The sequence below is a fragment of the Burkholderia sp. 10_S31 genome, from assembly GCF_056930375.1.
Genome location: NZ_JBXOWK010000001.1, coordinates 3,021,203 through 3,251,888 on the forward strand (window position 1 = coordinate 3,021,203; position 230,686 = coordinate 3,251,888).

At 66.0% G+C, this 230,686-nt stretch carries 194 protein-coding genes and 4 pseudogenes (2 of these 198 cut by a window edge); 100 read left to right on the forward strand and 98 right to left on the reverse strand.

Features of this window, described 5'->3' with window-relative positions:
* Positions 1 to 684, reverse strand: the 5' portion of a protein-coding gene (locus AC1Z3W_RS13585; RefSeq protein WP_057927501.1) for an SDR family oxidoreductase. 81 nt of this gene lie to the left of the window's left edge; 684 of the gene's 765 nt are visible here — the first part of the coding sequence; the start codon lies at positions 682 to 684; its stop codon lies beyond the left edge, outside the window.
* Between the two features lie 677 nt (positions 685 to 1,361).
* Here AC1Z3W_RS13585 and AC1Z3W_RS13590 point away from each other — a divergent pair.
* From AC1Z3W_RS13590 to AC1Z3W_RS13600, 3 genes are all read left to right on the forward strand, one after another.
* Positions 1,362 to 1,652 (forward strand): DUF3331 domain-containing protein, encoded by a 291-nt coding sequence (locus AC1Z3W_RS13590; protein WP_006749506.1) that lies wholly within the window; start codon positions 1,362 to 1,364, stop codon positions 1,650 to 1,652.
* A 167-nt stretch (positions 1,653 to 1,819) separates the two neighbouring features.
* Complete coding sequence (locus AC1Z3W_RS13595) at positions 1,820 to 2,806, forward strand: oxidoreductase (RefSeq protein ID WP_483507755.1); 987 nt, start codon at positions 1,820 to 1,822, stop codon at positions 2,804 to 2,806.
* A 213-nt stretch (positions 2,807 to 3,019) separates the two neighbouring features.
* Positions 3,020 to 3,322, forward strand: a complete 303-nt coding sequence (locus tag AC1Z3W_RS13600; RefSeq protein WP_057927502.1) for a DUF4148 domain-containing protein — start codon at positions 3,020 to 3,022, stop codon at positions 3,320 to 3,322.
* 182 nt (positions 3,323 to 3,504) lie between these two features.
* On the opposite strand, the gene AC1Z3W_RS13605 is transcribed toward AC1Z3W_RS13600, so the two are convergent.
* The 7 genes from AC1Z3W_RS13605 to AC1Z3W_RS13635 form a co-directional block, all read right to left on the reverse strand.
* On the reverse strand, positions 3,505 to 4,698 hold the full coding sequence (locus tag AC1Z3W_RS13605) for a TauD/TfdA family dioxygenase (protein ID WP_483507756.1): 1,194 nt from the start codon (positions 4,696 to 4,698) through the stop codon (positions 3,505 to 3,507).
* A 22-nt stretch (positions 4,699 to 4,720) separates the two neighbouring features.
* Entirely contained in the window at positions 4,721 to 5,677 is a 957-nt protein-coding gene (locus AC1Z3W_RS13610) for an alpha/beta hydrolase (RefSeq protein ID WP_483507757.1), read from the reverse strand.
* 25 nt (positions 5,678 to 5,702) lie between these two features.
* Positions 5,703 to 6,191: a thioesterase family protein gene (locus AC1Z3W_RS13615; RefSeq protein WP_057927505.1), complete on the reverse strand. Its 489-nt coding sequence runs from the start codon at positions 6,189 to 6,191 to the stop codon at positions 5,703 to 5,705.
* 6 nt (positions 6,192 to 6,197) lie between these two features.
* Positions 6,198 to 7,163: an L-carnitine dehydrogenase gene (locus AC1Z3W_RS13620; RefSeq protein WP_057927506.1), complete on the reverse strand. Its 966-nt coding sequence runs from the start codon at positions 7,161 to 7,163 to the stop codon at positions 6,198 to 6,200.
* A gap of 89 nt (positions 7,164 to 7,252) precedes the next feature.
* Positions 7,253 to 8,182, reverse strand: a complete 930-nt coding sequence (cdhC, locus tag AC1Z3W_RS13625) for a 3-dehydrocarnitine:acetyl-CoA trimethylamine transferase CdhC (protein ID WP_057927507.1) — start codon at positions 8,180 to 8,182, stop codon at positions 7,253 to 7,255.
* 99 nt (positions 8,183 to 8,281) lie between these two features.
* Positions 8,282 to 9,235, reverse strand: coding sequence for a choline ABC transporter substrate-binding protein (locus AC1Z3W_RS13630; RefSeq protein WP_057927508.1), 954 nt, complete (start codon positions 9,233 to 9,235; stop codon positions 8,282 to 8,284).
* 314 nt (positions 9,236 to 9,549) lie between these two features.
* Positions 9,550 to 10,521: a LysR substrate-binding domain-containing protein gene (locus AC1Z3W_RS13635; RefSeq protein ID WP_057927509.1), complete on the reverse strand. Its 972-nt coding sequence runs from the start codon at positions 10,519 to 10,521 to the stop codon at positions 9,550 to 9,552.
* Between the two features lie 134 nt (positions 10,522 to 10,655).
* On the opposite strand from AC1Z3W_RS13635, the gene AC1Z3W_RS13640 reads away from it, so the two are divergent.
* The 4 genes from AC1Z3W_RS13640 (at position 10,656) to AC1Z3W_RS13655 (ending at position 16,583) form a co-directional block, all read left to right on the forward strand.
* On the forward strand, positions 10,656 to 12,956 hold the full coding sequence (locus AC1Z3W_RS13640) for an NADP-dependent malic enzyme (protein ID WP_124833891.1): 2,301 nt from the start codon (positions 10,656 to 10,658) through the stop codon (positions 12,954 to 12,956).
* A gap of 460 nt (positions 12,957 to 13,416) precedes the next feature.
* Positions 13,417 to 14,421 (forward strand): LysR substrate-binding domain-containing protein, encoded by a 1,005-nt coding sequence (locus AC1Z3W_RS13645; protein ID WP_057927510.1) that lies wholly within the window; start codon positions 13,417 to 13,419, stop codon positions 14,419 to 14,421.
* A 159-nt stretch (positions 14,422 to 14,580) separates the two neighbouring features.
* On the forward strand, positions 14,581 to 15,648 hold the full coding sequence (locus AC1Z3W_RS13650) for a proline racemase family protein (RefSeq protein ID WP_483507758.1): 1,068 nt from the start codon (positions 14,581 to 14,583) through the stop codon (positions 15,646 to 15,648).
* Between the two features lie 2 nt (positions 15,649 to 15,650).
* Positions 15,651 to 16,583, forward strand: coding sequence for an ornithine cyclodeaminase family protein (locus tag AC1Z3W_RS13655; protein WP_483507759.1), 933 nt, complete (start codon positions 15,651 to 15,653; stop codon positions 16,581 to 16,583).
* Positions 16,584 to 16,718: 135 nt separating this feature from the next.
* On the opposite strand, the gene AC1Z3W_RS13660 is transcribed toward AC1Z3W_RS13655, so the two are convergent.
* Positions 16,719 to 17,846 (reverse strand): aminotransferase class V-fold PLP-dependent enzyme, encoded by a 1,128-nt coding sequence (locus tag AC1Z3W_RS13660; RefSeq protein ID WP_483507760.1) that lies wholly within the window; start codon positions 17,844 to 17,846, stop codon positions 16,719 to 16,721.
* Between the two features lie 164 nt (positions 17,847 to 18,010).
* On the reverse strand, positions 18,011 to 18,928 hold the full coding sequence (locus tag AC1Z3W_RS13665; protein WP_483507761.1) for a LysR family transcriptional regulator: 918 nt from the start codon (positions 18,926 to 18,928) through the stop codon (positions 18,011 to 18,013).
* A gap of 141 nt (positions 18,929 to 19,069) precedes the next feature.
* On the opposite strand from AC1Z3W_RS13665, the gene AC1Z3W_RS13670 reads away from it, so the two are divergent.
* A complete protein-coding gene (locus tag AC1Z3W_RS13670) occupies positions 19,070 to 19,834 on the forward strand; it encodes an SDR family NAD(P)-dependent oxidoreductase (protein ID WP_057927514.1) in 765 nt (254 codons plus the stop codon).
* Positions 19,835 to 19,940: 106 nt separating this feature from the next.
* Here the strand turns inward: AC1Z3W_RS13670 and AC1Z3W_RS13675 are convergent, their stop codons facing one another.
* From AC1Z3W_RS13675 to AC1Z3W_RS13700, 6 genes are all read right to left on the reverse strand, one after another.
* On the reverse strand, positions 19,941 to 20,402 hold the full coding sequence (locus tag AC1Z3W_RS13675; RefSeq protein WP_057927515.1) for a c-type cytochrome: 462 nt from the start codon (positions 20,400 to 20,402) through the stop codon (positions 19,941 to 19,943).
* Positions 20,403 to 20,479: 77 nt separating this feature from the next.
* Complete coding sequence (locus AC1Z3W_RS13680) at positions 20,480 to 20,983, reverse strand: c-type cytochrome (RefSeq protein WP_483507762.1); 504 nt, start codon at positions 20,981 to 20,983, stop codon at positions 20,480 to 20,482.
* Entirely contained in the window at positions 20,980 to 21,525 is a 546-nt protein-coding gene (locus tag AC1Z3W_RS13685; RefSeq protein ID WP_044847763.1) for a methylamine dehydrogenase light chain, read from the reverse strand. Before AC1Z3W_RS13685 ends, AC1Z3W_RS13680 begins: the two co-directional genes overlap by 4 nt.
* Before the next feature lie 39 nt (positions 21,526 to 21,564).
* Positions 21,565 to 22,209, reverse strand: a complete 645-nt coding sequence (gene mauD, locus AC1Z3W_RS13690; protein WP_483507763.1) for a methylamine dehydrogenase accessory protein MauD — start codon at positions 22,207 to 22,209, stop codon at positions 21,565 to 21,567.
* Positions 22,206 to 22,760 carry a MauE/DoxX family redox-associated membrane protein gene (locus AC1Z3W_RS13695; protein ID WP_057927518.1) on the reverse strand — a complete coding sequence of 185 codons (555 nt, stop codon included), beginning with the start codon at positions 22,758 to 22,760 and terminating at the stop codon, positions 22,206 to 22,208. The genes mauD and AC1Z3W_RS13695 overlap by 4 nt, the downstream gene beginning before the upstream one ends.
* 15 nt (positions 22,761 to 22,775) lie before the next feature.
* A complete protein-coding gene (locus AC1Z3W_RS13700; protein ID WP_483507764.1) occupies positions 22,776 to 23,933 on the reverse strand; it encodes an amine dehydrogenase large subunit in 1,158 nt (385 codons plus the stop codon).
* 241 nt (positions 23,934 to 24,174) lie between these two features.
* Between AC1Z3W_RS13700 and AC1Z3W_RS13705 the strand changes: the two genes are divergently transcribed.
* From AC1Z3W_RS13705 to AC1Z3W_RS13715, 3 genes are all read left to right on the forward strand, one after another.
* A complete protein-coding gene (locus AC1Z3W_RS13705) occupies positions 24,175 to 25,137 on the forward strand; it encodes a helix-turn-helix domain-containing protein (RefSeq protein ID WP_057927520.1) in 963 nt (320 codons plus the stop codon).
* 141 nt (positions 25,138 to 25,278) lie between these two features.
* Positions 25,279 to 26,223, forward strand: coding sequence for a GlxA family transcriptional regulator (locus AC1Z3W_RS13710; protein WP_057927521.1), 945 nt, complete (start codon positions 25,279 to 25,281; stop codon positions 26,221 to 26,223).
* 186 nt (positions 26,224 to 26,409) lie between these two features.
* Positions 26,410 to 26,778, forward strand: coding sequence for a YbjQ family protein (locus AC1Z3W_RS13715; RefSeq protein WP_057927522.1), 369 nt, complete (start codon positions 26,410 to 26,412; stop codon positions 26,776 to 26,778).
* 10 nt (positions 26,779 to 26,788) lie between these two features.
* Here AC1Z3W_RS13715 and AC1Z3W_RS13720 read toward each other — a convergent pair whose 3' ends face one another.
* The 7 genes from AC1Z3W_RS13720 to betC all read right to left on the reverse strand — a co-directional run bounded on the left by AC1Z3W_RS13720 (position 26,789) and on the right by betC (position 36,418).
* Positions 26,789 to 27,508 (reverse strand): PepSY-associated TM helix domain-containing protein, encoded by a 720-nt coding sequence (locus AC1Z3W_RS13720; protein WP_483507765.1) that lies wholly within the window; start codon positions 27,506 to 27,508, stop codon positions 26,789 to 26,791.
* Positions 27,505 to 28,188 (reverse strand): Fe2+-dependent dioxygenase, encoded by a 684-nt coding sequence (locus AC1Z3W_RS13725; protein ID WP_124833879.1) that lies wholly within the window; start codon positions 28,186 to 28,188, stop codon positions 27,505 to 27,507. The genes AC1Z3W_RS13720 and AC1Z3W_RS13725 overlap by 4 nt, the downstream gene beginning before the upstream one ends.
* A 43-nt stretch (positions 28,189 to 28,231) precedes the next feature.
* Positions 28,232 to 30,439 carry a TonB-dependent receptor gene (locus AC1Z3W_RS13730; RefSeq protein ID WP_483507766.1) on the reverse strand — a complete coding sequence of 736 codons (2,208 nt, stop codon included), beginning with the start codon at positions 30,437 to 30,439 and terminating at the stop codon, positions 28,232 to 28,234.
* A 560-nt stretch (positions 30,440 to 30,999) separates the two neighbouring features.
* Positions 31,000 to 32,250, reverse strand: coding sequence for an MFS transporter (locus AC1Z3W_RS13735; protein ID WP_483507767.1), 1,251 nt, complete (start codon positions 32,248 to 32,250; stop codon positions 31,000 to 31,002).
* A 222-nt stretch (positions 32,251 to 32,472) separates the two neighbouring features.
* A complete protein-coding gene (locus tag AC1Z3W_RS13740) occupies positions 32,473 to 33,612 on the reverse strand; it encodes a porin (protein WP_057927527.1) in 1,140 nt (379 codons plus the stop codon).
* 256 nt (positions 33,613 to 33,868) lie between these two features.
* Entirely contained in the window at positions 33,869 to 34,837 is a 969-nt protein-coding gene (choX, locus tag AC1Z3W_RS13745; protein WP_483507768.1) for a choline ABC transporter substrate-binding protein, read from the reverse strand.
* Between the two features lie 45 nt (positions 34,838 to 34,882).
* Complete coding sequence (betC, locus tag AC1Z3W_RS13750) at positions 34,883 to 36,418, reverse strand: choline-sulfatase (RefSeq protein ID WP_483507769.1); 1,536 nt, start codon at positions 36,416 to 36,418, stop codon at positions 34,883 to 34,885.
* Positions 36,419 to 36,619: 201 nt separating this feature from the next.
* Here betC and AC1Z3W_RS13755 point away from each other — a divergent pair, with 201 nt between their 5' ends.
* Positions 36,620 to 37,546, forward strand: a complete 927-nt coding sequence (locus AC1Z3W_RS13755; RefSeq protein WP_483507770.1) for a choline sulfate utilization transcriptional regulator — start codon at positions 36,620 to 36,622, stop codon at positions 37,544 to 37,546.
* 237 nt (positions 37,547 to 37,783) lie between these two features.
* Positions 37,784 to 38,671, forward strand: a complete 888-nt coding sequence (purU, locus tag AC1Z3W_RS13760) for a formyltetrahydrofolate deformylase (RefSeq protein WP_057927531.1) — start codon at positions 37,784 to 37,786, stop codon at positions 38,669 to 38,671.
* 171 nt (positions 38,672 to 38,842) lie between these two features.
* Here the strand turns inward: purU and AC1Z3W_RS13765 are convergent, their stop codons facing one another.
* From AC1Z3W_RS13765 to AC1Z3W_RS13815, 11 genes are all read right to left on the reverse strand, one after another.
* Entirely contained in the window at positions 38,843 to 40,498 is a 1,656-nt protein-coding gene (locus AC1Z3W_RS13765; RefSeq protein ID WP_057927532.1) for a trimethylamine N-oxide permease, read from the reverse strand.
* Between the two features lie 180 nt (positions 40,499 to 40,678).
* The gene (locus AC1Z3W_RS13770) at positions 40,679 to 41,542 is read right to left on the reverse strand and encodes a glycine betaine ABC transporter substrate-binding protein (RefSeq protein ID WP_057927533.1); all 864 of its coding nucleotides are present in this window, start codon (positions 41,540 to 41,542) and stop codon (positions 40,679 to 40,681) included.
* Positions 41,543 to 41,686: 144 nt separating this feature from the next.
* Positions 41,687 to 42,838 carry an FAD-binding oxidoreductase gene (locus AC1Z3W_RS13775; protein ID WP_057927534.1) on the reverse strand — a complete coding sequence of 384 codons (1,152 nt, stop codon included), beginning with the start codon at positions 42,836 to 42,838 and terminating at the stop codon, positions 41,687 to 41,689.
* A gap of 29 nt (positions 42,839 to 42,867) precedes the next feature.
* Positions 42,868 to 44,109: an aromatic ring-hydroxylating oxygenase subunit alpha gene (locus tag AC1Z3W_RS13780; protein WP_057927535.1), complete on the reverse strand. Its 1,242-nt coding sequence runs from the start codon at positions 44,107 to 44,109 to the stop codon at positions 42,868 to 42,870.
* Between the two features lie 52 nt (positions 44,110 to 44,161).
* The gene (locus tag AC1Z3W_RS13785; RefSeq protein WP_057927536.1) at positions 44,162 to 44,947 is read right to left on the reverse strand and encodes an electron transfer flavoprotein subunit beta/FixA family protein; all 786 of its coding nucleotides are present in this window, start codon (positions 44,945 to 44,947) and stop codon (positions 44,162 to 44,164) included.
* Complete coding sequence (locus AC1Z3W_RS13790; RefSeq protein ID WP_124833872.1) at positions 44,944 to 46,113, reverse strand: electron transfer flavoprotein subunit alpha/FixB family protein; 1,170 nt, start codon at positions 46,111 to 46,113, stop codon at positions 44,944 to 44,946. The genes AC1Z3W_RS13785 and AC1Z3W_RS13790 overlap by 4 nt, the downstream gene beginning before the upstream one ends.
* Before the next feature lie 4 nt (positions 46,114 to 46,117).
* Entirely contained in the window at positions 46,118 to 48,043 is a 1,926-nt protein-coding gene (locus tag AC1Z3W_RS13795; RefSeq protein WP_124833871.1) for a (Fe-S)-binding protein, read from the reverse strand.
* A gap of 2 nt (positions 48,044 to 48,045) precedes the next feature.
* A complete protein-coding gene (locus tag AC1Z3W_RS13800) occupies positions 48,046 to 50,109 on the reverse strand; it encodes an NADH:flavin oxidoreductase (RefSeq protein ID WP_057927539.1) in 2,064 nt (687 codons plus the stop codon).
* Between the two features lie 74 nt (positions 50,110 to 50,183).
* A complete protein-coding gene (locus AC1Z3W_RS13805) occupies positions 50,184 to 50,717 on the reverse strand; it encodes a DUF5943 domain-containing protein (protein WP_057927540.1) in 534 nt (177 codons plus the stop codon).
* Positions 50,718 to 50,850: 133 nt separating this feature from the next.
* The gene (locus tag AC1Z3W_RS13810) at positions 50,851 to 51,822 is read right to left on the reverse strand and encodes a dipeptidase (RefSeq protein WP_124833870.1); all 972 of its coding nucleotides are present in this window, start codon (positions 51,820 to 51,822) and stop codon (positions 50,851 to 50,853) included.
* Between the two features lie 43 nt (positions 51,823 to 51,865).
* Positions 51,866 to 53,140 carry a serine hydroxymethyltransferase gene (locus AC1Z3W_RS13815; protein ID WP_057927542.1) on the reverse strand — a complete coding sequence of 425 codons (1,275 nt, stop codon included), beginning with the start codon at positions 53,138 to 53,140 and terminating at the stop codon, positions 51,866 to 51,868.
* A gap of 449 nt (positions 53,141 to 53,589) precedes the next feature.
* On the opposite strand from AC1Z3W_RS13815, the gene AC1Z3W_RS13820 reads away from it, so the two are divergent.
* The 5 genes from AC1Z3W_RS13820 (at position 53,590) to AC1Z3W_RS13840 (ending at position 57,539) form a co-directional block, all read left to right on the forward strand.
* Complete coding sequence (locus tag AC1Z3W_RS13820; RefSeq protein WP_175826209.1) at positions 53,590 to 54,615, forward strand: GlxA family transcriptional regulator; 1,026 nt, start codon at positions 53,590 to 53,592, stop codon at positions 54,613 to 54,615.
* 550 nt (positions 54,616 to 55,165) lie between these two features.
* Positions 55,166 to 55,828 (forward strand): hypothetical protein, encoded by a 663-nt coding sequence (locus tag AC1Z3W_RS13825; protein ID WP_057927544.1) that lies wholly within the window; start codon positions 55,166 to 55,168, stop codon positions 55,826 to 55,828.
* A 10-nt stretch (positions 55,829 to 55,838) separates the two neighbouring features.
* Complete coding sequence (locus AC1Z3W_RS13830; protein WP_082664776.1) at positions 55,839 to 56,390, forward strand: PAAR domain-containing protein; 552 nt, start codon at positions 55,839 to 55,841, stop codon at positions 56,388 to 56,390.
* Entirely contained in the window at positions 56,377 to 57,054 is a 678-nt protein-coding gene (locus AC1Z3W_RS13835; RefSeq protein WP_124833868.1) for a M35 family metalloendopeptidase, read from the forward strand. Before AC1Z3W_RS13830 ends, AC1Z3W_RS13835 begins: the two co-directional genes overlap by 14 nt.
* The gene (locus AC1Z3W_RS13840) at positions 57,051 to 57,539 is read left to right on the forward strand and encodes an OmpA family protein (protein ID WP_124833867.1); all 489 of its coding nucleotides are present in this window, start codon (positions 57,051 to 57,053) and stop codon (positions 57,537 to 57,539) included. Before AC1Z3W_RS13835 ends, AC1Z3W_RS13840 begins: the two co-directional genes overlap by 4 nt.
* A 435-nt stretch (positions 57,540 to 57,974) precedes the next feature.
* On the opposite strand, the gene AC1Z3W_RS13845 is transcribed toward AC1Z3W_RS13840, so the two are convergent.
* Positions 57,975 to 59,387, reverse strand: a complete 1,413-nt coding sequence (locus AC1Z3W_RS13845; protein WP_124833866.1) for a discoidin domain-containing protein — start codon at positions 59,385 to 59,387, stop codon at positions 57,975 to 57,977.
* Between the two features lie 287 nt (positions 59,388 to 59,674).
* Here AC1Z3W_RS13845 and AC1Z3W_RS13850 point away from each other — a divergent pair, with 287 nt between their 5' ends.
* Positions 59,675 to 61,096, forward strand: coding sequence for an aminotransferase-like domain-containing protein (locus AC1Z3W_RS13850; protein WP_057927548.1), 1,422 nt, complete (start codon positions 59,675 to 59,677; stop codon positions 61,094 to 61,096).
* A gap of 7 nt (positions 61,097 to 61,103) precedes the next feature.
* Entirely contained in the window at positions 61,104 to 61,916 is an 813-nt protein-coding gene (locus tag AC1Z3W_RS13855) for an ATP-dependent serine protease (protein WP_175826211.1), read from the forward strand.
* A gap of 73 nt (positions 61,917 to 61,989) precedes the next feature.
* On the opposite strand, the gene fdhA is transcribed toward AC1Z3W_RS13855, so the two are convergent.
* From fdhA to AC1Z3W_RS13895, 8 genes are all read right to left on the reverse strand, one after another.
* On the reverse strand, positions 61,990 to 63,186 hold the full coding sequence (gene fdhA, locus AC1Z3W_RS13860; RefSeq protein ID WP_057927550.1) for a formaldehyde dehydrogenase, glutathione-independent: 1,197 nt from the start codon (positions 63,184 to 63,186) through the stop codon (positions 61,990 to 61,992).
* Positions 63,187 to 63,467: 281 nt separating this feature from the next.
* A complete protein-coding gene (locus AC1Z3W_RS13865; protein WP_124833865.1) occupies positions 63,468 to 64,658 on the reverse strand; it encodes an HlyD/EmrA/EmrK family protein in 1,191 nt (396 codons plus the stop codon).
* Positions 64,658 to 66,475 carry an efflux transporter outer membrane subunit gene (locus AC1Z3W_RS13870; protein ID WP_483507771.1) on the reverse strand — a complete coding sequence of 606 codons (1,818 nt, stop codon included), beginning with the start codon at positions 66,473 to 66,475 and terminating at the stop codon, positions 64,658 to 64,660. The genes AC1Z3W_RS13865 and AC1Z3W_RS13870 overlap by 1 nt, the downstream gene beginning before the upstream one ends.
* 8 nt (positions 66,476 to 66,483) lie before the next feature.
* Positions 66,484 to 67,422, reverse strand: a complete 939-nt coding sequence (locus AC1Z3W_RS13875; RefSeq protein WP_057927553.1) for a glycosyltransferase family 2 protein — start codon at positions 67,420 to 67,422, stop codon at positions 66,484 to 66,486.
* 10 nt (positions 67,423 to 67,432) lie between these two features.
* The gene (locus AC1Z3W_RS13880; RefSeq protein ID WP_175826213.1) at positions 67,433 to 69,019 is read right to left on the reverse strand and encodes a DHA2 family efflux MFS transporter permease subunit; all 1,587 of its coding nucleotides are present in this window, start codon (positions 69,017 to 69,019) and stop codon (positions 67,433 to 67,435) included.
* A complete protein-coding gene (locus AC1Z3W_RS13885; protein WP_175826214.1) occupies positions 69,016 to 70,299 on the reverse strand; it encodes a nucleotide disphospho-sugar-binding domain-containing protein in 1,284 nt (427 codons plus the stop codon). Before AC1Z3W_RS13885 ends, AC1Z3W_RS13880 begins: the two co-directional genes overlap by 4 nt.
* 17 nt (positions 70,300 to 70,316) lie before the next feature.
* Positions 70,317 to 70,886 (reverse strand): methyltransferase family protein, encoded by a 570-nt coding sequence (locus AC1Z3W_RS13890; RefSeq protein ID WP_175826215.1) that lies wholly within the window; start codon positions 70,884 to 70,886, stop codon positions 70,317 to 70,319.
* Between the two features lie 67 nt (positions 70,887 to 70,953).
* Positions 70,954 to 71,856: an alpha/beta fold hydrolase gene (locus tag AC1Z3W_RS13895; protein ID WP_124833861.1), complete on the reverse strand. Its 903-nt coding sequence runs from the start codon at positions 71,854 to 71,856 to the stop codon at positions 70,954 to 70,956.
* 719 nt (positions 71,857 to 72,575) lie between these two features.
* Between AC1Z3W_RS13895 and betI the strand changes: the two genes are divergently transcribed.
* The 3 genes from betI to betA are packed head-to-tail and all read left to right on the forward strand — an operon-like array spanning position 72,576 to position 76,385.
* On the forward strand, positions 72,576 to 73,160 hold the full coding sequence (gene betI / locus AC1Z3W_RS13900; RefSeq protein WP_057927558.1) for a transcriptional regulator BetI: 585 nt from the start codon (positions 72,576 to 72,578) through the stop codon (positions 73,158 to 73,160).
* A gap of 32 nt (positions 73,161 to 73,192) precedes the next feature.
* Positions 73,193 to 74,662 (forward strand): betaine-aldehyde dehydrogenase, encoded by a 1,470-nt coding sequence (betB, locus tag AC1Z3W_RS13905; RefSeq protein WP_124833860.1) that lies wholly within the window; start codon positions 73,193 to 73,195, stop codon positions 74,660 to 74,662.
* Between the two features lie 22 nt (positions 74,663 to 74,684).
* Entirely contained in the window at positions 74,685 to 76,385 is a 1,701-nt protein-coding gene (gene betA, locus AC1Z3W_RS13910; protein WP_057927560.1) for a choline dehydrogenase, read from the forward strand.
* Between the two features lie 701 nt (positions 76,386 to 77,086).
* Here betA and AC1Z3W_RS13915 read toward each other — a convergent pair.
* Positions 77,087 to 77,383 (reverse strand): cupin domain-containing protein, encoded by a 297-nt coding sequence (locus tag AC1Z3W_RS13915; protein WP_057927562.1) that lies wholly within the window; start codon positions 77,381 to 77,383, stop codon positions 77,087 to 77,089.
* 433 nt (positions 77,384 to 77,816) lie between these two features.
* Between AC1Z3W_RS13915 and AC1Z3W_RS13920 the strand changes: the two genes are divergently transcribed.
* From AC1Z3W_RS13920 to AC1Z3W_RS13930, 3 genes are all read left to right on the forward strand, one after another.
* On the forward strand, positions 77,817 to 78,761 hold the full coding sequence (locus AC1Z3W_RS13920) for an ABC transporter ATP-binding protein (protein ID WP_175826219.1): 945 nt from the start codon (positions 77,817 to 77,819) through the stop codon (positions 78,759 to 78,761).
* A 5-nt stretch (positions 78,762 to 78,766) separates the two neighbouring features.
* Positions 78,767 to 79,537 (forward strand): ABC transporter permease, encoded by a 771-nt coding sequence (locus tag AC1Z3W_RS13925; protein ID WP_057927564.1) that lies wholly within the window; start codon positions 78,767 to 78,769, stop codon positions 79,535 to 79,537.
* A gap of 168 nt (positions 79,538 to 79,705) precedes the next feature.
* Positions 79,706 to 80,410 (forward strand): oxygen-binding di-iron domain-containing protein, encoded by a 705-nt coding sequence (locus tag AC1Z3W_RS13930; protein ID WP_057927565.1) that lies wholly within the window; start codon positions 79,706 to 79,708, stop codon positions 80,408 to 80,410.
* Between the two features lie 34 nt (positions 80,411 to 80,444).
* Here AC1Z3W_RS13930 and AC1Z3W_RS13935 read toward each other — a convergent pair whose 3' ends face one another.
* The gene (locus AC1Z3W_RS13935; RefSeq protein WP_057927566.1) at positions 80,445 to 80,675 is read right to left on the reverse strand and encodes a hypothetical protein; all 231 of its coding nucleotides are present in this window, start codon (positions 80,673 to 80,675) and stop codon (positions 80,445 to 80,447) included.
* Between the two features lie 152 nt (positions 80,676 to 80,827).
* Here AC1Z3W_RS13935 and AC1Z3W_RS13940 point away from each other — a divergent pair, with 152 nt between their 5' ends.
* From AC1Z3W_RS13940 to AC1Z3W_RS13975, 8 genes are all read left to right on the forward strand, one after another.
* Positions 80,828 to 82,597 (forward strand): ATP-binding protein, encoded by a 1,770-nt coding sequence (locus AC1Z3W_RS13940; protein WP_057927567.1) that lies wholly within the window; start codon positions 80,828 to 80,830, stop codon positions 82,595 to 82,597.
* A 279-nt stretch (positions 82,598 to 82,876) separates the two neighbouring features.
* On the forward strand, positions 82,877 to 83,308 hold the full coding sequence (locus tag AC1Z3W_RS13945; RefSeq protein WP_057927568.1) for a YciI family protein: 432 nt from the start codon (positions 82,877 to 82,879) through the stop codon (positions 83,306 to 83,308).
* Between the two features lie 144 nt (positions 83,309 to 83,452).
* Entirely contained in the window at positions 83,453 to 84,259 is an 807-nt protein-coding gene (locus AC1Z3W_RS13950) for a DinB family protein (RefSeq protein WP_057927569.1), read from the forward strand.
* A complete protein-coding gene (locus AC1Z3W_RS13955) occupies positions 84,256 to 84,987 on the forward strand; it encodes an alpha/beta fold hydrolase (RefSeq protein ID WP_124833855.1) in 732 nt (243 codons plus the stop codon). The genes AC1Z3W_RS13950 and AC1Z3W_RS13955 overlap by 4 nt, the downstream gene beginning before the upstream one ends.
* Positions 84,988 to 85,121: 134 nt before the next feature.
* Positions 85,122 to 85,982, forward strand: a complete 861-nt coding sequence (locus AC1Z3W_RS13960; protein WP_057927571.1) for an alpha/beta hydrolase — start codon at positions 85,122 to 85,124, stop codon at positions 85,980 to 85,982.
* 153 nt (positions 85,983 to 86,135) lie between these two features.
* Entirely contained in the window at positions 86,136 to 87,035 is a 900-nt protein-coding gene (locus AC1Z3W_RS13965; protein ID WP_483507772.1) for a LysR family transcriptional regulator, read from the forward strand.
* A gap of 96 nt (positions 87,036 to 87,131) precedes the next feature.
* Positions 87,132 to 87,458 carry a carboxymuconolactone decarboxylase family protein gene (locus AC1Z3W_RS13970; protein ID WP_057927573.1) on the forward strand — a complete coding sequence of 109 codons (327 nt, stop codon included), beginning with the start codon at positions 87,132 to 87,134 and terminating at the stop codon, positions 87,456 to 87,458.
* Between the two features lie 68 nt (positions 87,459 to 87,526).
* Positions 87,527 to 88,534: an aldo/keto reductase gene (locus AC1Z3W_RS13975; RefSeq protein ID WP_483507773.1), complete on the forward strand. Its 1,008-nt coding sequence runs from the start codon at positions 87,527 to 87,529 to the stop codon at positions 88,532 to 88,534.
* Between the two features lie 217 nt (positions 88,535 to 88,751).
* Here AC1Z3W_RS13975 and AC1Z3W_RS13980 read toward each other — a convergent pair whose 3' ends face one another.
* Complete coding sequence (locus AC1Z3W_RS13980; RefSeq protein ID WP_057927575.1) at positions 88,752 to 88,982, reverse strand: hypothetical protein; 231 nt, start codon at positions 88,980 to 88,982, stop codon at positions 88,752 to 88,754.
* Positions 88,983 to 89,273: 291 nt separating this feature from the next.
* Complete coding sequence (locus AC1Z3W_RS13985) at positions 89,274 to 90,179, reverse strand: hypothetical protein (RefSeq protein ID WP_057927576.1); 906 nt, start codon at positions 90,177 to 90,179, stop codon at positions 89,274 to 89,276.
* Positions 90,180 to 90,257: 78 nt separating this feature from the next.
* Here AC1Z3W_RS13985 and AC1Z3W_RS13990 point away from each other — a divergent pair, with 78 nt between their 5' ends.
* From AC1Z3W_RS13990 to AC1Z3W_RS14000, 3 genes are all read left to right on the forward strand, one after another.
* Complete coding sequence (locus AC1Z3W_RS13990) at positions 90,258 to 90,596, forward strand: helix-turn-helix domain-containing protein (RefSeq protein WP_124833852.1); 339 nt, start codon at positions 90,258 to 90,260, stop codon at positions 90,594 to 90,596.
* A gap of 63 nt (positions 90,597 to 90,659) precedes the next feature.
* Positions 90,660 to 90,809: a hypothetical protein gene (locus tag AC1Z3W_RS13995; protein WP_175826222.1), complete on the forward strand. Its 150-nt coding sequence runs from the start codon at positions 90,660 to 90,662 to the stop codon at positions 90,807 to 90,809.
* A gap of 376 nt (positions 90,810 to 91,185) precedes the next feature.
* Positions 91,186 to 93,141, forward strand: a complete 1,956-nt coding sequence (locus AC1Z3W_RS14000) for a Xaa-Pro dipeptidyl-peptidase (RefSeq protein WP_483507774.1) — start codon at positions 91,186 to 91,188, stop codon at positions 93,139 to 93,141.
* A 114-nt stretch (positions 93,142 to 93,255) separates the two neighbouring features.
* On the opposite strand, the gene AC1Z3W_RS14005 is transcribed toward AC1Z3W_RS14000, so the two are convergent.
* Both AC1Z3W_RS14005 and AC1Z3W_RS14010 read right to left on the reverse strand, forming a co-directional pair.
* The gene (locus AC1Z3W_RS14005) at positions 93,256 to 94,518 is read right to left on the reverse strand and encodes an allantoate amidohydrolase (protein WP_483507775.1); all 1,263 of its coding nucleotides are present in this window, start codon (positions 94,516 to 94,518) and stop codon (positions 93,256 to 93,258) included.
* A 211-nt stretch (positions 94,519 to 94,729) separates the two neighbouring features.
* The gene (locus tag AC1Z3W_RS14010) at positions 94,730 to 95,659 is read right to left on the reverse strand and encodes a 2-hydroxyacid dehydrogenase (protein ID WP_124833848.1); all 930 of its coding nucleotides are present in this window, start codon (positions 95,657 to 95,659) and stop codon (positions 94,730 to 94,732) included.
* Between the two features lie 166 nt (positions 95,660 to 95,825).
* On the opposite strand from AC1Z3W_RS14010, the gene osmF reads away from it, so the two are divergent.
* The 5 genes from osmF (at position 95,826) to AC1Z3W_RS14035 (ending at position 100,493) form a co-directional block, all read left to right on the forward strand.
* Positions 95,826 to 96,749: a glycine betaine ABC transporter substrate-binding protein OsmF gene (osmF, locus tag AC1Z3W_RS14015; RefSeq protein WP_124833847.1), complete on the forward strand. Its 924-nt coding sequence runs from the start codon at positions 95,826 to 95,828 to the stop codon at positions 96,747 to 96,749.
* The gene (locus AC1Z3W_RS14020; protein ID WP_483507776.1) at positions 96,746 to 97,924 is read left to right on the forward strand and encodes an ABC transporter permease; all 1,179 of its coding nucleotides are present in this window, start codon (positions 96,746 to 96,748) and stop codon (positions 97,922 to 97,924) included. Before osmF ends, AC1Z3W_RS14020 begins: the two co-directional genes overlap by 4 nt.
* The gene (locus AC1Z3W_RS14025) at positions 97,921 to 98,859 is read left to right on the forward strand and encodes an ABC transporter ATP-binding protein (protein WP_057927584.1); all 939 of its coding nucleotides are present in this window, start codon (positions 97,921 to 97,923) and stop codon (positions 98,857 to 98,859) included. The genes AC1Z3W_RS14020 and AC1Z3W_RS14025 overlap by 4 nt, the downstream gene beginning before the upstream one ends.
* Positions 98,856 to 99,623 carry an ABC transporter permease gene (locus tag AC1Z3W_RS14030; protein WP_483507777.1) on the forward strand — a complete coding sequence of 256 codons (768 nt, stop codon included), beginning with the start codon at positions 98,856 to 98,858 and terminating at the stop codon, positions 99,621 to 99,623. Before AC1Z3W_RS14025 ends, AC1Z3W_RS14030 begins: the two co-directional genes overlap by 4 nt.
* Before the next feature lie 219 nt (positions 99,624 to 99,842).
* Entirely contained in the window at positions 99,843 to 100,493 is a 651-nt protein-coding gene (locus tag AC1Z3W_RS14035; RefSeq protein ID WP_124833844.1) for a lytic transglycosylase domain-containing protein, read from the forward strand.
* A gap of 260 nt (positions 100,494 to 100,753) precedes the next feature.
* On the opposite strand, the gene AC1Z3W_RS14040 is transcribed toward AC1Z3W_RS14035, so the two are convergent.
* The 6 genes from AC1Z3W_RS14040 to AC1Z3W_RS14065 are packed head-to-tail and all read right to left on the reverse strand — an operon-like array spanning position 100,754 to position 107,788.
* Positions 100,754 to 101,194: a dihydroneopterin aldolase gene (locus AC1Z3W_RS14040; RefSeq protein ID WP_006749884.1), complete on the reverse strand. Its 441-nt coding sequence runs from the start codon at positions 101,192 to 101,194 to the stop codon at positions 100,754 to 100,756.
* The gene (locus tag AC1Z3W_RS14045; RefSeq protein ID WP_057927588.1) at positions 101,191 to 101,820 is read right to left on the reverse strand and encodes a sarcosine oxidase subunit gamma; all 630 of its coding nucleotides are present in this window, start codon (positions 101,818 to 101,820) and stop codon (positions 101,191 to 101,193) included. Before AC1Z3W_RS14045 ends, AC1Z3W_RS14040 begins: the two co-directional genes overlap by 4 nt.
* Positions 101,810 to 104,821 (reverse strand): sarcosine oxidase subunit alpha family protein, encoded by a 3,012-nt coding sequence (locus tag AC1Z3W_RS14050; RefSeq protein ID WP_057927589.1) that lies wholly within the window; start codon positions 104,819 to 104,821, stop codon positions 101,810 to 101,812. Before AC1Z3W_RS14050 ends, AC1Z3W_RS14045 begins: the two co-directional genes overlap by 11 nt.
* Positions 104,818 to 105,117 carry a sarcosine oxidase subunit delta gene (locus AC1Z3W_RS14055; protein ID WP_059534095.1) on the reverse strand — a complete coding sequence of 100 codons (300 nt, stop codon included), beginning with the start codon at positions 105,115 to 105,117 and terminating at the stop codon, positions 104,818 to 104,820. Before AC1Z3W_RS14055 ends, AC1Z3W_RS14050 begins: the two co-directional genes overlap by 4 nt.
* Before the next feature lie 25 nt (positions 105,118 to 105,142).
* Complete coding sequence (locus tag AC1Z3W_RS14060; RefSeq protein ID WP_057927591.1) at positions 105,143 to 106,387, reverse strand: sarcosine oxidase subunit beta family protein; 1,245 nt, start codon at positions 106,385 to 106,387, stop codon at positions 105,143 to 105,145.
* 15 nt (positions 106,388 to 106,402) lie between these two features.
* On the reverse strand, positions 106,403 to 107,788 hold the full coding sequence (locus tag AC1Z3W_RS14065; protein WP_057927592.1) for an L-serine ammonia-lyase: 1,386 nt from the start codon (positions 107,786 to 107,788) through the stop codon (positions 106,403 to 106,405).
* Positions 107,789 to 108,049: 261 nt separating this feature from the next.
* Between AC1Z3W_RS14065 and AC1Z3W_RS14070 the strand changes: the two genes are divergently transcribed.
* The 8 genes from AC1Z3W_RS14070 to denD all read left to right on the forward strand — a co-directional run bounded on the left by AC1Z3W_RS14070 (position 108,050) and on the right by denD (position 116,275).
* Positions 108,050 to 109,129, forward strand: a complete 1,080-nt coding sequence (locus AC1Z3W_RS14070; protein WP_124833843.1) for a GlxA family transcriptional regulator — start codon at positions 108,050 to 108,052, stop codon at positions 109,127 to 109,129.
* A gap of 200 nt (positions 109,130 to 109,329) precedes the next feature.
* Positions 109,330 to 110,034, forward strand: a complete 705-nt coding sequence (locus AC1Z3W_RS14075; RefSeq protein WP_057927594.1) for a FadR/GntR family transcriptional regulator — start codon at positions 109,330 to 109,332, stop codon at positions 110,032 to 110,034.
* A 7-nt stretch (positions 110,035 to 110,041) separates the two neighbouring features.
* Positions 110,042 to 111,001 (forward strand): L-threonate dehydrogenase, encoded by a 960-nt coding sequence (gene ltnD / locus AC1Z3W_RS14080; protein ID WP_483507778.1) that lies wholly within the window; start codon positions 110,042 to 110,044, stop codon positions 110,999 to 111,001.
* 19 nt (positions 111,002 to 111,020) lie between these two features.
* On the forward strand, positions 111,021 to 112,316 hold the full coding sequence (otnK, locus tag AC1Z3W_RS14085; protein WP_483507779.1) for a 3-oxo-tetronate kinase: 1,296 nt from the start codon (positions 111,021 to 111,023) through the stop codon (positions 112,314 to 112,316).
* Positions 112,313 to 112,954, forward strand: coding sequence for a 3-oxo-tetronate 4-phosphate decarboxylase (gene otnC / locus AC1Z3W_RS14090; protein WP_483507780.1), 642 nt, complete (start codon positions 112,313 to 112,315; stop codon positions 112,952 to 112,954). Before otnK ends, otnC begins: the two co-directional genes overlap by 4 nt.
* 135 nt (positions 112,955 to 113,089) lie before the next feature.
* Entirely contained in the window at positions 113,090 to 114,415 is a 1,326-nt protein-coding gene (locus tag AC1Z3W_RS14095; protein ID WP_057927626.1) for an MFS transporter, read from the forward strand.
* Positions 114,416 to 114,498: 83 nt separating this feature from the next.
* Complete coding sequence (otnI, locus tag AC1Z3W_RS14100; protein WP_057927598.1) at positions 114,499 to 115,275, forward strand: 2-oxo-tetronate isomerase; 777 nt, start codon at positions 114,499 to 114,501, stop codon at positions 115,273 to 115,275.
* A gap of 28 nt (positions 115,276 to 115,303) precedes the next feature.
* Complete coding sequence (gene denD, locus AC1Z3W_RS14105; protein ID WP_483507781.1) at positions 115,304 to 116,275, forward strand: D-erythronate dehydrogenase; 972 nt, start codon at positions 115,304 to 115,306, stop codon at positions 116,273 to 116,275.
* A gap of 70 nt (positions 116,276 to 116,345) precedes the next feature.
* On the opposite strand, the gene AC1Z3W_RS14110 is transcribed toward denD, so the two are convergent.
* The 3 genes from AC1Z3W_RS14110 to AC1Z3W_RS14120 form a co-directional block, all read right to left on the reverse strand.
* Positions 116,346 to 117,437 carry a lysylphosphatidylglycerol synthase domain-containing protein gene (locus AC1Z3W_RS14110; protein WP_057927600.1) on the reverse strand — a complete coding sequence of 364 codons (1,092 nt, stop codon included), beginning with the start codon at positions 117,435 to 117,437 and terminating at the stop codon, positions 116,346 to 116,348.
* The gene (hpnI, locus tag AC1Z3W_RS14115; RefSeq protein ID WP_057927601.1) at positions 117,434 to 118,603 is read right to left on the reverse strand and encodes a bacteriohopanetetrol glucosamine biosynthesis glycosyltransferase HpnI; all 1,170 of its coding nucleotides are present in this window, start codon (positions 118,601 to 118,603) and stop codon (positions 117,434 to 117,436) included. The genes AC1Z3W_RS14110 and hpnI overlap by 4 nt, the downstream gene beginning before the upstream one ends.
* Before the next feature lie 61 nt (positions 118,604 to 118,664).
* The gene (locus tag AC1Z3W_RS14120; protein ID WP_063791552.1) at positions 118,665 to 119,015 is read right to left on the reverse strand and encodes a hypothetical protein; all 351 of its coding nucleotides are present in this window, start codon (positions 119,013 to 119,015) and stop codon (positions 118,665 to 118,667) included.
* 224 nt (positions 119,016 to 119,239) lie between these two features.
* Here AC1Z3W_RS14120 and AC1Z3W_RS14125 point away from each other — a divergent pair, with 224 nt between their 5' ends.
* The 3 genes from AC1Z3W_RS14125 to AC1Z3W_RS14135 all read left to right on the forward strand — a co-directional run bounded on the left by AC1Z3W_RS14125 (position 119,240) and on the right by AC1Z3W_RS14135 (position 121,944).
* Positions 119,240 to 119,899 (forward strand): response regulator, encoded by a 660-nt coding sequence (locus tag AC1Z3W_RS14125; protein ID WP_175826231.1) that lies wholly within the window; start codon positions 119,240 to 119,242, stop codon positions 119,897 to 119,899.
* A complete protein-coding gene (locus tag AC1Z3W_RS14130) occupies positions 119,896 to 121,347 on the forward strand; it encodes an ATP-binding protein (RefSeq protein ID WP_483507782.1) in 1,452 nt (483 codons plus the stop codon). The genes AC1Z3W_RS14125 and AC1Z3W_RS14130 overlap by 4 nt, the downstream gene beginning before the upstream one ends.
* 69 nt (positions 121,348 to 121,416) lie before the next feature.
* Complete coding sequence (locus AC1Z3W_RS14135; RefSeq protein ID WP_057927605.1) at positions 121,417 to 121,944, forward strand: cytochrome b; 528 nt, start codon at positions 121,417 to 121,419, stop codon at positions 121,942 to 121,944.
* 247 nt (positions 121,945 to 122,191) lie between these two features.
* Here AC1Z3W_RS14135 and AC1Z3W_RS14140 read toward each other — a convergent pair whose 3' ends face one another.
* Both AC1Z3W_RS14140 and AC1Z3W_RS14145 read right to left on the reverse strand, forming a co-directional pair.
* On the reverse strand, positions 122,192 to 122,470 hold the full coding sequence (locus AC1Z3W_RS14140) for a DUF4148 domain-containing protein (RefSeq protein ID WP_057927627.1): 279 nt from the start codon (positions 122,468 to 122,470) through the stop codon (positions 122,192 to 122,194).
* Positions 122,471 to 122,541: 71 nt separating this feature from the next.
* Positions 122,542 to 122,886 carry a DUF4148 domain-containing protein gene (locus tag AC1Z3W_RS14145; protein WP_057927606.1) on the reverse strand — a complete coding sequence of 115 codons (345 nt, stop codon included), beginning with the start codon at positions 122,884 to 122,886 and terminating at the stop codon, positions 122,542 to 122,544.
* A 251-nt stretch (positions 122,887 to 123,137) separates the two neighbouring features.
* Between AC1Z3W_RS14145 and AC1Z3W_RS14150 the strand changes: the two genes are divergently transcribed.
* A complete protein-coding gene (locus AC1Z3W_RS14150) occupies positions 123,138 to 123,827 on the forward strand; it encodes an aspartyl/asparaginyl beta-hydroxylase domain-containing protein (RefSeq protein ID WP_124833837.1) in 690 nt (229 codons plus the stop codon).
* A gap of 30 nt (positions 123,828 to 123,857) precedes the next feature.
* Here the strand turns inward: AC1Z3W_RS14150 and AC1Z3W_RS14155 are convergent, their stop codons facing one another.
* Complete coding sequence (locus AC1Z3W_RS14155) at positions 123,858 to 124,799, reverse strand: LysR substrate-binding domain-containing protein (protein WP_057927608.1); 942 nt, start codon at positions 124,797 to 124,799, stop codon at positions 123,858 to 123,860.
* Positions 124,800 to 124,877: 78 nt separating this feature from the next.
* On the opposite strand from AC1Z3W_RS14155, the gene AC1Z3W_RS14160 reads away from it, so the two are divergent.
* The 3 genes from AC1Z3W_RS14160 to AC1Z3W_RS14170 all read left to right on the forward strand — a co-directional run bounded on the left by AC1Z3W_RS14160 (position 124,878) and on the right by AC1Z3W_RS14170 (position 126,886).
* Positions 124,878 to 125,276 carry a nuclear transport factor 2 family protein gene (locus AC1Z3W_RS14160; protein ID WP_175826233.1) on the forward strand — a complete coding sequence of 133 codons (399 nt, stop codon included), beginning with the start codon at positions 124,878 to 124,880 and terminating at the stop codon, positions 125,274 to 125,276.
* Between the two features lie 141 nt (positions 125,277 to 125,417).
* Complete coding sequence (locus tag AC1Z3W_RS14165; RefSeq protein WP_483507783.1) at positions 125,418 to 125,687, forward strand: MoaD/ThiS family protein; 270 nt, start codon at positions 125,418 to 125,420, stop codon at positions 125,685 to 125,687.
* Between the two features lie 56 nt (positions 125,688 to 125,743).
* Complete coding sequence (locus tag AC1Z3W_RS14170) at positions 125,744 to 126,886, forward strand: WD40/YVTN/BNR-like repeat-containing protein (RefSeq protein ID WP_483507784.1); 1,143 nt, start codon at positions 125,744 to 125,746, stop codon at positions 126,884 to 126,886.
* A 269-nt stretch (positions 126,887 to 127,155) separates the two neighbouring features.
* Here the strand turns inward: AC1Z3W_RS14170 and AC1Z3W_RS14175 are convergent, their stop codons facing one another.
* From AC1Z3W_RS14175 to AC1Z3W_RS14190, 4 genes and pseudogenes are all read right to left on the reverse strand, one after another.
* The gene (locus tag AC1Z3W_RS14175; protein WP_057927611.1) at positions 127,156 to 128,103 is read right to left on the reverse strand and encodes a choline ABC transporter substrate-binding protein; all 948 of its coding nucleotides are present in this window, start codon (positions 128,101 to 128,103) and stop codon (positions 127,156 to 127,158) included.
* Between the two features lie 110 nt (positions 128,104 to 128,213).
* Entirely contained in the window at positions 128,214 to 129,212 is a 999-nt protein-coding gene (locus AC1Z3W_RS14180; RefSeq protein WP_057927612.1) for a GlxA family transcriptional regulator, read from the reverse strand.
* 117 nt (positions 129,213 to 129,329) lie between these two features.
* Positions 129,330 to 130,226, reverse strand: a complete 897-nt coding sequence (choW, locus tag AC1Z3W_RS14185) for a choline ABC transporter permease subunit (protein ID WP_124833835.1) — start codon at positions 130,224 to 130,226, stop codon at positions 129,330 to 129,332.
* Positions 130,219 to 131,510 (reverse strand): annotated as a pseudogene (locus AC1Z3W_RS14190) (quaternary amine ABC transporter ATP-binding protein); the annotation flags it as partial. The pseudogene AC1Z3W_RS14190 and the gene choW, both read right to left, overlap by 8 nt.
* Before the next feature lie 477 nt (positions 131,511 to 131,987).
* Between AC1Z3W_RS14190 and AC1Z3W_RS14195 the strand changes: the two are divergent.
* The 6 genes from AC1Z3W_RS14195 to AC1Z3W_RS14220 all read left to right on the forward strand — a co-directional run bounded on the left by AC1Z3W_RS14195 (position 131,988) and on the right by AC1Z3W_RS14220 (position 139,749).
* Positions 131,988 to 135,395, forward strand: a complete 3,408-nt coding sequence (locus AC1Z3W_RS14195) for a DUF2339 domain-containing protein (protein ID WP_483507785.1) — start codon at positions 131,988 to 131,990, stop codon at positions 135,393 to 135,395.
* A complete protein-coding gene (locus AC1Z3W_RS14200; RefSeq protein WP_124833833.1) occupies positions 135,392 to 136,753 on the forward strand; it encodes a DUF3999 domain-containing protein in 1,362 nt (453 codons plus the stop codon). Before AC1Z3W_RS14195 ends, AC1Z3W_RS14200 begins: the two co-directional genes overlap by 4 nt.
* Positions 136,754 to 137,056: 303 nt before the next feature.
* Entirely contained in the window at positions 137,057 to 137,362 is a 306-nt protein-coding gene (locus AC1Z3W_RS14205; RefSeq protein WP_057930135.1) for an NIPSNAP family protein, read from the forward strand.
* A gap of 298 nt (positions 137,363 to 137,660) precedes the next feature.
* A complete protein-coding gene (locus tag AC1Z3W_RS14210) occupies positions 137,661 to 138,311 on the forward strand; it encodes an NADPH-dependent FMN reductase (RefSeq protein WP_057930136.1) in 651 nt (216 codons plus the stop codon).
* Positions 138,312 to 138,535: 224 nt separating this feature from the next.
* Positions 138,536 to 138,754, forward strand: coding sequence for a hypothetical protein (locus AC1Z3W_RS14215; protein ID WP_006749916.1), 219 nt, complete (start codon positions 138,536 to 138,538; stop codon positions 138,752 to 138,754).
* Positions 138,755 to 138,846: 92 nt separating this feature from the next.
* Positions 138,847 to 139,749, forward strand: a complete 903-nt coding sequence (locus tag AC1Z3W_RS14220; RefSeq protein ID WP_057930137.1) for a hypothetical protein — start codon at positions 138,847 to 138,849, stop codon at positions 139,747 to 139,749.
* Between the two features lie 136 nt (positions 139,750 to 139,885).
* On the opposite strand, the gene AC1Z3W_RS14225 is transcribed toward AC1Z3W_RS14220, so the two are convergent.
* From AC1Z3W_RS14225 to AC1Z3W_RS14235, 3 genes and pseudogenes are all read right to left on the reverse strand, one after another.
* Complete coding sequence (locus AC1Z3W_RS14225) at positions 139,886 to 140,305, reverse strand: hypothetical protein (protein WP_483507786.1); 420 nt, start codon at positions 140,303 to 140,305, stop codon at positions 139,886 to 139,888.
* Between the two features lie 62 nt (positions 140,306 to 140,367).
* A complete protein-coding gene (locus tag AC1Z3W_RS14230; protein ID WP_057930138.1) occupies positions 140,368 to 141,171 on the reverse strand; it encodes an EAL domain-containing protein in 804 nt (267 codons plus the stop codon).
* Between the two features lie 746 nt (positions 141,172 to 141,917).
* Positions 141,918 to 142,134: pseudogene (locus AC1Z3W_RS14235) on the reverse strand (DUF2827 family protein); the annotation flags it as partial.
* A gap of 38 nt (positions 142,135 to 142,172) precedes the next feature.
* Between AC1Z3W_RS14235 and AC1Z3W_RS14240 the strand changes: the two are divergent.
* On the forward strand, positions 142,173 to 142,304 hold the full coding sequence (locus AC1Z3W_RS14240; protein WP_260428272.1) for a hypothetical protein: 132 nt from the start codon (positions 142,173 to 142,175) through the stop codon (positions 142,302 to 142,304).
* Positions 142,305 to 142,375: 71 nt separating this feature from the next.
* Here the strand turns inward: AC1Z3W_RS14240 and AC1Z3W_RS14245 are convergent, their stop codons facing one another.
* From AC1Z3W_RS14245 to AC1Z3W_RS14280, 8 genes are all read right to left on the reverse strand, one after another.
* On the reverse strand, positions 142,376 to 144,490 hold the full coding sequence (locus tag AC1Z3W_RS14245; protein WP_057930139.1) for a phosphocholine-specific phospholipase C: 2,115 nt from the start codon (positions 144,488 to 144,490) through the stop codon (positions 142,376 to 142,378).
* A gap of 40 nt (positions 144,491 to 144,530) precedes the next feature.
* Positions 144,531 to 144,734: a hypothetical protein gene (locus tag AC1Z3W_RS14250; protein WP_098551151.1), complete on the reverse strand. Its 204-nt coding sequence runs from the start codon at positions 144,732 to 144,734 to the stop codon at positions 144,531 to 144,533.
* A gap of 335 nt (positions 144,735 to 145,069) precedes the next feature.
* Positions 145,070 to 145,408 carry a DUF1493 family protein gene (locus tag AC1Z3W_RS14255; protein ID WP_483507787.1) on the reverse strand — a complete coding sequence of 113 codons (339 nt, stop codon included), beginning with the start codon at positions 145,406 to 145,408 and terminating at the stop codon, positions 145,070 to 145,072.
* Positions 145,408 to 145,839 carry an STM2901 family protein gene (locus AC1Z3W_RS14260; protein ID WP_057930153.1) on the reverse strand — a complete coding sequence of 144 codons (432 nt, stop codon included), beginning with the start codon at positions 145,837 to 145,839 and terminating at the stop codon, positions 145,408 to 145,410. The genes AC1Z3W_RS14255 and AC1Z3W_RS14260 overlap by 1 nt, the downstream gene beginning before the upstream one ends.
* A gap of 538 nt (positions 145,840 to 146,377) precedes the next feature.
* Positions 146,378 to 148,378, reverse strand: coding sequence for an acetyl/propionyl/methylcrotonyl-CoA carboxylase subunit alpha (locus tag AC1Z3W_RS14265; protein ID WP_057930142.1), 2,001 nt, complete (start codon positions 148,376 to 148,378; stop codon positions 146,378 to 146,380).
* Between the two features lie 36 nt (positions 148,379 to 148,414).
* Complete coding sequence (locus AC1Z3W_RS14270) at positions 148,415 to 149,200, reverse strand: enoyl-CoA hydratase/isomerase family protein (protein ID WP_057930143.1); 786 nt, start codon at positions 149,198 to 149,200, stop codon at positions 148,415 to 148,417.
* Positions 149,201 to 149,219: 19 nt separating this feature from the next.
* On the reverse strand, positions 149,220 to 150,827 hold the full coding sequence (locus tag AC1Z3W_RS14275) for a carboxyl transferase domain-containing protein (RefSeq protein WP_057930144.1): 1,608 nt from the start codon (positions 150,825 to 150,827) through the stop codon (positions 149,220 to 149,222).
* 31 nt (positions 150,828 to 150,858) lie between these two features.
* Positions 150,859 to 152,040 carry an isovaleryl-CoA dehydrogenase gene (locus AC1Z3W_RS14280; RefSeq protein ID WP_483507788.1) on the reverse strand — a complete coding sequence of 394 codons (1,182 nt, stop codon included), beginning with the start codon at positions 152,038 to 152,040 and terminating at the stop codon, positions 150,859 to 150,861.
* Positions 152,041 to 152,211: 171 nt separating this feature from the next.
* Here AC1Z3W_RS14280 and AC1Z3W_RS14285 point away from each other — a divergent pair, with 171 nt between their 5' ends.
* Positions 152,212 to 152,958, forward strand: a complete 747-nt coding sequence (locus AC1Z3W_RS14285; protein ID WP_057930145.1) for a TetR/AcrR family transcriptional regulator — start codon at positions 152,212 to 152,214, stop codon at positions 152,956 to 152,958.
* Between the two features lie 43 nt (positions 152,959 to 153,001).
* Here AC1Z3W_RS14285 and AC1Z3W_RS14290 read toward each other — a convergent pair whose 3' ends face one another.
* The gene (locus tag AC1Z3W_RS14290; protein ID WP_483507789.1) at positions 153,002 to 153,490 is read right to left on the reverse strand and encodes a MarR family winged helix-turn-helix transcriptional regulator; all 489 of its coding nucleotides are present in this window, start codon (positions 153,488 to 153,490) and stop codon (positions 153,002 to 153,004) included.
* Between the two features lie 198 nt (positions 153,491 to 153,688).
* On the opposite strand from AC1Z3W_RS14290, the gene AC1Z3W_RS14295 reads away from it, so the two are divergent.
* The 5 genes from AC1Z3W_RS14295 to AC1Z3W_RS14315 all read left to right on the forward strand — a co-directional run bounded on the left by AC1Z3W_RS14295 (position 153,689) and on the right by AC1Z3W_RS14315 (position 159,537).
* On the forward strand, positions 153,689 to 154,768 hold the full coding sequence (locus AC1Z3W_RS14295) for an aromatic ring-hydroxylating oxygenase subunit alpha (protein WP_057930154.1): 1,080 nt from the start codon (positions 153,689 to 153,691) through the stop codon (positions 154,766 to 154,768).
* Positions 154,765 to 155,730: a PDR/VanB family oxidoreductase gene (locus tag AC1Z3W_RS14300; protein ID WP_175826241.1), complete on the forward strand. Its 966-nt coding sequence runs from the start codon at positions 154,765 to 154,767 to the stop codon at positions 155,728 to 155,730. The genes AC1Z3W_RS14295 and AC1Z3W_RS14300 overlap by 4 nt, the downstream gene beginning before the upstream one ends.
* A gap of 49 nt (positions 155,731 to 155,779) precedes the next feature.
* The gene (locus tag AC1Z3W_RS14305) at positions 155,780 to 156,841 is read left to right on the forward strand and encodes a Rieske 2Fe-2S domain-containing protein (protein WP_483507790.1); all 1,062 of its coding nucleotides are present in this window, start codon (positions 155,780 to 155,782) and stop codon (positions 156,839 to 156,841) included.
* A 155-nt stretch (positions 156,842 to 156,996) separates the two neighbouring features.
* A complete protein-coding gene (locus tag AC1Z3W_RS14310; protein ID WP_483507791.1) occupies positions 156,997 to 158,340 on the forward strand; it encodes an MFS transporter in 1,344 nt (447 codons plus the stop codon).
* Positions 158,341 to 158,442: 102 nt separating this feature from the next.
* Positions 158,443 to 159,537: a porin gene (locus AC1Z3W_RS14315; protein ID WP_175826244.1), complete on the forward strand. Its 1,095-nt coding sequence runs from the start codon at positions 158,443 to 158,445 to the stop codon at positions 159,535 to 159,537.
* Positions 159,538 to 159,559: 22 nt separating this feature from the next.
* On the opposite strand, the gene AC1Z3W_RS14320 is transcribed toward AC1Z3W_RS14315, so the two are convergent.
* Positions 159,560 to 160,006: a hypothetical protein gene (locus AC1Z3W_RS14320; protein ID WP_057930151.1), complete on the reverse strand. Its 447-nt coding sequence runs from the start codon at positions 160,004 to 160,006 to the stop codon at positions 159,560 to 159,562.
* 463 nt (positions 160,007 to 160,469) lie between these two features.
* Here AC1Z3W_RS14320 and AC1Z3W_RS14325 point away from each other — a divergent pair, with 463 nt between their 5' ends.
* The 5 genes from AC1Z3W_RS14325 to AC1Z3W_RS14345 all read left to right on the forward strand — a co-directional run bounded on the left by AC1Z3W_RS14325 (position 160,470) and on the right by AC1Z3W_RS14345 (position 166,412).
* The gene (locus AC1Z3W_RS14325) at positions 160,470 to 162,644 is read left to right on the forward strand and encodes a TonB-dependent siderophore receptor (RefSeq protein ID WP_124833824.1); all 2,175 of its coding nucleotides are present in this window, start codon (positions 160,470 to 160,472) and stop codon (positions 162,642 to 162,644) included.
* A 271-nt stretch (positions 162,645 to 162,915) separates the two neighbouring features.
* Positions 162,916 to 163,707 carry a thiosulfate dehydrogenase gene (tetH, locus tag AC1Z3W_RS14330; RefSeq protein WP_057930132.1) on the forward strand — a complete coding sequence of 264 codons (792 nt, stop codon included), beginning with the start codon at positions 162,916 to 162,918 and terminating at the stop codon, positions 163,705 to 163,707.
* A gap of 8 nt (positions 163,708 to 163,715) precedes the next feature.
* Positions 163,716 to 164,768 (forward strand): molybdate ABC transporter substrate-binding protein, encoded by a 1,053-nt coding sequence (locus tag AC1Z3W_RS14335; RefSeq protein ID WP_057930127.1) that lies wholly within the window; start codon positions 163,716 to 163,718, stop codon positions 164,766 to 164,768.
* Positions 164,769 to 164,814: 46 nt separating this feature from the next.
* A complete protein-coding gene (locus tag AC1Z3W_RS14340) occupies positions 164,815 to 165,501 on the forward strand; it encodes a c-type cytochrome (protein WP_124833823.1) in 687 nt (228 codons plus the stop codon).
* Positions 165,498 to 166,412 (forward strand): c-type cytochrome, encoded by a 915-nt coding sequence (locus tag AC1Z3W_RS14345; protein ID WP_057930125.1) that lies wholly within the window; start codon positions 165,498 to 165,500, stop codon positions 166,410 to 166,412. The genes AC1Z3W_RS14340 and AC1Z3W_RS14345 overlap by 4 nt, the downstream gene beginning before the upstream one ends.
* A 25-nt stretch (positions 166,413 to 166,437) precedes the next feature.
* Here the strand turns inward: AC1Z3W_RS14345 and AC1Z3W_RS14350 are convergent, their stop codons facing one another.
* Both AC1Z3W_RS14350 and AC1Z3W_RS14355 read right to left on the reverse strand, forming a co-directional pair.
* The gene (locus AC1Z3W_RS14350; protein ID WP_057930124.1) at positions 166,438 to 168,360 is read right to left on the reverse strand and encodes an NHL repeat-containing protein; all 1,923 of its coding nucleotides are present in this window, start codon (positions 168,358 to 168,360) and stop codon (positions 166,438 to 166,440) included.
* Between the two features lie 588 nt (positions 168,361 to 168,948).
* On the reverse strand, positions 168,949 to 170,142 hold the full coding sequence (locus AC1Z3W_RS14355) for a porin (RefSeq protein WP_483507792.1): 1,194 nt from the start codon (positions 170,140 to 170,142) through the stop codon (positions 168,949 to 168,951).
* A gap of 314 nt (positions 170,143 to 170,456) precedes the next feature.
* On the opposite strand from AC1Z3W_RS14355, the gene AC1Z3W_RS14360 reads away from it, so the two are divergent.
* Positions 170,457 to 171,089 (forward strand): LysE family translocator, encoded by a 633-nt coding sequence (locus tag AC1Z3W_RS14360; protein WP_483507793.1) that lies wholly within the window; start codon positions 170,457 to 170,459, stop codon positions 171,087 to 171,089.
* A 42-nt stretch (positions 171,090 to 171,131) separates the two neighbouring features.
* On the forward strand, positions 171,132 to 171,668 hold the full coding sequence (locus AC1Z3W_RS14365) for a GNAT family N-acetyltransferase (RefSeq protein ID WP_483507794.1): 537 nt from the start codon (positions 171,132 to 171,134) through the stop codon (positions 171,666 to 171,668).
* Between the two features lie 37 nt (positions 171,669 to 171,705).
* Here AC1Z3W_RS14365 and AC1Z3W_RS14370 read toward each other — a convergent pair whose 3' ends face one another.
* Both AC1Z3W_RS14370 and AC1Z3W_RS14375 read right to left on the reverse strand, forming a co-directional pair.
* Entirely contained in the window at positions 171,706 to 173,028 is a 1,323-nt protein-coding gene (locus tag AC1Z3W_RS14370) for an ATP-binding protein (RefSeq protein WP_124833818.1), read from the reverse strand.
* On the reverse strand, positions 173,025 to 173,765 hold the full coding sequence (locus AC1Z3W_RS14375; RefSeq protein WP_057930120.1) for a response regulator: 741 nt from the start codon (positions 173,763 to 173,765) through the stop codon (positions 173,025 to 173,027). The genes AC1Z3W_RS14370 and AC1Z3W_RS14375 overlap by 4 nt, the downstream gene beginning before the upstream one ends.
* A gap of 228 nt (positions 173,766 to 173,993) precedes the next feature.
* Here AC1Z3W_RS14375 and AC1Z3W_RS14380 point away from each other — a divergent pair, with 228 nt between their 5' ends.
* Positions 173,994 to 174,575, forward strand: coding sequence for a thioredoxin family protein (locus AC1Z3W_RS14380; RefSeq protein ID WP_057930119.1), 582 nt, complete (start codon positions 173,994 to 173,996; stop codon positions 174,573 to 174,575).
* Between the two features lie 48 nt (positions 174,576 to 174,623).
* On the opposite strand, the gene AC1Z3W_RS14385 is transcribed toward AC1Z3W_RS14380, so the two are convergent.
* Positions 174,624 to 175,262 carry an FMN-binding negative transcriptional regulator gene (locus tag AC1Z3W_RS14385; protein ID WP_483507795.1) on the reverse strand — a complete coding sequence of 213 codons (639 nt, stop codon included), beginning with the start codon at positions 175,260 to 175,262 and terminating at the stop codon, positions 174,624 to 174,626.
* A gap of 128 nt (positions 175,263 to 175,390) precedes the next feature.
* On the opposite strand from AC1Z3W_RS14385, the gene pdxR (AC1Z3W_RS14390) reads away from it, so the two are divergent.
* Positions 175,391 to 176,941: a MocR-like pyridoxine biosynthesis transcription factor PdxR gene (gene pdxR / locus AC1Z3W_RS14390; RefSeq protein ID WP_124833814.1), complete on the forward strand. Its 1,551-nt coding sequence runs from the start codon at positions 175,391 to 175,393 to the stop codon at positions 176,939 to 176,941.
* Between the two features lie 97 nt (positions 176,942 to 177,038).
* On the forward strand, positions 177,039 to 179,237 hold the full coding sequence (locus AC1Z3W_RS14395; RefSeq protein ID WP_483507796.1) for a penicillin-binding protein 1A: 2,199 nt from the start codon (positions 177,039 to 177,041) through the stop codon (positions 179,235 to 179,237).
* Between the two features lie 156 nt (positions 179,238 to 179,393).
* On the opposite strand, the gene pdxR (AC1Z3W_RS14400) is transcribed toward AC1Z3W_RS14395, so the two are convergent.
* Positions 179,394 to 180,926, reverse strand: a complete 1,533-nt coding sequence (gene pdxR, locus AC1Z3W_RS14400; RefSeq protein WP_063791592.1) for a MocR-like pyridoxine biosynthesis transcription factor PdxR — start codon at positions 180,924 to 180,926, stop codon at positions 179,394 to 179,396.
* An 827-nt stretch (positions 180,927 to 181,753) separates the two neighbouring features.
* On the opposite strand from pdxR (AC1Z3W_RS14400), the gene AC1Z3W_RS14405 reads away from it, so the two are divergent.
* The 5 genes from AC1Z3W_RS14405 (at position 181,754) to AC1Z3W_RS14425 (ending at position 189,451) form a co-directional block, all read left to right on the forward strand.
* Positions 181,754 to 182,617 carry a carbon-nitrogen hydrolase family protein gene (locus AC1Z3W_RS14405; protein ID WP_175826253.1) on the forward strand — a complete coding sequence of 288 codons (864 nt, stop codon included), beginning with the start codon at positions 181,754 to 181,756 and terminating at the stop codon, positions 182,615 to 182,617.
* A 155-nt stretch (positions 182,618 to 182,772) separates the two neighbouring features.
* Positions 182,773 to 185,526: an aminotransferase class I/II-fold pyridoxal phosphate-dependent enzyme gene (locus AC1Z3W_RS14410; RefSeq protein WP_483507797.1), complete on the forward strand. Its 2,754-nt coding sequence runs from the start codon at positions 182,773 to 182,775 to the stop codon at positions 185,524 to 185,526.
* A complete protein-coding gene (locus tag AC1Z3W_RS14415; protein WP_082664968.1) occupies positions 185,462 to 187,057 on the forward strand; it encodes a biotin carboxylase in 1,596 nt (531 codons plus the stop codon). The genes AC1Z3W_RS14410 and AC1Z3W_RS14415 overlap by 65 nt, the downstream gene beginning before the upstream one ends.
* 9 nt (positions 187,058 to 187,066) lie before the next feature.
* Positions 187,067 to 188,065 carry a C45 family autoproteolytic acyltransferase/hydrolase gene (locus tag AC1Z3W_RS14420; RefSeq protein WP_082664967.1) on the forward strand — a complete coding sequence of 333 codons (999 nt, stop codon included), beginning with the start codon at positions 187,067 to 187,069 and terminating at the stop codon, positions 188,063 to 188,065.
* A 75-nt stretch (positions 188,066 to 188,140) separates the two neighbouring features.
* Positions 188,141 to 189,451 carry a dicarboxylate/amino acid:cation symporter gene (locus AC1Z3W_RS14425; RefSeq protein ID WP_483507798.1) on the forward strand — a complete coding sequence of 437 codons (1,311 nt, stop codon included), beginning with the start codon at positions 188,141 to 188,143 and terminating at the stop codon, positions 189,449 to 189,451.
* Positions 189,452 to 189,695: 244 nt separating this feature from the next.
* On the opposite strand, the gene AC1Z3W_RS14430 is transcribed toward AC1Z3W_RS14425, so the two are convergent.
* The 10 genes and pseudogenes from AC1Z3W_RS14430 to aspA form a co-directional block, all read right to left on the reverse strand.
* A complete protein-coding gene (locus tag AC1Z3W_RS14430; RefSeq protein WP_057923765.1) occupies positions 189,696 to 190,088 on the reverse strand; it encodes a hypothetical protein in 393 nt (130 codons plus the stop codon).
* A gap of 41 nt (positions 190,089 to 190,129) precedes the next feature.
* Positions 190,130 to 190,501 (reverse strand): malate:quinone oxidoreductase, encoded by a 372-nt coding sequence (locus AC1Z3W_RS14435; RefSeq protein ID WP_483507799.1) that lies wholly within the window; start codon positions 190,499 to 190,501, stop codon positions 190,130 to 190,132.
* 103 nt (positions 190,502 to 190,604) lie between these two features.
* Positions 190,605 to 190,881: pseudogene (locus AC1Z3W_RS14440) on the reverse strand (malate:quinone oxidoreductase); the annotation flags it as partial.
* A 147-nt stretch (positions 190,882 to 191,028) separates the two neighbouring features.
* A complete protein-coding gene (locus tag AC1Z3W_RS14445) occupies positions 191,029 to 191,322 on the reverse strand; it encodes an ElaB/YgaM/YqjD family protein (RefSeq protein ID WP_057923768.1) in 294 nt (97 codons plus the stop codon).
* 195 nt (positions 191,323 to 191,517) lie between these two features.
* On the reverse strand, positions 191,518 to 192,324 hold the full coding sequence (locus AC1Z3W_RS14450; protein WP_483507800.1) for a transglutaminase family protein: 807 nt from the start codon (positions 192,322 to 192,324) through the stop codon (positions 191,518 to 191,520).
* An 8-nt stretch (positions 192,325 to 192,332) separates the two neighbouring features.
* On the reverse strand, positions 192,333 to 193,274 hold the full coding sequence (locus AC1Z3W_RS14455) for an alpha-E domain-containing protein (protein ID WP_483507801.1): 942 nt from the start codon (positions 193,272 to 193,274) through the stop codon (positions 192,333 to 192,335).
* A 64-nt stretch (positions 193,275 to 193,338) separates the two neighbouring features.
* Positions 193,339 to 194,751, reverse strand: coding sequence for a circularly permuted type 2 ATP-grasp protein (locus AC1Z3W_RS14460; protein ID WP_483507802.1), 1,413 nt, complete (start codon positions 194,749 to 194,751; stop codon positions 193,339 to 193,341).
* A 66-nt stretch (positions 194,752 to 194,817) separates the two neighbouring features.
* Positions 194,818 to 196,308 (reverse strand): L-asparagine permease, encoded by a 1,491-nt coding sequence (gene ansP, locus AC1Z3W_RS14465; protein WP_057930242.1) that lies wholly within the window; start codon positions 196,306 to 196,308, stop codon positions 194,818 to 194,820.
* 584 nt (positions 196,309 to 196,892) lie between these two features.
* Positions 196,893 to 198,773, reverse strand: coding sequence for a phosphate acyltransferase (locus AC1Z3W_RS14470; protein ID WP_483507803.1), 1,881 nt, complete (start codon positions 198,771 to 198,773; stop codon positions 196,893 to 196,895).
* A 174-nt stretch (positions 198,774 to 198,947) separates the two neighbouring features.
* Entirely contained in the window at positions 198,948 to 200,369 is a 1,422-nt protein-coding gene (gene aspA, locus AC1Z3W_RS14475; protein WP_483507804.1) for an aspartate ammonia-lyase, read from the reverse strand.
* A gap of 388 nt (positions 200,370 to 200,757) precedes the next feature.
* Between aspA and AC1Z3W_RS14480 the strand changes: the two genes are divergently transcribed.
* The 12 genes from AC1Z3W_RS14480 to AC1Z3W_RS14535 all read left to right on the forward strand — a co-directional run bounded on the left by AC1Z3W_RS14480 (position 200,758) and on the right by AC1Z3W_RS14535 (position 219,224).
* Positions 200,758 to 201,045 (forward strand): hypothetical protein, encoded by a 288-nt coding sequence (locus AC1Z3W_RS14480; RefSeq protein ID WP_483507805.1) that lies wholly within the window; start codon positions 200,758 to 200,760, stop codon positions 201,043 to 201,045.
* A 372-nt stretch (positions 201,046 to 201,417) separates the two neighbouring features.
* Positions 201,418 to 202,986 (forward strand): sugar ABC transporter ATP-binding protein, encoded by a 1,569-nt coding sequence (locus tag AC1Z3W_RS14485; RefSeq protein WP_057930239.1) that lies wholly within the window; start codon positions 201,418 to 201,420, stop codon positions 202,984 to 202,986.
* 28 nt (positions 202,987 to 203,014) lie between these two features.
* Positions 203,015 to 204,043, forward strand: coding sequence for an ABC transporter permease subunit (locus AC1Z3W_RS14490; protein ID WP_483507806.1), 1,029 nt, complete (start codon positions 203,015 to 203,017; stop codon positions 204,041 to 204,043).
* 86 nt (positions 204,044 to 204,129) lie between these two features.
* Entirely contained in the window at positions 204,130 to 205,074 is a 945-nt protein-coding gene (locus AC1Z3W_RS14495; RefSeq protein ID WP_483507807.1) for an ABC transporter substrate-binding protein, read from the forward strand.
* Between the two features lie 135 nt (positions 205,075 to 205,209).
* Positions 205,210 to 206,121: a carbohydrate kinase family protein gene (locus AC1Z3W_RS14500; protein ID WP_124835530.1), complete on the forward strand. Its 912-nt coding sequence runs from the start codon at positions 205,210 to 205,212 to the stop codon at positions 206,119 to 206,121.
* A 23-nt stretch (positions 206,122 to 206,144) separates the two neighbouring features.
* Complete coding sequence (locus AC1Z3W_RS14505; RefSeq protein WP_483507808.1) at positions 206,145 to 207,770, forward strand: alpha-glucosidase; 1,626 nt, start codon at positions 206,145 to 206,147, stop codon at positions 207,768 to 207,770.
* A gap of 113 nt (positions 207,771 to 207,883) precedes the next feature.
* Positions 207,884 to 210,052 (forward strand): 1,4-alpha-glucan branching protein GlgB, encoded by a 2,169-nt coding sequence (gene glgB / locus AC1Z3W_RS14510; RefSeq protein ID WP_483507862.1) that lies wholly within the window; start codon positions 207,884 to 207,886, stop codon positions 210,050 to 210,052.
* Between the two features lie 4 nt (positions 210,053 to 210,056).
* Positions 210,057 to 212,117, forward strand: coding sequence for a glycogen debranching protein GlgX (gene glgX / locus AC1Z3W_RS14515; RefSeq protein WP_483507809.1), 2,061 nt, complete (start codon positions 210,057 to 210,059; stop codon positions 212,115 to 212,117).
* Positions 212,118 to 212,192: 75 nt separating this feature from the next.
* On the forward strand, positions 212,193 to 213,824 hold the full coding sequence (locus AC1Z3W_RS14520; protein ID WP_483507810.1) for an alpha-D-glucose phosphate-specific phosphoglucomutase: 1,632 nt from the start codon (positions 212,193 to 212,195) through the stop codon (positions 213,822 to 213,824).
* A 63-nt stretch (positions 213,825 to 213,887) separates the two neighbouring features.
* Positions 213,888 to 215,159, forward strand: coding sequence for a glucose-1-phosphate adenylyltransferase (gene glgC / locus AC1Z3W_RS14525; protein ID WP_057929741.1), 1,272 nt, complete (start codon positions 213,888 to 213,890; stop codon positions 215,157 to 215,159).
* Positions 215,160 to 215,212: 53 nt separating this feature from the next.
* The gene (gene glgA, locus AC1Z3W_RS14530) at positions 215,213 to 216,685 is read left to right on the forward strand and encodes a glycogen synthase GlgA (protein ID WP_057929740.1); all 1,473 of its coding nucleotides are present in this window, start codon (positions 215,213 to 215,215) and stop codon (positions 216,683 to 216,685) included.
* Positions 216,686 to 216,764: 79 nt separating this feature from the next.
* Positions 216,765 to 219,224, forward strand: a complete 2,460-nt coding sequence (locus tag AC1Z3W_RS14535) for a glycogen/starch/alpha-glucan phosphorylase (RefSeq protein ID WP_057929739.1) — start codon at positions 216,765 to 216,767, stop codon at positions 219,222 to 219,224.
* 274 nt (positions 219,225 to 219,498) lie between these two features.
* On the opposite strand, the pseudogene AC1Z3W_RS14540 reads toward AC1Z3W_RS14535, so the two are convergent.
* Positions 219,499 to 219,682 (reverse strand): annotated as a pseudogene (locus AC1Z3W_RS14540) (ISL3 family transposase); the annotation flags it as partial.
* Positions 219,683 to 220,132: 450 nt separating this feature from the next.
* Between AC1Z3W_RS14540 and AC1Z3W_RS14545 the strand changes: the two are divergent.
* On the forward strand, positions 220,133 to 221,512 hold the full coding sequence (locus AC1Z3W_RS14545) for an MFS transporter (RefSeq protein ID WP_483507811.1): 1,380 nt from the start codon (positions 220,133 to 220,135) through the stop codon (positions 221,510 to 221,512).
* A gap of 114 nt (positions 221,513 to 221,626) precedes the next feature.
* Here AC1Z3W_RS14545 and AC1Z3W_RS14550 read toward each other — a convergent pair whose 3' ends face one another.
* Positions 221,627 to 222,880, reverse strand: coding sequence for a hypothetical protein (locus tag AC1Z3W_RS14550; RefSeq protein ID WP_057929738.1), 1,254 nt, complete (start codon positions 222,878 to 222,880; stop codon positions 221,627 to 221,629).
* A gap of 286 nt (positions 222,881 to 223,166) precedes the next feature.
* On the reverse strand, positions 223,167 to 224,585 hold the full coding sequence (locus tag AC1Z3W_RS14555) for an MFS transporter (protein WP_483507812.1): 1,419 nt from the start codon (positions 224,583 to 224,585) through the stop codon (positions 223,167 to 223,169).
* A gap of 418 nt (positions 224,586 to 225,003) precedes the next feature.
* Here AC1Z3W_RS14555 and AC1Z3W_RS14560 point away from each other — a divergent pair, with 418 nt between their 5' ends.
* Positions 225,004 to 227,466, forward strand: coding sequence for a DUF3772 domain-containing protein (locus AC1Z3W_RS14560; RefSeq protein ID WP_057929736.1), 2,463 nt, complete (start codon positions 225,004 to 225,006; stop codon positions 227,464 to 227,466).
* A 152-nt stretch (positions 227,467 to 227,618) separates the two neighbouring features.
* Here AC1Z3W_RS14560 and amaB read toward each other — a convergent pair whose 3' ends face one another.
* On the reverse strand, positions 227,619 to 229,130 hold the full coding sequence (gene amaB / locus AC1Z3W_RS14565) for an L-piperidine-6-carboxylate dehydrogenase (protein ID WP_057929735.1): 1,512 nt from the start codon (positions 229,128 to 229,130) through the stop codon (positions 227,619 to 227,621).
* A 635-nt stretch (positions 229,131 to 229,765) separates the two neighbouring features.
* Between amaB and AC1Z3W_RS14570 the strand changes: the two genes are divergently transcribed.
* Positions 229,766 to 230,686: the 5' portion of an amino acid permease gene (locus AC1Z3W_RS14570; protein ID WP_483507813.1), read on the forward strand. Its footprint extends 675 nt past the window's final position; only the first 921 of its 1,596 coding nucleotides appear in the window; it begins with the start codon at positions 229,766 to 229,768; the stop codon falls past the right edge of the window.

A 230,686-nucleotide genomic window follows, 5' to 3' on the forward strand; every position in this document is an offset into this window, starting at 1 on the left:
CGCGGCCACTTCGTCCGCGGTGCCGATGCGGCCCATCGGCTGACGCGAGACGAACGCCTGGCGCACGGCGTCGATCGACACCTGGCGCGTGTGCGCCTGCTCGGCAATCCGCTGCTCGAGCGACGGCGACTCGATCGTGCCCGGGCAAATCGCGTTGCAGCGAATGCGTTGTTCGACGAAATCGGCGGCAACCGCCTTGGTCAGGCCGATCACGGCCGCCTTGGTCGTGCCGTAGACGAAGCGGTTCGGCACGCCCTTCACGCTCGACGCGGCAGACGCCATGTTGATGATCGACGCGCCGCCCGCTTCCAGCATCGCCGGCAGCAGCGCGCGGATCAGCCGGTACATCGACGTGACGTTGAGGTTCAGCGAGAACGCCCAGGCGGTGTCGTCGCAGGCGAGGATCGAGCCGTGGTGGACGAAGCCCGCGCAGTTGAACAGCACGTCGAATGCGCGCTCCTGCGCGGCGAGCGCCGCGACGTCGCCCGCATCGGTCACGTCGAGCCGCCGCGTGGCCAGCCGGCCGCCCGCGCGCTCGGCGTCGGCCGCGAGTTGCGCGAGCGCGGCTTCGTTGATGTCGGTCGCCAGCACGTCGGCCCCCTCGCTTGCGAACCGCAGCGCCGTCGCGCGGCCGATACCCTGCCCGGCCGCCGTCACCAGCGCGCGCTTGCCCTGCAATCTCATGAGCACCTCTCCTGTAAAAGCCGGACACGCCGGCTCATTGGCACAAAGGACTAAAGGTCCAACCAATCATAGGTGCAGATCCCGGATTTGTCACGAACGTGGGATTCAGTATTTTCCCGAGCGGCAGAATCGGGCCGAAGGCGGTGTCTTCGGCGATGGCAATGCCGTTTTTTCGGACGCCGTCGATTGACCGTACGTCGCGCAAAGCCAATATCGACGGGGGTTTGCGGAGGTTTTCGATGCCCCGGGCCGCGGGATGGCCGGGCGAAACTGACAAAAAAGTCATGTTCCCGTCAGGGTGTCAACGGGGGGCGCGCGCGATCATGGCGTTGCCGGACCGCGCTTCCCGGTACACCGCACCCCGCCCGTCGCCAATCTCTGACGGGCCCCTCCGTCCCCCGCGGTGTCCACGTGACTGAGCGAGCAGACACGGTGGCGCGGCCCGATTTTCCGCCCCGGGCGTCCGCGTCCGGGGCGCTTTTGTCGCTGGTTTCTCAAGAAAATGCGCGCCGATTGTTTCTAAATCGGCAAAAGGTAATTTGAGCCAGACAGGATGTTTTTTCCGGTCACAGACGCTTACATTTAGCGCACCACTCATGGAAACCGCTACGGATTCGTCTTTGGGTAGTGACATCCACTGCCACGGCCGAACCGCACGAGCTTTAGGAAACGGCAAAATGAAGGCCTCCAAATCCCTGCCTGCGCTCGATCCCGCCGACGTCCACGTCGAAATCCTCGAACGTTCCGATACGCTGCTCGTCGTCCGCTGGGTCGAACCCGGCCGCTGTCATTACGGCGAACAGCGCTGGCGCCGCCGCTTCGCGCAGCGCACCGGCACCTGCGCGCTGTCGCGCCAGGTGATCCAGCGCGGCGACGAAGTATTCCGCCCGGCCGAGCGCCCGGCCCCGGCGAATGCGGCCGCGATGATCTCCGCCGCCGAAGTGCTCGCGTTGGCCGGCAGCCGATAACGCCCGCCGGCCGCGGGCCGCGGGCCGGCTGCGAGATTCGCATGCCCGCCCTGGAACCGCCGGTCTAATTCCCCCGCTTGTCTGTCCCGCCTGCGCGGACTATCGTTACATCATTCAATGTAACGATTACGCGTCGTGGTGCATCGCCCACGCCGATGGAGGCAGACATGCATGCATGGAGCGCGCGCCACGTCCCGGCGCAAGGCGGCAAGGTCGCGGTCGTGACCGGCGCCAACAGCGGCCTCGGCTGGCAAATCGCGGAAACGCTGGCCGCCAAGGACGCGACCGTCGTGATGGGCTGCCGCGATGCCGCGCGCGCCGCGCAAGCCGCCGATGCGATCCGCCGTCTCCATCCCGCCGCACGGGTCGAAGTCGATCCGCTCGACCTCGCCGATCTTGCATCGATCCAGCGCTTCGCCGCCGACGTCTCGGCGCGCCACGGCCGCGTCGACATCCTCTGCAACAACGCCGGCGTGATGTTCCTGCCGCTGCGGCATACGCGCGACGGCTTCGAGATGCAGTTCGGCACCAACCACCTCGGCCATTTCGCGCTGACCGGCCATCTGCTGCCCGCGCTGTGCGCCGCGCATCGGGCGCGTGTCGTGACGATGTCGAGCGGCTTCAACCGCGGCGGCCGGATCCACGTCGACGACCTGCGCGCCGAGCACCGCTACAACCGTTATCTCGCGTACTGCGACAGCAAGCTCGCGAACCTCATGTTCGCGATCGAACTGCAGCGCCGCTTTCAGCGCGCGGCGTTTGCGGCAATCAGCGTCGCCGCGCATCCCGGCTACGCGGCGACCAACCTGCAGCTCGCGGGCCCCGCGATGGAGCGTTCGCCCACCCGCGCCGCGCTGATGCGCGCGGCGAACCGTTATCTCGCGCAACCGGCCGACCAGGGTGCGCTGCCAGCCATTCATGCGGCGACGTCGCCCGACCTGACAGGCGGCGCGTACATCGGACCGTCCGGCTGGTTCGAGTCGCGCGGCCTGCCGGCACCGGCGAGCGTGCCGCGCGCGGCCCGCGACGTGGCCGTGGCGGCGCTGCTGTGGGAAGCGTCGGAGGCCGCGACGGGCGTGCGTTTCCTGAGCTCGGGCGTGCCCGCCGGCCGGCCGCCGGCCAAGCCGTTCGACACGGCGGCCGAGCTGCGCTGAACCGTGCGCAGTCGCCCCGCCATTCTTCATACTTATTGCACCCAACGAAACGAAAGCTCGATGAAAGCCTGATTCGACGCGCCACTGTTACTGCCCAGGAAACAATCTATCGTCAAAATCAGCGTTTACCCTGAACCGGCCGGTGACTAAGATTTAGTCAATCGCTGCAGACATGGTGTCGAAAGCGAACCCAATAAAACACCGGAGGTCATCATGAAATCGCTCGTTTCCGCAGTTGTTGCCGCTGTCGCCCTGTCCGCTTCGTTCGGCGCTTTCGCACAAAGCACCGTGACCCGCGCACAAGTGCGCAACGAACTGGTCCAGCTCGAACAAGCCGGCTACAAGCCGGGCCTGTCGAGCCCGTACTACCCGAACGACATCCAGTCGGCGGAAGCGCGTGTTCATGGTGCCGACGCCAGCGGCTACGGCGCGCAACCGGCTCCGGTCGTCCACTCGGGCGCCCCGGCTGCCGCAGCGAAGTCGAACGCTCGCGACTCGGTCTTCTTCGGCCAGTAAGCCGACGCGCCCCCAGCGGGCGCACCGCGCATCGCGCGACGATGTTGTATCCGGACGAGCCCGCCATGCGGGCTCGTCCTTTTTGTGAAACGCATACCTCCGCCGCCCGGCAGCGGGTGGCTTCGCCCGGGCGCCATGCGTCCGGGCGCTTTTTCGAATGATTCCGGAAGCGGTGTGCGGTGTCACCCGCCGTGCGCGGCAGACGCCGTGCGCAACAGCACGCGCCACCTCGACAGCAGTTCATCACGATCGACGTAGCAGCCCTGCAGATGCCTGCGACCCGTCGACGGATCGAACTCCGTGCGCGCATGCATCACGCGGCGATTGTCGAACGCCCACATGTCGCCGGCCCGCAACCGGCGCTGCACGCGAAAGCGCGGCTCGCGCGCCAGCGCGAGAAAACGCCGGTATGCACGATAGACGGCCGCCACCACATCGGCCGGCGCATCGAGCGGCCCGCGCAGGAAGTTCGCGACGCGCACTTCCGTGACCTCGCCGCGCGCATCCAGCCCGATCACCGGCGCGCAACAGCGGTAGTCGCTGCTCGCACTCTTGTTCCAGAACTCGAACGGCGTTGACGTCAGTTGCGCGAAATCGACCGGATGCTCGCGCCGCAGCGCGTCGGCGAGCGCGAAGCCGTCGAGGAACACGCTGTCGCCGCCCGTTGCGTCGTTCGCAAGGCAATGCAGGAACTGCACGCCCGGCTGCAATTCACGCGTCGGCAGGTCCGTATGCGGCGGCAAGTTCAGCGACGTATAGGCATTGCTGTCCGGGCGCGGCTTCGATTCGACGTCGAACAGCACGCCGAAATTGGTCTCCCGGACCAGCCCGACCCGGCGCGCAATCTCGTCCACGCGCCCGCGTTCGGCCGGCACGCCTTCCACGAGCGTGAGCCCCGTGCGCTGCAACGCGGCGAGCCATGCCTGCAACGCATCGTCGTCGTGCATCACGTCGCGCCATGCGAACACGCCGATCGCCGCCGCATCGCCGCCCGTCCACATGTGACGCCCGTGTGCGGCCAGACGCGCCGCGCGCGACGCGTCGTCGTACGCGTGGGCGCGCAGCCAGCCGGACGACCATGCGCTGCGGTGCCCGTCGTTCCACTCGACGTGCAGCGCGCCGTCCGCTTCGACGCGCACCGCGTGCGCCTCGAGATCGTCGCGTGCATCGACGATCTCGAACGTCTGTTCGCGCGTGACAGCATGTACGCACGACGGGCACGCGCAGTTGTCGCGCAGCCAGTCGAAGTGAAACGGCGATCGTCGCGCGTCGGTCCATTCGACCTCCACGGTGCCATCGCCGATCGCCGCCGCCGCGATCGCCGCCTCGCTGGAAAACGTCCGCCAGTCCTCGATACGCTCTTGCGCTGCCTGCATCATTTGCTCCCGGAAATGCCCGCTACGCACGTGGTGCGAGCAGAAACTCACCGACCATCCGGTGCATCCGCGCCGCCTGCGGGCTCGTTCCGAGCGCGCGCCAGCAGCCGTGCACCAGCCCCTTCCCCATCCAGTAACGCGCAGCGCCGCCGGCCGCGAGCATGCGTTCGACATAGACACGCGCATCGTCGCGCAGCGGATCATGTTCCGCGCCGATCGCGAGCACGGGCGGCAGATTGTCGAAACGCGACGCCGCGAGCGGCACCGATGCACGCAGCAGCGGATCGTCATCGCTCGGCGCAACGCGCCCTCCACCACCCCAGTACAGTGCGCGATAGCGATGGACGTCGTCGAGCGTGAGCATCGGCGCGTGCGCTTCCGTTTCGCGTGCGGGAGATTGCGGTTCGATGCCGAGCATCGGATACACGAGTGCGATGCCGTCGAGGCCACCCTCGCCCGCATCGCGCAGCGCGGTTGCGACGGCGGCAGCGAGATTGCCGCCCGCACTGTCGCCCGCGAGCGTCAACGGGCGCGCGCACGAGCCGAATGGCCAGTGTGCGTCGCGCGCGGCACGCATGACGGCCAGGCAATCCTCGAGTGCGGCCGGTGCGCGATGCTCGGGCGCGAGCCGGTAATCGACCGCGATCACGGCAAGCCCCGTGTCGGCCGCCAGTTGCGCGGTGATCAGCGCGTGACTGTCGAGCGAGCCGACGACGAAGCCGCCGCCATGAAAGAACAGTACGGTGCCGCGCGGTTCGCCCCGAGCGGGCGCATAGCGCCGCAGCGCGATCGGGTGTCCGTGCGGTGCGTGCCACACCGCATCGTGCCGCACGATATCGGGCGGCAGTGCGGCGGGCGTCCATGCGGACGCGAAGCGATCGTAGATGCGGCGTTGCTCGTCGGGTGAGCGCGCCGCCGTGTCGGCCGGATACGCCGCGTCGACGGCCGCGACGAACGCGGCGATTTCCGGTTCGAGCATCGTATGCGCCCCGTTGTCGCCGGCGCTAGCGGCGCGGCGGCAATCCGATCACGCGGCCCGCATACGCGGGCGCCGCACAATCGCGCTGCAACGCATGCAGTTCGGCCACGCGCGCAGCGACGTCGTCGTCGAACGGCGCCGATTTCGCACCGTCGCGCGTGTCGACGTGCAGCAGCATCTGCTCGCTTGCCGATACCGCGCCGTCGTGCCCGTCCGCGAACAGCTCGAGATACAGGTGCACGCGCTTTGCGTCGTGCGCGAACACCCGCGCATCGACGCGCACGCGCGTGCCTTCCTTGATCTCCTGCAGATAGTTCACGTGCGCTTCGAGCGTGTAGACCGAGCGGCCCCGCTCGCGACGCGTGGCGTCGTCGAGACCGATGCGGTCCAGCAGCGCATCGGTCGCGAAGCTGAAGATCAGCAGGTAGAACGCGTCGCGCAGATGGCCGTTGTAGTCGACCCACTCGGGCCGCACGACGTCGCGGTAAATCGTCAGCGGGGTATCGCCGGTCATGTTCGTTCAGTCCTCGAATCGCATTCCGTGCCGCGCCTTCACAGCGGCGATCGCGTTCAGCACCTCGGTAATGCACTCGTCGCGATAGCGTTCGAGCGCCTTGATGCTGCGCGTGCCCTGCTGCTCGCTCGTGCCTTCGACGACGCTGTCGATCAGTTCGTCGGTCAGCTTCGGCGCGACCAGCTTCGTCCACGGCAGTTCGAGCGCGGGGCCGAACTGCTGCATGAAGTGTCGCATGCCCGCGTCGCCGCCGGCCAGCGTATAGGTCAGGAACGTGCCCATGAACGACCAGCGGATGCCCGCGCCGAAGCGGATCGCATCGTCGATCTCGCCGGTCGTCGCGACGCCTTCGTTGACGAGATGCAGCGCCTCGCGCCACAACGCTTCGAGCAGCCGGTCCGCGATGAAGCCCGGCACCTCCTTGCGCACGCGCAGCGGCCGCATGCCGAGCGTGCGATAGATCTCCATCGCCGCGTCGACCGCCTCCGGCGACGTGCGCTCGCCGCCTAGCACCTCGACGAGCGGCAGCAAGTAGACCGGATTGAACGGATGGCCGACCACGCAGCGCTCCGGATGCGTCGCTCGCGCGTAGAAGTCGGTCGGCAGCAGCCCGGACGTCGACGATGCGATGATCGCATCGGGCTTCGCCGCGCGGCTGATCTGTTCGTGCAGTTCGAGCTTCAGCGCTTCGCGCTCGGGCGCGCTTTCCTGGATGAAGTCCGCGTCGGCGACGCAGGCCTCGATCGTCGACGCGAAGCGCAGCCGCGCGGGATCGGCGCCCGGCGCGAGGCCAACGCGTTCGAGCGCCGGCCATGCATTCGCGACGCTCGCGCGCAGCCGCTCTTCGGCGCCCGGTGCCGGGTCCCAGACGACCACGTCGAGACCATGCGCGAGCGCACGGCAAATCCATCCGCTGCCGATCACGCCGGTGCCGATCGCGGCGAACGTCCTGATGTCGGTCTTCACAGCCATGTCAACGCATCCTTCAAATCGAGGGGAATCGGACGGCGGCCGCGCCCATGCGCGCCGCCGCAATGAATCACTGGATCAGCCGTCGAGACTCACGCGAATTCGGCCACCGCGCGGCGCTCGAGCAGACGCTCGCCGCGCGCCGGCAGGCCGAGCTTGCGACGCCCTTCGGCCGGCGTCAGCACGCGGGCGCCGAGGCGTTCGATGATTTCCCGCGCACGCTCGACGAGCGTGCCGTTGGTCGCATGCACGCCGCGATCGAGCCAGATGTTGTCTTCGAGGCCGACCCGCACGTGGCCGCCGAGCAGCATTGCCTGCGCGACCATCGGCATCTGCATGCGGCCGATCCCGAAGCCGGCCCAGTGCGCGCCCGGCGGCAGGTTGTCGACCATCGCCTTCATCGTGCCGGTGTCGGCCGGCGCGCCCCACGGAATGCCGAGGCACAGCTGGAACAGCGGCGGATCGTCGAGCAGTCCTTCCTTCAGCAATTGCTTCGCGAACCACAGATGGCCCGTATCGAAGATTTCCAGCTCCGGCTTCACGCCGAGTTCCTGGATGCGCTTCGCGCCTGCACGCAACTGCGCGGGCGTCGACACGTAGATGTAGTCGCCGTCGCCGAAATTCAGCGTGCCGCAGTCGAGCGTGCAGATTTCCGGCAGCAGTTCCTCGACGTGCGCGAGACGCGTGAGGCCGCCGACGAGATCGGTGCCCTTGCCGAAGCGCATCGGGTCCTCGCCCGGGCCGATTTCCAGATCGCCACCCATGCCGGCCGTGAGGTTGATGATCACGTCGACGTCCGCCGAGCGGATCCGGTCGACCACTTCGCGGTACAGGTTCGGATCGCGGCTGCCGCGGCCCGTCTGCGGATCGCGGACATGGCAGTGCGCCACCGTCGCGCCGGCCTTCGCGGCTTCGATCGCGGCGGCCGCGATTTCCTTCGGCGTGACCGGGATCGCCGGATGCTTGCCGACCGTATCGCCCGCGCCGGTGACCGCGCAGGTGATGATGACTTCGTGGTTCATGCTGGTTACCCTCGCTTGATTCGGTTCGTTTCGCTGATTTCTGTCGTACTGCAGATGATTTTTCGCTGCGCGCCGCACGCAGGCGGCGCGCGCAGGCCGTTACAGGCCGAGATAGGCCTTCACGGCGGGCAGGCCGTCCTTGCCGTCGAACGTCTTGACACCGGCGAGCCACGCATCGAGCACCTGCGGATTCTTCTTCAGGTACGCCTTCGCGGCGTCGGCCGGCTTCGTCTTGTTCATTACCGACTGCATCAGCTGGTTCTCGAGCTGCGTCGTGAAGCGCAGGTTCTCGACGAGCTTGCCTGCGTTCGGGCAGCGCGCGATGAAGTCGGGCGCCGTCAGCGTGTACACGCGCGCTTCGCCGTAGTTCGGACCGAACGCCGCGTCGCCGCCGGACAGGTAGTTCATGCTGATCTGGATGTTCATCGGATGCGGCTCCCAGCCGAGGAACACGACCCACTTTTTCTCGCGGATCGCGCGCTCGACCGTGACGAGCATTCCCGCTTCGCTCGACTCGACCAGCTTGAAGCCGCCGAGGCCGTACTGGTTCGTATCGATCATCTTCTGGATCGTCGCGTTCGCGCTGCTGCCCGGCTCGATCCCGTAGATCTTGCCGTCGAGCTCGGCGCGGTGTTTCGCGATGTCCTCGAAAGTCTTCAGGCCGGCCTGATATTCGTAGCTCGGCACCGCGAGCGTCGCCTTCGCGCCCGACAGGTTCGGCGGTTCGACCACGTTGATCGACTTGCTGTCGAGGAACGGTTGAAGCTGCTTCTGCTGCACCGGCCACCAGTAGCCGAGCGACACGTCCAGCTGCTTGCTCTTCAGGCCGGCGAACGAGATCGGCACCGACGCGATCGTCGTCGTCGGTTTGTAGCCGAGCCCTTCGAACACCGTCGACGCGAGCGCGGTGGTGGACGTGATGTCGGTCCAGCCGATATCCGCGAAGCGCACGTTGCGGCAGGTCGCGGCATCCGTTTCGGCCTGCGCCGCGGTCGCGAATGCGCCGGTCGCCAGCACGGCCGCGACGAACGCGGCGATCTTTGTCGACTTCATGGTTTCTCCCGAGTGGACCGATATCCGACGGGTTCGCGGAGTGCGTCCCGGCCTGCATCGTGGGTGTAAAAGTAACGAGCCATATTGGTCGCAAGACGACCGGCGGCGACCTGTTCTTGACTGTTTGCGACTATGAGTGGAAACCACTATGCGTGAGCGGTGGCTTGTGTGGCGGGGGTTTGGGACGAATTTCGGCGGACAGGGGTTTGTCCGGATGCGGCGTCGGGCAAGCAGGCCGGACGGGCTTGGGCGGCGGCGCCCGAGCGCGCGCGATGCGGCTCCGCCCTGCCGGCCTCGACCGGCTCCCGGAAGCGCTACCGCGGCACCTCGACGTAGGTTTCCCTGCAAATCTCGCGCAGTGCCTGAACCAGCAGATCCCGCGTCGGCGCATGCGATTCGTCGGCGCGAGTAAACAGCGCGATGGGCGGCAGCGTCCATACCAGCGAGTAAGGCACGATCGCCACCCCGGCGATGCGCACCATTTCTTCCGCGATATCGGCCGGCACGATCGATACCGCGTCGTCGCTCGACGCGATCATCTCGCCGATCACCTTCGACGAGTAGCTTTCGACGATCGGCACCGGCGGCGCGATGCCCGCCGACAGGAACAGGTCGGCCACCTGCTCGCGCATCGGCGTATGGGGCGCGCCGAGAATCCAGTCCAGCGCGTGCAGCTTGTGCCAGTCGAGCTGCGTGCGGGCCAGTTTCGCGGCGAGGCGCCGGCTCGCGATCATCCGCGGCTGCTGCTGGTACAGCACTTCAAAGGAGACCTGCCCGAGATCAACCGCCGACGATGCGCGCCCGATCACGAGGTCGACGGTGTGATCCTTGAGCTGCAGCAGCAACTGGTCGCTGGTGCCTTCGTGGATCGTCACGGTCAAACGCCGCTCCATCCGGGACTGCAGGCGCTTGAGCGCCGCCGACAGCATCTGGCCCGAAATAAACGGAATCACGCCGATATGCAGATGCGCCGCATGGCCGGCCGCGACCGCCTCCATCTCGCGGGCGAGATGGTCGAGGTCCTTCAGCATCGCCTTGGCCCGCTCGAGCACGACCGAACCAAGCGCGGTCGGCCGCATCCCGCGCGACGAGCGCTCGAACAGCGGCGTGCCGAACATGCTTTCCAGCTCGGACAGCGCGTTCGTCACGGCGGGCTGGCTGCTGGCCATGTGCTCCGCGACGCGCGTCAGCGACCCGTGCTGCTGGATCTGCAGCAACAGCATCAGGTGCCGCATCTTCAGGCGCGCGCCAAGGCGCCTGACCACGTCGTTCGCGTCGAATGTCATCGTCTGACCACGCATCCATCATGAAAAAGTGATGGACCGATATTAAAACAGAATCATCTTCTTATGGCTGACCCCTAGAATCCTCCATGGATCGCGTCGGGACTGGCCTGACGCGCACGCCCGGACCCAACAACATGAAACAGACAGAGACCCAGCAGCAGGCCGCGTTCGACTATCACGAGTTTCCGACCCCGGGGAAGATCTCGGTCGTCGCCAGCAAGCCGCTCGTGACGCAGCGCGATCTGGCACTGGCCTACACGCCCGGCGTCGCCAGCGTGTGCGAGGCGATCGCCGCCGATCCGCTGCAGGCGCGCCGCTTCACGAGCCGCGGGAATCTGGTGGGCGTGATCACCAACGGCACCGCCGTGCTGGGTCTGGGCAACATCGGCGCGCTCGCATCGAAGCCGGTCATGGAAGGTAAGGCCGTGCTGTTCAAGAAGTTCGCGGGCATCGACGTGTTCGACATCGAGATCAACGAGACCGATCCGGACAAGCTCGTCGACATCATCGCCGGCCTCGAACCCACCTTCGGCGGGATCAACCTCGAGGACATCAAGGCGCCCGAGTGCTTCACGGTCGAGCGCAAGCTGCGCGAGCGCATGAAGATCCCCGTCTTCCACGACGACCAGCATGGCACCGCCATCACCGTCGCGGCCGCGTTCATCAACGGGCTGAAGGTGGTCGGGAAGTCGATTTCCGAGGTGAAGGTCGTAACGTCGGGCGCCGGTGCCGCGGCGCTGGCCTGCCTGGACCTGCTGGTCGACCTCGGGCTGCCGGTCGCGAACATCTGGGCGACGGACATCGAAGGTGTCGTCTATCGCGGCCGTACCACGCTGATGGATCCTGCCAAGGAGCGCTTCGCGCAGGAAACCGACGCGCGCACGCTGTCCGAAGTAATCGGCGGCGCCGATGTGTTCCTCGGGCTGTCGGTCGGCGGCATTCTGAAGCCGGACATGCTGAAGGCGATGGCCGCGCGTCCGCTGATTCTCGCGCTCGCCAATCCGACGCCGGAAATCTTCCCGGAACTGGCGCATGCGACGCGCGACGACGTCGTGATCGCGACGGGCCGCTCGGACTTCCCGAACCAGGTCAACAACGTCCTGTGCTTCCCGTATATTTTCCGCGGCGCACTGGATGTGGGCGCAACGACGATCACCCGCGAAATGGAAATTGCCGCGGTTCACGCGATCGCCGGCCTCGCGCAAGAAGAGCAGAACGACATCGTCGCGGCGGCCTATGGCGGCGACGAAGTGTCCTTCGGCCCGCAATACCTGATTCCGAAGCCGTTCGATCCGCGCCTGATCGTGCGTATTGCGCCGGCCGTGGCCAAGGCGGCGATCGAAGGCGGCGTGGCGACGCGCCCGCTCGAGGATCTCGACGCGTATGTCGAGCAGCTGCAGCAGTTCGTCTACCACTCGGGCGCGTTCATGAAACCGCTGTTCGCAACGGCGCGTCAGCTCGTGCGTGACGGCGGCAAGGCCCGCATCGTGTTCACCGAAGGCGAAGACGAGCGCGTGCTGCGCGCGGTGCAGGTCATCGTCGACGAGAAGCTCGCGCGTCCGATCCTGGTCGGCCGCCCGGAGGTGCTGCTGGCGCGTATCGAGCGCTTCGGCCTGCGCCTGCGTCTCGGTCAGGATGTCGAAGTGACGAACCCGGAATATGACGAACGCTTCCCGCAGTACTGGACGACGTATTGGGAACTGCGCTGCCGCGACGGCATCTCGAAGGAAATGGCGCGCGTCGAGATGCGACGTCGCCTGACGCTGATCGGCGCGATGATGGTGCGGCTCGGCGATGCGGACGGGATGATCTGCGGAACGGTCGGCGAGTTTCACAATCACCTGCGGTTCGTGGATGAAGTGATCGGCAAGAAGCCCGATGCGTCGACCTACGCGGCGATGAATATCCTGCTGCTCAACCAGCGGACGGTCGCGCTGGTGGATACGCACGTCAACGACAACCCCGATGCGGAGCAGATCGCGGAATTCACGATCGCTGCGGCGCGGCAGATGGAGTGGCTGAATCTCACGCCGAAGGCTGCGCTGCTGTCGCGGTCGAATTTCGGGTCGGGGAGCGCGGCTTCGGGCGTGAAGATGCGCCGGGCGCTGGAGATCATTCGCGCGCAGGCGCCGGATATCGAGGCGGATGGCGAAATGCACGGCGACTGCGCGCTCGATGAAGCGCTGCGGTCGCGGCTGCTGCCGATGTCGCCGCTGAAGGGCGCGGCGAACCTGCTCGTGTGTCCGAACGTCGATGCGGGGAATATCGCCTATAACCTGCTCAAGACCGAAGCCGGCAGCAACGTTGCCGTGGGGCCGTTCCTGCTGGGCGTCAATGGGCCGGTGAACATTCTCACTTCGAGCGCGACGGTGCGGCGGATCGTGAACATGACGGCATTGACGGTGATTGAAGCCAACCGCAATGCAGCGGCGTGATCGATTCCAGATAGCGCGATGGCGACTTGGTCGCGAAGCGCCAGGTCGCTGAATCCGGGAACGTGCCCAGTCGCTGCAGGCGATCGCCCGGTCGTCCGCCCGAGTCTTTCGGGCGGACGATAGCGGCGCTTCGTCCGCGCGCCGCGTCGCTGCAGTACCGGCGGACACATGCGCATGGAAGCCGCAAAATAGGCGGGCATCAACATGCGATCGGTCCGTTCCCCGGATTGCATACAAGTACGGTTTCACGGACAGTTCGCATCCGATACATGGGTTCAAACGCGAATACCACGTCACGCCGTTCAAGCCCGGAAGGCTTCGATCCAACTTTGGCGTGCATCAGGGCCGACTCATCGGCGCCCGCCACGCGCCTCTCCTGTCGCGCTCCCGTCTCCTTATAATCTAACGCGAGTCCGTGCTCCGGACCGTGTCCCATCCCCTAACGTCTGTAGAAATCGCCATGACGCCTCGGTTTGAAATGAGCGAAACATTGGTCGGCGCGCTGTCTCTGCGCGCCATCAAATCATTTCTTGCGGCCGCGAAATTCAACAGCTTCACCGGGGCAGCCAATGCATTGAGCGTGACGCCCGCAGCAGTGAGCAAGCAGGTGCGGGAACTGGAGGACTACCTGGGTACGGAGCTTTTCGTGCGTTCGGGCAGGGCCGTTACCCTGACTGCCGACGGCGAGATGTTCAAGGACGCAGCCCAGCTGTCATTGATCAATATCCATCAGGCCGCCGAGCGCCTGCGGAAGAAGATTCCTGCCAGGCAGACGCTCATCGTCTGCTGCTCGCCTGCGTTTTCCGCACTCTGGCTGCACAAACGGCTGCCCGAATTCATTCAGGACAATCCGGATATCGAGCTCACGGTTCTGGCCACGCAAAATTTCATCTCGATGGAAGCAGGCGTGCAACCGGACGTCTACATCGCCAAGCTGGCCAGCATGCGCGATGGATACGACAGCGAGCACCTGTTCGACGACGAGGTCTATCCAGTCTGCACACCGCAGTATCTGCGCAATCATGGCCCGATCGAGACGCCGGAAAGGCTGCTGGACATGTCGTTGCTGGATATCAGCGCCTATGGCCGTTCGCAGATTTCCGAGCATATCGACTGGAAAGTGTGGCTGGCACTGCATGACGTCGACACCAGCTGGCGCGCCGATATTCCGCGTCAGCTCTTCACCAGCAACGACTACCCGGGCATCGTGCAGCTGGCCCTGGCTCACCAGGGTGTCGTCCTGGGCTGGCATCACCTCGTAGGCGACCTGATGCAAAGCGGCCACTTCGTGCGCCCGCTGCCGCACAAGACGGTAATGAAGAATCGCGGCCACTACCTGTCGATCCGGAAAGACAAGGCGGACGCCGCCGTGTGCAGGAAGTTCTGCCAGTGGATCAGGCAGCAACTCGCGCTGCATCCGGCTACAGATCAGGCCAGTTCCGCCCCCGTAACACCGGAACGCTGAGCGCCCGCACCGAACCGCCCTGCCCGGCAAAGATGGCGGCATCTTCAACCAAAAGTTGAAGGAACGCCGGAGGAAATGTCGTTTAAGTTATCCGCGAAACGGGCATAAATTTCCCTTCACGCCGCACTCGGTCGGCGGCGACGAAGAGGAAACCGGCACATGGGATTCAAGAGAACGATTCACGCGGTGGAGACGCATTCGGGGATTCCGATGCGCGTGGTCACCGGCGGCATTCCGCACATTCCCGGCGACACCGTCCACGCCAGGATGAAATGGCTGGAGGCCAATGACGACGGCTTGAGAAAGCTGCTGCTGCGCGAACCGCGCGGCTACCCGGCGCACTGCTGCAACATCATCGTGCCGCCATGTCATCCGGATGCGGACGCGGGCTACATCATCCTGGAGCAGGTCGAGTACCCGATGATGTCGGGCGGCAACACCATTTCCGTGGCTACCGTGCTGCTGGAAATGGGCATGCTGCCCATGCGGGAGCCCGTGACGGAACTGACGCTGGAAGCGCCGGCCGGGCTGATCCGCATCACCGCGGAGTGCCAGGACGGCAAGGTCAAGCGCGTGAAGTTCAGGAACGTACCGGCCTTTGCTGCGCACCTGGATGCCGTCATCGACGTGCCGCATCTGGGCAAGGTGCGGGTGGATGTGGGCTGGGGCGGCATGTTCTACGCGATTGCCGACGTGCGCCAGTTTCCGGGGCTCGAGCTCAAGCCCGAACACGGGAAGGAGATCACGCGGGTTTCCGCGCTGATCCGGCAGGCTGCCATCGAGCAACTGCCGGTTGCGCACCCGGACTATCCGGGCGTGGGCATCACCATCTCCCAACTGTCCGGCCCGGCAGACGACCCCAGGGCAGACTGGAAGAACGTGGTCACCATGCCGACCGGGCCGCTCTCCTGGGATGACCCGTCAACCTGGACCGGCGCGATCGACCGCTGCCCCTGCGGCACCGGCACCTGTGCAAAGATGGCCGTGCTGCACGCCAAGGACGAATTGCCGCTGCACCAGGATTTCCGGCACCAGGGCATCCTGGGCACCGTCTTCACCGGCCGCCTGGAGGAGGAAGCCCGCATCGGCGACAAGGCTGCGGTGGTTCCTACCCTCGCCGGCACCAGCTGGATCCATGGGATCAACACCATCGTGCTCGATCACGACGACCCATTCCCCGAGGGTTACACCCTGGGTGATATCTGGCCGCAACAGCAGGAGCGTTGACCGTGCAGACCATTTCGGCGGAGCAGATCAGGTCGGTACTGGATTGGGACGGGGTTCTCGACGCGCTGCACAACGGGCATTCCGGTTCCCGGCCCATCGGCGACAGTTATTTCATCGGAGATGCCGGCTTTGGCTTGTTCAGCCGCGGCGTCATTCTGCCGGGAAAGGGCGCGGGGTTCAAAATTGCGTCGATCTTTCCCGCCAATAGCCGGGCCAGCCCGCCCTTGCCGACGGAGCAGGCCGCGTTTCTGGTTCTCGACGAGCAAACCAAAGGAATCGTCGCCATGCTCGACGGCCCGGAAATCACGCGATGGAAGACAGCGGCCGATTCCGCGCTGGCGGCAAGGAAACTGAGTCGCGAGAACAGCGAGGTACTGCTCGTCCTGGGTGCCGGGCCGGTCGCAAGGTCATTGACGGAGGCCTATCTCCACATCCGTCCGTCCATCCGCCAAGTGTTGTTGTGGAATCGCACGCCGTCCAGGCTGGACGCCGCGCGCTCGGACCTCGAGGCAAGAAACATCCAGGTATTCATCGTCGACGACCTGGATGCTGCCGTGGCCCGCGCAGATATCGTTACCGCAGCCACCAGCACGTCCACACCGATGATTCGACGCGAGTTCGTGCGTCCCGGCACCCATGTCGATCTGGTAGGCGGATACCGGTCGGATATGCAGGAGGCTGATTGCGACGTGCTGAGAGGGGCGCGCATCTTCGTGGATGACCGCGAGAACGCCGCGCAATCAGGCGACATCCAGATTCCGATGCAGGCGCAGGTCATACAGGCAGACCAGATCGAAGGAGACCTGTTCGATCTGTACCGGATGTCGGCGTTTCATCGTTCGACCGAGGACCGGACGGTTTATAAAAATGCCGGAGGTGCGTACCTGGACCTCATCGTCAGCCAGTACGTTGTCGAGCGCCTGCAATCGCGCTAGAGGCTTTGCCGAAAAAAACGCCGACCGACGTGCCCGGCACGCGGTCGGCGGTTCCGGCGGCGCATTCGATCGTCTCGAAGGAGTCGATCTCACCTCGTCATGCGCCGCCATGCAATGCTGCACCGAATCAATGCTCTACAGAACCCGTTCCAACGCGCTCGCAAACCGCCCAACCGCGGCATCGACGTCATGCAGCTTGTCGAGACCGAACAAGCCGATGCGGAAGGTCTTGAAATCCGCCGGCTCGTCGCATTGCAGCGGCACGCCGGCCGCGATCTGCATGCCGACGTCGGCGAATTTCTTGCCGGAGCGGATGTCGTCATCGTCCGTGTAGCTCACGACTACACCCGGCGCCTCAAAGCCTTGTGCCGCCACGCTCCTGAACCCCTTCTCGGCCAGCAACGCACGAATTCGCGTGCCGAGTTCGAGCTGCTCCGCCCTCACCTTGTCGAAGCCGTACGCTTCCGTTTCCTTGATGACGTCGCGCAGCGTCGCGAGACTGTCCGTGGGCATCGTCGCGTGGTAAGCGAAGCCGCCGTTCTCGTAGGCCTCCATGATCTGCAGCCACTTGCGCAGATCGCAGGCAAAACTGGTGCTGGTCGTCGCATCGATGCGCTCGCGCGCGAGCGGGCTGAGCATCACCAGCGCACAACCCGGCGATGCACTCCAGCCCTTTTGCGGCGCGCTGATCAGCACATCGACACCGCTCTTCTCCATGTCGACCCAGATCGTGCCGGACGCGATGCAATCCAGCACGAACATCCCGCCGACCGCATGCACGGCGTCGGCCACCGCGCGCAGATACGCATCGGGCAGCATCGTCCCGGATGCGGTTTCGACGTGAGGGGCAAAGACCAGATCCGGCTTGTGCGCCTGAATCGCAGCGACGACTTCCTCGATCGGCGCCGGTGCAAACGCCGCCTGCCTTCCCGATTCGACCGGACGCGCCTTCAATACGATCGACTCGGACGGAATGCTGCCCATGTCGAAAATCTGCGACCAGCGGAAGCTGAACCAGCCGTTGCGGATGACCACGCACTTCTTGTTCGTCGCGAACTGCCGGGCCACGGCTTCCATGCCGAACGTCCCGCTGCCCGGGACGATCGCAACCGCCTTCGCGTTGTAGACCCTTTTCAGCGCTGCGGAAATGTCGCGCATGACGCCCTGAAAGCGCTGCGACATGTGATTGATCGACCGGTCGGTGTACACCACCGAATATTCGAGGAGCCCGTCGCGGTCGACATCGGGAAGTAATCCTGGCACGTTCGCCTCCGGTAAAGGACATGGGACAAGAGCGAGCGGTATTCGCGAATCGATACCGCTGCGCCCATGCAGATCTGCGTTTTGCTCAGATGACGAACGATTCTAACGAAAGCCAACTGCGGCCGGGGATTTTGGTGTGCCGCCCGGCATACCGCGGCAATCGATTACTTCGGCCATCGCCAGGCCGGATCGGCCAGGTGTTCGGCGAAGTAGTCGGACAGCGCGGCAACCTTCGCCGGACGTGCACGTGCAGACGGCGTGACGAAGTACAGGCCGCCCTTCGTCAGCGACCAGTCGGTCAGGATGGCTTCGAGGCGGCCATCGGCCAGATATTCACCGGCGATGAACTCGGGCAGTTCGGCGATCGCCAGACCATCGAACAGCGCAGGCAGCAGCGCGTCGGCGTTCGTCACGCGCAGCGGACCGTTCGGCGTGATCGGCTCCTCGTCACCCGCATCGTTCGTGAAGCGCCATACGTCGCTATGCGCACGATACGCGTATGAGAGACACGGCCGTTCCTCCAGTTCGCGCGGATGCGCCGGCCGTCCTTCGCGCTCCAGATACGCCGGCGACGCCACCACGTACTGCGTCACCGCGCACAACCGCCGGGCCACCAGGGATGAATCCGGCAGCGCGGCGATCCGCAATGCAGCATCGAAACCGTCGGCGATCAGGTCGACCGACGCATCCGACAGATGCAGGTCGATCGACACGTCCGGATAGGCACGAAAGAAGCCCGGCAACAGTGGCGCGACCCAGCGCAACCCGAATGACATCGGCACGGCGAGGCGCACCAGCCCACGCGGCTGCACGGCCATTTCACGCGCGGCGCTTTCCGCCTCTTCGGCATGGCGGTAGACCTCGCCCGCCTTCTCGCAGATCGTCCTGCCGAACTCGGTGAGCGCCAGTTGACGGGAGGTGCGGTTGAAAAGCCGTCCGCCCAGGCGATCCTCCAGGCGGGCGACGCCGCGCGAAACCGTCGCCACGGATACCCCCATCGAGCGTGCCGCAGCCGCGAACGATCCCTCCTCGGCAACCTTCGCGAACATCGCGAGCCCTTCGAAGTCAGGCAGCTTGGCCATATCCCCTCATCTTTTCATTTATGCAACGTTAGCTTGCAATCAATTCTATTTCGAAAAGATGGGTGCGTCGATATTCTCCTCACATCGCAGCACGCAACACCGAACGCAGTCATCCACGTATCGAACGAAAGGAGAAACACCATGGCACGCAAGCTCGACAACAAGATCGCACTGGTTACCGGCGCCACCAGCGGCATCGGCCTCGCCACCGCGCAGCGCTTCGCCGCCGAAGGCGCGCACGTGTACGTCACCGGCCGTCGTCAGGCCGAACTCGATGCCGCGGTCAACGCGATCCGCGAAGACGGCGGCAGCGCGACGGGCGTACGCGTCGACTCCACGAAGCTCGACGAACTCGACGCACTGTATGCGCAAATCAACGAAGAACACGGGCGCCTCGACGTGCTGTTCGCGAATGCCGGCGGCGGTTCGATGCTGCCGTTCGGCAGCATCACGGAGGAACACTTCGATGACACCTTCAATCGCAACGTGAAGGGTGTGCTGTTCACGGTGCAAAAGGCGCTGCCGCTGCTCGCCGACGGCGCATCGGTGATCCTCACCGGCTCGACGGCCGGCAGCGCGGGCACCGCTGCATTCAGCGTGTATTCGGCGTCGAAGGCCGCGGTGCGCGCGTTTGCCCGCAACTGGATTCTCGATCTGAAGGAACGCCGCATCCGCGTGAACACGATCAGCCCGGGCGCGACCCGCACGCCGGGGCTGCTCGACCTCGCCGGTCAGGACGCCGCCCAGCGGCAAGGTCTCGCCGATTACCTGGCCGCGCAGATTCCGATGGGGCGCCTGGGCGAGCCCGACGAGATTGCGGGTGCGGCACTGTTCCTCGCGTCGGACGACGCGAGCTTCGTGAACGGCATCGAGCTGTTCGTCGACGGCGGCCAGCAGCAGATCTGAACGTAGCGTCGGGGCGCGCCGCTCCGGCACGATCGCAATCCCTCTGCCTGCCGCGACGAGATTCAACATCGACGTCTTCGGTCGCCGCGACCCGCGGCGGCCGGCATCAGTACCGATCCGACACCCCCTCGATCCCGCGCTCATGCAACGCGCGGACCAGCCCGGCACGCACCGTCGCGACATCGGAAAACGCCGGCCGGCGATGCGCGGCGACTTCGGCAGCCGTATAAGGCTTGAAATCCCGCGGCAGCGCATCGCGGTTCATCGTCGCGAGGACCCAATTGAGCACGTCGGCGAGATCCTTGTCCGACAGCGCGGAGTTCGACGCGCCGGGCACGCGCATCACGTACTCGCGCCCCGCCGGCAGATGCGTGAAATAGCCGAGCGAATTCGCGAGCGGCGGCACCTTGCCCGGAATGCCACCGCCCGTCGCCGTGTGGCAGCCCATGCAGTTGAGCACCCAGTGCTGCCGCGCGAGCGCGGCGTCGCTCACGCCGTCGGCATGTGCGGGAACGGCCATCGCACACGCGGCGGCAGCGACCAGCCACGCGGACAGACGGCGCGACATGAACCCTTCGATCCGCGCCGCCACCGCACGCCGGCCCTCACGCACACCCCGGCCACGGCGCCACATCCACACGGCAGTCACAGCCCCAGCCCCTTCGTCACGACCGCACGTTGCGCGTGAACGGCCGTGCCGTCCATCTCCTTCGCACGCGCCGCGCGAATGTCGGCCGCCGTGAATGGCTTCGCGTCGCCGTGCTTGTCGTTGAGATCGAACACGACGTAGTTCAGCACGTTCGCGATATCGTCGTCGCTCGCACTCGCGAACGACGGCATCTTGAAGTTGTAGTGCTTGTCGTGCACCTCGATCTCGCCGAACATCCCGTGCAACAGCGTCGCGACGAGCTGCGCGCGGCCCGCGTCGGCCGTCGCGTACCTGCCCGGATACTCGGTCAGCGGCGGCGCGAGGCCGTCCTGCCCCTTGCCGCCCGCCTGGTGGCACACCGCGCACTGCGCGTCGAACATGCTCTTGCCCGCGGGGTAATGGACGGCCTGCTGAGCACCGGCGACACCCGGCAACGCGAGGCATGCACCTGCAACGGCCACGCACGCGACGACGATCTTTCCAGCTTGCTTCACTTTCATTGCTTGGCCGCTCCCAACAAGACCGAAACCGAACAGTGGTAATTCGAATTGCCGTTCGCCATGCACCAGTTGATGTCGTTGTTCAGCGACAGCTTGTACAGCGGCTTCTCGCGCTCGTTGCGGTTGCAGAAGCACTTGCCGCACGACGTCTTGCCGCAGCAGTCGTTGTACGACACGATGTAGTCCGAACCGTCGTGCGGGTTGCGGCAGGTGCCGATCCACGTGATCGGCGACGGTGTCGTGCCCGGCGGGCAGCTGCTCGACGTGCCGCCGCAGCAGCTGCACAGCCAGCCGTCGATCGCGCAGTATTTCCAGTAATCGCAGCTCATCGGATCGTCGCTCGCACCCGACGCGGCGGCGCCGGAAGCCGCCGATGCGCCCGACGCCGCATCGGCCGCATACGCGGTGCGGTCGACCGGCAGCAGCGGCAGCATCGCCGAGCCCACCAGCACCTTGCCGAGCTTCGCCATCGCGCTGCGCCGCGAGCTATGCTGCGCGACGCCGCGCGCCGACCGCTCGAACCATGAATCAAACAGGCCCATGTCGTTGTTCTCCGTTGACGTTGAAAGAGGGGCGGCCGATCACGCGTGCTGCGCGTGCTGCGCGTGATGTTCGTGATCGCCGTGGTCGTGATCGCCGTGCACGAACTGCTGCAGCGATGCAACGCCACGCTCCTTCGCTTCGAACAGGCTCTCGAGATGCTCGCGCGTGTTGACGAGCCCCTTCGCACGCACGGTGCCGGTGTCGTCGAGCAGCACCGCGTACGGCAGCTTGCCGATCTGGTACGCGAGGCCGAGCTCCTGCGACAGCACGTACGGGAAACGCGCGAGGTCGTGCTTCCGCGCGAAGCGCGTGTGTTCGTCGAGATCGCCATCGCTCGCGAGCACGATGTTCACCGGCGTCGATTCGCTCGCCTGCAGCGACGGCAACAGCGGCAGCAGCTTCTTGCAGACCGGGCACGTCGGCGACAGGAAGAACAGCAGCGTCGCCTTGCCCGACGCATCGATGCCGCCGACCTTGACCTGCGAGCCGCGAATGTCGGTCAGCTCGAACGTCGGTGCGATCGCGCCGACTGCCGGCCCCTTGTCGATCATCAAGGCGCCGGCCGGCATGATGCGCTCGTACAGGATGCCGATCTGGCGCACGAGCGCGAGGCAGATCGCGCCGAGCGCGAGAACGGCGACCCACAGCAAGGCGGTGGAAACGGTGAGAGCGGTTTGCATCATGAATTCCTCAGGTGGGAAAGGCGCGGTACGTTGGCGAGCAGCACGTCGACGGTGAGCAGCGCGCAGACGATCAGCAGAACGGAAGAAAGCAGCGTCAGGTAGTCGAACCACACGACTGCGCGGCCGCCCGGCTCGACGAGCGCGGTCGCGACCAGCACGGCGAGCAGCAGCACGCGCGCGACATGCAGCCAGCCGATGCCGCGCGGCGCATCCGCGCGCGCGGCAGCAAAGCCGGAACAGCCGCAGTCGATGTCGGTGTGGCCGCGCAGGATGTTGATCGTCATGCCGGCTGCGAAGACGAGCAGCAACGCGATCAGGCCGAGCGCGCCGGTCATGCGCGTATCGGGAAACAGCAGCGCCGCGGCGCACACGACTTCCGCGAGCGGAATCGCGAACGCGGCTGGCGCGGCGAGCGCATCGGGCAGCAGGCGATAGCCGGCAAGCGCTTGCCGGAACGCCGCGGGCCGGCGCAGCTTCGCGAAGGCGCCGAGCAGCACGACGACGGCCGCGCCTGCCTGCGCGCTGGTAGCGAGTACGGGATCGAGCGTCATCGCGGCCTCACGGGTTCACGGGTTCACGAGCAGCGACGGCGTACTGCCGATCTGCTTCTCGACGTGCTGCAGCTTGCCGGTGCGCGCGTCCATCACGACGAGATCGGATGTGCTCGTCAGTCCGTAGAACAGCGGCTTGTCATCCTCGCTGACCTGGATCGACACGAGCGGATCGACCTTCTGCGGCGCGAGATCCCAGCGCGCGATGCGCTGCTTCGTCTTCAGGTCGTAGACCCACACCTGCGTGCCGGGATCCTTGTGCGTACCGTCGCCGCCCTTGTGCATCAGCACGTAGTAGCGGTGCTGCTTCGCCTGCACGGCCGTCTGCTGCATGCCGCCCGGGCGCCAGCCTTCGGTGCGCTCGGCGCCGGTCAGCAACGACCACGGCTTGCCGAACACCGGCTTGTCGCCGTTGAAATCGGCGCTGCGCACATTGCCGTGATACGTCGTGAACAGATAGCCGCCGTTGTAGCGTGACGCATTGATGAAGGCAGGATCATTGTCGACGTCGATGAACGCGTCGGACATCGTGCGCTTCACCTCCTTGCCGTTCGCGTCGAGCGTGACGGTGAGCGCCTTGCCGCTTTCGCACAGCGCGGTGAATCGGTCGTTCCCCGACGGATACGCGAGCACGCATGCCGCAGTGTCGATCTCCGACAGCACCTTCTTCGACACGGCGTCGATCACCGTCACCGACGCGGCCGGCGTGATGTTCGCGACGTACAACCGCTTGCCGTCCGCGCTGAACGCGGTGTTGTACGGCGACGGCACGTGCTGCCCGTGCTTCGCCGGAATCACGATTTCGCCGGTGTGGTCGAGCGTCGTGTTGTCGGCCATCTCGACGACGTCGGTACGCGTGCCGTGCGAGCCGCGCGAGAAATAGGTCGTCGCGATGAAGCTCGCCTTGTGGTCGGGCGAGATCGCGAGACCGGGCGCGAAGCCGCCGTCGATCTGGCCGAGCAGCTTCTTCGCGTCGGCGTCGTACACGTAGATGCGCCCATCGGTCATCGTCGGCATCGCGATATCGACGACGTACACCTCGTGCGGATGCCACGCCGGCATCTTCTGCACGACCAGTTCCTCGGGCTTTTCCGTCGCGTCTGCGTTGCCGGCCCACGCCGCCGCAAACGCCAGCGTCGCCGCGAAAGCCGCGGTGCGTCGCCTTGTCCTCATGTCGCCTCCAGTTGGGATTCACGTTATGTGGGGCGACTGTAGTTCGACAATAAATCCGTTCAGCACCAGGACCGGCAACGCGTGCGTGCCGATTCGGGATATTGGAAAACCGCCTGAAAGGCATCCGCCACGGCCCCCTTCCGACCCCTCAAAAACCCCCGGTGCAATAGCGCTCATCCGTATTGCGCCGACCGTGCGGTCGGTTTATTCTTGCGCCGTCCGAACGACCGCCGGAGGCGCCGTGCTCGTGTTTCACCAGATGTTCGACGACGCAGACCGGCATGCCGAGGCGCTGCGCGGCTGGGATCAGCGTTACGACCAGATCGGCTCCGGCTCGTATCGCAGCACGGTCAAGCATGCGGTGCTCGACGGCGTGCAGCTGTTCCAGGAAGCGGCGAACGTGCGCATCATCCAGCGCGGACGCCTGCCGCCCGGCCATACGGTGTTCGGAATGCCGCTCACCGGCTCGGGCACCTTCGCATTCGGCGATGCGCGCATCGAGCGCGGCACGATCGTGATGGCTCGCGGCGGCTCGCCTTTCGAACTCCATTCGCCCGACGACATGTCGCTGATCGGCGTGGTCGTCGATCCCGAATTGAAGCAGCAGATCGAGGATGCCGCCGACGTCCGGCTCGACGAGCGCGCGCTGCGGCGCGGCGTCGTCGATGTACCGATCGCCGCGCGCGAACGCGCGAGCGTCCAGCTCGCCACGCTGCTCGAACGCGTGCTGTACGCCCCGGATACGTTCGACGCACCGCGTGCGCAGACCGAATTGCGCGGCGAAGTCGGCAACGTGCTCGTCGATCTCCTCACGTACCGGATGCCCGAGCCGTCGAACCGGCTCACGCATGCATGCCACGCCGACATCGTGCGCCGCGTGCACGACTACGTGATCGCGCACCCGGAAGCGCCCGTCGACATCCTGAGCCTGTGCACGCAGCTGCGCGTGAGCCGGCGCACGATGCAGAACAGCTTCCAGTCGGTCGTGCAGACCGGTCCGCTGAACTACACACGCTCGCTGCGCCTCGCGCAGGTGCGGCGCCTGCTGCTCGACACACGGCAGTCCGACCTGCCGATCAGCGAAGCGGCCGCGCGCTGGGGCTTCATCCACCTCGGGCATTTCGCGAACGCATACAAGGCCCAGTTCGGCGAACTACCTTCGACGACGACGCGCCGGACGGTGCACCGCGCAAAAACGCGCTGACCGCCCGCAAAACCCGCGATAATCCCGGGTTGAACGTTCGGCGCCCGCGAGCCGGGCGCGATGCGCGCCAGTCTCCCCGTTCGCCGCGCCGCGCCGCGTCGCGCCGTGCGCGACGACCACCCGATTCCACCCCACGCTCCGATGCCAGAGGATTTCCACTTCCTGTTGCTGCCCGGCTTCTCCGCGCTCGGCTTCATGTCCGCGGTCGAACCGTTGCGCGTCGCGAACCGCTTTCGCACCGAGCTGTACCGCTGGCACGTGATCAGCGCGGACGGCGCGCCCGTCGCCGCGAGCAACGGCATCCCGGTCGCGGCCGAAGCCGCGTATGCGGACGTCGCCCAGGTCGAGACGGTGTTCGTGGTCGCGGGCTTCGATCCGCTCGTGTGCTACGACCGCGCGCTCGGCGACTGGTTGCGCCGCCAGAACCGGCACGGCGCGACGCTCGGCGGCATCGACACCGGCAGCTTCGTGCTCGCGGAAGCCGGGCTGTTCGACGCAACTCAAATGCTCACGCTGCACTGGGAGGCGCTCGCCGCGTTCCGCGAACGCTACCCGGGCCTGAACGCGACGCAGGAGCTGTTCGAGATCGACGACCGGCGCATCACCTGCGCGGGCGGCACCGCGTCGATCGACATGATGCTCGACCTGATCGGCCGGCGGCATGGCGCCGATCTCGCGGCCGCGATCTCCGAGCAGTTCGTCGTCAGCCGCATCCGGCAGCGTTCGGACAGCCAGCGACTCGAGATCGCGGCGCGCTACGGTGTGCACAACCGCAAGCTGATCCAGGTGATCGGCACGATGCAGCAGCACATGGAAACCCCGCTCGGCTCCGACGCACTCGCGCAGGAAGTATCGATCACGCGGCGCCAGCTCGAACGGCTGTTCAGCGCGATGCTGAACGACACGCCGACGCGCTTCTACCTGAACCTGCGCCTCGATCGTGCACGCGAACTGCTGCAGCAGACCGACATGAGCATCACGTCGGTCTGCGTTGCGTGCGGCTTCGAATCGCCGTCGCATTTCTCGCGCACGTATCGCTCGCGTTTCGGCGTGAGCCCGCGCAGCGACCGGCGAGCGACGCGCTGAAGTTCGGCAAGCTGGCGCTCGCGTATGCGGTCGATCCCGGCGGCGCGACCGTCAAGCACTGACGGGGCCTCACTCGGCTCGAGCCGCACCGAACGCGCGCGTCATGCGCACCCGATACGGTTCGAGCGCCTTTCCGGTTCCGGCTAGAATCGTCGTTCGATCACTTCCGCACCACGGTGCAGCGCCATGACCGATTTCTCCCGCTCAGTCAGCGACCTCTCGCCCGATCGCGTGACGACCGCGTTCGATCTTCCCGGCCACAAGACCGTCCGCTCGCTCGGCGTCGCACAGGGCATCATCGTGCGCTCGCGCTCGATCGTCGGCTCGTTCGGCGCGGCGCTGCAGACCCTCTTCGGCGGCAACATCACGCTCTATACGTCGCTGTGCGAGAAGGCGCGCCAGCAGGCGTTCGACAAGATGCTCGCCGATGCGCGCAAGCTCGGCGCGAATGCGATCGTCGCGATGCACTACGACTCGACCGAGATCGGGTCGGGCATCACGGAAGTCATCTGCTACGGCACGGCCGTGCAGGTCACGCGCGACGCCGGCGCCTGACCGTCAACCGTTACGCGCCGGCCGCACACACGATCGCGACGATCGAGCCGATCACGAGCACCATGCCGATCGTCTTGCGCTTGTTCAGCTCGGTCCACAACAGCACGCCCGTCAGCGACAGCAGGATCAGCGCGCCGGCGAGCGTATCGACGAGCAGCACCCAGCCGATACTCATCCCGACGCCCTTGTGCAGGTTCGTCAGCCACGCGAGCGTGGTGTTGTCGGTGCGCTTGAGCGTCATCGTGCCGCTGCCGACCCAGTAGTCGACCGCGACGCTTTCACGCGGCGACGCGAACACGAGCTGCCAGTGCTCGGGCTGCACGGTCTCGCGGTCGCCCCATGCGACCGGATGCTCGGGTTCCTTCTGCACGCGACCCATCCGTTCCGGCACATGCAAATCCGGTTGTCCGCGCAACCATTGCGCAAGCTCGCGCGGCGAATCGGGTTCCGGGTCGGGCACGTCGAGCCGCAACGTCTCGACATGCGGCGCGCCGGTCTGGATCCGCAGCGGCGACGCACGATGATTCAGCAGGAACCCCGTCGTGCCGAACAGCAGGCCGAGCGCGGCGCCCCACAGGCCGACCCAGCCGTGCACCTTGCGCAACCACTTGATGAACGTACCGCGGCGCGATCGCGTGCCGCCGGAGCCCGCCGGACGCGCGCCCGGCGCGGCACGCGACACCGGCGACGCGGGCGCCGCGTCGATTTCGATGGGATCGGCAACGCTCACGTCTCGCTCCAGATTCTCAACAGGTTGTGATAACAGCCGACGAGACTGCGGCATGCCTGCGCATCGGCGCCGCTTGCGTTGAGCCGCTGGATCGCCGTGTCCATGTCGAACAGCAGCGCGCGCTGCGCATCGCTGCGCACGAGGCTCTGCACCCAGAAGAAGCTCGCGACGCGCACACCGCGCGTAACCGGCGTGACCTGGTGCAGGCTCGTCGCCGGATAGACGATCATGTCGCCGGCCGGCAGCTTGACCTGCTGCACGCCATACGCATCCTCGATCACGAGTTCGCCGCCGTCGTATTCGTCGGGTGCGGACAGGAACAGCGTGACGGACACGTCGGTGCGCAGCTTCACGCCGTTCGGCAGCACGCGCACCGCGCCGTCGACGTGGCTGCCGAACGTCATCCCGCCTTCGTAGCGGTTGAACAGCGGCGGATAGACCTGGTTCGGCAGCGCCGCGCTGATGAACAACGGATTGCGCTCGACCGCGGCCAGGATCACGTCGCCCAGCTCGCGCGCGACCGGCGAATGCTCGGCGATCTGCTGGTTGCGCTTGACCGGCGCGCCCGTATAGCCGGCCGTCGCACGGCCGTCGACCCACGCGTCGCCCGCGCGGTCGAGCCGGTCGCGCACCGTGCGCACCTGCTCGGGCGTCAACACGTTCGGGATGTGTACAAGCATCGTTCCACCTGTTTGATCGAATGGCGCGGCAGCCGGCGTGGGCTCAGAAACGGTAGTCGAGCGTCGCGAGGAACGTACGCCCGACACCCGGCACCGCGCGGCCGCCGTCCGACTGGATCAGCGCATCGTAATAGAACTTGTTGGTCAGGTTCAGCAGGTTCAGGCGCAGGTCCCACTGCTTCGCGTGATACGCGGCCGTTGCATCCCAACGCGTATAGCCGCCCACCTGCACGTAGTCCGTGTTCGCCGCGTAGCGTCCCGACATGTAGGTCGGGCCGCCGCCGATCTCCCAGTGCGGCGTGAACGCATACGTCGTCCACAGCGTGAACGTGTTGCGCGGCGTATTCGCGAGCGTCTTGCCCTGCGTGCCGTCGCGCGCGCTCAGGATCACGCCGTTCATGTACGTGTAGCTGCCGAACACCTGCCATTTCGGCGTGATGTGACCCGTCACGCTCGCCTGGAAGCCGCGCACGCGAATGTCGCCTTCGAGCAGGTATTCGCCCGTCGACGTCTGCGTGCGCGCGTTGCTCTTCTCCTGCTGGAACAGCGCCGACGTGACCGACAGGTTGTCGTTCAGCAGGTCCCACTTGCCGCCGACCTCGTACGACTTCGTGTGCTCGGGCGACAGGTTCTGCGTGTTGTTCGTGACCGTCAGCGTCTCGAGCGACGGGTTGAACGACGTGCCGTACGAGAAATAGTACGACTGCGATTCCGTCGGCTGGTAGATCACGCCGGCACGCACGCTCGTGAAATAGTTCGTCTGCGACGTGTAGCCCGGTGCGTTCACGGTGTTCGCCAGATGCGCCTGGAAGCGATCCCAGCGCAGCCCGCCGACGAATTTCCAGTCGCGGCCGATCGACACCGTGTCGTTCATGTACGCGGCGAGCGTGGTCGCGCCCGATTCGGCATGGTTGGTCGGTGTCTGCGTCGCATTGGACGCCGTCGACGACAGGTAGGCCGGATCGATCAGCGACAGGATCGGCAGGCCGCTGCGCGTGTACGTCTGGTTCGTGTAGCTGTCGTGGCCGACCTCGACCCCGGCGATCAGGTCGTGCTTCACGAAGCCCGTGTCGAACTTGAAATGCGCCATCGTGTCGTTGTCGACCGAATGGTTCTCGATCACGCGGTCGTGGCTCGCGAGCTTCACGTACAGCGCGGACATCGGCAACGACGTGTAGTTGCCGTTCGTCAGCGCGGGGCTCGACGACAGCGGCCCGGTCAGCACCGCGTTCGCGGCCGTCTCGCGCGCGTCGGTCATCGAGTGCGAGAACGACGTGCGGTTGCTGATCGTCAGCGCATCGTTGATGCGATGATCGATGCGCGCGGACACGGTCTGGACGTCCTGGATCGTGCGGTCGTCGGTGAGGCCGTAGAACGTGTTCTTCGGCACCGGCGCCGGATGGCCGTTGACCGCGAGCACACCGTAATCCGGCATGTCGTAGTTGTGCTGGATCAGCGCGGACAGCGTCACCTCGGTCGGCGTGCCGATGCCGAAGCGCAGCTCCGGTGCGATCCCGTAGTCCTTGTTCTTCATCACGTCGCGCGTCGAACCGAGCGACTGGCCGAACGCGTTGATGCGAAACGCCGACGTCGCGCCGAGCGGCCGGTTCAGGTCGACGCTCGTGCGGTAGCGGTCGTCGGTGCCGATCGTCGTCGACACCTCGGCGGACGGCTTCAGGTTCGCCTTCTTCGACACCTGGTTGATCACGCCGCCCGTCGAGCCGCGCCCGAACAGCATCGACGACGGGCCGTACAGTACTTCGACCGAATCGAGATCGAACGTGTCGCGGTAGTACTGGTTGCGGTCGCGGAAGCCGTCGAGATAGATGTCGTTCTGCGCGGTGAAGCCGCGCAGGTTGATGTTGTTGCCGATCTGTCCGCCTTCCGCGCCGCCGATGGTGATGCCCGGCGCATTGCGCAGCGCGTCCTGGAACGACGTGAGCCCCTGCGACTCCATCAACGCCTTGTTGATCACCGTGACCGACTGCGGAATGTCGCGCAACGCGGTCGGGGTTTTCGCGCCGACGGTCGAGCGCTCGGCCTGGAAGTCCTGTTGCACGGCCTGCCCCGACACGCTGATCGTCGGCAGCGTGTCGCGCGTGGCCGCAGCGGCAGCCGGCGACGCATCGCCCGGTTTCGCGGCGGCGGCCGGCGACGATTCGGTGCTCGCGCTCTGTGCGAGTGCGGGCGCAGCGATAGGCAAAGCAAAGGCCAGCGCGAGCGCGCTCGCGAACGGGGTCCTGTTCGGCATGGAAATCCAGTCGGAATGAAACCGCCCCGCGTGGACGCACGCAATGCGCGCGCACGAGGCACGGAAGCGTTGGCTTGCTGACCGCCGGCGATCAGGCCGACAGCACTAGCTGGCTAGGTTGACGAGTAACCGGCGGCAGACGCCGCACCGGCCACGGAAATGAGAATCGGTATCATTCCATGTATTTCTTTTTGTTTCAATTGATAACCGCATCGTCATGCGAAAACGCCACGTTTCCGGAAATTACTGAAAGTTTAATGTAATTTTTAGAATGAATATTGTAATTTTAGTCGGCCATTTCATCATATGAATGTGCGCTCGAAGCCTTGTGCTTCAAGGCATCGAAGGCATAGTCTCTTCTGATTTTCGCGCCTCGCCGAATCCGGCCGATCCATATGGTTTACGACGCCGACGCGTCGCCTCAGCCAAAACGACGAATTAGTCTGACGATTATCCAGACCGAATGCCGTTTGGCATTTGATTCAAAACTGAAAGCTATTTGAAATAAATAGCCGCGAATGAATCGGCTTCGGTTCGACGCATCGGGCCATGACATCGACTCAATGATCGCGCTCCAGCGACGTCATGTTCCGCAAGGTCGGAAACAGGCGCATCCACGTGAGCGCAACGGCGATCGTCGCCGCGCCGCCGACCACGATCGCCGCCGGCGCGCCCCACCATGCGGCCGTCGCGCCCGATTCGAATTCGCCGAGCTGGTTCGACGTGCCGATGAACAACGAGTTGACCGCGCTCACGCGCCCGAGCATGTCGTCGGGCGTGCGCAGCTGCACGAGCGACAGGCGCACGACGACGCTCACCACGTCCGATGCACCCAGCGCCGCCAGCGCGACGAGCGACAGCGCGAAATGCCGCGACAACCCGAACACGATCGTCGCGATACCGAATGCGATCACGCCGCCGAACATCGCGCGGCCCGGCCGCCCCTTCAACGGAAAACGCGTGAGCCACAGCGTGCCCGCGAGCGCACCGACCGCGGGCGCCGCGCGCAACGCGCCGAGCCCCCACGGTCCGACCTGCAGGATGTCGCGTGCGTAGATCGGCAGCAGCGCGGTCGCGCCGCCGAACAGCACGGCGAACAGGTCGAGCGACAGCGCACCGAGGATCGCCGGTTCGCGCCGGATGAACGCGATGCCCGAGAACACCGAACGCAGCGTGACCGGCTCGCGTGCCGGCGGTGCGCTGCGCAGCGGTATCGTGCCGCTCAGCACCGCCGCGATCGCGAACGCGACCACGCTCGTGCCGAACGCGACGGGCGCACCGATGCCATACAGCAGCCCGCCGAACGCGGGCCCGAGAATCTGCGCGGCCTGGTTCGCGGACGTCGACAGCGCGGTCGCGCGCGGCAGGTCGCTGCGCGGCACGACGGCCGGCAGCAGCGACGACACCGACGGCGATTCGAACGCGCGCGCGGTGCCGACGATCGCCGCGAGCGCATACACGCCCGGTGCGGTGAGCCCGCCGTTCGCCGCACCGAACAGGAACGCGCCGGCGGCCAGCGCCTCGACGCCCTGGCAGATCGTCGCGATGCGTCGGCGGTCGTAGCGGTCGGCCACCTGTCCGACGACGAGCGTCAGCACGAACATCGGCACGAACTGCGCGAGCCCGACGAGACCGAGCGCGAACGCGCTGTGCGTGAGCGCATAGACGTACCAGCCGATCGCGACCGACAGGATCTGGAACGCCAGCGACGACATCACGCGCGTGCCCCAGAAGCGCTGGAACGGTGCGTGTCGGAACAGGTTGGCGGGTAGCTGGGACGGCGAACCGGATTCGGGTAACGGGGTGGTCATCGAGGAGGTGTCATCGGAGGAGAGCGGGCGGCCGGCGATGCGCGCTGCGGCCGAACCGCGATGATATCGCCAACCGTGCCGATCCTGCCGGACGCGCACCCCGCGCCGGTGGCACCGGCGCACACGGCACTACCCTCCCGCCGCGCAAAAAAAAAGCGCGAACCGCAGTTCGCGCCAAAGAGAGACCTCGCTGAGGACACCGGAAGATCTACCCCACCCCACTCAGAAAGAATGCCGCATCCCGATCCGCACGTCGGCCTGCGTCTGCGTGGTCGACGGCGTGAAGCTGTAGCCGATGACCGCATCGACACCCTGCGACGCGCGCAGGTAGTCGCCGGAGATGTACACGTCGGTGCGCTTCGACAGCAGGTAGTGCAGGCCGGCCGTCCCCTGGTTCCAGTGGTGGCCTTCGAAGCGCGTGTGCTGATAGCCCGCGATGAAGCTGAGCGCCGGCGTGAACTGGTACAGGCCGCCGCCTTCATACACCTGCATGTGCGACGACTGGCCGAAGCCCTTGATCGTCGTGTACGAGAAGTTCGCGTCGAGCGACAGCTTGCCGATCGTGTAGCTCGTGCCGATGCCGAACGTTCCCTGGCTGTCGACGTCCATCGCGGTGTTCGAGAACAGATCGGTGCGCGCGCCGGTCGCCGGATCGACGGTGACGGTCTGCTGGCCGAGGAACGTATGCGTGCCGATCATCGCGTACGGGTCGAACGCATAGATGCCGTTCGGGTTGTTCAGGCGCGTGTACGCCGCACCGATCGAGAAGTCGCCCTTCGTGAAGCTCGCGCCCGCGCTCCATGCGCTGTTGCGATGGAAGTTGCCGGCGACGTTGCCGAACGAATACATCGCGCCAAACTTGAAGCCGTTCAGGTCGTTCGACAGGAACTTCACCGAGTTCGGCAGGCGGTCGCCGTTGAAGCGGTCGAAGTCGCCCTGGTGAATCGCATAGCCGCTCCCCCATGCCGAGATGTTGTAGATCGACACCAGCTCGTTGGTGATGTCCAGCTGGTTGCCGAACGACAGCGTGCCCCAGTCGTTCTGCAGGCCGACATAAGCCTGGCGTCCGAACTCCGCCCCGCCGAAGCCGAGCTGCCCGTTGCCGAGGTGGAAACCGCTCTCGAGCGTGAATACCGCTTTCAGGCCGCCACCGAGATCTTCAGTGCCCTTCAGGCCGAAGCGGTTGCCGTACGCGATGCCGTCGTCGAACTTGACCACGTGCGAGCCGCCCGTGTTGTTCACGTACGTAACGCCCGCGTCGATGATCCCGTACAGCGTCACGCTGCTCTGCGCATGGCCGATGGCGGGAATACAGGCCGCGCATACCAGCGCGACCGCTACGGCAACTTTCTTCTGCTTCATTGTCGACCACCCTCCCTGAACCGTTCTGTGGAAAGAACCGTGGCCTGGCGCGCGCCGCAATACGCCGGCCGATTCGAATTCGGTACGTCTACTAGCTTCGGTATTTCGTTTTCCGCAATAACGTAGCCATTGGCGAAAAATACAAACCCATATTTATGGTCACCAGTCTGAAGGCGACACCAAATGGTCTCGATGCGACTGCTCGGGAAAACACCGAGACGGGCAGCCATGCAAAAAACGGCCGCCCGAACATGGATCAGCGGGCGTCGAGCGCCGCGCGCACGGCCGGCAGGGCCGGTGTGCCGGATGCGGTCGTCACGCCATCCAGCCAGCCCTCGACGAGTGCCGGGTCCGCCTTCAGCACGTGCTGCGCCGCAAGCGCGGGCGACGTCTTGTTGTCGAGCATGTCGGCGATCATCCTGTTCTCGACGTCGACGGAGAAGGTCATCTGCCGGAACAGCCGCGCGAGGTTCGCACACTGGCCGGCAAAGCCGGAACGCGTCACGGTGTTGACGGTCGCACCGCCGTAGTTCGGACCGAAATACGCGTCGCCGCCCGACAGGTAGGTCAGGTGGAACTTGGTATTCATCAGGTGCGGCTCCCACGCGAGAAACACGATCCAGCGCTTGTCGCGCACCGCACGCTCGACCTGCGTGAGCATCCCCGTCTCGCTCGATTCGACGAGCGACCAGTTCGCCGGGCCGAGCGCATGGTCGGACAGCATCCGCTTGATGTTCTGGTTTGCGGGCGCGCCGGGCTCGATCCCGTAGATCTTGTCGCCGAAGCGGTCCGCGTAGCGTGCGAGATCGGCGAACGTATGCACGCCCGCGGCCGCGACGTAATCGGGCACGGCCAGCGTGAACTTCGCGCCGCTCAGGTTCGCGTGGAGCACGTCGATCGACTTCTCGTCGACGAACGGCTTCACGAGCGGCGCCTGCGCGGGCATCCAGTTACCGAGGAACACGTCGACCTGCCCTTTCTTCAAGCCCTGGTATGTGATCGGCACCGACAGGTTCGCAACGTCCTGCCGGTAGCCGAGCGCCTTCAGCACGACGCCGGCCATCGCGTTCGTCGCGTCGATGTCGGTCCAGCCGGGCGCCGCCATCTTCACGTCGCGACACGTCTGCGGGTCGGCGGCGTGCGCGGGCTGTATCGCCATCACACATGCGGTCGCGGCGAGCGCCGCGCCGATCCTTCGGATTGCTGCTTGGGATTGCCGTTTCATGGTTCGTTTCCTCCGTCGTTCGTCAATGACCGCGATGCGGACCGTTCAGCGCCCGACGCGCGGAAAGCGCGCCATCGCTTCGAGCGTGTCGAGTTCGATGTGATTGCGCATGTAGCGCTGGCTCGCGTCGGTGAACGGTTGCCAGTCCCACGCCTGAATGCGGCCCTGCGTCGTCGCCGCGTAATGGAAGCGGCGCCGCCGCTGGCTCGCACGCACCTGCGCGTCGAGTTCCGGCAGGTTCCAGCATCGTGCGGCCTCCGCGCGGAACGCGGCGAGCACGTCGGCCGCTTCGGGCAGGCCGGCCAGGTTCGTGCGCTCGCGCGGATCGTCGGCGAGGTTGTAGAGCTGGTCGGGATCGGCCGGGCAATGCACGTACTTCCAGTCGCCGCGGCGGATCATCACGACCGGCGCAACCGCCCCTTCCGCGAGGTATTCGCCCAGCGCGACGTCGTGCGCGGGCGCGCCTTGCAGATGCGGCACGAGGCTCGCACCGTCGACCGGGTCCGGCCAGCCGCCGGCGGGCGCCGCGCCGGCCAGGTCGACGAGCGTCGGCAGCAGGTCGACGTGCGACACGGGCCCGCGCACGCGCGCGGCGTCGAAACGGCCCGGCGCGTGGACGATCAGCGGCACGCGGCAGCCACCTTCGAAGAACGTCATCTTGTACCAGAGCCCGCGCTCGCCGAGCATGTCGCCGTGATCGGACGTGACGATCACGATCGTGTCGTCGGCGAACCCGCATTGCTCGAGCGCGGCCAGCACGCTGCCGAACTGCGCGTCGACGTAGGACGTCGCGCCGTAGTACGCGCGGCGTGCGGCACGAATCTGCGCATCGGTCGGCGGCGTACGGTCGTTTTCGCAGACGAAGCGCAGCCGCTGCGAATGCGGATCGCTCTGTTCGGCGTCGAGCCGCACGGCTGGCATGTCGATCTCGTCGTCGCTATACAGATCCCAGTACTCGCGCGTGATCGCATACGGATCGTGCGGATGCGTCAGCGACACGACCATGCAGAACGGCCGCGCGTCGTGCCCGGCCGCCCGCTCGCGCGCGACGTCGTACAGCTTCTGCTTCGCCGCGAACGTGACCTCGTCGTCGAAGTCGAGCTGGTTCGTGCGCACGCACGGGCCGGCCTCGAGCACCGAGCTCATGTTGTGATACCAGCTCGGCCGCTCGGTCGGGTGGTCCCAGTCGGGCACCCAGCCGAAGTCGGCCGGATAGATGTCGGTGGTAAGCCGCTCCTCGAAGCCGTGCAGCTGGTCGGGGCCGCAGAAATGCATCTTGCCGGACAGCATCGTGCGGTACCCGCCGGCACGCAGGTAGTGCGCGAAGGTCAGCGTTTGCGCCGGCAATTCGGCGGCGTTATCGTAGGCACCGATACCCGATGGCAGCTTGCCGGTCAGCAGCGAGAAACGCGACGGCGCGCACAGCGGGCTCGCGCAATACGCGGCATCGAACACGACGCCTTGCGCGGCGAGGCGGTCGAGCGTCGGCGTACGCGCGACGCGGTTGCCGTATGCCGGCAACGCGAACGGCGTCAGCTGGTCGGCCATCAGGATCAGGATGTTGGGAGTCGGATTCGTCATCGCGGTCGTGGGGAAATCGGTGTTCGAACGAAACGGCGCAACGCTCGTGCAGCGCAGCAGCCGACATGACGGACGCAGCCTGAAGAAAGTACCGCGCGCACCGGCCGCGACTGGCTAGAATCGCGGAGGGCCTGGCGCGGCGCCGTGCCGTCCGAAGCACTATCCCCCGCCCGAATTCGCGCGGGAAGGCGTCCGGCTCTTATGAGGCCATTAGAGAGACTTATGTCGAAATCCGAACCGTTACCGTCGATGCAGGCGCTGCGCGCGTTCGAATCGGCCGCCCGCCTCCAGAGCTTCACGGCCGCCGCGCGCGAGCTCGGCTCGACGCAGCCGGCCGTGAGCCAGCAGGTGTTCCAGCTCGAGGCGGAACTCGGCGTGCCGCTGTTCGAGCGCAGCCCGCGCGGCGTCACGCTGACGAGCGACGGCCAGTGCCTGTACGAAGCCGTGCGGGTGAGCCTCGACACGCTGCGCGGCGCCACCGCGACGCTGCGCGCGCGCCGCGAGCACGGCGCGCTCACGATCGTCACGGATTTCGGTTTCGCGACCTACTGGCTGATGCCGCGCCTCGCGGGGCTGAAGCGCGTGATGCCGGACGTCGACGTGCGGGTCGTCACGTCACAGGATTACGACGCGCAGCGCGACCACGCCGACATCGCGATCCTGTTCGGCGACGGCCACTGGCCGTCGTGCACGGCCGCGCGGCTCTTTCCGGAATCCGTCACGCCCGTGTGCTCGCCCGCGTTCCGCGCCGCGCACTCGCACGTCGCGCGGCCCGAGCACCTGCATGCGCTGCCGCTGCTGCACGTGCAGCCGACGCGCCCCGAGCGCTGGCTGTCGTGGGCCGGCTGGTTCGACGCGCACGGCCTCGACGCGCCGGCCGCCGCGCGCGGCGTGACCTTCAACAGTTACGCGCTGGTGATCCATGCGGCGCTGCTGGGCGAGGGCGTCGCGCTCGGCTGGTCGCCGCTCGTCGACGAGCTCGTCGCATCCGGGCAGCTCGTGAAGCTCGTCGACGCGCCCGTCGTCACGTCGCGCGGCTATTTCCTCGTGCGGCCGCCGCAGCGGCCCGAGCCGGACGCGACCCACGTGTTCCGGCGCTGGCTGCTCGACGCATGCGCGCCGGCCTGAACGGCCGTCCTGCCGGTCCGCAGGCGCCCGCCCGACGTCCGCCCGACGTCCGCCAGCCAGCCGCCCGACGCCAGCGCCGCCCGGCTACGCTGGCGCACCGATACCAGCCACACGGCGGGTTGGTTCTATCCGCGCCCGAATCGTCCTGATTTACTTGAGTCTCCCGCTACCCGCGTTGGCGCGGCGCCCCGGCGCGCCGTCGTGCGGGTTTGCGCTCCATGACATCCGAGGAATCTCATGACCGCCGACTCACGCCCCGATCAATTCGTCCTGACGCTGTCGTGCCCGAGCGCGGCCGGCCAGGTCGCCGCTGTCGTCGGCTTTCTCGAGCGCCATCGCTGCTACGTCGATGCGCTGAACGTGTTCGACGACGATCTCAGCAACCACTTCTTCGTGCGCTGCGTATTTCATCCGACGGATGAAACGCTGCAGATCGACGCGCTGCGCCAGGAATTCGGGCCGATCGCGGCCGCGCTCGGCGGCGGCGGTGAAGGCGACACGCAGTGGGCGATCCACGACGTGAACGCGCGCCCGAAGGTGCTGATCATGGTGTCGAAGCTCGAGCACTGCCTCGCGGACCTGCTGTTCCGCTGGCGGATGGGCGAGCTCAAGATGGACATCGTCGGCATCGTGTCGAACCATCCCGATTTCGAGCCGCTCGCCGCGCAGCACGGGCTGCCGTTCCGCCATTTCCCGATCACGGCCGACACCAAGGCGCAGCAGGAAGCACAGTGGCTCGACTTCTTCGAGTCGAGCGGCGCCGAACTCGTGATCCTCGCGCGCTACATGCAGGTGCTGTCGCAGGAAACGAGCGCGAAGCTCGCGAACCGTGCGATCAACATCCATCACTCGTTCCTGCCCGGCTTCAAGGGCGCGAAGCCGTATCACCAGGCGCATGCGCGCGGTGTGAAGCTGATCGGCGCGACCGCGCACTTCGTGACCGACGATCTCGACGAAGGCCCGATCATCGAGCAGGTGGTCGAGCGTGTCGATCACGCGCTGCGTCCCGAGCAACTGCTCGCGGTGGGCCGCGACGTGGAATGCATCACGCTCGCGCGCGCGGTGAAGGCGTTCATCGAGCGGCGGGTGTTCCTGAACGGCGATCGCACGGTGGTATTTCCGTAAGCGCATCGCGCGCTTTCATCGCGTTCGTTCCGCGAGAAACAAACAAAAAAACCGACCGGCACCAGCCGGTCGGTTTTTTATCGCTTGCCGTTCGACGCGGTGCGCGACGGCCCCGGGTGCGGTGTCCGGTTTCATCGCGCGCGGCGCGCGGCGCGTGCCGCGGTCAGGCGCTTACTTCACCCACGCGAAGTAGTACGACAGCCAGATCGTGAGCCCGGCGCCGATCAGCGCCGCATACGGCATCAGGTTCAGCCACATCGCGCGCTTCGGCACTTCGAGTTCCATGTCGCGCTGCATCTGCGCCGGGAAACGGCCGCGATCCTGCCAGTAGTGGCGGAACAGGAACACCGGCACGATCAGCAGCATCGCGATCAGCCCGTTGCGCAGCGTGCCTTCGCCCTGCAGGTTCGCGCCCGCGCCGACATAGACGAGGTTCGCGTAGCCGCAGATCGATCCGGCGACGAGCAGCCAGGTCGGGCAGCGGAACGGCCGATCCCAGTTGCCGCGATCCATCCGGTGGATCCAGCCCGACTGAAGGTTCAGGAATACGAACAGCATGTAGCAGACGTTCGAGATCGACAGCACCGTCATGTAGTCCGACATCATCAGCAACACGAGGTTGAAGCCGAGATCGGTCCACATCGCGCGCGTGGGCGAACCGTGCTCGTTCACGTGCGACAGGTACTTCGGCAGCCAGCCGTCGACCGATGCCTGGTACAGCGTGCGCGACGAGCCCATCATCGACGTCATCACGATCAGCAGGATCGACAGCATCAGCATCACGATGACCGCATTCGCGACCCACGCGCCGCCGCCGACGATCTTCGCCATCGCGGCCGCGACGCCGGTGCCGTCGCCGATCGACGGATCGAGCATCGCCTGCGTGCCAAGCGCGCCCTGGAACGCCATCGGCACCAGCGTCATCACGACGAGACACAGCGCGCCCGACCAGAAGATCGCCTTCGCGGTGTCGCGGCGCGGATCGCGGAATTCGCGCGTGTAGCAGACGGCCGTCTCGAAGCCGTACGACGCCCAGCCGGCCATGAACATCGCGCCGAGCGCCATCGTGACGCCCTGCCCGTTCCACGAACCGAACATCGTGGCCGTGAGGTTGCCGTGCGCGTCGTGACCGAGCGGCAGCAGCGGGAGCAGGTTCGACATCGGCACGTCGCCGGTGATGAACGGCACGATGCCGACGATCAGGAGCGGCGTGAGCGATGCGATGCCGAGAATGCGCTGCGTGCGCGCAGCCTTCGACGCGCCGCTGTGCTGAAGCTTGAACGTGATGAGAAGCAGAATCGTCGCGATGATGAACGTCGCATTGATTCGCAGAGACAGACCGGGCTTGATGAACCCGAGATCCGCGATCTTGAGCTGCCAGTGCAGCACCGCCGCATCGGCGGGAAAGAGACTCGTGAGCGCATAGCTCGCCGCGAGGCCGCAGCCGAGCGCGAGCATCGGCGACCACGCGAGCCAGTTGCACCACACGGAAACCGGGGCAATCAGCTTAGTGTAACGGACCCAGCCGATCGCGCCATACACGGACGCGCCGCCCGATTTATGAGGAAACAGCCCCGATATTTCCGCATAAGTCGCGCTTTGAATCAGCCCCATCGTGATCGCGGCGATCCAGATCGCCCACGCGGGCTGGCCGATCGTCGCGCATACGCCGCCGATCGTGAACAGCACGCCTGCCGGCACGCCGCTCGTAACCCAGAATGCGTCTTTCCAAGTCAGGCCACGATGCAGCGTATGGCCTGTCGAATCATGTGAGATGGTTGCCCCAACATCACTGGTGCGGTTCGCACGCAGTCCTGCCTGACTCATCCAATGCCTCCTGTGATGACTCCGCACAAGCGTCGTAGTGTAACAACCTACGGGATTTCGTGCAGAATCAGTAAAAGAAAACCGGGATATGACCGCAGGAAATCACGATTGCTTCGGATTCCTGCGTGCCATTCCCGGCTTGTTTTTTATGATGATGCGAGCGGCGAATCGCCGCCGGTTTTATTGAATGCCTTCAGTCCACGAATTCACGCGGTCCGCATGCGCCGCAATCCATGCATCGGCAGCCGCTTCCGGCTTCGAGCCGTTCTGGATCGCGAGCATCACGCTGTCGATTTCACCCGGTTTCCACTGGAATTTCTTCAGGAACGCGACGACCGGCTTGGCCTTCGTTTCGAGCTGCGGATTCACGACGTTGTCGACGTGCTCAGCACCGCCGAAGACCTTCTTCGGATCCTCGAGGAAGCGCAGCTTCCACTTCGCGAACATCCAGTGCGGCGCCCAGCCCGTCACGATCACCGGCTTGCTCGCCCCGACGGAGCGCGCCAGCTCGACCGTCATCGCACTGCCCGAGCTCGGCATCAGCGTGTAGTTCAGGCCGTAGTTCTTGATGGCCTCGTCGGTCTTGCGCATCACGCCCGCGCCCGCGTCGATGCCGACGATCCGGCCGCCGAAGCTGCTCTTCTCGGCATTCAGATCCTCGATGCTCTTCGCCTTCACGTAGGCCGGCACGATCAGGCCGATCTTCGCATCGGGGAAATTGGCGCCGAGGTCGACGACCTTCGCCTTGTACTCGTCCCAGTACGAACCGTGCGTGACGGGCAGCCAGGCCGACAGCGTCGCGTCGAGATCGCCGCGCGCCACGCCCTGCCACATGATCCCGGCCGCGACCGGCACGAGCTGAACCTGGTAACCGAGCTTCTTCTCGATCACGCGGGCCGCGACGTTCGACGTCGCGACACTGTCGTCCCAGCCTTCGACGTAGCCGATCTTCAGTGTCGGCTTCGTATCGGCGAGCGCCGAGGCGCTCAGTGCCACCATCGCCGACAGTGCGCCGGTCCAAAACAGTTTTCCGAACAGCTTCATGGTCGATCTCCTTGATATGCGCACCGTGCGCGTTGCCTCTCTAGGTTCTTCAACCACAAATCCGCGGTATCGTTCTTTTCCGACGGATGCTTGTCCAGACGCGACGCGACGCGCAGCGCCCGGACAGCCGATGGCTGGCTTCTATTATTTGTCGATCACGAGATCCGAGAGCGGCTTGCTGCAGCACAGCAGCACCATCCCCTGATCGATTTCGCGCTGGCGGATGCCACCGTTGTGCTTCATCTCGACCTGCCCCGACACGAGCTTCACCTTGCAGGTGCCGCACATGCCCTGCGTACACGACGCCGGAAGCCGCACGCCCGACTGGCGTGCCGCGTCGAGCACATGCTGCTCGGAGCCGCACGAGATTTCGCGGTTGCTCTTCGCGAAGTTGACGGTGAACTGCGTCGTCTCCGCGCCGCCGTCGCCGTTCGTGGCGGGTGCAAGGTCGGCCGCCAGTTCGTCGCTCGCAGTCTGCGCGAGCGTTTCGAACGAGAAGCTCTCCTCGTGATACTGCTTGCGATCGAAACCGGCTTCGTCGAGCAGGTCGCGCACGGCCTTCATGTACGGCGCGGGGCCGCACGTGAAGATCTCGCGCTCCATGAAGTCCGGTGCGATCAGCTTCAAGAGCGGCAGCGTCAGGAAGCCCGTGACGCCCGGCCAGTTGGTGCGTGCCCCGACGCGCTCGACGACGAACGACGTGCGGAAGTTCGTATGGTTCGACGCGATCAGGTCGAGCTCGCGCGCGAAGATGATGTCGTCCGGCGTGCGTGCGCTGTGCACGAACAGGATGTCGCGATCCTCGGCGAGATCGTGATGCGCGCGGCTCATCGACATCAGCGGCGTGACGCCCGAGCCGGCCGACAGGAACAGGTACTTGCGCGCCGGATGACGCGCGCACGTGAATTCGCCGGCCGGGCCGAGCACGCGAACCGACGCGCCCGGCTGCAGGTTGTCGTGCAGCCAGTTCGACACCTTGCCGCCCGGCACGCGCTTGACCGTGATCGAGATCGTGTGCGGCCGCGCCGGCGACGACGAGATCGTGTAGCACCGGTTGATCGTCTCGCCTTCGATGTCGAGCTCGAGCGTGATGAACTGCCCGGGTTCGAACGAGAACGCACGGCCTTGCGGCGAACGGAAGAAGAAACTCTTCACGTCGTGGGTTTCCTGCCGAACGTGGCAGCACACCAGCGTTTCCTCGACGTCGCTCGTCCAGCGCTCCGGCAGCGCGCTCCAGAACGCCGGGTGTGTAACCCGGCTGTCCGCCGGCTCGAATTGGGCCGCATCTCGCATCATGTGTAACTCCGCTTGCTATCTACTGACGACTACGCGCCGGTTTTTTCGGCGAGCCGGCCGATGTACCAGGCCGAGAATTTTTCGACGAGACCTTCCGTGTACGGCGAATACGGACCCGGCTCGTACGCGCTGCTGGTCGCGCCGCGCTGCGAGAACTCGACGAGCGCGCGATCCTGATCGTTGGTCGCGTTCCACACGGCCGTCAGGTTCTTCACGTCGTAGTCGACGCCTTCCTTCGCATCCTTGTGCACGAGCCACTTGGTGCGCACGAGCGTCTTGCCGGCCGACAGCGGAATCACCGAGAACGTCACGATGTGATCGCTCATGAAGTGGTGCCACGAGTTCGGCTGCGTCCAGAACGACAGGCCACCGAGGTCGGCCTGGCCGAACTGGCCGAGCAGTTTCTTCGATGCGACCTTCGCGTCGAGCGTCTGCGATTCGCCGTGGCGGTCGAGCGGCAGGCGCTGCGTGCGGAAGCCCGTCACGTCGCTCAGCTTCTCGATTTCGGCGGACGGCAGGCCCATCTCGGCCCACTCCTTGCCGCGGCGCACGCAGGTTTCAGCGAACGCATCCATGCCTTCGGCGTTCGCGTCGGAGCGCTGGTAGCCGAAGCCGTATTCGTACAGCGAGATCGTCAGCTCCGGATGGTTCGCGACGCAGTGATAGCACTCGCGGTTGTTCTCCATCGTGAGCTTCCAGTTGCCTTCCTCGATGATGTCGATCTGCGCGGCGATCTTCGTGTTCGGCAGATCGTGCGGCAGCAGGTACGGCTCCATCTCGGCGCGCAGCTGCGCGAAATCGACCGGCGGCTCCTCGGCGAGGCAGATGAAGATCAAGCCTGCGAGGTTCTGCACGTGGACCGACTTCAGGCTGTGCTTGCAGCGGTCGAACTTCTCGCCCATGTGCTCGGCGAACATCAGCTGACCCGTCAGGTTGTAGGTCCAGCTGTGGTACGGGCACACGATGTTGCCGACCGAGCCCTTGTCTTCGTTGCACAGACGCGCGCCGCGGTGGCGGCACACGTTGTGGAACGCGCGGATTTCCATGTCATCGTCGCGCACGATCAGGATCGAGTCGCTGCCCAGTTCCACGGTCATGTAGTCGCCCGGCTCGGGAATGTCCGGTTCGACCGCGACCTGGATCCAGTGCTGGTGGAAAATCGCCTCCATGTCGAGGGCGAAGATTTCCTCGCTCGTATAGAACGGCGCCTCGAGGCTATGGCCTTCCTTGCGGCGCTCGATCAATGCACGAATGTCTGCCGATACTTTCATCGTTTGCTCCGGATTCCTTGCGTCCCAGTGTGGTTGCCGACAGGCATCAAAATCAGTAGTCGATGAGCTGATGCTCGCGCAAATACGCGAGGATCACTTGTGCTTTTTCGACTGAACTCCCTTCATTTACGACGTTGCCGCCGCGGCTTTCGGTCGTCGTCGCGGACAGCATCCGTGCATGCCCGGAACGCTTCTCCGCAGCGACCAGCTTTACGGGTTTACGCTCGATCGCGCCGACCTTCCATGCGGCCGCATCGGCATCCGCGCCGCTCGACGTGAGCGTCGGGCGGATCGCGCCGGCCCGCAGCCGTGCATACGCGTAGCGCGGCTCCACGTTGGCGAGCGGATGCACCGCGACGACCGCCGGCAGCGCCGCGTCGACGCGGCGCCGCAGCCCTTTCGGCAAGAATTGCCGGACCGCCGCGCGGCCGCCGTCGACCGTCACGTCGACTGCCGAGCCGACGAGCGGATAGCCAAGCGCCGCGGCGACGCGATACGGCAGCATCCCGGTGTCATACGCGCCTTCGGCACGGGTGCCGGTCAGCACGAGGTCGTACCCTTGGACGCGGGCGGCGAGTGCGTGTACGGCATCGTCGCCGGCGCGGCAGGCCAGCACCTCGACCTGCCGTGCACCGAGCGCGAGGTATTCAGCAAGTGCTTCATTGGCGGGGTCGCCCGCATGGATGACGTCGAGCTGCGCGCGATGCTTCTCCGCAAGCTGGCGGCCGGCTTCGAGCGCGGCCGCGTCGTTGCGGCTGTAGCGCGCCGTGCCGCTGACCGGGTGCCGGCCCACGGACACGAGCACCGCGATGCGTTGCAACTGGCGGGGGGCGTTCATACTGCGACTCCTTCGGTTTCACGGGTGCCGACCGCGGTCGACGATTGTCCGCGCGACGCGCGTGCGGCCTGCACCTGTTCGATCAGCGCGGCGATCGTCGCCTGCGCGTCGCCCACCACCGTCAGGTTCGCGCGCTTCGCGATCGGCGCGCTGCCGTCGAGGTTGACCGCGATCACGTGGCGGCAGTCCTTGATCCCCTGCAGATGCTGCACTGCGCCCGAGATGCCGAACGCGATATACACGCTCGCCTCGACCGTCTTGCCGGTCGCGCCCACCTGCTTGTCGCGCGTGAAGTGGCCGTTGTCGACCGCGACGCGGCTCGCGCCGATCGCCGCGCCGAATGCGCCGGCGAGCTGTTCGAACGCGCCGATGTCGGATACCCCGTTGCCGGCCGACACGATGAAGTCGGCTTCCTCAAGCGCAACCTGAGCCGCGTCGATTTCCTCGAGACCGAGGTCGCGGTACGGCTGCGCCGCGTCGACAGCCGGGCGGATGAAGTCGGCAGCGAGGCGATCTCCTGCGCCGACGAACGGCAGTTTCGCCTCTACCGCGTTCTGCGCGAGCAGGATCACGTCGGGCAAGCCGCGCGTCGCGAACGCACGGCCGGCGTGCGCATACGTGCCGACATGCTTCGCGTCGATCTCGACCACGTGGGTCGCGACGCTCGCGCCGGCGGCCGCCGCGTAACGCCGGCCGAGATCGCCGTCGCCGGTCGCGTTGTCGGGCACGAACACGTACTTCGGCGCGAGCGCCGCGGCACATGCCTGCAATGCTTGCAATTCGCTTTCGGGCGCAAACGCGCGACGGTCGAAGTCGGCCAGCTCGATCAGCTTGTCGACGCCGAGTTCGGCGGCGTCATCCTTCACTTCGCCGAACGCCAGCAGCGCGACTTCCGTCTGCGCGTCGGCCAGCACCGCGGCAGCGGCGATTGCCTGGCGCGAATGGTCGTCGAGCGCGCCGCGCTCGGTATGCGCCACCACCAGCATCACGTGCTTCGGGTCCTGCACCGCGCGGCGCGGCTTCGCGGCTGCGGCGCCATGACCGTGCGCGGACCACTGCGCGGCGTTCGCGTCGGCGCTGCCTTCCTCGCCGAGCGTGATGCGCTTCAGGCCCGCGGCCGTGATGATGAACGGCCGGCGCGGATCGATTCGTTTGATCGTGTTCATCGATTCACTCCAGCGAGGCGGCAACGAGTTCGGCCACGTCGAGCACGTCGGGGCGCGGGCCCACGACGCCTTCGAGCATCGCCGTGCAGTTCGGGCAACCGACCGCGACCACGTCCGCGCCGATGGCGCGCGCGTCGGCGATGCGGATGTCGGGAATACGCTGCTTGCCCGGGATGTCGGTCAGCGGCGCACCGCCGCCACCGCCGCAGCACCGGCCGCGCATGCCGTTGCGCTCCATCTCGACGACCTGGATGCCGATCGTCTTCAGCAGCTTGCGCGGCGATTCCGTCTCGCCGTTGTAGCGGCCGAGGTAGCACGGATCGTGATACGTGGTGCGCTTCTCGCGCAGCGCTTCGACGGCCTTCGGCGCGATCTTGCCGCTGTCGGCCAGCTCCGCGAGGTAGGTCGTGTGGTGCTTGACCGTCACGCGCAAACCGAGCGCGCGATATTCGTTGCGCAGGCTGTGCATCACGTGCGGGTCGGCCGTCACGATCTGCTTGTACGACAGCGAGTCGAGCGTGCCGATCAGGCGCTTCGCCATCTGCTGGAACGTCGCTTCGTCGCCGAGGCGGCGTGCGACGTCGCCGGTGTCGGTCTCGGTTCCGCCGAGCACCGCGTAGTCGACGCCGGCCTTGTTCAGCACCTTGACGAACGCACGCAGCGTGCGCTGGTAACGCATGTCGAACGCGCCTTCACCCGCGACGATCAGCACGTCGACCGGCTTGCCCGGCTGTGCGACCGGTGCGCTCAGGTCGACCGACCAGTCGTAGCGTGCAGCCGTGTCGTAGCCGCCCATCGTGCCGGTCTCGCGCAGGTTCGCGAGCACTTCCTGGCCCTTGCCCGGCACCGTGCCGTGCACCAGCGTGCGGTTGCGGCGCATGTCGACGATCGCATCGACGTGCTCGATCAGCATCGGGCACTCCTGCACGCAGGCGCGGCAGGTGGTGCACGACCACAGCGTCTGCTCCTCGATCAGGCCGGACACGATCGGGCCGTTCGGCTCGCCGCGATGCTGGCCGACCGCGAGGCCCGGCGTCGGGCTGCCGGCGTACGCGGCATCGGTGCCGCCCGCCATCCCGACGACGAGATCCTGAATCAGCTTCTTCGGATTCAGCGGCTGGCCCGATGCGAATGCGGGGCACGCGGCTTCGCACTTGCCGCACTGCACGCAGGCGTCGAAGCTCAGCAGCTGGTTCCAGCGAAATTCGACCGGCTTCGCGACGCCATACTCCTCGTGCTCGATATCCGGCAGCTTCAGCGCGGTCGGCGGCGTTGCCGTGCCGTTGCCCGTGAACGAATCACGGGTGGCCGCGAAACGCTCCTGGCGCGGGTGGAACGCGAGGTGCAGCAGGCCGGCGATCGCATGCTTCATCGGGCCGCCCTTCGCGGCACCGACCGTCATCGTGAATGCGCCGGCGCCGATCAGCAGCGCGCAGAGCACCGCGAACGCACCCGACATCGCGCCGGTCGGCACCACCATGAACAGCACGAGGCCGACCGCGAACGAACCGAGCATCCATGGCAGCGTATTCCACGGGCCGCGCGACAGGCGGGCGGGCACGTCCTTCGCCGCGCGACGACGCCACACGAACACCACGCCGACGAGCATCGCGAGCGCCGCGAGGAAGATCAGCTTGTCGAGCCACGGCGAGTAGATCGCGAGACCGTAGTTGACGAACACCAGTGCCAGTGCGGCGATCGCGCCGCCGGCAGTCGCGACGTGGGTCTTCGCGATGTACGGATCGCGGGCGACCACGTGGTGCAGGTCGACGAAGTAGCGCTTCGGGATCGCGAACAGGTTCGCGACACCGAACGAGCCGGGCGCCGTCGCGCGCCCGAGACGCCAGTAGGACGAGCGCTTCGCGACCGCGAACGCGAGCCCCGCCACCGACAGCCACAGCAGTGCGGTAATGAGGAAAGCCGGATTCATCTTTAGAAATCCTTGACGAGACGCAGCGAGTCGTAGATCGCACCGTGGACGTTGTGCATCGAGATGCAGTCGCCGACACGGAACAGCAGGAAGCGGCCGTTGCCCAGTTCTTCCGACAGGCACGGCTGCGGCTCGGCCGCGAACAGCGTGTGCGGATCGATCTGGCCGTGGTTCACCGACTCCGGCTTGAGCTTCCAGTACAGCTCGTCGTTCGGCGACGAACCGTTCTCGATCACCACCTGGTCGACCGCACGCTCTTCCAGTTCTTCGGTGTATTCGTTGCGCAGCACGGCGATCTTCTTGCCATCCTCCTCATACACGCGATCGAGCATGGTGTTGGGCGTCGGGATCACGCCGAGCGCATACAGGCGGCGATAGAAGATCGGGAACGTCGTGCCGCCGCAATCGTCGGCCACCTTCACGTCGGGCGTGACGACCTCGACCTTCGAGCCGCGGCTCGCCATGAAGTCGGCGACGCCCGCGCCCGCATGGGTGCTCACGCCGTCGAACAGCAGCACGTTCTGCTTCGGCTCGACCTTGCCGGTCAGGATGTCCCACGAGCTGACGGCGAGCCCTTCGGCCACGCCCCAGGCAGGCACCTGCCACGTGAAGCTCGACCCGCCCGTGGCGAGCACGACGATGTCCGGCTTCTCGGCCATGATCATCTTCTCGTCGGCGGCGACGCCGAGGCGGCGATCGACGCCGAGGCGCTTGGTTTCCATGTCGAACCAGCGGATGATCCCCGACATCTGCTCGCGCTGCGGCGCCTTCGCGGCGATCATCACCTGGCCGCCCACTTCGGCGTTCTTCTCGAACAGCACCACGTCGTGGCCGCGCAGCTTCGCGACACGCGCGGCCTCGAGCCCCGCGGGGCCCGCGCCGACCACCACCACCTTGCGCTTCGGGCCGCGCGACTTCTCGATGATGTGCGGCATCGTCGATTCACGCGACGTCGCCGCGTTCTGGATGCACAGCACGTCGAGGCCGTTGTACTGGCGGTCGATGCAGTAGTTCGCGCCGACGCACTGCTTGATTTCGTCTTCGCGGCCGTCGCGAATCTTGATCACCATGTGCGGATCGGCGATCTGCGCGCGCGTCATGCCGACCAGGTCGATCATGCCGTTCGCGAGCAGGCGTTCGGCCTGGCCCGCATCGCGGATGCTCTGCGCGTGCATCACGGGGATCTTCACGACTGACTTGATGCCGGCCGCGAGGTGCACGAACGGCTCCGGCGGCAGCGCCATCGGCGGCATGCAGTTGGCGATCGTGTTGTGCGTATCGCCGCCCGAGCCGACCACGCTCAGGTAGTCGATCAGGCCCGTCTCCGACATCGCCTGCGCGATTTCCTTCAGCGCTTCGTGATCAAGGCCGTCTTCGTGGAATTCGTCGCCGCACATCCGCAGGCCGACGCAGAAGTCCTTGCCGACCGCTTCGCGCACGGCCGTCAGCACTTCGATGCCGAAGCGCAGACGGTTCTCGAGGCTGCCGCCCCATTCGTCGGTGCGGTGGTTCGAACGCTGGCTCCAGAACTGGTCGATCAGGTGCTGGTGCGCGGCGGAGATTTCGATGCCATCCATGCCGGCTGCCTTCACGCGCTTCGCGGCGGCCGCGAAGTCGCCGATGATGCGGCGGATTTCCTCGATCTCGATGATCTTCGCGTTACCGCGGTGCACCGGCTCGCGCACGCCCGACGGCGACATCAGGTGCGGCCAGTGCTCGCCGTGGAACGACGAGCGGCGGCCCATGTGCGTCGCCTGGATCATGATCTTCGCGCCGTGCTTGTGCATCGTGTCGGCGAGACGCGTGAGCGGGTCGATGATCTTGTCGGTCGACAGGTTCACCGACTTCCACCAGCCCTGCGGGCTGTCGATCGACACGGGGCTCGACCCGCCGCAGATCGCGAGGCCGACGCCACCCTTCGCCTTCTCTTCGTAGTAGCGAATGTAGCGGTCGCCCGGCAGGCCGCCCGGCTCGGCATACACCTCCGCGTGCGCGGTGCTGACGATCCGGTTGCGCAGCGTCAGCTGGTTCAGCTGCATGGGTTTGAACAGATGGGGATAACGCATCGCAGGCGACCTCTGGCGTTCGAATGTCTCGTGTTGCGGGTGTTGTTGTGTTGCTGTGTCGTTACGTCAGCGCATCAGTGCGCGATCGGCGACACTTCGAAGATGCAGTGGTCGTGATGCTCGGCGGCACACTGCACTTCCTTCGATTGCGCGCGCGGCGCGTCCTTGCCTTCCGGCGTCGTGTCGTTGACCCAGTCCATCGCGCCGGCGAACCAGCCCGCGAACATGTAGCAGAGCTTGCCTTCCTTGCCCGGCTGCTGGAGCACGAACGACGAGTGGCGCAGCTCGATCTTCGCGCGGGCGCTGGCCGGATCGGCCTCGATGATCGAGAACAGGCCCCAGCCGCGTTGCGACAGGCGCTTCAGGTAGTGCTCGAACACGGCCATGCCGGTCAACCCGTGCAGCTTCGCTTCCTTGTCGCACCAGTGGTACGCCGATTTGTAGCCGGCCTTGTAGAGGATCTCGGCATACGCTTCGACGCCGAGCGCTTCTTCGACGGCGACGTGGTTGTTCGTGAAGAAGTGGCGCGGCACGTACAGCATCGGCAGCGCGTCGGTGGTCCAGACGCCGGTATCGGGATCGACGTTGATCGGCAGTTGCGGTTGCATCGTGGTGACTCCGTGAGGAAAATTGGCCGCGCGGTTCAGGCGCGACATCGTCCGCGTGCCCGCGCGGCTTGTGCAGGCACGTCCCGATTTTTCTAATGTTGAATCGCGGGTAGCGGTTCGGGCGGGCGGACGCTTACGCGCCCCACACGTCCTTGAACACGCGCACCCAGTTCTCGCCCATGATCTTGCGGATGCGCGACTCCTTCCAGCCGTGACGTTCCATCGCCGCGGTCAGGTTCGGGAAGTCGCCGATCGTGCGGATGCCGTCCGGGTTGATCACCTTGCCGAAGTTCGTCAGCTGGCGATAGCGGCCCTTGTCATGCGTCAGCATGTCGAAGAATTCCTTCGCGAAATCCTGCGTGAAGTCCGTGCCGATGCCGACCGCGTCTTCGCCGATCAGGTTCACGACGTAGTCGATCGCCTCGATGTAGTCATCGATGTTCGCCTCGATCCCGCGCTTCAGGAACGGCGCGAACATCGTCACGCCGACGAAGCCGCCGGCGTCGGCGATTTCCTTCAGCTGCACATCGCTCTTGTTGCGCGGATGTTCCTTCAGGCCCGACGGCAGGCAGTGCGAGTAGCACACCGGCTTCTTCGAGAACGCAATCGCTTCCGACGACGTGTTGCCACCCACATGCGACAGGTCGACCATGATGCCGACACGGTTCATCTCGGTGATCACTTCGCGGCCGAAGTCCGACAGCCCGCCGTCGCGTTCGTAGCAACCGGTGCCGACCAGGTTCTGCGTGTTGTAGCAAAGCTGCACGACGCGCACGCCCATGTCGGCGAACGCCTCGATGTAGCCGAGGTTGTCCTCGAACGCGTGCGCGTTCTGGAAGCCGAGGATGATCCCCGTCTTGCCTTCCTTCTTCGCGCGGAAGATGTCGTCCGTCGTGCGTACCAGCGTCAGCAGCTCGCCGTTGTCGCGGATCTTCTTCTTCATCACGCCGATGTTGTCGACGGTCTTGGTGAAGTTCTCCCACACCGATACCGTGCAGTTTGCGGCCGTGATGCCGCCCTTGCGCATGTCCTCGAATACCGGCTTCTCGAACTTCGAGATGTTCAGTCCGTCGATGATGATGCTGTCCTGATGCAGCGTGCTCATATCTGCCTCTCGCTCCAGTCTCTGCTTTTGTGGGGGTCGTCGATCAGTAAATCGGGAAGCGCTCGCAAAGCGCGAAAATCTCGCGGCGCACGCGCTGTTCGGTCGCGTGGTCGCCTTCCGGGTTCGCGCGCAGCGCGTCGAACACTTCGAGAATCAGGCGGCCGATCTCGCGGAACTCCGCGACGCCGAAGCCGCGCGTCGTGCCGGCCGGCGTGCCGAGGCGGATGCCCGACGTGACGGTCGGCTTCTCGGTGTCGAACGGAATGCCGTTCTTGTTGCAGGTGATGCCCGCACGCTCAAGCGCCTGTTCGACCGGCGCGCCCTTCAGGCCCTTCGGGCGCAGGTCGACCAGCAGCAGGTGGTTGTCGGTGCCGCCGGTGACGAGGTCCACGCCGCCCGCCTTCAGCACTTCGCCGAGCGCCTGCGCGTTCGCGAGCACGTTGTCGATGTAGGTCTTGAAGTCCGCGTGCAGCACTTCGCCGAACGCGACGGCCTTGCCGGCGATCACGTGCATCAGCGGGCCGCCCTGCAGGCCGGGGAACACGGCCGAGTTGATCTTCTTCGCGATCTCTTCGTCGTTGGTCAGCACGAAGCCGCCGCGCGGGCCGCGCAGCGTCTTGTGCGTGGTCGACGTGACGACATGCGCGTGCTCGACCGGGTTCGCATGGCGGCCGGCGGCGATCACGCCCGCGATGTGCGCCATGTCGACCATCAGCTTCGCGCCGACGCTGTCGGCGATCGCACGGAAGCGTGCGAAGTCCAGCGCGCGCGGGTAGGCGGAGAAGCCGGCGATGATCAGGCTCGGCTTGTGCTGGTGCGCGAGCTCTTCAACCTGGTCGTAGTCGATCCGCATCGTGTCGCGGTTCACGCCGTACTGCACCGCATTGAACCACTTGCCCGACAGCGCCGGCTTCGCGCCGTGCGTCAGGTGGCCGCCTGCGTCCAGCGACATGCCGAGCACCGTATCGCCCGGCTTCGCCAGCGCGAGCATCACCGAGCCGTTCGCCTGCGCGCCCGAGTGCGGCTGCACGTTCGCGTAGCCCGCGTTGAAGATCTGCTTCACGCGCTCGATCGCCAGCGCCTCGACCTCGTCCGCGAATTCGCAGCCGCCGTAGTAACGCTTGCCCGGATAGCCTTCCGCATACTTGTTGGTCAGCACCGAACCCTGCGCCTCCAGCACCGCGCGCGACACGATGTTTTCCGACGCGATCAGCTCGACCTGCGACTGCTGGCGCTCGAGTTCCTTCAGGATGGCGCTGCGCACCGGCGCGTCGCGCTCGGCAAGGGGCTGCGAGAAGAAAGGCTGGGTGTTCGACATAGTGCGTCCGTGACGAAGAATAAAGGGCATGAAACCGAAGCTCGAGGCCCGCCGTACCTGGGTTTCCAGCGCGTCCAGTGCAAGGCTGCCGACGGCTCTATTCTTGTCGTTCGGATTTTCGACGGATTGATGAATTTAGACGCGTTCTTTGCCTTTTCCGCCATGCACGTCCGTTTTGTACAAGTGACCGGTCGTGCTTTTTCGGATGACCGACCAAACCGCCGGTTGCCGTTCACCTATGGACAGGCACTTTGCCGGTGCCGGTGCTGCGCGTCCAGGGTGCAGCGCAGCCCGGTTACGGTGCAGCGCAGCATCGGTCGGACGCCCATATGACGTATGGGGCTAGGGTTTAGCCGTATGGCACGCTTGTTGCGCTCGCTCACACAATACGGTAGCCCGATGCGTGCCTCTCGGGCCAAAAGCTATTAGAGATTCAAGGAACGCCCCCCATGTCGCCCGACCGCACAGCGTCGCTGTCCCACTTCGCGTTCATGCCCCTGCCGAACTTCACGATGATCGCGTTCACGAATGCGATCGAGGTGCTTCGGATGGCGAACTACCTGAGCGGGCAGCCGCTCTACCGCTGGTCGCTGATCAGCCCGGACGGCGGTCCGGTCACGGCGAGCAACGGACTCACGGTCGACACGGGCCCGGCCGAATGCGTGGGGCAGCCGGACATCGTTTTCGTATGCGGCGGCGTTGACGTGCAGCGCGCGACGACGCCCGCCCATCTGTCGACGCTGCGTCGCTTCGCGCGCTCCGGGATTCCGCTCGGCAGCCTGTGCACGGGCACCTATGCACTCGCGAAGTCGGGGCTGCTCGCGGGCTACGCGTGCGCGATCCACTGGGAAAACATGTCGGCGCTGAAGGAAGAGTTTCCGGATACGCGCTTCCTGAAGGAACTGTTCGTGGTCGACCGCGACCGCATCACGTGCACGGGCGGCGTCGCGCCGCTCGACATGATGCTGAACCTGATCGCCGCGCGCGTGGGCACCCCGCGCGTCACGCAGATCGCCGAGCAGTTCATCGTCGAACACGTGCGCGACACGAGCGCGCAACAGCGGATGCCGCTCGTCGCGCGGCTCGGCTCGGCGAACAAGTCGCTGTTCGAAGTGATCTCGCTGATGGAGAACAACATCGAGGAGCCGCTGTCGCGCGAGGAACTCGCGCGGCTTGCGAACATGTCGCAGCGCCAGCTGCAGCGCCTGTTCCGCGAGCATCTCGGGATGACGCCCACGCACTATTACCTGACGTTGCGGCTGCGCCGCGCGCGCGAGCTGCTGTTGCAGACCGACATGTCGATCATGCACATCACGATGGCGTGCGGCTTCCAGTCGGCGTGCCACTTCAGCAAGAGCTATCGCGATGCGTTCGGCGTTGCGCCGACGCGCGAGCGCCGCAAGCAGGTCGCGCCGCTCGCACAGGGTGCCGCGGCCGGCGGGCCGGCCTTTCCGGCCCGCGTGATCCACGCGTGATGCGCACGGCACGATAAAGAACATTCAGTCTTGAAAACTGAGGCGGCGAAGTTGCGAAAGCGTGGCAGCGAACGCTACGCAGAGGATTTGACTTCTCGGCGCGATGCTTTCGCGCCACTTCTCCTGACGGTAGTGCGGCTGTAGCGGCCTATTTCCCGTTTCCTGATGCCCCCCGGTAAAAGAAGGCGATCGCCGTGGTTCTGGGGACATCGCGCCGAACAGTGCCGTCCGTCGACGCGTGGCAATCTCCAGGAGCAAAAAATCCGCGTCCCTCACGCGGTCTCTTCCGCTGTCACCCGGCACGCCGATGGGCGCCATCATCCCATCATGCCTTCGCCGCGGCTTAGCGTCGCCTCATCTCGTGCGCAGCATGCAGCTTGATCCGTGATTGAGCACTCATCGGCCACCTCACGATTTCCTACGTCACGCCATCTCGAATTTCAGTCCTTTGTTCGAAATCCAAACCAAAAATCATACTCGTCCAATAGACAAGCCGATCGTTACCGGCGACCGTTCATAGCTCGTCCATCCATAAAAAATATCCGAGCTTATGACAGAAAAAAAACGGGCCGATTGTCCGTATTTTCTTCACTCTTCGATCCAGCTTTACGCGATGGTGAAGCAGCTACACCACACGCACATCTGTACACCCGACGCAGTCGATCCGATGTATAGCAGCAACATGCAAATGATCTGCACGAACGATCCGTTCATTTGCACCTACCTTTCGCTCCTTGATGCGGTCATGGGTTCCCGAACCCTTGCGCGCGACGACGCCCCCTTCTGGCCAATCGATTTCCGGCAAGTCGATACCCGTCATTTCATGGAACAGCACGGCCGACTATTGGTCGCCGTGAACTACGCCTATGGGGCGATCGGAGGCCGGCTGGCGGTTTCCGATACGGGTCATCCGTTGATGACCTACGCCTTTGCATCCTTCAACGTGCCAGCCGAAAATCGCGACCACTTCACCATCCGTTTCCCCGACAGCGTGGTCGAACGAGTTGAAACCGCCTATGCGCGGGCCGGACTATCCGGGTTCAACAAGACGCTCGACATGATGGATACGTGGACCGCCGGTCAGATAACAGATGCAGAGGCCGAAGCGTTAGCACATATGCCGCCGACCGTCGTGGTTGAAGGCGTAGCGATCGATCAATACGCAATCTATGACCCCGAGTCAGCCGACTGGGTCTTTACCAACTTCGATTGAGGAAACGACCATGAGGCGACGAGCAGTCAGGAATGGCGACCCGACGACAACGGGTGGTGTCGTCATCGCCGTTACGTCAACGATGTTCAACCACGGCAAACAGGTCGCGCTGGATGGCGACAAGGCGACATGCGGAAATTGCGAAGGGGCGTTCCTGATAGTGGGCGGTGCACAGCGCATGACTCACCACGGGCGATGTGTTGCGCTGGAGGGTGACGCCGTACTCTGTCCATGCGGGAAAAACCGACTGATCGCGGGTAGCGACAGCACAATTTTTTACGGAGGTGGCAGTTACCGTAATGCAGCGAGCCCGTTCGCCGCGCGCTCAGCATTTGAGACGACCCGACACGCGCCCGCATCGGACATCCATGACGAACAATACGTATTGCGCGATGCAGATAGCGGGCGACCGCTCGCGAATGTCCGATATCGGATTCTCCTATCATCCGGAAAGGTATTTTCCGGCGTGACAGACGCAACAGGACACACGCAGCGGGTTACGTCCGCGCATGCGGAATCGCTCAAGTTCGAGATTGCAAGGAACAGAAATGCCAAATTCTGATGACGATTACGTGTTGGTACACGACACCGCCACGACGAACACGACGCCTGGCTCCAAAGTGCAGGTCGATATCAACACAACGCCAATATGCCCGAACATGAGCAATGAGCAGTTCGCCGAGATTGCTATGCGCGCATGCGATGCGGCAATTGTCCTCATCAAGGATCGCATTGCTGCGGTAGCTCGATGGGATGCGAATGAACAAGCGCGCGCCACAACCTATTTTGGACGTGCCGACGCACAGATTCGCAGCACGTTATCTTCCGGGCTACCACGATTGCTTGCCGCAATGCAAGAGCTGGTTCCGGAAAAAATTGTCCGATGGGATAGTAAAGTTAGCAAAAATCTAACTTGCGCAATCGTGCCGGACAACGGCCGAAATCACGCCGCCGTGTGTAAACCCGACTCTCATAAACGAGTCATTGCCATCTATTCTAAATTTTGCAGTGATTCATTCGGTGAACTGTATCACGCATCGAAAATAAAGGTGCTGATTCACGAATGCACACATTACACCGACACATTCAACTCCGAAGACATCATATACGGAGACACGGAAATCGGAATGAAAGTATTTGCGATGCAGAATCCGGAGAACGCCATCACCAACGCTGACAGCATCACTGGATACATTTCAACCTTCGACAAAATAATTAGACCATGAACAGAAATTCGTTCAAATCCTACGTTGCGGCCTGCCTTTTCACGCTGTCGCCGGTTCTATCCGGCACCGCGACTGCATGTACGATAGGCGAGGAAGCGCAGGTGCAATTCCCATTCAACACAACCACATTTTCCAATGCAGACAGAATAGCAATATCGAATAGCGTTATTGAGGCAAAAAAATGGCCCGACGTGGAAATTCAAGCGACCGTAATTTCTGGCGCCTACATCAAAGAAAAGAATGTTGAGGAATTGAAAGACGCTCGCGCCGAAAATGCGAAATTGTATTTGCAGCAGCTTGGCATAAGCGCCGATCACATCTTGATCGACAAAAAAACCTTTACCGATGAAATGGTGGTAAAGCAGCCCGACGGCACCGTCGACGTTCATCAGATGATCGTTGAATTGACGCCGATCTGTAAAGGCAGCTGCGCATGGATGTGTGACGACCCGCTTGTGGTGCCGCGAAGCAAGGCCATCAATTGACGACAATAGAATGGTACGTCCGCGTATGCGAACATTCATATCCCCGCGCCGACAGCATTCCAGGGTACGTCGTCAATGGTGACTAAACTCCTCACCGCCATCGCGCTCACGCTGAGCCGCGCACGTGTAGCATTCGCATGTGGCCGTCCCTCGAACATGCCTGCCCATTACATCGGCATTGTTTTCGATACCGATTCGATACCTAAGACGCACTGACGTTACACGCCGCATTTACCAGCCCGCGCAAAGCGGGCCGTCTTCTTTGCGCGCTTGCAGCGCCTTTGTCTGTGTCTTCCTTCGTCCGGTCAGTCCATGGCCCGCGATCCAGGGAACGCACATCCACCGGTTTCCCCGAAAATCGAGATACCGGAATCTGCTACGTGCGAGCGATCGCTGCAACAATGGGGCCGGCATAAGACTGCTTTCAGCTCGCGCTTACGATCCCCACACCTGCATTTCGTCGAGCGAGTAACCCCACTGCGTCGCGCGCTTCGTGCCGAGCATCCGCACGTAGCGCCCCTGCGCGTTCAGGCTCGGCAGCGTGACGTGGCCGTACGACACGCCGTTGTTCGTCGAATAGACCGTCGTCCAGTTCGCGTTGTCGTTCGACGTCTGGATCTGGTAGACGAGCGCGCCCGCGTCCCAGTAGAGATCAACGCTGCTGATCTGCTTCACCGCGCCGAGATCCACGGAGATCCATTCCGTACCGACGCCCGCGCCTTCCGGCGAATCCCAGCGCGTGCTCGTCGTGTTGCCGTCGAACGCCTTGTCCGGCGACAAAGACGCACTGTAGCTCGCCGATGCAGCGGCCGGATGCCCCTGCGACAACAGCGTCGGCTGCGCGGCGGCCGGGCCGCCGTAGTAGCTCGAGCCGAGCTTCGCCTTGGTCGCGTCCGCGTTCACGCCGAACTGCGACAGGCTCCAGCGCTGGCCGGTCGTCGCGTCGCCCACGTAAAGCTGGTAGCCGCCCGCCGTCGTCGACGAGAAGAACACGTAGTTCGTGCCGCTCACCGGCGCCGGGTCAGAGTTGTTGCTCATGCAGTCGCTGATCGGCAGCGCGTTCGGCGTCGACGCCGGGTCCGCGGTCTTCGCATAGATCTGGTCCGCGCCACCTGTGTCCTTCCAGCGCGCATAGAACACCATGCCGTCGCCGCGCACGATCGGATAGTAGGTCTGCAGCCCGGCCGGATGATCGAACACCGCGGTCGCGCCGGTCGCGATCGTGCGCTTCATCAGCCCCATGTTCGAACCGGTGCCCGTCGCGTAGTAGACGGCGCTCGCGTCCGGCGCGAGGAACGGCATCGAGTATTCGGCGCCGGCCGGCGCATTCGTCAGGCTCACGACCGACGTGAACACCGGGCCCGCGCTGGTGTACGACAGCGTGCCCTGCTTCACGTCGCCGTTCTGCTTGAACACGAGCGTCTTGCCGTCCGCGCTGAACTTCGGATCCTCGTTGCGCGTCGCGCCCGTGCTGTTCGTCAGGTTGACGGGCGGCGTGCCGGCGCCGAGCTGCAGCATGAACACGTTCCATGCGCCGTTGCTGATACCCATGAACGCGAGCCACTTGCCATCGGGGCTGAACACGCCGTTCATCGGATCGGTGATACCCCAGTTGCTCTTGCTCAGTTGCGTGAGCGTGTGGGCGGAAAAGTCGTACAGGAACAACTGACTCGTGCCGTCGCCGTACTTGACATAGCTGTGATAGACGAGCTTGCCGGTGAGTGCGACAGGAAACGACGTGTTGGATTGAGTCGGGGGATTGCTGATGCAGGCCGCTGCGGCGGCGCCGCTGAACAGGTCGAGGGCGATGCCGGCCACGAGGCCCGCGACGAGGAACTTCGATTTCACGCTGGTTGCTTCCGGATAAGGGTAAGGACGCCGTAGACAAGGTCCCGCTCACGGTGCGCGGGGTCACGGATACGCCATCGGGGCAGCGTGAACTCCGTCTCGATCAGGCACTGGGAATACAGTTTGCGCAGCATGCCGGTTCACTGGTCTGAAGAAAAGAATCAGAGTCGCTCGAAAACATGCGTATCAGCGACATGCCGATCAGCGATTGGGGGCGGGATTGAACGCGGCGGATGCCGTGCTACTCTTTTTTTTCAGCGACGGCCGCGCTCGGCCGGAGGGCAGGCATGAAGCGATATGCGGCGCTCGCGCAGACGATTGCGGACGCGATCCGGCGTGGCGACCTCGCGGTCGGCACGCGCATCCCGACCGTGCGCTCGGCGTGCCGCGCCTATCGTGTAAGTCCTTCCACCGTATTTCGTGCGTACTACACGCTCGAAAGCGAGGGCCTGATCGTCGCGCGCGCGCGTTCCGGCTATTTCGTTGCGAACCTCGATGACAAGCGCGTGCGGACCGGCCACGACACACCACGCAAGGCGGGCGCGTCGCAAGCCGGCGAGGACGACGCGCTGTTCCGGCTGATCGACTCGCTCAAGCGCGACGACATCGTGCCGCTGGGTTCCGCGTTCGCCAGCTATTCGCTGTTTCCGATGAGCAGCCTGTGGCGGTACGCGGCGACGGCGGCCCGCAACATGGACCGCGCGAAACTGCTGGCCGGACTGCCGCCCGGCCACGAAGCGCTGCGCCGCCAGATCGCATTGCGCTACCTGAACGCGGGTGCGTCATTGCCGATGGAAGAGATCGTCATCACGACCGGCGCGGCCGAAGCGCTGACGCTGAGCCTGCAGGCGCTCACGCGCCCCGGCGACATCGTCGCGATCGAGCGCCCGGCCTTCCCCGCGGTACTGCAGGCCGTGCAGCGGCTGCATCTGAAGACCATCGAAATCCCGGTCGACCCGCGCACCGGCCTTGATCTCGATGCGCTCGCCGACGCGCTCGACGCCCATCCGGTGCGCGCGTGCTGGTTCATGACCTCGCTCCACAACCCGACCGGCGCGACGCTGTCCGACGAGCGCAAGCGCGCGCTGATCGAACTGCTCACGTCACACCAGGTGCCGCTGATCGAGGACGACGTGTTCGGCGAACTGCATTTCGGCCCGACGCCCATACGCCCCGCGAAGCTGTACGACGACAGCGGGCTCGTGCTGCATTGCGGGTCGTTCTCGAAGTGCCTCGCACCCGGCTTCCGGATCGGCTGGGTCGCGGCCGGACGCTATGTGCAGCAGATCAGGCACGTGAAGAATGCAAGCGCGCCGGCGGCAGACGTGCCCGCACAGATGGCCGTATCCACCTACCTGCGCAACGGCGCGTACGACCGCTTCCTGCGCCGGCTCCGGCGCAACCTGGCCGCGCACCAGGCGCAAATGCTGGCCGCCGTTCGCGCGTACTTTCCGCCCGACACGGAAGTGTTTGCACCGCGCGGCGGGTATTTCCTGTGGATCGAACTGCCGCCGCACGTGGACGCGATGCGGTTGTTCGACGACGCGATGGAGAACGGCGTGAGCCTCGCGCCCGGGCCGATCTTTTCCGTGACGGGCGCATTTCACCGTTATGTCCGGCTGAACTATGGCCGGCCGTGGACCCCTGCCGTCGAGGATGCGATGCGCACCATCGGCACGCTCGCCGAGCGGCAACGACAGACGAGGTAGCAACGCCATGCGAATCCTGCCCAACCGGAAAGTCCGCACGCGCGATACGCTGCGCGGCGCACTGAACCTGCGTGCCGAGCCGCGCGGTGCCGTCAGCCAGCGCTGCCGGCAATGCGGCTTCATGGCGTTTCGCGCCAGCGAGCAGTGCCCCGTCTGCGGACTGGGGGGCTGGCCGTTCGCGCCGCTGCACGAGCGGCACGGCGATGCGCATGCCGCGCAGGCCGTGCCCCCGCACGGTACGCAGCAGCCTGCCCCGACGTGGTCGTCGCGCGTCGCGGCCGCGGTGCGCAACGCGGCGATCCAGCGGCCGCGCGCATCGAGCGCGCCGCTGCTGAGCATCCTGACCCTCGTGCTGCTGGTCGGCGGTTACGTGACGCTCGACCGGACCTGCCGGGCCGACCCCGTCTGTCGCGGCCAGGGTGCGCCGGGACGGGTGGCGGCCGACGCCAGTGCGCAAGCGGCCGACACGCCGACGTTGCCGGTCGTGCCCGCCCCCGTCCATGCATTTCATCCGGCCGACCGCGCGCCGGCCGACACGAATCGGCTCGCCGACGCCGACCGGCCGAGTGCAACCGACCAGCCAGGCAACGCCGGTACGACCCGACACGGGACCGGACGCGCGACCACGACGCTCGCGCGGCACGCGCCGCCGCTTCGCGAGCCGGAAAGCGCGCGCGGCGGCATCCGCGTCGCCGACTGGAAAGGCGGCGTCCCGGCCCGGCGCGCGCATGCGATCCGCCGCGTGAGCGTGCACATGCGCCACGGGCGGCGCGCGGCGGCGACCGAGGCCGCAATGGCCGGGCTCTATCGCGGACACTGAGCGCGGCGCGCGCACAGAAAAAACGGGCGGCACCGTTTCCGGTGCCGCCCGCTTCATGCCTGTCGTTCGTGCGTCAGGCTGCCAGCAAACCGTGCGGATCGATCACGAATTTGCGCGGCGCGCCGCCGTCGAACTTCTTGTAGCCTTCCGGCGCCTGGTCGAGCGAGATCACCTCGACGTTGACGATCTTCGCGATCGGCAGACGGTCGAACAGGATCGCCTGCATCAGGTTGCGGTTGTACTTCAGCACCGGCGTCTGGCCCGTGAAGAACGAGTGCGACTTCGCCCAGCCGAGGCCGAAGCGAATGCTCAGGCTGCCGTGCTGCGCGGCCTTGTCCTTCGCGCCCGGATCGTCCGTCACGTACAGGCCCGGGATGCCGATCGCGCCGGCCGGACGCGTGATTTCCATCAGCGAGTTCAGCACCGTTGCGGGCGCTTCCTCGGAGTGGCCCGACGAACCGTGGCCGTGCGCCTCGAAGCCGACGCAGTCGACCGCGCAGTCGATCTCCGGCACGCCGAGGATCTGCTCGATCTGCTCGCCGAGCGACGCGTCCTTCGACAGGTCGACCGTCTCGAAGCCCATTGCCCGCGCATGTGCGAGGCGTTCCTCGTTCATGTCGCCGACGATCGTCACTGCCGCGCCGAGCAGGCGCGCCGAGGCGGCCGCCGCCATCCCGACCGGGCCCGCGCCCGCGATGTAGACCGTCGAACCCGGCTTCACGCCCGCGCTCACCGCGCCGTGGTAACCGGTCGGCAGAATGTCGGACAGACAGGTCAGATCGCGAATCTTCGCCATCGCCTGGTCGCGGTCCGGGAATTTCAGCAGGTTGAAGTCGGCGTACGGCACGAGCACGTACTCGGCCTGGCCGCCAATCCAGCCGCCCATGTCGACGTAGCCGTATGCGCCGCCGGCACGCGACGGGTTCACGTTCAGGCACACGCCCGTATGCGTGTCCTTGCACATCGCGCAGCGGCCGCACGCGACGTTGAACGGCACCGACACGAGATCGCCGATTCTCAGCGTCTCGACATCGGGACCCACCTCGACCACTTCACCCGTGATCTCGTGACCGAGCACGAGGCCGACCGGGGCGGTCGTGCGGCCGCGCACCATGTGCTGGTCGGAACCGCAGATGTTCGTGCTCACCACTTTCAGAATGACGCCGTGGCCGATCGCTCGGCCGGTCGGATCGACCATTTTCGGATAATCGATCTTCTGTACTTCGACCTTGCCCGGCCCAAGATAGACGACACCTCGATTGCTGCTCATCGTATTGTCTCCATGTCTCGTTGGATGGCGCTGCTGCGCGCCGGGCGGATGCGGCGCACATGCAACGTGCTGTTCGAGAGTAGTCCCGGAGGCGGGGGCGCCGATTTCTCAAACGCGACATGTGTTTGATCGGTGCCGACATCGATGGCGGAAACACGAAAGTCGGGCCGGAAAACCACCGGAAAACGGGAAGGTGGCGCACTGGGAGACCGTCGCGTGGAAGGCCTAACGCGGGGCCCGGCCGGTCGCGGCGATCGGCCCGCCCCGGGGTCGGGTGCGCGTTACCCGCCCTGGTTCTCGCGGATGATCGCGGCGGCGGCCGCTTCCGCGTCGCTCGCGACGCCGTCGTGCATGCGCGTGCTGACGGCCGGCGTCGGCGGCTCGCTGTCGAGCGCATGGCCGTCGCGGTTGCGCGTATCGACCGTCGCACGCATCGACAACCCGACCCTGAGCGGATGCGCGGCCAGGTCGCGGAGATCGATCGCGATCACGACCGGCACGCGCTGCACGACCTTGATCCAGTTGCCGGCCGCGTTCTGCGACGGCAGCATCGAGAACGCGCTGCCGGTACCGGCCGAGAAGCCCTGCACGCGGCCGCGATAGACGACGCGCGACCCGTACAGGTCCGACACCACGTCGACCGGCTGGCCGATGCGCATGTGGCGGATCTGCCCCTCCTTGAAATTCGCGTCGATCCACAGCCGGTTCAGCTGCACGATTGACATCAGCGGCACGCCGGGCCCGACCTGCTGGCCGACCTGCACTGAACGCTGGCCGACCGTGCCGTCGACTGGCGCGACAATCGTCGTGCGCTTCAGGTTCCGGTACGCGAGCTTGAACTGGGCGGCCGCCTGCACGACCGCAGGGCTCTCGTCAACCGGCAGCTTGCTGCCGAGCGCACGCGCCGCTTCGAGCTGCGCCTGCGCGGCGGCAAGGTTCGCCTGCGCGCCGGCGACCGCCGCGCGGGCACGCGCCAGTTCCTCCGGCGCCACGATCTCGACCGATGCGCCCGAGCGCGCGGCAAGCGCGCGCTGCGCGAGCGACAGGTCGGCCTGGCGCGCGTTCACGGCTTCCACGTACATCGTGTTCGAGATCTTCGCGTTCGCGACCTGGCGCACGGCCTGCACGAGCTGTGCCTTCGCCTGTGCGAAAGCGACGGACGCTTCGGTGTCGTCGAGCCGCACGAGCGTCTGCCCGGCGCGCACGGCCTGCGTATCGGCAACGAGCACGTCGGTCACGGCGCCCGGAATCTGCGCGGCGACCTGCACGATGCTGCCCGCGACGTACGCGTCGTCGGTGTCCTCGTCATAGCGGTCGCGCAACAGCCAGAACGCGATCCAGACGAGCGCGGCCAGCAGCACGACCGCGAAGAACAGCGTGAAACGCTTGCGGCGGGTCGCCCGGCGCGCGTCGAGTGCCGGATCGTTCAGTGCGGCCGGCTGCGCGGCGGTATGAAGGTTGTCGTGGTGCATCAGTCGCTTTGCGTAACGATCAGACGGTCATGCTGGAACAGGGGAATCGCCGGCACGCGCGTGTCGGCGGCGACAGCGGGTGCCGTGCCGCGCGTGCCGGCGCTCACGCTCGCGGTATCGATCGTCGGGCTGCGCGGCGTCGCGATCACAGCCGGCGGGTCGATCCGCGCTACCTGCGGCGCGCCACCACTACCGGACGCGGCCACGCGACGCGCCTGCGTGCCGGCGTTCGTCTCGTTGCGGGCAGCGGCGTTCGCCAGCGCGCCGCGCTTCGGCCGCGTGCCTTGCGCGGTACGCGTCGCAACCGTCGGCGCCGATGCCGATGCCATCGTTGCGCTCGCATCGAATCCGCCGCCGAGCGCGCCGACCAGCCCGACACGCAGCGTCCGCTGCCGCCCGAGCAATGCAATTAGCTGCGCGCGCTCGTCGATCAGCGTGAGATCCGCGACATCGACGTCCTTCTGCATCAGCACGCCACGCCGATGGCGGTCGGCCGCGATCTGCACGATCTTCTGCGCGGCGGCGACGGCGTCCTGCTGCTGCGCGACGAGCGTCTGCGCGGTCTGCAGCGACGTGACGATCTGCGCGACCTGGCCGAGCGCGTCGTCGACGGTCTTGTTGTACAGCCCGATCGCGACGTCGGCCTGCGCGACGTCCGCGCCGAGCTTCGCCTTCAGGCGGCCGCGATCGAACACCGGTAGCGAGATCGCCGGACCGACGGAGCCAGCGAGCGCGTCGCGCGAGAACAGCGACGCGGGCGTCAGCGCGAACACGCCGCCGAGCGCGACGAGGTTCACGTCCGGATAGAACTGCGCGCGCGTCGAATCGGCATTCGCGAACGCGGCTTCGACCCGCAGCCGCGCGGCGACGATGTCGGGCCGGCGGCCGAGCAGATCGGCCGGCAACCGCGCGGGCAGCGCGCCGCCGGGGAATACGCCGACGCGCGGCCGCTGCAGCGCGAGGCCACGCTCGGGGCCACGGCCGGACAGCACGCCGAGCTGCAATTGCGCGAGCTTGATCTGCTCGTCGTTCAGCGCGATCTGTTCGAGCAGGCGGCTGCGCTTGATCGACGCGTCGCTCGCGTCGTACGCGTTGTCGAGGCCGCGCGCGGTGCGCTCGCGCAGCACGGCCGTCACGCGCTGGCTGATCTTCAGCTTCTGCTGCAGCAGGTCGCGTACCGCGTACGCCTGGTCGAGCTGGCAATACACGGTGACGATCGCGACCGCGAGCGTGAGCCGAACTTGTTCGGCCTCGACACCCGCCGCGTCGCGCAGCGACATCAGGCTCCTGGTCGCCGCACGGTTCTTGCCCCACAGATCCAGCTGGTAGTTCAGCCCGACGAACACCGACGACGGCGATACGACCGGATCGCCGAAGATCTCGACCGGCACGCGATAGCCGCCGGCGGACACGTCGGCGATGTCGCCCGGCTTCGGCATCCGCGCGCGGCTGACCGTCGCGCCGGCCGTGCCGGTCAGCCCCGTCAGCGAATCGAATTGCCGAAGCTGCGCCTGCGCGATCCGCAGCCGCGCCTGCGCGACCTGCAGGTCGGGGTTGTTCCGCGACGCCTCCGCCACCAGTGCGTCGAGCTGCGGATCCTGCAGCTGCCTGACCCAGTCGGGCGCGGGCCACGCGCCGTCCGCACCCGGCCCCGCGGTTTGTGCGAGCGCGTCGCCGGCCGGTGCGCGCAGCGACAGCGACGGCAGGAACCCCGACGGCACGCAGCCGCCCAGCGCCAGCAGCGCGGCCGCCGCGACGATCGTCCAGCCGCGCGGCCCGCCGCGCGCCGGCCGCGCCGCTTTCATGATGCGTTCCATCGCTTCCCTCATCCCTGCCGGACGCGCTGCGCGCGCGCGGCCAGTCGCGGCCGCGCGCGCTCGAGTGGACCGAGCCGGCCGAACAAGCCGTCCGCGATACCGAACAGGATGCCGGCGAGCTTGTCGCGCTTGTTGCTCTCGACGAGCGCGATCTGCACGACCTGCCACACGGTCAGCAGGTTCGGCACGATCGCCACCGGAAAGCGCAACCCGTACTGCATCCCGAGCTGCACCGCATTGCGCGCGCTGTAGTAGCGCCGCTGCCACGAGTGATTCATCGACGTCATTTCGAAAGGGCCGAACGCGTGACGCTGCTTCGCGCCGATCCGGTGCGGCAGCACCAGCGACGGCACGACATAGAGCGGCACGTTGAGCGCGAGCGCGCGAAAGCTGTACTCGGTATCGACGTGATCGATGAACAGCGTCTCGTCGAAGCGGCCGAGCACGTCGAACGCGGCGCGCGACACGACGCAGCCCGACGAGATCAGGAACGCGCAGCGCTGCAGCGGCGCGTCGGGATCGACGCGCAACCGGCGCAACGCGATCCCGTTCGTCGCGAGCTCGGGCAGGAAGCTGCGCGCGTTCTCGTCGAAGATGCGCGGGCCGGCGAGAAACGCGCGCCCCGCGACACCCGCGCACGCGTCGCGCATCGTCGCGAAGTAACCGGCCGGCACCGACGAATCCTGGTCGAACAACGCAACGGCATCGACGTTCTCCCGAAACAGCGTCGCAAGCCCCGCGTTGTAAGCGCCTGCGATCCCGCCGCGGTTGCCGTGATGCAGCAGTGCAATGCCGTCGCGCGCGCAGCGCTCGCGGGCGCGCGCATCGGGCTGCGGCGTGTTGTCGACGACGAGCAGCGCGTCGCATGCATGCCGCCACGCGCCGAGCGCCGCGAGCTGCGCGTCGGTCGGGTGATACAGGATCACGAGTGCGCCGAGTGTCGCCATGCCCCTCTCCTCAATGTCCGAACGAAGCCGCCGCACCGCGCTTCGGCCGCGTCAGCCACATCATCGCGGCGAGCACGAGGCAGGTCATGCTCGCCATCCAGAACATGTCGCCCGTCGCCATCATGTACGCCTGCTGCATCACGACCTGGTGCAGCGTGGATAGCTCGCGCACGCCGTCCACGCCCATCGCGTTCAGCGTGTGCACGAAGCGCTGCGTGTTCGCCGATGCGTGCGTGACCGATTGCGACACGACGTCGTAGTGATAGGTCGCCCGGTTGTCCCACAGCGTCACGCTCATCGCGGTGCCGAATGCGGCGGACAACGTGCGCAGGAAGTTCGACAGGCTCGACGCGGCCGCGAGCCGGTCGTCCGGAATGCGCGACAGCGTCGCGGCCGTCAGCGGAATGAAGAAGCACGGCAGCCCGATCCCCTGGATCAGCCCTGGCGTGGCGATCTGCGCGAACGTCATCTTCAGCGTGAAATGCGCGTCCCACGCGAGCACGGCCGCGAACACGAGGAAGCCGAACGTCGCGAGCACGCGCGCGTCGAAGCGATGCGCGTGCAGGCCGACGAGAATCGAGAACACGAGCGCGAGCACGCCGAGCGATGCGGTGGCGAGGCCCGCGTGAAACGCGTTGTAGCCCATCACCGCCTGCATCCACAGCGGAAACACGACACCCACCACCGAGAAGCTCATCATCCCGAGCGAGATGATCAGCACGCAGAACGAGAACGTGCGGTCGCGAAACAGGCTCAGGTCGACGACGGGATGCGCCTCGCCCGCCTCCCAGATCAGCAGCGACACGATCGCGAGCCCCGCGACCACCGCGAGCGTGACGATCAGCGGCGAATCGAACCAGCCCTTGTCGTGGCCAAGGTCAAGCATCGCCTGCAGCGAGCCGACGCCGATCACGAGCAGCACGATGCCGGGCACGTCGATCGGGCCGGCCGCGCCGCGCTGCGCGTCGGGCCGCAGCATCATGGTGCACACCGCGAACGAGAACAGCCCGATCGGCAGGTTGATCAGGAAGATCCACGGCCACGAGAAGCTGTCGACGATCCAGCCACCAACCACCGGCCCGAAGATCGGCGCGAGCAGCACCGTCATCGCCCACAGCGCGAGCGCGACGGTGCGCTTGTCCGACGGGAACGTGCGCAGCAGGATCGTCTGCGACAGCGGCACCATCGGCCCCGAGCACAGCCCCTGCAGCGCGCGGCAGACCACCAGCACGTGCAGGTCGCGTGCGAGCCCGCACAGCAGCGACGTCAGCGTAAACAGCAGCACCGCGCCGACGAACAGCCGCAGTTCGCCGACGCGCCGCGCGAGCCAGCCGGTCAGCGGGACCGCGATCGCGGCCGCGACCGAATACGAGCTGATCACCCACGTGCCCTGGCTGTTCGAGACGCCGAGACTGCCGGAAATCGCCGGCACCGCGACGTTCGTCACGGTCGAGTCGAGCACTTCGATGAAGGTCGCGAGCGATAGCGCGAACGTCAGGAGCGCGAGCCGCGCGCCGCGCACCGGCGGCGCAACAGGGGCGGGTTCGCGCGCATCGAAGGCGGCGGGCGTGTCCTGAAGCGACGATGCCGTGCTCATGCGCCCGCCATCGCAACGGCGGCCGGCGCGATCGCGCGTCCGTGTTTCGGTACAAAGCGCTCGATGAAATCGGCAGCCGTCTCGCAACCGTCCGGTGCGGCGTTGATCAGCGCACGCGCGCGCTCCGCATAAACGGCGAATTCGGGCTCGCTCAGCACGCGCATGAGCGCCGCGCCGAGACGCGCGCCGTCGACCGGACCGTCGACGCGTACGCCGGCACCGTTCGCCGCGACACGCTGCGCATTGTCGAACTGATCGTGCGCGAACGGCGTCACCACCTGCGGAATGCCGGCCTCGAACGCGAGCGCCGCGGTGCCGATCCCGCCGTGATGCACGAGCGCGCGGCAACGCGGCAGCAGCGTGCGCATCGGCACGAAGCGGCGCACAAGCAAGCGGTCGCCGGCCGGTGCCGTATCGTGCTGGCTCAGCAGGATGCCGCGCGCGCCGGTGGCACGCAGCGCGTCCTCGACCGCGCGCGCATACGCAGCGTGATCGACGCGCGTCGACCCGGCCGTGAACACCACGGGCGGCTCGCCGGCCGCGAGAAACGCGTCGAGCGCGGGATCGTCGTCGGGCGTCGCGACGTCGTTGAACAGCGGAAAACCGCTTTGCAGAAGACGGGCCGGCCAGTCGCGCTGCGCCGGCGCGAACCAGTCGGGAAACAGGCACAGCACACCGTCGGTCGAATGCAGCCAGCGGCCCAGCACGCGCTGCGCGGGTGCGAGCCCGAGGTCGCGGCGCACCGCATTGAGCGCCGGTCCGCACACGCGGTCGAGCACCTGCCGCTCGATCAGCGTCATCAGTGCCGTCTTCACCGGCAGCGGCCAGCGCGCGGGAATCGTCAGGCGCGGATGCGTCGGCGGCACGTGCGCGGACAGCAGCGTCGACGGCGACACCTGCACCGACACGTACGGCGTGCCGTGCAGCTCCTGCATGAAGCGCGCGGAAAACGCCCACAGCGTGCCGACCAGCACGGTGTCGCGCTCGGTCAGCGCGCGCAGCGCGTCGTAATGCGGGCGCAGCACGGGCGCGATCACCTGCCACAGCGTGCGGAACGACGTGCGCGGATCCCACAGCGCCGGGTTCGCCATCGCGGCCTCGTACTCGGCCGCGGTACCGACCGGGACGAACGTGAAACCGCAGCGGCGCGCGGCCGCCTCGAACGGTGGATGCGTGCAGAACACGACGTCGTGGCCGCGCATCGCGAGCGCGCGCGCGACGCCGAGCAGCGGATGCACATCGCCCGCCGAGCCGATTGCGGTCACGATCACCTTCGCCATCGCGCGCCTCGCCGGGATCAGTAGAAGCCGGGGATCAGCGCCGCGACCTCGCGGCGGTACTGCGCGTACGCCGGCCCGAAATAGCCGGTCAACCAGCTTTCCTCGACGCGCACCTTGTACGCGAGCGACGCGAACACGAGCGCGACGCCGAGCGCGCCGCGCCACTCGCCGCCGATCAGCGCGGCGCCGACCAGCGCGACCAGGCAGCCGGTATAGATCGGATGACGCACGAGGCCATACGGCCCGGTGCGAACGAGCTCGTGGTTTTCCTTCAGCGTGACCGACACGCTCCAGTTCGTGCCGAGATGCAGGCGCGCCCACACCGAGAACAGCAGCCCCGCGACGAGCACCGCGAGCCCGCATTGCGCCTGCAGGTCGAAGCGCTGCCAGTCGGGCACGAGCGCGCGCAGCGTCAGGTCGGGCAGGATGATCAGTGCGCCGCCGACGATCAGCGGAATCGACTGCAGCGTGCGCGAGCGCGACGCCTCCTTGCGCACGGTCGTCTTCACGGCCTGCGACGTCACGATCCAGTAGGCGAGCCACGCGGCCCACGGAACGACGATGGCGATGGTCTGAACGATATTCACGGCTGGCCTGCCTCGTATGGATGAGAATTCGGATGCGCCCGGTGTGCCCGGTGCGCGACGTGCTGCGTCACGACGACATGGCCGGCATCGGCGCGGACACGCATGTGTGCGCGGCGCCGAGCGCGATGCCCGCGGCAACGGGCGGCGCGTCGCAGAAGAAGTCGAGCAGCGCTGCACGCGTGGTCTCGCGCTGCGCGCGGCCTTCGATGTCGAGGAAATGGCCGGCATCGGGAATCGTCGCGAAGCGCGCGCGCGGCACGTGCGCGGCGAGCTGGCGAACGTCGGCCGGCGTCGTGTATTCATCGCGCTCGCCGTTCAGGAACAGCAGCTCGCAGCCGATGTTCGAGAACTCGCTCAGGTAGCGCGCCGGCTGCAGCGACAGGATCTGGTCGACGTGGAACGCGACCTGGTCCTGCTCGTCGCGCGGCAGGCGCGTCAGGTAGCGATAGTTGTACAGCTTCATGATGCGCGGCAGGTAGCGGCCGACCGTGTCGTTCAGCAGTTGCGCGGCCTTCAGGTTCTCGCCGGCCGCGATGTGGTCGCGGGCGCGCGTCACGTAGTCGACCATCGCGTCGTTCAGGAACGGCGAGAACGAGCAGATCGCCGCGCGCCGCACGCTCGGGCAGCCGCGTGCGAGCGCGAACAGCGACGCAACGCCGCCCCACGACACCGACACGAGGAACGCCGGCGCGAAGCGCTCGACCAGATGCTGGAGGATCGCGGCCTCGTCGTCCTTGGTCAGGATGAAGCAGCCGGGGTTGTGCTGGCGCGACTGCCCGGCATACGGCAGGTCGAAGCAGATCGTGTTCATCCGCTCGCCGAGATACTGGACGGTCTGTCCGAACGAGGCGGTCGTCGCGAGCGCGCCGTTGACGAGCATCGCCGTGTCGAACGACGGATCGAACACGTTCCGTTCGACGTAGACCTTCAGACCATTCGGTAGCGGGACCACGTGTTTTTCGGTCGGCATCGTCGTTCTCCGGTGGATGCGGCGTCTCGGCGTCGCGGCATGCTGCAGGTGCGCAATGGCGTGCGCCGGCCATGCCGCGGTCGTTGGCCGCGCCCATTGCCGACGCACCGCGGCAAATTCCCGCGGCGCCGATTCATTCCTCGTAATGCGGCGCCATACTAATACGGGCAATATTACTTACTCAAGTCATTCCAACGATCCCCTCTACTCCACCTGGAAATACACTGGATTCAAATTTTTTCTGCATTTTTTGTGGTAGGCGGAATCGGATGCAAGGTGATTGCAATCGTTTGCGAGCAAGCCACAAAACACGCTAATACGCACACAATTCAGTTTTAATTCATATAGATAACAAGTTTCAATCGCCCGATTGAAACGAATTCCCGGAATTCGCCGATTTCGATGACCGGCATTCAAATTTCAGGATCTCCGAAATTCTCACATAGCTCGACATTCTTTCGACGCGTAATAAATCCAATCCGAAAACTTTCTCAACCATTGGATCGCCTTTTCCGAAACCGTTTTAAACAAACTTCAAATTATTTAACATCCTTTCAATTCGTTTTTCCGCATCCGCACAATCGCGGCGGCCCCATCGTTACCGTCTGCCGGCACCTCATTCACCGTCGGACCCCGATTTTTTGTTGATTGAACGATCAATAAAAAACCGCTAAGCTCTCGACTTCCATGAACGGCCCGTCCGGGCGAAGGAGTTCGCGATGCCGAAAGTCGGAATGCGGGAGATTCGCCGCGCACAGTTGATCGACGCCACGCTGCGCTCGATCGACGAAGCCGGCCTGCCCGGCACGACGCTCGCATCGGTCGCGCAGCGCGCGAACATCTCGACGGGCATCGTCAGCCACTACTTCGGCGACAAGGACGGCCTGCTCGAAGCCACGATGCGGCACGTGCTGCGCGATCTGTGGGCGGCCACCACGCAACGCCGCGTCGCCGCACGCAAGGACCCGCGTTCGAGGCTGCGCGCGATCGTCGCCGCGAACTTCGACGACACGCAGGTCAGCGCGCCCGTGATGAAGACGTGGCTCGCGTTCTGGTCGCAGAGCATGCACGACCCGATGCTCAAGCGCCTGCAGCACGTCAACACGCGGCGCCTTCACTCGAACCTGTGCGCGGAATTCGCGAAGCGCTTGCCGCGCGCGAAGGCACGCACAGCGGCCAGCGGCCTCGCCGCGCTGATCGACGGCCTGTGGCTGCGCGGCGCGCTCGCCGGCGGCCCGATCGACACCCGGGCTGCATCGAAGCTCGCCCACGATTACATCGACCTGCTGCTCGCGTCCGACTGACGCGTCACGCAGTCGCCAACCAGGAGATCCTCATGTCCGTATACGGTTTGCAGCGCCTCTACATCGGCGGCGGTTACGTCGACGCCACCAGCGGCAAGACTTTCGACACCTTCGATCCCGCCACCGGCGAACTGCTCGCGCAGGTGCAGCAGGCGAGCGCGGCCGACGTCGACCGCGCGGTCGCGTCGGCACGGGAAGGTCAGCGCGAATGGGCCGCGATGACCGCGATGCAGCGCTCGCGGATCCTGCGCCGCGCGGTCGACCTGCTGCGCGAACGCAACGACGAACTCGCGGCCATCGAGACGCGCGACACCGGCAAGCCGATCGGCGAAACGCTCGCGGTCGACATCGTCACCGGCGCGGACGTGATCGAGTACTACGCGGGCCTGGCGACCGCGATCGAGGGGCTGCAGGTGCCGCTGCGCGCCGAGTCGTTCGTCTACACGCGCCGCGAACCGCTCGGCGTGTGCGCGGGCATCGGCGCATGGAACTACCCGATCCAGATCGCATGCTGGAAGACGGCGCCCGCGCTCGCGGCCGGCAACGCGATGGTGTTCAAGCCGAGCGAAGTCACGCCGCTCACCGCGCTGAAGCTCGCGGAAATCTATACGGAAGCCGGTGTACCGGCCGGCGTGTTCAACGTCGTGCAGGGCGACGGCTCGGTCGGCGCGCTGCTCACCGGTCACCCGGACATCGCGAAGGTGTCGTTCACCGGCGGCGTCGAGACCGGCAAGAAGGTGATGTCGCTCGCCGGCGCATCGTCGCTGAAGGAAGTGACGATGGAACTCGGCGGCAAGTCGCCGCTGATCGTGTTCGAGGATGCCGATCTCGACCGCGCGGCCGACATCGCGGTGACCGCCAACTTCTTCAGCTCGGGCCAGGTCTGCACGAACGGCACGCGCGTGTTCGTGCACCGCTCGGTCAAGGACGCGTTCACGCAGAAGGTGCTCGAACGCGTGAAGCGGATTCGCGTGGGCAAGCCGACCGATGCCGACACCAACTTCGGCCCGCTCGTGTCGGCCGCGCAGCTCGACAAGGTGCTCGGCTTCGTCGAGAGCGGCAAGGCCGAAGGCGCGAAGCTGCTCGCGGGCGGCACGCGCCTGACCGACGGCCACTTCGGCAGCGGCCAGTATGTCGCGCCGACCGTGTTCGGCGACTGCCGCGACGACATGAAGATCGTGCGCGAAGAGATTTTCGGGCCGGTGATGAGCATCCTCGATTTCGAATCGGAGGACGAAGTGATTGCTCGCGCAAACGATACGCACTACGGCCTCGCGGCCGGCGTCGTGACCGAGAACCTGTCGCGCGCGCACCGCACGATCCACCGCCTCGAAGCCGGCATCTGCTGGATCAACACGTGGGGCGAATCGCCGGCCGAAATGCCGGTTGGCGGATACAAGCAATCCGGCGTCGGGCGCGAGAACGGCATCACGACGCTCGAACACTACACTCGAATCAAGTCGGTACAGGTCGAGCTCGGCCGCTACAACCCGGTGTTTTGAGAACGATAGGAGATACCCTGTCATGACGACACGCGAATACGACTACATCATCTGCGGCGCCGGTTCCGCGGGCAACGTGCTCGCGACGCGCCTGACGGAAGATCCGAATGTCACGGTGCTGCTGCTCGAAGCCGGCGGCCCCGACTACCGCTTCGACTTCCGTACGCAGATGCCGGCGGCACTCGCCTATCCGCTGCAGGGCCGTCGCTACAACTGGGCCTACGAGACCGACCCCGAACCGCACATGGACAACCGCCGGATGGAATGCGGCCGCGGCAAGGGGCTCGGCGGCTCGTCGCTGATCAACGGGATGTGCTACATCCGCGGCAATGCGCTCGACTACGATAACTGGTCGACGCACAAGGGCCTCGAGAACTGGACGTATCTCGACTGCCTGCCGTACTTCAAGAAGGCCGAGACGCGCGACGTCGGCCCGAACGACTATCACGGCGGCGACGGCCCCGTGTCGGTCACGACCAGCAAGCCGGGCGTGAATCCGCTGTTCGAGGCGATGGTCGACGCAGGCGTGCAGGCCGGCTATCCGCGCACCGACGACCTGAACGGCTATCAGCAGGAAGGCTTCGGCCCGATGGACCGCACCGTCACGCCGAAGGGCCGCCGAGCCAGCACCGCGCGCGGCTACCTCGACCAGGCGAAGGTGCGGCCGAACCTCGAGATCGTCACGCACGCGCTGGCCGACCGCATCCTGTTCGACGGCAAGCGCGCATCGGGCGTCACGTACCTGCGCGGCAGCGAGCGAGCGAGCGCGCATGCGCGCCGCGAAGTGCTCGTGTGCAGCGGCGCGATCGCATCGCCGCAACTGCTGCAGCGCTCGGGCGTCGGCCCCGGTGCGTGGCTGAAGGCGCTCGACATCCCGGTCGTGCTCGACCTGCCCGGCGTCGGCCAGAACCTGCAGGATCACCTGGAGATGTACATCCAGTACGAGTGCAAGGAGCCGGTGTCGCTGTATCCCGCGCTCAAGTGGTGGAACCAGCCGAAAATCGGCCTCGAATGGATGCTGAACGGCACCGGCCTCGGCGCGACCAACCACTTCGAGGCGGGCGGCTTCATCCGCACGCGCGACGACGATCTGTGGCCGAACATCCAGTATCACTTCCTGCCCGTTGCGATCAACTACAACGGCTCGAACGCGATCGAGATGCATGGCTTCCAGGCGCACGTCGGGTCGATGCGTTCGCCGAGCCGCGGCCGCGTGAAGCTGCGCTCGCGCGATCCGAACGATCATCCGAGCATCCTGTTCAACTACATGGCCGAAGCGCTCGACTGGCGCGAGTTCCGCGACGCGATCCGCGCGACGCGCGAGATCATGCGGCAGCCCGCGCTCGACCGCTATCGCGGCCGCGAGCTGAACCCGGGCGCCGACTGCAAGAGCGACAAGGAGCTCGACGCATTCGTGCGAGCCCGTGCGGAAACCGCGTTCCATCCGTCGTGCTCGTGCAAGATGGGCTATGACGACATGGCCGTGGTCGACGAAGAAGGTCGGGTGCACGGGCTGGAAGGGCTGCGCGTCGTCGATGCGTCGATCATGCCGATCATCACGACCGGCAACCTGAACGCGCCGACGATCATGATCGCGGAGAAGATCGCGGACAAGATCCGTGGCCGCAAGCCGCTTGCGCGCGTGGACGTGCCTTACTTCGTCGCGAACGGGGCGATGGCGCGGAATATCGCGAAGGCGGTGCGGCGGCCGGAGACGGTGTAACCGCGCAAGCGCCCTTCTCCAGGCACAGCAGCAACACGCACGGCTCGCGGCGTTCTCGCCGCGAGCCGTTTTTCATTGGACACTCCCGCCACCCGTACTGAACCGCGTGAAGGCCGCTCCCCTCGGCCTCAAGCGTTTCGCGCGCACGTTCGACGTAGGCAAGCTGCTGCGCATCGGGCACGTGCACGCATGCGCGGAGCGGATCGCTCGCATCGCACGCGCAACCGCCGCCATCCGTTGCAATCCACGGCGCGAGTTCGTGCAGCACGACGCCTGCGGGGAAGTCGAAACGGAATGGGGTGCGTCGCTACAGCGGCAACGCGATGCGATGGCGCAGGCACGCGACTCGCGTCGCGCCCGCATCCGGCGAAAGGCAGGAAAGCGGCGGTCCGGCCGGGCCCTCGGATAGGCATCTCATGTAATTGGTCTCCGTACGTACGCTTGATTCGTTATCGTGATGCGTCGTTTGTCGAAACTATGATCGGACGATACGCACAAGTAAATGGATGCAGAGTTCCAAACGCGCCGAACCGCGCGATCCTCGTGCATGCAGGGTGTTTGACAGTTTTTCAAACACCCTTCAACTTACTTGCTCAGACAAATACACGGGCTGTGCAACGCGCGCTTGAAGACGGCGCTCATCCCGCGCGAGGCCCGGCGTGCGGGCCTTCGGCCGCCCGCATGCATGCTGCGGCGCATCCTTATACGTCGATGATCGCGAGCGTGCCGTGGCTGCCGGGCAGCACCGCATGGCGCGTGCCGGCGACCGCGAGATACATCTGCCCGGCCTCGACCACGACCGTCTGCGCTTCGACCTCGAGCATCAGCCGGCCGTCGAGCACCAGCAGCCCCTCGTTGTACTCGTGCACTTCCGCTTCGTACGGCTGCGCGTCCATGCGCAGCACCTTGATCCGGGCCGGCCCGACCTCGCCGACGATCGTGGATTTCCACGCGACGGCCTGGGCCGCCGCGACGGACTTGAAATCGACCAAAGACATGCGCACCGCTCCGGGAACAGGAGAGGAACGCATTATCGCGAGCGCGGCGCGCGCCGTCCCGATACGGCGCGGCGGCGTTCGGGCAGCACAGTCGGCCCCGCCCCGCCCGTTCCGCTGCCGCCTGCACGGGCGATCGCCGTCCGACCGAGCGAAAACGACGCGCATTGTTCGCTTGATTCAAATAAAGCATCGTATTGTTGAATGACGCACGTGCATTTCCCGCAAATCTCGCACGGACATCGCATGCCGTTGCCACCGAAATGCATTTCCATCTTCCGATTGCTAATATGGCGATCCTGCGATCCCGCACCACAACGCCGTTCGACATGACGCCCGTTCGCCATGCCGCACCCGACACCGGCCGCTGCACAGCGACGGCACCGGGCATGCGCGGCGCACAGCGTCGGACCGACCGGCCGTGCCATCCGTGAGCATGCAACCGATCCTTTCCGTCTCCGACCTCTCCAAGACTTACGCGTCCGGCTTCCAGGCGCTGAAGCACGTGACCCTCGACATCCGCCCGGGCGAGATCTTCGCGCTGCTCGGGCCGAACGGCGCGGGCAAGACCACGCTGATCGGCTCGATCTGCGGGATCGTCACGCCGACCCAAGGCCGCGTGACGGTCGGCGGCCACGACATCCGCGATCAATACCGCGCGGCGCGCGAAATGATCGGCCTCGTGCCGCAGGAACTGACGACCGACGCGTTCGAAACCGTCTGGGCGACCGTGTCGTTCAGCCGCGGCCTGTTCGGCAAGGCGCCCGATCCCGCGTACATCGAGAAGACGCTGAAGGCGCTGTCGCTATGGGACAAGCGCGACAACAAGCTGATGACGCTGTCGGGCGGCATGAAGCGCCGCGTGATGATCGCGAAGGCGCTGTCGCACGAGCCGCGCATCCTGTTCCTCGACGAACCGACGGCCGGCGTCGACGTCGAGCTGCGCCGCGATATGTGGAAGCTGGTCGACTCGCTGCGCGAAAGCGGCGTGACGATCCTGCTGACCACGCACTACATCGAGGAAGCCGAAGAGATGGCCGACCGGATCGGCATCATCCTGGGCGGCGAACTCGTGCTCGTCGAAGAGAAGCGCGAGCTGATGCGCAAGCTCGGCAAGAAGCAGCTGACCGTGCAGCTCGAGCATCCGCTCGCGACCGTGCCAGCCGACCTCGCCGCGTTCGGGCTCGAACGCGCGGACGACGGCGCCGCGCTCGTCTATACGTACGACTCGCAGCGCGACGACGCGAGCATCGCGAAGCTGATCAACGCGCTCGGCACGGCCGGCATCGGCTTTCGCGACCTGCATACGACGCAGAGCTCGCTCGAGGATATTTTCGTCAGCCTGATCGACAACCGCCGCAACGGCGCACAAGGGGCGTAACGCACATGGCGAACTGGAATTTCCACGGCATCCGCGCGATCTACCGCGCCGAAATGGCCCGCACGCGCCGCACGCTGATGCAGAGCATCATCGCGCCGGTGATCTCGACGTCGCTGTACTTCGTCGTGTTCGGCTCGGCGATCGGCTCGCGTATCAGCGACGTGAACGGGATCGGCTACGGATCGTTCATCGTGCCCGGCCTCGTGATGTTGTCGCTGCTGTCGCAGAGCATCTCGAACGCGTCGTTCGGCATCTACTTCCCGCGCTTCACGGGCACCATCTACGAGATCCTGTCCGCGCCCGTGTCATACTGGGAGATCGTGATCGCGTATGTGGGTGCGGCCGCGTCGAAGTCGCTGCTGCTCGGGCTGATCATCCTCGCCACGGCCGGCCTGTTCGTGCCGCTGCACATCCTGCATCCGTTCTGGATGGTGCTGTTCCTCGTGCTGACGTCGATCACCTTCAGCCTGTTCGGCTTCGTGATCGGCATCTGGGCCGACAGCTTCGAGAAACTGCAGCTCGTGCCGCTCCTGATCATCACGCCGCTCACGTTCCTCGGCGGCAGCTTCTATTCGGTCGACATGCTGCCGCCCGCGTGGCGCATCGTCACGCTGTTCAACCCGATCGTCTACCTGATCAGCGGCTTCCGCTGGTCGTTCTACGGGCTGGCCGACGTGCACGTGTGGATCAGCCTCGCGGCGACCTCGCTGTTCCTCGCGATCCTGCTCGCGATCGTCGCGTGGATGTTCCGCACCGGCTACAAGCTGAAGAACTGACGCGGCACGCGCCACATACCCGGCACGCCGCTGCAACTTCGCGGTTCGCGCATCCGGAGCGACGCTGCTAGACTGGATCGGAAGATCGACCGCCGCCGCCTGTCGCATCGCAACCCGCGGTGCGCGGGCGGCGCGGCTCCGGCCCCCTTCCCTGCGCGAGGATCCCCGATGAGCGCCCCTCGAATCGACGCCGTCCGCGACGGCCTGTTTCGCGCCACGACTTACGTCGACACGCTGAACCTGTGCTTCAGCCAGTTCTTCGTACGATCGCGGCACGGCGACGTGCTGTGCGTCGAAACGGGCACCCGTTCCAATTTCACGCAACTGAGCGCGGCGCTCGACGCCGTCGGCATCGCGCCGTCGATGGTCAGCAGCGTGATCGTCCCGCACTTCGAGGCCGATGAAATGGGCGCGCTCCCCGACTTCCTCGCGGCCAACCCGGCGCTCGTCGCGTACGGACATCCGATGTGTACATGGGGGCTTGCCGACGTATTCGGCGTGCGCGCGATTCCGCTGAAGGATGGTGAGCCGACGACGCTATCGGGCATCGACGTCGTGCCGGTCTTCACGAAGCACGTGCATCAGTGGGATGCGCTCGTCGTGTATCTGCCGGCGTACAAGGCGCTGCTGTCGTCGGACATCCTGATGCGCTTCGGCAGGGAGGACACCGACGACCCGCTGCCCGCGATCCTCGATGCAATCACGCGCTCGGACTACCTGCCGTCGCTCGCGCACCTGGCGAGCGCGCTGCGCCGCATCCAGGCGCTCGATATCGACATCATCCTGCCGATGCACGGCCCGGCAATCACGCACGACATTCCACGCGTGATTGCCGGTGTGATCGCACATTGCGAGACTGCCGCAGCAGCGTAGCGCTCGCGCGCCCGCGTACGGCCGGCGGCGCCGGTCAGGCGCCGGTTACGACGAATTCGGCGGCCGCCTTGTTCTGGATCGCGGCCATCACCGCCAGCTCGCGCTTGCTGCGCGGCTCGCCGGACACGACGCCCGTCGCATGCTTGGCCTTCGCGCCCAGCGGAAAGAACACGAACGATGCGCCGGCCGGCGCATCGGGCTCGGCCCGCAGGCGTTTGTTCAGGATCTTCAGGTACTTTTTCTTCGAGACTTCCTTCGTTGCCATGGCGCCCTCCGCATGAACGTGGTGCTGGTCAGCATACCAGTTTTGACCTGCGGTTCCGGCGCGCCGCCGCGCGATTGATCTGCACTAGAATGGATCGGCTGACGCGCTCGCCGCGTCAGGCCGCGGCCGCATGTCCTTGACGGAGCACTTCCATGCATGTCGAGCTGTTCGCGCAGCACCACGATTGCCCTGGCTGGGAAGGTGAAATGGCCCGGCGGGTCGCCGCCTTCGACTGGTCGGCAACCGGGCTCGGCCCGCTCGACGGCTGGTCGGCGAGCCTCGTCGCTGCCGTGCGCACCGTGCTCGCGTCGCCGCTGCCGCTGGTGATGCTGTGGGGCGAGCCCGGCTACATGATCTACAACGACACGTATGCCGGGTTCGCCGGCGGACGCCACCCCTACCTGCTCGGCCAGCCGATCGAGCTCGGCTGGCCCGAGGTCGCCGAGTTCAACCGCAACGTGATGAACACCTGCCTCGCGGGCGGCACGCTGTCGTATCGCGACAAGGAACTCGTGCTGCTGCGCAGCGGCCGCCCCGAAGACGTGTGGATGGACCTGCACTACAGCCCGATACCCGACGATGACGGCGCACCGGGCGGGGTGCTCGCCGTCGTGATCGAGACGACCGAACGCGTGCTCGCCAGGCGCCAGCGCGAACAGGCGGAAGTGGCGCTGCAGTCGTCCAACGATGCGCTGCGCCGCCTGACCGAAACGCTCGAGCAGCGCGTGGCCGATGCGGTCGCCGAGCGCGCGGCGATCGAGGAACAGTTGCGCCACGCGCAGAAGATGGAAGCGATCGGCAGCCTGACCGGCGGCATCGCGCACGACTTCAACAACGTGCTGCAGGTGATCAGCGGCAACCTGCAGATTCTGGCCGTCGAACTCGGCGAGCGCGCGAGCGCGCAGCCGCGGATCGAAAGCGCGAACAACGCGGTGCGGCGCGGCGCGCAACTGGCGTCGCACCTGCTGGCCTTCGCGCGACGCCAGCCGTTGTCGCCGACGGTGCTCAATCCGCGCCAGCTGATCGACGGGATGAGCGAGATGCTGCGCCGCGCGCTCGGCGAAACCGTGCGAATCGTTCCTGCGCTGGCGCCCGACGTCGGCAACGTGCTTGCGGACCGGCACCAGCTCGAAAATGCGCTGCTCAATCTCGCGATCAATGCGCGCGACGCAATGCGTGGCGGCGGCACGCTGACGATTGCCGCGTACAACGACGCACATCCCGAGCCGGCCGCCGGTGCTCGCCGCTCACCATTGCCGCCCGGCGAATACGTGACGTTCGAGATGACCGACACGGGCGCCGGCATGACGCCCGACGTGCTCGAGCGCGTGTTCGAACCGTTCTTCACGACCAAGCCGGACGGCGAAGGCACGGGGCTCGGGCTCAGCATGGTGTTCGGCTTCGTCAAGCAAAGCGGCGGCCATACGTCGGTCGACAGCGCGCCGGGCCAGGGCACCATCGTGCGGCTCACGTTCCCGCGCTGTCATGATGCGTACGCCGATGAGACGGCGCGCGCGCAGCAGCCCGATCCCGTGCGGGGCCGCGAAACCATCCTGGTCGTCGAAGACGACGCGGACGTCCGGCTGACCGTGGTCGACATGCTCGCGCAGCTCGGCTACAAGGTCCTCGCCGCGTCCGACGGCGAAGCCGCGCTGCGGATGCTCGACAGCGACACGCCGATCGACCTGCTGTTTACCGACGTGATCATGCCCGGCCGCATCAAGGGCGGCGAACTCGCGCGCCGCGCCGCGCAACGCACGCCGCCGTTGCCCGTGCTGTTCACGTCCGGCTACACGCGCGACGAGATCTTCCACTCCGGGCGGCTCGATCCCGGCGTCATGCTGCTCGGCAAGCCGTACCGCCGCGACGAACTCGCGACCCGGATCCGCAGCGTGCTCGACGCGCATGCCAAGGCGGCGTGAGCGGCTGACATCCTGACCGACGCGCGGCCGATGCCGGCTACGACGCCAGCCGTCCAGCCGGAGTCTTTCCGGGCGTTCTGCCGCACGGACGACGTCGAACGTGCAGCGCTGCGCGCCACGACCGCCGCCTGCCCCGTCACCGGTCATCGGATTTTTTTGCGCGCGATGTCGATTCGCGCGATCGCCGCGCGTCGTAGTGTCGTAACCGACCGTTTTGTCTTGCCGGCCGCACGGCCGGCGACGGCGGACGTCCCCTTTCCCGTTCAAGGAGCAGCAACTATGCGCGTCATGGTGATCGTCAAGGCAACGGCCTCTTCCGAATCGGGTGCGATGCCCGATACCGAACTGCTGGCCGCGATGGGCCAGTACAACGAGGAACTCGTGAAAGCCGGCGTGATGCTCGCCGGCGAAGGGCTCCATCCGAGTTCGCGCGGCAAGCGCGTGCATTTTTCCGGCAAGGACCGGACCGTCATCGACGGCCCGTTCGCCGAGACCAAGGAACTGATCGCCGGCTACTGGCTGTGGCAGGTGAATTCGATGGAAGAAGCCGTCGAATGGGTCAAGCGCTGCCCGAATCCGATGCCGACCGAGTCGGACATCGAGATTCGCCAGATCTTCTCGCCCGAGGATTTCGGCGACGCATTCACGCCGGAGCTGCAGGAGCAGGAAGCGCGGCTGCGCACGGAGATGGACCGCAAGCACAACGCATGAGCCGGCCGGGGCCGGGGCGCCGCCGCTGGATCGATGCGGGCGTCGCGGCCATGAATCCTCCGGACGATTCGATCGACGGGGATTGACAGCACCTCGGCCAGTAACGTATCGTTTTGAAACGTTACTGGCCGAGGTGCTGTCGTCATGCATTCCCGTTTCGACCGTTTTCGCGCGACGCCACTTGGCGCGCAACTTGAAGCGCTGATCGCGCAGCCCGAGCGCTATGTCGAATTCGCGGCGCTGTCGCGTGTCGGCGTCGCCGCGATCGGCGCGATCCAGCACGAGATCGCACGCAAGTTCCCCGAGATCGAAGCCGATACGACCGCCAGGCAGTTCTGCGGCGCGATGGTCGCCGACGTGATGCGCCGTCACGGGCACGACGTCGTGCAGGCGCGCGGCCGGATCGGCGGTGCGCTGTTCAGCTACGGTGCGGTATTCAGCGCGTATCCGCAGGTGCTGCCGTTCGCCGATGTCGTCGCCGCGCTGGCCGCGATGCCGGCCCGGATCGCTGCGTATGCCGCGCAGGTTCCTGCCGCGCTCGTCACGCGCCGCCCGGCCGGCACGGGCTTCTCGCTCGTCGAACATGCATGCCATCTGCGCGACCTCGATGCCGTGTTCGCCGAACGCATCGATGTCGTGCTAACACACGCGCTGCCGGTGATCGCGTCCGTCGACGGCACCGCGCTCGCCGCGCAGCGCGACTACCTCGCCCAGCCGCTCGACGGCGCCCTCGCCGCGTTCCGCACCGGACGCGCCGCGCTGTGCGCGACGGCGGCCGCGCTGCACCCGTCGGAACTCGCACGCTGCGGGCTGCGCGACGGCATCCGCCGGATGTCGCTCGACGAACTCGTGCGCGAACTGCTCGACCACGACCGCACGCACGTGCTCGAACTCGACGAACTGCTCGCCGAACTCGAATTGCCCCCCATTGCTTCCTCGGCCGCCGAATGAACGCACCCAACCCGCCCGTCGTCTTCGTCCACGGTTTCATCGGCACGTTCGACGTGCCCGAATGGCCCGGTCCGCATCTCGCGCCCGACCTGCTCGGCTACGGCACCCATCGCGGCACGCCGTTCGACGCGATCACGCTCGCCGCGCAGGTCGAGCATGTCCGGCAGGTCGTCGACACGCATTGCGGCGCGCAGCCGGTCGACATCGTCGGTCACTCGGTCGGCGGCGCGATCGCGATGCTGTTCGCGCATGCGCATCCGGCGCGCGTGCGCCGGATCGTCAATGTCGAAGGCAACTTCACGCTCGACGATGCGTTCTGGTCGGCGTCGGTCGGCCGCCTGTCGCCCGCACAAGCCGACGCGATGCTTGACGGCCTGCGCAGCGACCCGCCCGGCTGGCTGCGCGGCGCGATCGACGATCCGTCGCCGCGCCAGCTCGACGACGCGCGCCGCTGGCTCGCGCATCAACCGGCATCGACGCTGCGCGCAATGGGACGCTCGGTCGTCGCGACGACCGGCGAACCCGGTTATCTGCAGGCGCTCGCCGACGTATTCGCGCGCCATCCGGTATGGCTCGTCGCGGGCGAACGCTCGCGCGCGGGCTGGCATGTGCCGGACTGGGCGCTCGCGCGCTGTGCCGGCTTCGAAACGATCGACGGCTGCGGGCACCTGATACCGGCCGAGCGGCCGGCGGCGTTCCGGGAGGCGCTCGCGCGCTGTCTCGGCTGAGCGCGGAGCCGGCCCGGTCGCGCGCCGGCCACCTGACAACGCGTAGGATTCGCCGAAATTTGGCTGAAAGGCGCGGTTGCTAGAGTCGCCTGACAGGGTTTTCCCGATGCCCGACTGCCGAATGGAAACGACACATGCGAGGCTCCTTGAACCTGGTACGCGCGTTCTGGCTCCTGCTGCTGCTCGCCGTCGCGGGCCCGGCCCTCGCCTTTCAGGCGCGGGTCGTCGCGATTCCGAGCGCGGCGATGAACGAAACGCTAAAGGCGACCGTCGTGCTGCCCGACGACTACGCGCGCCTGCGCCACGGCCCTGAACGCAGCGTCGAACGCTTCCCGGTCGTCTACTTGCTGCACGGCTCGGGCGGCGACCACACCGACTGGACCGCGAACACGCGGATCGCCGCGCTGGCCGATCGCTATCACGTGATCCTGGTGATGCCCGATGGCGGTCACGAAAGCTGGTACATCGACAGCCCGTTCGACTCCGGCAGCCGCTACGAAACCTTCGTCGGCGACGAAGTCGTGTCCTATGTCGACACCCATTTCAGAACGATCGCTGCCAAGGGTGCGCGCGCGATCACCGGGCTCAGCATGGGCGGCTTCGGTGCGCTGCGCATCGCGCTCGACCGGCCCGACACGTTCGGCGCGGTCGGCAGCATCAGCGGCGCGGTCGATCCGCGCTGCTGCGAGGACGAGCCAGGCATCGACCACGTGTTCGGCGATCCCGGCCGCCATCCGTCGTTCTGGAACCGCAACGCGATCGTCGAAAGCGCGCGCGCGTTCGTCCGCGCGCATCTCGACCTGACGATCGACTGCGGCCGCGACGACTCGTTCGTCGGCTCGAACCGCACGCTGCATCAACGGCTCGTCGCGCTCGGCGTGCCGCACGACTATGCGGAGCGTCCGGGCGGCCACACGTGGGACTACTGGGCGCATGCGATCCGCTACCAGATGCAGTTCTTCGCGACGTCGTTCCAGCACGGCGGCTACGCGTAGGACCCGCCTGCTGCGTGCGCCATGCGGCCGGCGTGACGCGGGCAGCCCGACCCGCGCCGTGCCGCCGCGTCCGTGCGCCGCGTCCTCGTGCCGGCGCATCGCGCAGCGAGCCCGATGGTAGGATGCGCAGGCATCGACCACCCGACTTCCCCCATGCCGCGCGACAACTTTGCGGACCTGCTCGCCTTCATCGCCGTCGCGCGCGAGCGCAGCTTCACGCGCGCGGCCGCCCGGCTCGGCGTGTCGCAATCCGCACTCAGCCATACGATCCGCTCGCTCGAGACGCGTCTCGGCGTGCGGCTGCTCACGCGCACGACACGCAGCGTGGCGCCGACCGAAGCCGGCGAGCGCCTGCTGCAGAATCTCGCGCCGCGCTTCGACGAAATCGAGGCCGAACTGACGGCGCTCGCCGAGTTGCGCGACAAGCCGGCCGGCACCGTGCGCATCAACGCGACCGACTACGTGATCCGCACGCTGCTGTGGCCGAAGCTGTCGCCGATCCTGCACGACTACCGCGACCTGAAGGTCGAATTCGTGACCGACTACGGGCTGTCCGACATTGTCGCGGAACGCTTCGACATCGGCGTACGGCTCGGCGACCAGGTCGCGAAAGACATGATCGCGGTACGCATCTCGCCCGACCTGAAGATGGCGATCGTCGGCGCGCCCGCCTATTTCGCGGAACGCGAGCAGCCCGAGACGCCGCAGGATCTCGTCGCGCACGACTGCATCAACCTGCGCCTGCCGACGCACGGCGCGCTGTACGCATGGGAACTCGCGCGCGGCGACGACACGCTGCAGGTGCGCGTCGACGGCCAGGTCACGTTCAACGGCACCTATGAAATGCTCGACGCGGCGCTCGCCGGTTATGGCCTTGCGTACGTGCCGGCCGAACTCGCCGCACCGCACGTCGCCGCCGGCACGCTCGTCAGTGTGCTCGGCGACTGGTGCCCGACCTTTCCGGGCCATCACCTGTACTACGCGAGCCGGCGGCAATCGTCGCGCGCATTCGCGCTGATCGTCGACGCACTGCGCTACCCCGGCCATTCATGAACCGGTTCGATAAGTGCATGCGCATTCCCGGGGATTATCGATAGGCGCATCGGTGGCTACCATCGTCGATGTCTTCAACGTCCTCCGTAGCCATCGATGTCCAAACCGACTTCTGCCGCGCGCCAGGCCTTCGGCGCCATCGCGCCGGCCCTCGCCGACTACACCGACCACGTACTGTTCGGCGACGTATGGCAGCGCCCCGGCCTGTCGCCGCGCGATCGCAGCCTGATCACGGTCGCGAGCCTCGTCGCGCTGTATCGCGTCAACGAGCTGCCGTTCCATCTGAAGAAGGCGCTCGACAACGGCATCACGCGCGACGAGCTGATCGAAGCGATCACGCATCTCGCGTTCTATTCGGGCTGGCCGACGGCCAGCTCGGCGTTGCCGATCGCGAAGCGCGTGTTCGACGAAGCGGGCGCGTGAGCGCGGGCTGCGCGCCGATTCAACTGACCTGAACCGACGCGGGCGCTCGCCCGCATGGAGCCTCTTGCATGGATTACCACTATCTCGGGCGCAGCGCGCTGAAAGTGTCGCCGCTGTGTGTCGGCGCGATGATGTTCGGCGGCGAAACCGACGAAGCGACGTCGGCGCGCATCATCGACAAGGCATTCGACCAGGGCGTCAACTTCATCGACACGGCCGACGTCTATCACGCCGGTCGCTCGGAAGAAATCGTCGGCCGCGCGATCGCGCGGCATCGCGACAGCTGGGTCGTCGCGACGAAGTTCGGCTATCCGGCCGGACCGGCCGCGGGGCCGAACCGTCAGGGCCAGTCGCGCAAATGGATTTACGAATCGGTCGACGCGAGCCTGAAGCGGCTCGGCACCGATTACATCGACATCCTGTATTTCCATCGCACGCTGACCGATGCACCGCTCGAAGAAGGGATGCGCGCGGTGGCCGACCTGATCCGGCAAGGCAAGGTGCGCTATGTCGGGCTGTCGAACTTCAAGGGCTGGCGCATCGCCGAAATCGTGCGCCTGGCCGACCAGCTCGGCATCGATCGTCCGGTTGCGAGCGAACCGCTGTACAACCTCGTCGATCGTACGGCCGAAGTGGAACAGCTGCCGGCGGCAGCGCATTACGGCATCGGCGTCGTGCCGTACAGCCCGCTCGCGCGCGGCGTGCTGACCGGCAAATACGCACCGGGCACGCAACCGCCCGCCGATTCGCGTGCAGGCCGCGGCGACCGGCGCATCCAGCAGACGGAATGGCGGCCCGAGTCGCTGCACATCGCACAGCAGGTCGCCGCACATGCGACCGCGCGCGGCACGACGTCGGTCGCGTTCGCACTCGCGTGGGTGATGAAGAACCGGATCGTCAGCTCGACGATCGCCGGGCCGCGCACCGAAGCGCACTGGGACAGCTACATCGATGCGCTGACGCTCGAACTCGGCCCCGACGACGAACGCTTCGTCGATTCGCTGGTGCCGCCGGGACATGCGTCGACGCACGGTTATACGGATCCCGGCTATCCGGTCGAAGGGCGGAAGGTGTGATGTTCGTCTGCTGAAACCGCTAGCGCGCTGCCCGACGGCATGACGCGATGCGTGCGATGGCGGGCAGGTGGAGGATGAGTGACTGACGCGCCGGACGATACCGGCCGGCAAGCTCGCACATGGCACGTCGTCACGCCCGGTGTCCTCGACGCGGTGAAACAACGAAAACGAAAAACGGAAGACGGCAGCGGCGCAAGCGCAAGCAGAAGCCGCGAGTTCAACTGCCGTGCGCGGCGTCGGCGCTCACCACGCGATCGAAGAATTCCTGCGCACGCGCCAGTTCGTCCAGCGCGTGATCGAGGCGCGACATCGCGCGCGCATATTCGGCCGACGAGATGTCGTCGTCGCTTTCGCCGCGTACGGCACGAAACGCCTGATCGACGTTGCGCGTCGCTTCGACGAAGCGTTGCGCGGCTCGGGCTTCTCGCGAACAGATGTGGGTCGACATCGACACTTCTCCCTGAGGGTTGCAGTGTGAAGCAAGCCGACGCCCAGTGTGCGTGGTGCGCATGTCGGCGGCATGAACGACGGCAGGCAGCCTGTCGACGCCCGGCCATCGCGCGGCGCGCTTCGTGGCGATTGTCGCGCGAGCCTCGCCGATCCGCTATGGCGAGATTGCAACAAATTCTTGCGCACCGAGATGGCGGCCACACCGGCGCGTGTCCTTGCACGCGCATCAACCTCTCTGCTTCCCTGCTTCCCTGCTTCCGTTACGCGCCGCGCATGAGCGACGCGAACGTCATGCGCGCCCGATGCGTGGAAGCGCGAGACTGCCGAACGCGGCCGCTTCACCAGGCGACAGATCGAACAGATCGCCGGTGAGCTCGTGCGGATGCTCGGCCGCGGGCCGGCTGCGCAGCCGCGCGACATGCGTGGGCGCGACGTAGGCGGCCGCCGTTTCGATCGGCGGCACGTCGAACAGGTCGCGCGTGACGCCGCGCTCGGCATCCGTCGGCGAACGACCGCGCAAGCGCGCGACCAGCTCGACGAAGCGATCGAAATCGCCAGCACGCGTCGCCTTGTTGACGTCGGCGAGATCGCGCGCCTTCAGCACGCTCGGTTGCGCGAGCCGCACGAAATACGGTGCTTCGAGTTCGACCGACAGCGCGAGCGGATAGCTCTTGCCGGTTTGCTCCTTCGCGCGCCCGATGCAGTCGACCACGGCCGCGCCCTGCCCGACGCCGAGCGGCTTGCCCGTGCTCACGCTGCGCAGGTGATCGGGGAACACGCGCAGTTGCGTGCCGACCGTCAGCGCGGTGGACGATGCACAGACGAGCGCGTAGTGCTGTTCGCGACGCCGGCCCGACGGCAGCGTCGAGCGGCTCGCGATGAACGTGTGCGGCGGAAGCGGCCGCACCTGGCCGCTGGCGTCGACCCAGGCATTCCACAGCAGCGCGTCCTCGCGCTTGCGCTCACCCGGCCGCGTGCGCGACGCGACTGGCGAGAACAGCGCGAGCAGCGAGCCCGTGCGATGCGCGGCGACTTGCGCGCTGCTGCCGAGCGGCTGGTTGATGCCCCACAGAAAACGCCCGCCCCCGAGCCGACGCTCCCATTCCTTGCGGAGCACGACGGTCGGCAGTTCCTCGCCGGACTCGGTACCGATCTTCGTCCAGCAGAACGTGGGAGGGAGATGTTTCAGTGTCATCAACTTTCTCGGGATACAGCCTCGCTGGTGACAGCAAGCCCATTCAACAACCGTAACTGTATAGGTATAATGCATCGCATGGAAGCCCCGGATCACGATTTTCCTGTACAAGACCTGTTACGCCGCCTGATGGCGGACACGCGCTCGTCCAGCGAAATCGCACGACTTTCCGGCGTCAGCCAGCCGACCGTGTCGCGCCTGCGGCTGTCGAACGGGCATCGGCTGCGGCGCAGCGCGCCATTCAACAAGCTATGCAGTTTCTATGGCGTCGATACCGGCCCGGCGCGCCGCCGCTACAACGACCTGCTGCGCGAAGCGATCGTCGACGCCTGGGACGGCTCCGACGAGCACGGGCGCGCGCTGCTGGTCGTGATTCAGGGATTGAAGGATCTGCAGGCGAAGGCCGATGATGGATGACGGCGCGCGGGCGTTCATGAACGAAATGAAGGCTGAGTTCATTCAGTGAGCGGGCGGTGGCGAATGCGATTCGTCATCGCCCGTTTTGCATCGGGCGATGCGACACGAAGCAACGGCAAGCGCATCGCCGAACTCGCGCCCGCCGCAATCACGCCACACGCCCGCACCGGCAATGCGCCGAAACTTTATTTACCCTCAGCTAAAAAAGTTTGACACGGCGTTTTCACTGAGATAAGTTTTGCGCAAGCTTCCGGAAAGCAAACGCGAACCGGCAAGCCATCACGATGCGCGGCGCGGCCGAAACCGCCGATCCGTTTCATTCCGTCGCCGCACGCGCGTCACGTCGTGTGTTTCCGCAGCGCAGCACCGCAGCTCGCAACATCCCCGTCTCATCGAATGGTGTCGTTCCGTTCCATCTGGAAGAACGCATGGCATGCGCACGTTCGATTCGCAGTCCTGCATGATTCGCGGCGCTGCCGTTTTCCTGATGGTGCAGTTTCCTCTTCGTCAAATGCAGTCATCGGCCCGGCCCGCAGGGGGCGTATCGCGGACCGGTCGTCTACACACAATCAGAAGAACGAGGTCGGCAATGCAATTTCATGTCAGAGGATCGCGTCGCACATGGCTACCCGCGCTCGTTGCAGCGGCAACGCTCGCCGCGTGCGGCGGTGACGACGGCGGCAGCGTGGCGGGCGTGTCCGCACTCGCGCAAGGTCAAGGTCAGCAAGACGACGGCGCGGCAGCGGCGGCCGACGCGCAAGGGCTCGCGTCGCGCATGTCGCCGTCGGGCGTTCCGTACGCGAATCCGGCCAGCGGCGGACGCTATAAACCGGTGATCAGCAGCGGCCAGGTGCAGCCGTCACTGTCGGGCAGCACGATCGAGGAAAACGCGTGGGTCGACACGCCGGTCGATTCCGACGGCGACGGTACGCGCGACCGCATTCACGTGCGCATCGTGCGGCCGACCGAAACCGCCAACGGCGCACGCACACCGGTCATCGTGCTCGCGAGCCCGTATTACGCCGGGCTCGCCGACAGCCCCGATCACGACGTCGACGTCGAACTCGACGGCACACCGCATCCCGCGGCAACGGCCGCCGCCGTCGGCACGTCCGCGCGAATCATGGCCGCTGCGCCGCAAGTCAGGATGCTGCAGCAGCTCGAAGCCGCCGCGGCCGGTCGCTCGTGGATCGAAAGCTATTTCGTGCCGCGCGGCTTCACGATCGTCTATGCCGATTCGCTCGGCACCGCCGGCTCCGACGGCTGCCCGACGATCCTCACGCGCGACGAATCCGTCGCGATGGCGTCGGTGATCCGCTGGCTCGGCCGCGATGCGAGCGCGAAGGATGCGAACGGCAAGCCCGTCGTCGCGAACTGGTCGACGGGCCACGTCGGCATGTACGGCGTGTCGTACGACGGCACGCTGCCGAAGATGGTCGCGAGCCTGCGCACGCGCGGGCTCGACGCGATCGTGCCGATCGCCGGGCTGTCGAACATGTACGGCTACTACCGCTCGGGCGGGCTCGTGCGCGCGCCGGAGGGGTATCAGGGCGAGGACGTCGACGTCTATATCAAGGCGCTGCTGACGAATGCGCATCCGGAGCGCTGCACGCACCTGATCGACGAAGCGCTGCAGAAGGAGGACCGCAAGACGGGCGACTATTCGCCGTTCTGGGCCGCGCGCGACATCCCGACCGCGCACGCCGTCGCGCCGGCACTCGTTGCGCAAGGGCTGACCGACGACAACGTGCGCGTCGACCAGTCGACGTCGTGGTATCTCGCGATGCGCCGGCAACGCGTGCCGACGCAGCTGTGGCTGCATCGCCTGAAGCACACCGACCCGACCCGCGTGCCGGCGATGGCCGATGCATGGCCCGCGGAGGTAAACCGCTGGTTCACGCGCTATCTGATCGGCGCCGACAACGGTGTCGAACGCGATCCGCGCGCGGTGGTCGAGCAGGCGGACGGCACGCTGCTGAGGGAAGCGGACTGGGCCGCGCGGCGCGCGACGCCGGTCGCGTATTTCGCGGGCGGCGACGGCACCGGTACCGGCACGCTGTTGCGGATGCCGAGCGGCGGCCCGCTCGCGCGCTTCACCGACGATGCGACGATTCCCGCGCTCACGCTGGCGAACGCACCGACCGGCGAGCATCGCAGCCGCTTCGAGACGGCCCCGTTCGCGGCCGCGACGCGCCTGTCCGGCACCGCGACCGCACGCGTGCGGCTGACCTTCACCGGCGTCGCGAACGTAACGGCGCTGCTGGTCGACCGCGCGCCGGACGGCACGGCGACGATCATCACGCGGGCATGGACCGATCCGCGCAATCGCGTGTCGGCGTGGTTCTCGGAGCCCGTGCTGCCGGGAATGCCGTATGACCTGAAGCTGACGTTCATGCCGCGCGACTACACGCTCGAAGCGGGTCACAAGCTCGGCCTCGTCGTGCTGTCGAGCGACAACGAGGCGACGCTGCGGCCCACACCGGGTACGGGGCTCGCGCTCGATCCGGAGGGTACGTCGGTAACGGTGCCGCTGGTGTCGTCCTGAACGGGCGAGGCCGGCCGTGACGCATGACGGCCAGCGCGTGCGATCGCGAACGATCGCACGCGCCGCGCAACGATTTCACCGTCGCGCGGCGCCGGCCCTCATCGGCAACCCCGCTCAATCCGCCACGAGACGCCTGAGCACGACATCCAGCAACACGTTCGCGCCGTCGACGAGCTGATCGTCGTCGGTATGTTCGCGCGGGTTGTGGCTGATCCCGCCGCGGCTCGGCACGAAGATCATCGCGGCCGGCGCGATGCGCGCGATCATTTGCGCGTCGTGGCCGGCGCCCGACGTCATCCGGCGATGCGAAAAGCCCATCCGCTTTGCCGACGCCTCGATTTCGTCGGTAAGCCCCGCATCGAACACGACCGGCTCGAAACGCGCGAGCCGCTCGGTCGTGATCCGGACGCCCTCTTGCGCCGCCACCTTGTCGAGGAAACCGGCGAGGCACTTCTCCGCCTCCTGCAGGCGCGCTTCGTCCGGATCGCGCAGGTCCACCGTGAATACGGCCTTGCGCGGAATCACGTTGATCACGTTCGGCTCGATGCGCAGCATGCCGATCGTCGCGAGGGTCGTGCCGCTCGCCACCGCGAGATCGCGCAGGAAGGTCGCGACCGCCGCCGCTGCCCAGCCCGCGTCATGGCGCAGATGCGTCGGCGTCGTGCCGGCATGGTTCGCGTTCCCCTGCACGGTGACCTGCTGCCAGGAAATGCCCTGCAGGTTTTCGACCACGCCGATGCGGATCTGCTCGGCCTCGAGAATCGGCCCTTGCTCGATGTGCAGTTCGAGATACGCGTGCGGCACGATCGCGCCGGGTTCCAGTTCGCCGGCATAGCCGATCCGCGCGAGTTCGTCGCCCAGGCGCGTTCCGTCGATGCCGACCGTATCCAGCGCGGCCTCCACCGGCATGCCGCCGGCGTAAACGAGCGAACCCATCATGTCCGGCTGATAGCGGATGCCTTCTTCATTCGTGAATAGGCCGACCGTGATCGAACGTTGCGGGCGGATGCCGGCCCGGCGAAATGCGCGCACGACGGCGAGACCGGCGAGTACGCCGTAGCAGCCATCGAGCGCGCCCGCGTTCGTCACGGTGTCGATGTGCGAGCCCATCATCAGCGGCCGCTCGCTGCCATCGTCGGATGCGGAACGCAACGTGCCAAACACGTTGCCGATCCGGTCGACCTGAACATCGAGGTCGAGCTCGCGCATCCATTCGACGACGAGGTCGCGCCCGGCCCGCTCGTCGTCCGTCAGCGCGATGCGGGTCCGGCCGCCGGCCTCGGGATCGGCACCGATCTCGCCGAGTCGTCGCAGTTGGTCGAGAAGAAGCGCTCCATCCAGCTCGAGCGCCGGCAGCGATGCGGCGGGGGTATTCATCGATCGTCTCCATGAGCGGCACGCGCCCGGCCCGTTGCCGGACGTGATGGAGTGAAATGTTATTTCAGCCGGATCGATATTTCGGCTCTCAATTGGCGGCGGAGACGCAATTTTTTCTCATCTTCGCGCGCCGATTGCGATAAACGCGTGCTGGTGCCGCTTCGCGCCGGCGCGCCCTTTCATGCGTTGCGCACGTGCCACCCCGCGTCGCTCACACCGGCGTCAGCACCGGCTCCCCCGCGAAATGCCGCGCGGCATTGTCGAGAAACTGCTGCACCGAACGACCGAGCGCCTCCGGCGACCAGCCGCCCATGTGCGGCGTCAGCACGATATTGTCGAGGTCCGTCAGCGCACGCGGCGACTCGGGCTCGCCTTCGTACACGTCGAGCCCCGCGCCCGCGATGCGCCGTTCGCGCAGCGCATCCGCCAGAGCAGCGGTATCGACAACACTGCCGCGCGACACGTTGACGAGAAACCCTTCGGGGCCAAGCGCATCGAGCACCGCGCGATCGATCAGGTGATGCGTGCCCGCGCCGCCCGGCGTCGCAACGATCAGGAAATCGGCCCAGTGCGCAAGCGCATCGACACGCTCGAAATAGCGATACGGAACATCCTTCGCGGAACGGTTGTGATAACCGGTCTCGATGTCGAAGCCGGCCGCGCGGCGCGCGCATTTCTCGCCGATCTTGCCGAGCCCGACGATGCCGAGCCGCTTGCCCGATACGTTCGGCGGCATCGGCAGCCCCTCACGCCATATGCCCGCGCGGGTTTTCGCATCGAGCTGCACAACGTTGCGCACCACGGCGAGCAGCAGCGCGAATGCGTGATCGGCGACGCAATCGTCATTGGTGCCCGCGCCCGTCACCACGGTGATGCCGCGCGCCTTCGCATGCGCGACATCGATGTGCTCGTAGCCGGCGCCGAGCGCACTGACGAAGGTGAGCTGCGGCAGACGATCGATGTCGACGGCAGCGAGGCCCGTGCTGCCGTTGGTCAGCACCGCGCGAATCGTGCCGCCGTGTTCGGCGATCGCGCGCTCACGTTCTTCGGCCGTCGGTGCGTAGTGGACGTCGTACAACATGGCGATCTGGCGGTGCGCGTCGCCGCGCAGCGCGATAAGGACCAGCAGCTCGGGCTTCATGTCAGCAAATGTCCGCAGGCGGGAATGCGTTCCAGTGTAGCAACGGCGCGCGACGCGTGCGGGTTACCCCCACGCGCGCTGTGGACGTGCCGCCGCACGTGGTTTGCCAAAGCGGACTCAGTCAAGTAACTTTCGGCGTACGCCCCCATCCTGGAGAATGGCCCGTATGAAGCTCGCCCTGCCCGCCCGGATTCTGGGCCTCGCGTTCGCCGCCGCTGTCGTCGCACCCGGCGCGCACGCCGACACGCCTGTCGTGGTGTCGTCGAAGATCGACACCGAAGGCAACCTGCTCGGCAACGTCATCGCCCAGGTGCTGAAGGCCCACGGCATCCCCGTCACCGAAAAGATCGCGCTCGGCGCGACGCCGATCGTGCGCAAGGCGCTCACGAGCGGCGAGATCGACATCTACCCCGAGTACACGGGCAACGCCGCGTTCTTCTTCAACAAGGCCGACGATCCCCTGTGGAAGAATGCAAGCCAGGGCTACGACACTGCGAAGAAACTCGATTACGCGGCGAACCATCTCGTCTGGCTCGCACCGGCGCCCGCGAACAACACGTGGGGCGTCGCCGTGCTCGCACCGGTCGCGCAATCGCAACGCCTGAAGACCTTCTCCGATTTCGGCAAGTGGATCGCGGGCGGCGGCAAGGTGAAGCTCGCGGCGTCCGCCGAATTCGTGAACAGCGCATCCGCGCTGCCGTCGTTCGAGAAGGCATACGGCTTCAAGCTGAAACCCGAGCAACTCGTCGTGCTGTCGGGCGGCGACACGGCCGCGACGATCAAGGCCGCCGCGAACCAGACCGACGGCGTGAACGCTGCGATGGTGTACGGCACCGACGGCGGCATCGCATCGAGCGGCCTCGTCGTGCTCGACGACGACAAGCACGTGCAGCCCGTCTATGCGCCGACGCCGGTGATTCGCGAAGCCGTGCTGAAGGCGCATCCGCAAATCGCCGACTACCTGAAGCCCGTGTTCGCGAGCCTCGACCTGAAGACGCTGCAGACGCTGAACGCGCGCATCCAGATCAACGGCGAACCAGCGGCCGGCGTGGCGAGGAGCTACCTGAAATCGAAGGGCTTCGTTAAGTGACGGGTCGCGCGGTGGCGTCCGCGCGGCGCATCACGCTCGACAAGGTCGGCATCCTGATCGGTGTCCTGACGATTGTTGCGGTGGCCGGCATGCCGTTCATGGTGCTGCGGCCGAACCGCATCGCAGCCGGCACGGGGCTGTCGGTATTCGCCGCGCTGCCGCCCGTGCAGGGTGCCGCGCTCGCCGCGCTGTGGATCGTCGGCGCGCTATGGGCGATGACGGCGAGCCGTCCCGCCTGGCGGCTCGCGGCCGGCTGCGCGTGGCTCGCGACGCTCGCCTATGCGCTCGGCGCGGCCGCGGCGCACGTCGTCGCGCCCGACGACATGCTCGCGCGCGTATCGCCCGCGGCAGGCGTCTGGCTGCTGCTGTTCGCGTGGGCCGTGCTCGTCGCGGACGCGCTCGCGCGGCTCGCATTCGGCCCGTGGCGGCGCCTCGTCGCGCTTGTCGTCGCGATGGCGGCGATATCGCTGCCGCTCGCAAGCGGCTGGTGGGACGGACTCTCCGTCATGCGCGAATACGCGGTGCGCAGCGACGACTTCTGGCGCGAGGCAATCCGGCACGTATCGCTCGCAGGCGGCTCGGTCGCGGCCGCGCTCGTCGCGGGCCTGCCGCTCGGCATCGCGTGCGCGCGGATTGCACCGGTGCGCACCGTCGTGATGCCGGTGCTCAATATCGTGCAGACGATCCCGAGCATCGCGATGTACGGGCTGATGATGGCGCCGCTCGGCCTGCTCGCCACGCACGTGCCGCTCGCGGCCGCGCTCGGCATTCGCGGGATCGGCGTCGCGCCGGCCGTGCTCGCGCTGTTTCTCTATTCGCTGCTGCCGATCGCGTCGAGTGTCGTGGTCGGGCTCGAGCAGGTGCCGCCGCACGTGACCGAAGCGGCACGCGCGATGGGCATGACGCGCACGCAGCGGCTGCTGCGCGTCGATCTCGTGCTCGCGCTGCCGGTCATCCTGAGCGGCGTGCGCATCGTGCTCGTGCAGAACATCGGCCTGACCGCGGTCGCCGCGCTGATCGGCGGCGGCGGGTTCGGCACCTTTATCTTCCAGGGAATCGGCCAGTCGGCCGCCGATCTCGTGCTGCTCGGCGCGATCCCGACGATCGCGCTCGCGCTGGCGGCCGCCGTCGTGTTCGAAGCCGCGACCGCGCTCGCGAAGGGACGTACCGCATGATCGAGATCGAACGCATCGGCAAACGCTTCGGCGACGTCGTCGCCGTCGACGACGTGTCGCTGACGATGAAGCAAGGCACGATCACCGCACTCGTCGGCGCGTCGGGCAGCGGCAAGTCGACGCTGCTGCGGATGATCAACCGGCTGATCGCGCCGTCCAGCGGCACGATCCGCATCGACGGCGTCGACACCGCGAGCGTGCCGCCCGAGCAGCTGCGGCGGCGCATCGGTTACGTGATCCAGGGGCATGGCCTGTTCCCGCACTGGAGCGTCGCGCGCAATATCGCGACCGTGCCGCGCCTGCTCGGCTGGCCAGCCGCGCGCATCGACGCGCGCGTGCGCGAACTGCTCGAACTGTTTCACCTCCCGCCTTCCGAGTTCGCCGACAAGCTGCCGCATGAACTGTCGGGTGGTCAACAGCAGCGCGTCGGCGTAGCGCGCGCGCTCGCGGCCGAGCCCGCGATGTTGCTGATGGACGAACCGTTCGGCGCGCTCGATCCAATCATCCGCAACAAGGCGCAGGACGACCTGTACGCGCTGCAGCGCCGCCTCGGCATCACGGTCGTGATCGTCACGCACGATATCGAGGAAGCGCTGAAGCTCGGCGACACGATCGCGGTGATGGATGGCGGACGGCTGCTGCAGGTCGCGTCGCCGGCCGAGATTCTCGGCAGGCCGGCGGCAGGTGTGGTCGAACAACTCGTCGCGGGCGTCGACCGGCCGCTGCGCCTGCTCGCGCTGACGCCGATCGACGCGGTGGCCGAACCCGGTCATGTCGACGGCAAACCGATCGCCGCGACGCGCACGCTGCGCGATGCGGTGTCCGAGCTGCTGTGGCGCGGTGTCGATGCATTGCCGGTCGACGACGGCAACGGGCATGCGGCGCGCCGCATCACGCTCGACGCGATCCGCACGCACGCAAGGAAGCCCGCATGACGACGCGGCACGCGCGTTCGCCCCTGCCGCGGCGGCTGCCTGCGTATGCCGCACGCGCGGCCGCGCTCGCGCTGTTGCTCGTACTGCTGTTGCGCCCCGCGTGGCTGCAGGGCGTGTTCGCGCCGTTCGCGGACAACGGCGCGCCGGTCATCTACGATCGTGCGAGCCTGCTCGACCTCACGCTCGCGCATCTCGGCACCGTCGCGCTGTCGAGCGTGATCGGCACGCTGGTCGCGATCGCAGCCGGCATTGCTGTCACACGGCCGTCCGGCGCGGATTTCCTGCCGGTTGCGCGCAGCGTCGTCGACATCGGCCAGACCTTTCCGCCCGTCGCGGTGCTCGCGCTCGCGGTGCCGGCCGTCGGCTTCGGGTTGAAGCCCGTGCTGATCGCGCTCGTTCTGTACGGTCTCCTGCCGATTTTCGAGAGCACGATCGCGGGGCTCGAGGACGTGCCGCGCGACGTCGTCGAAGCCGCGCGCGGAATGGGGATGAGCGGCTGGCAGCAGCTCGTGTCGGTCGAGCTGCCGCTCGCGTTTCCGGTGATCGTGAACGGCATCCGGCTCGCGGTCGTGATCAATCTCGGCACCGCGACGATCGGGTCGACGGTCGCCGCACGCGGGCTCGGCGACGTGATCATCGCGGGTCTGCAAACCTCCAACACCGCGTTCGTGCTGCAGGGCGGCGTGATCGTCGGGCTGCTCGCGGTGCTGGTCAGCGACGCGATCGGCGCGCTTGCGCGGGTGGCGAGCGCGCGGCGGCCGTAGCACGCATCTGCAACGGCGAGGGCGCAAGCGAAAAAGGGGACGCGAGAAAAAATCCGGCAATGCTTCGTCCGGACTCCGATTCGTGCTCGCACAACAATCCAGCCTGCGCTCGGCGTGCATCGACACAAGCCTACATCGCGCTTTCATTCGAGCCTGCGCTCGAACGCACGCGACAATTGGCCGATATACTATGCGCCTCCCATTTCCCCGCACCCCACCATGCGACGACGGTTTCTCTGGCTGATCGTGCTCTCGCTCGGCATTGCGCAGCAGGCCTCGGCGCAGCAGGCACCCGCGCTGCCCGCTTCCGCGCCCGAAGCGGCCGCATCCGCGCCGCTCGCGAACGATCAGCCAAACGAAGCAAACCGTCGCATCACGTCCTACCTGACGAAGAAGTTCGGTGTCGCCAAGGAGCGCGCCGCAAAGCTCGCCGATATCGTGAGCATCACTGCGACGAAATATTCGCTGCCTCCGGCACTCGTTTACGCGATTATTTCGATCGAATCGCGCTTCCAGGAAAAGGCGCGCGGCCAGCATGGCGCGACCGGGCTGATGCAGGTCGTGCCGGCCGCACACCGCGGCATGCTGCGCGACGTGAAGGACCTGACCGAGCCGAATGTGAACGTCGACGCCGGCTCCAGGATCCTGTCGGGCTACGTGCGGGCGGCCGGCGGCAACGTGCAGGCCGGGCTGAAGAACTACGGCGGATCGAATGCGTATGCGGCGAAGGTGATGCAGCGGGTCGACACGTTCCGCTTCGTGCTCGAACCCGAGGACGGCGCGAATGCCGTGAGCGACGGGAAAGCGCACATGGTGCCGGTCAGCGATCCGCCGACTGCGGCGCCCGCCGCAAGCCGCAACGCGAAGTAAGCGCGATGCGCGCCTGCGTATCTCGACGCAGCAGAACGCACGACGGCATGCACCGCCCGTCAGCCAGATGGTGCTCGCCAATCCCGATTCATAGTTAACCGTGGGTCGAATAGCCAATTGTTCCGTTATTCCAGGAACAATGCTGGCACTGGCAACCCGCCCGTCCTTATTCTGATATTCCAGGAATTAAAAACAAGGGCGGCGACGCTTTCGCGCCGCCGCCCTTGTTGACCGGATCGCCCCGACCCGGCACCACCCGCTCACAGCTGCCCCGCCGCCCCCGTCCACCGCAGGTAATCCCCGCGCGTCCAGTCGAGCGACACGCCGACGCGCTTCGTCCCCGGCCGGATCTTCGGCTTGTACATCGACAGCGTCAGCGACTCCAGCGCGGGCCATTCGCGGAACGACAGCACCGCGAGATCGGCGACGAGCGTTTCGAGCAGCCGCGTATGCGGCTTGTGCGACAGGAACGACGCGACGCGCGCGCAGTAGCCGTCGTAATCGATCCACTCGCCCTGCTCGCTCGGCTCGCAGCGATACCCGAGCCGCGCATCGATCACAATCGGCTGCGGCGCCTCGTGCTCGTGTGCGTGGATGCCGATTCGCGCAGGCACCTTCAGTTCGTCGACGAACACGCTCCAGCCACGCCCGCGCAGGCGCGGCGCGTCGATCGCCACGAACGGTTCGTCGAACGGCTTCATGATGCGAGCGGCGCCGCGGCGTCGAGCATGATGCGCACGAAATAGTCGGCGAAGCTGCGACGCAGGACGATCTCGAACGTATCGTCACCGGTCGGGATCAGCGTGATCGGCGACTTGAAGTAGTGCGACTGCGCGCACTGGCCTGGCTTCAGCACACGCGGATGCAGATCGAGCGGGCAGCCGCGCGCGATCACGTCGCGTACGCGTTCGCCGCTGATCTCGACAACCGTGTAGCCGCTGCCGACGTCGACGGCTGCTGCGTACAGGCCCTGCACGGCCTCGGCGAGCTGCGCCTCGAGCACGCCCGCCGGCACGGGGCCGTTCGAGCGTACGAACCACTCGTCGGGACCGAGCCACAGCACGTCGTACTCGGCGCCGCGTGCGACCGTGTTCGGCGTCGACGGCGGCCGGCAGCCGACCACGCGCTCGAACGCGCTGACGAATGCCGGGTCGCTCAGCTCGCCGCGCACGTTCACGAGGTCGAGGAACGGCCGCTCGCGCAGCATGAACTTCTTGGATGCGCGTGCCTGGTGCGGCTTCAGCACATCGGCCGCGCCGACGAACGGCGATTCAAGCGTCACGCCCGCGCCCGCCACCGGTGCCTGGTTTCTCGTTTCATTCCACATTCTGGCGCACCCCTTCGGTATCGTAGAAAACCGGGCTCGAGATCTTCGCGGTGATGCGCTTGCCGTTGGCCAGCGGAATCACGACGCTCTCGCCCATCTTGTTCAGGCCGCCCTTCACCACCGCCAGCGCGATCGAGCGCTTCAGGATCGGGCTGTAATAACTCGACGTCACGTGGCCGAGCATCGGCGTCGGATCGGTCGCCGACACCTGCGTGTCCTTCGCGATGATCTGCGCGCCTTCCGGCAGCACGAACTGTTCGTCTTCGGTCAGGAGGCCGACGAACTGCTTGCGACCTTCCTTCGACGTATCCGAGCGCGACAGCGAACGCTTGCCGAGGAAGTCCTTCGATTTCGCGACGACCCCGCCCATCCCGAGGTCGTACGGCGTGATCGAGCCGTCGGTGTCCTGGCCGACGATGATGTAGCCCTTCTCCGCGCGCAGCACGTGCATCGTCTCGGTGCCGTACGGCGTGATGTCGAACTCGGCACCGGCCGCCATCAGCGCTTCCCATACCGCGCGACCCGCGTTGGCCGGCACGTTCACTTCATAGGCCAGTTCGCCCGAGAAGCTGATCCGCATCACGCGCGCCTTCGCGCCCGCGACGGTGCCGTTCCGGTAGCTCATGAACGGGAACGCGTCGTTGCCGAAGTCGATGTCCTGGCACACCTTCTGCAGGACCTTGCGGCTCTTCGGGCCAACCACCGCGAACGTCGCCCAGTGATCGGTGACGGACGCGAGCCGCACCTTCATGTCGGGCCATTCGGTCTGCAGCCAGCGCTCGAGCCACGTGAGCACGCGCGCCGCGCCGCCGGTCGTCGTCGTCATCATGAAATGCTGGTCGGCGAGGCGCACCGTCACGCCGTCGTCGAACACCATCCCGTTTTCGTCGAGCATCAGCCCGTAGCGGCACTTGCCGATCTCGAGCTTGTTCCACGGGTTCGTGTACATCCAGTTCAGCAGCTTCACCGCGTCCGGACCCTGGATGTCGATCTTGCCGAGCGTCGACGCGTCGAGGATGCCGACGCTGTTGCGCACCGCGAGGCATTCGCGCTTCACGGCCGCATGCAGGTCCTCGCCCTTCTTCGGGAAGTACCACGGCCGCTTCCAGTTGCCGACGTCCTCGAACATCGCGCCGTGCTCGACGTGCCATTCATGCACGGCCGTCTTGCGGATCGGGTCGAGGAAGTCGCCCGTCTCGCGGCCCGCGAACGTACCGAACGATACGGGCGTGTAGTTCGGGCGGAACGTCGTCGTACCCGTTTCCGGAATCGTCTTGCCGAGCGCCTGCGCGAGGATCGCCATCCCGTTGATGTTGCCGAGCTTGCCCTGGTCGGTGCCGAAGCCCATCGCGGTGTAGCGCTTCACGTGTTCGACCGACTCGAAGCCTTCGCGCGCGGCCAGCAGGATGTCGGCGGCTGCCACGTCGTTCTGGAAGTCGACGAACTGCTTCGGTCCGCGCGGGGCGGCCTCGCGGCTGCCGACCAGCCACAACGGCTGCAGCGCGCCTTCGACGGTTTCGGCGACCTGCGGCGCGACGGGGCGCTTCGCGGCCGCGTAACCCGCGGCCTTCGCCGCTTCGGCGCCGGCGTCGAGCGCGAGCCGCAGCGCACGTGCGAGACCGAACTCGCCCGCGGCCGCACCGACGCTCGCTTCGGCCTGCACGGGCTTGCCCGGCAGGAAGCACGCCTTCTCGTCGTTCCAGCACGCCTTGCCGCCCGACTGCGCGAACAGGTGCAGCACCGGGCTGAAGCCGCCCGACATCGCGACGAGATCGCACGACAGCGACTGCATCTTGCTGCCCGTCTTGCCGTTCGAGTAGGACGCGATGTCGACCGACGATACGCGCCACTTGCCCGAAGCAGCCGTGACGACCGCACCGCTCATCACCGTCACGCCCTGCCGCTTTGCCGCCGCCGGCAACGCACCGTTCGACGATGCGCGCGAATCGACGACCGTCACCTTCGCACCGCATGCCTTCAGGTCGAGCGCGGTCTGGTACGCACGATCGTTGTTCGTGAACACGACCACGTCGCGGCCCGGCAGCACGCCGTAGCGATGGATGTAAGTGGACACCGCGCCGGCGAGCATCACGCCCGGCAGGTCGTTGTTGCCGAACACGATCGGACGCTCGTGCGCGCCGGTCGCGAGGATCACGCGCTTCGCGCGGACCTTCCACAGCAGCTCTCGCGTGCCCTTGCGCATCGATACCGGCTGGTGATCGGTCAGGCGCTGCGTGACCGTCACGAGGTTGTGGTCCTGGTAGCCGAACGCGGTGCTGCGCGACAGGATCGTCACGTCGGGCAGCTTGCGCAGTTCGGCCTCGATCTTCTCGACCCACTGCTGCGCCGGCTTCGCGTCGATCTCCGCGCGGCACGACAGCAGGCTGCCGCCGAGTTCGCGCTGGTCGTCGACGAGGATCACGCGCGCGCCGGCCGTCGCGGCCGCATGCGCGGCGGCGAGGCCCGACGGGCCACCGCCGACCACGAGCACGTCGCAGTGCGCGTAGCATTTGTCGTAGCGATCGGCGTCGAGCACCTCAGGCGCCTTGCCGAGGCCGGCTGCCTCGCGGATCTTCTCTTCGTACTTCGGCCACATGTTGCGCGGCCACATGAAGGTCTTGTAGTAGAACCCGGCCGGCATGAAACGCGAGAGCTTCTGGTTGATCGCATACTTGTCGTTCTCGAGCGACGGTTCGGCGTTCACGCTCGTCGCGACGAGGCCCTGGTACAGCTCGATCTCGGTCGCGCGCGCGTTCGGCACCGTGTACGGGCCGGTTTCGAGCTGCACGACGGCATTCGGTTCCGCGACGTCCGCCGTCACGATCCCGCGCGGACGGTGGTACTTGAAGCTGCGCGCGACGAAGTGCACGCCGTTCGCGAGCAGCGCGGACGCGAGCGTGTCGCCCTGGAAGCCCTGATACGTGCGGCCGTTGAACGTGAACGTCAACGGAATCGCGCGATTGATGCGGCCACCGGTGCCGAGGCGGTCTTTCTGGCTCATTTGCTCGTGCCCTCTTCGTGTGCGTTGCCGGCAGCTGCGCCACCGAACTTTTCGTAGCCCTTGATATCGTAGGTGACCGTGTCGCGCGTCACCTTGAACCAGCGGCGGCAGCCCTGCGTGTGCAGCCACTGCTCGCGATGGATACCGCGCTTGTTCTCACGCATGAACACGTATTCGCCCCATTCGCGGTCGGTCATGTTCTCGTTTGCAACCGGGCGCACGATGTCGGCTTCACCGCCGCACGTGAACTCGGATTCGGCGCGCGGCCCGCACCACGGACATTCGATCAGCAACATGTTTCTTTCTCCAATGGTCGTCGGGTTAGTGCGCCACGGCGGCTGCGCCGTGCTCGTCGATCAGGTGACCCGTGTAGAAGCGGTCGAGCGCAAACGGCGCGTTCAGCGGATGCGGTTCGTCGCGGGCGATCGTGTGCGCGAACACCCAGCCCGAGCCCGGCGTCGCCTTGAAGCCGCCGGTACCCCAGCCGCAGTTGAAATAGAGGCCCTTCACGTCCGTCTTCGTGATGATCGGGCACGCGTCCGGCGACACGTCGACGATGCCGCCCCACTGGCGGTTCATCCGCACGCGCGAGAACACCGGGAACATCTCGACGATTGCCTGCAGCGTGCTTTCGATGACGTGGAAGCTGCCGCGCTGGCCGAAACCCGTGTACTGGTCGATACCCGCACCGATCACGAGGTCGCCCTTGTCGGACTGGCTGATGTACGCGTGCACCGCGTTCGACATGATCACCGAGTTGACCACCGGCTTGATCGGCTCGGACACCAGCGCCTGCAGCGGGTGGCTTTCGATCGGCAGGCGCACGCCGGCCATGTCGGCGAGCGTCGTCGTGTTGCCTGCCGCCACCACCGCGACCTTCTTCGCCTTGATGAAGCCCTTCACCGTATCGACGCCGACCACCGCACCGCCTTCGCGGCGAATGCCCGTCACCTGGCAGTTCTGGATGATGTCGACACCGGCGCGGTCCGCGCCGCGCGCGAAGCCCCAGGCCACCGCGTCGTGACGCGCGACACCCGCACGGCGCTGGATCGATGCGCCGAGCACCGGGTAGCGGCTGTTCAGGTTGATCGTCGGCTCGATTTCCTTGATCTGCGCGGGCGTCAGGAATTCGGCGTCGACGCCGTTCAGCCGGTTCGCGTTCACGCGACGCTCGGTGTCACGCACGTCCTGCAGCGTGTGCGCGAGGTTCATCACGCCGCGCTGGCTGAACATCACGTTGTAGTTGAGATCCTGCGACAGCCCTTCCCACAGCTTCATCGCCTTCTCGTACAGCGCGGCCGATTCGTCCCACAGGTAGTTCGAGCGCACGATCGTCGTGTTGCGCGCGGTGTTGCCGCCGCCGATCCAGCCCTTCTCGAGGATCGCGACGTTCGTGATCCCGTGTTCCTTCGCGAGATAGTAGGCGGTCGCGAGGCCGTGGCCGCCGCCGCCGACGATCACGACGTCGTATTCCTTCTTCGGTTCCGGGCTCTTCCACTGCTTTTCCCAGTTCTCGTGATACGAGAGGCCGTTGCGGAACAGGCTGAATATCGAGTAGCGGCTCATGTTAGTGATCCTTCGTTAGCATTCGATGACGTTCACGGCGAGACCGCCGCGCGACGTTTCCTTGTATTTCGTCTTCATGTCGGCACCCGTCTCGCGCATCGTCTTGATCACCGAATCAAGCGAGACGTAGTGCTGGCCGTTACCCTTGAGCGCCATCCGCGACGCGTTCAGCGCCTTGATCGCGCCCATCGCGTTGCGTTCGATGCACGGGATCTGCACGAGCCCGCCGACCGGGTCGCAGGTCATGCCGAGGTTGTGCTCCATGCCGATTTCTGCCGCGTTCTCGACCTGGTCGGGCGTGCCGCCCATCACCGCGGCGAGTGCGGCCGCGGCCATCGAGCACGCGACGCCCACTTCGCCCTGGCAACCGACTTCCGCACCGGAAATCGATGCGGTTTCCTTGTAGATGATCCCGATCGCCGCGGCCGTCAGCAGGAATTCGACGATGCCGGCTTCGTTCGAGCCCGGCACGAATTTCACGTAGTAGTGCAGCACCGCGGGAATCACACCGGCCGCGCCGTTGGTGGGCGCGGTGACGACCCGGCCGCCCGCCGCGTTTTCCTCGTTGACGGCCATTGCATACAGGTTGACCCAGTCGAGCATCGACAGCGGATCGCGCAGCGACTCCTCCGAACGCTCACGCAGGCGCCCGTTCAGTTCGGCCGCGCGGCGCTTCACGCGCATCGGGCCCGGCAGGTCGCCCTCGACCTTGCAGCCGCGCTCGACGCACGCGGCCATCGTGCGCCAAATTGCGAGCAGCCCGGCGCGCACTTCGTCCTCGGGGCGCAGCGTGCATTCGTTGCGCAGCATCAGCTCGGCGATCGACAGCCCGTGTTCGCGGCACTGGCGCATCAGGTCGTCGCCGGTACGGAACGGATACGGCACTTCGGCCGCGGCGCGCACGCCGTTCACGCGATCGCCATCGCGATTCACGACGAAGCCGCCGCCGATCGAGTAATACTCTTTCTCGACGAGCAACTGGCCGTGCTCGTCGAACGCCTGGAAGCGCATCCCGTTCGGGTGCACGATGCTCGTGCCGCTCATCAGCTTGCGATAGAAGCCGATGTTCTCCTTCTCGTCGAAGCGGATCGTCTGCTTGCCGAGCAGCGACAGCGACTTCTCCGCGCGGATCTCGGCGAGCCGCGGCTCAATCAGGTCCGGATCGATCGTATCCGGCAGGTGGCCTTCGAGGCCGAGCAGCACCGCCTTGTCGGTGCCGTGGCCCTTGCCCGTTGCACCGAGCGAGCCGTATAGTTCGACCCGCACACGGCGCACGAAGCCGAGCAGGTTCGCGTCCTCGATATGCGACGCGAAGCGGCAAGCGGCAATCATCGGGCCGACCGTGTGCGAACTGGACGGGCCGATGCCGATCTTGAACAGGTCGAACGCGCTGACGTTCATCTGGCTTCCTCTGGGTGGACGTACGTGAAATGTCGTTGGCATCAGTACATCAAAGCGTAAAATTGGCCGATAGAACAAAAACGGCATCGGCGTGGGATACCGGCGCCAAGCCCCGCGCAGGACGGTCCGAAAGTGCGCTTTGGCGATGGTTGGCGACGCAAAAGCACAAGTCGGCCGGCGCCTGTGCCGCCCGGCAGACCTCCCCGCAAACAGTGTGAAATGAGTGAGACCCGCCTTCCCGGCGTGACGAGATTGACCGCGATGACACCCGACGTACCCGCTTCCCCCCTCGCCGAACCGGCGCCGCAGCGCATCCGCTTCGGCATCGTGCTGCTGCCGAACTTCACGCTCACGGCCTTCTCGGGGTTCGTCGACATGCTGCGGCTGTCGGCCGACGACGGCGACTACAGCAAGCCGGTGCGCTGCGCGTGGAGCGTGATCGGCGAGACGCTGGCGCCGGTGCGCGCGAGCTGCGGGATCCAGATCACGCCGTGGGAAACCTTCGAGAACGCCGAGCCGTTCGACTACGTCGTCGTGGTTGGCGGGCTGCTGCATTCGGGGCCGCAAGCCGGCCCCGAAACGCTCGAGTTCATTCGCCGCGCGGGGGCGGGCGGCGCGACGGTCGTCGGGATCTGCACGGGCGTGTTTACGCTGATGCGCGCGAACGTGCTCGACGGCTACCGCACCTGCGTGAGCTGGTTCCACTACTGGGATTTCATCGAACGCTTCCCGCGCGCCGATCCGGACCTGCTGATCGCCGACCGCCTGTTCGTGATCGACCGGCGCCGCATCACCTGCTCGGGCGGCCGCGCATCGATCGATGTCGCCGCCGCGATCCTGCTGCGCCATTTCGACCATGCGACCGTCCAGAAGGCGTTGCGCATCCTGCTCGTCGGCGAGATGCAGAAAGGCAATGCGCCGCAGCCGCATCCGCCCGGTCTCGAGCCGGCCACGCACCCGAAGGTCAAGCGCGCGATTCTCCTGATGGAACAGCATGTCGGGCGCGCGCTGCCGCTCGAGGAACTCGCGTGCAAGCTCGACATGTCGACGCGCCAGCTCGAGCGGCTGTTCAAGGCCGAGACGGGCAAGAGCCCGCAGGCGTTCGCGAAGCAGGTGCGGCTGCGCACGGCCGCCTGGCTGCTGACCAGTTCCGACCGCACCGTCGCCGATATCGCGTCGAGCTGCGGGTTCGCCGACGCGTCGCACCTCGGCCGCGAATTCCGCAAGCAGTTCGGCGTGCCGCCGGCGACCTATCGCGAGCGCGGTGGGGAGGTCGCGGAAGCCGACGTGCCGGCCGCGGCCGATCCCGATCCGGATCCCGTCGAAGACATCGCCGACTGACAATCGCGCGGCGCCGCCGGCGCGCATCTCCCCCTTGGACCGCGCATCGAATCGCACACGATCGCCGCCTGTTCGCCCCATTTGGAACCGGCTCCAATCAACTTGACCGACGTTGCGCCCCGTTAATCGAGGGTTATCCCGGATGCTGACGTCCGCTCAAATTTGTATGATGACCACATCACCTTACAAACTAGAGCGCCATGTTCGAGAAAATTCCCGCCCGTGCGATGAGCGACCACGTCGCGCAACAGTTGCTCAAGCAGATCGAAGTCGGCAGTTTCTCGGCCACCGGCAAGCTGCCGACGGAAGCCGTGCTTGCGCAGGAATTCGGCGTGAGCCGCACCGTGATCCGCGAGGCGATCTCGCGCTTGAAGAACGAAGGCGTGGTCGAGCCGCGCCAGGGCAGCGGCGTGTACGTGAACCAGCACGGCGCGATCCGGCCGCTGCGGATCGACTACGCGGAAGCCGTCGAGGCGAGCTCGCTGCCGCACCTGCTCGCGGTGCGCCGCGCGATCGAGGCTGAAGTCGCGGCCGAAGCCGCGCTGCATCACACGGACGACGACATGGCCGACATCGACGACGCGCTGCGCAGGATCGACGATGCCGTGGCTGAAGGGCGCGACGGCGTCGCTGAAGACGTCGCGTTCCACCGCACGATCGCGGCCGTCACCGGCAACCCGTATTTCCTGAAGACGCTGCAGTTCCTGAACCAGTACCTCGAGGCCGGCGTGAAGGTCACGCGACGCAACGAAGCGACGCGCGAGGATTTCTCGCGGCAGGTGCGCGAGGAACACGCGGCGATCACCGACGCGATCCGCGCGCGTGACCCGATGGCGGCACGCAATGCCGCGCGCACCCACATGTACAACGCCGCCCGCCGTCTCGCGGAAGCCGGCATCTGCTGATTGCTGAATGCGGCGGCGCGGGCTGATCCGGCGCCGTCGTTATCCCGAACCTCTCTCGAATCGATCAAGGTTGACCATGTCACGAAATGTTGGAGTCATCGGCCTCGGCGCGATGGGCCTCGGCGTCGCCCGCTCGCTGCTGCGCGCGGGGTTCCGCGTGCACGCATGCGACGTGCGCGACACCGTGCTGCAGGCGTTCGCGGCCGAAGGCGGCGTGGCCTGCGCGAGCCCGGCCGAACTAGGCGCGCAGTGCGACGCCGTCGTCACGCTCGTCGTCAATGCCGCACAGACTGAAACGGTGCTGTTCGGCGAGCACGGCGCGGTTGCGTCGATGAAGCCGGGCGGCGTCGTGATCGCGAGCGCGACCGTCGCGCCCGACTTCGCGGTCGCACTCGGCGCGCGCATCGAGGCCGCGGGCCTGCAGATGCTCGACGCGCCGGTGTCCGGCGGCGCCGCACGCGCGGCGTCGGGCGAGATGACGATGATGACGTCGGGCCCCGCCGCCGCGTATGCCGGCTGCGACGACGTGCTCGCCGCGATCGCCGGCAAGGTCTATCGCCTCGGCGATACGCACGGCATCGGCTCGAAAGTGAAGATCATCAACCAGCTGCTGGCCGGCGTGCATATCGCGGCGGCCGCCGAGGCGATGGCGCTCGGCCTGCGCGAAGGCGTCGATGCCGACGCGCTGTACGACGTGATCACGCACAGCGCGGGCAATTCGTGGATGTTCGAGAACCGTGTGCCGCACATCCTGAACGGCGACTACACGCCGCTGTCGGCGGTCGACATCTTCGTGAAGGATCTCGGCCTCGTGCTCGATACCGCGCGCCGCAGCAAGTTCCCGCTGCCGCTGTCGGCCACCGCGCACCAGATGTTCATGAGCGCATCGAGCGCCGGCCACGGCGGCGAGGACGATTCCGCCGTGATCAAGACTTTCCCCGGCATCACGCTGCCGCCCGCCCGCTGATTCGAACGACGTTCCCGCCATGACCGCTTCCGCTTCCCGTCCCCTGCTCGGCTGCATCGCCGACGATTTCACCGGCGCGACCGACCTCGCGAACATGCTCGTCAAGAGCGGCATGCGCACCGTGCAGACGATCGGCGTGCCCGCCGGCGGCACCGCAGACACCATGGTCGACGCCGACGCGATCGTCGTCGCGCTGAAGTCGCGCACGATTCCCGCCGCCGACGCCGTTGCGCAATCGCTCGCCGCTTACGAATGGCTGCGCGCGCAGGGCTGCCGGCAATTCTTCTTCAAGTATTGCTCGACGTTCGACTCGACCGACGCGGGCAACATCGGGCCCGTCGCCGACGCGCTGCTCGATGCGGCTGGCGGCGGCTTCGCGATCGCGTGCCCGGCCTTCCCCGAGAACGGCCGCACGATCTTCCGCGGCCACCTGTTCGTCGGCGACGTGCTGCTGAACGAATCGGGGATGGAGAACCATCCGCTCACGCCGATGAAGGACGCGAACCTCGTGCGCGTGCTGCAGCGGCAGACGACGTCGCAGGTCGGCCTGATCCGCTACGACACGATCGCGCAGGGCGCGGCCGCCGTGCGTGCGCGCATCGACGCGCTGCGCGCGAACGGCGCGCGCTTCGCGATCGCCGACGCATTGTCCGATCACGACCTGCACGTACTGGGCGAAGCGTGCGCGAACCTGCCGCTCGTCACGGGCGGCTCGGGCGTCGCGCTCGGCCTGCCGGAGAATTTCCGCCGCGCGGGGCTGCTGTCCGCGCGCGACAACGCGGCATCACTGCCGCGCATCGACGGGTTGTCGGCGGTGCTCGCCGGCAGCGCGTCGAAAGCGACCAACGCACAGGTCGCCGCGTGGTGCGCAAGCCGTCCGAGCTTCAGGATCGATCCGCTCGCGGCAGCGCGCGGCGAACCTGTCGTCGACGCAGCGCTCGCGTTCGCACGCTCGCACCTGCCACAACCCGTGCTGATCTATGCAACCGCGACGCCCGACGAAGTGAAGGCCGTCCAGCAGGCGCTCGGCGTGGAAGCGGCCGGCCATCTCGTCGAAAGCACGCTCGCGGCGATCGCCCGCGGCCTGCGCGAGCTCGGCGTGCGCAAGTTCGTCGTCGCCGGCGGCGAGACGTCCGGCGCGGTCGTGCAGGCGCTCGACGTGAAGTCGCTGCAGATCGGCGCACAGATCGATCCGGGCGTGCCGGCCACCGCCACCATCGACGCGCCGCCGCTCGGCCTCGCGCTGAAATCCGGCAACTTCGGCACGGTGGACTTTTTCGACAAGGCGCTGCGCGCACTCGACGGAGCCGCATGATGAGCGACGAAGCGAAACTGCGCGAAGAGATCTGCGCCGTCGGCGCGAGCCTGTATGCGCGCGGCCACGCGGTCGGCAGCGCCGGCAACATCAGCGCGCGGCTGGCCGACGGCTGGCTGATCACGCCGACCGATGCGTGCCTCGGCCGCCTCGACCCGAACGACATCGCGAAGGTCGGGCTCGACGGCCAGCCGGTATCGGGCGGCAAGCCGTCGAAGACGCTCGCGCTGCATCACGGGATCTACGCGCGCAACACCGAGACCAACGGCATCGTCCATACGCATTCGACGCACCTCGTCGCGCTGACGCTCGCGGGCGTGTGGCGCGACACCGACGTGCTGCCGCCGATCACGCCGTACTACGTGATGAAGGTCGGCCACATTCCGTTGATCCGCTATCGCCGCCCCGGCGACCCGGCCGTCGCGGCCGAAGTCGCGGCGCTCGCCGACCAGGTGCGCGGCGTGCTGCTCGACCGCCTCGGCCCGGTGATGTGGGGCCCGTCGGTGTCGCACGCGTCGTATGCGCTCGAGGAGCTCGAGGAAACCGCGCGACTGTGGCTGATGACTAACCCGAAGCCCGAACCGCTGTCCGACGCGGCGCTCGACGCGCTGCGCCAGGCCTTCGGCGCACGCTGGTAACGCAACGCGTCGCGCACGAATCAAGCAGGACTGCAAACCGATTCCCATACCCGCCGTGTGCGCGGGTCTTTCCGTCAGCACACACACGATCCGGCGGCGTACGCGCCGCCGGCGCACAATATCCTGGAGACGACGATGACTGCTCTCGACGCGGCCGCAAGCCGCTCGCCCGCCGCGCCCGCCCAATCGGGCGAGCTCGACCGCACCTACAAGAAAGTGTTCTGGCGCATCGTGCCGTTCCTGATGCTCTGCTACGTGGTCGCCTATCTCGACCGCGTGAACGTCGGCTTCGCGAAGCTGCAGATGTCGCAGGACCTCGCGTTCAGCGAAACCGTGTTCGGCCTCGGCGCCGGCATCTTCTTCCTCGGCTACTTCCTGTTCGAGCTGCCGAGCAACCTGCTGATGCACCGCATCGGCGCGCGCATCTGGATCGCGCGGATCATGATCACGTGGGGCCTGCTGTCGGCGGTGTTCGCGTTCGTGAAGACGCCGACGCAGTTCTACGTGCTGCGCTTCCTGCTCGGTCTCGCGGAAGCCGGCTTCTATCCGGGCGTGATCCTGTACCTCACGTACTGGTTCCCGTCGCATCGCCGCGCGAAGATCATCGCGGTGTTCATGTCGGCGATTCCGGTGTCGGGCATCTTCGGCAACCCGCTGTCGGGCTGGATCATGGAACGCTTTCATGGCGGTTCGGGCTTTCACGGCTGGCAGTGGATGTTCATGATCGAGGCCGTGCCGGCCGTGCTCGTCGGCATCGCGACGATCCTGTATCTCGACAACAGCATCCGCAGTGCGAAGTGGCTCGACGAGCGCGAGAAGCAGCTGCTCGAGAATGAAATCGCCGCACAGCCGCAGGAACAACAGAAGCACGGCCATTCGCTGAAGGCCGTGTTCTCCGACCCGCGCATGTGGTGGATGTCGCTGATCTACTTCGCGTTCGTCACCGGCCAGTACGGCCTCACGTTCTGGATGCCGACGCTCGTCAAGTCGACCGGCATCACCGATACGTTCCAGATCGGCCTGCTGTCGGCGATTCCGTTCGCCGTCGCGATCGTCGTGATGAACCTGTTCGGCCACAGCGCGGACAAGCGCCGCGAACGCCGCTGGCACCTGATCGTGCCAGCGCTGATGGGCGCGGTCGGGTTTGCAGTCGCCGCGTCGTACTCGCACAATACGGCGGTATCGATCGTGTTCCTGTCGCTCGCGGCCGGCGGCGTGCTGACCTGCGCACCGCTGTTCTGGTCGCTGCCGACCGCGTTCCTCGCCGGCTCCGCCGCGGCCGCCGGGATCGCGATCATCAACTCGGTCGGCAACCTCGCCGGGTTCGCGAGCCCGTACGTGATCGGCTACCTGAAGGACGTCACGCACAGCACGTCGTCCGGCATGTACGTGCTCGCTGCGATGCTCGTGATCGGTGCGATCGCCGTGTGGCTCACGCCCGCGAAACTCGTGAACCGCTGATCCGCTGATCCGCCGCCCGCCGATCCATCATGCGTCGCGGGGCGCCGTGCGCCCCGCCCCATTCACTCACAGGACCCGCTGCCATGCCCCGCTTCGCCGCCAACCTCTCGATGATGTACACCGAGCACGCGTTCCTCGAACGCTTCGCCGCCGCCTCGTACGACGGCTTCAAGGCCGTCGAGTACCTGTTCCCGTACGACTTCGCCGCCGAGGACATCCGCGCACGCCTCGACGCGCACAACCTCGAGCAGGCGCTGTTCAACGCGCCGCCCGGCGACTGGGCCGCCGGCGAGCGCGGCATCGCGTCGCTGCCGGGCCGCGAAGACGAATTCCGGCGCGGCATCGACCAGGCACTCGACTATGCGCGCGTGCTCGGCAACAGGAAGCTGCACGTGATGGCCGGGATGGTCGCGCCGGGCGCCGACCGCGCGCGCCATCGCGATACCTACGTGGCGAATCTGCGGCATGCGGCGCAGGCCGCCTTCGCGCACGGCATCACGGTCCTGATCGAGCCGATCAACCAGCGCGACATGCCCGGCTATTTCCTGAGCCGCCAGGACGATGCGCACGAGATCTGCGCCGAAGTCGGCGCGCCAAACCTGAAGGTGCAGTTCGACTGCTATCACTGCCAGATCGTCGAGGGCGACCTCGCGATGAAGCTCAAGCGCGATTTCGCGGGCATCGGCCATATCCAGATCGCCGGCGTGCCCGAGCGCCACGAGCCGGATGTCGGCGAGCTCAACTATCCGTACCTGTTCGAGCTGATCGATGCACTCGGCTATGACGGCTGGATCGGCTGCGAATATCGCCCGAAGGCCGGCACGTCGGAAGGCCTTGGCTGGCTCAAGCCGTACCTGTAATTCAAGCAATTCCAAGAGGGCTTACAACATGAAAGTACTGATCACCGGCGGCGCCGGCTTTCTCGGTCAGCGTCTCGCGCGCAAGCTGCTCGAACGCGGCGAGCTGACCGGCCCCGACGGCCGGACCGGCAGGATCGACGAGCTGGTGCTGCTCGACGTCGTCCAGGGCAGCGATTTCGGCGATGCGCGCGTGCGCTCGATCGTCGGCGACATCGCCGATCGCGCGGTGCTCGAAAGCGCGATCGACACGCAGACGGGCGCGATCTTCCATCTCGCGGCGATCGTCAGCGGGCAGGCCGAGGCCGATTTCGATCTCGGCATGCGGATCAATCTCGACGCGTCGCGCACGCTGCTCGAGGTGTGCCGCGCGCGCGGCCATCGTCCCCGCGTCGTGTTCACGAGCTCGGTGGCGGTCTACGGCGGCGTGCTGCCCGACGTCGTGCAGGACGACACCGCGCTGAATCCGCAATCGTCGTACGGCGCGGAGAAGGCGATCGCCGAGCTGCTGCTGTGCGACTACGCGCGGCGCGGCTTCGTCGACGGCCGCGTGCTGCGGCTGCCGACCATCAGCGTGCGGCCGGGCCGCCCGAACGCGGCCGCGTCGTCGTTCGCGAGCGGCATCATCCGCGAGCCGCTGAACGGCGAGGAAAGCGTGTGCCCGGTGCCAGGTTCGACGCGGCTGTGGCTGCTGTCGCCGCGCGGCGCGATCGAAGCGCTCGTCGCGGGCTGCGAGATCGACGGCGAGAAACTCGGCAACAAGCGCGTGATCAACCTGCCCGGCCTGTCGGTGTCGGTCGACGAAATGATCGCGGCGCTGCGCGAAGTCGCGGGCGACGACGTCGTGAAGCTGATCCGCCATGCGCCGGACGAACGTATCGAGAAGATCGTCGGCAGCTGGCCGGGCCGCTGGGACACGACGCGCGCGGAAGCGCTCGGGCTGAAGGGCGACACGTCGTTCGCCGACGTGATCCGCAGCTACATCGCCGACGAACGGCGGTGATGGCCGCGCCGCCCGGCGTGCGGCGGCATCGCCGCGGTCCGCCCGGCAGGCAAGGCCGCACCGGGCCGCATCAGCGCGGCCCGGCGGATTCCCCGATGCGTATCGATGCGCGTTTCGTTCCACCCGGCGCGCGCGCCGCGCCGGCTGCATGCTGCCACGCCAGCAAGCCCGGCAGATAGAACAGCAGATCGCGCACGCGGCGGGCACCGGCCAGCGCCAGGCAGGTCGGCGCGTCGAACCCGAGCAGTCCGCCGATCAGCACGAACCCGCCCTCTTGCACGCCCAGTCCGCCCGGCATCGCGAACGCGACACTGCTCAGCAACTGGATCAGCGCCTCGATCGCAAGCGCCTGCGCGAAGGTCGGATCGGCACCGAGAAAGTGGAGCGCGAGCCAGATTTCCAGCGAGTAACCGATGAATTGCAGCGTCTGCCAGATCGCCAGATAGCGGACGACGATACCGGTCCTGCGCCAGATCATCCGGATCGACTGATCGGTGCGCGCCGACTCGCCGACGAGCGCAACCACCTTGCCGCTCGTCACATGATTGACCACCCGCATCGCGCGTTCGAACGGCCGCGCATGCTGCACCAGCGCGAACAGCAGCAGCACCGGCACCAGCGCTGCCATGCCGATGGCAAGGTTCGCGGCCACGCGCGCGGCATCGGACGACACATGCCCCAGCACGTAGCCGATCGCGGCCAGCGCGAACACCAATTGGCTGATCAGCGTCAGCTGCATGTCGGCGACGAGGCTCGCCACGATGGTCGCCGGCCGCACGCCCGCCTGCCGCAGCAAACCGAACGAGACGATTTCGCCGCCGATCCGCGCGACCGGCAACAGTCCGTTGATCGATTCGCGAATCCAGACGAGTTTCAGCATCGTCGCGAAGGATGGCCGCCTCCGGCCGGCGATCAGCATCCGCCAGTCCCACGCATTCGCGAGCATCGGCAGAATATGGGCCAGCGCCGCGACCACCAGCCCGGCGCCTGCGGTCTGCAGGCGATGCAGGATTTCCAGCGGATGCTCGCGCCAGATCAGCCATACCGCGATCGCCAGGCCGGCGAGCGCGGCCGCGCGCCCCGCATGCCGGAGCCGCGCGTCGCCGCGCGCGGGCGGCTGCTCCGCGCGGGTGTCGCCGGGGCTCGTTTCCCGTTGCGTCATGACTCGCTCACCGGTGACAGCATCCCTTCGCGGTCGACGCGAAAGCGCGTGCCGCGCCAGACGACCTGCGACGAAAAGAAGCTCGATACGAAAATCGCAAACTGCAGGATATCCACGAACGGCAGCCAGATTGCACCGCGCATGCCGGCGCCGGCCGCACGGATCGTCCTGAGCACCAGTAATGCCCGCGCGGCGAGCGCCGCGGCCGTCAACCAGCAGGCGGCCGCCGCGCCGCCGGACAGCAGCACCGCCAGCAGCGCAAGCGGCAGCGGGTGCATCAGTACCGAGCCGGCATGCCCGAGCCGATCGGCCGCGCGGATCGTGCGGCTCCAGCGCAATTCATGCGCAAACAGGGTCGCGAACGTTTCTTCGACGCACGCATGCCCGACGACGAACGGCGGAATCGCGACATGGGCGCCCATCTGCCGAACCGCCTCGCCGAGCGCGTGATCCTCGGCCAGATGATGCGCGAAGCGCGTCAGCCCGCCGATGCGTTCGAGCGTCGCGCGCGTGATCGCAATCGTCTGGCCGAAGCACGGCCGCGCGCGCCCGATGAAGAGACCGGTGACGACGCCGGGCAGGAAGTGGAAATTCGTCATCGCGGCGGCAACATCGGGCCAGAAGCCGGGCGATGCGACGCCGCGATACACGCTCGTCACGATCCCGACATTCGTCTGCTGTAGCGCACCGACGACGGCGCGCAAATAATCGGGCTCGACCAGCACGTCGCTGTCGGCAAGACAGAGCACCGAATACTCCGCGTGTTCGAGCATGTTGACGAGATTGGCGATCTTGCGGTTCGGTCCGTAAAGCCGCGCATCCGCGACTGCCTTGATGTTCGCGCCGGGATAGCGCGCGCGCAGCGCGTCGACGGCCGCAAGCGCGGCGTCGCTCGCATCGTGCACGCCGAACAGGTACTGAACCGGCCCCGGATAATCCTGCACGAAGAAGCTTTCGAGATGCTGAACGAGATGCCATTCGTCGCCGTGCAGCGGCTTCGCGACGGTCACGCCCGGATAGTCGCGCGGCGCTGCCCCGGGCCGGGCAAAGAACCGGCCGATCAACACGCTCGCCACGACGACGTATGCAATGCCCAGCATCGCGCTGATCCCGCAGGCGATCGACATTGCCGGGCCCAGCCGGTGCAACAGATGCAGCAAAACCATGCTTCCCCCCGTGGTTGCCCATGCCATCCCGGCACCGGAGCCGGCAGGCGCGAAGGTGCGCTTACGCGTACACCCGGGCGAACCGGTTCCCGTTGAGCCTGATATGAAGGACGACAAGCAAACGGTATGCGCAATCAGATGACACGACTACCGTGCGTCGATCGATTCCGGTCACGCGCACGTGTCCGCAGACGACCGCTGCCCTGAACGCCGCGTCGGACAGCTTGCGGGCCGAAAGGATGGCGGTCCCGACGGCAACGAAGACCCATGCGCGAAATATCGTCGTGGTGAAGAATGCTTCGGGCACGCGCAAGACGAGCAGCGACATCAGCACGAAACATTGAATGAACATGGCGGCCAGTGCAGCGATCAGCAGGTGGGCTCGCCAGCGCCCGATCGTCGAGGATGTCACGGTGAAGAAACTCCCGTTCGCGCAGCGCGGATCGATCTGAAACCGAATTGAAGGGAAACGACGGACGCCGCTGAAATATCGTGGCCGATGGTAGCGGGAATGCCGACGGCAAACCTTAAGCGTTCTTCAGAATCGGCGACGTTTGAGACGGCTCAATTACAATCCGTTGCATTGCGCGCACAGTCGGGCGCACGCGATCGCAGACGCCTGCACACGAATCGACCATGCGACTCCTCCTTGTTGAAGACGACGATCTGATCGGCAGCGGCCTTGAATTCAGCCTGGGCCAGGCCGGCTATCACGTCGACTGGCTGCGCGATGGCGAGGCCGCCGCCACGGCGCTTGCGACGACACGTTTCGCGCTCGTCGTGCTCGACCTCGGTCTGCCCGGAAAATCGGGAACGGAGCTGCTGCGCGCGCTGCGGGATGCGGGCGATACGACACCGGTGCTGGTACTGACCGCGCGCGGCACCGTGGCCGATCGCGTCCGCGGGCTCGACGACGGCGCGGACGACTATCTCGCGAAGCCGTTCGAGCTGTCCGAGGTGCTCGCCCGCTGTCGCGCGCTCGTGCGCCGCTCCCAGGGGCGCGCCGGCGACGAAATCGTCTGGCGCGACATCACGATCGACCTGACGACCCATACGGTCACGCGCGATGCCTCGCGCATCGCGCTGACGGCGCGGGAGTGGGCGATCCTGGTTCTGCTCGTCAGCCATCAAGGCATGCCGCAATCGCGGGCGCGTCTCGAAGACGGCCTGTACGGATGGCAGGACGGCCTCGAAAGCAACGCGATCGAGGTTCATATTTCGAATCTGCGCAAAAAGCTCGGCGCAGAGCTGATCCGCACCGTACGCGGGATCGGTTACGTCGTCGACAGATCATGAACTCGCGCTCGATACGGCGCCGCGTTTCGTCGATGGCGCTTGGCTGCGTCGTCGTCGTGTGGATCGTCGCCGTGTTCGGCAGCTTCCGGCATGCGACGCGCGAGATCGGCGAATGGGAAGACGCCCGTCTCGTCGAATATGCGTCGTTGCTGGTCGATCTCGCACCGGCCGATCTCGACCGCCTCGCCCGCATCCCGCCCGATGCGCGCATCGAACTGGATCGCGTCACATCGCCCGCCGCCCGTGAAAACGACGGCGATCGTCTGCCGCGCGACGTGCTGTTCGAAGTCCGTGACGCGCGAGGCAATGTCGTCGCATCGAGCCTTCCGGCCAACGCCCCCGGCGTGCCCGATGCAGCGGACCGGAGCGACGCCCCCGCCACGATCGTCGTTCGCGGCATGCAATGGCGCACGCACACGCTGCGCGACAACGCGTCGGGGCGATGGATACGGGTGATGGAACCGGCCAACACGCGCAGCGATCTCGCGACGGGCATCGCGCGCGGCATCGTCTGGCCGCTGATCGTCGCGCTCCCGGTGCTGGCGTTGCTCCTCTGGTATCTGATCGGGCGCAGCCTCGCGCCGCTGAAGACGCTGTCGACGCTGATCGGTGCGCGCGACGCGCGCTCGCTCGAACCGCTCGGCATCGCCACCGTCCCGGAAGAGGTCCGCACACTGGTCGATGCGATCGACCGCCTGCTCGCCAGGCTGCGGCAATCCATCGTGCGCGAGCGGGCCTTCACGTCCGACGCGGCACACGAACTCAAGACGCCGCTGGCCGCGATCAAGGTTCAGGCGCAGGTCGCGCTCGCAACCGACGATGCGGCGGGCAAGCAGCTCGCCATGCAGCGCGTGGTGCAAGGCGTCGACCGCAGCGCGCGTCTCGCCGAGCAGTTGCTGCTGCTTGCCCGGCTCGACGAATACGAACGCATTCCGGCCCGCGCCGTCGTCGTCCGGGAACTGGTCGATACCGCCATCGACCGCCACCGCGCGCGGGCATCGGACAAGGCCATCGACATCATCGCCGGTGGCGGCGCGACACGCGCGATCCAGGCCGATCCGATCCTCCTTGGCATCCTGCTCGACAATCTTCTCGACAATGCGATCAAGTACGGCCGGCAAGGCGGCCGCATCGAGATCGACGTACACGACGACGGCGCCGGGCAACGCATTGTCGTGCGCGACGACGGGCCGGGCGTCGCCGCCGGCGAACACGAGCGGCTCGGCGACCGCTTCTATCGCGGTATCGGCACGCAGTCGCCCGGCAGCGGGCTCGGGCTGTCGATCGTCCAGCGCATTGCGCAATACTTCGGCGGCACCGTGCAGTTCGGGCCCGGCATCGACGGCATCGGCCTCGGCATCGTGATCGCGTTGCCGTCAGCCGATGCCGTTCGGATCGATGGCGCGCACGCGTTGCCGGTCGAAACGGATGCGCGGTCACGCGCTTAACGAAGCGTTAAGGATTGGTCCGTAGAATCCGCGGGAAGATACGGTCCCCACCGCTTGCCAGGAGCTTTCATGTCTACACCCGCCCGATACGACTCAGTCGCACGCCTTCTCCACTGGCTGATCGTGGCGCTTGTCGTCGCGCAGTATGTGATCGGCTGGACGATGCCCGACGTGCATCGCGATACCCGCCCGGTCGGGCTGATCGCCGCGCACCTGATCGTGGGCACCGCGCTCATCGCCGCGATGGCCTGTCGCGTGCTCTGGCGCGCGACGCATCGTCCGCCCGCCGACGCACTGTCGCCCGCGATGCGCACGGCGTCGGGCGCAACACATTTCGCGCTCTACGCACTGCTGATCGCGGTGCCGTTGCTCGGCTGGATCAATGCGTCGTCGCGCGCATGGGCCGTGACGCTGTTCGGCGTCGTCCCGCTGCCGGCGCTGTCGGCGGCCGGATCGGGTTTCGGGCACGCGATGGGCGACGTGCACGGCATCCTCGCGTGGGTGCTGTTCGGCGGCATTTGCCTTCACGTTGCAGCGGCGCTCGCGCATCGTTTCGTTCTGCGCGACCAGGTCATGCAACGGATGATGCCCTGGTAAGCGCGCCGCTCGCATCCCGGCACGCCATGTGCGGATCGCGATATCGTCCGCATCCCTGCTCATCCTGCGATCGACCTGCGCGCCCAGCGGAACCGGACGACGAGTTGATCGCGGCGCCGCGCGAAGCGGCGCGCAATCGACGGCATGGCCGTCCGTGCAGTTCGATCGGGCCGCGTGCCGCGAACGGCATGCGGATTGCCGTACCGCGAACACGACGGCCTGAAGAGGCATACGTACATATCGGCGCCTAGTTGTCGATCTGCGCCGGCATGCCGGCAGCCGGTGCCCGCGCGGCAGCCGAAGCGGCCACCCTCGCCCGATCCTGCTCGACGAGCTTCGCCTGCGCGGCCTGGATGTCCGCCGGATATTCGCCGTCGTCGCCCTTCGACGGGTCGTACCCGGCCGCCTCCAGACGAATCAGCTCCTCGCGAACCTGTGCACGCGTAAGCGGGGCATTCGATTGCGCGAATGCAGACTGACCGGATATTGCACCGATCATCATCAGTAGTGCGATACAAGTTTTCATCATGAACTCCTTCAATGTTGCATACCGATCAAGCGTGGTGAATGTCGAACCCGGCGACGCAGGCCTTCAGGTCAGCTGCCGAAATACGGCGTGCAGAAGCTCTCGGGGCCCACGCACGCGTTCGAGCGCGGACGGGCCGGCAGTGCCGCCGGCCTGCCCGCATCGGAAGCCGCCGCGGGATCGCTGCCGACCGCGGTCTCGGCCTGATGCTGCGGCATCTGTTCGGCCTGCCGCTGGAAGAGCGGGCTCATCGCCGGATACGATGTGTCGGTCACGAAGCGCAGCCCGTTGTTTTCGGCGTCGATCAGTTGCTGCCTGACCTGCGCGCGCGTCAGCGCCTGGGCCGACGCGGGCGTCGCGACGCTCGCGACGGAAATCGCCGCCACCGTGGCGGCCACCAGCCAATGCGTGTTCATGTTTCGCTCCTTCGGAAGTCAATGAGACGACGTGCTACACCCCGTATGACGACGCCCGGTGTCCATTTATTCCCGGCTGCATTTCCAATCGCGTGGCGCGGCCGCCCACAGGGCCTGTCCGTTTTCCGGCGGCGCCTCCGCCGTCGGTTGATCCCGCTGTCATTCGATCGTCAGCCGGCGTAACCTGACGTAACGCAGCCCCCACCACACGTGGGGCAGACTGACGACACCCTGTGAATCGCCTCTCGATCATGTCCGTCGCTTACGACTATGCAGCCGGCCTGCTTCGCACGCTGTACGACCGCCATATCGACGGCGGCGCGGTGCTCGACACGGCCGCGTTTCCCGGCGCCGAGCGGTTCGTCCATGCGTGGCGCGACATCCAGGCGGAGGCGTTCGCCGTTGCACGCGACATGCCGCGCATCCCGCGCTTTCACGAGATCATGCGCGAGCAGTACGACATCTCCGCCAACGATGCGCGCGACTGGCGGATGTTCATCATGCAGGCTTATGGCCAGCCGTTCCCGCGCAACCTGTCACGCTGTCCGACCGTCGCGTCGATCGTTGCGGCGTCGCCGGACGTGCTGTCCGCGTCGCTGTCGTTCCTCGCGCCGGGCAAGCACATCCCGCCGCATCGCGGGCCGTTTCGCGGCATCCTGCGCGGCTATCTGGTGTTGTCGATGCCGAAGCGCGCGGACGGCACGCCGGCTGCGGTGCTGAAAATCGACGGCAGCGAATACCGGCTCGAAGAGGGCCGCTTCCTGCTATGGGACGACACGTTCGTGCACGAGGTGTGGAACGACAGCGGCGAAGTGCGAATCGTGCTGCTGCTCGATATCCGCCGGCCCGGCATGCCCCGCTTGCTGACGTGGCTGTCGAATGCGGTAATCGGCATCGTGCGGCTCGGGATCCGCATGCGAGGACGGTCGATTCCGGTTTAGCCAACCGTCCGGCGCACGCCTGTTGCGATCTCAATCCTCGTGCGCGAGACGCGCCAGAGCCGCTGCGAGCGTCTGAATCGAGGGCTGCGCGGCGCGTTGCACCGGGTAGACGAGGTAATAGCCGAGACCGTTGCGCGCCACCTGTGAAAACGGGGCGACCAGCGTTCCGGCTTCCAGCCGTTCCGCCGCCATGCGCGGGTCGCCGATCGCGACGCCGTGCGCCTGAGCCGCGGCGGTCAGTGTCAATTCGAGCGTATCGAATACGAGCCCGGTACCCGGATCGACCTGCGTGGCGCCGACGGCATCGAGCCAGCATCGCCATTCGTCGCGACTGCTCGCAGGATGCAGCAGCGTCGCATGCGCGAGATCGGCGATCGACTTCAACGATGCAGCGGTCTCGCGCGTACACATCGGCGTCAGGCATTCGTCGAACAGCGGAACCGCCGCCATGCCCGCCCAGCTTCCGGTGCCGCGCACGACAATGGCATCGAAATCGGCGTCGGTGAAATCCGGCGTGTCGTCCGCCGACGTATGAATGCGCAATTCGGTCCGCGGCAATGCGTGATTGAGCGCCGCCAGCCGCGGCAGCAGCCAGCGAATCGCGAACGTGGAAGGCAAGCGCACCGTCAGGGTCGACGCAGCATGCGCGTGGGTATGCGCGTGCCGCACCAGTTGCGCGAGTACGTCGACGGCCACCGTCAGCAACGCGCTGCCTTCCGCGGTCAACGTCAGTCCCGACGGATGACGGACGAACAACGCACATCGGTAGTGCGCTTCCAGTTGCTGCACCTGACGGCTCACCGCGCCCTGGGTCCGGCACAGATGCTCGGCGGCCCGGTTGAAGCTGCCCAGTTCGGCGGCGGCGACAAACGCCTGGAATGCCGTCAGCGGCGGCAGCGCGCGGGTCAGATCCGCCAGCGGATATGCGCGGGCGGCATACCCGGGTTGCGGATTTTTCGTTTGTTCGGTCATTGCTGCATCGCTATCGTGGTTGAACCGGATCGCGACGGCTGTCGCGGATGGCTCGTCAACAATCAGCGGAGAAATACCATGGGCTCGTCGTCCGACGCACTATACACGCGGCAGGTCGATACCTACCTGAAAGCGCTCGAACGCGGCGACGTCGCCGCGATCTGTGCACTGTTCACGCCGGACGCGCGGATATTCTCGCCGTTTCTCGGCTGGATGGCGCCGCAGCCGTTCTTCGAAAAGGTCGCCGCGGCATCCGGACAAAGCCGGATCACGCCGATCGACATCTGCGTCAGCGCGACGGGCGCACGTCGTGCCACCGGCTATTTCACCTACGACTGGGGACTGAAGGACGGCTCCGCGGTGCAGTTCGAGTGCGTGGACGTATTCGAATTCGACGAGGATGCACGCATCGAGCGCATGATCATCGTCTACGACACGCATCCGGTCCGCAGTACGGTCGGCGACAAGTACGCGTAGCCGGGCGAGCGGGCGCACCGGCCATTGCGCGGCGCAGCAAGATCGCCGTGACGCCGCGCCGTACGGCAATGTCGCTGCTGGCCCGATCGATCGCCTAAACTACAGACCGTTCCCCCCGCGCGGCTCCTGCCAGCCACTGTCATGGCCCACCTCTTTTTCGCGGCGTCGATCCAGCGGCATATCGACACGCCCGAGCGCGACATCGACGCCCGGACGCTCGGCGAAGCGCTCGAAACCGTCTTCGGCGAACAACCGCGGCTGCGCGGCTACATCGTCGACGACCAGGGCGTGCTGAGAAAGCACCTGTCGGTGTTCATCGACGGCCAGCCGGTGCGCGACCGGCAGCACCTGTCCGATGCGCTCGGCGACGCCAGCCGCGTCTATGTCGTGCAGGCGTTGTCCGGCGGATAAAGGGACGCATCTTCAGCGAAGCAAGCGCCCGACCGCGCCCACAGGAGACACCCGACATGAACGATCGACTGCTCGTCGCGACCCGCAAGGGCCTGTTCGTGCTGCACGCCGACGGCAACGGCGGCTGGTCGCTCGGCGAGCCGCACTTCATCGGCGAACCGGTCAGCATGGCGCTCGCCGACCCGCGCGACGGCACGCTGTATGCGGCGCTCAATCTCGGCCATTTCGGCGTCAAGCTGCATCGCCGCCGCGCCGGCGTGGCCGAATGGGAAGAATGCGCGGTTCCCGTGTATCCGCCGCAACCCGCCGACGCGCCGCGCGCCGCTGCCGACACCCACGCCGGCGATGCCGACGACGAAGCACCCGCCCCGCCGCGCCCGCCGTGGACGCTTCAGCAGATCTGGTCGCTCGAAACCGGCGGCGCCGACGAGCCGGGCGTACTGTGGGCCGGCACGATACCGGGCGGATTGTTCCGCTCCGACGATGGCGGCGACTCGTGGGTGCTCAACCGCGCACTGTGGGATCGCCCGGAGCGCCCCGAGTGGTTCGGCGGCGGCTACGACGCGCCGGGCATCCATTCGGTGATGGTCGATCCGCGCGACAGCCGCCACGTGACGATCGGCATCTCGTGCGGCGGCGTCTGGCAGACCTTCGACGGCGGCGCGACCTGGCGCGTCAGCGCCGACGGCATGGAAGCCGATTACATGCCGCCCGAGCGACGCGGCGAGCCCAACGTGCAGGACCCGCATCGCGTCGTCCAGTGCGCGGCCAATCCCGATGTACTGTGGACCCAGCATCACTGCGCGATCTTCCGCTCGACCGATGGCGCCGCACACTGGCAGCGCATCGAAGCGCAGCCGTCGAGCTTCGGCTTCGCGGTCGCCGTGCATCCGGCGGATCCCGACACCGCGTGGTTCGTACCGGCCGTGAAGGATGCGTGCCGGATTCCGGTCAACGGCCGGTTCGTCGTTACGCGCACGCGCGACGGCGGCCGCAGCTTCGAGAGCCTGTCGAACGGGTTGCCGCCCGCGCCGGCCTACGACCTCGTGTATCGGCACGGGCTCGCGGTGGACGACTCCGGCACGCGTCTCGCGATGGCATCGACGACGGGCGGGCTATGGACGTCCGGTGACGGCGGCGAGCACTGGCGGCAAATCTCCGCGCATTTGCCGCCGGTGTATTGCGTGCGTTTCGGGTAACGAACGATCCGCGCGCACCGCCGCGAAAGGCAAGCAGGACCGGGGCTATTCGGGCGCGCTGTCGGTGACGATGTCCGCGATCGCGATGCTGTGGAACATGATCTTCAACGCATGGTTCGAGTGCCGGGAAGCGTCGCGCCGGCAGCGAAGCGCCCTGCCGCCCTGTAAAAACGACGAAGCCGCCGGAAGCGGGGCGTCAGCCCTGCCTCCGGCGGCTCGAGATCGGCATCGGGCTTCCGGCCGCAACCGGAAAGCCCGCGCGGTGTCGCTCAATGCACGCCGAGATACGCCTTCACTGCCGGCAGACCCGGCTTGCCGTCGATCGTCGTCACGCCGGCCAGCCACTTGTCGAGCGATTGCGGGTTCGCCTTCAGCCACTCGGCGGCGGCCTTGTTCGGGTCTTGCTTGTTCATGATCGGCACCATCACGTGGTTCTCGATCGACGTCGTGAACTGCAGGTTCGACACGAACTTCGCGACGTTCGGGCAGCGCTGCGCGTAGTCGGGCGGCGTGGCCGTCAGCACCTTCGCCTCGCCGTAGTTCGGCCCGAACACGTCGTCGCCGCCGGTCAGGTAATCGATCTTCATCTGCACGTTCATCGGATGCGGTTCCCAGCCGAGGAACACAATCCACTGCTTGTCGCGGATCGCGCGATTCACCTCGACCAGCATCCCCGCCTCGCTCGACTCGACCATCTTGAACTTCCCGAGGCCGAACTGGTTGCCGTCGATCATCTTCTTGATCAGCAGGTTGCCGTCGTTGCCCGGTTCGATCCCGTAGATCTTGCCGTTGAGCTTGTCCGCGTACTTCTGGATGTCGGCGAACGACTTCAGGCCGCCCTGGTACACATAGTCGGGCACCGCGAGCGTGTATTTCGCGCCGGTCAGGTTAGGCGTGGCGAGCACCTTGATCGTGCCGGCCTTCGTGAACGGCTGGATGATCGGGTCCATCGTCGGCGACCAGTAGCCGAGAAACACGTCGATCTGCTTGCTCTTGATGCCGGCGAACGTGATCGGCACCGATGCGATCGTCTTGGTCGGGGAGTAGCCGAGCCCCTGCAGCATCGTCGATGCGAGGCCGGTGGTCGCCGCGATGTCGGACCAGCCGACGTCCGCGAAGCGCACGTTCTTGCACACGGGCGGGTCGGCCGCATAAACCGCCGACATCGGTGTGGCGATCCCGATCCCGCATACCGCTGCGATCAATAGGCGCTTCATCTGTCTTCTCCTCAAATTGACGTCGTTTTTCATGGATGCGGGATCGATGGTTGAAGCCGCTCGCCGCGATCCCGGCGGCGTCGCGGACCGAACGGTTCGCGCCGGCCGTGTCAGCGCCCGGGCAGCCGGCGCTCGTAGCTCGGCGCGTGACCGAACTGGGCACGGTAGGCCTTGCTGAAGTGACACGGCGAATGGAATCCGCACGTCGCCGTCACGCGCGCGATCGACGCGTCGGTCGTGCGCAGCAGGTCGCGCGCGCGTTTCAGCCGCAGCGTCAGGTAATAGTGAGTCGGCGATACGTTCAGGTACACCTTGAACATCCGCTGCAGATGCCGCTGCGACAGCCGCACGAGCCGCGCGAGTTCCTCGAGCGACAGCGGCTCCTCGATGTTCGCCTCCATCAGCCGCACGACCTCGATCAGCTCCGCGCGCGAGAAGCCGACGCGCGCATCGACCGGAATCGGCTGCGTGTCGGTCGAGCTGCGGATGCGCTCGAGAATGAACTGTTCGGACACCTGCGCGGCGAGCTGCTGGCCGAAGCGCATGCCAACGAGGTTCAGCATCAGGTCGAGCGGCGCTGTGCCGCCGGTGCAGGTGAGCCGGTCGCGATCGACGACGAACAGCTCGTCGGCAAACCCCACCTGAGGAAACTCCGCATGCAGCGCGGACAGGTTCTCCCAGTGCACGGTGCAGCGATAGCCGTCGAGCAGCCCGCCGGCCATCAGCGCATATGCGCCGGTACAGATGCCGCCCAGCGGCAGCCCGCGTTCGGCAAGCGCCGTGAGCGTGTCGCGCGCGCCGTCGTCGACCACGTCACGGATGCGAATCCCGCCGCACACGATCATCACGTCGGGCAGGTTCGTGTAGTCGAGCGCCTGGGTCGGCCGCACCGCGATGCCGTTGCTGGCATGCACGGGAGCGCCGTCGAGCGAATAGATCGACCATCGGTAATGGTCGTCGCGCCCGACATAGTTCGCCATCCGAAGCACTTCGACTGCGCTCGAGAACGCGATCATCGAGAAATTCGGCAGCGTCAGGAAGCCGAAATGGGCGAGGGACGAAACCGGTGAAACGCAAGCGGCGGGCGCGGCAGCGGCGGCGGACGTCACATCGGGCTCCTGGCAAACGGTTGAGCAGGTTACAGGACGCCAGTCCCGCGGCACATGCCACGGAAACCGGTGTCGAATCGGGGAAGGCGGCCGGAAGAAGAACCGGCCGCCGGTGGATCAGGCTCGAGCGGGTGCCGCCTTCGCGCGGAACAGCTGCTTCAGGCCCGAGAACAGCGGTGCTTTCGCGGCGCCCGGCGCGCGGCCGAAGCTCTCGGTGATGCGGTCGAGAATGATCGCGAGCAGCACGACCGACAGACCGCTTTCGAAGCCGAGGCCAATGTCGAGACGCTGGATACTTGCGAGCACGTCGTTGCCGAGGCCGCCCGCGCCGACCATCGACGCGATGATCACCATCGACAGCGCCATCATGATCGTCTGGTTCACGCCCTGCATGATCGACGGCAGTGCGTTCGGGAACTGCACCTTGTACAGCAACTGCCACGGCGTGCAACCGAATGCCTGGCCGGCTTCGACGATCTCGCGGTTCACGTGACGGATGCCGAGGCTCGTCAGGCGCACGGCCGGCGGCATCGCGAAGATCACCGTCGACAGGATCCCCGGCACGCGGCCGAGACCGAACAGCATCGCGGCCGGAATCAGGTAGACGAACGCAGGCATCGTCTGCATCAGGTCGAGGATCGGACGCACGATCGTGGCGACCCACTTGCTCTTCGCGGCCCAGATGCCGAGCGGAACGCCGAGCACGAGGCTGATGATCGTCGACGACAGCGTGAGGCCGAGCGTGATGACGGTCTGGTCCCAGAAGCCCGTCGCGAAGATCAGCAGCAGCGATGCGGTGGTGAACAGCGCGAAGCGCCAGCCCACGCGCCACAAGCCCACGCCGATGAAGATCGCCATCATCAGCCACATCGGGATCGCCTGCAGGCTGTGTTCGACGAGTGCGGCGAGGCCCTCGATCGCGCGGCCGATCGCATCGAACGTCGATGCGTCATGGTCGAGCAGGTAGTGAACGGACTGGTCGACCCAGGTACCGAGCGGAATCATTTCAGACATGGGAGCCTCGCGAACGCGTGATTGCCTTCAGGATAAGTGCGCGGTCGACAGAGCCGCAGTAGCAGCCGTCGTCGTCGACGACGGGCAGTGCATTCGGGCTCGCGACCACGCGCGCGACGACATGTTCGAGCGACGCATCGCGCCGGATGCTTTCGATCGGCCGCACCGACGGCGTGGCCTGACCGATCGCATCGCGCGTGACGAAGCCACGAATCTTGCGTTGGGCGTCGAGCACGAACGCGTATTCGGCACTGCCGTTCAGCGTCGCCGCGACGTTCGCGGCATCGCACTTCGACATGGTTGGCACGGCGCCCGTCTGCATCAGGTCGCCGGCAGTGAGATAGCGGCTGGTGTCGATGCCGTCGAAGAATGCGCGCACGTAGTCGTCGGCCGGGTTCGCGATGATGTCCTGCGGCGTGCCGACCTGCACGAGCCGGCCGCCTTCCATGATCGCGATGCGGTTGCCGATGCGCAGCGCCTCCTCCAGATCGTGCGACACGAACATGATCGTGCGGCGTTGTTCCTTCTGCAGTTGCAGCAGCACGTCCTGCATTTCGCGGCGCTTGAGCGGATCGAGCGCGGAGAACGCCTCGTCCATGATCATCAGCGACGGGTTCACGGCCAGCGCGCGGGCGAGGCCGACGCGCTGCTGCATGCCGCCCGACAGCTCGGACGGCAGCTTGTGCGAGAACGGTGCCAGACCGACCTGCTCGAGCACTTCCATCGCCCGGCGCTCGCGTTCCTTCTTGCCGACGCCCGCGACCTCGAGGCCGAACGCGGCATTCGACACCACGGAGCGATGCGGCATCAGCGCGAACGACTGAAACACCATGCTCATGTCCTTGCGACGCAGCGCGGTCAGCGCCGAGCGGCGTGCCGACGCGACGTCGAGCCCGTCGATCAGCACCTTGCCGGCGCTCGGATCGACCAGCCGATTCACGAGGCGGATCAGCGTGGATTTGCCGGAGCCGGACAGGCCCATCAGCACGAATATTTCGCCTTCCTGCACATCGAACGATACGTTGTGCACGCCGACGACCTGACCGGTACGCTTGAGCACATCATCTTTCGTCGCACCGGCAGCGAGCATGTCGAGCGCCTGCTGCGGGTTGCTTCCAAACACCTTGCACAGACCTTCGACCACGACCTTGGGGGCATCCATTGAAACCTTCTCCTCGTGTAGCGGGGACTCACGCGTCTCATAGCGTGCCTACATAGTTGCCAGAAAAAACCCCGACCTGCCGACGAATTACGACAAACGCTTGCGCAAATACGACACGCCCGCCGGCCCCGCCATGCGGGGCGCGGGGCGCGGCGGCACCCCATTGCGGCAATGCAATACGCGCAGGGCCAGCAACGACGGGCCTCGCGTCCGGAAGTTGTGCGCAGCAGCGGGACATGCGAGCGGTGATTTTCCGCATCGATCCGCAACGGGCGCGCGTCGCTTTGCGACAATTTCACGTCCGACCGGACCGTGTCGCCTGCCCCCGCTCGAGCAAAAAGAATGGTCGTACGAAAACCCGCTTCGCGAACGCGCGACAGCCACGTTTCGAGGCCCGCGCGCAACCCAGAAAATCCCGCATGGCCGCTGTGATACATTGCCGGCAACCACACCGATTGTGAAGCCGCAACGCGCCTTGCGCACGGCATCGAGCCAACGGTGCGCGCATGCCGGTTCGCCTGCCGGCCATGCCCAAACAGCCTCGATCGGACCACGCGACGATCGAAGGACGATAACGAAACGAGAGAGGGAGCTAGGCGATGAATTGGGCTTTTGCCGCAATCGGTTTCATCGTGGGCGGTATCGCCGCATTGTTCGGGGATTTCTCCGCCGCCAACGGCACGCTGCTCGGTGCGGCGGTCGGGTTCTGCATCGGCCATGCACTGCAGCAACGCAAGCGCAAGAACGGCGGCACGACACCCGGCGAATTCGCGATATCCGCGCCCCCCGCGACGCCGCATTCGCCGCCCGTTCCGCTCGCCGATCGCGTCGCGCGCCTCGAAGCGACGGTCGACGCGCTCACGCGCGAGCTCGATGTGCTGCGCGGCCAGCTCGCCGGCGCGAAGGCCGGTGCCGCCGCGACGGGCAGCGCCGCGCTGGCGCCGTCGGCGCCGCCGGTCACCGCCACGTCATCGCAGGCCACGATGCCGCCGCGGCCCTCCATGCAGCCCGTCGCCGCGAGCACCGCCACGCCATCGTCGATGTCCACGCCCGCTCCCGCGCCGGCCGTCGCCCCGCGCACGCGCGACGCGCAGGCCGCTACCGGTACACCGACGAATCCGCCCGCAACGTCCCCCCGCCCTGCCCCGCCCGCCCCGCCAAAGCCCCGCGAACCCGGCATCGCCGAACGCGCGCTCCGCGCCGCGCGCGACTGGCTGCTCGGCGGCAACACGGTCGTGCGCGTCGGCATCGTCGTGCTGTTCTTCGGCGTCGCGTTCCTGCTCAAGTACGCGGCCGACAACAACATGCTGCCGATCGAATTCCGGCTGGCCGGCACGGCACTCGCCGCGGCCGCGCTGCTCGCGATCGGCTGGCGCATGCGTGCGCGCCGTGCGGCCTACGGCCTCGTGCTGCAGGGCGGCGGCGTCGGCATCCTGTACCTGACGATCTTCGCCGCAACCAAGCTCTACGCGCTGCTGCCGGTCGGCGCGGCGTTCCCGCTGATGGTCGCGGTATGCGCGCTGAGCGCGTTCCTCGCGGTGAAGCAGAACGCGCTGCCGCTCGCGTCCATGGGCAGCGCGGGTGGCTTTCTCGCGCCGGTGCTGCTGTCGACCGGCCACGGCAGCCATGTCGCGCTGTTCAGTTACTACGCATTACTGAACGCGGGCATCTTCGCGATCGCGTGGTTCAAGGCCTGGCGGCCGCTGAACCTGCTCGGCTTCGTGTTCACGTTCACGATCGGCTCGGCATGGGGCGTGACGGCATACCGCCCCGCGCTGTTCGCGACCACCGAACCGTTCCTGATCCTGTTCTTCCTGATGTATGTCGGCATCGCGCTGCTGTATGCGGTGAAACGCGAGCTCGCGCTGCGTCACTACGTGGACGGCACGCTCGTGTTCGGCACGCCGATCGTCGCGACCGCGCTGCAGGCCTCGCTCGTGAAGGACATGCCGTTCGGGCTCGCATGGAGCGCGGTCGCGCTGTCAGCGTTCTACGTCGCGGTTGCCGCATGGCTCGCACGCCGCCGCGATCGTCTCGCGCTGCTGTTCGAAGCGATGCTCGCGCTCGCGGTGATCTTCGCGACGCTCGCGGTACCGCTCGCATTCTCGGGCCCGACGACGAGTGCCGCGTGGGCGATCGAAGGCGCCGCGATCGTATGGGTCGGCGTGCGCGAGAAGCGTCTCGCGCCGTTCGGGTTCGGCCTGCTGATGCAGATCGCCGCGGCCGGCGCATTCTTCACGAGCCTGCTCGGACCGGCCGACGCGAACGCGCTGCCGGTGCTCAACAGCCCATATATCGCGATGCTGCTGATCGCGCTCGCCGGGCTGTTCACCGGCTGGTGGCTGCACGGGCGCGACGAAGCGCGCGCATGGCACGCGTGGATGCCGGACGTCGGCGCGGCCGCCGCGGCGTGGGGGCTGCTGTGGTGGCTGAGCGGCGGGCTGCACGAGATCCTCGTCTACGCGAGCCGTCACGTCGATCTGCACGCGGATCGCTTCGTCGTCGACGCAACCGCGCTGTTCGCCGCCGGCACCGCATGGCTGGCACACGTCGCGCGCCGCAAGCTCGCGTGGCCGATCGCCGAATGGCCGGCACTCGCGCTGACGCCGGTGCTCGCGCTGCTCGCATTACGCGCGTTCGATTCGCATGAAGCGCCGCTGTCGGGCATGGGCGCGTTCGCGTGGCCGATCGCCGTCATCGCATGTTATGCGCTGCTGCTGCGTCAGTCGCGCGGCACGACGGCCGCCGGTCCGGCAACGGGCGCAGCCGGGGCGACGGGCAGGTCGGCCGTGGCGGCCATCCCCGTCCCCGTGATCGCGCCGCTGCACACGCTGATGTTCTGGACGTTGTGCGGGCTGTTCTCGCTCGAAGGCTTCTGGCGCCTGCGCGCGTTCGTGCCGGAAGGCGCGTGGAGCTGGAGCGCGTGGGCCTACGGTTTCGGCGCGCTGCTCCTGCTGGTGGCGGGCCCCGGCTCGCGCCTGCGCTGGCCGGTCGCCGCGTTCCCACGTGCGTACCAGGTATGGGGTGCCGCACCGCTCGCCGCGCTGCTGTGGCTATGGAGCATCGCGAGCGTGACGAGCGACGGCGACGCATCGCCGCTGTTCTGGCTGCCGCTGCTCAATCCGCTCGACGTCGCGCAACTGCTGATCTTCGTCGCGTTCGCCACGTGGCTGCGCCGCCTGAAGACGCTCGGCGTCGACTGGCATCCGCTTGCGGCCGACCTCGCGGCGCTCGCGACCGTATTCCTGTGGTTCAACGCGCTGCTGCTGCGCACGCTGCATCACCGTTTCCACCTGGCCTACGACATCGACACCGTGCTGTCGTCGTTCGGCATCCAGCAGGTGTTCATGGTCGGCTGGAGCCTGTTCGCGTTCGCCGGCATGTGGCTGACGCGCCGCGAAGGCGTCGCGCGCGTGTGCGCGCTCGCGTCCTTGCCGCTGATCGTCGTAATGTGGGTCTGGACCTTCTACGCGAACTTCACGCAGGACGGCGGCAGCTGGGCACGCATTCCGCTGCTCAATCCGCTCGATCTGGTGCTCGTGGTGGTCTATGCACTCGCCGCGTCGTGGTTCGTGCGCGCGCGCAAGCTCGGCTGGTCGTTCGGCAACTATCGCGTCGAGCTGCTCGGCGCGGCCGGCGCGACGGCCTTCCTGTGGCTGAACGCGATCCTGCTGCGCACGCTGCATCACTGGACCGGCGTGCCGTACGCCTTCGACGCAATGGCGGAATCGACCCTCGTGCAGGCGTCGGTCTCCGTGTACTGGACGCTCTGCGCGCTCGCGACAATGATCTGGGCCACCCGCCGCGGGTTGCGTCCGCTGTGGTTCGTCGGCGCCGCGCTGCTCGCGCTCACGGTGATCAAGCTGTTCCTGTTCGACCTGTCGCACGTCACCGGCATCGAACGCATCGTATCGTTCATCGGCATCGGCGTGCTGCTGCTGTTGATCGGCTATTTCTCGCCGCTGCCGCCGAAGGCCGCGGCTCAACGGGACGACACCCCATCATGAAACGACTCGCAGCCCTGCTCGGCCTGAGCCTGCTGACGTCGTTCGCGGCGGCCGACGGCACGCCGGGCGCCGAGCGCGTCGCCCGACGCTTCGCGCTCGATCTCGACGGCAGCGCCGCGTATTACCAGCTCACCGTGCCGCAGGCCGTGTATGCGGCCAGCCGGCGCGACGATCTCGGCGACGTGCGCATCTTCAACGGCGCCGGCGAACCCGTGCCGTATTCGCTCGATGCGCCCGCAGCGGCCGCCGCGCCGCCGTCGCGCACGCCGGTGCACTGGTTCCCGCTGCCGCCTGCCCGCACCGACGACGGCCACGCGCCGCTCGGCGTGTCGGTCGCGCCGGACGGCTCGCTGCGCGCGGCCGTCACCGCGCCGGCTCCCGCGAAGCACGCGGCCGATCTCGTCGACCTGTCGCATGCCGACGGCGAGGTCGACGCGCTGCTCGTGCACGTGAGCGACGACAGCTACCAGGGGCGCGTCGCCGTGCAAGCGAGCGACGACCTGCGCAGCTGGCGCTCGCTCGGCAGCACGCAACTGCTGAAGGTCGGGCGCGGCGGCGACATGCTGATGCAGGAACGCATCGCACTGGAAGGCACGGGGCCGCGCTACCTGCGGCTCGACTGGCTCGACAGCGCGCCCGCGATCGGATCGATCGAGATCGAAACGCGACCGCATGATGCGCGCACGACGGACACCGCGGCCGTGCCGCGCCAATGGCGCGACGCCGTGCACGTGCGGGCAGGCAACACGCCCGGCGAGTATCTGTTCGACACCGACGGCGCGTATCCAGTCGATCGCGTGCGCATCGACCTGCCGCAGCCGAATACGGTTGCGCGCGCAACGCTGCAGAGTCGCCCCGACGCGCAAGCGCCGTGGCGCGACGTCGCCGACGCCGCGCTGTTCCGGCTGCAGGGCAACGGTGGCGAACAGCGCAATTCGCCGCTGGCGTTCGCGCCGAAACCGGATCGCGCGTGGCGGATCGTCGTCGACATGCGCAACGGCGGGCTCGGCGGCGGTCAGCCGGCCGTTGCGATCGGCTGGCACCCGGCCGCGCTGACCTTCGTCGCGCGCGGCACGCCGCCGTTCACGCTCGGCGTCGGCAATGCGTCGCTGCCGTCATCGGCCGCAAGCCGCGATGCGCTGCTGGTCGGAATGGCGCCGGAAGTGCGGCCCGCGCGCGTCGGCGCGGCGTTGCCGGTCTCGGCGGTCCCGCCGGAGCCGGCCGCCGATACGGATGCGACGCGCCGTTACGTGCTGTGGAGCGCGCTGGTCGTCGCGGTCGGTGTGCTCGGCACGATCGCATGGCGCCTCGCGCGCGGCGGCGGTGGCGGTGGCGACACGGGCCATCGCGACGAGTAAGGCCGCGCCACCAGGCCGGCACGACGAGTCAGGCCGGCACCGCGCGCCCTTCGTGCCGCGACGCGGCCGTGCCGACGCGCTCGCCACGGCGACGAACGGCGGCTGGCCGCACCGGCCGCGCTCATCGCCGCGGAGCGCACGCCGCGACGCAGGCGCGCCGCGCACATCCTCGACGACCCAATTCGGCACGCGCGATCCCTTGTTCGAGATGCACGATGCTCGCGCGAGCGCGGCCGCTTCCTCGTTGACACGCCCGGTGACGCGATCCAGACTCGTTGATCCTTCACAGTACCGCGAACGCCCATGGTCACCTGCTTCCTTCGCTACGTCATCGATCCGTACAAACTCGAGCAGTTCGAAACCTACGGCAAGATGTGGATTCCGCTCGTCGAGCAATTCGGCGGCACGCATCACGGCTACTTCCTGCCTTCCGAAGGCGCGAACGACATCGCGCTCGCAATGTTCTCGTTCCCGAGCCTCGCCGAGTACGAACGCTACCGCGAACGCTCGAAGTCCGATCCCGCCTGCCAGGCCGCGTTCCGGTATGCGGAAGAAACGCGCTGCATCGTCAGCTACGAGCGCAGCTTCTTCCGGCCGGTGTTCGAGTAACGCGCGCATCGCGCCCCCTTTCCTGCGCCGGACGAAAAAAAGCCCCGCCTGCATCCGCGCGGCGGGGCCAACCCATGTCAGTAGAGACATCATGGAGGAGACGGGCCCATCTTATCGAGCGCGGCCCGCCGTCCCAACCAAGCATTTCTGCTATCCATCTGCGGTGCCGCGCGTACGCCCGACCCGCGTGCATGGCATATCGATAGAACGAAAAGTCGTTTTCAGAGTGACGGCGGGGTCGTTACCATCTGGTTTTAAGCCTGTGCTTAGCCGGGCAAGCCATCCCAAGGAGCGCCCCTTGACTGCATTCGATCAACACCGCCGCCCGTTCGTTGTCGGCATCGGCGGCACCACCCGAGCCGCGTCGTCTACCGAGCGCGCGCTGTCGTTCGCGCTGCGCGGCGCGCAGGCCGCCGGCGCACGCACGCGCCTGTTCGACGGCCCGTTCCTGCATACGCTGCCGCACTACGCCCCCGAACACAAGGCGCTGACCGACGCGCAGCGAGAGCTGATCGACACCGTGCGCGAAGCCGATGCGATCATCATCGCGACGCCCGGCTATCACGGCGGCGTGTCCGGCCTCGTGAAGAACGCGCTCGACACGCTCGAGGAACTGCGCGCCGACGAGCGCCCGTATCTCGACGGCCGCGCGGTCGGCCTGATCGTCACGGCCTACGGCTGGCAGGCCGCGGGCACCGTGCTGACGTCGCTGCGTTCGATCGTCCATGCGCTGCGCGGCTGGCCGACGCCGTTCGGCGCGACCGTGAACACGCTCGAAACGCGCTTCGACAGCGCCGACAGCTGTTCGGATCCGAAGGTCGTCGCGCAGCTCGAGACCGTCGGCGCGCAGGCGGCGGAGTTCGCGCTGGCGTTTGCGTCGCATCGCGCAACCACGCATGCCGCGTCGGTCGACGCGCTCGCCCCCGTGCTGAAGATCGCCAACCAGTAATCCCCTGCCTTCCCGCCGCCCGCGCCCGGCCGACGACGTTCGCCGCGCGCGGGCGGCGCGTGTCCGACAGTCCGGCACGCGCCGCGCCGGCGCCTCTGCTGCGTGCCGGCTCCCCGCACCGATAACGATTCGGCCCGCCGCGTGATTTGCATTGGTCGAAAGATTGGTTCACGCCGCGCGCGGGTTTTCGTACGCTGAAAGCCCGAACCCTCCATGCGCACGCCATGAACCGCACGATCCGCTACAAGGGCTACGAAGTCGCCCCCGCTGCTGCCCGGTTGCCGAACGGGCTGTTCGCCGCGAACCTGACGATCGAAAAGGCAAGCGGCGGTCCGTCGCCGCGCGCCGTGTCGTTCGACGCCATCGATTTCTTCTTCGAAGAGGAACACGCGCTCGCGTATGCGTCACGCTGGGGACGCCTCTGGGTCGACACGCAGGCCTGAGCGCTGCCCCGGGCAGCGCAGTCCCGCACGAAAATACGCGATGACGGAAGCTATGCAAGAATCTTTCGTCTTGTAATCGCATAACAACAGCCATGTCCGACACGCTGCAGGAAAAGCATGCAGCGGCAGATCACGCCATGCGCAACTGGACCTTCGAGAGTCAGGGTCCGGTCAGGATCGGTTCCGATGCGCACCGGCAGATGTTCTGCCGCATGCTGCTCGATACACACAACCCGTACAAGCCGGCCGTCATCGACTGGCCACCGCTCAAGCCCGACGAACTCAAGCGGCTCACGTCGCTGCCGATCTGGGACATCGCCGTGCAAACCGAAGGCCGCGCATCGATCCGCGTCGCCACGTTCGCCGCGACCGTCGACGATCCGCTGTTGCGCCGGGCGCTCGAGATGGACGGCGGCGAGGAGGCGCGGCACAAGGTCGTGCTGTCGAAACTGGTCCACGCATACGGCATCGAGCTCGCCCCCGAACCGGCCTATCCGGCACCGAAAGACCCCGAATGGTCGTGGATGGTGACCGGCTTCAGCGAATGCATCGACAGCTTCTTCGCATTCGGCCTGTTCCGCTCCGCGCAGCGCTCCGGCTATTTTCCTGCCGAACTCGTCGATACCTTCGAACCCGTGATCCAGGAGGAAGGCCGCCACATCCTGTTCTTCGTGAACTGGTACGCGTGGTACTGGCGCAATTTGCCGTGGTGGCGCCGGCCGTGGTTCTTTGCACGGGTTGCGGCCGTATGGGTGTTCCTGATCCGGGAACGCATCGGCATCGCGCGTGGGATCGACACCGATGGCGTCGCGCGCGACGCGAACTTCCCGGCGACGAGCACCGCCGACATCGGCGAAGCGTTGAACCCGCGCGAGCTGATCGAGCTGTGCCTCACCGAGAACAACCGGCGGATGGCTGGGTACGACAAGCGGCTGCTGCGCCCGATGTTCGTCCCGCGCATGGCGCGCCTGGCACTGCGCTTCCTGCGGAAATAAGGCCGCGGCGACGGGTGGCACAGGGCGGCCTCGACGGCAGGACGCGTCCGCACGCGACTGCGTCGTGATCGATTCGGTGCACGGTCCGTTCGTCGTCGACGGGGATCGGCGAACCGGGCGCGACGTGCAATCCGGCCTAGGCCGGCACTCGATCGCCGCGCTTTGCGGCAAACGCACGGCCATGCCGGCGTCCGATCCGCGCCAGCCCCGCGAAACAGCGCAGCGCGGCACGGCTGACCTCAACGGCCTGCCGCGCGACGCTGCCGGATACGCCGCGCGCGATCGCCGAATCGTCGCCGCAGGCACCCGCAAACACGCCGGCGTAATAGTGCCGTGCCGCGAGTTCGCGGCCTTCGGCGTCGAGCGGCTTCATCCTGTGAATACGGTGCGCGACGGCCTTGAGGCCATCGAGATACGGCACGACGTCGATCGGCGCATCGGTCGCATCGGCACCGAAGTGCTGCAACATGTCTGCCAGTTCGGCGATCGCGACGAGCTCGCGCGCATCGGCCGCCTGTGTGCCCCTTCCGTGCCCGGCCTTCCTCGTCGCCGCCATGCCCACGCCCCTTTGCGATCCATCGTTGCCCGATGCCGACGTGCAGCGCCCACGCCGCGGCGTCATGCTGCGGCCGGCGACCGCCATGTAAAGCGAATGCCCTGCGCCCACGCGACGCCGGAATCCAGGATGATCTGCCGGTCGGTCTCGTTCTCCACGCCTTCGACGACGACGTGCCGCGCACTTTCGTGCGCAAACGCGATCAGCCGGCGAAACTGGTAGCGCCCGATCGCGTTGCGCTTGATCAGCGACAGGACCGACCTGTCGAGCTTCACGATATCGGGGTTGCCGACCACCAGGTTGTTCAATGCGCTGAAGCCGACGCCGAAATCGTCGATCGCGACGCGGCATCCGGCCTGGCGGAACCGATTCACGAACGACCGGCCCGCGACGGGGTTCAGCGGCCCCGTCTCGGTAATCTCGACGACCAGCCGCGCCGCGACCGACGGCTCGCGCTCGAGCCGCCTGAAGAGGGCCAGCCATGCATCGTCCACCACCGCGCTCGTCGCCGCGACGTTGCAGCCATACACGGCCGTCGGATCGGCGCGCAGCGCGTCGATCGTGCGGCTCACCACGAGCCGGTCGAACCAGCGCATCAGCCCGAGCGATTCGAGGCGCGGCAGGAATGCGAGCGGCGGCAACGCGTCGCGCGATCCCCAGCGCAGCCGCGCGAGGCATTCGTGATACAGCACGCCGCCCGACAGGTCGGCGCGGCAGACCGGCTCGCGCACGAATCCGAGCCGGCTTTCGACGAAACTGCGTACCGACGCAAGATCGGGGTGATCGTCAGGCCCGCCAAACACGAGATCGATTTCGTCCCGATTCGCTACGCTGTTCGCCTCCAGGCGAGGTTCGACCGCATTCATCCGGCGCTCCGGCAAATGTCGGACCGCCGACGACGGCCCGCGCTCTCGATACATGTGGTGCGAGCCGACCACGACACGCTCCACCGCCTACCCGGCCCATCCTATTGTTTCGATCTTTTCCGGAAGCGTACTTTTCATTTCGGCGCGCCGTCAAATTCGATATTGTCAACGACATTCAAACACGCGAAATACACCATGCATGCACGTCGTCGACAGTGCGACAGGTTACACAAATCCGTCTACGGCATTTCAATCGATATCGTTTATCTGCTCCGTCCAGACACTCTCGAGCCGATCGATTTACTGCAAGATCCGTTTCAAAGGCATCGTGCCCAGCATTTGGTATGACAAATACCAGACGACCAAACCGGACCCGGACCCACCGCCCGGACTCGCCGCAACCGCCTGAAGATTGCTCCATAGGCAGGTTACCACGGGGCATTCAGTCTCCACGGAATTCAATTTCCTCGTTTCAAACGATATTGATGATATTCGAATAATAATAGTACAAAACCAGCCCACAATATCGATCCGAATTACATGACAATAATCAATTGAAAGATGTTTAACAATTTTTCCGACTCGTTAACCTCTAAAATGATTTTCGACGGACCTCCCTCGGAGCCGTCAATTTCGTGCCTTCAAAAACCGTCGAATCTCCTCGGTTCGGCGGTTTCTTTTTTAACGGCATTATTTCGTCAGACATTAACCCGGGACAACCCGGATGCGGCAGGCGTCGCGCAACCTCATGCAGCCGTCGCGCCGATCAGGTTCGCGAGCAGCGCGTCGTATTCGGCGACGAGCGCGAGGTTTGCCGACGTATAGCGGCCGAGGATCCCGCGCTGGCGCCGCGCGTGCCCTTGCCAGTCGTCATCGTGTGTGTGCAGCGCGTGCAGCAGTGCCTCCGCGCCCTTCTTCACTTCGTTATCCGGAGTAGTAGCCGAGATCGGGCGCGCGGCTCGCTGCGCGGCCGGCCGATGTTCTCGTTTCATTGAGCAGGCGTGGCCGATCTCGTCGGCTTCAACGCGCCCTGGCTGTTCCGCCGCGCGGACAGCCACATCGTGCATGACTACGGGATGCGGTCCGACATGCGCGCGCCGATGATGGCGCACGACGACGGGCGGCTGTCCTGAAGCACCCGCTTCAAGCGCAAGGTCGCCGGCACGCGCACCGGCCGGATTCGGCCGATGCGCGCCGGTTGCCGTCAGATCGCCGTAATCGTCGGCGCGACCGCGGCCGGATCGGTGACGCTCGCCTTGCCGGTTTCGACGTGCCCCGCGATGCGGCGCGTCCAGCCCGCATTCCCCGCCACCGCGAACTGCAGGTCATACCACTGACTGCTGCACGACAGATCCCAGTGCGCTTCGACGCGTTGCCCCGCGGGAATCGTCAGCGTGCGCGGCGCCCCGCCGTACGCGACATCGGTCGCCGTGACCGTCAGTGCGGCAGTGCCCGCGTTGGCGATCGTCACGTAGACGTCGCCGTTGGCGACGTCATAGCACGGCGTGATTTCGGGCTTCGCGCCGGCATCCGCGGCGGCCGATCCGGCGAAGCGCCGGAAATAGCCGTTCGGCCCCCACACGCTCACCAGGTAGTTACCGTTCGCGTCGAGCGCCCACGTATCGGTCAGTTGCTTGCCCGCTTCGACCGTGTAGCGGCGCGGCATCGCGGTGGCGTCGCCCGTATGGACCCAGAAGTGCGCGCCTTGCGTACCGGTATTCGCGAACGTCAGCGCGTAGCCTTGTGCCTGCAACTGCCCGGTGACGTGCAATTCGTACGGCAGCGCACGCGCCGGCCGCGTGCCGGGTTCCTGCGCCGTCACGACCTGCTGCGCGGTGCTGGCCGGCGCGGTCTGCGACGACGCGCGCGAGCATTGCAGGTCCGCCTGCGCGACGTACGCCTGCGTGCTCGGCAGGGCCGGCAGCGTGGCATCCGATTTCGAGAAGTCGAGCGCCGACGTCAGGTCGCCGCAGATCGCGCGGCGCCACGGCGAGATGTTGGTTTCCATCACGCCAAAGCGCTTCTCGATGAATTGCAGTACCGACGTGTGATCGAACACTTGCGAGCAGACAAAGCCGCCCTTCGACCACGGCGACACGACGAACATCGGCACGCGCGGGCCGAGGCCGTACGGCAGGTTGTCGGCCGTATACGTCCCGGTCTGCGTCGCGGTCACGACGTCGTGCCGCTCGAGCGACACGTCCACGGTGCTCATGCCGGAGCCCGGCAACGTCGGCGCCGACGGCGGCACGACATGGTCGAAGAAGCCGTCGTTCTCGTCGTACATGACGAGCAGGACGGTCTTGCTCCAGACGTCCGGATTGGACGTCAGCGCATCGAGGATCGTCGACAGGTAGTACGCGCCGTACAGCGGCGTGAACTTCGGATGTTCCGAATAGGCGGCGGGCGGCAGCAGCCACGAAACCTGCGGCAGCGCGTTCGCCTGCACGTCGGCCTTCAGTTGCGTGATCGGGCGCGTGCTCATCCCGCGCATCTGCAGCGACGAACCGGCCGGCGCATTCACGAAGTTGCTGAAGCACGCCAGCATGTTCGTGCCGTAGTTGCCGGTGAAGTTGTCGAAGCCGGTGCCCTGCTGGTAGATCTGCCACGAGATGCCCTCCTTCTCGAGGCGCTCCGGATAGGTCGTCCAGTTGAAGGGCGGCAGCTTGATCTTGTCGAACTGGTTGTCGATATAGTCGGTGTTGTCGAGCAGCGGGCCGCCGCCCGTGCCGAGCGGGTCGACCATCCCCGTCATCAGGTACATGCGGTTCGGGTGCGTGTTGCCCGGAATCGAGCAGAAGTAGTTGTCGCACACGGTGAACGCATCGGCGAGCGCGTAATGGAACGGAATGTCGTCGCGGACGTGGTAGCCCATCGTCATGTTGGACTTCTGCACCGCCCACTGGTCCGCGCGGCCATTGTCGATCGCGCCGTGCGTGGTCGCCCACGTATGCGGCAGGCCGCCCATGCACTGCGCGTTGACGCTCGGGTTGGTCGTGTCGTAGCGGAACGGCGCGATCACGCTCGTCTGGTCTTCCTGACGCGGCTGGAACCAGACCGGCTTGCCGTTCGGCAGCGTGACCGGGAAGCGGTCGTTATAGCCGCGCACGCCGCTCAAGTGACCGAGGTAGTGATCGAACGAGCGGTTCTCCTGCATGAACACGACGATGTGTTGCACGTCCTGGATCGTGCCCGTCACGGTATTCGGCTCGATCGCAAGCGCCTTGCGGATCGATTCGGGAAGCAGCGCGGTGGCGGCGGTCGCGCCGGCGAGGCCGGCGGAGAACTTCAGAAAATCGCGTCGCGAATGGATGGCCATGCTGATTGCTCGTGATTGGATTTCTGGTGGAAGGCCGGTATCAGGATGCGGGCGAGGAAGCAGGCGCGGTGAAGCCCGGCGGGCAGTGCATCTGCGCGGTGGCGACCGTGCCGCCGCCGCACGCGGCCTTCTGCTGCGCGACGGGCGCTGGGGTTGCAGTCAGGTCGTCGTTGCAGGCGCTAAGGAGTGCGATCAGCGTGAGCAGGCCGGCGACCGCGAAAGGCCGCAGGGCCGACTTTCGCATAACGGTTCTCCGTGGGGTGATGATGTGACGCGGACGCGAAGCCGCGCCGGTCATGTCGACGCCGAGATGCTAAGTTTGACGTGTGACACGACAGTGTCGCGCGCCGGGGACCGACGTGCATGCAGTTGCACGCGTCGGTGCGGGTGTGGCGGGTGCGCCGTCGATCGAAAGGCGGGAGCGGTCATCGTCGGCGGGAGGGAGATTCGAAGGGCCCAGTGTAGCGCGCATGGCGGCGCACATCGGGAAAAGCGCGCCATTTCAGCGGACCGCCGACCGGCGCGCTGTCATGGATGGCCAGCCACGCGCCGGGCGATGCCCGGCTCTTTTTCGAGCGGTTACATCGTCCATCGCCCGGCTTCGATCGCCGTTTCCATCATTCTGATGATGAGCGGACGCTCCAGTATTTTGTCCCTGGCGTCGGTACTAAATGGTGACCTGAATACCGTCATCAAGAATCGACCCAATCCCAGTTTCCGGGAAGGGTAATAGTAGTCAATGTCGAAATCGGCAATATCAACGCCAAAGGTTTCCGAAAATCTCCGCATCAATCTCAACATGGCTCTATCGGAGATTTCAAGATCGATGCAGAGATCCGTGTCCCGGGTGATCTCGAGCTCGCCCCATAATGGCGAATCAGCCTCATCCCGCACCATCTCTATCAGACGACCGTCCATTAAAAGCGATCCCCCTGCTTGACCAGGCCATTGTACGTGACTGTAGAGCGATACATGATGATTGATATATCGATAGCGGTAATGACCCAACCGACCACCGGTACGGCCCGTCCGACAAAGGCACCGAGCTTCCTGGCAAATTTGATCTTGAGCAGCAGGAGACTCTTGAATGACGCGACCGTTGGCAGAATTTTGTACTTGAATTCATAGGGCAGCACCTTTCTCGATACCCTGGATGCGATCGAGGTTCCCTTGACCGCTCCGCCGAACTTCGCTCTGGTCGGCACGAACCTTTGACCCAACAAAATCATTGCGATCCCGACAGCATCATCGATACCCAACTCATCACAGGCCACGTCGATAACAATCAGGCAGAAAAGTTCTGGCGGGGTAAGGTCGATGTGAATTCCGTATTTATATTTGTTCGCCATCTCGGTCTTTCTCTCAGCTACGTTCATTCGATCATTGCGCAGGACACCGGGCCACATATCCCGGCGGTTACGCTAACGCAGCCATGTCGAGCATGGACAGGGGCACGCAGCTATCTCTCCCATCGAGCCTGATTTTCCGGACGCTCCGGAAAGCAGTCGCGATCGCGTGCTCCCTTTCTCCACAAGAGAAAGCAGTCAGTTCGTTTCGGCGAAGAAGTCCGGACGGGTCCGGTTTCGATCTTTGAACAACTGTTGCAACGGGCAAACCCGTGCGAGGCAGCGCAACAGCGCATGTCGAGCGCGCCGGTCACCGGCGAGACTCACGGGATTATTCAAAGATCTTGAAGACGCGACACGCAGATTATTTGCTTTTGTCTACGCGCGACGAAAACGACGAGCACAACGCAAGAGTGCGATGTCGTCCTGATGCAGGCACATCAGGTATTCGCAGCCGGATGGCGTCGGGAACGCTCCGGTCACACGGGGCACGATAGCCCGCGCGCGAGAGCCGGCAGCGGCCCTCACGCGTACTCAACACTCAGCCTTCCGCCATCATCAGCAACTGCGCACCGTCCGCGACCTGGTCGCCGACGCCGTACAGCACTTCCGCGACGACGCCCGCGCCCGGCGCACCGATCGTGTGCTCCATCTTCATCGCTTCCATCACGATCAGCGGCGTGCCGGCCTCGACCTTCTGGCCCGGCTCGACCAGCACCGCGATCACCTTGCCGGGCATCGGCGCGGTCAGACGGCCACCGCCATGCTCGGCATCGCCGGCGTGCGCGAGCACGTTGCGCCATTCGAACGTCTCGGCGACACCCTGCGTGAACACGTGGAAACTGTCGCCGTCCGCATACACGCGGCCGCTGCTGCGCACGCCGTCGAGCGTCACGTCGAAGTCGAGCGGCGTCGCGCCGCGCGTCCACGCGAATGGCTGCGCGGCCGCATCGCCGGTGGCGAGGCGCGCGCCGCCGCCGTCGTCCTCGTACATGACCGTCACGTCCGCTTCGCGCTCGGGCGCATGCCATTCGAGCGTGCGGCGATAACCGCCGTTCAGCCGCCAGTCCGGCAACGCACGCCACGGCGACGCGCCTTCCCGCAGCGCAGCGTCACGTTCGCGCGCGATGAGCGCCGCGCAGGCCAGCGCGAGCGTCGCACGCGGCGGCTGTTGCGGCGCGAACAGCGCATCGTGGTTGCGCTCGATCAGGCCCGTGTCGAGATCGGCGATCGCGAACGGCTGGCTTGTGACGATCCGCTGCAGGAACGCGGCATTCGTGTGCAGGCCGACCACTTCGCACGCGCGCAGCGCGCGCAGCATCCGGCCGAGCGCTTCCGCGCGGTCCGCACCGTGCACGATCAGCTTCGCGATCATCGGATCGTAGAACGGCGTGATCGCATCGCCTTCGCGCACGCCGCTGTCGACGCGCACCGGCGCGCCGATCGCGAACTCGACGCCGCCAGGCAGCCGCAGGTGCTTCAGCGTGCCGGTAGACGGCAGGAAGCCGCGCGCCGGGTTCTCCGCGTAGAGACGCGCCTCGATCGCGTGACCCTGCACGCGCAGTTCGTCCTGCTTGAGCGGCAGCGGCTCGCCCGATGCGACGCGCAGTTGCCATTCGACGAGATCGAGCCCCGTGACCATCTCGGTGACCGGATGCTCGACCTGCAGGCGCGTGTTCATTTCCATGAAGTAGAACGCGTCGCCCGTCATGATGAATTCGACGGTGCCCGCGCCGACGTAGCTCACCGCGCGCGCGGCCGCGACGGCCGCCTCGCCCATCGCGCGACGCACGTCGTCGTGCAGGCCCGGCGCCGGCGCTTCCTCAAGCACCTTCTGGTGACGGCGCTGCACCGAACAATCGCGGTCGAACAGGTACACGGTGTTGCCGTGCGTATCGCCGAACACCTGCACTTCGACGTGGCGCGGGCGCGTCAGGTATTTCTCGATCAGCACGCGGTCGTTGCCGAAGCTGCTCGCGGCCTCGCGCTGGCACGACGCGAGCGCCGCCAGGAAGTCCTCCGAGCGCTCGACCACGCGCATGCCCTTGCCGCCGCCGCCCGCGCTCGCTTTCAGCAGCACCGGGTAGCCGATCTCGTCGGCTTCGCGATGCAGGTTGGATGGGTCCTGGTCATCGCCGTGATAGCCGGGCACGAGCGGCACCGCGGCCGCATGCATCAGCGCCTTCGCGGCCGCCTTCGAGCCCATCGCCGCGATCGCGTCGACCGGCGGCCCGATGAACGCGATGCCGGCCTCTTCGCATGCGTGCGCGAAATCCTCGTTCTCCGACAGGAAGCCGTAGCCCGGGTGGATGGCCTGCGCGCCGGTCGCGCGCGCGGCCTCGATGATGCGCTCGATGCGCAGGTAGCTGTCCGCGGCCGCAGAGCCGCCGATGTGCACGGCTTCGTCGCATGCGGCGACATGCTTCGCGTTCGCGTCCGCGTCGGAATAGACGGCGACGCTCGCGATCCCGAGACGTTTGCACGTCGCGGCGACGCGGCAGGCGATTTCGCCGCGGTTGGCGATCAGAATCTTGTCGAACATGGCTTCGGTGTCGTCCGGAAAGTTATTGGCACGCCATCATTCACGCCACGACGGCGTGCGTTTCTCGAGGAAGGACGCGATCCCTTCGCGCGCTTCCGCGCCGGCGCGGGTCCGCGCGATCCAGTCGGCGGTCTGCTCGATCAGCGTCGCGTCGAGCGGGCGGCCGGCCACGTCGGCGACGAGGCGCTTGCATGCCCGCACCGCGTCGGGGCCGTTCGCGACGAGCGTCGCGGCCAGCTTCGCGACCGTTTCGTCGAGCGCATCGGCCGGCACCGCGTCATGAATGAAGCCGAGCGACGCGGCACGCGCGCTGTCGAACACCTCGGCCGTCGTGAAGTAGCGGCGCGCCGCGCGCTCGCCCATCGCGCGCACGACGTACGGCGCGATCGTCGCCGGAATCAGCCCAAGCCGCGCTTCGGACAGGCAGAACTTCGCACCGTCGACGGCGATCGCGATGTCGGCCGCCGCCACCAGGCCCACGCCGCCCGCATACGCGTCGCCGTGCACGCGTGCGATCACCGGCTTGCCGCAGCGGTGGATCGCCTCGAGCATCCGCGCAAGCTTGCGCGCGTCGGCGCGGTTCTCGTCGTCCGAGTAACCGGCCATCTTCTTCATCCAGTTCAGGTCCGCGCCCGCGCAGAACGCCGCGCCTTCCGCCGCAAGCACGACCGCACGCACGCCAGCGTGCGCGTCGAGCCACTCGAATGCGGTGGTCAGTTCGGCGATCGTCGTCTCGTTGAACGCGTTGCGCACGTCGGGCCGCGCGAGCGTGACGGTCGCCACGCGGCCGGCTTCGCTTACCTTGATCGTTTCGTATCGCATCGGTCAGCCCTCCCGGCCGTTACATGCGGAACACGCCGAAGCGCGTGTCTTCGATCGGCGCGTTCATCGACGCGGCGAGGCCGAGGCCCAGCACGTCGCGCGTCTGCGCGGGGTCGATCACGCCGTCGTCCCACAACCGCGCGCTCGCGTAGTACGGATGCCCCTGGCGCTCGTACTGGTCGCGGATCGGCTGCTTGAACGCGTCTTCTTCCTCGGCCGACCACGTGCCGCCCTTCGCCTCGATGCCGTCGCGGCGCACGGTCGCGAGCACCGATGCGGCCTGCTCGCCGCCCATCACCGAGATCCGCGCGTTCGGCCACATCCACAGGAAGCGTGGACCGAATGCGCGGCCGCACATCCCGTAGTTGCCGGCGCCGAACGAGCCGCCGATGATCACCGTGAACTTCGGCACCTTCGCGTTCGACACGGCCGTCACCATCTTCGCGCCATGCCGCGCGATGCCCTCGTTCTCGTACTTGCGCCCGACCATGAAGCCCGTGATGTTCTGCAGGAACACGAGCGGAATCTTGCGCTGGCAGCACAGCTCGATGAAATGCGCGCCCTTCACGGCCGATTCGGAGAACAGGATGCCGTTGTTCGCGACGATCCCGACCGGATGGCCCCAGATATGCGCGAAGCCCGTGACGAGCGTCGTGCCGAAGCGCGCCTTGAATTCGTCGAATTCGGAATCGTCGACGATGCGCGCGATCACCTCGCGCACGTCGAACGGCTTGCGCGTGTCGACCGGAATCACGCCGTACAGGCTTTTCGCGTCGTAGCGCGGCAGCTTCGGTTCGCGCAGCGCGACCGGCAACGCGATCTTCGGCGCGAGGTGATCGACGATGTTGCGCGCGATCGACAGCGCATGCGCGTCGTTCTGCGCGAGATGGTCGGCCACGCCCGACAGGCGCGTGTGCACGTCGCCGCCACCGAGATCCTCGGCGCTCACTTCCTCGCCGGTCGCGGCCTTCACGAGCGGCGGGCCGCCGAGGAAAATCGTGCCCTGGTTCTTCACGATGATCGACTCGTCGCTCATCGCCGGCACGTACGCGCCGCCCGCCGTGCACGAGCCCATCACGACCGCGATCTGCGCGATGCCCGCGGCGGACATCGTCGCCTGGTTGAAGAAGATGCGGCCGAAGTGGTCGCGATCGGGAAACACGTCGTCCTGGTTCGGCAGGTTCGCGCCGCCCGAGTCGACGAGGTACACGCACGGCAGCCGGTTTTCCGCGGCGATCTCCTGCGCGCGCACGTGCTTCTTCACGGTCATCGGGTAGTAGGTGCCGCCCTTGACCGTCGCGTCGTTGCACACGACCACGCACTCGCGGCCCGCGATCCGACCAATCCCGGTGATCACGCCCGCGCCCGGCGCGTCGTCGTTGTACATGCCGTTCGCCGCGAGCTGCGAGAACTCGAGGAACGGCGCGCCCGGATCGAGCAGCTGCGCGATGCGGTCGCGCGGCAGCAGCTTGCCGCGCGACAGGTGCTTGTCGCGCGCGGCCTGGCCGCCGCCTTGCGCGAGCTGTTCGATCTTCGCGCGCAGGTCGGCGACGACCGCCTCCAGCGCCGCGGCGTTCGCGCGGAATTCTTCCGAACGCGGGTTCAGTTTCGATTCGATGATCGGCATCGACGGGGCTCCGTTCGCGTGACGTGGGGCGTTACATCGTTTCCGCGAACAGCTCGCGGCCGATCAGCATGCGGCGGATCTCGCTCGTGCCGGCGCCGATCTCGTACAGCTTCGCATCGCGCCACAGACGACCGACCGGGTATTCGTTGATGTAGCCGTTGCCGCCGAGGATCTGGATCGCCTCGCCGGCCATCCACGTGGCCTTTTCGGCCGTATAGAGGATCACGCCCGCGCAGTCCTTGCGCACCTGGCGGATGTGGTCGCTGCCCGCCGAGTCGAGATGGCGGCCGACCGCGTACAGGTATGCGCGGCATGCCTGGAACGTCGTGTACATGTCGGCGACCTTGCCCTGGATCAGCTGGAATTCGCCGATCGACTGGCCGAACTGCTTGCGGTCGTGGATATACGGGACCACCGCGTCGAGACACGCGGCCATGATGCCCGTCGGGCCGCCCGACAGCACCGCGCGTTCGTAGTCGAGGCCGCTCATCAGCACCTTCACGCCGCCGTTGAGCTGGCCGAGGATGTTCTCCTCCGGCACTTCGACGTCCAGGAATACGAGCTCGCCCGTGTGCGACCCGCGCATGCCGAGCTTGTCGAGCTTCTGCGCGACCGAGAAGCCCTTCATCCCCTTCTCGACGATGAACGCGGTGATGCCGCGCGGGCCGGCATCGAGGTCCGTCTTCGCGTAGACGACGAGCGTGTCGCAGTCGGGGCCGTTGGTGATCCACATCTTCGTGCCGTTGAGCACGTAGCGATCGCCGCGCTTGTCCGCGCGCAGCTTCATGCTGACGACGTCGGAGCCCGCGTTCGGCTCGCTCATCGCGAGCGCGCCGATGTGTTCGCCCGACACGAGCTTCGGCAGGTACTTCTGCTTCTGCGCGTCGGTGCCGTTGCGGTGGATCTGGTTCACGCACAGGTTCGAGTGCGCGCCGTACGACAGTCCGATCGACGCCGACGCGCGCGAGATCTCCTCCATCGCGACCATGTGCGCGGTGTAGCCCATGTTCGCGCCGCCGTATTCCTCGGCCACCGTCATCCCGAGCACGCCGAGATCGCCGAACTTCTTCCACAGATCCATCGGAAACTGGTCGGTGCGGTCGACCTCCGCCGCGCGCGGCGTGATTTCCTTCGCCGCAAACGTCGCGACGGCGTCGCGCAGCATCTCGATGTCTTCACCGAGCATGAATTGCACGCCGGGCAGGTTGATCATGTCTCCTCCGTCTCCAGAAAGTGGGTCGCATGCGCCGATTTCTGAGTTTCGCTCAAATCGGATCAATGCGTCGATTCATTAAGCCAATGCAGCGGAAATTTTGCACAGTTTCGCGCCTCGTCCGGCTTGGCGTCAATAGTTTTTTGAGTGACACTCAGATATCATTGCAACATGACAGCCGCTCCCGCCGACACCATGACCGCCACCGCCAAAGCCGACCGCGCCGACTCGTCGCGCGCACCCGCCGGGCGCAAGTCCCAGCAGCGCGTGCAGGACATCCTGCGCGCCGGTCGTGAAGTGTTCGCCGAAAAGGGTTACGAGCATGCGACGGCCGCCGAGATCGCGCAGCGCGTCGGCGTGTCGGAGGCGACGGTGTTCAGCTACTTCCGCGGCAAGCGCGAGCTGTGCGCGCGCGTGATCGCCGACTGGTATGACGAAATCATTGCCGCGTTCGAGCATGGAATGCCGGTGGAGGCGTCCGTGCAGCAGCAGTTCGCGTTCATCGTGCGCACACACCTGCGGCTGATGCTGGTGAACGGCACGGGGCTGTGCGCGCTGGTGCTGTCGGAAGGTCGTGCGAAGCAGCACGCGCTGAGCGACGAGCTCACCGCGCTGCAGCGCCGCTACACGGCGCCGCTGATGGACGTGCTCGCGCGCGGCCAGGCGGCCGGGCAGGTGCGCAGCGACATGCCGCTGAGCCTGCTGCGCTCGATGGTGTTCGGGCCGATCGAGCACGTGCTGTGGGATGCGATCCTCGGCCATCGCAAGCTCGATACGGAAACGACGGCCACGCAGCTGATCGACATGCTGTGGGCGGCCGTGCAGCCGCCCGTGCCGGAGCAGGCAGCGCTGGTGCGCTTCCGGAACGAGGTCGCGGAAGCCATGCGGCGACTGGAAGGAGAAGCGTCACGCACGTGACGCCGGCACGGCATCTGCTCTGCCGCCGCAGGAAAACCGGCCGCTACGAATCCTCGCTGACCCGCAGCGGCGCACGGCTCTGCTCGTTGTTCAGATGGACGAACTTGCGCAACAGCCGCATCAGCTCCTGCGAGTCCTCCTCCCCCATCCCGTCGAACAGTCCGGCACGCAGTTCCTTCACCGACGGAATCAGGTGCGTGAGCAGTTCAACGCCCGTCGGCGTCAGCAAGAGCCGCCGCTGACGCCGCGGCAGCACTTCACGGACGATCAATCCTTTCGCTTCGAGCCTGACCGCGAGGTCCGCGGTCGTCGACGTGTCGAGCGCCACCCGCTGCGCGAGCGTCACCTGGTCGAGCCCCGGGCACTCGTAGAGCATCCGCAGGACCGCGTACTGCACGGGCGTCACGTCCCGCCCCAGCTTCTCGTAGAACATCGCAACCGCGATCTGATGTGCGCGCCGGATCAGGTGCCCGGGTTCGTCGTACAGATCGAGCGGGAATGCCGGCGCGTTGGCGGGATTCGTTTTTTCCATGGATGAGTCGATGACATAGGCGGCACACGCCGTTGCGTGCGCCGACGGCATGGCGCTGCCTCGCGCCATTTCCCGGGAAAACCAGTATACCGCTCGCCTTGCTCCAGCCAATCTCAATGAGTACACTGAATCTCATTCAGTACACGGAATGAAGAGATGCCGCGCACCGGCGGCATCGACCTGAAGGAGACGACGAACGTGTTTCTCAAGAACGCTTGGTATGTGGCGTGCACGCCCGACGAAATCGACGGCAAGCCGCTGGGCCGCAGGATTTGCAACGAATCGATGGTGTTTTACCGCGCAGCGGACGGCCAGGTCGCCGCACTGGAGGACTTCTGCCCGCACCGCGGCGCGCCGCTGTCGCTGGGATTCGTGCGCGACGGCGTGCTCGTGTGCGGCTATCACGGGCTGGAAATGGGCTGCAACGGCAAGGCAGCCGGCATGCCGGGCCAGCGCGTCGGCGGCTTCCCGTCGATTCGCAGCTTCCCCGTCGTCGAGCGCGCCGGATTCGTCTGGGTGTGGCCGGGCGACGCGTCCGAAGCCGACCCCGCCAGGCTGCCCGCCCTGTCGTGGGCCGAAGATCCGGCCTGGGCGCACGGCGGCGGCCTATATCACATCCGCTGCGACTACCGGCTGATGATCGACAACCTGATGGACCTCACGCACGAGACGTATGTGCATGCGACGAGCATCGGCCAGAAGGAGATCGACGAAGCGCCGCCGAAGACGACCAGCCATGGCGACGAAGTCGTCACGAGCCGCTTCATGGAGAACGTGATGCCGCCGCCGTTCTGGCGGATGGCGCTGCGCGGCAACGGGCTGGCCGACGACGTGCCGGTCGACCGCTGGCAGATTTGCCGCTTCACGCCGCCGAGCCACGTGATGATCGAAGTGGGCGTCGCGCATGCGGGCCGCGGCGGCTACGACGCGCCGGCCGACGCGAAGGCGTCGTCGATCGTGGTCGACTTCATCACGCCCGAGACGGACACCTCGATCTGGTACTTCTGGGGGATGGCGCGCAATTTCCGGCCCGACGATCACGCGCTGACCGCCGAGATCCGCGAAGGCCAGGGCAAGATCTTCGCCGAGGATCTCGAGATGCTCGAGCGCCAGCAGCGCAACCTCGAGCAGTGGCCGGAGCGCAAGCTGCTCAAGCTCAACATCGACGCGGGCGGCGTGCTGTCGCGCAAGGTGATCGAGCGGCTGCTCGCCGAAGAAAACGCATCGAGCCCGCAGCGGCCCGTGATTCCGGTCGCGCAGATCAAGGAGGCGTCATGAGCGCTGCGATGCTGACGGTGCGGGTGGCCCGCAAGTGGCAGGAAGCACGCGACATCTGCGGCTTCGAATTCGTCAGCGACGACGGTGCGCCGTTGCCGCGCTTCGACGCCGGCGCCCATATCGACGTGCATTTGCCGGGCGGGCTCGTGCGCCAGTATTCGCTGTGCAATCACCCCGAGCACGGCGACCGCTATCAGATCGCGGTGCTGCGCGATGCCGAAGGCCGAGGTGGCTCGCGCGCCATTCACGACGAAGTCCGGCAAGGCGATATCGTGCGGATCGGCGTGCCGCGCAATCAATTCCCGCTCGCACCCGACGCACCGCACCATCTGCTGCTCGCAGGTGGGATCGGTGTCACGCCGATCCTCTGCATGGCGGAACGGCTGTTCTCGTCCGGCATGCCGTTCGACATGCATTACTGCGCGCGCTCGACCGACCGCATGGCCTTCGTCGAGCGAATCAACGCAGCCGGGTTCCATGATCGCGCCCGCTTCCACGTCGACGACGGCGACCCCACACAACGCTTCGACCTGGCCGCGGTGCTCGCCGCCGCGCCCGAAGGCGCGCACCTGTACGTATGCGGCCCGCGCGGCTTCATGGATGCGGTGCTGAACGCCGCGCGCGCGCGCAACTGGGCCGACGAGCGGCTGCACTACGAGTTCTTCGGCGGCGCGGTTGCGTCGACCGGCGCGGATCGCGCGTTCCAGGTCCGGATCGCGAGCAGCGGCAAGGTGATCGACGTGCCGGCCGAATGCACGGTCATCGCGGCACTGGCGGCCAACGGCGTCGACGTGCTGACGTCGTGCGAACAAGGCGTGTGCGGCACCTGCGTGACACGCGTGCTCGAAGGCGAGCCCGATCATCGCGATTCTTATCTGACGGAAGCGGAACAAGCGGCCGGCGACCAGTTCATGCCGTGCTGTTCGCGATCGCGAACCGACCTGCTGGTACTCGATCTGTAAGCGGACCGCCCGGCACGCGGCGTGCCAATCACAATACTGGAGACGATCAATGGAGCATCATGGCAGATCAACAATCAATACTGCTAAATTCCCGTCCGACCGCTGGTGGGTCGCCGCGCTTTCATCCGAACTGACGGACAAGCCCGTCGCCCGCACGCTGCTGGGCCACCCGGTCGTCCTGTTCCGCTTGCCGTCCGGGGAAGTCGGCGCGCTGGAGGATCGCTGCTGCCACAAGTCGCTGCCGCTGTCGTGCGGCTCGCTCGAAGCGCGCGGCCTGCGCTGCGGCTATCACGGCCTGCTGTTCGACCGCGGCGGTGTTTGCGTGGAGATTCCCGGCCAGGAGCGGATTCCGGCCAGGGCGTGCGTATCGTCGTATCCGGTGCAGGAACAGGACGCGATCGTGTGGATCTGGATCGGCGCCGACGCGCATGCTCGACCGACCTGCGCGCCGCCGCGCTATGCGTTTCACTCGGACCCGCAATACCGGTTCGGCGGCGGCCACTACCATTACGACGCGCCGTATCAGCTGATTCACGACAACCTGATGGACCTGAGCCATCTCGGCTACGTCCATCTGAAGACGATCGGCGGCAACGCGCCGCTGCACATGGGCGCGGAAACCCGCGTCAGCAGCGACGGCGACACGGTGACGCTGGTCCGCCGGATGCCGGATTCCGCGCCGCCGCCGACTTACACCGCTGCTTGGCCGTTCGCGGGCCGCGTCGATCGCTGGCAGGAAATCGAATTCCACGTGTCGCACATCCGCATCTGGACCGGCGCGATGGACGCCGGCACCGGCGACCTGCACGATCCGGCGCGCGGCGGCTTTCACATGCGCGGCTTCCACGGCATCACGCCCGAGACGGACGCGACGACGCACTACTTCTGGACCGTCGCGACCAATCCGCAGCACGACGTCGAACGCATCGCGCAAACGGTCATCGAGCAATCCGCGGCGACGTTCGACGAGGACAAGGCCGTGATCGAAGCGCAATACCGGAATCAGCTGCGGTTCCCGGACGGCCGCCAGATCGACATTCACGTCGACGCGGGCCCCAATCGCGCACGGCGCGTGATCGAGCGTCTGCTGCTGCAACCCGAACCCGCGTAGCCATCGCGCCGGCGCGCGAACGGCGCCTGCCGGTCGCGACGGACGCTCCCCGGGTTGCCCGTCAGCCCGCGCAATCACGTTCGTCCCATTCGCAGCGGCCGGCTTCGATTTCATCCCATTCGATTAGTCATACTATTTTTGGAAGGATCTTTGACGTGAGCGCAAATATCCGCAATACGATCGACGAGTCCCCGATGAGCGCGTTCCAGACGATGGCCGTCACGGCCTGCGTCGTGCTGAACATGCTCGATGGCTTCGACGTGCTGGCCATCGCGTTTGCCGCGCCGCATCTCGCGGCCGAGTGGAAACTGAGCGGCAAGGAAATCGGCCTGCTGCTGAGTGCCGGTTTGGCCGGCATGGGCATCGGCTCGGTGCTGATCGCGCCGCTGGCCGACCGCGTCGGCCGCCGCCGCATCATCCTGCTCTGCCTCGCCGTGATCTCGACCGGGATGCTGGCCTGCGCGGCCACGCACAGCACGTTGCAACTCGCGGTCGCGCGCGCCTATACGGGGCTCGGCATCGGCGGCATGCTGGCGAGCCTGACCGTCATCAGCGGCGAGTACGCATCGAATAAATGGCGCAGCGCCGCGATCGGCATGCAGTCGACCGGCTACGCGATCGGCGCCACCGCCGGCGGCATCATCGCCGGCTATCTGCTGTCGACGTGGGGATGGCGCAGCGTGTTCGCGTTCGGCGGCATCCTGACGTTGATGTCGATCCCGATGGTGCTCGCGCTGCTGCCGGAGTCGCTCGACTTCCTGCTGGCGCGGCGTCCGGACAACGCGCTGCAGAAAATCAATCGCATCCTCGCGAGAATGAAGCGCGCGACGATCGACACGCTGCCGGCCGCGACCGCCTCCGTCGACACGGCGAACCCCGCGTCGGGCTGGACGGCCGTGCTGCGCGCGCCGCTCGCGCGTCGCACGATCGCATTGTGGATCGCGTTCTTTCTCGTGATGGGCAGCTTCTACTTCGTCGTGAGCTGGACGCCGAAACTGCTGGTCCAGGCCGGGCTGTCGGCATCGCAGGGCGTGACCGGCGGCGTGCTGCTCAATCTCGGCGGCATCGCGGGCGCGTCGCTCTTCAGCCTGCTGTCGACGCGGTTCGGCCTGCGCAACCTGCTGGGCGCGACGCTGCTGTTCGGCGGCGCGCTGATGGTCGTGTTCGGTGCGAACACCGGCTCGCTCGGCATCGGAATGACGGTCGCGGTGTTCCTCGGTGCCGTGATCAATGCGTGCGTGGCCGGCATGTATGCGCTGTCGCCGACGCCGTATCCGGCCGAGATCCGCACGACCGGCATCGGTCTCGCGGTCGGCATCGGCCGCCTCGGCGCGATCCTGTCGCCGATGACGGTCGGCGCGCTGCTGGACGACGGCTGGTCCGTGTCCCATCTCTATCTCGCGTTCCTCGTGCCGATGGCCGGTGCCGCGATCGCCGTCGCCGTGGTGGGCGCGCGTGCCGCGGCACCGCGCCGGCGGCGCGACCCGGCGATGTCGTAACGCACGACGCTCGCAGTTTTGCCGATACCCGTCGGCATCCCGGATGCGTCCGGGTCATTAAAAAAATCGATAAGCATATCTACATACTGTTTGGAGACAGCCATGAAAACGAAACTGGGTGTCGCATTCGCGACGGCGATGGCGCTGGCCGGACCGGCCCGTGCGCAAAGCAGCGTCACGCTGTACGGGATCATCGATACCGGCGTGTCCTACTACAACAACGCCGCGCACGGCGGCTCGTTCACCGGGATGCCGACGCTGACCGGCGAGGTGCCGTCACGCTGGGGCCTGCGAGGCACGGAGGATCTCGGCGGCGGCTACCAGGCCTTCTTCGTGCTCGAAAACGGCTTCCAGCCCGGCACCGGTGCGCTGAACTACGGCGGCCGCCTGTTCGGGCGGCAGGCGAACGTCGGCGTGAACAGCCCGTTCGGCGCGCTAACCCTCGGCCGCCAGATGAACATGTCGATGATCGTGCTGACCAATGCCGACGTGATCGGCCCGTCGCTTCATTCGATGGCGGATTTCGACTCCTATCTGCCGAACGCGCGCAGCGACAATGCGATCGGCTACAAGGGCACGTTCCACGGCGTGACACTCGGTGCCACCTACAGCTTCGGCCGCGACGCGGCCGGGCCGGCAGGACCGTCGGCGACGGGTTGCGCCGGACAGGTGCCCGGCGACATCGTCGCGTGCCGCCAATACACGGCGATGATCGCGTACGACGCGAGCAATTTCGGGCTGGCCGCATCGCACGACGTGATGCGCGGCGGCGGCGGCGCGCTCGCGCCGCTGAACAATCCGGCATACACCGACACGCGCGACATCGTCGCCGGCTACGTGAAGATCGGCCCCGCGAAGCTCGGCGCCGGATGGATCCGCCGCAACCTCGCGGCGGCCGAACACCTGCAGGCCGACATCGTGTTCGCGGGCGGCACGTACTACGCAACGCCCTACCTCGCGCTCGACCTCCAGGGCGTCCGTTACCTGCAGCGTCGCGAGACCAGCGAAGGCGGCACGAATGCCACGCTGCTCGTCGGCCGCGCGAACTACTTCCTGTCCAAGCGGACGACCGTCTACACGTCGGTGGGCTACATGTTCAACAGCACGCTGGCCGCGAACGCGGTCGCCGCCGGCGGAACGGTCGGCACCGGGATGAATCAGCTCGGCGTGATGGCCGGCATCCAGCAAAAGTTCTGATGCGCCGGACACCGCCCATCGTTCAATCGGCGAGCCGGCAGTGCGACAGTTTCAGCCCGGGCAGCACCGGCGCGTCGATGTAGCCTTCGTTCACGCAGCTGAAGCGGAAATTCGCGGACGCCGTGAACGGCTTGATCTCGCCGTCGGGGAATTTCGGCTTCAGCGCCGCCTGGTCGGACACATCGAAATGCGTATCGAACTGTTCGCCGTCGGTCGTCAGCGCACCGAAGTACGTGCCGCCCGGGTCGCTGCCCATCCGGATCACCGCGCCGACGAACGCGAGGCGCTTGCCGTCGTATTTCGTCTTCGCGGCGGCCATGTCCTTCGTATAGGCCTCGATCACGGCGCCGTAGTGCGCATCGATCGCGGGCTCGGCGGCCGGCGCCGCATAGCCGCTCCGGTGAACGCCCGCCAGCATCGCGCATGCAGCCAGCGCGGCCGTCATGAACGGCGCGGAAATCCTTTTCATTGGGTGGTCTCCCATCAAGTGTGGTGGTTGAAGTGATTGAAGGCGGCGCGGCGCCGGCTGCCCCTGCGATACGCCAATTGAATTCGCTGCCGTTGCTTTACGGCCTGTTCACGCTAATAACGGGAACGGGCCCTAATCGTTCGAATCGTGGAACATGGCTGCGATCACTTCACCACCCGCATGGTCGACTGCGGTGCGCGACGTCGCGCTGCACGCGACGTGACTGGAAGATGACATGGTGCGGCCCCCGGCTCTCATTGAATTTCACTGCGTCTGATTTTGGCCGCTACGGTAGCAGACGGTCGACGGCCCGGCAATCGCGAGTCACGGCCCGCATCGGGCCCATTACAATTGCAAACGATTCTCATTACATATATCATGCGCATCCTGCCGCCGCGACGCAGTGAAAGTGAAGCGCTGCGGCCCGCGCCCTCATCCTTAGCATTCCGCCATTCATCGATTCATGCCATCCCGTCGACCGCCCCGCCGCGCGCGGACCCTGCGCCCGTGGCGCGCGAGCCTCCCTGCCCTGATCACCCTTTGCGTCGCAAGCGGCGCGCATGCGGATGCCGAACCTGCCGCAGCGGCATCGGCAGCCGCGGCCACGCCCGCGCCGCCCGAACGCGAACTGCCGGCGATCAGCGTCAGCGCCTCGGCCGTCGCCGATCCGACGGTCGGCTACCAGCCGCGCACCAGCAGCATCGCCGGCGGCGACGATCGCCCGCTCAAGGAGATTCCCCAATCGGTCGCGGTGGTCAGCAGCAGCGTGATGCAGGACCAGCAGGCGCGCTCGCTCGACGACGTGCTCGGCAACATCAGCGGCGTCACGCAGACCAACACGCTCGGCGGCACGCGCGACGCGTTCATCAAGCGCGGCTTCGGATCGAACAACGACGGCTCCGTGCTCGTCGACGGCGTGCGCACGCCGGTGCTGCACAGCTATCTCGCGACGATCGACCGCGTCGAAGTGCTGAAGGGCCCGGCGTCGCTGCTGTACGGGATGCAGGATCCGGGCGGCGTGATCAACCTCGTCACGCGCAAGCCGGAGGCCACGTTCGGCGGCTCGATCTCGGCCTCGCGCACGAGCCACGGCGGCAGCAGCGCGCAGTTCGACCTGACCGGCCCGCTCGGCAAGCCGGGGCAGGTCGCGGGCGGCACGCTCGCGTTCCGGCTCACCGGCGAATACGACACGAGCCGCTACTGGCGCAGCTTCGGCCGCGAACGCAATGCGCTGATCGCGCCGGCGCTGTCGTGGCACGACGCGAACACATCGATCGACGTCAGCTACCAGTACGTCGACTACACGATGCCGTTCGATCGCGGCACCGTGCTCGTGAACGGCCGCCCCGACGATACGCTGCGCTATCGCCGCTACGAGGAAGCGTGGGCGCAAAGCAGCGGGATCCAGGAGACGCTGCGTGCGCGCGTCGAGCACCGCTTCTCCGACGCGTGGCGCGTGCGTGCGACCTACGGCTGGGGCCGCGACCGCTACGACCAGTACCTCACCCGCGCGACCGCCTTCAACAGCACGACCGGCGCGCTGTCGCGCTCGTCCGATGCGAACCTCGGGCGCAACGATTCCGACCAGATCGCGACGCTCGGCCTGCTCGGCAACCTGACGCTCGCGGGGATGAACCATGCGCTCTACGTCGGCGGCGAATACGAGCGGCAGCGCAGCTTCCGCGGCGACACGATCCGCGGCACGGCGACCAAGGGCTTCGATCTCTACGATCCCGTCTACGGCCTGCTCGCGCCGGGCGGCACGGCAAGCGCGAAGCAGAGCGATTCGCTTTCGAAGGTCCACACGTATTCGATGATCGTGCAGGACTCCGTGAAGATCACCGACCGGCTCACCGCGGTCGGCGGGCTGCGCTGGGAAGACTGGCAGCAGGAATCGGGGATGGGGCGGCCGTTCGTGTTCGCCGACCGCTCGCACGGCAACGTGTGGCTGCCGCAGTTCGGGCTCGCGTATGCGCTCACGCCGTCGCTGACCGCGTATGCGAACGTGAGCCGCTCGTTCAAGCCGAACGTCGCATCGAACGTCGCGTCACCGCTCGCGCCGGAATTCGGCCGCGTGCTGGAAGCCGGCCTGAAGTTCAGCCTGAAGCCCGGCATCACCGGCACGCTCGCGGCCTACCAGATCGACAAGCGCAACGTCGCGGTCACGGTCGGCGACATCACGTCGACGATCGGCACCGCACGCTCGCGCGGGATCGAACTCGACGTCGCGGGGCAGTTCACGCGGCACCTGAGCCTGATCGGCAGCTATGCGTACACGAACGCCAACGATCGCGACAGCAACACGCCGCTCGTCAACGTCGCGCGCCACACGGGCAGCCTGTTCGCGGTATACGACACGGCCATTGCAAACCTGCCCGGACGCTGGCGCTTCGGCGGCGGCGCGCGGCTCGTCGGCGCACGCCCCGGCGACACCGCGAACAGCTTCACGCTGCCCGGCTACGTGACCGTCGATGCATTCGCGGCCTACGAAACGACGATCGGCAAGTTCCCCACCCGCATCCAGCTGAACGTGAAGAACCTGCTCGACAAGACCTACTATCCGTCGAGCAACAGCAACCTGATCGTCGCGGTCGGCGAGCCGCGGCTCGTCACGCTGACGACAACGGTGTCGTTCTAACGCACCCTCGCACCTTCGTACCGGGCGGCCGGGGCCGCGCGACACGCGCGACGCACCCCGGCCGGTGACACGAACCGGTATGGATGCCCCATCAGCCGGTGTCGCGCGGCCTTCGTCGTTTCGGCCAATCATCGGACCCTCGAATATCTCCCATCCGATATCGCGATTTCAGATATCGATCGCGCGCCTCTAGACTGGCTACGCGATGGCGACGCACCGCCGCGGCACGGCGATGCGGCACGCCCCCACAAAAACGAGATGGGAGAGTTCGATGTCCGACCGGCATGCGCGCCGCGACGCGCTCAAGACACTCGGCCTCGCGGCCGGCACCGCGCTGCTCGGCGCGTCACGCGTCGCCCAGGCGGCGACACCCGAAACCGGCGCGCTGCTGGCCGGCGACGCGACGCGCGTCGCCGACCTCACCCGCCGCCTCGCGGCCACGCCGAGACGCCGTGACTTCAAGACGGTGCCGATGATCGTCGAGCGTCCCGATCAATGGGATCACGCGGCGCTCACGGAAGTGATCGGCTATCGCGGCGGCCCGAAGCAGGTATGGGACAACACCGACCTCGGCGGCCCGTGGCTGAACCTGATGCGCAATGCGTTGAACGCGCAGATCTGGGCGTTCGGTCATCCGGATTTCCTCGTCGTGTCGGCCACGCACGGTGCCGCGCATCTCGCGCTGTTCGACCAGGCCGCGTGGGACAAATACGGCCTCGCGAAATTGGCCGGCGCCGCGTTCGCGACCAACACGCTGCTCGCCGCGAAACCCGCGCAATCGAAAGACGCGAACGATCACGAGCTGGCCGACGGCGCATTCTCGTCGCACGACAACAGCATCGCCGCACTGCTGCAGCGCGGCGTCGTGTTCCTGGCGTGCCACAACGCGATCTGGGAACTCGCGGAACGGCTCGACGGCGCGAACGCGAACCCGGACAAGCTGCCGCTCGACGCACTCGCCGCCGACCTGACGAACCACGTGATTCCGTCGGCGATCGTCACGCCGGGCGTGGTCGGCACGCTAGCCGAACTACAGCACGCCGGTTTCACTTACGCGAAGTGACGCACGTCATGACATCGATCCGCACGCGCGCTTCGCTGCAACGCCGATGGCGCACGGCGCTGCATGTCGCGCTGGCCGCGCTTTGCTGCACGTCGGCACTGTCGCTCGCCGCTTCCGCCGACGCTTCGAGCAGCGTCTTTCCGCCGTGGCAGGACGGCCGCAACAACGACGCGACGAACCGCGGCCTCGAATTCACCGTGCCGCAGGTCGACGTGCTCGCCGATTTCCACGGCGACCTGACCGCGCCGAAGCTCGTGCTGTACGTCGGCGGCAACTACTTCTTTGCGATGGCCCCGCTCGTCGCGCAGTTCGAGGCGGACCATCCCGAATACCGCGGCCGCATCTACTGGGAAACCATTCCGCCCGGCCTGCTCGTGAAGCAGATTCATGCAGGTGGCACGATCACCGTCGGCAACATGACGTGGACGGCCAAGCCCGACGCGTATTTCGCGGGGCTCGGCAAGATCGACGACCTGATCGCGGACGGCACGCTCGAAGGCCCTGCCGTGCCGTACGTGACGAACCAGCTGACGATCATGGTGCACGCCGGCAACCCGAAGCACATTGCATCGCTGAACGATCTCGCGCGGCCCGACGTGAAGCTCGCGATGCCGAACCCGGCCTTCGAAGGCGTCGCACGGCAGATCCGCGCGTCGCTCGTGAAGGCCGGCGGCGATACGCTCGCGCGCGCCGTCTACGACGACAAGGTGCGCGCCGGCACGACCGAGCTCACGCACATCCACCATCGGGAAACCGCGCTGTTCCTGATGCAGGGCCGCGCGGACGCCGGCGTGCTGTGGCAGTCGGAAGCGGCGTTCCAGGAACAGGTCGGGCATCCGCTGATGCACATCGACATTCCGTCCGCGCACAATACGACGGCGATCTATGCGGGCGCGATGGTGAAGCATGCGCCGCACCCGGAGGCCGCACGCGCGTGGCTCGCGTTCATCCGGTCGCCCGAGGCATTCCGGATTTTCGCGCGCTACGGCTTCGGGCACTACGACGCGACGGCGCCGGCAGCGCATCTTGCGCCACGGCAGGATCGGCCCGACGCGGGCTGACCGCGCGGGCGCACGCGCAACGAGACAGACAACAAGGAGGGGACACGTGAACGATTCGGTCGACAACCCGCGACGCCGGTTCGCACCGCTGCTGCTCGCCGCAGCCGCGCTGCTGGCCGGCAACGCCCGCGCGGACGATATCGCGCTCGGCAAGACCATCGCCACCCAGGGCACGACGACGGGCGTGGCCGCATGCATCGGCTGCCACGGCGCACAGGGCGAAGGCAACGCGGCCGCGGGCTTTCCGCGTCTCGCCGGCACGAATGCCGCCTACCTGTCCGCGCAACTTGCCGCGTTCGCGGACGGCAGCCGCCAGAACCCGGTCATGCAGCCGCTCGCGAAACTGCTGTCGCCGCACGATCGCGATGCGGTGTCCGCGTATTTCGCGAGCCTGCCGGCATCGCCCGCCATAACCGCATCCGACGCCACCTCGATCGATCCGGCGAACACCGGCGCATGGCTCGCGTCGCGCGGACGCTGGTCACAAGGCCTGCCCGCGTGCGCGCAATGTCACGGCGCGGGCGGCCTCGGCGTCGGCACCGCATTTCCGCCGCTCACCGGCCAGCCGGCCGCGTATATCGCAGGCCAGCTGAACGGCTGGAAGCACGGCATGCGGGCACCCGGCCCGATGGCACTGATGCCGATGATCGCCGGCAAGCTGTCCGACGCCGATATCGACGCGGTGGCCGCCTACTATGCGCGCGGCGGCGCCGCGAACGGAGAAAAACAATGATCGACCGCACGAAGCTGATCCGCGGCGCGCGTGCCGCGCTGCTCGGCGCGGCCTGGCTGCCCGCGCTCGCCGGCGCGGCAGCGCCGCAGGATGCGCCGGCCGCTGGTTCCGCCGCGGCGGCGAAGCCGTTCACGCCACCGCCCGAAGCCGCGATCCCTGCCGACGACTTCGGCAAGACCGTGAAACTCGGCGAGCAGATCTTCCTGCACACGCCCGAGTTCGCGGGCAAGTACGTCGGCAACAAGCTGACCTGCGCGAGCTGCCACCTCGACGCGGGCCGCCGGCCCGATTCGAGCCCGATGTGGGCCGCGTACCTGCTGTACCCGGCCTACCGCAGCAAGAACGGCCACGTGAACACGTTCGCCGAACGCCTGCAGGGGTGCTTCAGATACAGCATGAACGGCAAGGCGCCGCCGGCCGGCGACCCGATCCTCGTTGCCCTCGAAACCTATTCGTACTGGCTCGCGAAGGGCGCGCCGGTCGGCACGAAGCTGCCCGGGCAGGGTTTCCCGAAGCTGCCGCCGCCCGCGCAGAAAGCCGACTATGCACGCGGCGCCGCCGTCTACACGCAGCATTGCGCGCTGTGTCACGGCGCGGACGGCCAGGGGCAATCCAGCGGCGGCAAGCCGGTGTTTCCGGCGCTGTGGGGCGCGCGCTCGTTCAACTGGGGTGCGGGGATGGGCGACATTCGCAACGCGGCGGGCTTCGTGAAGGCCAACATGCCGCTCGGGCTCGGCGGCACGCTGACCGATCAGGAAGCGTGGGACGTCGCGACCTTCATGGACAGCCACGAGCGTCCACAGGATCCGCGTTTCACCGGCTCGGTGCAGGACACGCGCGCGAAATTCCACGACACGCCCGACTCGATGTACGGACGCGAGGTGAACGGCCGCGTGCTCGGCGCGCCATGATGCCCGAGCGGCGCGGCCTGGGTGGTCACGGATGCCAGCGATACACGACGAGGCTCGACCCGTTGTAGTTGTCCTTCGTGATCACGTACTCGCCAGTCGAGCGCAGGTAAGCCCGGATGCCGTACATCGAGTCGACGTCGTTGCCGACGTCCATCGCCGACGTGTTCGAGTTCGTCAGCGTGGTGACGAGGCTGCCGGTGTTCAGGTCGAACACGTCGACGTTCGGCACGGTGTGCACGTAGCCGACGAACAGGTAGTGGCCGGCCGCCGCCATCGATTTCGGGTTCGCGCTCGTCAGGTTGATCGCCACGTTCGGCGTGCTCGTGTTGCCGGCCTTCCAGCCGCGATAGACCTCGATGTGCCCGTTCATCGCGGTCCAGTCCCAGCTGCCCGAGATGCCCTGCGCGAGGATCATCGTGTCACTGTCGGCCTGGTAGATGATCCGCGTGAGCGGCAGCACGGTGCGCGGAATCGGGATCTGCGTCGGCTTGCCCCATGACGGTTTCCCGGTGGCGTCGAAACCGGTCATCGGATAGTGCGAGATGTTGTTGGTGCGATCGAGCCCGGCCCATACGTCGCCGTTGTCGTCGAGCGCGAAACCGGCCGTCACCTGCAGGGTCGTGTTGAACGGCTTGCCGGGGATCGAGCCGTCCGGGATCGCGATATAGCCGCTCGCGCTGTTGAAGTGATAGATGTTGTAGTTGCCCGGGTTCTGCCCGGTCGCGACGAGCATCCGGGTGCCCTTTACCAGCGCGAGCTGGCCGAAATGCTGGCCGCGCTGGTAGTCCTTCATGTCGAGGCGCGGGTCCTTCGGATAGGTGAACGGATCGATCGTGTTCGCGACGAAGGTGCCGCCCGCGCCGCCGGTGTACACGTTGTTGCCGCTGTAGAAGAACGCGCCGTCGGTTGCCGGATCGGGCGCTGCGGCGGCCTCGAAGTTCAGCGCCTGCAACTTCCATTGCAGCACGCCCGTCGGGCTGTACGAATGCAGGTCGGTGCTGCCGTTGCGCCCGAGATCCCAGCCGCCGCCCCACGCGTTGTTCAGCACGTACAGGTTGCCGGCCGCGTCCTTGCCGATGCCCGCGACGCGCGTGAAGCGCTTGTCGCCGACCTGCCCCTTGATGCCCGACGTCGTGTCGAGATAGCCGCCCTGCACGCCGAACGTGCCGACCTGCGCGGGCTGGCCGGCGAGCGTGTAGATCTTGATGTTCATGTCGGGGCCTTCGTCGCCCACCAGCAACTGCCCGCTCGGCGCATCGAAATACAGCGACGCCGGCCGCGCGCCGGCCGCCATCGCGATCGTGCTCATCGCCGTGCCGGTCGGGCTGAACTGCGCGACGATGCCCGCGCTCTTGCGCGCGACCCACAGGTTGCCGCCCGCGTCGAGCGCCAGTGCGCCGGGGCCTGACACGCCGATGTCGCGCTGCCACACGCCGTCCGTCGTGTAGACGCGCACGCGGTTGCCGTAGAAGTCGCTCACGTACAGCAGGTTGCCGGTCGTCGCGAGGCCCGTGATCACGTCCGCGTACTGGATGCCCGTCCACGTGCTGACCGGAATGCGCAGGTCGCGCTGGTTCGTGCCGCGGTTGTAGCGGCCGACCGAGCCGCTGCCGAACGTGCGGTTATAGCCGAGCGCGACGAACAGCGAGTTCGCGTTGCCGGTGATCGCGCCGCCCTGGAATTCGTCATGGATGCCGATGGTGCCGAGCGTCTGCCCGTTCTGGTAGATCGCGACGCCGCCCGCATTCTCGTCCCAGCGCGACGACGTGTAGATCACGCCCTCGGGCGCGACCCACAGCGAGCGCGCGCCGTTGCCGACGTGCGTGGCCAGCGTACCGAACGTGTTCGCGAGCCAGTCTGTCGTGTATTGCGCCTGTGCGTGACTGACCGGCGCCAGCACTGCCATGCACAACACCAGCAATGCCGCGCGAATTTGTTTCGATAACATGAATGGTGCTCCCGGGCGATCGTTTCTCGACACTCTAATTCGCCACGCATGAAATATTGGTGATTTCTTCAAAAACCTGTTCATTTCCACTGCGAATTACTCACTACATTTTCTTGCCGCGCAACGCGGGGCGGCCAACGATGGAAACACTCCGGGACCAGCGCCGTAGCTCCTCGCCTGACAGCGCTGTTGCGATCAGTCATTACCGGCACTTTGTTCCGAATTCCCAATGCAGACACGTCATTTTTTCTGATTCACGCGCATTGAATTTTCATTGCCGGCAAATCGACTCGATGATTACAAATCGAAATTGAAATGAAAGAGAAAAAATATTATCGGGCGCATGCTGCATTGCGCGATCGAGCGCGCAGGCTGCATGCCGTATTGCCGGGAAAATCGTGAACAGGTGAAGTAACGCGATGCGCGGCGGAACGCCGTTGCCGATGAAGGCCGGGGATAGAAACGAAGATGTGCCGCGCGTGCGGCGAAGGGTGATGCGGCCCGTGGCGAATGGAGAAGGCCGCACGCCGGCCGGGCGGCCGGGCGACCCGCGGCCGCATCGCGCGGCCGCCGGTCGCGTGCGTGACGTCAGAACTTCTGGCGCAGCCCGAGGCTGACGATCGCCTGCGACCGCGAGTCGGACGAGTGACCGTTCGCCTTGTCCGACACCGACGCGGTCGCGGCCACCGGCCGGCCGAGCGCATCGAGCGTCGTGCCGGACGCATGCTGGTACGCGCCGAGCAGGTACACGCTGGTGCGCTTCGACAGGTCGTAGACCGCGCCGAGCGTGACGTTGTGATACTGCGCGCGGTTGTCGATGCCGTCGACGTCGCTGCCGCGCGTGTAGCTGTAGCCGGCGAACAGTTGCGTCTGCGGCTGCACGTTCCAGCGCGTGAACACGCCCGCGACGTTGAAGGTCGCATGACCGTTGAACAGCGACTGCGCGCCGCTGCGGTACTGCACGTTGCTGTAGTTCACGCCGACGACGGCCGGGCCGAAGTCGTACGTCGCGCCGGTCGCGATGATCTGCTGCGACTGCGCGCTCGCATAGCCCTCGTTGATCGACGAGTTGAACAGGCCGTCGTCGGTGCTCTGCCACTTGCCGGCGCTCGGGTCGGCCGCGCCCGTCTTGCTGTTGTCCGAGCGCTCGTAGCCCACGCCCACGCGCAGCGGCCCCGCCGCGTACGCCGCGCCGACGCTCCACGTGTTGCGCTGCTTCATGCTGCCCGGCTGGCTGCCGAAGCCGTACAGCGCGCCGAACGTGAAGCCCGCGTAATTCGCGCTCGTGTACTTGATCGAGCTGTCGACGCGCGCGGTCTGGTCGAGGTCGTCGATGTCGCCCGGGTGCGCGCCGAAGCCGCCGATGAACGAAGACGGGCCGACCGGGCTCACGAAATCGTCGAGCGACGTGTACTGACGGCCGAGCGTGACCGTGCCGTAGCGGTCGCTGCCGACGCCGACGAACGCCTGGCGGCCGAACTGGCGGCCGCCCTGGCCCGACGTGCCGTTGGTGATGTCGAAGCCGTTCTCGAGCACGAACAGCGCGCGCATCCCGCCGCCGAGATCCTCGGAACCCTTGATGCCCCAGCGGCTGCCGGACAGGTTGCCGGTGGTCAGGCCGACGTCCGAATGTCCGGTGTAGGCGCCCGGCGAGCCGACCCGTTCGTTGCTGCGATAGGTCACGCCCGCATCGACGATGCCGTACAGCGTGACGGAGCTTTGCGCGCAGGCGATGCCCGCGAGCGAGAGCAGCAGCGGTGCTGCGATCAGTTGCTTGTTCATGATTTTTAGCGTCTCCGGGCGGTGAACCCGTTGTTCTATGCGAGTAACGCGTGCGGTCGGCGAGATCTGCCGGCATGCGAGGCCGGCGGCGTCCGCACACGGGAACGCGCGCATGCGACACGCACGCGACGTCGCGGCGGGCCACCCCGCTGCGGCCCGCCATGGTAGTTGGAACCGGTTCCGATCGATAGCGCAATAATGAAAACAGCTTCTTGCCAATATCGAGATAATCGATCTGGCGGCGAACGTCCCTGTACAGCGCGGGGCCGCGCACCCGATAATCGGGCGCGCACCTGCTACCGGGAGCCTCCGTCATGCATGAAACGACCCTGCTGATCTTCGCCGCCGTCGCGTTCGTCGGAATCGCGACGCCCGGCCCGACCGTGCTGCTCGCGCTGACCAACGGCTCGCGCTACGGCGTGCGCCGCGCGGCCTACGGCTTCGCCGGCGCGATGCTGTCCGACTTCGTGCTGATCGTCGCGGTCGCGCTCGGCCTCGGCGCGCTGCTGATGGCGTCGGCGTTCTGGTTCTCGGTGGTGAAATGGCTCGGCGCCGCCTATCTCGCGTACGTCGGCATCCGGCTGCTCACGTCGAAGGGCTCGCTCGACGTCGCCGCCGCGCACGGCGGCGCGGCGCCCGAACCCAACGCGTCGATCTTCGCGAAGAGCTTCCTGACCGCGGTGACGAATCCGAAGGGCTATCTGTTCTTCTCCGCGTTCCTGCCGCAGTTCCTCGATCCGTCCGCGCCGCTCGTGCCGCAGTATGTCGCGCTTGCAATCACGTTCGCGCTGCTCGACGGCGCGGTGATGTTCGGCTACGCGCTGCTCGGTGCACGCGCGGTGCGGCTGCTGAAGCGCTCGGGCGCGCTGTGGCTCGAACGCACGTGCGGCGCGATGCTGCTCGCGCTGGCCGGTTCGCTCGCGCTGTACCGGCGTCATGCCGCGTAACGGCATCGGCATGCGCGCCGCATCGTTCGCAACGCGTGCACGATGAGAATCGACGCGCCGCCCCGCTCCGGCTTCCCCGGCCTGTCGCTCCGGCAGCTCGACCGCACGGACCTCGACGCGTGGTACGCGTACCTGTCGAACGCCGACGTCGTCCGCCACACGAGCTGGAACCTGCATTCGCGCGACGATCTGCTGCCGCTGTTCGACGGCATCGAGTCGATCCAAGCGGATTCGATCCGCCGTCTCGCGATCGTCGACGATGCATCGGGCGCGCTCGCCGGGACGATCGGGCTGCATACGGTGTCCACCGCGAACCGCTCGGCCGAGATCGCATACGACCTCGCGCCGCCGCACTGGGGGCGCGGCATCGCAAGCGCGCTGTGCGCGAGCGTCACCGCGTGGGCGTTCGCCGACGGCGGCTTCATGCGCATCCAGCGCATCGTGCTGACCAGCAACGCCGGCTCCGCGCGCGTGCTGCAGAAATGCGGCTACCGGTACGAAGGGTTGCTGCGCGCATACCGGATGGTGCGCGGCGTGCCGGGCGATTTCGCGATGTACGCGCGCCTCGCGACCGACTGACGCGCTGGCCGGCTGACGCGCCGCCGCCCGACACGCATCACGCGGCATTCGCCAGCGTCAAGCGTGCTTCGAGTCCGCCACCATCCGGCCGGTTGCGCAACGTGAGCGTGCCGCCCATCGCGAGCGCAAGCTGCCGCGCGATCGCAAGGCCGAGCCCCGTGCCACCCGTCTCGCGATTGCGCGACGTCTCCACGCGCCGGAACGGTTCGAACACCGCGTCGAGTTGATCGTCCGGAATGCCGGGCCCGCGATCGAGCACCGCAATGATCGCGCCGCCGCCCGGTGCCGCCTGCACGTCGATCTCGGCCGCGCCCGCGAACTTCAGCGCGTTGTCGACGAGGTTGCCGACGATCCGGCGCAGCGCCTTCGGCCGCGTGACGAGCGCGAGCGGCCCGCCGCCATGCAGCGCGACATCCTGCCCCGCATCCGTGTAGTCGCACACGATGCTGTCGAGCAGCGCATCAAGATCGATGCGGCGCGCGGCCTCTTCCGTGCCGTGCAGCGTGCGCGCATACGCGACGCCTTCCTTCACCAGATGCTCCATCTCGAGCAGGTCCTGGCGCAGCTTCGCGCCCTGCACGTCGTCGTCCATCGTGTCGACGCGCAGCCGCATCCGCGTGATCGGCGTCTGCAGGTCGTGCGAAATCGACGCGAGGATCTGCATGCGTTCGGCCATGTACTGCGCGATGCGGTCCTGCATCGCGTTGAACGCGCGCGCGGCGCGCGCGACTTCGGACGGCCCGTCCTCGCTCAGGCGTTCGCCCTTCAGGTCGGGGCCGAGCGCGTCGGCCGCTTGCGCGAGCTGGTTCAGCGGCCGCGTCGCGAGCCGCACCGCGAGCCAGCAGCATGCGGCCAGCACCGCGAGCTGCAGCGCGAGGACGACCGGCAGCCAGCCCGACAGCGGCACCGTCGACATCGGGTGGATGTCGATCGTCAGCGGCGAGCCGTCGGTCAGGCGCAGATGCACCTGCAGATGCTCGCGATCGCCGGGGATCGCGTTCGCCGTCAGCGGGTAGTCGCCGCCGATGCCGTCCGAGATCGACCGCTCGACGCGCGCCGACAACCGCGCCTCGGGCGGCGTGCCCGTCTCGCCGGGGCCGAGGATGAACGCATAGCTGCGCCGTGCGAGACGCGGCAGCCACGCGGCGCGCTGGTCGGGCGGCAGGTGGTCGAGCAGCGCGACCGAGCTCGCGACCTCGCGCTCGATGTAGCCCATCATCAGGTTGGTGGTCGCCTGGTCGCGCTCGGTCACCGTGAGCCAGAATGACAGCGTCTGCGCGAGCGCGAGGCCCACGCACAGGATCAGCGCGAGCCGCGCGAACAGCGAACGCGGCCAGTGCCACGGGGCGCGCGCGCTCATGCGTCACCTTCGACGGCAGTCACGGCCGACGAGAACACGTAGCCCTCGTTGCGCAGCGTCTTGATGTAGCGCGGCTCGCGCGCGCCGTCGCGCAGCCGCTGGCGCAGCCGGCTCACGAGCAGGTCGATCGACCGGTCGAACGGATCGGACTGGCGGCCCTGCGTGAGGTTGAGCAACTGGTCGCGCGTCAGCACGCGCTGCGGATTGTCGAGGAACACGCGCAGCAGCCGGTACTCGGCACCGCTCAGCGCGACCAGCGTGCCTTCGGCGTCTAGCAGGTGACGCCCCGTCGTGTCGAGCCGCCATTCGCCGAACGCGAGCATCGCGGCTGTCTCCGTCACCTGCATGCCGGGCGGCAGCATGCGCGCGCGGCGCAGCACCGAGCGGATCCGCGCGAGCAGCTCGCGCACCGCGAACGGCTTCGCGAGATAGTCGTCGGCCCCCATCTCGAGGCCGATGATGCGGTCGGTTTCCTCGCCACGCGCGGTCAGCATCAGCACCGGCACCGTGCGGAACTTGCCGGCGCGCAGATCGCGGCACAGCGTGAGGCCGTCCTCGCCGGGCAGCATCAGGTCGAGCACGATCAGGTCGGGCGCGCCGTCGTCGAGCACGTTGCGCATCTCGCGGCCGTTCGCGGCAAGCGACACGCGCATGCCGTTCTTCTCGAGGTAGTCCGCGATCAGTTCGCGGATCGCGCGATCGTCGTCGACGATCAGTACGTGGTCGATCTTGTCCATGAGTCGGGGTCGTTGTCGTGAGATTCCGGCTGGCGATGTCCGCTTTTATACCGCACCGCGGCCTCGCGTTTGTATCCCAATGTATCGCGCCGCCGTGACGACACACAACATTGCACATGCGCGGCTTGCCGGACACATCGCAGATACGTCGGCGCGGCCCAATGAGGGCTGTCGAAACCTGTCCGGCCGACACACTCGCGCGGCGGCCGGCCGAACCGGAGAATCGCCATGCTGCCCAGACTCAAGACCGCCGCCCTCGTGATCGCCCTCGCCGCCACGGCCGGGCTCGCCGCGTTCGCCGGCACCCGCGACGACGCGGACATGACCGCGTCGCTGGCCGGCACGCCGGCGCCCGACTTCACCGGCATCGAGCGCTGGCACAACAGCGCGCCGCTCGAGCTCGACCAGTTGCGCGGCAAGGTCGTGCTGGTCGATTTCTGGACGTACTCGTGCATCAACTGCATTCATACGATTCCGTACGTGAACGACTGGTACCGGAAGTATCGCGACCAGGGGCTCGTCGTGGTCGGCGTGCATACGCCCGAGTATCCGTTCGAGCGCGATGCGAAGAACGTCGCCGATGCGCTCAAGCGCTTCGGCATCCAGTATCCGGTCGCGCAGGACAACCGCTATGACACGTGGCGCGCGTACGGCAACCAGTACTGGCCCGCGCTGTACCTGATCGACGCGAACGGGAAGGTCGTCTATACGCGCTATGGCGAGGGCGGGTACGACAAGACGGAGGCGGCGATTCGCGGGGCGCTGGCGCAGGCGGGAGAAGGGACGAAGAACGCGACGCGTACGCAGTAGCGTGCGCCGGCGGGGGCGCGGCATGCGCCCCGTGCGAATCAACGGCGCTCACCCCCGCTTCGCTTCCGCCTCCGCCAGCATCGCCTCCCCGATCGCCACATTTCCCTCGGCGATCAGCGCGTCGCCCGCGCCGCGCATATCGTCGACCGCCTTGTTCTGTCCGAGCTTGCGCTTGCCGATGAGCCGCGTGATCTCGATCTGCAACCCGACGATCGACTGCAGCATCGTGTCGAGATAGTCCTTCGGCGCGTCGGCCATCTTCCACGGCTCCGGCTGCGATGCCTCGTGCGTGCGCGTCAGCCGCGCGACCACGCCGCGCACGAACTTCTCGTCGTCGCGCACCGTGATGCGGCCGTGCGCATGCACGACCACGTAGTTCCACGTCGGTACCTGCCGGTGAGCGACGTGCTTGCTCGGGTACCAGTTTGGCGAGATGTACGCGTCGCCGGCGCGGAAGATCACGAGCACCTCGTCGCCATCGGCGACCTCCTGCCAAACCGGATTCGCCCGCGCGACGTGCGCGTGCAGCTCGCCAAGGCCGCCGTCGCCCGGCAGCAGTTCGAACGGAATGTGGTTCGCGTCGAGCCCGCTCTTCCCGTGCGTGATCAGGCTGCCGAACGGATGCTGGACGATCAGTTCGCGCAGTGCGTCGGGGCGGGATTCGGCGAAATCGGCGGGGACATACATGGCGGCTCCACGGTCGGACAGGGTTCAGGAGGGAACGGGCCTGAAACGGGCTCGTCATGCCCGGATTGTGATCGCTAACTGGTTTATTCTGTAGAGCCGGTTTCGAATAATCTCAGCAGACCAGAATCATGGCCCGAACCGCCCGGATCGTCGAAATTCCGTCGCTCGGCGCGCTCGACCGCGCAGCCGGCGACCTCAGCCGCCAGCTCGCGCAGGCGTTGCGGGACGCGGTGCGCCGCGGCGACGTGCGGCCTGGCGACACGCTGCCGTCCACGCGGCTGCTCGCGGCATCGCTGCGGGTCGCGCGCGGCACCGTCGTCGACGCGTATGCGCAGCTCGTCGCCGAAGGCTTCCTGGAATCGCGCGGCGGCGCCGGCACGCGCGTCGCGAACGCGCTGGCCGAGCCGCCGCCGGCCGGCGAAGCACCGGCCGCCCGCCAGCGCGCCGCGCACGCCGGCCTGCCCGAACCGGCCGCGACGTTCGCGCGGATCGCCCGCGAATTCCGTCCGCTGCCGGCCGTGCCGTTCGCGATCTCGGTGCCGGTCGGGCTGACCGCGCCCGACGACATCTGGCGCCGCCTCGGCAACCGCCTGCGCGCACGCGGCGCCGGCGCACCGTCCGGTTATGCGGATCCGCAAGGCGCGTTGCCGCTGCGCGAAGCGATCGCCGACTACGTGCGCCGCTCACGCTCGGTGCGCTGCGGCGCCGATCAGGTCGTGATCACGAGCGGCACGCAGCAGGGGCTTCACCTCGCGAGCCAGGTGCTGCTCGGCGCGGACGATCGCGCGTGGGTCGAGAATCCCGCCTATCGCGGCATCACCGCGCTGCTCGAAAGCACCGGGCGGCGCAACGCCATGGTCCGCGTGCCGGTCGACGCGGACGGTATCGACGTCGAGGCAGGCATCCGCATCGCAGCGAACGCCCGCGCCGCATTCGTCACGCCGTCGCACCAGTACCCGCTCGGAATGCCGATGAGCATGGCGCGGCGCAACGCGCTGCTCGGCTGGGCACGCACGCATCGCGCATGGGTGGTCGAGGACGATTACGACAGCGAGCTGCGCTACGAGGGCTATCCGTTTCCGTCGCTGCAAGGCCTCGATCCGGAACGCGTCGTCTATCTCGGCACGTTCAGCAAGATCCTGTTTCCGTCGCTGCGGCTCGGCTACGTGATCGCGCCCGACGACCTCGTACCGGCGTTCTGCGGCGCGCGCGTGCTGATGGACCGCCACGCGCCGACCGCCGATCAGCACGTGCTCGCCGCCTTCATCGCGGAAGGCCATCTCGACCGCCACATTCGCCGCGTGCGCGGCGTCTACGCGGAACAGCGCGCGCTGCTGATCGACACGCTCGGCGCGCGGCTGCCGCGCGAGCGCGCATGGGTGCAGCCGGGCGATCAGGGGATGCACGTCGTGCTGTGGCTCGCGGAAGGGATCGACGATCTCGACGTGGCGGCGCGCGCCGCGCAGGCGGGCGTCGCGGTGCGCGCGGTGTCGCCGATGTTCGCGCCGGGCACCGGGCGGCCGGGCCTCGTGCTCGGCTTCGGCGGGTTCGATCGCGCGCGGATGGAAGCGGCCGCGCAGCGGCTCGCCGATGTGGTCGGCGACGCGGCCGGCGCCGATTCATCGGACGAATCGCACCCGCGTACGCGGGCAAAAGTTGTCCGCGGGCAACAAACGTAATCTTCTGTAACTCCTGCAGGAAAACCGGCATTTTGACCACAGGCAACGCTGCCCAGTTTGCTAGGATCGCGCCTTTTCCGATCGCGCTCCTGCCGCCGTGAATCGCTTCGTGCCGTTTCTTCGCAACCTGTGGCTTCGCTGCCGTGACGGTGCCCGCGCGCTGGGCGCCGGCGCATGGCATCGCCTGCGCCATCCCACTCGCCGTGGCGTCGCACTGACACTCGCCGCGATACCGGTGCTCGGCCTGCTGGTCCTGCTCGCGTTCGTGCCGTTCACGCCGAGCATCGGCGACATCCGCAAGGCGCGCATCGACCGCCCCGCGCGCGTGCTGTCGGCCGACGGCCAGCTGATCGCCGAATTCCGGCCCGTCAACCGCGAATGGGTGCCGCTCAAGCAGATCTCGCCGCACATGGTCGACGCGCTGATCGCGACCGAGGACCACCGCTTTTACTCGCATCACGGCATCGACTTGCGCCGCACGCTCGCGGCGGGGCTGCATACGTTCTCGGGCAGCCGCCAGGGTGGTTCGACGATCACGCAGCAGCTCGCGCGCAACCTGTATCCGGACGAGGTCGGCCGCGCGCCGACGCTCACGCGCAAGGTGAAGGAGCTGATCACCGCGTTCAAGATCGAGACGGTGTACAGCAAGAACGAGATCCTCGAAACCTACCTGAACACCGTGCCGTTCCTGTACAACGCGTACGGCGTCGAAATGGCCGCGCGCACCTATTTCGGCAAATCGGCGAACCAGCTCGACATCGTCGAAAGCGCGACGCTCGTCGGGATGCTGAAGGGCAACAGCTACTACAACCCGGTGCTGAATCCGGAACGTGCGGTCCAGCGCCGCAACATCGTGCTCGCGCGAATGCAGGCGATGGGGATGCTGTCGCCGCAGCAGCTCGCGAAACTGCAGCGCCGGCCGCTGCGCGTCGACTTCGAGCCGCAGACCGCGCAGCCGGGCCCTGCCCCGCACTTCGCCGTGCAGTTGCGCAAGTGGCTGATCGCATGGGCCGACCGCAACAACTACGATCTCTACTCCGACGGCCTCGTCGTGCGCACGACACTCGATGCGCAGTTGCAGGACATCGCGACGCAAGCGCTCACGCAGCAAACCGATCGCCTGCAGGCGATCGCCGACAGCGCGTGGCACAACGCGTCCGGCTGCGGGCTGCGCAACGACCTGTTCCGCGGTTTCATCCGGCAGACGCCCGACTATCGCGACGCGCGCGACGCCGGGCTCAACGATGCGGCGGCGCTGAAGCAGCTTGGTGCGAATCGCGCGTTCATCCATGCGCTGTGCGATCGCAAGACGCAGGTCCAGGCCGGCTTCGTCGCGATCGATCCGCGCAACGGCGCGATCCGCGCATGGGTCGGCAGCCCCGACTTCGGCAGCGAGCCGTTCGATCACGTCATGCAGGCGCGGCGTCAACCGGGCTCGACGTTCAAGCCGTTCGTCTATGGCGCCGCGTTCGCGGACGGGATGCGACCGGACGATACGTTCGTCGATCGCCCCGTCGCGATCCCGATCGGTGCACACGCGGTATGGCGTCCGACCGATGAGGAGCCGCCGACCGACGCACCGATGACGCTGCGCGACGCGCTCGCGCTGTCGCGCAACCGCATCACCGCGCAGGTGATGCAGCGTGAAGGCGCGGGCCGGGTCGCGCAGCTCGCGCGTGCGATGGGCGTGCGCGAGAGCCCGCTCGATGCGGTGCCGTCGCTCGCGCTCGGAACGAGCCCCGTCACGCTGAAGGAGATGGTGTCCGCGTACGGGACGATCGCGAACCGCGGCGTGTACGTCGCGCCGCAGATGATCACGCGCATCGAGGATCGCGACGGCAAGGTGCTCGCCGCATTCGGCAGCGCGCCGCCCGAACGCGCGCTGCCGGTAGCGGCGGCACAAACGCTGGTCGACGTGATGCGCGGCGTCGTCGATTACGGCACCGGTGCCGACATCCGCTCGCGCTACGGGATTCGCATCGACGTCGCGGGCAAGACCGGCACGACGCAGGACAACACGGACGGATGGTTCATCCTGATGCATCCGCAACTGGTGGCGGGCGCGTGGGTCGGCTTCGACGACGGCAGCGTGACACTGCGCAGCGACTACTGGGGTGCGGGCGCGCATAGCGCATTGCCGATCGTCGGCTCGTTCTACGATGCGGCGCTGCGTGCGCAAGCGATCGACCCGCGTGCCCAGTTCTCGCCCGACTTCCGGCCGCGCAGCGCACCGGCGCCGACGCCGAGGCGGCGTCCGCATCCCGGCCTGTTCGACTGGTTGAGAATGTTCCGGTAATCACTGCACGGCAACGGCGCTTCGTCCGCCTGGACGAAGCGATCGCGGCACGCGCCGCGCATCCTCGACGTGACATGTCCGTCGATCGACTACGCTTGATAATGTCGTCACGCAACGGCGCGGACGAAATCATGCGCCACCTCGATCGCGCCCCGGTCAAGTCGGTATTGTCTCCCGCGAGCATCGCCCCTTGGTCTCGGCTGCGTCGATCGCAATCGCAAGCTTCTGTACCGCCCCCTCGATCGCATCGTCGGACACCCCTCCGTAACCCAGCACCAGACCGTTTCGCGCATTCGACGGCACGGCAAAATACGAGCTCAACGGCCGTGCGACGATCCCTTGGGCCAACGCCCCTTGCGAGACCAGGTGGTCATTCGCGCCATGCAGCGCCACCGTGAGATGCAGCCCGGTATCCGTTCCTGCAACGTCGATACGATCGCCAAGATGCCGCCGGAGCGACGTCGTCAGCAGCGTGTTGCGCGCTGCGTATATCTTGCGCATCCGCCGCACATGGGCCGAGTAATGCCCGTTGTCGATAAACTCCGCCAAGGCCGCCTGGATTGTCAGTTGCCCACCGCGATAGACCTCCGATTGGGCAACGGCAAACGCGTCGACGAGATCGGGCGGCACGATCAGGAACGCAAGTCGCAACCCCGGGTAAAGCACCTTCGAGAAGCTGCCGATGTAGATCGTGTTCCGATGTGGATCAAGCCCCTGCAGTGACGGCAGGGGTGCACCGTAATACCGGAATTCGCTGTCGTAGTCATCCTCGATGATCCACGCGCCTTGCGCGCGCGCCATTTCCGTCAGCAACCTGCGCCGCGCGAGGCTCATCACCACGCCGCTCGGATATTGATGCGACGGTGTGACGAAGATCAATCTCGGGCTCCGGCCAAATGCACTCGGCAACTGGATTCCCTGCGCATCGACCGGTATCGCCTCCAGATCGAGCCCCGCGCCGCGAAACACGCTGCGCGCTCCCCAATAGCACGGATCCTCGATCCATACCAGTTCGCCGGGGTCGGCAAGCAGGCGCGCGCACAGATCGATCGCCTGATGCGAACCCTGTGTCACGATGATCTGCTCCGGCGAGCACGCGACGCCACGGGCAAGCGTCAGATATTCGGCCAGTGCGCGCTTGAGCGGCGGATAGCCATGACGACTGCCGTAGCCCAACTGACCCTGCCCCGCAGTTCTCCAGACCTTCGCGATCAGTCGCTGCCATACGACGCGCGGAAACTCGCCGATGTCCGGAATACCCGGGACGAATGCGCCAACCTGATAATCCGATGCACCCGCGTTGACGAGCAGATCCATTGCGCGGGCGGCGAGTCGTGATCCCTGGCGCGCGATCCAGTCGTTCGTGGTCCGACTCGTGCCGGCCATGCGATCGATCAACGACGCATCAGGTGCCGTGTCACTCACATATGTGCCGCTGCCACCGGAAGCACGTGCATATCCTTCCGCAGTCAGACGATCGTATGCGTAGATCACCGTATTCCGCGCCACATGCAACTCGCGTGCAAGGTCGCGGGACGCGGGTAACCGCGCGCCCGGGCCAATGCGGCCCGAAAGAATCGCTTCGCGCAGGTCGTCGAACAGCCTACGGTTCAGTGGCGTCCCGCACGGCGTGCGACGACTCCAGTGCGCCAGCGTGAGCAGCCATTCGATCAACGGGGATTCTCTCATCTGATTTCCCCTGATCTCAAATCCGACTCGTGGTGATCACGCACGTACCCATTCATGTTGCAACCTGCCATCAATTCGCCCGCTTCATTCCGTCAAGTTCTCCCTGCCGAGGTCAACCGACGATTTCGGCCCGCCTGACGGGCCTGCGACGATATCAGTGAAGCGACGATGCTCGATATCCTCAACCTGCGGACGGTATGCGACCGATATTCGGCACGCAAAGGCCATGCGTTATCCGAATAATGTGCCCCGAAAAAAGAATGCCCCGGGCGAGATACGGGCCAGGCTTGGCTGCATCGGGCAGAAGAGCCGGCAGTTGCGGAATGAGCAGCTGAAATTTAGCGGCATCAATCTCCTCGGTCGCGATCTCCGGACCTGCCGCACCGCTCCGCGCATCGATTCGCCCCGCCCCCTCGGGGCAGTCATTGCACGGTGACACTTTTCCGACTTGGATCCAACCACAATGAATTTGTTGGACCCATTCGCTCAGGCATGTTGGTTCTAGAATGCATGCCACCGATCATCCCGATCATTTTCGTTCAGCAGACTGTCATGACGAACGTATCAATCATGCTTCCACTCACTACAGCTCACGCTTCACCCTCTGCTATCGCGTCGCATCCCCTTGATGTCCCGCGTCTCGCCGAGACCATTCCGTCGCGCCGACACCACTCGCATTCCCGTTTCAACAACACTGCGTATGGTCCGGCAAGGATCTGCCTCGATGAGCCACGTGCCTCGCACGGCCCCGCCATCGAGCCCGATCGTGAGGCAGTCGTGACGGTAGATTGCGTTTGCCCGAACTCCATCGAATGTTGAGAAAGACCATGCACAATATTTTCGGCATCGCCGGCGTTCAGATGCGGGTATCCGCGTTCGAGAGCAACGTCGAAGTCATCGGCAATTACCTGCGCCACATTCGAGTCCGGTTTCCGTGGGTCCGCATGGTGTTGTTCTCCGAACTCGCGCCGCTGGGTCCGCTGCATCGCAACGCCGAATCGCTGCCCGGTGCCACCGAGGCGCGTCTGGCAGAACTTGCTCATGAAACGGGGCTCTGGCTGATTCCGGGTTCCCTGTTCGAGCAGGTCGACGGACCCAATGGCACGCTCATCTACAACACCACACCGGTAATCGATCCGCGTGGAGATGTCATCGCGCGCTATCGAAAACTGTTTCCGTTCCGCCCGTACGAGCGCGACGTCGAGAGCGGCACCGAGTTCTGCGTGTTCGACGTGCCAGGCATGGGACGGATCGGTGTGTCGATCTGCTACGACATGTGGTTTCCGGAAACCACGCGCACGCTCGCCGCGATGGGAGCGGAAGTGATCCTGCATCCCACGATGACGGACACGATCGACCGCGACGTCGAACTCTCGATCGCCCGAGCATCAGCCGCTCAGAACCAGCTTTACTTCTTCGACATCAACGGCATCGAAGACGGTGGTGTCGGCCGCTCGATCGTCTGCGATCCATCCGGCTACGTATTGCATCAGGCCGGCAGCGGAAGCGAGATCATCCCGATCGCAGTCGACTTCGAACGCGTACGTCGCGAGCGAGAGCACGGGTTGCGAAATCTCGGCCAGCCTCTGAAAAGCTTCAGGGACAGAAGCTGCGAATTCCCCGTCTACGAAAGAGACAATCCTGATTTTTCATATCTTAATACATTAGGACCGCTTACAAAGCCGGATTGAAAGACGGGCGTTTTGCCAGCACCGCCGGACGGATTCCGAACCATATGGCCGGGAACAAAAATCGAATCAAGGAGATAGAAGATATGAGATCGGAGCAACCGTTGCCGCCGTTCGTTACACAATTGAGCAACCATCGCAGCGTCTGGGAGCGACGCATGGACGGCTGGATCAATCTGGTAGACGATCTTAGTCGCCTGGCAATCCTGTCAACCGACGATCCTGAGTTTGTACTGCGGCTGGCCAGCGTGTGGCGCACCGTCGATCTGCTCACACCGATCGAAAGCTACTGGGCGTTCCCCGGCCGACGAGTATTCGGGGAGCTTCGACAATGGATCGAACGCGAAGAAATGAGCCGCGCGCATCAGGCGGCGCGTCGCATTCATCGCGTTCTGGCGGCCCGCACCTACCGTCACGACGCGAACACGCTCGACAGCGAAAACGAGCTTCCCTCTCAAATCGAAACCGATAGCGAACGACAGGCACAGCTCGCGCGCCCCTATTTTGAAGTGCTGATTGTCGATGAAATGTCGCCAAGCGAGGAAGACGCGCTGCGTCGCCGCGTTCAGCGCAAGCGCAGCCCAGATGACGACTTCATCTTCGATATCGTCATCGTGCCGAGCTTCGAAGATGCATTGATCGCGACTCTCGTCAACTTCAATCTCCAGGCAGTGGTGATTCGGCACGGCTTTCCGTTCCGATCGGCGAACCACAACGGCATGCTGCGCCGTTTTCTGGACGGAGTGGACGACAGCGTCGAGTCCATGCCCGAATCCGAGCGCGGCCCATTGCTTGGCCGCCGGATCGCGCAGATCCGCCCGGAACTTGACCTGTATCTCGTGACGGACGTGAGCGTCGAGGACATCGCCGCACGCGTCGGCGAGGTCTTCAAGCGAATCTTCTTTGGCGAGGAAGACCACCTCGAGCTATACGGCTCGATCATGAAAGGTGTCGCCGAGCGTCACCGGACGCCGTTCTTCAATGCCCTGCGCGACTATGCAAAGCAACCGACCGGGGTATTCCATGCACTGCCGCTCGCACGCGGCAAGTCGATCATGAACAGCAACTGGATCGGCGATATGGCGCAGTTCTACGGCATGAATCTCTTCATGGCCGAGACCTCCGCGACGTCGGGCGGGCTGGATTCGCTGCTCGATCCGAGCGGACCGCTGAAGCTCGCGCAAGAGTATGCCGCGCGTGCATTCGGCGCGCGTCGCACCTATTTCGCGACGAATGGAACGTCGACCTGCAACAAGATCGTCGTTCAGGCACTTGTCAGGCCCGACGACATCGTGCTCGTCGATCGAAATTGCCACAAGTCCCATCATTACGGGTTGGTGCTCGCAGGCGCACAGGTGGCATACCTCGACTCCTATCCGCTGGACGAGTACTCGATGTATGGCGCCGTACCCATCCGTCACATCAAAGAGACGCTGCTCGATTTTCGCCGCGCTGGAAGACTCGATCGCGTGAAGATGGTACTACTGACCAATTGTACGTTCGACGGCATCGTCTACGACGTCGAGCGCGTGATGATGGAGTGCCTGGCGATCAAGCCCGATCTCGTCTTCCTGTGGGACGAGGCGTGGTTTGCCTTCGCGCGCTGTCACCCGATCTATCGGCAGCGTACTGCGATGGCGAACGCGGCCAAGCTCGCCGATACGTTCAAGGACCCGGCCTACGCGAAACGCCACGCGGAGTTCGCCGCCACGCTCGACTGGAACGACGATGCACAGCTTCTGGACGCGCGCCTGCTTCCCGATCCGTCGCGCGCGCGGGTGCGCGTGTACGCGACGCACTCGACACACAAGACGCTCACCGCGCTGCGCCAGGGCTCGATGATTCACGTGTGGGACCAGGATTTCAAGGACAAGGCCGAAGAATCGTTCCATGAAGCGTACATGACGCATACGTCGACGTCTCCCAACTATCAAATCCTCGCCTCACTCGACGTCGGACGCCGTCAGGTCGAACTCGAGGGTTACGAATTGATCCAGCGCCAACTCGAACTCGCAATGAGTCTTCGCGAGCAGGTCAAGCAACACCCGTTTCTCAGTCGCTACTTCCGCTTCCTGCGCGTCGGGGACATCGTACCGCCTGCCTATCGAGAGTCGGCTGTCAGCAGCTACTTCAACGACGAGACCGGATGGAGCAATCTCGAAGCCGCGTGGCGTACCGACGAGTTCGTGCTGGATCCGACGCGCGCGACACTCGTCATCGGTTCGACGGGCATGGATGGCGACACGTTCAAAAACACGGAGTTGATGGATAAATACGGTATCCAGATCAACAAGACGTCTCGCAACACGGTTCTTTTCATGACGAATATCGGTACGACCCGCTCGGCAATCGCCTACCTCATCGAGGTCCTGGTGAAGATTGCACGCGATGTCGACGCGCGCGTGGTCGACATGAGCGCGGTCGAGCGGAGGATTCACGATAAACGGGTTCGTTCGCTGACACAGGAGCAACCGCCGCTGCCGGATTTCTCGCGTTTCCATTTCGCGTTTCGCGGCCGCAGTGTCGACGATCGCACCGAAACCCGAGACGGTGATATTCGCAGCGCGTTCTTCCTTTCATATGACGATGCAAATTGCGAATACATCGACATGAACGAAGCCGCTCGCGCGATTGCTTCCGGCCGCGAGCTCGTGTCCGCGCTGTTCGTGATCCCTTACCCGCCCGGTTTCCCGATCCTCGTACCGGGACAGGTCATCAGCCCCGAAATCCTTCAGTTCATGGCCGCGCTTGACGTGCGCGAGATCCACGGCTTCCGCGCCGAACTGGGCTTCCGAATCTTCACCGAGACGGCGCTCGAATGCGCGGCGCAGAGTACAGCCGCACGCGTTGCGGCCGCTCGTCAAGTCACGCCCACGCCATCGCAACAAGCATACGCCTGCGCCAAGGCGTAAAGCCCGGTGCTACCGAACTGAACCAAGACGCAGCAAAACGAAATCGAACAAGAATCGATACAAGGAGCGACAAGTGAGCAAATCTGTCAACAGCATCGCGGATCTCCTGCTGATGTTCCACCGCAACGAGCGTCCCATCTACTTCATCAGCGCAACGAACTTCAATCTGCTCGGCGTGGACAGATGGGTGAATCGATTCATGTACATCAACTACATCGACTGCTTCGACGGACGCCATCCGAACGTCTTTGTGCCGTCCGAATCGCCGCACGACGAATTCCAGTCGATCGAGGACATCAACAACCATCTGCTGGCGCACAAGGAGGTGATCGATCTGATCGAGCGTCGCGGTGGCCGACCGGTCGCGACATTCCTGATGTTCGACGAGAAGACGGAGGCGCTTGCGGAAGAGATCGGCCTGGATGTCTGGTTCCCCCCGGCCGCACTGCGGACCCGCTGCGACAACAAGATGGAGACCGTGCGCATCGGGAACAAGGCAGGCGTGCATTCGGTGCCGAACGCGCTCGAGAAAGTCGACAGCTACGCACACCTGCTGCAAATTGCCGATCGCAACGGTCTGGGCAAGGACCTCGTCGTGCAGTCCGCATTCGGAGACTCGGGCCACACGACGTTCTTCATCGCGTCGGAAGATGATTTCAACAAGCACAAGGATGAAATCGTCAGCGATCCCGAAGTCAAGATCATGAAGCGAATCAACTGTCGCGGTGCGACGCTCGAAGCGTGCGCGACGCAGTCCGGCACGCTCGTCGGCCCGCTCCTGACCGAAGTGGTCGGCGCTCGTGAGCTGACACCATACAAGGGCGGCTGGTGCGGCAACGAAGTGTTCCCGGGGGCATTCACCGAAGAAGTTCGTGCGAAGGCGCGCGAGATGGCGGAGAAGTTCGGCAACCAGCTCTTGAACGAGGGCTACCGCGGCTACTTCGACCTCGATTTCCTGATCGACGTCGATTCCGGCGAAGTGTATCTCGGCGAACTCAATCCACGTATCTGCGGTGCAAGCCCGATGACGAACCACGCGGCGTTCGCATACGCTGACGCACCGCTGTTCCTGTTCCACCTGCTCGAATTCTCCGGCGTGCCGTTCAATCTGAACGTGAAGGAGATCAACGAGCGATGGGCGCAGCCACACTTCATCGATTCGTGGTCGCAAGTCGTTCTGAAGTTCAACGATGACAAAGTCGACCAGGTCACGCACGCACCGGCAACCGGCATCTACCGCATGGCCGACGACGGCAGCGTGTCTTACCACCGTTTCGATTACCACCGCCGCGCGATCGACAGCGAACGCGAGGCATTCTTCCTGCGCATCACCGGCCCCGGCGACTATCGCTATGAGGGCGCGGACCTTGGCATCCTGATCACGCGCGGACGGTCGATGGATGACAACTTCCGGCTCAACATTCGTGCGCGAGATTGGGTGCGTGGACTGAAGAACTACTACGCCGGCAAACCACTCATGGCACCGACGCCGGACGCGGTGCCCACGCCCGGTTCGTTCAAGATCCTGTAAGGCACCGCCATGTCCATCAGTGTGTCGTTCCGCGCCATCGCCGAGGATATCCCCGGCGACAAATGGCGCGCGCTGTTCGAACACGCGTGGCCCAGCTATCGCGCATGGTTCCTGCGGAGTGGCGTAGCCGGCCGGCCCAGCTACCTCACGTGTCGGCGCGCACTACGCGAGCACATGCCCGAACTGGTTCCCGTCTGGGAGCGCCTCGTCGACCTCGCGGGAGGCGGCGACGTCGAGGCACGCTTCCTGTCGCTGTGGTGTCCTCCGCCCTACATTGCAGGATGCTCGCAGGGCGTATGGATTGATCCAGCCGGCCACGGAGAACCGATGCTGCTGCGCAATTACGATTTTGCGCCCGCGCTACTCGAAGGAAGCTGGCTTGCCACGCGCTGGGTGGGGCCGCGTGTCGCGGCAATGGTCGATTGCCTGTGGGGAGCGCTCGACGGCATCAACGAAAGCGGACTCGCCGTATCGCTCTCTTTCGGAGGACGTACCGTGTCCGGCGTCGGTTTCGGCATCCCGCTCGTGCTGCGGTACGTGCTCGAAACGGCACGGACAACTGCCGAAGCAGCAGCCATCCTGCAGCGCGTGCCGGTACATATGAGTTACAGCGTCACGCTACTGGATCGCCATGCAGATTGGGCCACCGTCTTCGTCAACCCGGATCGTCCCACCGAAATCACGCGTCGTGTCGCCGTCACCAACTTTCAGCATGCGGTCGAATGGCCCGAACATGCGCACGCGACCCGATCGAGAGAGCGGTTGACCGCCCTGCAAACGCATTGCCACATGTCCGGCACTGCCCAACAGGCGATTGATGCACTACTGTGCGAACCCCTGTATCAGGACGCATGGTCACGCGGCTACGGGACGCTCTATTCGGCTGTCTATCGCCCGTTGACCCTGCAGGCGGAACTCCGATGGCCCGACGAATGCTGGGCACAGTCGCTGACTGCATTCGAAGAAGGCTGTCGGCAGCCGGACTTACGGAAAGCGTCACGACGCTGATGCTGCCGGAAGCGACCACGTCGTATTTCGTCGCTTCCGGCATCAGTTCTTCGATGCAAAACATGGAGATTCAAAGTGAGAAAGAAAGGAAACGCCTCAGCCATTCACATCTTGATTGCAATGCTGATCGGCATCGCAGTTGGCTACATGATCTATACGCAATTTCCCGACAAGAAGGTCTCGACTGAAATTGCCGGCTACATCTCCCTCGTGTCCGACGTGTTCCTGCGGCTGATCAAGATGGTGATCGGGCCGCTGGTGTTCTCGACGCTCGTCGTCGGCATCGCGCACATGGGCGACGCGTCGTCGGTGGGGCGCGTGTTCGTGAAGGCGCTCGGCTGGTTCATCACCGCGTCGTTGATCTCGCTGCTGCTCGGGCTGTTCATGGCGAACCTGCTGCGGCCCGGCGAGAACCTCGGCCTGCCGCTGCCGGACATCGGCGCCTCGGCGAACCTCGCGACCTCCAAGTTCACGCTGAAGGATTTCGTCGGCCACATGGTGCCGAAGTCGTTCGCGGAGGCGATGGCGAACAACGAGATCCTGCAGATCGTCGTGTTCTCGATGTTCTTCGGCGTGGCGCTGGCGGCGCTCGGCGAGCGCGGCAAGATCCTCGTGGCCGCGATCGACCAGCTGTCGCACGTAATGCTGAAGATCACCGGCTACGTGATGAAGCTCGCACCGCTCGCGGTGCTGGCGGCGATGGCGTCGACCGTCGCGATCAACGGGCTGTCGATCCTGCTGAAGTTCGCGGTGTTCATGGGCGACTTCTACGTGAGCCTGTTCCTGCTGTGGAGCACGCTCGTGATCGCCGGCCTGCTGTTCCTCGGCCGTCGCGTGTTCAAGCTGCTCGTGCTGATCAAGGAAGCGTTCATGCTGTCGTTCGCGACGGCAAGCTCCGAAGCCGCGTACCCGAAAATCCTCGATGCGCTCGACCGGTTCGGCGTGCGCCGCAAGATCTCGAGCTTCGTGATGCCGATGGGTTATTCGTTCAACCTCGACGGCTCGATGATGTACTGCACGTTCGCATCGCTGTTTATCGCGCAGGCGTACAACATCCACCTGTCGCTCGGCACGCAGATCACGATGCTGCTGATCCTGATGCTGACGTCGAAGGGAATGGCCGGCGTGCCGCGCGCATCGCTCGTCGTGATCGCGGCGACGCTGCACCAGTTCGACATCCCGGAAGCGGGGCTGCTGCTGATTCTCGGCGTCGACACGTTCCTCGACATGGGGCGCTCGGCAACCAACGCGGTCGGCAACTCGATCGCGAGCGCGGTGGTCGCGAAGTGGGAAGGCAGCCTGCTGCCGGAAGCCGATGCGGAAGCGAACGCGGCCCGCATCGATGCCGAACTCGCCGCGACGCTTGCCCACCCGGCAGACGCCTGACACTGGTCACGCACGCTGTTCCGATCAATGCCGGTGGCTGTCTGCAGACACGCCACCCGCTTGGTACGCACGCCCGTTCGATCGAGATCGGCACCTGCCGGTGACGAACGTTCTCGAAGCCGGAACCGCAAACCGTCGGAACAGCGGCGTGCTTGACGGCCCCCCAACCGTCGCGAACGTGTGCTCGCGCGGAACGATCGGTCGGGGGCGCGAAACCGCTTCTGCCGGCCCCATGTCGGCGTGTTCACGCCGGTATCGGCGACGGACGTCCCTTCTCGACGACATATCTCACGCGCTCCCAGGCGTCGACATAGCGATGCGCAGGGGCGATCAATAGCTGTATGTCGTGGAACGTCACCAATTGCTCGATTGCTATACGTTCATCGACCAGGAGCGTCCATGGTTGCCCTTGCTCGACGCGTTGCATGCATTGCTCCAGCGCATCTTCAGCACGCTTGTACAAGCGTCGATCGACATCGTCTACCTCGATATCGCGCAAGAAGAAGGCGATGTAGGTGGTACCGAGCAATGTCATGAACTGGTCACCGTTTCCGTGACCGGAGCTCATCACCGCAAGCGCAAGGTGAAATCTCAGCGATAAACGTCGCACGTCCACCGAAGGCAGCGGAAGCAACATCGATTTCGTGAATGGCCGTCGGTCGCGTCGTGGAGGGTGACTCATGTTGAATCTGTCGAGAATTGGCTGATTATGTCGTGTGCAATCGCCTTGGCCTTGAACACCTTCTCGAGCACACTCGGCATGATCGGCGCGACAGTCAATGCGCCCGGCGATGTGCCGAGCAGGCCCGCGATGCTGCCGCCCTTCGCGCTGACAACCTCGGTGCCAAGCTTGAGCACGCCACCTTTCACCGGGTCACGCTTGATGATCTGCACGCGCTGCCCGGCCTGCCACGGACGCCAGGCGTCCTCCTTTGCGTTCGGGAAGTATTCCTTCAGCGCATTGAAGCGGTCGTCGTGGAACAGCATGAGCTGGCCGGCCAGGTATTCCACGAGCGGAAACTCGTCGACGCCCACGCGAATCATCGGCATCACGCCGCGCGTATTGGTGCTGTTCAGCTAGTCGAAGTACGAGTTTGACGACGTCCGTGTCGTCGGTCACGAGGAACGAGCTGCCCACCGGGAACGCACCGTATTCCGTGGCCTCAGGGATGCCGGACACCTGCAGTAGGTGCAGTGCGCCGCCGCCCGCACCAATGAAAACGAACTTCGCGTCGACGGCCTGCCGTGCGCCACTTGCGTCGCGCCTGCCCCACGAAACGTGCCACGTGCCGTCTTGTGTGGCGCGAGATATCAGGCTGCTGCCGCAAGTAGCCGACGAACTGCCGCGTGATTTCGCCGAAGTTCCCGTCGGTGCCGATCGGCGTCCAGGCGGCGGCGACCTTCTGCGAACGGTCGCGGCCTTCCATCATCAGCGGCACCCACTGCTCCTATCCTGGCCGCTGACTGATCTGTCGAACCTGCTGCCGGAGATGCAATTGCCCGGCACTATCGGCAAACCGGTCAGCGCTCCGAAAGAGGTCCGGTTCGACGCGCCTGCCGGGCCGGCGCGCTTGTGCTCATCGCCGACCGATCAGCAACCCGATCAACACCCCCACTCCGAGCGCAGTTGCCGCCGTTGTCCATGGACGATCGTGCACGTACTCGTTCGCGACACGAGCGGTCTTCTTCCCCTTCTCGACGACAATCACCTGCGCTTCCGCCGCTCTCTTCTTGACCTGCTTGAGTCGATCGCGAAGCGCCTCGCGCACGTTCTCGTCATCGAAAGCGTCAACGCCGTCATAACCCGCATCCTTCGCTGCTCGTTCCATTGCACCTTGCATATTTGCCGACGTCGTCATCACGATCTCCATTTGATGAATTGCATCCTGATTTCATTTCGAGCGCACATACCCGTCTTGTCGGCTCGGAGTCCTCTGTCGCCAACGCACAGTGATTGGAAATCCGACATGAACAACGTACCCAACCGAATTTTCCTCGGCAAGAGCTATGCGCATTTCGACTAACTCCATGACGCCTGCTATCCCGATGAGCCAGCGACGAATGCGTCACGCAACCGCTCGACGCACATCGATCTCCACACTGAGGGATCCGCCGCTTCCCTGCCTGCTGCACCCTTTGACTGGAGATGCGCCGTGATAATCCATGCCAGCAGCCAGCTTCACGTAATGTTCGTTGGGACAGATGTTGTTCGCGGGATCGAAGCCGACCCAGCCGAGACCATCCACGTACGCGCCCGCCCACGCATGGCTGGCCGCCTGTCGATCTTGGCCGTCCATCAGCAGATAGCCCGAGATATAACGGGCTGGAATACCGAGCCGGCGGGAGGCCGCAATGAAAACATGCGCATAGTCCTGGCAAACGCCCGTTCCGCCGGTCCATGCCGTCTCGGCATCGGTATCGACATCCGTGGCGCCTGTTGCAAATTCGAACCGGTCATGGATCGCCTCCATGAGGTCATGGAGCATCATCAGCTGATTCGATATGCCGGAAAACGACATCGCGAATTCTTCGAGCGCGCCCCCCGCCTTGGTCAACTGCGTTTCACGCAGGAACAGCCACGGATGGGCACAATCGTCGAGGTACCCCACCACACCCGTCATGTCGCGCGTCGTCACGTTTCCGGCAGATTCGATCACAATCTCGCTCGCGCTCGAAACATGGTCTGCAAGGTCGATTCGATTCCCGAATCCGTCGAGATACGTCAACCCGGGCGGCTTGCCATTGACCCGGATTTCCCAATCAACGACAGTCTGACTCGCACTCGACAGTGGATGAAGGCGCATGCGTTGAATGGCCTGCTGCACGGGCGCATCGTAGACATAGCGGGACGTATGAACAATCGAGAGTTGCATGATTGCGTTCAGTCGAAGTTGTACGCCTGGGCGATTTCGAGCCCCAGTCGGTGGTTGCGCCGAATGAATCCGGTCAGGAATTCGTGCAGGCCGTTCTTGAAGATGCGTTCGATCGTACTGTCGGACAGCGTCGTGAGCATCTGTGCGGCGGTGTCGTGGCACGCATGAGCAGCACCATGCTCTTTCACGAGCAGGTTGAGACTCGACATCACGCGGCCATAGCAATAGCGCAACGAGCGCGGCATGCGGCCGTTCAGGATCAGGTAGTCGGCGATGTTCATCGGCTTGTACTGCACGTCGTACACCCAGCGATACGAGTTGTTGGCCTCGACCGACCGCAAGATCGACTCCCAGTGATTGGTATCGAGCAGCGTGCCGACGTGCGACACCGACGGCAGCAGCAGGTGGTATTTGACGTCGAGAATCCGCGCGGTGTTGTCCGCCCGCTCGACGAACGCGCCGATCTGCGCGAAATCGAAGATCTCGTTGCGCAGCATCGTGCTGTAGAAGCTGCCGAGAATCAGCGCGGTTTCGCGCTTCACTTCGTCGAGCACCGCCGGCAGCCCGCTCTCCGGCACCGGCTGCGCGAGCGCGCGGCGCAGCGCGAGCCAGGCACCGTTCACGCTTTCCCATGCCTCGCGCGTGAGCGCCGTGCGCACCATCCGCGCATTCGAGCGCGCGGCCTCGATGCACGACAGCACGCTCGACGGGTTGTCGCGGTCGCGCAGCAGGTAGTCGGTCACGGTATCGGCGGCATACGCGTCGTATTTCTGACGATAGCCGTCGTCCGCGCCCGAGCTGACCAGCACCGACGACCATTCGGCCGGCGCGTCGGACGTGCGCGTAAGCGCCATCCGCAGCCCGGCATCGACGATGCGCGCGATGTTCTCCGCGCGCTCGATATAGCGGTACATCCAGTAAAGCCCGCTCGCAGTTCGTCCCAGAAGCATCTCGTGTCCACTCCGTGTTCGTTCGGTTCGCGCGCCGGCTGCGGCGCGCGTGCTCGTGCCCGGCTCAGTCGGCCAGCACCCAGGTGTCCTTGGTGCCGCCGCCCTGGCTCGAGTTGACGACGAGCGACCCCTCCTGCAGCGCGACGCGCGTGAGCCCGCCCGGCGTGATGCGGATCCGGTCCGACACCAGCACGAACGGCCGCAGGTCGACGTGGCGCGGCGCGAGGCCGGCTTCGGTCAGGATCGGCGTCGTGGACAACGCCAGCGTGGGTTGCGCGATGTAGTTCGCGGGCCGCGCGCGCAGCTTCGCGGCGAATGCCTCGAGTTCGGCCTTCGACGCGCACGGCCCGACCAGCATCCCGTAGCCGCCCGAGCCGTGCACTTCCTTCACGACCAGTTCGTCGAGATGGTCGAGCACGTATTTCAGGCTGTCGGCCTCGCCGCAGCGCCAGGTCGGCACGTTCTCCAGCAGCGCCTTGCGGCCCGTGTAGAACTCGACGATCTCCGGCATGTACGAGTAGATCGCCTTGTCGTCGGCGATGCCGGTGCCCGGCGCATTCGCGATCGTGATGTTGCCGGCGCGGTAGACGTCCATGATCCCGGCCACGCCGAGCACCGAATCGGGGCGGAACGTGAGCGGATCGAGGAATGCGTCGTCGACGCGGCGGTACAGCACGTCGATCGCCTGGAAGCCTTCGGTCGTGCGCATCGCGACGCGGCCGTCGACCACCTGCAGGTCGCTGCCCTCGACGAGGTGCACGCCCATCTGGTCGGCGAGGAACGAGTGTTCGTAGTACGCGGAATTGTGGATGCCGGGCGTGAGCACGGCGATGGTCGGGTTGTCGGCGTTGCCGCCCGGCGGGCACACGGCCGCGAGCGACTGGCGCAACATCTGCGGATAGGTCTCGACCGGGCGCACCTTGACCTGCTGGAACAGCTCCGGGAAGAGCTGCATCATCGTCTCGCGGTTTTCCAGCATGTACGACACGCCCGACGGCGTGCGTGCGTTGTCCTCCAGCACGTAGAACTCGTTTTCACCGGTGCGCACGATGTCGACACCGATGATGTGCGTATAAACGTTGCCGGGCGGCCGGAAATCGATCATCTCGGGGATGAACGCCTCGTTGTGCGCGATCAGGTGCTTCGGCACGATGCCCGCGCGCACGATTTCCTGGCGGTGGTAGATGTCGTCGAGGAACGCGTTGAGTGCCATCACGCGCTGCTCGATGCCCAGCGACAGCCGGCTCCATTCGGCGCCCGAGATGATCCTCGGCACGATATCGAATGGAATCAGCCGCTCGGCGGCTTGCGCGTCGCCGTAGACGGCGAACGTGATGCCCGTCCTGCGGAACACACCTTCCGCATCGTGGGCCTTCTGGGCGAGGCTCGCAGGGTTCTGCGTGTCGAGCCACGCCTTGACTCGCGAGTAGGGCTGGCGAACCTGATCGCCTGCCAGCATTTCGTCAAACGGTGCCATGGAATTTTTCTCTGTTGTCACGGGCAGCGGGAACCTTCACGGGTCCGGATACCGTTGCGTGTCGCATTAGTTGTCACCCTTTTCGAGCACGTTCTGCGTGAGCGCGACCGACGGAATCGTCGGTTTTAGCGACACGCGACGCGCACGGCCGCTCACCCACCGCCAGCCGACGACAAGCAGCAGTGCGACTACCGGAATCGACGCCACGGTGCAGGTTCCATTCGGATAGTCGAACGCCATCAGCACCAGCACGCCAAGCAGGAACAGCAGCGTGAGCCACGACGTGACCGGTGCTCCGGGCATCTTGAATGGCACGTCGTCCACGTCACCGCGTTTGACGGCCGCGCGGAACTTCATCTGACAGACGATGATGAAACCCCACGTGCTGAGGATGCCAAGCGACGCAACGTTGAGCACGATCTCGAACACGCTGGACGGCACCAGGTAATTCAGCAGCACACCCACTACATAGATCGCGACCGTCACAAGGATGCCTACATATGGCACCGACTGCGCGCTCATCCGCGACAGCGCCGCGGGCGCGGAGCCGCCCATCGCGAGCGAGCGCAGCACGCGCCCGGTCGAATACAGCCCCGAGTTCAGGCTTGACAACGCCGCCGTCAACACCACCATGTTCATCATCGAGCCGATGCCCGGCACGCCGAGCGCGCCGAAGAACGTGACGAACGGGCTCTGGCCCGCCTTATAGGCACTCCACGGCAACAGGCAGACGAGCAGCACCACCGATGCGACATAGAACAGCGCGATTCGCCAGATCACGCTGTTGATCGCGCGCGGCAGCACCTTGCGTGCATCCTTGCATTCGCCAGCGGCCGTGCCAACCAATTCGACGCCCGCGAATGCAAACACCACGCCCTGCACCAGCACGAGTGCTGGCATCAGCCCATGCGGGAAAACGCCGCCGTTGTCGGTGATCAGATGCATGCCCGTGTCATGGCCGGCGACGTGTCCACCCGTGCCCAGGATCACGGAGCCGATCCCGAGAAACAGCACGATGGCAGCGACCTTGATCAACGCAAACCAGAACTCCATTTCGGCAAACCACTTCACGCCGATCAGATTCATGGTGGCGACAATGCAGAGCGCGATCAATGCGAAGATCCATTGCGGAACGCCTGAGAACGGGGCCCAGTAATGCATGTAGAGCGCAACCGCAGTAATGTCGACGATCCCCGTCATCGCCCAATTCAGGAAATACATCCAGCCGGCTACGAAAGACGCCTTCTCGCCGAGGAACTCGCGCGCGTACGACACGAAGCTTCCGCTGCTCGGGCGATGCATCACGAGTTCGCCAAGCGCTCGCAGAATCAGGAACGAGAACGCGCCGCATACGAGATAGACGATCGCGAGCGACGGCCCTGCTACCTGAAGGCGTGCGCCGGCCCCGAGGAAAAGTCCCGTGCCGATCGCGCCGCCGATCGCGATCATCTGCACCTGTCGATTGCCCAGGGTCTTGTGATAACCAGCCTCGTGGGATTCCAGCCAGCTGCGTTGATCGGTTTCGCCCGTCGGCGACGGTTCGGGAATCGATGCCATGACTGTATCCTCCAATAATCAAAGAAATTCAATTCTTAAAGGCGCCGGTCATTTTTCCTATCATCATAGGTAGACACATGCAGCCGGATTTTCGCCGCCATATCGTGATTTCGGCACGCGGACAGTCGCGATCTGGAACATCTGACCGGAGCCTATTCAGTCGAAATTCGCCCCACAATTCCTATGCAAAAAATGACTAAAACACTTTGAAATCCGGCATGGCAAATATCCGGAAGGCACCCCGAAGACACGCGATCAACGGCGGGCCGGCGGCCTGTCGGCTGCAACACGAAGCGTTCGATCGAGCGAAATGTCCGCTGCCGCATTCGGCCCGGCAACGTACAGAGCGAAGTTCGCATCTTTCCCGCCAATGCGAAATTTATGTATAGCTGTACAAATCAATAGAGAATCAGTCGGACGACAAGATTTCGTCGAGCCTTAACCACACTGAAAGAAAAGACCGCCTCGAACCTGATCGAGAGGCCGTGGAGCTTCGCGACCCGGAGCGCGAAGAGGCGAAAGTGACGATGCTTCGATCGATCGCCCTGCATGAGCGACCGCTCGTCGCATCGGGAATTCGCCTTTTACGAACGTGTCCAGTTGAACGCGTCGTCACTCACGGCAAGTGCAGTCGCGTTGACGATTTGCCGGACCGTCGTCGCCGGCGTCAGGATGTGAACACGCCACCGAGCGCCGAGGACAACCTGGCCGGCTGAGATTCCTTGACCCGTTGAAATTCGCATCACATTGCGAATGACGTTGGCCATTTCGCCATCATGCGTCACGAGAATGTTTGCACTTGCGTCGAAATTCAACTCCGAGAGCGTCGGATCGAAGGTTGCGCATGGGAACGCCGAGCCGCTCGGCGCCCCTTCGCCACTCGCCATTCCTGAAACGCGCTCGTGGATCATGGCCAGCGCTTCGCACATCTTCTTTTCGCGCGTCGCGTCCGACGCACTCGAACCCAACCTCGGCACCAGCATGACCTGCGGCGAGACTCCCAAGCGACTCACTTCATCGACCCCGAGCCACGCAATTTCGGCGATTTGCTCGGCACCGGGATTGCTGTTCACAAGCGCATCGCAGATGAACAAGGGGCGCTCCGGCAACATGAGGGTCTCCATTAGCGCGAGCGTGTTGACGCCTTTGCGACGTCCGATCACGTCTCGCACGGCAATCAGATGACCCGCTCGGCGTCCGGCCGTCCCGCAAAGCATCGCGTCTGCGCGCCCGATCCTGAGCAGCATCGCGGCAAGCAGCGTGCGGCAACTGCGCAGTTCGACTGCGGCAAGTACGGGCGAGATGCCGTCACGCTGACGTAGCAAGCAGTAGCGTGCCACGGCGGCGTCGTGGATATCCGGATCAAGCGGGTCGACGATCTCGCAGTTCCCGCCCGGATCGAGACCGAGCTGGCAACGATCAATCACGTCCGCGATCACATCTGGCCTGCCAAGCAACACTGGCCTGGCGACGGACTCGTCGATCGCGCACTGGGCAGCACGCAACACGCGCTCGTCCTCGCCCTCTGCAAATATCACCGACTTCACGTTGGCCTGCCGGCCGGCAATCGCTGCCCGCCTCGTCGGACTCGAGCGGCCACTGACGGGCGAGAGACTTCGCCGATAGGCTTCCATATTCGCTATCCGTCGCCGTGCGACACCGCTTTCGGCAGCCGCCTTCGCCACGGCAGGCGCGACCACCTCGATCAACCTTCGGTCGAAGGCTTTCGGAATCAGATAGCGGGGACCAAAGCGCAACTCATGCGCATCATCTATTGCGGCAACCTCCTTCGGTATCTCCGCTTGCGCGAGTGACGCGATCGCGTGGACCGCGGCAAGCTTCATCTCCTCGTTCACTGTCATGGCTCCGGCATCGAGCGCGCCCCGGGCAATGAACGGCAGGCACATCGCGCCACTGATCTGGTTCGGATAGCTCGCGTGACGGGTCGCGATTATCGAGTCTGTCCGTACCGCTAGCACGGCCTCAGGCATGACCTCGGGCATCGCATCCGATATCGCGATGACGATCGGGTTGACCGCCATGACCTTGACCAGATCGGCCATCGCCACGCTGCCCGCCGACACCCCGACGAAGATGTCGGCGCCCGGCATCACGTCGGCTATCGTGCGCGCCCGGGTACCACGTGCAAATCTCGCCAGCCCCTGATCCATGCCCGCCACTTGGCCGATGTACACGACACCGGTCGTATCGCCGACAAAGATGTTTTCCCGCCGCAGCCCGAGGCTCACCGCCAGATCGAGATAGGCGAGCGCACCTGGCCCCGTACCTGAGCAGACGAGCCTCGCTTCGCTGATGCGCTTGCCGATGTATTCAAGCGCGTTCAGCGTCGCCGCCGCGGCAACGATCGCGACACCCTGTTGCTCGTCGTCGAGAACAGTCATCTTGACCTGGTCTCGACGCGCCTGATCGATGTAGACGCCATCTGGCTCATCGATGCTCTCCAAGTTGCTTCCTTCCCGCATTGCCCCGCCTCTTCCCGGATCAGGCATCGTCCATGCCAGTTCAGACTTGCTCGACCAGTTGGGACATTGTCCCAACCGATACGCGCGATGCCAGTTGCGGATAATCGATAATCGAACTTCGGTGAGGGCGAGGACCGTCGGCCTGCCCTTTCCCTGTCAGAGACTCCCGGCGGGCACCTTGGTCGGTCTGGTCAACCGCTCGGGGCGCAGAATCTCGTCGAGCTGCCCCTTCGACAGCAGCCCGCGCGCCAGCACGATCGCCGCTACGCTGCCGCCGGTTGCGTGTGCCTCCTGGGCGACCGATGTCGCATTGGCGTAGCCGATATAAGGATTGAGCGCAGTGACGATCCCGATCGAATTCTCGACCGTGGCGCGCAAATGCTCACGATTTGCGGTAATCCCCGTCACGCAGCGGCTCGCCAGCGTCAGGCATGCATTCTTCAGGTGCGTGACGCTCTTGAACAGACTGTGCGCAATGATCGGTTCGAAAGCGTTCAGTTGAAGCTGCCCGGCCTCCGCTGCGAAGCTGACAGTCAGATCATTGCCAATGACTTCGAATGCCACCTGGTTCACGACCTCCGGGATGACCGGATTGACCTTGCCAGGCATGATGCTCGATCCGGCCTGAACCGGGGGCAGGTTGATCTCGCCCAGGCCCGCTCGCGGGCCGCTCGACAAGAGCCGTAGGTCATTGCAGATCTTCGAGAGCTTGACCGCCACGCGTTTCAGCACACCCGACAGTTGAACGAATGCACCACAGTCTTGTGTCGCTTCGATCAGATTCGGCGCGGTGACGAGCGGAATGCCGGTCAGCTCGACGAGCCGGGCGAGCACGAGCGGCGCATAGTCGGGATGTGCGGTGATGCCGGTGCCGATTGCCGTCGCCCCCATGTTGATCTCGCAGATCAGCATGACTGCCTCGGCGAGCCGATCCTGATCCTCACCAAGCATCACGGCGTACGTACCGAACTCCTGGCCGAGCGTCATCGGTACTGCGTCCTGCAACTGCGTGCGTCCCATCTTGAGGACATCGGCGAACTCTTCCGCCTTTTCCGCGAACGCTTGGCGCAGCACACCCATCGCGTCGATCAGTCCGTGGATGCCAAGATAGGCAGCGATTCGCAAGGCCGAAGGGTAGACGTCGTTCGTGCTCTGCCCGATATTCACATGATCGTTCGGATGCAGGTGCTGGTAATCGCCACGCTCGTATCCAAGCCGCTCGAGCGCCCGGTTCGCGATGACCTCGTTCGCGTTCATGTTCGTCGACGTACCCGCGCCGCCCTGGATCACATCGACCACGAACTGATCGTGCAGCGCGCCGGCTCGCACGTCCCGACACGCCCCGACGATCGCATCGCAGCGTTCACCATCAAGGAGTTCCAGTTGATGATTCGCCAGCGCAGCCGCCTCCTTGATGAACGCGAGCGCGTTGATCAGATCGGGATAGATCGAAATCGGCGTGGATGTAATCGGGAAATTCTTGACTGCCCGAAACGTGTGGACTCCGTAATAAGCACTGGACGGAACTTCGCAGTCGCCCAGCAGATCATGCTCCGTTCTCGTTGGTAAGACTGACATTTTTTTCTCCGCTTTAGACGATCACTGGTTTCCGGAGACTAACCAGCCGAATTTCGATCGAGCGAGAACTATGCGCAATCGGAATAAGGACACAGCAAATCGTGCAAGGGCAGTGGATTCATTCGACACCGTGACCTGACCGCGGGAGCACTCTGCCTCGCGGCAGATACGGCAATCAGGTGCCAGTCGAGTGCGCTGAAGTGAAGCGACACCCGCATCAGTGTGCGAACCCGTCGGCATGACTCACCGGTCACGCCGACGCCCATCCTCATCGAAAGTCAACGAGAAACCGCAAACCAATCGATCGCCTTGCCGTCAATCCCGACGCATGGCACTGAGTTTTTGGTGACACCACCTATGCTATTTTCGACTGACCTATAACCGATCCTTGCATCAGACCGTCGGCGAACAGGCGGCGATCGCAACCGTACAGCGGCACGTCATCGGCTCCGGGGCGGACCGTGCACCGCCCACGCCATCGGCATCCGATCTCTCGCACGACGCGGGCATCGGCCGCAAACGCCCACACGACAAGCCTCTCAGCGATTTCCGTCGCCGCGCATCCGTGCCCGGTTCTCTTCAGGAGTCGCATAAAAAGCGTCACTTCGGTGTCCGCGGCGCACTTTCAAATGAAAAACCTTTTATCGTCTTCCTAAGGGTGCGCGTTCACGACTAGAGCTTTCCCTAGACTTGAAGTCCCCCTCCATTCGCGATTAAATAAATCACGTTGATTTAATTAATCGGAAGAACTCCAACTGGGGGAGACGATTGAGGCACCATCAGGCTCGGGGCAGTCGTACGACGCCCATCGGCCATATCGACACGCGCGTGATGCAACGCCCGTGCGATCGACGGCCACACATTTCCGCTTCGATCGGCGCGCGCGACGACAACCCGCGCACGTCCGGCCGCGCTGGCGCATACGCGCCGGCCCGCATGCTTCCGATACGTCCACCCGCACCCGCGCATCCCCACCCGCTGCGCTGACGGTCTATGCGCCAGACGCTAACGATCACGACAACATCAGAAGAACGGAGCGAGACAAGTCATGTCCCAATCGGTATCCAAGCCCGCATTGCTGGAAATGCGCGGCATCAGCAAGACCTTTCCGGGTGTCCGCGCCCTCGACAACGTGTGCCTGTCAGTCAGGGCCGGCGAGGTCCACTCGCTGATGGGTGAAAACGGCGCCGGCAAGTCGACGTTGATGAAGATTCTTTCAGGCGCGTACCAGGCCGATCCGGGCGGCGAAATTCTCGTCGATGGCATACCGTCGGTCGTTGACGGTCCGCTCGCCGCGCGCACGCTCGGAATCGCGGTGATCTATCAGGAACTCAGCCTTGCACCAAACCTGACGGTCGCGGAGAACATCTACGTCGGCCGCGAGTTGCGGCAACCCGGCCGCGGCTTCCGGACCATCGACCGCGCTGCGATGGAACAGGGCTGCGAAGCCGTGCTGACACGCCTGGGCGCCTCGTTTGGCCCGCGCACGGTGGTAGGCACGCTGTCGATCGCCGAACAGCAACTCGTCGAGATTGCACGCGCCATTCATGCGCGTGCTCGCATCCTCGTGATGGACGAGCCAACGACGCCATTGTCGTCGCGCGAAACCGACCGACTGTTCGAACTGATCCGGCAACTGCGCGCGGAAGGTCTCGCCATCATCTACATCAGCCACCGGATGGCCGAGATATATGAACTGTCCGATCGCGTGTCGGTACTGCGTGACGGCACCTACGTCGGCACGCTGGAGCGCGATGCGCTCTCCGCCGACAGTCTCGTGCAGATGATGGTCGGACGCGACCTTTCCGGCTTCTACAAGAAAGAACACACCGCATACGACCCGGGCAACGTCGTGCTGTCCGTGCGCGACATCGCCGACGAGACGCGCGTGCGCGGCTGCAGCTTCGACCTGCATGCCGGCGAGGTGCTCGGCATCGCCGGGCTGGTCGGGGCCGGACGCACCGAGCTCGCCCGCTTGATCTTTGGCGCCGAGCCGCGCACACGCGGCGAGATTGCGATTGCAGGGAAAACGCTGGCGATGCGTACGCCGCGGGAAGCCATCGATGCGGGCCTCGTCTACCTGACCGAGGACCGCAAGCGTCTCGGCCTGTTTCTCGACATGAGCGTCCACAACAATATCAACGTGTCGGTCTGCAATCGCGATGCTCGCCGCGGCGGCGTGCTCGATCTCGCCGAAGGAGCCCGACGTGCGCGTGACGCCATTGCGTCGCTGTCGATCCGCGTGCCGCACGCGAAAGTCAATGCGGGTGCGCTATCGGGCGGCAATCAGCAGAAGGTACTGCTGTCGCGCCTGCTCGAGACGAAACCGCGCGTGCTGATCCTCGACGAGCCGACCCGCGGCGTCGACATCGGCGCGAAATCCGAGATCTACCGAATCATCAACGAGCTGGCGTGTTCCGGCGTCGGCGTGATCGTCATTTCGAGCGAATTGCCCGAAGTGATCGGGGTCGCCGACCGCGTACTCGTCATGCGCGAAGGCGAATTCGTCGGCGAACTCGGTGGACATACCGGCAAGGCCATCACCCAGGAAGGCGTGATCGGGTTCGCTACCGGATCGCACCCGGCAGCGAGCGAAGCCGCACAACCGGCGGCATGACGAGATTCCACACTACACGGAGGAGAACATGAGCAACACAACCAAAGGGCCGATCGCGTCGGCCCCGCAAACGTCCAAGCAGCCTCGGCAACACAAGCAGGCCGCGCGCCAGCAACGCATGCAGAACCTCGTTCGCACCGCCGGCATGCTGCCGGTTCTGCTGGTCCTCTGCATCGGCTTCGGATTCCTGACCGACGGCTTCTTCACGCTGCAGAACCTGTCGATCGTCACCCAGCAGGCCTCGATCAACATCGTGCTCGCCGCCGGCATGACCTTCGTGATCCTGACGGGCGGCATCGACCTGTCGGTCGGCTCGGTGCTCGCCGCATCGGCCGTCGCCGCGCTGCTCGCCTCGACCATCCCCGGCTGGGGCTGGCTCGGCGTGCCCATCGCGCTCGCCGTCGGCCTCGTGTTCGGCGCGATCAACGGCGGCCTGATCTCGTTCCTGCGCCTGCCGCCGTTCATCGTCACGCTCGGCGCGATGACGGCCGTGCGCGGGGTCGCCCGCCTGATCGGCAACGACACGACCATCTTCAACCCGCAACTGCCGTTCGCGTTCATCGGCAACGGCACCATCCTCGGCGTGCCATGGCTCGTCGTGATCGCCTGCGCCGTGATCGCGCTGTCGTGGTTCATCCTGCGCCGCACCGTACTCGGGATGCGGATCTATTCGGTCGGCGGCAACCCGGAAGCCGCACGGCTGTCGGGCATCAACGTGCGGGCGATCCAGCTGTTCGTATATGCGGCGTCGGGCCTGCTCGCCGGTCTCGGCGCGGTGATGTCGGCCGCGCGCCTCTACGCGGCCAACGGCCTGCAGCTCGGCCAGTCGTACGAGCTCGATGCGATCGCCGCGGTGATCCTCGGCGGCACGAGCTTCGTCGGTGGCGTCGGCTCGATCGTCGGCACGCTGATCGGCGCGCTGATCATCGCGGTGCTGACCAACGGCCTCGTGCTGCTCGGCGTATCCGACATCTGGCAATACATCATCAAGGGGCTCGTGATCATCGGCGCGGTGGCACTCGACCGCTATCGCCAGCGCGACTCGGCTCGTACCTGACACGCATTCCTCACCGTTCAACCATCGGGGCGCGGGCAGGTCCTCCTGCGCCCGTTCGCCAACGGACCTTCCGGAGACACAACGACATGTTCAAGCACCAAGCCGCCCTGACCGCCGTCGCCTGCGCGCTCGCCTTCGGCGCTGCCGCCGCCCATGCAGCCGACAAGCCGCTGAAATCGATCGGCGTCACGGTCGGATCGCTCGGCAACCCGTACTTCGTCACGATCGTGAAAGGCGCCGAAGCGCGCGCGAAACAGCTCAATCCGAACGCGAAGGTCACCGCGGTATCGGCCGACTACGACCTGAACAAGCAGTTCACGCAGATCGACAACTTCATCTCCGCGCACGTCGACATGATCCTGCTCAACGCGACCGATCCGAAGGCGATCGAGCCGGCGGTGAAGAAGGCGCAGGCGGCCGGCATCACGGTCGTCGCGGTGGACGTCGCGGCCGCCGGCGCGAACGCGACCGTGCAGACCAACAACGTGAAGGCCGGCGAGCTGGCGTGCGACTACCTCGCGAAGAAGCTCAACGGTAAGGGGAACGTGATCATCGAGAACGGCCCGCAGGTGTCGGCCGTGATCGATCGCGTGAACGGCTGCAAGGCCGCGCTCGCGAAGAATCCGGGCATCAAGCTGCTGTCGAGCGACCAGGACGGCAAGGGCTCGCGCGAAGGCGGGATGAACACGATGCAGGGTTACCTGACGCGCTTTCCGAAGCTCGACGGCGTGTTCACGATCAACGACCCGCAGGCGATCGGCAGCGATCTCGCGGCGAAGCAGCTGAATCGCCCGAACGTGGTGATCACGTCGGTCGACGGCGCGCCGGACATCGAGGTGGCGCTGAAGTCCAACACGCTCGTGCAGGCGTCGTCGAGCCAGGATCCGTGGGCGATGGCGCAGCAGGCCGTCAACGTCGGCTACGGAATCATGAACGGCCAGAAGCCGGCCAACCCGATGATCCTGATCGAGCCGGCACTGATCACGCGCGACAACGCAAAGAGCTACAAGGGCTGGACCTCGCCACGCTGAGCGAGAACACGAGCGCGTCGAGATCCGGTCCGATGCCCGCCCGTCCGCTGCCTGCACCACCCATTCGCGGGTGACGCAGGAAAGCGGTGCGCCGAGCCGCGCGGACCTGATCCGATGTACCCATACGGAATCGACATGACGAAAAACCTCCCCCGCCTCGTCGTCTTCGGCGAAGCGCTGACCGATTTCATCCTTGAAAGCGACGGACGGTGGCGCGCCGCCGCGGGCGGCTCCTGCTGGAACGTGTCCCGCGTTGCGGCTCGTCTGGGTGTGCCGACCGGCTTTGCCGGCACTGTCAGCCGCGACCTGTTCGGCGACACCCTCGCCTCGTCGAGCAGGGAGGCCGGGCTCGACATGCGCTTCATGCGCCAGGTCGAACGCCCGCCGCTCCTCGCCATGGTGACGTCGAAATCGCCGCCGGCGTACTTTTTCGTCGGCGACAACAGCGCCGATCTCGCGTTCGACGCCCAAACGCTGCCGGCAGGCTGGATGGAAGCGGCACAGATCGTCCACTTCGGGTCGCTCGGCCTCGTTCGGCAACCGCTCGCGGCGCATCTGCTGGAGGTTGCCGCCGCGGCCGATGCCGCAGGCAAATGCATTTCGTTCGACCCGAACTATCGCGACGAGATGGAGGGGCCAGCCTATCGGGCCACGCTGCGTGAGATGACGGGGCTCGCGCGCTACATCAAGGTGTCCGACGAGGACTTGCACGGGCTGTTTCCGGAGCTGGACGAAGCCGACGCGCTCGCGCAACTCCGTGCGTGGGCACCCGAGGCCACCATTCTCGTCACGCGTGGTACCGACGGCATGCAGTTGCTCGAGCCGGACGGCACCCTGTTTCAGCCCGCGTTCGCGACTGTCGTCGCCGATACCGTGGGGTGTGGCGACGCATCCATGGGCGGCTGGATGGCGAGCCTGCTGACACGACCGGATGCACCGGCGGTGGACCATCTGCGGTTCGCCGCCGCGTGCGCGTCGCTGACGTGCGCACGGCACGGCGCGTATGCGCCGACGCCCGACGAGGTCGACGCGAAACTTCGCGCTTGACGAAACTACAAGGAGAATCGCATATGTCCAATCAATGGTGGCGCGGCGGGGTCATCTATCAGGTGTATCCGCGTAGCTTTGCCGACAGCAACGGCGATGGCCTGGGCGATTTGCCGGGCCTGGTCGGCAAGCTCGACTATATCCACTCGCTCGGCGTGGATGCGATCTGGATTTCGCCGTTCTTCCGCTCACCGATGAAGGATTTCGGCTATGACGTGTCGGACTACTGCGATGTCGATCCGATCTTCGGCACCCTCGACGATTTCGACCGTCTGATCGGGAAAGCGCATGCGCTCGGCCTGAAGGTCATGATCGACCAGGTGCTGAGCCACTCGTCGGATCAGCACCCGTGGTTCGTCGCGAGCCGCAGTAGCCGCGACAACCCACATGCCGACTGGTATGTGTGGGCCGATCCGCGCCCGGACGGCACACCGCCGAACAACTGGCAATCCGTGTTCGGCGGCTCGGCGTGGCAGTGGGAGCCGCGCCGCCGGCAGTACTACCTGCACAACTTTCTCGCGAGCCAGCCGGATCTCGATTTCCACTGTGCCGCGGTCCAGAACCAGATCCTCGACAACGTCCGCTTCTGGCTCGAACGTGGTGTCGACGGTTTTCGCTTCGACGCGTGCAACTTCCATTTCCACGACCGGCAACTGCGAGACAACCCGCCGGCGGCCGCGCAAGGCACGTTCATCGTGCCGCCGGAAAATCCCTATGGGATGCAGCAACATCGCTACGACAAGACGCAGCCGGAAAATCTCGCGTTCCTCAAGCGGCTGCGCAGCCTGCTGGACGAATACGGCGCCGCGAGCGTCGGTGAAGTCGGCGACGATGACGCGCTCACGACCATGGCGCACTACACGGCTGGCGGCGACAAGCTGCACATGGCCTACAGCTTCAACCTGCTGACGCCGGAATTCACCGCCACACACGTGCGGGACACGGTCGAGCGCATGGAGACCAAGCTCTCCAGTCACGGCGGCCTCGGCTGGGCCTGCTGGTCGGCCGGCAATCACGATGTGCCGCGTGTCATGACCCGCTGGGGCAACGGCGACGCGTCGCCTCAACTCGCCAGGATCGTGCTTGCGATGCTGACGACGCTGCGCGGCAGCGTCTGCGTCTACCAGGGCGAAGAGCTCGCACTGACGGAAGCCGACATCCCGTTCGAACGCCTGCAAGACCCTTACGGCATCACGTTCTGGCCGGAATACAAGGGGCGCGACGGCTGCCGCACGCCGATGCCGTGGCAGGCCGGCGCGCCGTTCGGGGGCTTCTCGCCGGTCGAGCCGTGGCTGCCGCTGCCGCCGGAACACCTGGCCGCCGCGGTGGACCGTCAGGACCGTGACGTGGCATCGGTCCTGACGTTCTTTCGCGAATTCCTGGCGTGGCGAAAGCGGCATCCGGCACTGCGCGACGGCGATATCCGCTTCATCGCGACGCCGGAACCGCTTCTTGTGTTCGAGCGTACGCTCGGCGACGACCGCTACCTGCTTGCCTTCAATCTCGGCACGACGCGCCAAAGCTGGACGTTGCCGGACGGAACACGCGCCGAAACCGTCGCGGGGCACGGCCTGTCAGGTGCCGAACTGACCGGCAATTGCCTGGAACTGATGCCGCACGCCGGATGGATCGGCGCACGCATGCCATGAGCCATGCATCCGGCCGGCGGCGGCCGCTCACCGCACTCAAAGACACCACCGTTGCCTGCGCAACGGAAGGCGCCCGGACGAAGGAAGTCATGCAGGAACACATGGGGGATGGAATGCTGGAAAGGGAAACTATCGCGAGGCTGATCGCAGGCGACCATGACGATCCGTTCGCGTTGCTCGGGATGCATCTGGTCAACGGTCGGGTGACCGTGCGCGCCTTCCTGCCGGACGCGGTCGCGGTCAGCGTTGTCGACCGCGCAAGCGATCGCAATCTGGCGAGACTCGAGCGTGTCGACGGCACGGCGCTGTTCGCCGGCGTGGTGCCGCGCCGGCGGCGGCCGTTCGCGTATCGGCTTCGCGTCGACTGGGGCCCGCACGAGCAGGATCTCGAGGACAGCTACCGCTTTCCGCCGCTGGTCGGCGAGCTGGACGCGTGGCTGCTGGCAGAAGGCACCCACCATCGGCCGTACGAAACGCTCGGCGCGCATCCGGTCGAAATCGACGACGTGGCCGGCGTGCGCTTCGCCGTCTGGGCGCCGAACGCGCGCCGCGTGTCGGTGGTCGGCAATTTCAACAACTGGGATGGCCGTCGCCACATGATGCGGCTGCGCCGCGAATGCGGCGTATGGGAAATCTTCGTGCCGCATGTGGCCGTCGGCGACCTGTACAAATTCGAAATCAGGACCCGCGACGGTGAGATGCTGCTCAAGTCCGACCCGTTCGCGTTTCGCGCCGAGATGCGTCCCGGCACTGCATCGGTCATCCATGGCCTGCCGCCTGCCCGCCCGGGCGATCCCGCACGGGAGCGTGCCAATGCGCTGGCCGCGCCGATGAGCATCTACGAAGTCCATCTCGGCTCGTGGCGCCGTGTGCCTGAACAGCAGGATCGCTGGCTCGGCTATCGGGAGCTGGCCAATCAGTTGATTCCGTACGTGAAGGAGATGGGCTTCACCCACATCGAACTGATGCCGGTAAACGAGCATCCGTTCGACGGTTCGTGGGGCTATCAACCGACCGGCCTCTATGCGCCTACCTCGCGCTTCGGCACGCCCGACGATTTCCGGCATCTCGTCGACACGGCACACGCACATGGCATTGGTGTGCTCCTGGACTGGGTACCGGGCCATTTTCCGACCGATTCGCACGGCCTCGCCCGATTCGACGGCACGTGCCTGTATGAGCACGCGGATCCGCGCGAAGGCTATCACCATGACTGGCACACGCTGATCTACAACTACGGCCGCCGCGAAGTCGCGAACTATCTCATCGGCAACGCGCTGTTCTGGATCGAACGCTTCGGCGTGGACGGACTGCGGGTCGATGCGGTGGCATCGATGCTGTATCGCGACTACAGCCGTCCGCAAGATCAATGGATTCCCAACCATCTCGGCGGGCGGGAAAACCTCGAAGCAATCGAATTCCTGCGCAGGATGAACGGGATCGTGTGTGCCGAGCGCCCCGAGGCCGTGACGATGGCTGAGGAGTCGACCAGCTTTCCGAACGTTTCGCGCCCGCTCGAAATGGGTGGCCTCGGCTTCCATTACAAGTGGAACATGGGCTGGATGAACGACACGCTGCGATACGTGCGTGAGGATCCGGTGCATCGCAAGCACCACCACGACCAGCTCACGTTCGGCCTGTTGTACGCGTTCAGCGAGAACTTCGTGCTGCCGCTGTCGCACGACGAGGTCGTGCACGGCAAGGGCTCGCTCCTGTCCAGGATGCCCGGCGACGAATGGCAGCGCTTCGCGAACCTGCGCGCGTACTACGGTTTCATGTGGGGTCATCCTGGCGCCAAGCTGCTGTTCATGGGCGGCGAGTTCGCGCAGTCGTCCGAGTGGAACGCGAACGCGAGCCTCGATTGGCATTTGCTCCAGTACCCGTTGCATCGCGGCGTGCAGCAATTCGTGCGCGACCTGAACGCGGTGCTGCGGCACGAGCCGGCGCTGCATGAGGTCGATTTCGACGCGCACGGATTCGAATGGATTGCCGCCGACGATCGCGACAACTCCGTGTTCTCGTTCGTCCGGAAAGCCGCCAACGGCGAATGCGTGCTGGTGATCTGCAACTTCACGCCCGTGCCGAGACATGCCTACCGAATCGGTGTGCCGCAGCCGGGACGCTATCGCGAGATCGTCAACAGCGACGCCACGCGCTACGGCGGAAGCGGCGTCGGTAACGGCGAGTGCCATACCGAGGCGATCCCGTCGCATGGACGGGACTGCTCGCTCAGCCTCGTCGTTCCGCCGCTCGCGACGATCATGCTGAAGCTCCAAGGATGACGCCATGCAAGTCGCCGATATTCTGACTCCCGGCGTGCCCTACCCGCTTGGCGCGCACTGGGACGGCTGCGGGGTCAACTTCGCGCTGGTTGCCCCGCATGCCGAGGCGGTCGAGCTGTGCCTGTTCGATCCGGAAGGTTGCCGGGAGCACATGCGCATGGCGATGCCGGGTCGCACGCATGGTGTCTGGCACGGCTATCTCGAGACGGCCGAGCCCGGGCTCGTCTATGGCTATCGCGTCGCCGGGCCCCATGCGCCGGATGCCGGCCATCGTTTCAATCCGGACAAGGTGCTGCTCGATCCGTACGCACGCAGCGTCGTCGGTCGCTATCGCGGCGAGCCGGCCTTTCTCGGCGCTTGCGCCACCGACGCGAGTCGGGCCGATCCGCTCGACAATGGCGCCATCGCACTCAAGGCCCGGGTCGTGCACGAGCCCTACAGCTGGGGAAGCGACGCGCCGCCGCGCGTACCGCTCGCCGAAACGGTGCTGTACGAGATGCACGTCAAGGGGTTCACGCAACTGCACCCGGACGTACCCAAGCGCATGCGCGGCAGCTACGCCGGCGTCGCGAGCGCTGCCTCGCTCGACTACCTGCAGTCGCTCGGCATCACGACCGTCAGCCTGCTTCCCGTGCATCACCGAGCGGACGAGTCGCGGCTCCAGCATGCCGGGCTTTCCAACTATTGGGGTTATTCGAGCATCGCATTTTTTGCGCCGGAATCGCGTTACTGGTCCGGCCGTGCCGGCACCACGCCAATCAGCGAATTCCGCGACATGGTCAAGGCGCTCCATGCACGCGGCATCGAGGTCGTACTCGACGTCGTGTACAACCACACCGCCGAAACCGACGAGCACGGGCCGACGCTGAGCTTGCGCGGCATCGACAACGCGCTTTACTACCGGCTCCGGCCCGACAATCAGGCGCTTTACGAAAACTGGACCGGTTGCGGCAATAGCCTCGATCTGTCCGAGCCCCGCGTGCTTCAACTCGTCATGGATTCGCTGCGCTACTGGGTCACGGACATGCACGTCGACGGCTTCCGGTTCGACCTCGCATCGCTGCTGGGCCGCGGCGCGCGCGACTTCTCGACGCACGCCGCGCTGTTCGCCGCGATCCGGCAGGATCCCGTGCTCGCGCGCGTCAAGCTCATTGCCGAACCGTGGGATCTCGGGCCCGACGGCTATCAGCTCGGCCACTTTCCCGACGAATGGCTCGAATGGAACGACTGCTATCGCGATGCGATGCGCGATTTCTGGCTGCGCGGCAACACGTCGCTCGGCGAATTCGCGACGCGCTTCGCGGGCTCCAGCGACCTGTTTCGATATGGGACGCGGGTGCCGGGCGCGAGCGTGAACTTCATCACGGCGCACGACGGGTTCACGCTTCAGGATCTGGTCAGCTACGACCTCAAGCATAACGAAGCCAACGGCGAGGGCAACCGCGACGGCCATGCGCACAATTTCAGCTGGAATTGCGGCGTGGAAGGGCCGACCGACGACGCAACCGTCCGCACGCTGCGCGCGCGCCTGAAACGCGCGCTGCTGGCCACGCTGGTGTTTTCCCAAGGCACGCCGATGCTGCTCGCGGGCGACGAGATCGGTCACACGCAGCACGGCAACAACAATGGCTATTGCCAGGATAACGCGACCAGCTGGCTCGACTGGGCGCATGGAGACCACGCACTGGCCGAATACGTCGGCACGCTGCTCGCACTGCGAAAGCGCTTCGGTGCGTTGCGTCACCCGACTTGGTACGACGGCGCGCCACGGGTCGATGGCACACCGGATCTCGCATGGCTGAAGCCCGACGGCACCTCGATGGCCGCGCCCGACTGGGCCGACCGCACGCGCCGCAGCGTCGGGATCAGGCTGGCCGGCGCGGACGACGGCGACTCGTGCCTGCTGCTCGTCAATGCCGCGGCCGAGCCGGTCGAGTTCAGGTTGCCGCCCGGCGCCTGGCGCGCGCTGCTGAACAGCGCCGAGCCCGCGGCCCCGCCGCGCACGTTCGACGGGTGCGTCGCCGTGCCGGCGCACGCGGTTCTGCTAACCGCACCGGTGCACTGAAAGCGGACGGCAATTTCCCGATGCGACCTTCCGAAAGCGCTTCGGAGCCGCTTCAACCATAAAGGAGGAGAAAGAATGGCAATCCTGACGTTGACGACGCAGCCGTTTCCCGGCCAGCGTCCCGGCACATCGGGCCTGCGCAAGCGAGTAGCCGTATTCAGCCAGCCGGGCTATCTCGAGAATTTCGTGCAGTCGATCTTCGACTCGCTCGAAGGATGCAGCGGCCAGATCCTGATACTCGGCGGCGATGGTCGATTCCACAACCGCATCGCAATCCAGACCATCGTGAAGATGGCCGCTGCGCACGGCTTCCGCAAGGTGCTGGTCGGACGTGGCAGCCTGTTCTCCACTCCGGCGATCAGCGCCGCGATACGCAAGCATCGCGCGTACGGCGGCATTGTGCTGTCGGCGAGCCACAACCCTGGCGGCGCGGACGGCGATTTCGGCATCAAGTACAACATCGGCAACGGTGGCCCCGCCCCCGAGGGCGTGACCGACGCGATCTACGCGAGGACGACGGTGATCAGCACGTACCGGATCAGCGACGCGCCCGACATCGACCTCGATGTGCTCGGCGAATCGCAAATGGAAGACACGTCGGTGGAAGTCATCGACCCGGTCGCCGACCATGCCGAACTGATGCGCGACCTGTTCGATTTCGACGCGATCCGTGCACTGTTCGCACGCGGCTTCACGATGCGCTTCGATGCAATGAACGCAATCGCCGGCCCGTATGCGAAGGCGATTCTCGAGGATGGGCTCGGCGCCCCGGCCGGCACGGTGGTCTGTGGCGAACCGCGCGAGGATTTCGGCGGCCTTCATCCCGACCCCAACCCCGTGAACGCCGCGGACCTCATCGCTTGCATGAGCGGCGAAGCCGCACCCGATTTCGGCGCGGCCTCGGACGGCGATGCCGATCGCAACATGATCGTCGGGCGCGGGTTCCCGGTCACGCCGTCGGACAGCCTCGCCATCCTCGCCGCTCATGCGACGCTCGCTCCCGGCTATCGTCAGGGGCTCAAAGGCATCGCACGCTCGATGCCGACTTCGACGGCGGTCGACCGCGTCGCGGCCGAACTGGGCGTGCGCTGCTACGAAACGCCGACCGGCTGGAAATTCTTCGGCAACCTGCTCGACGCCGGCATGGCGACCTTATGCGGCGAAGAGAGCTACGGCACCGGCTCGGACCACATCCGCGAGAAGGACGGTGTGTGGGCCGTGCTGTTCTGGCTGAACATCCTGGCCGTCACGGGAAAGTCCGTCGAGACGCTGGTGCGCGAACACTGGGCGCGCTTCGGTCGCAATTTCTACTCGCGGCACGACTACGACGCGCTCGACAGCAAGGCGGCCGGCGATCTGATGGAGAACCTGCGCGGCAAGCTGCCCGGCTTGCCGGGCCGAAACCTCGGCAGCTATACGGTCTCGACGGCCGATGATTTTGCGTATACGGATCCTGTAGACGGCTCGGTTTCGCGCCGACAAGGCATCCGCCTCGTGTTCACCGACGGCTCGCGGGTGGTATTCCGTCTGTCCGGAACCGGAACCGACGGCGCCACCCTGCGAATCTACCTCGAGAAATTCGAGCCCGATTGCGCGAACCACGACGTTCCCACCCAGCAGGCGCTCGCCGGCCTGATCGAAATCGCCAATGGCGTCGCCGAAATCATGACGCGTACCGGAAGGAGCACACCGACAGTCGTAACCTGAACCCGTCGTCGTACAGCACATTCCGTCAATAACTATCCCGAGACAAGGATTAGGAGAGCTAAAATGAACGAGACCATCGACAGCACCATCAGCGCCCGGCAGTTAGGGAACCGTACCATCGCACTCGTGCTCGCTGGCGGGCGCGGCTCGCGCCTGCATCAGCTGACTGACCAGCGCGTGAAACCCGCCGTCTACTTCGGCGGGAAATTCCGCATCGTCGATTTCGTGCTGTCGAACTGCGTCAACTCCGGCCTTCGCCGCATCGCCGTCGTGACGCAGTACAAGTCGCATTCGCTGCTGCGCCACCTGCAGCGTGGCTGGAGCTTCCTGCGCGGCGAGATGAACGAATTCGTCGATCTGCTGCCGGCCCAGCAGCGCGTGGGGGAGGAGCACTGGTATCGCGGCACCGCGGACGCTGTCTTTCAGAATCTCGACATCATCCGCTCGTATGCACCCGAGTACGTGCTGGTACTCGCCGGCGACCACATCTACAAGATGGACTACTCGCAGATGCTGCTCGATCACGTCGAATCCGGCGCAGGCTGCACGGTCGGCTGCATCGAGGTTCCACGGGCGGAGGCGACTGCATTCGGTGTGATGGCAGTCAACACAACGCGCAAGATCGACGCGTTTGTGGAAAAGCCCGCCGATCCGCCCGCGATGCCCGGCAAGCCCGACGTGGCGCTCGCGAGCATGGGCATCTATGTGTTCGATGCACAGTATCTGTACCGGCTCCTCGAGGAAGACCTGGCGAATACCGAGTCGAGCCACGACTTCGGCAAGGACATCATTCCGCGTGTCGTCGCTGACGGCAGCGCGGTCGCCCATCCGCTCAATCTGTCGTGCATTCCTGCAGCCAGCCGCGAGGCGCCCTACTGGCGCGACGTCGGCACGGTGGATGCGTTCTGGGCCGCGAACCTCGATCTCGCGTCGACCACGCCGGAACTCAATATCTATGACAGCGACTGGCCGATCTGGACACACCAGGAACAGCTTCCGCCAGCGAAGTTCGTGCACGACCAGGATGGCCAGTCGGGCATGGCCTTCAACACGCTGGTGTCGGGCGGGTGCATCGTGTCCGGCTCCCACGTCTCCAACTCGGTGCTGTTTTCGAACGTCCGTGTCCATTCGTTCTGCACGATCGACCAGGCCGTCATCCTCCCCGGCGCCGATATCGGCGCGAACTGCCGGCTCAGCAAGGTCGTCATCGATCGCGGCTGCCAGATTCCCGAAGGCACCGTGATCGGCGAAGACGCCGAACTCGACGCCCGACGCTTTCACCGTACCGAAGGCGGCGTGGTGCTGGTGACGAAAAACATGCTGAAAAACCTGTGATGCGTCGTCGCGCAACCCAATGCGCCGGGCAAACCCATCCAAGAGGAACCATCATGCGCGTGTTACACGTTTGCACGGAAGTCTACCCACTGCTGAAAACCGGCGGCCTCGCCGACGTGACCGGTGCGCTGCCAGCTGCACAGGCCGCAACAGGCTGCGATGCGCGCCTGCTGGTACCCGGCTTTCCGGCGTTTCGCGACGGCATCCGGAACCGCCAGCTCGTCGCCGAACTGCCGTCGTGGGCCGGGAGCGGCGAAATCCGCCTGTATCACGGCCTGCTGCCCGACAGCGACGTCGCGATCTATATGGTCGACGCGCCCGGGCTGTACGATCGGCCCGGCGGGCCGTATGCCGACGCCGACAAGCATCCGTACGGCGACAATCACCGCCGCTTCGCGCTGCTCGGCTGGGTGGCCGCGCGCGTCGCGCACGGGCTCGACGCGTTCTGGCGCCCGAACGTCGTGCACTGCCACGACTGGCATGCCGGCCTCGCACCGGCCTATCTGCGAGCCGCTGAACTGGCCACGGGACACCGCGCCGCAACGAGCGTGCTCACCGTGCACAACCTCGCGTATCAGGGAGTATTTCCCGCCCATACGTTCGGCGAGCTGGACCTGCCGGGCGCATTCTTCGACGTCAACGGACTCGAGTTCTACGGCCAGGTGTCGTTCCTGAAAGCCGGCCTTTACTACGCCGATCGGATCACGACTGTCAGCCCGACCTATGCGAGCGAAATCCAGTCGGTCGAACAGGGCTGTGGACTGCACGGCTTGCTCCTGCAACGCGCCGGCAATCTATCCGGCATCCTGAATGGTGTGGACGAATCGGTCTGGAACCCGGCCACCGACCCGCTCATCGCCGCGACCTACGCACCGACCGGGTCGGCCGCGTCGTCCTCGTTGCCCGGCAAACTCAAGTGCAAGGCCGCGCTGCAGCAGGAAGTCGGGCTTGCCGTCCAGACGACCGCGCCGCTGTTCGGCATCGTGAGCCGCCTGACCGAACAGAAAGGTCTGCCACTGATGCTCGCCGCATTGCCCGAACTGGTGCGTCGCGGCGGGCAGCTCGTGCTGCTCGGCAGCGGCGACGCCGAATTGGAGCGGGCGTTCCGCGAAATGGCTGCGGCGCATCCCGGCTCCGTGGCTGTCACGATCGGCTATGACGAAGCCATGTCGCATCGCATCGTCGCCGGCAGCGACGTGATCGTCGTGCCGTCGCGTTTCGAGCCTTGCGGCCTTACGCAACTCTACGGCCTGAAATACGGCACGCTGCCGCTCGTCCGGCGGGTCGGCGGCCTCGCGGATACCGTGGTGGACTGTTCGCTCGAAAACATCGCGGACGCAACGGCGACCGGCTTCGTGTTCGACCGATTCGACGCGGCGGATCTCGACGCCGCGATCCGCCGCGTGTTCGCGTTGTTCGGTCGCAAGGCGGACTGGAAGCAGGTGCAGAAGGCCGCGATGCGGCAAGACTTCGGCTGGGATCGTACTGCCGCGCAATTCCTGTCGATCTATCAGAACCTCGCTTGACCGCGTGATCCGCGCATCAGGCACGCAGGCGGCCGCGCCCCGTGACACGGCCCCGCTGCATCAATCACATGAGCACGCCATGAACCTCAACGAATTCAAGTACGACAAGCTGTCGAGCGACGTCACCGCGCTCAAGCACTCGATCTCCAACAAGCTGATCTATGCGGTCGGCAAGGACCCTGTCACCGCGCGCCCGCAAGACTGGCTGCAGGCCACCGCGCTCGCCGTCCGCGACCGCCTGGTCGAACGCTGGATGCGAACCACGCGTGCCCAATACGCGCAGGACGTGAAGCGCGTGTATTACCTGTCGATGGAATTCCTGATTGGCCGGAGCTTTACCAATGCGCTGCTCGCCCTCGACATCCATGCCAATGTGAAGCAGGCGCTGGCCGAACTTGACGTCGACTTCGGCCGGATCGCCGATTTCGAACACGACGCCGCACTGGGCAATGGCGGCCTCGGCCGGCTTGCCGCATGCTTCCTGGATTCGATGGCCACGCTCGGCGTGCCGGGCTTCGGCTACGGGATCCGCTACGACTACGGGATGTTCAGGCAGCAGATCATCGACGGCAAGCAGGTCGAAAGCCCCGACTACTGGCTGGTCGACGGCAACCCTTGGGAGTTCCCCCGCCCCGAGGTTCAATACCAGGTGCGGTTCGGCGGCCGCGTCGAACAGGAAGGCGACCGCACGCGCTGGCTGGACACCAAGGATGTGCTGGCAATGGCCTACGACACGATCGTGCCCGGCTACGCGACCGAAGCGACCAATACGCTGCGCCTCTGGTCCGCCAGGGCAAGCGACGAGATCAATCTGGCCGCCTTCAATCGCGGCAATTACTTCGACGCAGTCGAAAACAAGAATCACTCGGAAAACGTATCGCGCGTGCTCTATCCCGACGATTCCACGTCTGCCGGGCTCGAACTCCGGCTCAGGCAGGAATATTTCTTCGTATCGGCGAGCCTGCAGGATCTGGTCCGCCGCTACTTGTCGAACCATACCGATTTCGACAAGTTGCCCGAGCGCGTCGCAATCCATCTCAACGACACGCATCCGGTACTCGCCATTCCGGAGCTGATGCGGATCCTGGTCGACGAGCACGATGTGCCGTGGCGCCGCGCATGGGCGCTGACCCAGCGCGTGTTCTCGTACACGAACCATACCCTGATGCATGAAGCACTCGAGACCTGGCCCGTGGACATGCTCGGCCGCGTGCTACCGCGCCACCTGAAGATCATCTTCGAAATCAACGCCGAGATGCTTGCGCAGGTCACGGCGCGATTCGGTGCCGATGTCGATCTGATGCGCCGCCTGTCGCTAGTCGACGAACACGGCGAGCGGCGCGTACGCATGGCCTATCTGGCGGTCGTCGCAAGCCACAAGGTCAACGGCGTGTCGCAACTGCATTCCGAACTGATGAAGCAGTCGATCTTCGCCGACTTCGCCCGCGTGTTTCCCGAGCGATTCAACAACAAGACCAACGGCGTCACGCCGCGGCGCTGGCTGTCGCAGGCCAATCCGTCGCTGTCGGCACTGATCGACAGCCGAATCGGGCGCGACTGGCGGCGCCGGCTCGACCGGTTGAAGGCCATCGAGGATCTCGCCGGCGACACCGCGTTTGCAACTGCGTTCCGCGCCGCCAAGCTCGACAACAAGCGCCGCCTGGCGGACTGGATCGGCAAGCATCTGGGGCTGGAGATCAACCCCGCGTCGCTGTTCGACGTCCAGGTCAAGCGTATCCACGAATACAAACGCCAGTTGCTGAACCTGCTGCACGTCATCACCCGCTACAACCGGATCCTTGCCGAGCCGGATGCCGACTGGGTACCGCGCACCGTCATCTTCGCGGGGAAGGCCGCGTCCGCATACCACATGGCCAAGCAGATCATTCACGTCATCAACGCTGTCGCGGCCAAGGTGAACAACGATCCCCGTATCGGCGATCGCCTGAAAGTGGTGTTCATTCCGAACTACAGCGTCAGCCTCGCGGAGCTGATCATTCCCGCCGCCGACCTGTCCGAACAGATCTCCACCGCCGGCACGGAGGCGTCCGGCACCGGCAACATGAAATTCGCACTGAACGGTGCGCTGACGATCGGCACGCTGGACGGCGCCAATGTCGAAATTCGCGAGAAAGTCGGTGCGAACAACATCTTCATCTTCGGCCATACCGCGACCGAAATCGACACGATCCGTGCGCATGGTTATCACCCGCTCGGCTACTACGATCGAAATGCCGAACTGAAGCTCGCGCTGGAACAGATCCGGGACGGTCATTTCTCGCCCGACGATCCGACGCGCTTCCATTCGATCTTCGATGCGCTCGTCAACTGGGGAGACCATTACCTGTTGCTGGCCGATTACGAAAGCTATGTCGCGGCACAGGATAACGTCGATTCGGCGTACCGCGACACCGGCGCGTGGACGGCGAAGGCCATCGCCAACGTCGCGAACATGGGTGCGTTTTCGTCCGACCGGACCATTGCGGAGTATGCACGCGATATCTGGAATACAAACCTCGCGGACGATCCGCTCTGCTGAGATCGCGTTGTCGACTCCCGGCGGTGGCACGATGAAGCCCGCGCGCACCTGCGGCACAACGTTGCCCGAAGTCGGGCGGCCGATGAATCTCCGCATCTGATTGGTCCGGCGGCAGTCGTGCATGGCTCGAATGCCGCCGGGTACTTCGGCGAGAGGCTGGCGCATCGCTACGTCAGTCTGATCGACATTCGATCATTCGATAAAAATCGGCTTAGTACGACGAAGCTAAATTCCGGGCCTGCCGGTCATGGTGCAACCGATTGGCCTGATCCATGGATCGGGCCGCCTCGCGAGCGCGTCTCGGCCCGATCCATGGCACCTGACTGCCGATGGGACCGACCACCACCGTGGCGTAGCGATGGCCCTTATGCAGCCCAAACTCGTCCCTAGCGGATCGTCGACCAGCCCGGCTCGACCACGCGTACGCGCAAGCGCATCCTGTCGCTCAATTTGACTGTGCGCCCCTTCCCGCCATTCCACCCGCGCCAACCAATAGCCGGGGCGGCAGATTGCGCAATTGCCTTCAAACCCTCCACGGTCTTCTGCGATGAACCATTTAAAAGCCGTCGCGAAACCGTTCGAAGAACGAGCCGAACTGATTCCGGCAAGTCAGAGCACCCGGAACAAAGAAAGGCGCCCCGGGCATGGGGCGCTCACTTGTCTCCTCCCGACATGAAATAGAACGTACGCGCCAGGTGTCGTTTACGACTGTTTTCCGGACGCAAGCGTGAAAGCTCGACGCTCATCCCGCCCATAGACTCGACGCCGCGCAGTCGGCATGGACCGCCGACCGCAGGATGCGGCGCTACTGCGCGCCCAAAACGACTGGCGCTCACACGCCGAGTCAACGCTATATCACCGTCACGCTCGAAAGAGTGCTTGTGCATGTCGCAAAAAAGGAGATACGTATGACTTCGTTAGAGAAGGAAGTTGCTGTTTCCACCGCAGCGCCTGGGGATGAGACGTCCTCGGCATTCAAACGACGCTTCATGATCAGGATGATCATGGTTCTAACCGGCGGTACGTTTCTGGACGGCTATATCCTCGGGATCGTCGGCCCGGTGTCCGGCAAGATGACCGCCGATCTCGCCATATCGCCGGTCTGGGAGGGGCTGATCGCGGCCGGCGCGTTGTTCGGAATCCTCATCGGCTCGCCGTTGGGCGGATGGGCCGGAGACAAGTTCGGCCGCAAACCATTGTTCCTGATCGACATGGGCTTGTTCGTGCTCGCGTCGTTCATGCAGTTCTTCGTCGGCTCCACGCAGCTCTTCATCTCGTTACCGCTGCAGCTGTTCGTGGTGCGGCTGCTGATGGGTATCGCGATCGGTGCGGAATACTCCGTGGGTTGGCCACTGCTGTCGGAATTCTCCCCATCCCGAATCCGGGGACGGCTGATGGGCTTGACCCTCATCGCCTGGTACGCCGGCTTCATGTTCGCCTTCGTCGTGGGCTATCTGCTGGATCGGTATACCCACCTCGGATGGCGGAACATCCTCGGCACAAGTACGTTCATCGCGGTAGCCTTGTTCCTCGGCCGGATCGGCATGCCTGAATCGCCTCGCTGGCTGTGGAGCAAGCGCCGTACCGAGCAGGCCCGTTCCGTCGCGCGTCGATATATGGAAAGCGCCTCCGACATGGCCGACGTTGAGCACGAAGTTGCTCACTCGGGAGGAGGTTTCGCGATGTTGTTCTCCCGTCAGTATTGGCGAGTCACGCTGTTCGTTTCGCTGTTCTTTTTTTGCGTCGTGACGCCGTACTTCGCGATCGCCACGTTCGCCGACACCGTACTGCAGAAATTCGGCCTCGGCGGGGGGCTCGCCGGCGGGGTCGGGCTGTCCGCGGTTGCATTGGCCGGCAGTGTGGCCACGGTTCTGTTGATCGACAAGGCGGGGCGCCGTGTCCTGACGGTACCGCCCCAGTGGATCATCACCGTAATCCTCGCGATTCTCGGCATATGGGCAAATGCGCCTGGGGTGGTCGTGCTAGGCCTGTTCCTCGCATTCTCGTTCTTCAACGCCGGGTGCGGCACGCTGACCTGCATCTATCCTGGCGAGGTGTTCCCAACCGAAATCCGCGGGATCGGGACGGGCTTTGCCGCCGCCTTCAGCCGGATCGGGGCCGGGCTCGGCACGTTCCTGATGCCCTGGTCGATGGCCAATCTCGGGCCCTCGGTGACCATCCTGATCGCGGCCGGCATCGCGGCGGTCGGTGCCGGCGTATCGCAATGGCTTGCCCCCGAAACCAAAGGCAAGAGTCTCAGCGAAACGGCGTCCGGGTTCTCGCACTAGCACCCGCGGAAGTTCCCGGCAACGCTCGATTCGGGGCGGCGGAGAACTTTCCGCGAAAAAGGGGCCTTCGTCGCATCGTCGACCCACGTTCCCGCCCCGGCGGCCCAGCCGCCGTCAGTCCGCCGTGTCGCCGCTCTTCGGCAGCTTCGACCACGCGCTACGCCCCGGCGCCGGCGACCAGGCCGGGCGGGTCTTGCGCGCGCTGTCGATCACGACCAGATAGCGGCCGGCGATCGGCGTGATGTCGCGATCGTGACGCAGCACCCAAAGCGACTTGCCGGCTTCGACGCGTGCCTGGTAGTCGTCGTCGAGAATGCCGTGGCGGTCGAAGAACGTGTTCAGCGAAGCCGGAATCCGCACACAGCCTTTCGAGTGCCGGATGCCGAGCAGCGGCTCGAGGCGATCGGGGTCGGTCGCGTGCATCTGGAAACGCATCGGCGACTTGCCGCCCTTGCCCCAGCCACGCTCGCCGTCCACCCAGCCGAAGTCGTAGATGCGCATGTCGCGCTTGCCGTAGCCGCGAATGCCGTTGTCGTTGGTCGTGCCTTCCGCGCGGAAGTCCATGTTGTCGGGCGAATGATGGAACACGCCGAGCGGCGTCAGAAAGTGATCGTACTTGCCGGGCCAGCCGGTGCCGACCGGCGACGCGCCGAGCATCAGCCACGGATTGGCCGGCGTCGCGCGAAAGTAGATGAACAGCGCCTGCACGTTCGGCGCGCGGTCGACCATCGCGACGTACTCGCCGGCCAGGTCGCCGAGGTCCGCATCGGCGAGGGCCTTCTGCAGGCGGTCGCCGTACGCGCGCTGTTCGTTCGCGGGCACGTTCAGGCGCCGCGTGACTTCCTGCGTGAAGCGCTTGCGCATGTCGATCGCACGCGCGGTCGCGTTCTTCGCTTCGTCGGCCGACAGCGGCGGGTGCCGGCGCGGCGGCGTCGGCACGGGAGCCTCGGCTTCGCTCGCCGGCGTGCCGGAAGCCGCTGACGCTGGCGATGCGGGCGACGCCGCCGATGCCGGCGCCGCGGTTGACGCGGCGGAAGCCGCCGATGCGCCGCTGGCGGACGATGCATGATGCGCGGCAGAAGCCGCGGATGACGGCGCAGCCCCGGACGACACATGCGCCGACGAAGCCGGACGCGCAGGCGATGCAGTTGATGAGGACGACGTAGCAGCGGACGACGGCACATCGGCCGCGGCAAACGCTGGCCGCTCGACAAGAACGGAGATCGGGAGAGCGGCCGCGAGCCACACGGATAGGGCGACTGCGAGGGTACGGCAACGCGGCTTGGGCAACCGCCGCGTCTGGTCGGAAAACGTCATACGATCGAAGCCATCGGCCGATCGGGCCGCCGCACGTTGCGAACGGCGCATCTTCCGCACGAGCCATCGACACGCCGGAGGCAATCGCGTACACCCAGCGCCGACGCCCCTTCGCGGTGGAGCCGTTCGCAGTGCAACGCGTTCGGTCCGATGGCGGCTAATGAGTCGTCAGGTCTTTCATTCTACCCGCGCAGGCAGGAATCGGCAGGGCCGAACCCCCGGTTTTACAGCGGTTTTGCGCTTCGTCACGCTTTGTTTCAACTCGTTGCCGCCTGCGTCGCCGCCGCATGGCAGGCTGTCATGTTGCGCATTTTCGGCAACATCACGCAACCAGCGCCTACTTCGAAATGGCTTCGAGCGCGATGCCTTTGGTGCGCGGCCCCATGAGCCCGATCGCGGCCATCACGATCACCATCGCGCCGGCGATGAACGCGAACACGCCGAACGTGCCGAAGCCCTTCAGCACAGCCGCGATCACGAATGACGAGAAGATCGCCGAGAAGCGGCTCCACGAATAGACGAAGCCCACCGCGCGCGCGCGGATCGACGTCGGGAACAGTTCGGCCTGGTACGCATGGAAGCTGTACGACATGATGTTGCTCGCGAGCGTGAGACCGATGCCCAGCACGATCAGGAACGCGCCCGCCGTCGTCTGGCTGAACAGCAGCCCGCAGACGACGATCGCCGCCGCCATCGCGACGATCACCGACTTGCGCTCGAAGCGGTCGGCGATCACGAGGCCGATCAGCGGACCGAGCGGCGCCGCGAGCGCGATCACGCTCGAATACATGAGGCTCGACGTGATCGTGATGCCCTGCTTGATCAGCAGCGTCGGCACCCAGTTCGCGAAGCCGTAGAAGCCGACCGTCTGGAACACGTTGAAGATCGTCATCATGATCGTGCGGCTGCGATACGGCGGCACCCACATGTCGCGGAAGCTGCCGCGCGGCGGCACCGGCTCGGCCGGCGCGGGCGGGGGTAGCGGCCGGCCGTATTCGGCTTCGACCTTCGCCTCGAGCGCGCGCATGATGCGATCGGCTTCGTCGACGCGGCCCTGCTGCGCGAGCCAGCGCGGGCTCTCGGGCAATTCGCGGCGAATCCACCACACGAACAGCGCGCCGTGCGCGCCGACCAGCACGACCCAGCGCCAGCCGTCGAGGCCGAGCGGCGCGTGCGGCACGAGCAGGTACGCGAGGAACGCGACCACCGGCACCGCGACGAACCCGACCGCCTGCTCGCATGCGAACGCGCGGCCGCGAATCTGCTTCGGCACGAGTTCGGAGATGTACGTGCCGATCGTGACCATCTCGACGCCGAGGCCGAGACCGACGACGAAGCGCCAGAAGTTCAGCCCGGCTGCCGTGTCCTGGAATGCCATCACGACGTTGGCGGCCGTGTACCACAGCAGCGACCACGTGAAGATCGCGCGACGGCCGAAGCGGTCCGCGAGGAAGCCGCATGCGATCGTGCCGATGAAGAGGCCGGAGAACAGCGCGGCGATGAAGCTCGCGACGCCCGTGGTGCCGAACAGGCCATGCGTCGTGGCGGACAGGATCCCGCTTTTCACGAGGCCCGGCGCGACGTAGCCGCTGTACAGCAGATCGTAGAGTTCGAAGAAGAAGCCGAGACTCAGCAGCACGACGAGCTTCCAGACGGTGCGCGTGGGCGGCAGGCGGTCGAGGCGGGCTGAAATCGAGCCGGCGTCGATGGAAGAGGACGAGGCGGCTGCCTGTGGAAAGCTGTCCGTTGAGACCATCTTGGTCGTGTCTCCTGATCGTGTCGTGTGTTGTTGTCCGGCGGCAGCGGGTCGCCGTCGGGCGATTCGCTGCATTGTACCGGCACGCCGCGTGGGCGGCGCGGCGTGGGGAAATCCGTTCAGACACCCCACTTTCGCGCCGGACAATATGTAAATTGCGTAACGGTCTGTCGGATCTGTAAGGTTTTTCCGGCATCGCGATATTCCGCTGGCGGACCGCGACCGCGACCGGCACGGCCCCGCCGGCAAGGGCCCGCAGGGCCATCGCCCTGCCCGCGCAGGCCCCCGGGACACGGCAGGCAAGGAGCACGTCCGGCGTCACCTCGGCCGCCACACCCCGGTAACATGCTACCGGACCAACTCCCGGCTTCCGGGCACCTTTCGGCGCCCGGCACTGTCGGCAAAACGTAAGCATTCCATATCCATGCAACGACTATCCACGTACGCACGCCGAATCGCGCTGTTCGCACTGCTGCAGTTCGCGGTGCTCGCGACCGCGTCGGCGTTTCCGGCTGCCGCATCCGCGCCGACTGCGAGCGGCGTCGGCGTCCCGGTGCCGACCATTTCGCTGAGCGACGCGGTTGCGCAGCTCAAGCAGATGCAGGTGCAACAGGACCGCATCAAGCAGCAGACGTCGAACGCGACCAACAGCAAGGAACTCGACGATCTCGGCGACGCGACCCAGGAATTGAGCGCCGACGTCGACAAGCTGCAGAGCCAGCTCGCACCGCAGCGCACGCAAGTCCAGGCGCAGCTCGACGTGCTCGGCCCGCCGCCGGCCCCTGGCGCATCACCCGAAACGCCCGCAGTCGCGCAACAGCGGGCGACGCTGAACGCACGCAAGACGCAGATCGAAGCGGCGCAGAAGCAGGCGGCCGACCAGAAGACCAACCTCGCGAACCTGAACGACCAGTTCGCGAAGCTGCACCGCCGCCTGCTGAAGAACCAGCTCGCGTTCCGTTCGGGTAGCATCTTCGGCGCGCAGTTCTGGCTGCCGCTGTTCCATCTGTCGCCGGACGATGTCCAGCGCCTCGAGGACTTCAACGACGAACTGCGCGACATGCTGCGTTCGTCGTGGACACCGGGACAGCGCGCACTCACCACGCTGCTGATGATCGCCGCGCTCGCCGCCTGGCTCGGCGGCCGCCGCGTCCTCGAACGCGGGCTCGCGTGGGTCTGCCTGAACCGCCTGCCGCCCACCCGGCTGCGGCGCAGCGCACTGGCGCTGGCGACGGCGTTCTCGACGCTGCTGGCTACCGCGGTCGCCGTCCAGATCCTCTATCTCGCGCTCGCCCGTCACTACGAGCTCACGCCATCGATGGGCGATCTGTGGGACCAGTTCGCGAAGCTCGCCGTGACCTGTGCGCTGATCGCCGGCCTCGGCCGCGCGCTGCTCTGCACGAAGCATCCGTCGTGGCGGCTGCCGGCGCTCGCCGATCCCGTCGCGCTCGCGATGAGGCCGTTCCCCGGCGTGCTGGCCGCACTGCTGCTGATGTCCGGCACGCTCGAATCGATCAACCGGATCGTCGATACGAGCCTGTCCGTCACGCTGTTCGGCCGCGGCATCGTCTCGCTGGTCGTCACGCTGACCGTCGGTGCATCGCTGCTGCGCGCGAACCGCGAGCGCGCCGCGCTCGCGGCCGCCGGCGAAGCGCCCGAGCAACGCTCGACGCTCGCGGGGCTGATCCACGCTGGCGTCACGCTGGCGATCGTCGTGTCGCTGGTCGCGCTGCTGATCGGCTACATCACGGTCGCGCGCTTCATCACGTACGAGCTCGTGTGGTTCGAGATCGTGCTGTGCGGCGTCTACATCCTGATCCAACTGACGCGCGACGCGAGCGAAAGCCTGTTCTCCGTGAACCTGTCGACCGGCAAGCAGATCAAGCATCTGTTCGCGCTCGACGACCGGCATCTCGACCAGGCGCACACCGTCGTGTCCGGCCTCGGCACGAGCCTGCTGATGCTGGTCGCGGCCATCGCGCTGCTGACGGGCGGTTTCGGCACGACGCCGAGCGACCTGCTCGACAGCGCGGTCGCGATGATCGGCGGCCAGCGGCTGCAGAGCCTGAACATCATGCCCGACCGGATCATGAACGCGGGAATCGGGTTTGCGATCGGCTTCTACCTGCTGCGCTCGGTGCGCCGCTGGCTCGACAACGAATTCATGCCGGCACTCGGCATGGATCCGGGGATGCGCGTATCGCTGGTCACGCTGTTCGCCAACGTCGGCTACGTGCTGCTCGTGCTGATGACGCTGGGGCTGCTCGGCGTCAGGTGGAGCAATCTCGCGTGGATCGTCAGTGCGCTGTCGGTCGGTATCGGTTTCGGCCTGCAGGAGATCGTGAAGAACTTCGTGTCGGGGCTGATCCTGCTGACCGAGCGGCCGGTGAAGGTCGGCGACATGGTCAGCATCGCGGGCGTCGAAGGCGACATCCGCCGCATCAACGTCCGTGCGACCGAGATCCAGCTCACCGACCGCTCGACCGTGATCGTGCCGAACTCGCAGCTGATCTCGCAGAACGTGCGCAACGTGACGATGGGCAACAGCACGCAGGGCGTCGCGACGCTGATGCTGACGTTCCCGCTGAACACCGATCCCGAGCAGGTGCGCGACCTGCTGCTCGATGCGTATCGCGAACACCCGGCGATTCTCGACAAGCCGGCGCCGTCGGTCACGTTCAGCCAGCTGACGCCTGACGGGATCACGCTGAGCGTGACGGGCTACGTGTCGAGCCCGCGGATCGCGAGCTCGACGAAGAGCGACCTGCTGTTCGAGATCCTGAAGCAGTTGCGCGCGGCGCAGATCACGCTGTCGACGCCGCAGATGCTGGTCGTGCAGAACATGCCGGCAGCCGACGGTTCCACGCGGCATGAGCCGTAAGTCAACCAGCGGGCGCACTCCGATCGATCTTCGCAGCGGCACGCATCACCGAAAACGACAAGGGCCGGTTACCGCTTCCGCGGCAACCGGCCCTTGTCATTCGAACGATTCGAACGATTCGAACGTCAAGGCACCCTCGCGGGCGCCCCGCATCACACGTCGAACTTCACCCCTTGCGCCAGCGGCAGCTGACGGCTGTAGTTGATCGTGTTCGTCGCACGGCGCATGTACGCCTTCCACGCATCCGAACCCGACTCGCGGCCGCCGCCCGTTTCCTTCTCGCCGCCGAACGCGCCGCCGATCTCCGCGCCGCTCGTGCCGATGTTCACGTTGACGATCCCGCAATCGCTGCCCGCCGCCGACATGAACTGCTCGGCCTCTCGCATGTCGTTCGTGAAGATCGCCGACGACAGGCCTTGCGGCACGGCGTTGTGCAGTTCGATCGCATCGTCGAAGTTGTCGTAGATCATCACGTACAGGATCGGCGCGAACGTTTCGCGCTCGACCACCGCCGATTGCTTCGGCATCCGCACGATGGCCGGACGCACGTAGTACGCATCCGCGTGACCGACGTCGACGCGCTCGCCGCCCTTCACTTCGCCGCCCTGCTCGCGTGCATCGGCCAGCGCCTTCTGCATCGCGTCGAACGACGCGCGATCGACCAGCGGGCCGACGAGCGTGCCTTCTTCAAGCGGGTTGCCGACCTTCACCGACACATAGGCCTTCTCGATGCGCGGCAGCAGTTGCTCGACCAGGCTGCGATGCACGATCAGGCGGCGCAGCGTCGTGCAGCGCTGGCCGGCCGTGCCGACGGCCGCGAACGTGACCGCGCGCACCACGAGGTCGAGATCGGCGCTCGGCGCAACGATCATCCCGTTGTTGCCGCCGAGCTCGAGGATGCCGCGCGCGAGACGCTGGCTCAGCACCTTCGCGACTTCCTGGCCCATCCGCACGCTGCCCGTCGCGCTGACGACCGGCACCTTCTTCGACGACGTCAGCACCTCGCCGACATCGCGCATGCCGAGCACCAGCTGGCTCAGGCCCTCCGGCGCGACGCCCGGATGGGTCTTCTCGAATTCGCGGATCGCCTTCTCGAGCAGCACGTGGCACGCAATCGCGGTGAGCGGCGTCTTCTCCGACGGCTTCCACACGACCGAATCGCCGCACACGAACGCGAGCGCCGCATTCCACGCCCACACCGCGACCGGGAAGTTGAACGCCGAGATCACGCCGCACACGCCGATCGGGTGCCACGTTTCCATCATCCGGTGGCCCGGGCGCTCGGACGCGATCGTCAGGCCGTAAAGCTGGCGCGACAGGCCAACCGCGAAATCGCAGATGTCGATCATTTCCTGCACTTCGCCGAGGCCTTCCGACGTGATCTTGCCGGCTTCGAGCGTGACGAGGCGGCCCAGTTCGGCCTTGTGCTCACGGAGTACGTTGCCGAACACGCGCACGAACTCGCCGCGCACCGGCGCCGGCACCGTGCGCCACTTGAGGAATGCGTCGTGCGCGGCGTCGATCTTGCGCTCGGCGTCGGCGGGCGAGTCGACCGCCAGCGTCGCGAGCGTCGCGCCGTCGAGCGGCGAACGCGCGGTCAGCGCATTGCCTTTCCACTGGGCGAGATCGATGTCGAGCGCAGCAAGAATGTCGTTGAATTGCATCACTTCCTCTTCAGGGACAGATTGATCGGTGCGGCGGCAACGCCGCCCGCGTGATTCGATTGGAGCGCGTTCGCGCACCTAGTGCAAGCGGATGCGCGCCTCGGCCGGCCCGACGCGCCGCATGGCGCATCGCCCGCGCGCCGCCGCCGAAAGCCCCGGCCGGCCGGCACGCCCTCGCCTCGCGAGGCACGATCCATGAGCCACATTGTCGACGGCCACAAGTCGGCCCGCTATTGATATTAACTCACGACTTCATTCCGAAAGCGCAACACCCCGACTCGACGAATCCCCCACTTTCCGCAACGGCATGAGACTTGTCCCAAGCCCTTGACCGGGCCGGCCGCTGCGTTGCCCCGCGCCGCAACTTGATGACTAAGCCGCATTAACCTGTGCGGAAATATCGTTTGCCGCGCGTGCCCCGGCCGCCCACAATCTGGGCGCGTCGCAGTGCACCGCACCCGGCGCGACGACGGCCGCGCAAAACGCGGCTGGACGACAGACGAACGCGACTCGCATCGTGCCCCCGGTTCGTCCGATCCGGGCTGCGCGGCACCGTCGCCGTCCGGCCGGCGGCCGGCGACGCGTTGCGTTTCGCGGCCAAAAAACAATCCCGGAGACAGTGCCCAGCACCGCCCATGCATTCAGATGCCCGCCCCGATTCCTCCCCTCCACCCGGCTCGCGCCCCGCAACGCCGGCCCTTCACCGCAGCCTGCAGGCGCGCCATCTGCGGATGATCGCCATCGGCGGCTCGATCGGCACGGGCCTGTTCGTCGCGTCCGGTGCATCGATTTCCCAGGCCGGCCCCGGCGGCGCGATCGTCGCGTACATGCTGATCGGCCTGATGGTCTACTTCCTGATGACGAGCCTCGGCGAAATGGCCGCGTTCATGCCGGTGTCGGGCTCGTTCGCGACCTACGGCTCGAAGTTCGTCGACGAAGGCTTCGGCTTCGCGATCGGCTGGAACTACTGGTATAGCTGGGCCGTCACGCTCGCGGTCGAGCTCGTCGCCGCGCAGCTCGTGATGAACTACTGGTTTCCGCATGTGCCGGGCGTCTGGTGGAGCGCGCTGTTTCTCACGCTGATCTTCGCGCTCAACGCGCTGTCGGTGCGCGGTTTTGGTGAAGCCGAATACTGGTTCGCGCTGATCAAGGTGCTGACGGTCGTCGCGTTCCTCGGCGTCGGCCTGCTGATGATCTTCGGCATTCTGAAGGGCGCGCCGGGCAACGGCTGGGGCAACCTGACGATCGGCGACGCGCCGTTCGCGGGCGGCCTGCCGGCGCTGATGGGCGTCGCGATGATCGCGGGCTTCTCGTTCCAGGGCACCGAAATGATCGGCGTCGCGGCCGGCGAATCGGAGAATCCGCGCACGACGATCCCGCGCGCAGTCAGCCAGATCTTCTGGCGCATCCTGCTCTTCTACGTGCTCGCGATCTTCGTGATCGGCGTGCTGATTCCGTACACCGACCCGAGCCTGCTGAAAAGCGACGTGACCGACATCGGCGTGAGCCCGTTTACGCTCGTGTTCCGCCACGCGGGCCTCGCGTTCGCGGCCGGC

Excerpts from the sequence above, each read along its gene's own strand:
- AC1Z3W_RS13590 (WP_006749506.1), top strand. The coding sequence starts at position 1,362 with ATGAAGGCCTCCAAATCCCTGCCTGCGCTCGATCCCGCCGACGTCCAC.
- AC1Z3W_RS13595 (WP_483507755.1), top strand. The coding sequence starts at position 1,820 with ATGCATGCATGGAGCGCGCGCCACGTCCCGGCGCAAGGCGGCAAGGTC.
- AC1Z3W_RS13600 (WP_057927502.1), top strand. The coding sequence starts at position 3,020 with ATGAAATCGCTCGTTTCCGCAGTTGTTGCCGCTGTCGCCCTGTCCGCT.
- AC1Z3W_RS13605 (WP_483507756.1), bottom strand. The coding sequence starts at position 4,698 with ATGCAGGCAGCGCAAGAGCGTATCGAGGACTGGCGGACGTTTTCCAGC.
- AC1Z3W_RS13610 (WP_483507757.1), bottom strand. The coding sequence starts at position 5,677 with ATGCTCGAACCGGAAATCGCCGCGTTCGTCGCGGCCGTCGACGCGGCG.
- AC1Z3W_RS13615 (WP_057927505.1), bottom strand. The coding sequence starts at position 6,191 with ATGACCGGCGATACCCCGCTGACGATTTACCGCGACGTCGTGCGGCCC.
- AC1Z3W_RS13620 (WP_057927506.1), bottom strand. The coding sequence starts at position 7,163 with ATGGCTGTGAAGACCGACATCAGGACGTTCGCCGCGATCGGCACCGGC.
- cdhC (WP_057927507.1), bottom strand. The coding sequence starts at position 8,182 with ATGAACCACGAAGTCATCATCACCTGCGCGGTCACCGGCGCGGGCGAT.
- AC1Z3W_RS13630 (WP_057927508.1), bottom strand. The coding sequence starts at position 9,235 with ATGAAGTCGACAAAGATCGCCGCGTTCGTCGCGGCCGTGCTGGCGACC.
- AC1Z3W_RS13635 (WP_057927509.1), bottom strand. The coding sequence starts at position 10,521 with ATGACATTCGACGCGAACGACGTGGTCAGGCGCCTTGGCGCGCGCCTG.
- AC1Z3W_RS13640 (WP_124833891.1), top strand. The coding sequence starts at position 10,656 with ATGAAACAGACAGAGACCCAGCAGCAGGCCGCGTTCGACTATCACGAG.
- AC1Z3W_RS13645 (WP_057927510.1), top strand. The coding sequence starts at position 13,417 with ATGACGCCTCGGTTTGAAATGAGCGAAACATTGGTCGGCGCGCTGTCT.
- AC1Z3W_RS13650 (WP_483507758.1), top strand. The coding sequence starts at position 14,581 with ATGGGATTCAAGAGAACGATTCACGCGGTGGAGACGCATTCGGGGATT.
- AC1Z3W_RS13665 (WP_483507761.1), bottom strand. The coding sequence starts at position 18,928 with ATGGCCAAGCTGCCTGACTTCGAAGGGCTCGCGATGTTCGCGAAGGTT.
- AC1Z3W_RS13670 (WP_057927514.1), top strand. The coding sequence starts at position 19,070 with ATGGCACGCAAGCTCGACAACAAGATCGCACTGGTTACCGGCGCCACC.
- AC1Z3W_RS13675 (WP_057927515.1), bottom strand. The coding sequence starts at position 20,402 with ATGTCGCGCCGTCTGTCCGCGTGGCTGGTCGCTGCCGCCGCGTGTGCG.
- AC1Z3W_RS13680 (WP_483507762.1), bottom strand. The coding sequence starts at position 20,983 with ATGAAAGTGAAGCAAGCTGGAAAGATCGTCGTCGCGTGCGTGGCCGTT.
- AC1Z3W_RS13685 (WP_044847763.1), bottom strand. The coding sequence starts at position 21,525 with ATGGGCCTGTTTGATTCATGGTTCGAGCGGTCGGCGCGCGGCGTCGCG.
- mauD (WP_483507763.1), bottom strand. The coding sequence starts at position 22,209 with ATGATGCAAACCGCTCTCACCGTTTCCACCGCCTTGCTGTGGGTCGCC.
- AC1Z3W_RS13695 (WP_057927518.1), bottom strand. The coding sequence starts at position 22,760 with ATGACGCTCGATCCCGTACTCGCTACCAGCGCGCAGGCAGGCGCGGCC.
- AC1Z3W_RS13700 (WP_483507764.1), bottom strand. The coding sequence starts at position 23,933 with ATGAGGACAAGGCGACGCACCGCGGCTTTCGCGGCGACGCTGGCGTTT.
- AC1Z3W_RS13710 (WP_057927521.1), top strand. The coding sequence starts at position 25,279 with ATGCCAGAGGATTTCCACTTCCTGTTGCTGCCCGGCTTCTCCGCGCTC.
- AC1Z3W_RS13715 (WP_057927522.1), top strand. The coding sequence starts at position 26,410 with ATGACCGATTTCTCCCGCTCAGTCAGCGACCTCTCGCCCGATCGCGTG.
- AC1Z3W_RS13725 (WP_124833879.1), bottom strand. The coding sequence starts at position 28,188 with ATGCTTGTACACATCCCGAACGTGTTGACGCCCGAGCAGGTGCGCACG.
- AC1Z3W_RS13730 (WP_483507766.1), bottom strand. The coding sequence starts at position 30,439 with ATGCCGAACAGGACCCCGTTCGCGAGCGCGCTCGCGCTGGCCTTTGCT.
- AC1Z3W_RS13735 (WP_483507767.1), bottom strand. The coding sequence starts at position 32,250 with ATGACCACCCCGTTACCCGAATCCGGTTCGCCGTCCCAGCTACCCGCC.
- AC1Z3W_RS13740 (WP_057927527.1), bottom strand. The coding sequence starts at position 33,612 with ATGAAGCAGAAGAAAGTTGCCGTAGCGGTCGCGCTGGTATGCGCGGCC.
- choX (WP_483507768.1), bottom strand. The coding sequence starts at position 34,837 with ATGAAACGGCAATCCCAAGCAGCAATCCGAAGGATCGGCGCGGCGCTC.
- betC (WP_483507769.1), bottom strand. The coding sequence starts at position 36,418 with ATGACGAATCCGACTCCCAACATCCTGATCCTGATGGCCGACCAGCTG.
- AC1Z3W_RS13755 (WP_483507770.1), top strand. The coding sequence starts at position 36,620 with ATGAGGCCATTAGAGAGACTTATGTCGAAATCCGAACCGTTACCGTCG.
- purU (WP_057927531.1), top strand. The coding sequence starts at position 37,784 with ATGACCGCCGACTCACGCCCCGATCAATTCGTCCTGACGCTGTCGTGC.
- AC1Z3W_RS13765 (WP_057927532.1), bottom strand. The coding sequence starts at position 40,498 with ATGAGTCAGGCAGGACTGCGTGCGAACCGCACCAGTGATGTTGGGGCA.
- AC1Z3W_RS13770 (WP_057927533.1), bottom strand. The coding sequence starts at position 41,542 with ATGAAGCTGTTCGGAAAACTGTTTTGGACCGGCGCACTGTCGGCGATG.
- AC1Z3W_RS13775 (WP_057927534.1), bottom strand. The coding sequence starts at position 42,838 with ATGATGCGAGATGCGGCCCAATTCGAGCCGGCGGACAGCCGGGTTACA.
- AC1Z3W_RS13780 (WP_057927535.1), bottom strand. The coding sequence starts at position 44,109 with ATGAAAGTATCGGCAGACATTCGTGCATTGATCGAGCGCCGCAAGGAA.
- AC1Z3W_RS13785 (WP_057927536.1), bottom strand. The coding sequence starts at position 44,947 with ATGAACGCCCCCCGCCAGTTGCAACGCATCGCGGTGCTCGTGTCCGTG.
- AC1Z3W_RS13790 (WP_124833872.1), bottom strand. The coding sequence starts at position 46,113 with ATGAACACGATCAAACGAATCGATCCGCGCCGGCCGTTCATCATCACG.
- AC1Z3W_RS13795 (WP_124833871.1), bottom strand. The coding sequence starts at position 48,043 with ATGAATCCGGCTTTCCTCATTACCGCACTGCTGTGGCTGTCGGTGGCG.
- AC1Z3W_RS13800 (WP_057927539.1), bottom strand. The coding sequence starts at position 50,109 with ATGCGTTATCCCCATCTGTTCAAACCCATGCAGCTGAACCAGCTGACG.
- AC1Z3W_RS13805 (WP_057927540.1), bottom strand. The coding sequence starts at position 50,717 with ATGCAACCGCAACTGCCGATCAACGTCGATCCCGATACCGGCGTCTGG.
- AC1Z3W_RS13810 (WP_124833870.1), bottom strand. The coding sequence starts at position 51,822 with ATGAGCACGCTGCATCAGGACAGCATCATCATCGACGGACTGAACATC.
- AC1Z3W_RS13815 (WP_057927542.1), bottom strand. The coding sequence starts at position 53,140 with ATGTCGAACACCCAGCCTTTCTTCTCGCAGCCCCTTGCCGAGCGCGAC.
- AC1Z3W_RS13820 (WP_175826209.1), top strand. The coding sequence starts at position 53,590 with ATGTCGCCCGACCGCACAGCGTCGCTGTCCCACTTCGCGTTCATGCCC.
- AC1Z3W_RS13825 (WP_057927544.1), top strand. The coding sequence starts at position 55,166 with ATGACAGAAAAAAAACGGGCCGATTGTCCGTATTTTCTTCACTCTTCG.
- AC1Z3W_RS13830 (WP_082664776.1), top strand. The coding sequence starts at position 55,839 with ATGAGGCGACGAGCAGTCAGGAATGGCGACCCGACGACAACGGGTGGT.
- AC1Z3W_RS13835 (WP_124833868.1), top strand. The coding sequence starts at position 56,377 with ATGCCAAATTCTGATGACGATTACGTGTTGGTACACGACACCGCCACG.
- AC1Z3W_RS13840 (WP_124833867.1), top strand. The coding sequence starts at position 57,051 with ATGAACAGAAATTCGTTCAAATCCTACGTTGCGGCCTGCCTTTTCACG.
- AC1Z3W_RS13850 (WP_057927548.1), top strand. The coding sequence starts at position 59,675 with ATGAAGCGATATGCGGCGCTCGCGCAGACGATTGCGGACGCGATCCGG.
- AC1Z3W_RS13855 (WP_175826211.1), top strand. The coding sequence starts at position 61,104 with ATGCGAATCCTGCCCAACCGGAAAGTCCGCACGCGCGATACGCTGCGC.
- fdhA (WP_057927550.1), bottom strand. The coding sequence starts at position 63,186 with ATGAGCAGCAATCGAGGTGTCGTCTATCTTGGGCCGGGCAAGGTCGAA.
- AC1Z3W_RS13865 (WP_124833865.1), bottom strand. The coding sequence starts at position 64,658 with ATGCACCACGACAACCTTCATACCGCCGCGCAGCCGGCCGCACTGAAC.
- AC1Z3W_RS13870 (WP_483507771.1), bottom strand. The coding sequence starts at position 66,475 with ATGGAACGCATCATGAAAGCGGCGCGGCCGGCGCGCGGCGGGCCGCGC.
- AC1Z3W_RS13875 (WP_057927553.1), bottom strand. The coding sequence starts at position 67,422 with ATGGCGACACTCGGCGCACTCGTGATCCTGTATCACCCGACCGACGCG.
- AC1Z3W_RS13880 (WP_175826213.1), bottom strand. The coding sequence starts at position 69,019 with ATGAGCACGGCATCGTCGCTTCAGGACACGCCCGCCGCCTTCGATGCG.
- AC1Z3W_RS13885 (WP_175826214.1), bottom strand. The coding sequence starts at position 70,299 with ATGGCGAAGGTGATCGTGACCGCAATCGGCTCGGCGGGCGATGTGCAT.
- AC1Z3W_RS13895 (WP_124833861.1), bottom strand. The coding sequence starts at position 71,856 with ATGCCGACCGAAAAACACGTGGTCCCGCTACCGAATGGTCTGAAGGTC.
- betI (WP_057927558.1), top strand. The coding sequence starts at position 72,576 with ATGCCGAAAGTCGGAATGCGGGAGATTCGCCGCGCACAGTTGATCGAC.
- betB (WP_124833860.1), top strand. The coding sequence starts at position 73,193 with ATGTCCGTATACGGTTTGCAGCGCCTCTACATCGGCGGCGGTTACGTC.
- betA (WP_057927560.1), top strand. The coding sequence starts at position 74,685 with ATGACGACACGCGAATACGACTACATCATCTGCGGCGCCGGTTCCGCG.
- AC1Z3W_RS13915 (WP_057927562.1), bottom strand. The coding sequence starts at position 77,383 with ATGTCTTTGGTCGATTTCAAGTCCGTCGCGGCGGCCCAGGCCGTCGCG.
- AC1Z3W_RS13920 (WP_175826219.1), top strand. The coding sequence starts at position 77,817 with ATGCAACCGATCCTTTCCGTCTCCGACCTCTCCAAGACTTACGCGTCC.
- AC1Z3W_RS13925 (WP_057927564.1), top strand. The coding sequence starts at position 78,767 with ATGGCGAACTGGAATTTCCACGGCATCCGCGCGATCTACCGCGCCGAA.
- AC1Z3W_RS13930 (WP_057927565.1), top strand. The coding sequence starts at position 79,706 with ATGAGCGCCCCTCGAATCGACGCCGTCCGCGACGGCCTGTTTCGCGCC.
- AC1Z3W_RS13935 (WP_057927566.1), bottom strand. The coding sequence starts at position 80,675 with ATGGCAACGAAGGAAGTCTCGAAGAAAAAGTACCTGAAGATCCTGAAC.
- AC1Z3W_RS13940 (WP_057927567.1), top strand. The coding sequence starts at position 80,828 with ATGCATGTCGAGCTGTTCGCGCAGCACCACGATTGCCCTGGCTGGGAA.
- AC1Z3W_RS13945 (WP_057927568.1), top strand. The coding sequence starts at position 82,877 with ATGCGCGTCATGGTGATCGTCAAGGCAACGGCCTCTTCCGAATCGGGT.
- AC1Z3W_RS13950 (WP_057927569.1), top strand. The coding sequence starts at position 83,453 with ATGCATTCCCGTTTCGACCGTTTTCGCGCGACGCCACTTGGCGCGCAA.
- AC1Z3W_RS13955 (WP_124833855.1), top strand. The coding sequence starts at position 84,256 with ATGAACGCACCCAACCCGCCCGTCGTCTTCGTCCACGGTTTCATCGGC.
- AC1Z3W_RS13960 (WP_057927571.1), top strand. The coding sequence starts at position 85,122 with ATGCGAGGCTCCTTGAACCTGGTACGCGCGTTCTGGCTCCTGCTGCTG.
- AC1Z3W_RS13965 (WP_483507772.1), top strand. The coding sequence starts at position 86,136 with ATGCCGCGCGACAACTTTGCGGACCTGCTCGCCTTCATCGCCGTCGCG.
- AC1Z3W_RS13970 (WP_057927573.1), top strand. The coding sequence starts at position 87,132 with ATGTCCAAACCGACTTCTGCCGCGCGCCAGGCCTTCGGCGCCATCGCG.
- AC1Z3W_RS13975 (WP_483507773.1), top strand. The coding sequence starts at position 87,527 with ATGGATTACCACTATCTCGGGCGCAGCGCGCTGAAAGTGTCGCCGCTG.
- AC1Z3W_RS13980 (WP_057927575.1), bottom strand. The coding sequence starts at position 88,982 with ATGTCGACCCACATCTGTTCGCGAGAAGCCCGAGCCGCGCAACGCTTC.
- AC1Z3W_RS13985 (WP_057927576.1), bottom strand. The coding sequence starts at position 90,179 with ATGACACTGAAACATCTCCCTCCCACGTTCTGCTGGACGAAGATCGGT.
- AC1Z3W_RS13990 (WP_124833852.1), top strand. The coding sequence starts at position 90,258 with ATGGAAGCCCCGGATCACGATTTTCCTGTACAAGACCTGTTACGCCGC.
- AC1Z3W_RS13995 (WP_175826222.1), top strand. The coding sequence starts at position 90,660 with ATGCGATTCGTCATCGCCCGTTTTGCATCGGGCGATGCGACACGAAGC.
- AC1Z3W_RS14000 (WP_483507774.1), top strand. The coding sequence starts at position 91,186 with ATGCAATTTCATGTCAGAGGATCGCGTCGCACATGGCTACCCGCGCTC.
- AC1Z3W_RS14005 (WP_483507775.1), bottom strand. The coding sequence starts at position 94,518 with ATGAATACCCCCGCCGCATCGCTGCCGGCGCTCGAGCTGGATGGAGCG.
- AC1Z3W_RS14010 (WP_124833848.1), bottom strand. The coding sequence starts at position 95,659 with ATGAAGCCCGAGCTGCTGGTCCTTATCGCGCTGCGCGGCGACGCGCAC.
- osmF (WP_124833847.1), top strand. The coding sequence starts at position 95,826 with ATGAAGCTCGCCCTGCCCGCCCGGATTCTGGGCCTCGCGTTCGCCGCC.
- AC1Z3W_RS14025 (WP_057927584.1), top strand. The coding sequence starts at position 97,921 with ATGATCGAGATCGAACGCATCGGCAAACGCTTCGGCGACGTCGTCGCC.
- AC1Z3W_RS14030 (WP_483507777.1), top strand. The coding sequence starts at position 98,856 with ATGACGACGCGGCACGCGCGTTCGCCCCTGCCGCGGCGGCTGCCTGCG.
- AC1Z3W_RS14035 (WP_124833844.1), top strand. The coding sequence starts at position 99,843 with ATGCGACGACGGTTTCTCTGGCTGATCGTGCTCTCGCTCGGCATTGCG.
- AC1Z3W_RS14040 (WP_006749884.1), bottom strand. The coding sequence starts at position 101,194 with ATGAAGCCGTTCGACGAACCGTTCGTGGCGATCGACGCGCCGCGCCTG.
- AC1Z3W_RS14045 (WP_057927588.1), bottom strand. The coding sequence starts at position 101,820 with ATGTGGAATGAAACGAGAAACCAGGCACCGGTGGCGGGCGCGGGCGTG.
- AC1Z3W_RS14050 (WP_057927589.1), bottom strand. The coding sequence starts at position 104,821 with ATGAGCCAGAAAGACCGCCTCGGCACCGGTGGCCGCATCAATCGCGCG.
- AC1Z3W_RS14055 (WP_059534095.1), bottom strand. The coding sequence starts at position 105,117 with ATGTTGCTGATCGAATGTCCGTGGTGCGGGCCGCGCGCCGAATCCGAG.
- AC1Z3W_RS14060 (WP_057927591.1), bottom strand. The coding sequence starts at position 106,387 with ATGAGCCGCTACTCGATATTCAGCCTGTTCCGCAACGGCCTCTCGTAT.
- AC1Z3W_RS14065 (WP_057927592.1), bottom strand. The coding sequence starts at position 107,788 with ATGAACGTCAGCGCGTTCGACCTGTTCAAGATCGGCATCGGCCCGTCC.
- AC1Z3W_RS14070 (WP_124833843.1), top strand. The coding sequence starts at position 108,050 with ATGACACCCGACGTACCCGCTTCCCCCCTCGCCGAACCGGCGCCGCAG.
- AC1Z3W_RS14075 (WP_057927594.1), top strand. The coding sequence starts at position 109,330 with ATGTTCGAGAAAATTCCCGCCCGTGCGATGAGCGACCACGTCGCGCAA.
- ltnD (WP_483507778.1), top strand. The coding sequence starts at position 110,042 with ATGCGGCGGCGCGGGCTGATCCGGCGCCGTCGTTATCCCGAACCTCTC.
- otnK (WP_483507779.1), top strand. The coding sequence starts at position 111,021 with ATGACCGCTTCCGCTTCCCGTCCCCTGCTCGGCTGCATCGCCGACGAT.
- otnC (WP_483507780.1), top strand. The coding sequence starts at position 112,313 with ATGATGAGCGACGAAGCGAAACTGCGCGAAGAGATCTGCGCCGTCGGC.
- AC1Z3W_RS14095 (WP_057927626.1), top strand. The coding sequence starts at position 113,090 with ATGACTGCTCTCGACGCGGCCGCAAGCCGCTCGCCCGCCGCGCCCGCC.
- otnI (WP_057927598.1), top strand. The coding sequence starts at position 114,499 with ATGCCCCGCTTCGCCGCCAACCTCTCGATGATGTACACCGAGCACGCG.
- denD (WP_483507781.1), top strand. The coding sequence starts at position 115,304 with ATGAAAGTACTGATCACCGGCGGCGCCGGCTTTCTCGGTCAGCGTCTC.
- AC1Z3W_RS14110 (WP_057927600.1), bottom strand. The coding sequence starts at position 117,437 with ATGACGCAACGGGAAACGAGCCCCGGCGACACCCGCGCGGAGCAGCCG.
- hpnI (WP_057927601.1), bottom strand. The coding sequence starts at position 118,603 with ATGGTTTTGCTGCATCTGTTGCACCGGCTGGGCCCGGCAATGTCGATC.
- AC1Z3W_RS14125 (WP_175826231.1), top strand. The coding sequence starts at position 119,240 with ATGCGACTCCTCCTTGTTGAAGACGACGATCTGATCGGCAGCGGCCTT.
- AC1Z3W_RS14130 (WP_483507782.1), top strand. The coding sequence starts at position 119,896 with ATGAACTCGCGCTCGATACGGCGCCGCGTTTCGTCGATGGCGCTTGGC.
- AC1Z3W_RS14135 (WP_057927605.1), top strand. The coding sequence starts at position 121,417 with ATGTCTACACCCGCCCGATACGACTCAGTCGCACGCCTTCTCCACTGG.
- AC1Z3W_RS14140 (WP_057927627.1), bottom strand. The coding sequence starts at position 122,470 with ATGAAAACTTGTATCGCACTACTGATGATGATCGGTGCAATATCCGGT.
- AC1Z3W_RS14145 (WP_057927606.1), bottom strand. The coding sequence starts at position 122,886 with ATGAACACGCATTGGCTGGTGGCCGCCACGGTGGCGGCGATTTCCGTC.
- AC1Z3W_RS14150 (WP_124833837.1), top strand. The coding sequence starts at position 123,138 with ATGTCCGTCGCTTACGACTATGCAGCCGGCCTGCTTCGCACGCTGTAC.
- AC1Z3W_RS14155 (WP_057927608.1), bottom strand. The coding sequence starts at position 124,799 with ATGACCGAACAAACGAAAAATCCGCAACCCGGGTATGCCGCCCGCGCA.
- AC1Z3W_RS14160 (WP_175826233.1), top strand. The coding sequence starts at position 124,878 with ATGGGCTCGTCGTCCGACGCACTATACACGCGGCAGGTCGATACCTAC.
- AC1Z3W_RS14165 (WP_483507783.1), top strand. The coding sequence starts at position 125,418 with ATGGCCCACCTCTTTTTCGCGGCGTCGATCCAGCGGCATATCGACACG.
- AC1Z3W_RS14170 (WP_483507784.1), top strand. The coding sequence starts at position 125,744 with ATGAACGATCGACTGCTCGTCGCGACCCGCAAGGGCCTGTTCGTGCTG.
- AC1Z3W_RS14175 (WP_057927611.1), bottom strand. The coding sequence starts at position 128,103 with ATGAAGCGCCTATTGATCGCAGCGGTATGCGGGATCGGGATCGCCACA.
- choW (WP_124833835.1), bottom strand. The coding sequence starts at position 130,226 with ATGTCTGAAATGATTCCGCTCGGTACCTGGGTCGACCAGTCCGTTCAC.
- AC1Z3W_RS14195 (WP_483507785.1), top strand. The coding sequence starts at position 131,988 with ATGAATTGGGCTTTTGCCGCAATCGGTTTCATCGTGGGCGGTATCGCC.
- AC1Z3W_RS14200 (WP_124833833.1), top strand. The coding sequence starts at position 135,392 with ATGAAACGACTCGCAGCCCTGCTCGGCCTGAGCCTGCTGACGTCGTTC.
- AC1Z3W_RS14205 (WP_057930135.1), top strand. The coding sequence starts at position 137,057 with ATGGTCACCTGCTTCCTTCGCTACGTCATCGATCCGTACAAACTCGAG.
- AC1Z3W_RS14215 (WP_006749916.1), top strand. The coding sequence starts at position 138,536 with ATGAACCGCACGATCCGCTACAAGGGCTACGAAGTCGCCCCCGCTGCT.
- AC1Z3W_RS14220 (WP_057930137.1), top strand. The coding sequence starts at position 138,847 with ATGTCCGACACGCTGCAGGAAAAGCATGCAGCGGCAGATCACGCCATG.
- AC1Z3W_RS14225 (WP_483507786.1), bottom strand. The coding sequence starts at position 140,305 with ATGGCGGCGACGAGGAAGGCCGGGCACGGAAGGGGCACACAGGCGGCC.
- AC1Z3W_RS14230 (WP_057930138.1), bottom strand. The coding sequence starts at position 141,171 with ATGAATGCGGTCGAACCTCGCCTGGAGGCGAACAGCGTAGCGAATCGG.
- AC1Z3W_RS14245 (WP_057930139.1), bottom strand. The coding sequence starts at position 144,490 with ATGGCCATCCATTCGCGACGCGATTTTCTGAAGTTCTCCGCCGGCCTC.
- AC1Z3W_RS14250 (WP_098551151.1), bottom strand. The coding sequence starts at position 144,734 with ATGCGAAAGTCGGCCCTGCGGCCTTTCGCGGTCGCCGGCCTGCTCACG.
- AC1Z3W_RS14255 (WP_483507787.1), bottom strand. The coding sequence starts at position 145,408 with ATGGACGGTCGTCTGATAGAGATGGTGCGGGATGAGGCTGATTCGCCA.
- AC1Z3W_RS14260 (WP_057930153.1), bottom strand. The coding sequence starts at position 145,839 with ATGGCGAACAAATATAAATACGGAATTCACATCGACCTTACCCCGCCA.
- AC1Z3W_RS14265 (WP_057930142.1), bottom strand. The coding sequence starts at position 148,378 with ATGTTCGACAAGATTCTGATCGCCAACCGCGGCGAAATCGCCTGCCGC.
- AC1Z3W_RS14270 (WP_057930143.1), bottom strand. The coding sequence starts at position 149,200 with ATGCGATACGAAACGATCAAGGTAAGCGAAGCCGGCCGCGTGGCGACC.
- AC1Z3W_RS14275 (WP_057930144.1), bottom strand. The coding sequence starts at position 150,827 with ATGCCGATCATCGAATCGAAACTGAACCCGCGTTCGGAAGAATTCCGC.
- AC1Z3W_RS14280 (WP_483507788.1), bottom strand. The coding sequence starts at position 152,040 with ATGATCAACCTGCCCGGCGTGCAATTCATGCTCGGTGAAGACATCGAG.
- AC1Z3W_RS14285 (WP_057930145.1), top strand. The coding sequence starts at position 152,212 with ATGACAGCCGCTCCCGCCGACACCATGACCGCCACCGCCAAAGCCGAC.
- AC1Z3W_RS14290 (WP_483507789.1), bottom strand. The coding sequence starts at position 153,490 with ATGGAAAAAACGAATCCCGCCAACGCGCCGGCATTCCCGCTCGATCTG.
- AC1Z3W_RS14300 (WP_175826241.1), top strand. The coding sequence starts at position 154,765 with ATGAGCGCTGCGATGCTGACGGTGCGGGTGGCCCGCAAGTGGCAGGAA.
- AC1Z3W_RS14305 (WP_483507790.1), top strand. The coding sequence starts at position 155,780 with ATGGAGCATCATGGCAGATCAACAATCAATACTGCTAAATTCCCGTCC.
- AC1Z3W_RS14315 (WP_175826244.1), top strand. The coding sequence starts at position 158,443 with ATGAAAACGAAACTGGGTGTCGCATTCGCGACGGCGATGGCGCTGGCC.
- AC1Z3W_RS14320 (WP_057930151.1), bottom strand. The coding sequence starts at position 160,006 with ATGAAAAGGATTTCCGCGCCGTTCATGACGGCCGCGCTGGCTGCATGC.
- AC1Z3W_RS14325 (WP_124833824.1), top strand. The coding sequence starts at position 160,470 with ATGCCATCCCGTCGACCGCCCCGCCGCGCGCGGACCCTGCGCCCGTGG.
- tetH (WP_057930132.1), top strand. The coding sequence starts at position 162,916 with ATGTCCGACCGGCATGCGCGCCGCGACGCGCTCAAGACACTCGGCCTC.
- AC1Z3W_RS14335 (WP_057930127.1), top strand. The coding sequence starts at position 163,716 with ATGACATCGATCCGCACGCGCGCTTCGCTGCAACGCCGATGGCGCACG.
- AC1Z3W_RS14345 (WP_057930125.1), top strand. The coding sequence starts at position 165,498 with ATGATCGACCGCACGAAGCTGATCCGCGGCGCGCGTGCCGCGCTGCTC.
- AC1Z3W_RS14350 (WP_057930124.1), bottom strand. The coding sequence starts at position 168,360 with ATGTTATCGAAACAAATTCGCGCGGCATTGCTGGTGTTGTGCATGGCA.
- AC1Z3W_RS14355 (WP_483507792.1), bottom strand. The coding sequence starts at position 170,142 with ATGAACAAGCAACTGATCGCAGCACCGCTGCTGCTCTCGCTCGCGGGC.
- AC1Z3W_RS14360 (WP_483507793.1), top strand. The coding sequence starts at position 170,457 with ATGCATGAAACGACCCTGCTGATCTTCGCCGCCGTCGCGTTCGTCGGA.
- AC1Z3W_RS14365 (WP_483507794.1), top strand. The coding sequence starts at position 171,132 with ATGAGAATCGACGCGCCGCCCCGCTCCGGCTTCCCCGGCCTGTCGCTC.
- AC1Z3W_RS14370 (WP_124833818.1), bottom strand. The coding sequence starts at position 173,028 with ATGAGCGCGCGCGCCCCGTGGCACTGGCCGCGTTCGCTGTTCGCGCGG.
- AC1Z3W_RS14375 (WP_057930120.1), bottom strand. The coding sequence starts at position 173,765 with ATGGACAAGATCGACCACGTACTGATCGTCGACGACGATCGCGCGATC.
- AC1Z3W_RS14380 (WP_057930119.1), top strand. The coding sequence starts at position 173,994 with ATGCTGCCCAGACTCAAGACCGCCGCCCTCGTGATCGCCCTCGCCGCC.
- AC1Z3W_RS14385 (WP_483507795.1), bottom strand. The coding sequence starts at position 175,262 with ATGTATGTCCCCGCCGATTTCGCCGAATCCCGCCCCGACGCACTGCGC.
- pdxR (WP_124833814.1), top strand. The coding sequence starts at position 175,391 with ATGGCCCGAACCGCCCGGATCGTCGAAATTCCGTCGCTCGGCGCGCTC.
- pdxR (WP_063791592.1), bottom strand. The coding sequence starts at position 180,926 with ATGAGAGAATCCCCGTTGATCGAATGGCTGCTCACGCTGGCGCACTGG.
- AC1Z3W_RS14405 (WP_175826253.1), top strand. The coding sequence starts at position 181,754 with ATGCACAATATTTTCGGCATCGCCGGCGTTCAGATGCGGGTATCCGCG.
- AC1Z3W_RS14410 (WP_483507797.1), top strand. The coding sequence starts at position 182,773 with ATGGACGGCTGGATCAATCTGGTAGACGATCTTAGTCGCCTGGCAATC.
- AC1Z3W_RS14420 (WP_082664967.1), top strand. The coding sequence starts at position 187,067 with ATGTCCATCAGTGTGTCGTTCCGCGCCATCGCCGAGGATATCCCCGGC.
- AC1Z3W_RS14430 (WP_057923765.1), bottom strand. The coding sequence starts at position 190,088 with ATGTTGCTTCCGCTGCCTTCGGTGGACGTGCGACGTTTATCGCTGAGA.
- AC1Z3W_RS14435 (WP_483507799.1), bottom strand. The coding sequence starts at position 190,501 with ATGCCGATGATTCGCGTGGGCGTCGACGAGTTTCCGCTCGTGGAATAC.
- AC1Z3W_RS14445 (WP_057923768.1), bottom strand. The coding sequence starts at position 191,322 with ATGGAGATCGTGATGACGACGTCGGCAAATATGCAAGGTGCAATGGAA.
- AC1Z3W_RS14450 (WP_483507800.1), bottom strand. The coding sequence starts at position 192,324 with ATGCAACTCTCGATTGTTCATACGTCCCGCTATGTCTACGATGCGCCC.
- AC1Z3W_RS14455 (WP_483507801.1), bottom strand. The coding sequence starts at position 193,274 with ATGCTTCTGGGACGAACTGCGAGCGGGCTTTACTGGATGTACCGCTAT.
- AC1Z3W_RS14460 (WP_483507802.1), bottom strand. The coding sequence starts at position 194,751 with ATGGCACCGTTTGACGAAATGCTGGCAGGCGATCAGGTTCGCCAGCCC.
- ansP (WP_057930242.1), bottom strand. The coding sequence starts at position 196,308 with ATGGCATCGATTCCCGAACCGTCGCCGACGGGCGAAACCGATCAACGC.
- aspA (WP_483507804.1), bottom strand. The coding sequence starts at position 200,369 with ATGTCAGTCTTACCAACGAGAACGGAGCATGATCTGCTGGGCGACTGC.
- AC1Z3W_RS14485 (WP_057930239.1), top strand. The coding sequence starts at position 201,418 with ATGTCCCAATCGGTATCCAAGCCCGCATTGCTGGAAATGCGCGGCATC.
- AC1Z3W_RS14490 (WP_483507806.1), top strand. The coding sequence starts at position 203,015 with ATGAGCAACACAACCAAAGGGCCGATCGCGTCGGCCCCGCAAACGTCC.
- AC1Z3W_RS14495 (WP_483507807.1), top strand. The coding sequence starts at position 204,130 with ATGTTCAAGCACCAAGCCGCCCTGACCGCCGTCGCCTGCGCGCTCGCC.
- AC1Z3W_RS14500 (WP_124835530.1), top strand. The coding sequence starts at position 205,210 with ATGACGAAAAACCTCCCCCGCCTCGTCGTCTTCGGCGAAGCGCTGACC.
- AC1Z3W_RS14505 (WP_483507808.1), top strand. The coding sequence starts at position 206,145 with ATGTCCAATCAATGGTGGCGCGGCGGGGTCATCTATCAGGTGTATCCG.
- glgB (WP_483507862.1), top strand. The coding sequence starts at position 207,884 with ATGCTGGAAAGGGAAACTATCGCGAGGCTGATCGCAGGCGACCATGAC.
- glgX (WP_483507809.1), top strand. The coding sequence starts at position 210,057 with ATGCAAGTCGCCGATATTCTGACTCCCGGCGTGCCCTACCCGCTTGGC.
- AC1Z3W_RS14520 (WP_483507810.1), top strand. The coding sequence starts at position 212,193 with ATGGCAATCCTGACGTTGACGACGCAGCCGTTTCCCGGCCAGCGTCCC.
- glgC (WP_057929741.1), top strand. The coding sequence starts at position 213,888 with ATGAACGAGACCATCGACAGCACCATCAGCGCCCGGCAGTTAGGGAAC.
- glgA (WP_057929740.1), top strand. The coding sequence starts at position 215,213 with ATGCGCGTGTTACACGTTTGCACGGAAGTCTACCCACTGCTGAAAACC.
- AC1Z3W_RS14535 (WP_057929739.1), top strand. The coding sequence starts at position 216,765 with ATGAACCTCAACGAATTCAAGTACGACAAGCTGTCGAGCGACGTCACC.
- AC1Z3W_RS14545 (WP_483507811.1), top strand. The coding sequence starts at position 220,133 with ATGACTTCGTTAGAGAAGGAAGTTGCTGTTTCCACCGCAGCGCCTGGG.
- AC1Z3W_RS14550 (WP_057929738.1), bottom strand. The coding sequence starts at position 222,880 with ATGCGCCGTTCGCAACGTGCGGCGGCCCGATCGGCCGATGGCTTCGAT.
- AC1Z3W_RS14555 (WP_483507812.1), bottom strand. The coding sequence starts at position 224,585 with ATGGTCTCAACGGACAGCTTTCCACAGGCAGCCGCCTCGTCCTCTTCC.
- amaB (WP_057929735.1), bottom strand. The coding sequence starts at position 229,130 with ATGCAATTCAACGACATTCTTGCTGCGCTCGACATCGATCTCGCCCAG.